Source organism: Streptomyces sp. NBC_00328, from assembly GCF_036139655.1.
In the GTDB taxonomy this organism is placed as follows: Bacteria; Actinomycetota; Actinomycetes; order Streptomycetales; family Streptomycetaceae; genus Streptomyces.
The window spans coordinates 5,855,974-6,086,659 of the sequence record NZ_CP108013.1 but is presented as its reverse complement, the minus strand read 5'-3'; the positions used below and the strand labels follow the sequence as shown (position 1 = coordinate 6,086,659).

Sequence of the window (230,686 nt, the reverse complement as noted above, 5' to 3'; positions counted from 1 at the left end):
GGGTGACCGGCTGTGATCCGACTCGGCGGGCGGCGTCCGCCGATGTGCACCGGAGAAGGCCCGGGGTTTCCGGACTCGATCCCCTTCATGGTCTCCACGGTCTCACACCGAGGCGCCCGGATCCCGGCGAGGTGTCACCGTCTCCAGCCATTTTCGAGTCACGTTCCGTCATGAGGGGCCCGGCGTGTCGGCGCCGGTGCCGGGCGGACGCCACGGTCCCGGGCCGGGCGGGACCGTTCGCGCCCCCGGCACGGGCGGGTGGGCGGCTCAGCCGAAGCGGCCTGCCACGTAGTCCGCGGTGCGCTGGTCCTTCGGGGTGCCGAAGATGTCGGTGGTGGGGCCGTGCTCGACGATGCCGCCCGGGGTGCCCTGTTCGGCGAGGAAGAACGCGCACTGGTGCGAGACGCGGGCCGCCTGCTGCATGTTGTGGGTGACGATCACGACGGTCACCTCGCCGGCGAGTTCGTGGATGGTCCCCTCGACGCGCCGGGTGGACGTCGGGTCGAGCGCCGAGCACGGCTCGTCCATCAGCAGCACCCGGGGCCGTACGGCGAGCGCGCGGGCGATGCACAGGCGCTGCTGCTGGCCGCCGGAGAGCGCGCCGCCGGGCTGCCGCAGCCGGTCCCGGACCTCTTTCCACAGGCCGGCCCGGGCCAGGCTCTCCTCGACCAGCTCGTCCTTCTCCCGGCGGCCCGCGCGGGTGCCGGTCAGACGCAGGCCCGCGACCACGTTGTCGTAGATCGACATGGCCGGGAACGGGTTCGGCTTCTGGAAGACCATGCCGATCCGGCGTCGGGCCTCGGTCAGCCGGCGCTCGGGGGCGTAGATGTCCTCGCCCTCGAAGAGCACCTCGCCGGCCATCGCGGCGGAGGGGATCAGCTCGTGCATCCGGTTGAGGGTGCGCAGGAAGGTCGACTTGCCGCAGCCGGAGGGGCCGATCAGGGCGGTGACCTGTCCGGCGGGCATCGTGAGGGACACGCGCTCCAGCACCAGGTGGCTGCCGAACCAGGCCGACACCTCGCGCGCGTCGAGCTGGGCGGGGGCGGCCACGGGCCGGGCCGGGAACGTCCTGTCCGACGGGACGGGCGGCAGCGCGACGGTGTCGGCCACGGCGGTCCCCGGGGCGATCACGGCGGTCGCGCCGGCCGGCGCACGGCCGGTCCCGGCGATGGCGGCCGGCACACTGCCGGTCGGGGCGGTCTCGGTCGCGGCGTTGTCACGCGCGGCGGTCGCATCGGTCACGTCGGGCACCTCATGGCGGGATCGGGTCGGGCTCGGCTGGGTCACGGGATCAGGGCGGGCTCTGCTGCGTAACGGGGCCGAGTCAGGCTCCGCACGGCGTCGGGCCGGGCACGGGTCGGGCTCTGCTACGTCACGGGTCGGATCGGGCCGGCTGGGCCACGGGGGTGGGGCCGGTCGGCGGGTCACATCAGGTTCGGCAGCAGTTCGGTGACGCGGGTCGCGACCTGGAGGCCGAGAACGGCGACGACCGGCGCGAACACGATCCAGGTCTGGTGGCGGCCCCAGCGGTGCCAGGCCCACACCGCGGCGACCGCCACGGCGATCAGCGCCTGGAGCCACATCACCAGCGGCCACGGCACTCCGCCGGGCCTGGCCAGCGGCTGCTCGGACTCGGGCAGCGTGCCGGAGCGGATGACCGCGGCGGGGGTCTGCGCGGGTGCGGAGACCAGCTCGGCGTCGACGCGCAGCACTCCGCCGGGCATGAAGTCCGGCCCGGTGGCCGTGAGGAGGACCATGCGGCCCTTGCCCGCGTCGAGCGGGGCGGGCGCCGGGTCACCGGCGCGCCGGACGCCGAAGACCTGGTACTTCGCCTTGCCCTGGCCGGTGGTCACGCTGAACGTGTCGCCGGCGGCGAGTTCGTCGAGGTGCTCGAAGGGACCGCCGTACGCGGCGGCGCGGCCCATCAGCACACTGGTGCCGGCCTGCCCCGGCATCGGGGTGTCCCTGCGGTGGCCGGGGCCCTCGGTCATGACGCCGGAGTCGGTGCCCTCCAGGACCACCTGACGCACGTGCAGGGCGGGGATGTCGACGATCGCGACCGGGGTGCCGGGGGCGAGCAGGTCGCCCTGCTGGTCGGTCTGGGCCACCGGGGCGGTGCCCAGGGCCAGTTGGGCGCGCAGGGAGTCGTACGCGGTGTGCTGCGCCGCTCGTTCCTGGAGACCGCTGACGAACAGGAGCTGCGCGGTGAGGCCGAGCAGCAGAGCCGCGAGGGTGAGCAGGCCGCCGCGGGCGAGATGCCGGACGGCGGTGACGCTCCGGACGACCGGCCGCGGCGCGGGTGTTGCGAGCGTGGTCTGTACGGCGACCGTCACGGCTGCACGTCTCCTTCACTCAACTCGGGGAACGGGTGGGGCGGGAAGGGGTCCCGCCGGGGAGCGCCGCGCTGGGCGCCCCCCGGCGGGGTACTGCCAGTGGTGCTCAACAAGCCATGGATCAGGTGGACTTGATCTTGAAGTTGGCGCCGTTCTTCGAGTTCACGGTGGTGGAACCCACGTACCAGGCGTGCAGGGTGTGCGTGCCGCGGGACAGCTTCGGCAGCTTGATGGTCACCTTGCCGCCGCTCAGGGTGCCGGTGGCGATGACGTGCGAGCCCTCGTAGATGCGGACCGTGCCGGTCGGCGTGGTGCCGGTCGCGGTGACCTTGACGGTGACCTTGGCCTGCGAGAGGTGGCTGATCGAGGCCGGCGCCGTGGTGGTGACGGCCGGGGCCGCCTTCGAGACGGTCAGCGAGACGGTCCCGTTGGACGTCAGCAGCTTGCTGTTGCCCGCGTACGACACCGTGAGGCTGTGCTTGGCGACCTTGAGGTGGCTGGAGAGGCTGACGGAGACCTTGCCGGTGCTGTCCAGGGTGCCCGTGCCGAGGGTGGTGGTGCCCTCCTTCACGGTGACCGTGCCGGTCGGGACGACGCCGTGCGTGTCGGTGACCGTGACGGCGACCTTCGGGGTCTTGCCGTACGCGGTCGTCGCGGTCGTCGCCTTCAGGGCGGTCGTGTACTTGATGTCGCCGGTCCAGGTGGCGACGGCACCGAGGCCGTTGAGGTTGGCGGCGGAGACCTCGGCCGTGTAGTGGCCGAGGGCCAGACCGCTGAAGGTGTACGACGTGGTGGTGGCCGGGACGTCCTTGACGGCCACCACGGCGCCGTCCGAACCGGTCAGGGTGACGCGGTAGTCGGTGACCGGGAGGCCGGTGGCGGACGGGGCGGTCCAGTTGAGCTTGACGCTCGCGTCGCCGCGGGTGCCGCTCAGGGACGGCGCGGCCGGGGTGGAGGCGTCGACGCCGGACTCCTCCAGGCCGCCCAGCTTGGCGTGCTTGGCCGGGTTGACCGAGCCGTTGTAGGACTCGTTCACGAAGCCGAACTTGGCGATGACGCCCTCGGCGGCGTCGGAGGCGAGGGCCGCCTCGTGGGTGCCGCTGGTGACGAAGACGTCGTAGAGGTCCTTGTCGAAGAAGATGCCGGTCGGGTCGATCGCCCGGGTCGGGACGACGTTGTAGACGTCGCGGCCGAAGGTGGCGTTCTCGTAGTAGGCGCCGACCGGGGCGAGCTTGCCGTTCACGGTGGTGACCGGGGTGGTGGCGCCGTCGTCGCCGGGGAGCTGCACGGCGGCCAGGTGGGCGCCGGCGGCGGCCGCGGTGGTGCTGAAGTCCGGGGAGATGCCGTTGTTCTGGGCGATCCAGCTGCCCACCGAGAACGGGACGAGCGTGCCGTCCGCGTCGAGGGCGCCGTTGGCCTGGTTCTCCTGGACGGTCGCGACGTTCGGGGAGAGCGTGGCGTCGGTGAGGCCGATGGCGCCGAGGAAGAACTTGCGGGTGCCGGAGCCGCTCTGCGGGATCTTCGGGTGCACGGTCTGGCCGTTCACCACGGTCAGCGTGCCCGAGTAGATGTCGTGGAGCTGGTCGACGGTCAGCGTGTTCAGGGCCGAGCCGTGGACCGCGACGCCGACCGCGTCACGCGCGAACGGGATGTAGGTGAAGGCGGTGCCGGAGGTGCTCGGGCCGCTGGAGGAGCGGGCGAAGTCGACCTGGCCCTTGATGGAGACGCCCGAGCTGTCGGGGAACTTGTCGCCGGTCAGCGACATGCTGAGGGCGAGGCGGCCCTTGCCGGAGCCGTTGGGGCGCTGGAAGGTCGGGCCGCCCGTGCGGGTCTGGATGTTCGAGGTGGTGGAGCCGGTGCCGGGCTCGATCGCGTCGTAGGAGGCGACGCCCGCACCGCTCACCGCCTTCACGGCGGTGTCGGCGTAGGCCTTGCCGTTGACCGTGTCACCGGCGAGGGCGTTGAGCACATCCTGGGTGGTGTCCGAGCCCACGCCGACCAGCTTGCGGAAGGTGCCTGCGGGGGTGGGGTCGGCGGACGCCGGGCTCGCCAGAGCCAGCGTGCCGGACACCACGGCGGCGGCGACCATGGCCGCCGAAAGGCGCGTCGTGCGCATTGAGAGTCTCCAGAGGGTGTGCGAGATGACGTCGGGAGGATCTGGCAGGGTGGTACGGGCCGTCCGCCCCGACTGCCTTTCGGGGCGGGCGGCCGTCTGTGGGGAGCGCGGGCCCGGCGGGCCCGCGCTCCGCGAGCTCAGCTCCGGCCGGAGGGCAGCCGCTTGCGCAGCCACTCGGGCAGGGTGAACGCGGGGACGGTCACTCCACGGCCGCCGGGCAGCGGGACGCGCAGCGGAAGCCGCAGCCTGCCGCCGCCGGCGAACGGCGCGCCGATGCCGGCGGCGGCGCCGAGCGCGGCACCGACCGGGACGGCGTACCGCAGGGAGTTGGCCGGGTCGTCGGGCGTGGTGCCCAGCGCGGTGGTCTGTACGGCCTTGCCGCCGTCGTAGGACGCCGCGGCGCTCGGCTTCGTGCTCGCGCCGGCGCTCGGCGTGGCGCCGCTGCCGCCGCCGGCCGCGGCGCTGCCGCCGTCGCCGCCCGTGGAGCCGCCGGTGCCGGTGCCGCCCGCTCCGCCGTCGGAGCCGTCGGAGCCGGCGGATTCGCTGCCGCCCGTGGTGCCGCCGTTCGAACCGCCGGAGGAGTCCGAGCCGCCCGAGGGCGTCGAGCTGGGGGCGGTGTAGTGGACGAGGGCGTCGGCGGCCTCGGTCGCCTTGCTGCGCAGGGCGGCCGGGAGCGGGGCGTAGCCGGCCGGGAGCAGGCCCGGGTCGGCCCCGCTGGTCTGTCCGTCACCCGCGGCGTACCGCAGCAGGGCCGCGTAGTCCTTGCGGGCGGCCGTGTCGATCCCGGCGGGGCGGACGGCCGCGTAGACGAGCTGGGCGAGCGGGTAGGCGCCCTCCGCGGCGGCCGTGGCCGGGGTGATCTCGGGGGCTCCGGTGCCGGTGGCGCCGTCGGACGCCGCGGTCAGGGACGCCGCGGCGGGACCCACGAACTTGCCGGCGGTGTTGCGCAGCCGGGCGGTCTGGAGGCCGTAGCGCGCGGCGGAGGCCGCGTCGGTGACCGTGATCACGAACCGGGAGCCGACGGTCTGGGGTCCCGGGCTCTTGAACGCGGGCGGGTTGGCGAGCGCGTCCCAGCTGGACTTCCAGAGGGTGTCGGCGCGCCGGGTGTGCAGGGCGCCGGAGTGCATGTCCTCCACGTAGGGGTGGAAGTCGGTCATGCACTGCTTGATCGTGGCGTCGGTGCCCGGCGGGATCGTGCACCAGGGGTCGCTCTTGGGGTAGTCGTCGGAGCTCGCGGGGTCGAAGGCGATGCCGGTCGGGTTACGGGACGCGGTGGTGCTGTAGTACGGGTTGACCTGGGTGCCCCAGTCGTCGGCGTCACCGGCCAGGAAGCCGCGGGCGTCCTTGTCGGCGAGGATCCACTGCCACAGCGCGCGGGCGGAGTCGCTGTGCCCGAGCGAGGTGATCAGGTCGGTGTCGGTGGACGGCGTCTCGGAGACCGACAGGTCGGCGAACTCGGGGTTGAGGGAGATGAATTCGGGGTCGCTTGCCAGGCCGGCCGGGTTGGTCCTCGCCCAGCCGTAGCCGGTGGCCGTGTTGTCGCCGAGCACCGCTCCCCAGGGCGAGTTGCGGTACGACTCGGTGAGCAGCTTGGCGACCAGGCGCGGGGTGAGGTCGACGGACTCGACCTTGGTGCCCGCGAGTCTGCGGACGGAGTCCGGGGCGCCCGCCTTGGGTCTGCGTTCGACGGTGAAGCCGATGACCGTTCCGGAGAGCGCGACGGGCGCGTACACGGTCGGGTCCGAGGGCGCTGTGGTCCCCGCGTCGGCTCCGAGGGCGCGGGTGGTGAAGGCGAGTCCGGAGGAGCCGTCGCTGGTGAGGCGGGCGCGGGTGTCCGGCTCGCCCAGCTCGGTGTAGCCGTACACCGTGCCGGTGGGGCACAGGGCCGCCTGCCAGCTGGTCATCGCGTCGGCGGCGAGTTCGCTGCCGGTGGTGGCGCGTTCCTTCGCGCCGAGCGCGCAGTTGGTGCCGACCGAGTTGAACCCGAGCGGGATCGCGACGCGGTTCTGCCAGTTGGTGGAGGAGACCGGGGAGCCGGCGTTGACCTGGCTGTGGTCGGCGTACGGCTCGCCGTCCAGGTCGAGGTGGCCCTGCGGGACGATGACCAGCCAGCAGGAGCGGGGCTTGGTGCCGCCGTTGGCGGTGACCGGCAGACCGCAGCCCAGGTGCGGGGCCTCGTTGGCGGTCTGTACCTCGAAGTACTCCTTGCCGGTGCCGTCGGCGCCGGTGCGGGCGAAGTCGACCTCGTTGGTGGTGTTGCGGTTGAAGAAGGCGTTGTTCTGGGTGCCGGAGGTGATCACCGTGCCGTCGACGGACTTGAAGGGCACCTCGCCCGGGGCATTGGGGTTGGCCGCCCCGTACCGGTTGTCCTGGCCGTAGTTGGCGGGATCGGCGCTGTAGAAGACCTTGCGGGTGTCGTCGTAGTCGTTGCCCGGCCAGCTGCCCCGGTCGGTGGTCGGGGAGGCACCGTACTGGCACTGGGTGCGCGCGGGGCCCGGGTTGGACGGCACCGTGCCGTCGTCGTCGCCCCAGCACTGCATGATCTGCACGAAGTCGGTGTTGAACGACGTGCCCGCGAAGGTGGTCGGGGTGCCGCCGGACCAGGAGACCGTGATCGCCTGACTGGTCAGGTGGGTGGTCTGGCCGACGGTGAACCTCAGGTCCTCGAACTCGCCGCGGCCGGAGACCGTGACGGCCGAGGAGGTGGCGTCCGCGGTGCCCGCGGCGGACGCGGGGGCGGCCGTCTGGGCCACGCCGAGGCCGGCGAGGGCGCCCACGGCGGCTCCGGCGACGACGCGCAGGAGCAGCCGTCGTACGCGGAGCAGTGCTCTCCCGCGGGTCCGCCGGCTCGTGGCCGCGGGTCTTGGGGTGCGGGGTCCTGTGCTGCGGGAGTTCATCGCCTCTGCCCCTCTCCGGCGTCCTTGCCCGCGCCGCGCCCCGCGATCGCCCGGGACACCACGGAGGGCAGCAGGACGAGCCCGAGGACCAGGAAGGCCGCGATCAGCATCAGCGTCTGGGTGCCGGTCCAGCCCTGGCTGCCGGCCACGGAGACCGGCTGGGCGAGCGCGATGGTGTCGTTCAGCGCGCCGGTGCCGCCGTCGCCTCCGCCGCTGCCGCCCGAGGAACCCGACCCCGAGCCGCCGCTCGTACCGGGCGAGAGCGTCTGTCCGGTGTCCGGGTCGACGACCGGTTCGGCGCTGCCGCCGGTCCCGCCTCCCGCGGCTGTGCCGCCACCGCCCGAACTCCCGCCGGTGGTACCGCCGTTCGCGCTGCCGCCGGTGGAACCGCCCGAGGCGGAGCCGCCGCTCGTGCCGCCCGTGGAGCCCGAACCGCCGGTGCTGCCGCCCGCCTTGGCGCCGCCGCTGCCGGTCGCGCAGGCCGGGGCGCCCTTCTTGTCACAGGCGGCCGGGTAGGGAGCGGTGTCGGCGAGCTTGTTGTGCCCGTCGTTGGAGAAGGTCGGGTTGTTGCAGCCCTTGAGGTTGATGCTCTGGGCCTGCACGCCCGGGATGCGGCGGATCTGGTCGAAGCCCGCCTTCACCAGGTTGATCGGCAGGGGCGAGTAGCCGAGCGAGGGGGCCTGCTGCTGGCCCTGGCACATGAAGTAGTACGAGAACGCGCCGAGCGTCTTGCCCTTGGCCTTGGTGAAGGTGCCCTGCACCTTCAGGGGCAGGATCATGTACGAGTAGCTGGACAGCGGGTAGTTGCGCCGGTCGGAGTCGTTGTAGACACCGTCGAGCTTCTGGGTGAGGTAGTCCGCGGAGCTCCTGTCGGTGTTGATCTTCGCCTTGAGCAGCGAGACCGCGACGTTCTGCGGGGTCGGCTCGGTGTAGTAGCCCGCGTGGTTGAGGACCTTGGCGACCGGATAGTGCGCGTTCAGGGCGTACGAGTAGTTGACGTACCCGATCGCGCCCTCGCCGTAGTTCTGGGCGACGTAGCCCGCGACACCGAGGTCGCCGGACTGGGCGATCATGCCGGGGACGGTCGGGTAGTACGAGGTCTGCCCGCAGGCTCCGGAGCGGCCGACCCTGCGGCAGTAGGACTGCCACAGCGACTTGTGCTGGTTGGCCATCCACATCGTGAACTGGGCGGTGGAGCCCGAGCCGTCGGAGCGTACGACGGGGACGATGGTGCGGTGCGGGAGCTGGAGCCCCGGGTTGTCGGCCTTGATGACCGGGTCGTCCCAGGTCTTGATGACGCCGGTGAAGATCTTGGTGACCACGTCGCCGGACAGCCGCAGGTTGGTGACCCGCTTGCCGTTGACGGTCAGGTGGTACATGAAGACGGTGCCGCCGGCCACGATCGGCATGTAGGCGTACGACCCGGACGCGGGCCGTTCCGCGGCCGAGCCGTCGGTCGGGTGGGTCTGGAACGGGATGTCCGAGACCGCGAAGTCGACGGTGCCGCTGAGGAACTGACGGCGGCCGTCGGAGGAACCGGTGCCGGCGTAGCTGATCCGCATGCCGTACTGGTTGACGGCGCGGCGCCATTCGTCGACGGCGTTCTCGGCCCAGGTGGAGCCGGCGCCGGATATCGGCGTGTAGCTGTCGGCGGCGGCCGGGGCCGCCAGCGGACCGGCCAGCAGCGCGGCGATCACGCCGAGCAGCGCGCCGAGCGTCCCGAGTGCCCGAAGGCGCCCGAGGGCGGAGTGGAGGTGGCTGCGCATCAGTCGGTCTCTCCGGTGGCGGGGGCGGACAGGGCGGTTCCCGTGGAGGGCGATCCCCCGGGGCTCTCGAACAGGGACAGGCCGGGCCCGTGCAGGTCCTCGAAGCGCCGTACGTCCTGCCGTGAGGCGCGGGCGGTACGGCGGGCCTGGCGCTTGGTCTGGTGACCGGGGCCGCGCCCGCCGATCACCCGGGCGATGACGAACAGCACCAGGACGAGGGCCATCAGGACGGCGGCGGCGCCGAAACCGCGGGCGATCATCGTGGGCTCGGGCGACTTGACGAAGTTGAAGACCGCGAGCGGCAGCGAGACCATCGGCCCGCTGGTCGGGTCCGCGTTGAGCGCGGCCGTGAAGCCGGCGGTGAGCAGGACGGGCGAGGTCTCGCCGATTCCGCGGGCGGTGCCGAGGATGACGGCGGTGGCCAGGCCGGAGCGGGCGGTGGGCAGCACGACGTGCCACACCGTGCGCCAGCGCGGCGCGCCGAGCGCCTCCGCGGCCTCGGTGAGGTTGCCGGGCACCAGCCGCAGCACCACGTCGGAGGCCCGGATGACGATCGGCAGCATCATCACGCTGATCGCGAAGCCGGCCGCGAGGCCGGACTTCTGCATACCGAGGCCGAGGATCCAGGTGGCGTACACCATCAGACCGGCGACGATCGAGGGCAGCGCGGTCATCGCCTCGACGATCGTCCGGACGAACCGGGAGAACCGGCCCGGGATCTGGTTCAGGTACACGGCGCAGGCGAGGCCCAGCGGCACGGTGATCGCGAGGGCGATGGCGATCATGGTGAGGGTGCCGAGCATCGCGTGGGCGATGCCGCCGTGGGTGAGCGGGTCGAGCGGGCCCGAGGCCTGCATGTCCTCGGTGAAGAAGTTGCCGTGCGGCAGGGCGTCCTTGCCGCGCCAGCCGGTGAAGCCGACGACCATGAACAGGCCGGAGAACAGCAGCGAGGCAGCCGTCCACAGCACGACCGTCATGACCCGGTCGCGTACGGCCTGGCCGTCCTCCTCGAGGCCGGTCAGCACCGCGTAGACCGCCAGGAAGACGAGGTAGGCGGTGACGGCGAAGCCCAGCGCGCCGGAGAACGGGGCGAGTTGGCCGAACAACAGGACGGTGGCGCAGAGTCCGGAGGCGGCGGCACCGCACAGGGCCAGCACCCCGGAGCGGCTGACGCCGCCGATGCGGCGCGGCCGGAGGGGCTCCGGCGCGTGCCGCGCCTGCTCCACCGCGATGTCCGCGGGCGCCGGCGCGGCGCCGTGGACGCCGGACAGGGACGTTTCTTCGATGACGGTCATCTCATGCCTCGCTCTGCGCGCCGGAGCGGCTGCGGGCCACCACGGAGGAGGCGGTGAAGTTGACCGCCAGGGTGAGCAGGAACAGCGCCAGGCCGGCCGCCATCAGCGCCGACATACCGAAGGTGGAGGCGTCGCCGTAGTGCAGGGCGATCAGCGAGGAGACCGAGTTCGAGCCGGTCTGCAGGACGTGGAGCTGGATGGTGAAGACCGGCGAGATGATCATGTACACCGCGATCGTCTCGCCGAGAGCCCGGCCGAGCCCCAGCATCGTGCCGCCGATGATGCCGCCCTTGCCGTACGGCAGGACGACCGCGCGGATCATTCCCCAGCGGGTGGCGCCGAGCGCGTAGGCGCCCTCGCGTTCGCCCGCCGGGGCCTGCGAGAAGACCTCGCGCATCACCGAGCACTGGATCGGCGCGACCATCAGGGCGACGACGATCCCGGCGATGAAGGTGGAAGCCGTGTAGACGCTTTCCGACGCGAGCGGTTCGCCCGGCTGGGCACCGTCCACCTGGAACAGGGGGATCCAGCCGAACCAGGTGGAGAGCCAGCGCGACAGGCCGATCACGTGCTGCTGGAAGAAGAACAGCCCCCACAGCCCGTACACCACCGAGGGGACGGCCGCCATCAGGTCGACCATCGACACCAGGGTGCGGCGCAGCCTGGGCGGGGCCACGTCGGTGATGAACAGGGCGGTTCCGACGGCGAGCGGCACGGAGATCGACACCGCGACCAGGGCGATCAGGATGGTGCCGGTCATGACGGCCGCGATGCCGAAGTTGTGGACGTCCGGCTGCCACGCGGCGGTGGTGAGGAAGGCGAAGCCCCGGGCGCGCAGCGCCTGGCCGGCCCTCAGGAGGAGGAAGAGTCCGACCCCCGCCATGACGGCCAGGACGGCGATTCCGGTGGCGGTGAGCTGGTACCGGAAGACGCGGTCACCGAGGCCGCGGGCCGCGTCGAGCCGCCGGGGAGTGAGCTCCTTGAGCTCCGTCCGGCCGGGGACGGCAGGGCCGGTCTTCCGTCCCCCGGACTCCGAAGCGCCGGACTCCGGTATGCCGGATACCGGCTCTCCCGGTTCCGGTGTCCCGGATCCCGGTCTGTCGGATCCCGGTCTGTCGGACTCCGGTCTGTCGGACTCCTCTTGCGCGGACGCCACGTGTTGTCCCCCATTCCGGAAACGGAATCCCCGCGCGGCCCACGATCGGTACCGCGCGCTGCGATTCAATGGCCGGATCGTGTCCCCCCAACGCGTGCGTTGTGGAGAACTGGTGAACAGCACACGGCCGTTCGGTGCGTTCGTCGTGGAGGATGGGCGGAGGACAACTCGACGATGCGCGTAGATCGCGGACGGACCGACAGAAGAGCCCGGCGCGGTGCGCCGGGCTCTGAACGCCTGAATGTACTTGTGGCTTGAACTAGATGGTGGATACCGCCGAGAGACGGTGGACGTCCCGGGCGGTCCCGGTGACCCCGGACAGGAAACCCTGGGCGCGCGGAGAGGCGTTCTCCGTCAGCCAGCTCGGGTCGATGTCGCAGACCGCGACGCGCACCTCGGTGCCGGCCAGGGCCAGCGGCAGCGTGTGCACGACCGTGGACGGGAAGCTCAGGATCGTGCGGCCTATGGGGCCGCGCCGGGCGATCAGTTCGAGCGGCAGGTCGGGACGGACGATCTCCAGACCCGTCTCGACGGCCAGCCGGTGCAGCTTGTCGGAGCTCTCCCGGCGGTGCGCGAAGTAGCGGGTCGCGCCGTGCGCCTTGGCGAGCGCGCGGACGGCGTCCAGATAGCGGTCCGGGTCGACCACGCCGGTCTCGACCAGCGAGGTGCCGACCATGTCCGCGCTCTTGGTGATGCGCGGCGGGCCGAACCGGGCCCGGGTCCAGGAGAAGTCGTTGGCGGTGATGGTGACACCGTCCGGCGCCGATTCGATCGGCATCGAGGAGAAGACCTCGACCGTACGGCGCTCGCTGGGCGTCAGCCGGCGGCGGGCCGAGGCGGACACGGGAGCGAAGAGCACGTCCCGCGGGCCGGGGCGGCCACCGCGCCGGTGCCAGCGCACCAGGCGTTCACCGCGGGCGAGCTGGGCGACGAACTCCATCGTCGCCGTGCCGTCGTCGACCACGACCAGGTCGCGCGCCCTGGTGATGGTCAGCAGGAGCTGCACATAGCGGGAGAACGGGTCCCCCATGACGATGCGCCGGGCCCGGCGCAGCATCGGTGCCAGTCCCCCGATGGTGTGGAAGGGGGCCGTGGTGCCGCCGCGCGCCTCCTCCCAGCGGACCGCGTGGCCCTCGTCGCGGGCCAGTTCCGCCATCCGGCGGAGCTGACCGCGGGTCATCGGGTCGTTGGGAGACAGGACGACGAGGGTGAGCCCCGCGCCGGGCGCCGCACCGTTGTGGGCGTGTGCGTGCGCCCACTCCAGCACGTTCAGGAGCTGTACCGGACTCTCGACGAAGGCGAGAGTGGTGGAGCCGGCGGAACCGGCGCGAGGGCTCATCGACGTACGACCGTCCCGTCGTAAGGAATTCAGGGTGTTCAGACCGAGACGGGCTCGCCCGCGGCCGCGGCGATCTCGGCCTCGGCGACGACGCCCGTGACGCGGCGCAGCTTCTTCATCGGGCCGAGCTCGGAGTCGTAGACCTTCTTGACACCGTCACCGAGGGAGGCCTCGATGGTGCGGATGTCGCGGACGAGGCGGGTCAGACCCTGCGGCTCGACGGAGGCGGCCTGGTCGGAGCCCCACATCGCGCGGTCGAGGGTGATGTGACGCTCGACGAAGGCGGCACCGAGGGCGACCGCGGCGAGCGTGGTCTGCAGGCCCGTCTCGTGGCCGGAGTAGCCGATCGGAACGTTCGGGTACTCGGCCTGCAGGGTGTTGATGACGCGGAGGTTGAGCTCCTCGGCCTGCGCCGGGTAGGTCGACGTGGCGTGGCACATCAGGATGTTGTCCGAGCCGAGGACCTCGACCGCGTGGCGGATCTGCTTCGGCGTCGACATGCCGGTGGAGAGGATGACCGTGCGGCCCGTGGCGCGCAGCGAGCGGAGCAGCTCGTCGTCGGTCAGCGAGGCGGAGGCGACCTTGTGGGCCGGGACGTCGAACTTCTCCAGGAAGGCGACGGCCTCGGTGTCCCACGGGGAGGCGAACCAGTCGATGTTCTTGCTCTTGGCGTACTCGTCGATCTGGCGGTACTCGTCCTCACCGAACTCCACGCGGTGGCGGTAGTCGATGTAGGTCATGCGGCCCCAGGGGGTGTCGCGCTCGATGTCCCACTGGTCGCGCGGGGTGCAGATCTCCGGGGTGCGCTTCTGGAACTTGACGGCGTCACAGCCGGCCTCGGCGGCGGCGTCGATGAGCTTGAAGGCGTTCTCGAGCTCACCGTTGTGGTTGATGCCGATCTCGCCGACGACGTAGACGGGGTGGCCGGGGCCGGCGGTCTTCGAACCGAAGTTGCGCAGACGGGAGTTGCTCATGGTGAAACGTTCCTTACTTGTCGAGGGAGTCGAGAGAAGGGCCGAGGATCCAGCTGGCGATCTCTCGGATCGCGCCGTCGCCACCGGGGACGGTGGTGACCGCGCGTGCGGCGCCGCGCACGACGTCGTGGGCGCTCGCGACCGCCACCGGCCAGCCCACGAGGGCGAAGCAGGGGAGGTCGTTGACGTCGTTGCCGACGTAGAGCACGCGCTCAGGCGCGATGCCCTGCTCCTCGCACCACTGCTTCAGTGCGAGGTCTTTCCGGTCGATGCCGTGCAGGACCGGAATCTTGAGCTTCCGGGCCCGGGCCGCGACGACCGGGTTCTGTTCCGTGGACAGGATCAGCATCGTCAGCCCGCTCTTGCGGAGGGCCGCGATACCGAGTCCGTCCCCGCGGTGCACGGAGACGAACTCCCGTCCGTCGGAGTCGATCAGCACCCTGTCGTCGGTCTGGGTGCCGTCGAAGTCGAGGACGACCGCGTCGATGTCGGCTGCGGTCGGGAGGGTGCCGGGCCGGTTCGCGTCGAAGAGCGGCGCGAGGGCCCGGGCGCGGGCGAGGTCGTGCGGGTCGTCGATCTCCAGCACGCGGGCCGGGTCGGTGCGCACGAGTTCGGTGCGGCCGAAGAACCGGTGCTTCGCGACGCGGAAGCCGGCGGCCTCCATGGCGTAGACGGCACCGGTCTCCAGGAGGTCCTGGGGGCGGTCCTGGCGGCGCGGGCGGAAGGACTTGTCGTGGTTGACGCCGTAGCCGCCGCTGACGGCGGTTTCCGCGACCAGGACGCCGGTGCCGCCGTCGACGGTCGCGCGCTCGGTCCCGGCGGCCACCGAGGCCGTGGGCTCGTCGTCGCCGTCGCGCCACACGAAGCCGTGGAAGGGGGCCACGGTCAGCGCCGTGTCCGCGCCGTTCGCGACGATCGCGTTCACGACCCCGTCCACGTCCTCGCGGATGATGAACGGGCTGGTGCACTGGACGAGCAGGACCACGTCGACCGGGGAGCCGTGCAGCGCCTCGTGGGTGTCCATGGCGTGCAGGACGGCGGCCTCGGAGGTGGCGGTGTCCCCGGCGATGGCGGCGGGGCGCAGCACGACCTCGGCGCCGGCCTGGCGGGCGGCCGCCGCGATGGCCTGGTCGTCGGTGGAGACGACGACGTCCGTCACGAGGCGGGCGGCGCGGCACTCGCGCACCGCGCGGGCCACCAGCGGCACACCGCCTACGGGCAGGAGGTTCTTGGCGGGCACGCCCTTGGAGCCGCCGCGCGCGGGGATCACCGCGAGCACGCGGCGCACCGGCGCGGCCTGGCCCGCTTCTGAGTTGGTCATGCGCTGTGCTCCTTGACGAGGGAGGCGAGAAGAGAGGCATGGGGGGCGGAGGGCCGCGGGCTGCCCGCTGTCGGGGCGCTCACAGTTCACCCATCCGCCGGATCACCGGTGCCACGCGCTGGACGCCGTGGCGGTAGGCGCCGCGGGCGGCCCGGCGCACGAACTGCCGTACGGGGCTGGGTTCCCGGTCCGCCGCCGGGGCGCCGGGCAGCGGGCTGCCGTCCGGGCCGAGATGGTGGCGGGCGAGGATGCCGGGCAGATAGCCGGGCGCGGTGACGGGGGTGTAGTAGGGCGCGAGCGGCGGCAGCTCGTCCGCCGCCAGCAGCTCGGTGATGCGCAGTCGCGCCGCGTCGAAGGCCGTCTCGTACGATCCGTCGGCGGCGACGCCCTGCCGGGCCACCCACTCCGGGTCGGACACCGGCCGGTGCCCCGCGTCGAGCTGGTCCCAGGAGGCGAGGCAGCCCGAGCCGACGAAGTGGTGGTTGCCGAGCGCCTCGCGCACACCGAGGTCGCTGAGGACGACGGTGGGGATGCGCCGGTGCAGGGACTCCAGGGCGGCGGTGGAGCTGATGGTGACGAGCAGGTCGGTGCGGTCGAGGACCTCACCCATGTGCCCGTACACCAGCCGGAAGTTGGCCGGCGGATCCGCCTTCTGCACCAGTTTCTGGTACGGCAGTTCCTCGATGTGCGTGGTGTGTTCGCCCGGCTTGGAGCGCAGCTTGAGCAGGACCTCGCGGTCCGGGTGCAGCCGCGCGTGGCCGATGAGCCGGTCCAGCAGGTACGTACGGTCCTTGCGGCTCTCCGGCACGGAGGGCTGGGCGGCGAAGACGACCGTGTAGGGCCGCCCCGGCTGCGCGGACGGGTCGTGCTCCGCGTACGCGGCCCCGCCGAGGAAGGGCAGCGCGACCTCGGTCACCGACCCGGCGTCCGCTCCGACCCCCTCGTACACGGCCCGGAAGCGGTCCGCGTCCTGGCGGGAGTTGGCGAGGACGAGGTCCGCGCCGTGCCGCAGGAGCAGCCCGTCGGCGAGCTTCTCGTAGACGACGCCGACGTAGCCGGTGACGACCAGGGGCCGCTTCGCCCGTCCTTCCCAGGCGCGGGACAGGCCGTGCAGGACCGCCTGGACGGCACCGCCGACCAGGGCGAGGACGACCACGTCGTAGACGTCGTCCTCCTTGCCCAGCTCGCGCAGGAACTCGAGGGCGGTGACCTCGCGGAGGGAGTCCGCTCGGACGCCGACCTCTTCGAGCTGGCGGGCGGTCGGGGTGGCACGGCCGCGCAGAAGGAATCCGTCGAGGCGGATGTCCGATCCTGCGGGGGAGATGCGGTTCGCGGTGAGCGAGCCCCACTTCCACCGGGTGTCGGAATCCGCGAGGACGGCCACTCGCAGCGACTTCGAGGTACTTGCTGGCACGTCCTAGACGCTAGGAAGCCATTTCGAGGAGCGGCCCAACCTGAACACAACAAACGGTTAACAGCGCGTCGACGAATGGGGAATCAGCCAGGGATCGGCTGAGAAAACGACGTGGTTCACGGTACCGCCACGCGTCGTTCACCTTGCATCTCACCAACGGTAAAGACGAATGCCGGGCCGCCCCCTAACGTCACAGGGGTGGTCAAGCTCTCCGTCATCGTGCCGTTCTACAACGTGCAGCAATACGCGCCCGACACCCTGAAGAGCCTGCGTGCCAACGCACGGCAGGATTTCGAATTCATTCTCGTCGACGACTGCTCGCGCGACGAGACACCGGACATCCTCGCGCGCGCCGAGCGCGAGCTCCCGGGTGCGGTGTATGTCAGACACGAGAAGAACGGAGGACTGGCCACCGCCCGCAACACCGGGATCGACACAGCGCGTGGCGAGTACCTCACGTTCCTCGACGGGGACGACTGGCTCGCCCCCGGTTACTACGAACAACTCGTCTCCTCCATCGAGGACCTGGGCTGCGACTTCGTCCGTACGGACCATGTCCAGTGCACAGCGCGGGCCCGCAGCGTCCACCGTGTTCCGCACGGCCGCCGCGGAGTCGTCCTGAACCCTCGCGACGCCATCCTCCCCTCCGACCGCTCCACCTCCGTCGACTACGCCTACGCCTGGGCGGGCATCTACCACCGCCGGCTGGTCGACCGGGGCCTGCTCCACTTCACCGACGGGCTGCGCACGGCCGAGGACCGGCCGTGGATCTGGAAGCTGCACCGGGAGGCGGAATCCTTCGCCACGGTGGGCCTGCTCGGCGTGTTCTACCGGCGTGGCGTCGCCTCCTCCCTCACCCAGATCGGGGATGTGCGCCAACTCGATTTCATTCGCGCGTTCGACCAGGTCGTGGCGGAAACAGCCGAGGACCGGGACGCGGAAAAGCTCCTGCCCAAGGCCGTGCGCACCTATTGCGCGATTATTTCCCACCACCTGGGATCCATCGAAAGGTTCGAGCCGGCAGTGGCACGGAAACTGAAGTCCATGAGTGCCGTCGCACTGCGCCGAATGCCCCAGGCCGTGCTCGACGAGGCCCTCGACTCGATGGACGTCCAGCGCGCCACCCGGCTGCGCCGGCTGCGCCGACGGCCCGCGCCCGCCGCGGGGGTGGCCGCGTGACCACCCAGATCTTCATGGCGTCCACGCTGTACGGCACGGCCACGCTCGCCGCGGCCCTCGACACCGACAGCTTCGGGCCCGCCGACCGGCGCATCCTCCTCGTCTCCAACAACGCGGCGACGCCGGAGACGACGTCCGCGGTGGACGAGATGCCCGGCTTCGAGCGGCTGCGCGGCCGCTTCGACGACGTCATCTCGTGGAACGAGACCATCTCCCCCTTCCACCCGGGCGGCTGGGCTCCGCGTCCGGACGACGTCCCCCTGTGGGAGCGGCATCTGCGGCTCGCCTGGAACCTCGGCGACGACGACATCGAACTGGCCGTGGAGTCGATCCAGGTCAACCCGGCGCTCGGCATCTCCCAGATCTTCATGGGCGCGCCCGTCACGGTGTACGCCGACGGTCTGATGAGCTACGGCCCCACCCGCAACAAGATCGACCCGCTGGTCGGCACCCGGGTGAGCCGCCTGCTCCATCTGGACCTGGTCCCCGGTCTGAAGCCGCTGCTGCTCACCGAGTTCGGCGTCGAACCGCAGATCGTGCCCACGGACGCGTTCGTGAAGGTGCTCGCCGAACTCGTCGACACCGGTGACGAACTGCCGTCGGTCGACGAGCCGGCCCTGCTGCTCGGCCAGTACCTCTCCGCTCTGGAGATCCTCACCGCCGAGGAGGAGGAGGAACTCCACGTACGCATGCTGAAGGGGGCCCTCGCGCTCGGTCACACCCGCGTGGTGTTCAAGCCGCACCCTTCGGCCCCGGCGCGCTGGTCGCGGCTGCTGGAGAAGGAGGCCGAGAGGCTGGGCGCGGACCTCACCGTCCTCGACACCCCGGTCCTCGCGGAGGTGCTCTACCAGCGGATGCGTCCCGCGCTGGTCGTCGGCTGCTTCTCCACGGCGCTGCTCACGGCGTCCGCGCTGTACGGCCTGCCGGTCGCCCGCGTCGGAACCGGCCCGCTGCTGGACCGGCTCACCCCGTACGAGAACAGCAACCGCGTCCCGGTGACCATCGTCGACGCGCTGCTGCCCGAGCTGACGGACAGCACGGCGGTCACCGAGCAGCGCCCCGGCATGGGCGTGGAGGACCTGACGCGGCTTCTGAGAGCCGTCGGCTTCGCGATGCAGCCGAAGATCTACCCGGAGCTGCGTCCGGCTGCCGAGAGCTATCTGACGAACCAGCTCACCCAGGACACCTGGCGCTACTTCAAGCGCAAGCGCCTGACGTCGCTGGCCCTGCCCGGCGCGGTCCCGGCCCAGCTCGCCTTCATCCCGCGCAACGCGACCGTGCGCCGGGTCGCCCGGAGGGCGCGCTCGCTGAGGCGGGCGGTGGGCCGCTAGGGCCGCTTCCCACGCGGGACACAGGGGCGGGGCCCGGTCGAACACGACCGGGCCCCGCCCCGTTTTCGGGCCTTCACGGACGAGGGCGATTTGTCACGATTCGGAAGAGTCCTCAACGCGGGAGCATCACAGAGATGAACTCCCGTGGACGAGACGACGAACCGGCCTCGCCAGGCCGTAAGAATCCCCGACTATCGGACTAACGTGCTGTGGGCCAGCTGAGTCCCATTGAGGGGAACCTTGTGATCGACACGCCCGAGGAGGCCCGCGGGACGTTGAACGGCACCGTGGTCCGTACCGTCCTGCCACCTGCCGAGACGCCCACCGCGCCCAAGCCCTCGGCGCCCCGGGAGAACCGGCTGCGCGCCCTCGACGGGCTCCGGCTCGTCGCGGCCCTGATGGTCGCGGGGTACCACTACGGCGGCCGGGACGGCGAGGTGGTCCAGGCCTGGGGCACTTCGCCCAGGCATCAGTTCCCCACGCTGCACCATCTGTTCGCCTACGGCTGCCTGGGTGTGCAGGTCTTCTTCGTGATCAGCGGGTTCGTCATCTGCATGAGCGGCTGGGGCCGGCCGCTGCGCTCCTTCTTCGCGTCCCGCGCCTCGCGGCTGCTGCCCGCGTACTGGGCCGCGATCATCATCGTGACGGCCGTGTTCGCCCTGCCCGTGGTCGCGTACAAGACGGTCTCCCCGAGCGACGCGCTGGTCAACCTCACCATGCTCCAGCAGCCGCTGGGCGTCGACCGGGTGCTCGGCGTGTGCTGGACCCTGTGGGCCGAGGTCCGCTTCTACGCCCTCTTCGCGCTGTGCATCGTGCTGCCGGGGGCGAACCGGCAGCGCGTGATCCTGTTCTGCGCCGGCTGGACCCTGGCCGCGGCCATCGCGCAGGGCGTGAACGAGCCACTGCTCAACATGGTCCTGATGCCGGAGTACGCCCCGTACTTCATCGGCGGCGTCGGCCTCTACCTCGTCCACCGCGACCGGCGTGACGCGTACGCCTGGGGCATCGTCGGCGTGAGCTGGCTGATCGGCCAGCACTACGCGGTCCAGCGCCTGTGGCACGCCCCGAACCCGGAGTTCTTCTCCAACCGCTCGTCCTACGCCATCATCCTCGTCGTCACCTTCGGCTACGTCGCCGTCGCCGCGATCGCACTGGGCTGGCTGCGCTGGGCGAACTGGCGCTGGCTGACGGTCGCCGGTGCGCTGACGTACCCGTTCTACCTGGTCCACGAACATCTCGGCTGGGTCGCCATCAAGGCCTACCACCGGACCCTGCACCTCCCGTCGTACGCCACGTTCCTGGCCACGATCGCCACGATGCTGCTGCTCGCCTGGCTGCTCAACCGCTTCGTGGAGAACCGGCTCACCCCGAAGCTCCGCACGGCGCTGGCCAAGCCGCGCCCGTAGCCGGCCGCCCGTAGCCGGCCTTCCGGCGGCCGCCGACGCACCCGTGACAGCCGGACGTCCGGCGCCCGTCCCTGGCTGAAAACCACCCGCACTCCGAACGCAGCCGCCCCCGGTCACCCATGACCGGGGGCGGCCGTCATCTCCACGGCCGCGGAGAGGAGATCCGGTGGAGACGGACGAGGAACTGCTCACCGGCTCGGTACGGGATCCAGCGGCGTTCGAGCCTCTGGTCACCCGGCACTCGGGCGCGCTGCACGGCTTTCCCGCGCGCCGGGCGCCGGGCGCCGCGGACGCCCTGCTGTCGGAGACCTGGCTCCAGGCCTTCCGCAACCGTGCCGCCTACGACCCCGGCCGCTCTCAAGGAGCGCCTCGTGGGCGGCGATCCGCGGCCGGCGGTGTGGGCCGCCCTCTTCAACGGCATCGACGCCCTGCCGTCCCGCGCGCCGTCCAGCCCCGAGCTGCGCGCCGCCCTGTACGAGGTGCTCGCCGGGATTCCGGGCATCCGGCTCCGCGGCCCGGCCAAGGACGCCGCGGGACGGACCGGAACGGCCGTCGAACTGGACGGCGACGACCGGCGCGGCCGTCTCGTCATCGCCCCCGGAGCGCGTCTGACGGCCACCGGTGGTCCGGGGCGAGACGGATGCCGTCCCTCCTCCGACTTCCTCCGACGCGCTGCCGGGAGGAGGGACGACATGCGCCCGTACCGATCTCCGCTCAACCTGAACCTGAACCTGAACCTGTACGAGCCTCCGCACGGCCCGGACCCGGGCCGGTCTCCGCTCAATCTGGAATTGGCCCGCAGTTCATTCGGGCCCTGGTTTACCCAGGGCCCCTCGGGCAGACGCTGAACAGTTCACGACTGAACAACAGGCACCTCACCGACCGGGGTCGCCTTTCCGCCCGTCAGTGCAAGGGAGCGATCTCTCCTCATGACTGCCGCACAGGACACGAAACGACCACCCCGCCGACTCGACGACGTCCCCGGGTGGTTTCCCGTTCTCGATCAGATGCTGTTCACGTGGTTCCTGGAACGGCAGAAGGCTGCCGGCATCCGGGGCGACCTCCTTGAAGTCGGCGTGTACATGGGCAAGAGCGCGATCCTGCTCGGGCACCACCGGCAGCCCGGAGAGGGATACACCGTGTGCGACCTCTTCGAAGGCGACGCGCCCGACGGCGCCAACCGGGCGGAGTCGACGAAGTCGTACAGCGCGCTCACCCAGCGGGCCTTCGAGGAGAACTACCTCTCCTTCCACGACGAGCTGCCCCGCGTCCTGCCGGGCCCCAGCTCGCGGGTGCCGGACGAAGTCGAGCCCCGCTCCTGCCGGTTCGTCCACATCGACGCCTCGCACCTGTACGAGCACGTGTACGGGGACATCGGCGCCGCCCACGACCTCCTGCGGCCCGACGGCGTCGTCGTCCTGGACGACTTCCGCTCGGAGCACACGCCGGGCGTCTCCATAGCCACGTGGGAGGCCGTACTCAACCGGGGGCTGCGCCCCATATGTCTGAGCACCCAGAAGCTCTACGGGACCTGGGGCGACTCCTCGGCCGTCCAGGAGGAACTGCTGAGCATGGCGCGCGGGCGGGAGGACTGCCACCTGAGCGTCCAGCGGGCCGCAGGACACCCGATCGTCCGTCTCAAGAGCAAGAACATGGAGGCGCCGCCTTTCCCGTTCTCGCGGCACCACACCGGGGAGGCCGACGGCGACGGGACGGGCACCGGGAGGGCGTCGGTGTCCCGGCATCCGGTCCCATGGCGCCGCCGCACCAAGCGGATCGCCGCCGACCTGCTGCCGCCGGTCCTCACCCGCGCGATCCGCGGCGCCCGCGCCTCCCGGCGGGCGGCGGACCGGCCGCCGGGCGGATCGCGGTGACGCCGGCTCAGCCGATTCCGTAGCGGGCCTCGATGCCCGCGACGATCAGGCCGAGCCCTTCCTCGAAGTGCCGCTCGTAGCCCTCGAAGATCTCCGCGCCCGCCGCGGCCGACAGGGGGAAGTCGGCCATGCGGCGGGCTCGTTCGTCCATGTCGTACCCTTCGCGGCGCTCGCCCGGCAGCGGCTGGACGCCCTGCTCCTCGGTGACGAAGCCGATCGTGTACGCGTAGGCGGTGGACGTCGCGCGGACCGCCTGGGTGAGGGTGAATCCCGCCCGGGTGAAGAGCGTCAGGGTCCGCTCCATCTCGACGGCGTGCAGAGTGCCCGTGAAGCGTGAACCGCTGAAGACCTTGGCGCCGTCGCGGTAGCTCAGCAGGGCGGCGCGCAGTCCGCGGTTGGCGGCGAGCAGCCGCTCCCGCCAGCCGTCGCCCTCCGCCGCTCCGGGGGCGTCGACCATCCGCCGGTACATCTCCGTGGCCATCTCGTCGAGCAGTTCCTGCTTGTTCTTGAAATGCCAGTAGAGCGCCGGCGCCTGGACGTTCAGCTCCTTGGCGATGGCCCGCAGGGTCAGGCCGTCGAGGCCGGTCTCGTTGAGCAGCCGCAGGGCGGTCTCGACGACCTGCTTCTTGTCCAGCCTGGGGGACCGCTGGGGTCTCTGGGTAACCACACTTGACAGTTTAACGCCGTTAAGGGCATGCTCGCGGCATGGAACTTAACAGCGTTAAGGAGATGGCTGTGGACGTGAACACGGATGTGGACGTACTCGTCGTCGGCGCCGGCCCCACCGGTCTCGCCCTCGGCGCCGATCTCGCCCGGCGCGGAGTCGACGCGCTCGTCGTCGAGCGGGCCGACGGGCTGTTCCCCGGCTCCCGGGGCAAGGGGATCCAGCCGCGCACGATGGAGGTCTTCGACGACCTCGGCGTCCTCGACGCGATCCACGCGGCGGGCGGCGGCTACCCGGTCGGGATGATCTGGCAGGACGGTGAGCGCGTGGGCGAGCACCAGATGTTCGACCCGGCCGAGCCGAGCGACGACTCGCCGTACAACGCGCCGTGGATGGTGCCGCAGTGGCGTACGCAGGAGATCCTCTTCGCGCGGCTTCAGGAGCTCGGGGGCCAGGTCGACTTCGGCCGTGAGGTCATCACGGCCGCCCAGGACGAGAACGGCGTGACCGTGGGGTTCGCCTCCGGCGCGCCGGTCCGCGCGCGGTACGTCGTCGCCGCCGACGGTGGCCGCTCAGCCGTACGGCGCGCGCTCGGGATCGCCATGGCCGGAGAGGCCGTCGACCCGCACCCGACGCTCGTCGCGGACGTACGGATCACCGGGCTGGACCGCGACAACTGGCATGTCTTCCCGCCGCGTGAGGACACCGGCGGCTTCCTGGCGATCTGCCCGCTCGCCGGTACGGAGGACTTCCAGGTCGTGGCGCAGTTCCCGGAGGGCACGGACGTCGACCTGTCCCCCGACGGCGTCCGCAAGACCGTCGCCTCACGGTCCCATCTCTCGCCCGAGGCCGTGACCGAGGTGCGCTGGGCCTCGGACTTCCGGCCGCGCGCGGCGCTGGCGGAGCGTTTCCGTGCCGGGCGGGTCCTCCTCGCCGGAGACGCGGCGCACATCCACTCACCGGCCGGCGGGCAGGGGCTCAACACCAGTGTCCAGGACGCCTACAACCTGGGCTGGAAGCTCGGCGCGGTCCTGCGCGGCGAGGCTCCCGCGTCCCTCCTCGACACCTACGAGGAGGAGCGGCTCCCCGTCGCCGCCGACATGCTCGGCCTGTCCACCCGGATCCACCGCGGCGAGGCCCGCCGCGGCGGCGCGACCCGGCAGCTCGGGCTCGGCTACCGCGGCTCCTCCCTCGCGGTGGAGACCCGCACGGGACTGTCGGACGAGGACCTTCGGGCGGGCGACCGCGCCCCCGACGCGGCCGTGGACGGCGTACGCCTCTTCGACGTGTTCCGGGGACCGCACTGGACCCTGCTGACGGTCGGCCCGGTCGCGGAGACACCGGTGCTCCCCGGCGCCCGCACCGCCCGGATCGGATCGCACGAGCGGTACGGGACCGGGGTCTTCCTCGTCCGCCCCGACGGGTACGTGGGCTGGGCGGGCACCGACGCACGGGGCCTGGAGGAGTACGCGGCCCGGGTGGGGCTGAGCGCCGGCTGCGCGGTCCCCGGCTAGGCGCTGGCGAGCGTGAGCTTGACCGCGAAGCCGAGGAAGAGGGCGCCTGCGGCCGTCGTGGCGCCCGCGGAGAGGCGCTTGCGCCGGCGGAAGGCGGCCGCGAGGCGCGTACCGCTGAATATCAGCGCGGTCAGGTAGAGGACACTCGCGAGCTGTGCGAAGGCGCCGAGCACGACGAACGACAGGGCCGGGTAGGCATAGCCGGGGTCGACGAACTGGACGAAGAAAGCGACGAAAAACAGGATCGCCTTCGGGTTGAACAGGCTGATCACCAGCGCCCGCCGGAACGGCCGCTCCCCCGCCACCGCCTCGGTCTCCGCGCTCTCGGCGACCGGCTCCCGCCGGGCCTGCCACATCGCCCGCGCGGCGCGCAGCATCCCGACCGCCAGCCAGGTCAGATATCCCGCACCGGCGTACTTCACGATGCTGAACAGCACCGCGTTCGCCTGGAGCAGCGACGCCACACCGGCCGCGGACAGGGTCATCAGCACGGTGTCCCCGCACCACACACCCGCGGCGGCGGTATATCCCGTACGGACGCCCTTGCGGGCGGCGACGGACAGCACGTACAGCGAGTTCGGTCCCGGCAGGAGGACGATCAGGACAAGACCCGCGAGATAGGTGGGGAGATCGATGACACCAAGCATGAGAGCGAGTGTCGCACGCGGCTACGACAACGGGCAGAGGCGTCTCGCCGGTCAGTCACCGTCGAGTCAGAAGGCATCCGACGGTACGTACGTGCCCCAGATCTCGCGCAGGGCGTTGCAGACCTCGCCGACCGTCGCGCGGGCGCGCAGGGCGTCCTTCATCGGGTACAGGACGTTGTCCGTGCCCTCGGCGGCCTTCTTCAGGGCGGCGAGGGCGGTGTCGACGGCCTCCTGGTCGCGCTCGGCGCGGAGCCGGGCGAGGCGTTCGGCCTGCTGTGCCTCGATGGCCGGGTCGACGCGCAGCGGTTCGTACGGCTCCTCCGCGTCGAGCTGGAAGCGGTTGACGCCGACCACCACGCGCTCGCCGGAGTCGGTCTCCTGGGCGACCCGGTAGGCGGAGCGCTCGATCTCGCCCTTCTGGAAGCCGTGTTCGATGGCCCCGACCGCGCCGCCCAGGTCCTCGACCCGCGTCATGAGACCGACGGCCGCCGCCTCGACGTCGTCGGTCATGCTCTCGATGACGTACGAGCCGGCGAAGGGATCGACCGTCGCCGTCACGTCCGTCTCGTAGGCCAGCACCTGCTGGGTGCGCAGGGCCAGCCGCGCGGACTTGTCGGTGGGCAGCGCGATGGCCTCGTCGAAGGAGTTGGTGTGCAGCGACTGGGTGCCGCCGAGGACCGCGGCGAGGCCCTGGACCGCGACCCGGACGAGGTTCACCTCGGGCTGCTGCGCGGTGAGCTGGACACCCGCCGTCTGGGTGTGGAAGCGCAGCATCAGCGACTTGGGGTTCTTCGCGCCGAACTCGTCGCGCATCACCCGGGCCCAGATGCGCCTGGCCGCACGGAACTTGGCGACCTCCTCCAGGATCGTCGTACGGGCGACGAAGAAGAAGGAGAGGCGGGGGGCGAAGTCGTCGACGTCCATGCCGGCGGCGACGGCCGTACGGACGTACTCGATGCCGTCGGCGAGCGTGAACGCGATCTCCTGTGCGGGAGAGGCCCCCGCCTCGGCCATGTGGTAGCCGGAGATCGAGATCGTGTTCCACTTCGGGATCTCGGCCCCGCAGTACTTGAAGATGTCCGCGATCAGCCGCAGGGAGGGCTTGGGCGGGAAGATGTACGTGCCGCGGGCGATGTACTCCTTGAGGACGTCGTTCTGGACCGTCCCCGTCAACTGGTCTGCGGAGACGCCCTGTTCCTCGCCGACGAGCTGGTACATGAGCAGCAGCAGCGCGGCGGGCGCGTTGATCGTCATCGAGGTGGAGACCTTGTCCAGCGGGATCCCGGCGAACAGGACACGCATGTCGTCGACCGAGTCGATGGCCACACCGACCTTGCCGACCTCGCCGTGCGCGAGCGGGGCGTCGGAGTCGTGGCCCATCTGGGTGGGCAGGTCGAAGGCGACCGACAGGCCCGCGGTGCCGTGGGCGATGAGCTGCCGGTAGCGGGCGTTGGACTCCACGGCCGTGCCGAATCCAGCGTACTGGCGCATGGTCCACGGGCGGCCCGTGTACATCGAGGGGTACACGCCGCGGGTGAAGGGGTACGCGCCCGGCGCGCCCAGCTTCTCGGCCGGGTCCCAGCCGTCCAGGGTCTCGGGGCCGTAGACCGGTTCGATGGGCAGTCCGGACTCGGATTCGCGCGCCATTGCTGTGCCTCCCGTGAAGCGGCCCGATGACAGGAATTCGGCCTCGGCGACGGACTTTAGCGGCCGGGGCGCACCCGGTGGAGGGACCCGCGCCGGGACGTGGCCCACGGACTCGTCCGCGAGCTCGTTTCCCGCCGCTCTTCCGCCGTGCGGCGGCTCGTTCCGTGGTTCTCTTCCAACATGCCGCCCAGTTCGCAACCGGTCACCCGCGGGGAGCATCTCAGGTGACACGACGGCGGGACGGGGGCCTGATGTGCACGACAGGACGGGTGGAACAGGGGTACGGATGCGTACGACCGGCTTGAAGAGATCACTGGCCGCGCTCGCGGCGTTCGCCGTGGTGAGCGGCTGCACGGCGCACGCGGTGGACGCGGAAGGGAAGAAGCCGCCGGTGAGGATCGCCGGTTCGGCCGGCTCGCCTCCCGGCGCGAGGGGGAAGGACGACGGCAGGCCCGCCTCCCCCTCGAAGGGCGAGGACGGCACGTCCGGCTCCACGGGTGCGGGGAAGGACCAGGACCGGCCCGCCGCCGAGCCCGCCAAGGTCCTCTGGTCCCGGGGCGACCGGGGCGACGACATCCGCAGGGCGCAGGCCCGGCTGCACCAGGTCGCCTGGCTGATCACCCCGCCGACGGGGACGTACGACGCCCGGACGGTCGCGGCCGTGAAGGGGTTCCAGGGCAAGCGGGGGCTGCCGCGCACCGGTGATCTGGACGCCGTGACCTGGCAGCGGCTGCGGAGGATGACGCACGAACCGGCCGCCTGGGAGCTGTTTCCGTACGGCGGGCAGCCGGCCGCGAAGCCCGACCCGCGCTGCATGAAGGGCCGTGTGCTGTGCGTCAGCAAGACGAGCCGCACCCTGCGCTGGATGATCGACGGCAGGACGGTCTCGGAGATGGACGTCCGGTTCGGTTCGCAGTACACGCCCACCCGCGAAGGGGTGTTCAGCGTCTCCTTCAAGTCGCGCCACCATGTGTCGACGATCTACCACACGTCGATGCCGTACGCGATGTTCTTCAGCGGTGGCCAAGCGGTGCACTATTCCTCGGACTTCGCGGCCCGGGGCTACTACGGCGCCTCGCACGGCTGCGTCAACGTGCGGGACGAGGGCAAGGTGGCGGCGCTGTTCGCGCAGGTCCGCACGGGCGACAAGGTCGTCGTCTACTGGTGACGGGCCTTGCGCGAGGGGAGAGAGAGTGGGGCGCGGGCGGGACCGGGGGAACGTGTCCCGCCCGCGCCAGTTGCACAGAGCCATGGGTACGGGGGGAACCCCGGCTCCGTGCTACGGCCGATGACCAGTCGGCTCATCACGTACTGCGTCGCGGCGGCCGAAAACGTCACACCCAGCCAATAAAATTTTCAACGAAACACGAAAGTGCAGGTCAGATAGGTGTCGGGGCGCGTCGGGCCGGACGGCTGACAGCCTGACGGGGCATCCGCCAAGGAGCTGACGGCGCGGCAGCGTGTCGGCGACAGGACTGACGGCACGACAGCGTGTCGGCCGGGAAGCCCGTCGCCCGATCAGTGCCCGCGGAAACGGCCGCTCACGAAGACGTGCCGGCCGACGGGCCGGGCGTCGTCCTCGGCGTCGCGCTCGGCAGCGGGGGCCGCGTCGGAGCGGCCGGCAGGAGCGGAGTCAGTCCCGGACGCCGTACGGACGGGGCGCTGACACCGTTGTCCCGGGGATGGTTGCCGCCCGGCCCTATGTGATGGCCGTCGTCGTCACCGCCACCCGAGTCCCCCTGATCGCCCTGATCGCCCTGGCCGGAGTCGTGCCCCGACCCCTGCTCGCCGCCGTCGTCCGAACCGTCGCCGCCGGTGCCTCCGCCCGATCCGCGGCCGAGGACGCCCGCGCAGTACAGCCTCACCCGGGCGCCGCCGCCCGCCACATGCTCCAGGACGCGTCTGCGGTCCGCGTCGAGGTCCTTGCCGTCGAGGACGTCACGGCAGTACGAACGCGTGCGGGACCACCACTCGCGGGTGCGGTCGGCGCTCCCGGTGTCGTCGGGACGTGGCAGACCACTCGCGTAGTCGGTTCCCGCGGACGAGGAGGCGTCCTCGGACGGTGTGCCCGACGGACCGTCAGGCACCGGCACCACGGCACCGTTTCCGCCGGAGACTCCGGGTGACGGCGAAGGAGAGGCCGAGACGAGCGGACGGTCCGGGGTCCGTACGGCCGTGACCGTCGCGGCCGGGCCCGGGTGTTCACGGGTGAACGGGGTCGGCAGCACTCCGGTTCCGGCCGCGACGGCGACCCCGCCGAGCATCCCGACGGCCAGCACCGCGGCGAGCCCGAACCGGGTGGGCCGTCCCCAGCGCGTCCGGCGTCCGTGCGCGGCGGGTCGTCCGATCCGTACGAGACCGGCGTCCGCGGCGTGCGCGCCGGGGCGCGCGCGGCGGTGGCCGAGCTGCGCGGCGGCACTGTCGCCGTCCGCGCGCGCCTTGCGGAACGCGGCCAACGCGGCGGCCTCGCCCGGAAGTTCGTCGCTGGTCGGCTCGGGTTCGACGGCAAGTGCGCCAAGGGCCGCGACGAGGCGGTCCACCTGGTCACGCGTGCCGGGGTCGACGGCTTTCGGCGGCTCCCCGTTCAGCAGACGCTCCGCGGCGTCCCGGTCCAGCCACCTGTACTGCTCGTCGGCCATCACATGTCCTTCTGCGCCCGCGAACGCGTATGCGTCACACCGGCGGACGTCACCGCACGGGTGCGGGAACCTCGTTGCGGGGGAACGGCGTCGAGCGCGCCGACGGATTCCGGATCGGTGCCGAGCAGCTCCGCGAGCCGTTTCAGACCCCGGTGCGCGGCCGTCCGAACGGCTCCGGGGCGCTTGCCGAGGGTCTCGGCGGCCGACTTGGCGTCGAGGCCGACCACGACACGCAGGACGACGGCCTCCGCCTGGTCCTGCGGGAGCTGGGCGATGAGCGAGAGGGTGCTGCCGGTGGACAGCGCCTCCATGGCCTCGGTCGCGGTGTCGGAGTCGGCCGCCTTGCCGGTCAGTTCGGTCTCGTCGCCGCCTATCGCGGGCCGGCGCCCGCGCATCCGTATGTGGTCCAGCGCGCGGTTGCGGGCGATCCTCGCCGCCCAGCCGCGGAAGCGGTCCGCGTCCCCGCTGAAGCGGTCCAGGTCACGGGCGATCTGGAGCCAGGCCTCGGACGTGACGTCCTCCGCGTCCGACTCACCGACCAGCGTTCGAACGTATCCGAGCAGGCGTGGGTGCACAGCTCGGTACACAGTCCGGAACGCGGTCTCGTCCCCGTCCTGTGCGGCAAGTACCGCGGCGGTCAGCTCCGCGTCGTCCCCCAGCACCCCCGCGCCCCTCTTTGCGCCTCGACCGGTGCCGCTCTCGCGGACCGGGTTCTCGCCGTCGTGCGTTCCTCGATGGACGGTTGTGGTCTCAGGTCCGCGTGGTCGTGGTCTGCCGCCCCACGCGGTTCTGGTCCCAGGCCCCACGTGGTCGTGGTTCCCGAGACCGCACAGTCGTGGTCCCAGGCCCCTCGTGGTTGCGGTCGTCCTCTTCCCCCGCACCGGCGCGAAAGGCACGTTACGGCCTGAAACAGCTCCCCGTCCATGTTCGTACAACGTGCAACTACGCGGTGACCGTGCGAGGTGTGACACAAAACGCAGTCACGGCGCTGTAGAGAGTACGGGTCGCCGCGCGGCCCGTGCCGCGCGACGGTCGGGGCCTCTCCTGTGGGGGGTGGCGGCCCCGGCCGTTGCCATCGGCGGAGACGCCTGCCGCCACCCGGCGGACACGCCCGTCGCCCTCGCGGCCGCCCCGCCCCCGCCGAAGCCGCTGCGCCCGGCCCGGTGGCCTTCCGGCCCCGCCCGCCCCGCCTGTCGCGGCCGCTCCGCTCCTACCGCCCGCTCCTGGTCTTCGCCGGCTTCGGCGTCGCGGCCAGGCTCCGCGAAGCCGGCGTCCCGTCCGTCTTCCCGGACTTCCCGGACGTCCCCGCGCCCTTCGCGCTCCCCGCCCCCCGCGCATCCTTCGTCCCGGCGCGCGCGGCCAGTTGTCCGGCGCAGAACGCCTCGACCCTGTCCTCGCCGCCGGCGGCCGCGACAAGCCGCTGCCAGGCGCGAGCGTCCAGAGCGTCGCCCCGGCCCTTCACCGACGCGTACGCACGGCAGTGGGCCTCCGTGTCCTGGGCCCACGGCGGACGGCTCACGGAGCCTCCCGGGTCGACGGCACCGGGAGCACCGGAACCGACCGGCGCCGCGACCTCCGGGAACCCGTCGGGGGCGCCGGCGGAGGGACGGGCCACGGCCCGGTCCCGCTGCCCGGCGTCGTGGGAGACCGGTCCGATGGCCGCGACGGCGACGCCGCCCAGCGTCAGACCGGCCAGCAGTACGGCGAACACGGCTCGCAGCGAACGGCTCGGCCGCCCCTGCTCCTCGGGGCGCCAGTCGTCCCGCCGCCGGGTGCGCGCGGTGTGCTCGCCGCCGTCCCGCGCGGCGCGGAAGGCGGCCACGGCCTGCGTCTGCGCCGCCGTGTCGACCGCCGGGCCGCGGACCGCCGCGGCGAGGAGCCCCTCCAGTGAGGCCGGTCCGCCGCCGGGGTCCGCCGGAGGAGCGACACGAGGTCCGAAGGCCGCGCCGTCGCCGACGTGCCGTTCACCCATGCCCGGTTGCGCGTCCGGTTCCCTGTGCGGTTCCACGTCCGGTTCCCTCTCCCACTGCCGCTGCGCCCTGCAACTCCTCGCCGTACCAGGACTCCGCTCCGCGCTCCGCGCCGTACAACGCCCGCGCTCCGCACGACGTCCCGCGTCCGCGGGACGACACCCCGTCCGGCGCCCCGGCCGCGGACCGCGGCCCGACGCCGTGCGGCAGCCGTCCTCCGCGCGAGGGCCGTCCGCCGTGCACCATCCGTACACCGGTCGACTTCCTTCCGCCGTACGCCAACACGGTTCCGGACGACGGCGCGGTGCCGGCCGTTCCGGATGTCCTGCTCATCCCGACTCCCCCAGCGTCCGGGGCTCGTCATCCGTCACACCCTCGACGCCGAGTTGGCGCGCGAGCCGCTTCAGGCCCCGGTGGGCGGAGGTGCGCACCGCGCCGGGGCGCTTGCCGAGCACCCGCGCCGCGGCCGGCCCGTCGAGGCCGACGACCACCCTCAGGAGCACGGCCTCGGCCTGGTCGCGGGGCAGCCCCGCGAGCAGTTCGAGGGCGTACTCGGTGGACAGGCTCTCCAGCGCCTCGTCCTGTGTGCTGTGCCTGCCCGGCAGGTCCATCGCGTCCTGTTCGAGGGCGGTTCCCCGCGGCCGTACCCGCAGCCGCCGCAGATGGTCCAGCGCCCGGTGCCGGGCGATGGTCGCGGTCCAGCCGCGGAACCCCGCGCCGTCTCCCCGGAAACGTCCCAGGTCCCGGGCTATCTCCAGCCAGGCGTCGGACGCCACGTCCTCGGCGTCGTCGCCGACGATGCCGCGCAGGTAGCCCAGCAGTCCGGGCTGCACGATCCGGTACGCGGCCGCGAAAGCGACCTCGTCCCCCTCCTGCGCCCGCGCCACGGCCACGCCCAGTTCCGCGTCGTAAGGCTGCGCGCGGCGGGGTTGCCCTCCCTGGCCCAACACTGTCCTCGTTCGCACCGAGTTCGCCCGAATGTGCCTGCCGGCGCGGCCGTCCGCGCCGACACCCTCATGGTCATCAGCGTCGGGCCCCACGGAAATGTCACAGGGCGTCAGACACTCCGCCCGGACCGGCCGGGCCACCGGCGGGGGACGCCGCGGGCCGTCACCGCCCGGCCGACGGGACCCCGGGCACCCCTCAGCGGGTGGCCTCGCGGCACAGCAGGCGCAGGGAGCCGTCGCCCGCGTAGCAGCGGCGGGCCTCTTCGATCGGGTCCCACAGCCGTCCGTCGGGCGTACGGAGCCAGTGCTCGCCGCCGGTCTCCCACCACTCGGCACCGCCGTGACGGGCGACCACCTCACCGGCGTACGCCCCGAATCCGCGCAGCACGCTCTCGACGGCGGCATACGGGGCGCCGTCCCGGCGTATCTCGTCGATCACGCGGTCCACGCGCCACAGGCTCTGTGCCGAGTAGTCGAGGCGCAGCCGGGCGCCCTCGCGCATGACCGCGACCGTGTCGGCCGCCCAGCGAACGGGCTTGGTCGCAGCCGGGGGCCGCGTTGCTTGAGTTGCGTTCACACCCGATAGAGCGCGACGGCGGCCGGATTCGTCACGCGTTCGGGCGGGGGTTCGCGACACCGGCCCAGGACCGCCATCTCCACCCCGGAACGATCACACAAACCCCTCAGGAACAAGGTTTGGGGTGCGTCGGAGCCATACCGCCTCCGGCGCACCCTCGCGCGTTCGCCCCGGGACCAGGCCGTCCGCGTGCCCTGCGCGAGGCCGGGACTAGGCCCGTCCGCGTGCCCGGCGCGAGACCACCGCCCGCAGGACGCGCCGCCCCTCCGTCGACGCGTCCAGCGCGAACCTCAGTCCGCCCTTGCCGTGCTCGGCGAGCAGTTCCAGGACGGAGACCTGGCGGCGCAGTTCGGCGGCGACGAGTGGGGACATGCCCTCGGTGCGCCCCTCTCGGCGTGCCGTCACGCACGCCTCGGCGTCGTCGGCGTGGTCGAGGAACCGGTGCACCTGGAGCGCCGCGACCGAACAGGCGTCGGACCAGGCCCGCAGCTCGTCCTCGGAGGGCTTCGCGGGGACCGATTCGAGCATCCCGCGGGCGAGCTCGGCGGCGTGGTCCTCGTCGGTCACGGCCGGCTCGGGGTCCTCCGTGTCCAGCTTGGCGCGCGCCTCCTCCAGGCGCGCTCCCCACTCGGCCCAGGTGTCCGCCTCCGCCAGGCTGGCCCACAGGGGCCGCAGGACGTCGTCGTCACCGCCGAGCAGCGGTACACACCGATCCAAACAAGCCAGACCACTGGCTGCCAGACCTCGCTCGTCGGCCCGAGCGATCAGTTCCACCAGACTCATCGCGACTCCCTCGAAATGCCTCGACAGGGCGCCCTTGCCTTACGGAGCCCGCACTTCCCCTTACTGCGTGCAACGGACCAGGAGTGTCACAGTGCGATCCCACCCTGCCGGTCGAGGAGTCGAATGAACAGGTTTTCGGCCAAACGCTCGCACCGGAACCGGTACACATTCTGCGCGCGTCAGCCGTCGGCCGCGACCGGGTCCGCCTGCGCCTTACGGTCCTGCATCCGGGTCGGCTCGAGCACGACGACACCCCGCGACCGGTCCCGTTCCCGTCGAATCGGGGCCGCTCAGCCCAGTTGGTCCGCCAGTGCCTTGAACTGGGTCCAGGACAGGGACGGCGTACGGGGGTCCCACAGTTTCTGGGTCAGGGCGCGCAGCGGCATGCGGATGCCCGCCGCGACCTGGTCCTGGGTCTGGGAGTTCGCGAGGTCGCACCAGACGGCGAAGGAGCCGCCGAGGATCTGGGGGTCGTACTTCGCGGGGACCGGGGTGGTTCCGCGCAGGACGAGGGGGGTCCACTGCTCGTAGATGCGCTGCCCGGTCGGGTAGACGAAGGTCTGTGGTTCGCCGAGGACGTAGTACAGGTACTCGTCGTTGTAGTTGATGACCTTGCGGCCCGTGCTCAGGTACTCCACCGGCTGCCGGGCCCCGATCTCCTTGCCGGTCCAGTACGCCACCCGGAGACTGCCGTCGGCCTGGACGGTGCCCCCGCGGAAGAAGCCGTCGTTCCAGGCCCGTGCCGTCCGGCCGTGACCGTGGACCACCTTGGCGCGGTCGTTCAGCCAGCCGGTCGTGAGGTCGGTGACGCCCGCGCCCGCCCCGTACTTGCTCCTCGCCGCGGTGACCAGCTGCGGGAAGGACGCCGCCGGGTTCGCCACCGTCAGGGCCTGGTACTCGTCGCCGCCGAGGTGCCAGTCGGTGCCGGGGAAGAGACCCGCGTACTCGTCGAGCAGGTCGTCGACGATCTGCGCCGCGGCGGGCTTGGAGATGTCGACGGCGCCGCGGACGGGAACGCCGGACACATTGCGGAGCTGGAGATCGGGGTGCGCCGCGATGACCGCGCCGAGGTGGCCCGGCGAGTCGATCTCGGGCACGACGGTGATGTGCCTGCTCTTCGCGAGGGCGACGATCCGGCGCACCTCCGCCTTCGTCAGATGCTGCCGCGACACGATCTCGGGGTGTGTGTCGGACTGGATACGGAAGCCCTGGTCGTCGGAGAAGTGCAGGCCGAGCTGGTTGTACTTCAGGTCCCCGAGCTCGCGCACCCGGTCCTCGATCCAGGCCGCCGTGAAGTGCTTGCGCGCGATGTCGAGCATGAACCCGCGGACCGGCTTCGCGGGCCGGTCGCGCACGACGCCCTCCGGGGCCGTACCGCCGCCGTGCACCTCCTGTTCGAGCGTGCGCGTGCCGTAGAAGACACCGGCCTCGGCGGGGCCGGTGACGGTGACCCGGCCGTTCCTGACGGTGAGGGTGTACGACTCCGGGCCCGCGTTCCCCTTGTCGAGGCCGAGCTGCACGTCGCCGGCCCTGGCGGCGGTCCGCCCCGCGTACGTCAGCTTGAGCTCGCCGGCGAGCAGCTTGCCCTCGTCGGCGAGGTTGTCGTCGTTCACGACCACCCGGGCACCGGAGGCCGGGCGCCAGCCGGGACCGTGGGCCGCGGTGTGCTCACGTACGGCGGGAATGGTGCGAGGCGCCTTGGAGAGGGGGTAGCTCCGGGTCGGCGAGGGGCTGGCGACGGACACGGCCCCCGACCGGTCACCGGACGGCACCTTCGCTCCGGCCGGCCCCCCGCCTCCGTCGGGCCAGACCGCCACGGCCACCGCGACGACCCCGGCGACCGCCAGACCGCTCGCGACGAGTTTGGCCCGCCCGTCCCGTCCTGCCCGCCGCCGCCGCGGCGCGCGCCGCCTGCCACCACTCACTCCGCCACCCTCGTCTCACCGCGCCCGCTTCGCGGCGCTCACATCACAACGCCCGCTTCGCGGCGCCCACTCCACGGCCCGTCGCCGGGCCGTACCCCCATCAGGTGTACTCCCCCTGCGAGGTGTCCACCTCTTCCACCCCTTCGGAACACCTCACCGGACCGGCTCCCCGCTCCCACCGCAAACTCTGCCCCGACCGTCACCGCGACCGTCCACCGCACGCTCCGAAACTCTCCCGTGCGGGTGAAAATCCGGGCATCCGTCGGACAGGTCCGGACACACCTCGATAGCGTGAGCAGCACAGCTTTCACTTACGCCCCTGCCGAAACACACGTATCGCACGCACGTCACGCTCACCGGACGTCGCGCGTCCCACCCCCACGCCGAGGACCCACGCTGACGTCGCACCGTCTCCCACGCCTCCCCGGCCAGGTCGCCCTCCCCGAGCAGAAGAGCGCGGTTCCGTCCCCGGTCCGCCTCGACGGGTTCAACTCCGCACCCGCCGGAGAGGTCACCCGCGCCCTGCTCACCTGCTGCCGCAGCCTGCGCTGGGTCCACCGTCTGGCCGACCACCGCCCCTACCCGGACCTCGGCGCGCTGCTGGCCGCGGCCGACGAGGCGGCGTACGACCTGACCCCCGCCGACCTGGCCGAAGCCCTGGCCGGCGAATCACTCACACCGCTCCCGGACGGCGCGTACTCCGCCGCCCACACCGCGCTGAGCGCCGCGCACGCCGCATACGAGAGCAGATTCGGACATGTGTTCGTCATCTGTCTGGACGAATTCACTCCGGGGGAGGCCCTCGACCAGGTGCTCGTCGGAATCCGGTCGCGCCTGGCGAACGACCCCGAGGAGGAGCGGGTCGTCACCGCCGACGAGCTGCGCAGACTGGCCCGCGGCCGGCTGACCCGACTCGTCCGCCAGTTCGCCAGTTCGCCCACCAGCCACGAATCGCCGATATCCGGCGCCCGGAATAGCCCGAACGTGCCTGATTGATTGCCAGTTTGATCACATTGATAGGGCCGCTGTAAGCGTTCCGACAACACGTCGCTACGATGGCCGGGGCCGGTGGACCGTACCCGGCCGGGCCCGACCGACAGAGAAGCCGGCGCGGCCCCAATCCCCGCTCCCGGAGGGTTCTTCCGTGCCGGCTGGAACGCTGTACCGCGGCCGGGAAGGAATGTGGTCCTGGGTGGCTCATCGAGTCACCGGCGTCCTCATCTTCTTCTTCCTGTTCGTACACGTGCTGGACACCGCTCTCGTCCGTGTCTCCCCCGAGGACTACGACAAGGTCGTAGCCACGTACAAGACGCCGATCGTCGCGCTGCTGGAGTACGGCCTCGTGGCCGCCATTCTCTTCCACGCGCTCAACGGCCTGCGTGTCATCGCCGTCGACTTCTGGTCCAAGGGCCCGCGCTATCAGAAGCAGATGCTCTGGTCCGTCGTCGGTATCTGGGTCGTGCTGATGTTCGGGGCGCTTTACCCCGTCCTCGGTCACGCATTCCGCGAAGTATTCGGGAGCTGACGCAGATGTCCACTACTGACACCGCCGCTTCCGGCATCGGCCCCGTGGAGGGCGCCGGAGACTACTCGGCCTACAGCGTCGACAACCCGGCCCCGTTCATCGAGGCGCCGCGCAAGCGCACCAAGAAGACCCCGAAGTCGACCCGCGGCAACTTCGAGATGTACGGCTGGCTCTTCATGCGCCTGTCCGGCATCGTCCTGGTCGTCCTGGTCCTCGGCCACCTGCTGATCCAGCTCGTCCTCGACGGCGGCGTCTCCAAGATCGGCTTCGCCTTCGTGGCGGGCCGCTGGGCGAGCCCGTGGTGGCAGGCCTGGGACCTCGCGATGCTGTGGCTCGCCATGCTGCACGGCTCCAACGGCCTGCGTACCGTCATCAACGACTACGCGGAACGCGCGGGCACGCGCCTGTGGCTGAAGGGCCTGCTGTACACCGCCACGGTGTTCACGATTCTGCTGGGCACGCTGGTGATCTTCACCTTCGACCCGAACATCCGCTAGGCACGGGGCTGAGGCAACCACTCATGAAGATCCACAAGTACGACACCGTCATCGTCGGCGCCGGTGGCGCCGGCATGCGCGCCGCCATCGAGTCGACGAAGCGCAGCCGCACCGCCGTGCTGACGAAGCTCTACCCCACCCGCTCCCACACGGGCGCCGCGCAGGGCGGCATGGCCGCCGCGCTCGCCAACGTGGAGGAGGACAACTGGGAGTGGCACACCTTCGACACGGTCAAGGGCGGTGACTACCTGGTCGACCAGGACGCCGCCGAGATCCTGGCGAAGGAGGCCATCGACGCGGTCCTCGACCTGGAGAAGATGGGCCTCCCGTTCAACCGGACGCCCGACGGGACGATCGACCAGCGCCGCTTCGGCGGTCACTCCCGCAACCACGGCGAGGCCCCGGTCCGCCGGTCCTGCTACGCCGCGGACCGCACCGGTCACATGATCCTCCAGACGCTGTACCAGAACTGCGTGAAGGAGGGCGTGGAGTTCTTCAACGAGTTCTACGTCCTCGACCAGCTGATCGTCGAGGTCGACGGCGTCAAGCACTCGGCGGGCGTCGTCGCCTACGAGCTCGCGACCGGCGAGATCCACATCTTCCAGGCGAAGGCCGTGATCTACGCGTCCGGCGGCACCGGCAAGTTCTTCAAGGTGACCTCCAACGCGCACACCCTGACGGGTGACGGCCAGGCGGCCGTCTACCGTCGCGGGCTGCCGCTGGAGGACATGGAGTTCTTCCAGTTCCACCCGACCGGCATCTGGCGCATGGGCATCCTGCTGACGGAGGGCGCCCGCGGTGAGGGCGGCATCCTCCGTAACAAGGACGGCGAGCGCTTCATGGAGAAGTACGCGCCGGTCATGAAGGACCTCGCGTCCCGTGACGTCGTCTCCCGCTCCATCTACACGGAGATCCGTGAGGGCCGCGGCTGCGGTCCCGAGGGCGACCACGTCTACCTCGACCTCACGCACCTCCCGCCGGAGCAGCTGGACGCCAAGCTGCCCGACATCACGGAGTTCGCGCGCACCTACCTCGGCATCGAGCCCTACACGGACCCGATCCCGATCCAGCCCACCGCGCACTACGCCATGGGCGGCATCCCGACGAACGTCCAGGGTGAGGTCCTCTCGGACAACACCACCGTCGTTCCGGGCCTGTACGCCGCCGGTGAGGTCGCCTGTGTCTCCGTGCACGGCGCCAACCGTCTCGGCACGAACTCGCTGCTGGACATCAACGTCTTCGGGCGCCGGGCCGGCATCGCGGCCGCGGAGTACTCGGCGAAGGCCGGCTACCTCGAGCTGCCCGAGGACCCGGCCTCCCAGGTCGTGTCCCAGGTCGAGCGCCTGCGCAACTCCACGGGCACCGAGCGGGTCGCCGACATCCGCCGTGAGCTCCAGGAGTGCATGGACGCCAACGTGATGGTGTTCCGCACCGAGCAGACGATCAAGACGGCGGTCGAGAAGATCGCGGAGCTGCGCGAGCGTTACCTCAACGTCTCGGTCCAGGACAAGGGCAAGCGGTTCAACACCGACCTGCTGGAGGCCATCGAGCTGGGCAACCTGCTCGACCTGGCCGAGGTCATGGCCGTGTCCGCGCTCGCCCGCAAGGAGTCCCGCGGCGGTCACTACCGCGAGGACTACCCGAACCGCGACGACGTCAACTTCATGCGCCACACCATGGCGTACCGCGAGGTCAGCGACGACGGCACCGAGTCCATCCGTCTCGACTACAAGCCGGTCGTCCAGACCCGCTACCAGCCGATGGAGCGTAAGTACTGATGGCTACTCCCACTCTGGACAAGGCGGACGCGGCCGGCGCACCCGAGCCCGGTTTCGCCGACTCCCCCTACATCACCGCCACGTTCCGCATCCGCCGGTTCAACCCGGAGGTCTCGGCGGAGTCGGTCTGGGAAGACTTCCAGCTCCAGATCGACCCCAAGGAGCGTGTCCTCGACGCGCTGCACAAGATCAAGTGGGACCAGGACGGCACGCTCACCTTCCGCCGCTCCTGCGCCCACGGCATCTGCGGCTCGGACGCCATGCGGATCAACGGCAAGAACCGTCTGGCCTGCAAGACGCTGATCAAGGACCTCAACCCCGATAAGCCGATCACGGTCGAGGCCATCAAGGGCCTGACGGTGCTGAAGGACCTCGTGGTCGACATGGACCCGTTCTTCCAGGCGTACCGCGACGTGATGCCCTTCCTCATCACGAAGGAGACCAACGAGCCGACGCGCGAGCGTCTGCAGTCGGCCGAGGACCGCGAGCGGTTCGACGACACGACCAAGTGCATCCTGTGCGCGGCGTGCACGTCGTCCTGCCCGGTGTTCTGGAACGACGGCCAGTACTTCGGTCCGGCCGCCATCGTGAACGCCCACCGCTTCATCTTCGACTCGCGTGACGAGGCCGGGGAGCAGCGCCTGGAGATCCTCAACGACAAGGACGGTGTGTGGCGCTGCCGCACGACGTTCAACTGCACGGACGCCTGCCCGCGCGGTATCGAGGTCACCAAGGCGATCCAGGAAGTCAAGCGCGCACTGATCACGCGCCGCTTCTGACGGTCACCCCGATGTGCCCGAAGGGCCCCGCTCCTTGGAGCGGGGCCCTTCGGCGTGTCGTGCCACGATCGAGTGAGGCGGCAGGAAAGGGGCATGCGCGGTCCGCCCGTCCTACGATGATGCTCTCGACACCAGCCCACAGGAGGCACGCGATGTCCGCAGCATCCGTCGAGCGGCCCCACGACGACCGTCCGCTGATCGCGGAGGCGAACCGTCTCATGGACCGCAACCCGGGCTACCGCGTCGAGATCATCGGAGGCCAGATCCTCGCGTCCCCGCCGCCGGACGGCCCTCACGCCGAGGCCCTGACCAGTCTCACCGTCCCCTTCCTGACGGCTGGGCTGCACGCCTCGGGAACACGAGTGCTCCAGGGGATCGGGCTGTAGCTCCCCAGTGGCACGGAGGACTACGCGATTCCGGACCTGTCGGTGGTGGATGCCGACTACCGGGACAGCTACATCGAGAACAACTGCTACGACCCCATCTGCTTCCGTCTCGTCCTGGAAGTCACGTCCAGCAACTACCAGTCCGATCTGCGCACCAAGGTCTCCGCGTACGCCGGCGCCGACGTGCCCGTGTACGTCATCGTCGACCGCAAGCACCAGCGCCTCCACGTGCTCACCGACCCGGCCGAGGGCGGATACGGCAACCACCGCATCCACGCCCCCGGCGAGATCGTCACTCTCCCCGACTCCCTCGGCGCCAAGGTCACCCTCGACGTGGCCGAGATCCTCGCAGCGGGCGGCCCCGAACCGGCTTCCTGATCACAGCTGGCTCAGGATCGTCGGATCCGTGATCCGCAGGTCGTCCGCCAGCAGCATCGCCTTGCTGAGGATCACCGCGAGCATCCGGTCGCCCTCGAACGGCAGGTAGCCCGTCCGGGGGCCGGTCGCGGCGGACTTCGGGACGATGCACAGGTACTGGTCGTTCGGGCTCATCAGGATGTTGCCCGAACCCAGATGGATCTTGTACGTGTGCCGTTCGCCCTTCACGTGCAGGAAGCGGCCCTCCAGGGTGCAGCGGTCGGCTATCGCCAGCCGGGGGATCAGCCGGTCGAGCAGGGCGCGGCGGGTCTGCGCGGTCTCGTTCAGATCACCGAAGCCGTACGACGTCCAGTACTCCTGGAAGCGGCCACCGGGGCCGCCGTCCTGCCAGGTCGGGTCGTTGCCGACGCTCGCGACACCGACGAACAGATCGACGTCGCGCAGGACTTCGGACAGGACGAGAGGCGGGATCTCTGTGAGCGGCAGGGGTTCGACGGGGTCCTGGCCTGAGCCCAGCCACATGCGGTACTCGCCGCCGTAGCAGTGCGCCGAGTTCTGCGGGGCGCCGATCGGGTAGAAGCGCACCTGGTCGGTGCGCAGCCGCAGATAGCTGCCGGACTCGGTGGTGTCCTCGCCGTACTCGCCGTCACCGGTGATCCAGTACTCGGCGCGCAGCCCCCACCGGGGCAGTTCCCGGGTGGCCGGGGGCGCCTCGTCGTCGACGCAGAGGCGGAGCTTGTTGCGCCAGCCCCTGGCGGCGGCCAGGGAGTTGAACTGGTGCTGGCGCACGAAGTGCGCGGCGAAGCGGTTCGAGTACGTGCCCGTCGCGCGCTCGGCGTCGGTGAGGAGGTAGACCTCGCGGTGGGCCTGTTTGAAGGGCTGGGTGATCTCGTGCCGCTCCAGCCAGTCCCGCCAGGCGACGACCTCGGCGGGCTCGCGGCCGACCGGGTGCCAGAGGGTGACCTCCTGACCCGACGTCACCGGGGCGTCGGCCAGGGTGCGCAGCTCGCCGTTCGCGAACCCGGCCGGTGTGCCGTCGACCGTCCACAGGAGTCGGCGGGCGAGGGTGCCGACGAGGGGGTGGTCGAGGTAGCGCTCGCGCCAGGTGTCGTACGCCCAGGTGCGGCGGGCGAGGAACTGCCGGTCCAGGCGCTCGGTCTGCGCCGAGAGCATCTTGTCGATGTCCTTGACGGCTGCCTTCAGCTCCTTGAGCTCCTCGGCGTGGTCGCGCCGCACGGCGACGGGCACGCTCTTGACAGCCTTGCCGCTCGCGTTGCGCCAGCTCAGCGCGGCGCGTGAGCCCTGGACTTCGAGGAGCGCGGTGTTGTCGCCGAACTCGTGACGCGCCTGCCCGACGTCGGTGAGCCCGTAAGCCGGGACGGCCAGTTCCTCGATCTCCTCCCGGGTGAGCCCGAGGGCGGTTGCCTTCGCCTCGAGGAAGCCGTCGATGAGCTTGGCCGTGGCCTTGTACGTCACCCGGGCCGCCAGCCTGGCCAGTTCGGCGAGGGCCTCCTCTCCGTCGACGCGGGACAGCGCGATGACACCTGCGTTGGCGACCTTCGGGTTGCGCGGGCCCAGTCCGGCGACCTTCTTCAGGGAGGTCTCGACGAGCGCCCCGAGGGCCCGCGCGGTGTCGGGGTGGGGCGGCAGCAGGGAGACCAGCCAGGCGAGGCCGCGCAGGGCGTCGGCGTTGTACGGGTCGTAGGCGTTGTTGATGTCGAACCCGTAGGCCTGGCCGGTCAGCGGGAAGGTCCGGGGGCCGCCGGCGAGGGCGAGCCAGGACAGCGCGGCGACGCGGACCCGGTCGGCGCCGAGGGCTTCGATCAGGGTCCGCGCCTGCTCGTCCCACTTGGCGGAGGGCTTGGAGGCGGTGGCGGTCGTCAGGTGGGCCAGCAGGGCCTGCCAGTCGGGGCCGGTGCCGTCCCTCATGGCCTGCTCGGCCCATTCCTCGCCGACGTTGAGGACGGGCTCCGTGATCTTCTTCATCAGGTCCACCGCGAACTTGGGACGGTAGGTGTCCATGCCCGTGCGGCGGAGCACCGCGACGACAGTCGGGTCCAGGTCGCGGCCGGCCGCCAGTTCGGCCTCGGCCAGGATGTCCATCCGCGCCGCGTACCAGACGGTGTTCTGCCGGCCGAGTTCCTCGAGTTGCCTCGCCCGCTCGTCGGCGAGCGGGTACTCCGGGAGGCCGTGGGAGACGGCGGCGAGCAGGGTCAGTACGTGGTTGCGGGGTTCCGATCTGCTGCCGACCGTGTGATAGCCCTCCGCGAGCGCGCCGGACAGTCTTTCCCGCTGGTCGGCGGGGAGCGCGCTCAGCAGGTCGAGGATCTCGCTCCAGCCACTGCCCCATTGGCCGGTGTTGACCAGTGCGGCCCTGAGGAGGTCGGTGGCGAGCCCTCCCATGTTGCCCTTGGCCGCGTTCGAGCGGATCCACCCCAGTTGCGTCTTGGTGCCGGCCATCGTCATCCCCCTACCAGCGCGACGAGCTTGAGGAAGGTGACCTCGGTGCCCGGGACCAGCTCGATCTCCTCGTCGGGATCGGTCACCTGACGCTCCCCCACGAGCACCAGGAAGCCGTTCCCGGCGAAGGCCCTGAGCGCCAGCTCGGTCTGTGCCTCCGGGTCGATCAGGCGGGGCGCGCGCAGCGCGTAGCCGTTCAGCACCCGCTCGGCGTCCTCGGGCTGCACGAGCCCCTGGAACACCTCCGGCATGTCCGCGTTGTACTCGGCGACCTCCTGGAAGATCCGCCGCCGGATCAACTCGCGCACCGGAAGCCGCTCCTCGTCGATCACAAGCCCCCAGCCGGCGCCCCGGCTCCCACTGGTCGTCTCGTCGACGAACATCACCGTTCCCATACGGACGACAGTACGAGCCCCCACTGACAATCGGTCATCAGCCCCGATCTGTCGTCCGCCGTCAGCTCAGTCCGCCACCGGCTCCGATCCGCCCCTCCGCCTGTCGGCGGCCGTCAGATCGATCTCGATCTCGAAGGGGACGGTGGCCTTGAGCCGGTCATGGAAGATTCCGGTGCGGGCGTACGACTTGGTGGCCGGGTCCAGCTCGTAGACGTAGACGACGGGCAGGCCCTTGTCCTCGTCCTGTTCGACGCGCCAGAAGTGCGGGACCCCGGCCTCGGCGTACTTGCGGGGTTTGACCTCCCGGTCGCGTTCGCGAGAGTCGGGCGAGACCACTTCGACGGCCAGGAGGATGTCCTCGGGCTCGTACCAGGTCTGGTCCGGCCCCGTGTTCGCATCCACCGGAAACACCATGCCATCCGGCTCGGGCCGGTTCTTGGTGCTGCTCCGGGCCGGTCTCGACCCGGCTGGCGTCGAGGGCGTAAGACCTCCTGGAGCACTGCTCCAGGAGGCGGCCTGAGCCAGGAATCCTCTTCCCTTCGGGGAGGGGAGGTTTCAACTCAATGGGTGATCACATGCTCGGTCCTCGGTCAGCCCTTCCCCCGCCCCCCATCGCCCGCTCCTAACCTGATGGCATGTCAGATGACGCGTCAAGGGAGATGTTCGAGCTGCTCGGGCTCGACAACGTGCTGTTGCCCGTCGGGGATCTCGGCGAGGCCGTGGGTTTCTACGAGCGGGCCGGGTTTCCGCCGGCGTTCCGGCTGGACGAGGCCGGGATCGCGGTGCTGAAGGCGGGCAAGGAGACGCCCGGGGTGCTGCTGCGGCTGGACGAGGAGCTGAGCCACCGGCCGCCGCCGTGGGCGTCGCCGCGACTGTGGCTGGAGGTGCCGGACGCCCGCGCCGCGGCCCGCTCGCTGGCCGCCACGGGCATCGCGACCCTCGACGGGCCTTTCTCCGGCGCCACCGGCTGGACGGTCGAGTTCGCGGACCCCTGGGGCAATGTCATCGGGCTGACGGACTACACCAAGCGGCCCGAACTCGCCCGCGGGGCCCGGCGATAGCGGGGGCGACAGCCGGGGCGGCCCTTCGTGTCCCACCCCCGGCCGCCGTGCGGAGGCAGTGCGGCCCGAGCCCTCCGGCGCCCGCTCCCGATACGACTTGAACATGTTCAAAAAGAGGTCTACATTCATCCCAGACAGCGTTTTGAACGCGTTCAAGAAGGGGTGGGGACATGGACCTCACAGTCGTCGCTTACGTCATCTATCTGCTGGTCAGCATCGCGCTGACGGTCTGGGTGGCGCGCACGCTGAGCCACAACGGACGGATCTTCCTGTCGGACGTCCTGCACGGCAACGAGAAGCTCGCCGACGCCGTCAACCACCTGCTGGTGGTGGGCTTCTACCTCGTCAACCTGGGCTTCGTCGCGCTCTATCTGCACCAGAGCGACGAGATCACCGACGCCCGCGAGATCTTCGAGGCCCTGTCGACCAAGCTGGGGGTCGTCCTGCTGGTGCTCGGCGTCATGCACCTGGGCAACGTCTACGCCCTCAACAAGATCCGGCGGCGGGGTGTCATGGAGCGCGAGCAGACTCCGCCGGTGCGGCCGACGGACTGGGCCGCCCCCGCGGCCGGGGCGTGAGACCGGTGACCGGCGCATCGGCCACCCGGGACCGGGACGCGGCACGCGTCCCGGTCCTCGGGCTCACCGTCCTCTACGACGCGCACTGCTCGCTGTGCGCCTTCCTGAAGAACTGGCTCGCCGGGCAGGCGCAGCTCGTACCGCTGCGGTTCGTGCCGGCCGGTTCGGAGGAGGCCGCCCGGAGCTACCCGCGGCTCGACCACCGCGCCACCCTGGACGAGATCACCGTCGTGGGGGACGCCGGGCAGGTCTACCAGGGAACCGCCGCCTGGATCGTCACCCTGTGGGCGCTGCGCGAGTACCGGGCGCTGGCCCATCGGCTGAGCACTCCCACGGGGGCGAGGCTGGCCAGGGGCGCGACCCTCGCCGCCGCCAAGTGGCGCGAGGCGCAGGCGTCGACCCGGACGTCCCAGGGGCGATGGGGTGGTGGCTCGTACCACTGGGGCGACGGGTGGAGCTACGACCCGGCCGCGGGATGGACGTACGCACCCCCCGCCTGCGACAGCGGCGAATGCTCGACCGTTCCCACTCGTTAGGCTCGTCCCGTGCCAGCACCGACAGACAGCCCCGGCCCCATCGGGTCCTCCGAGCCCGACGAGCCCACCGCGGCCTCCGAACCCGCCAAGTCCCCGGGCAAGGAGGCGAAGAGCCCGGCGAAGAGCGAACAGACCCGGGCCCTGATCCTGGAGACCGCGATGCGGCTCTTCCAGGAACGGGGGTACGACAAGACGACGATGCGCGCCATCGCCCAGGAGGCCGGGGTCTCCGTCGGCAACGCGTACTACTACTTCGCCGGCAAGGAACACCTGATCCAGGGCTTCTACGACCGGATCGCCGCCGAACACCGGGAGGCGGTCCGGGAGGTGCTGGACCGCGAGACGGACCTGGAGGCCCGCCTCGGCGGTGTCCTGAAGATGTGGCTGGACATCGCCACGCCGTACCACGAGTTCGCCGTGCAGTTCTTCAAGAACGCCGCCGACCCGGACAGTCCGCTCAGCCCCTTCTCCCCCGAGTCGGAGCACGCGCGCGCGGAGGCCATCAGCGTCCACAAGGAAGTGCTGGCCGGGGCGAAGACCAAGGTGCCGGAGGAACTGCGCGAGGTGCTGCCCGAGCTGATGTGGCTCTCCCAGATGGGGCTCGTCCTGTACTGGGTCTTCGACCGCACCGAGAGCCGCGAGCGCAGCTACCGGCTCGCCGAGCGCGGCGCGCGTCTGACGGCGCGCGGCGTCTCACTGGCCCGCTTCCGGCTGTTGCGGCCCCTCGTCCACGAGGTGCACGAACTGTTCACGGACTTCCTGCCGGGGATGACGAAGGCGCTGCCCGACCCGGCGAAGAAGACGGACCGAGGCCCGGCCGACCCGGCGGTGGAAACGGACTGAGGGGCGCCCGCCGAGGCGGACGCCCCCCGCGCCGGGAAGATCCGGCGTCCGGCGGCCTCAGTTGACCGCGTCGGCGTCCACCTCTCCCTGGAGCAGCTCCACGTCGTGCACCAGCGGCTCGTCCGTGACGATGACGTGGTGTGCCCGCGTCCCGTACGAACGGGCCGTCGCCGACAGCAGATACGTCCCCGGGGCCGGGACCGAGACGATGTAGGAACCGTCGGCCAGCGAGGTCACCCGGTCCAGCTGGCGGCCTCCCTTGGACAGCAGCGTGAGGACCGCCCCGTCGACCGCCTCGCCCTCCGCGTCACGGACGAACCCGTGCACGGCCGAGGCCCCGCCGCCGGCCGGCGCCGCGTCACCGGACGGCTCCTCGGCGGGCTCCACCGCCAGATGCGGCAGCCGCTTGTCCAGGGCCGCGGGCAGCCACCAGTTGGAGTTGCCGAGCAGGTGCATCGCGGCGGGGACCAGGGCCGTACGGAGGATGAAGGCGTCCAGGGCGACCGCGGCCGCGAGGCCGACACCCGCCATCGCCGCTCCCGCGTCACCGCTCAGGACGAAGGCGAGGAAGACGCACACCATGATCAGGGCGGCCGAGTTGATGACCCGGCCGGTCTCCGCCAGCCCGACGCGCACCGCGCGCGCGTTGTCCTTGGTGTGCACCCATTCCTCGTGCATACGGCTCACCAGGAACACCTGGTAGTCCATGGAGAGGCCGAACAGCAGCGAGAGCATGATGACGGGCAGGAAGGCGTTGATCGGACCCTCCTTGCCGAGACCCAGCAGTTCCAGGCCCCAGCCCCACTGGAAGACCGCGACCAGGACGCCGAAGGACGCGGCGGCCGCGATCAGATTCATCAGGGCGGCCGTCAGCGGGACCACCAGGGAACGGAAGGCGATCAGCAGGAGCAGGAAGCCGAGGCCGATGATCGTGGCGACGAACCAGGGCAGCCGGTCGCCGGTGATCGTGGCGAAGTCCTTCGACACGGCGGTCACGCCGCCGACGTGGGCGCTCGCCCCGGCGTCCGGGATCACCCGGTCCCGCAGGGTGTCGATGAGGTCGTCGGTCTTCACCGACTGCGGGGAGGTCGTCGGCACCACCTGGATCACCGTCACGCCGTTGGCGGGCGGCAGCGCGGCGACCGCGGCCACCCCGGGCGTGCCGCCGATGCTCTTCGCCAGGGCGTCGGTGTCACCGCCGGTCACGACCACCTGCAAGGGGCCGTTGAAGCCGGGTCCGAAACCCTCGGCGAGCAGGTCGTAAGCCTGCCTGGTCGTCGTCGTGCTGTCGTCGTTGCCCTGGTCGGTGGCGCCGAGGTGCAGCGACAGGACGGGGAGGGCGAGGACCGCCATCACGGCCAGCGCGAGGACCGCGATCGTACGGGGGCGACGCTGCACGCTCATCGACCAGCGTGCCGCGGCCCCGCTCGCCCGCTCCGGTTCCGGGCCCCGCTCCGCCAGTTTGCGCCGCTGGCGGCGGCTGAGCACCCGGGTGCCGAGGACTCCGAGGAGCGCGGGCAGCAACGTGGTGGCGGCGAGCACGCTGAACACGACGGTCAGGGACGTGCCGATGACCACGCCGTCCAGGAAACGCAGGTTCGTCACCAGCATGCCCGCGAGCGCGATGCACACCGTGCCGCCAGCGAACAGCACCGCCCGGCCCGAGGTGTTGAGGGCGACGACCGCCGACTCCTCGGACTCCAGGCCCCGCAGGAGCCCGCGCCGGTGCCGGGTGACGATGAACAGCGCGTAGTCGATGCCGACGCCGAGGCCGATCAGGGTGGCCAGCAGCGGGGCCAGGTCCGGGATGTCCGTGGTGTGGCTGAGCAACTGCGTGGAGAACAGCCCCGTACCGACCCCGAAGACCGCGATGCCGATCGGCAGCAGCATGGCGAAGAGGGAACCGAAGGCGAGGAAGAGGACGAGGGCCGCGGCCAGGATGCCGACCATCTCGGCGAGCCCTGTGGGCGGCTCCTGGACCCGCTGGATCGCCTGTCCGCCCAACTCCACCTGGAGTCCGGCCCGTTCGGCACTCTGCGCGGTGTCGACGACGTCCTGCACCAGTTCCTTGGGTACGGCGTTCGCCTGTTCGGCGAAGGTGATCTGGGCGTACGCGATCGTGCCGTCCCGGCTGATCTGCGCGGCGCCCCGCTCACCCTGGTAGGGGCCCGCGACCTGGCCCACACCCTTCATGCCGGCGATCTCGTCCAGCACGGGCTGGATCCGCGAACGCACCGAGGCGTCCCGGACCGTGCCGTCCGCGACCTTCCACACCACCGTGTCGGTGTCCCCCGAGCTGTCCGGGAAGGCCTTCTCCATCTGGTCGTACGCACGCTTGGAGTCCGTGTTCGGAAGGGAGAACACGTTCGCGTAGTCCGTGCCCGCGGTGGTCGCCGCGAAGCCGAGACCGAACAGCGCACCCACCCACAGCAACAGGACCACCAGCCGGTGCCGATAGCACCACCGTGCCAATACCGCCACTTCAACGCTCCTTAGTCGGTCGGTCCCCCAGGTCCTGGCACCAGGATTCGCGGTCACGCGCGCGGGTGGACACGACCCGCCCATGACTCTCAAGCAACTCCAAGACGCGAACGGCCCTCACCGTCAACGACCCCGCCGATACTGGGGACATGACCGCACACGACGGAGCCACCGTCCTCGTCGTCGAGGACGAGCCGAGCATCGCGGACGTCCTCACCATCGCGCTGCGCTACCACCGCTTCGAGGTGATGGCGGCGGGAACCGTCCGCGAGGCGCTCGCCCTCGCCGAGCGCACCCGCCCCGACGCGGCCCTGCTCGACGTGATGCTCCCGGACGGCGACGGCCGGGCGCTCGGCCGTGAACTGCGCCTGCGGCAGCCGGACCTGGCCGTCGTCTTCCTCACCGCGCGGGACGCGCCCGCCGAGATCGTCGGCGCGCTCGGCTTCGGCGACGACTACATCACCAAGCCGTTCAACATCGACGAGGTCGTCGCCCGCATCACCGCCGTCCTGCGCCGCACCCGGTCCGACGACGTCCTGCCGCAGCGCCCGCCCCTGCGCTACGGCGACCTGGAGCTGGACGAGACGACGTACCGCGTCCACCGCGCGGGCACCACGGTCGAACTCACCCCCACCGAGTACGCGCTGCTGCGCTTCCTCGTCCGCAACGGCGGCCGGATCGTGCCCAAGGAGCAACTCCTGCGCCATGTCTGGCAGTACGAGCACCCGGCCGAATCGACGGTCGTCGAGACGTACATCAGCTACCTGCGGCGCAAGCTCGAACCGCTGGGCCCACCGGTGATCCAGACCCGCCGGGGCGTGGGATACGGGCTCGCGTGAAGGCGCCCGTCCCGCCCGGCTGCCGCCCCACGCGCCACAGGCACGGCATCCACTCGCTGCGCGGCAAGCTCACGATCGCGAACGTGGGACTGCTGGCCCTGGGCATCGTGGTGGCGACCGCCGTGAGCCTGATGGGCATGCGGCACTATCTGCTCGACCAGGTGGACGCCCAGCTCATCAAGACCCGCGACTCACTGGGCGGTTCGCAGCTCACCATGCGCCAGATCGACTCGCTGAGCGCCCTCGCGTTCGTGCACGAGCGGATCGGACCCGCCGCGGACGAGTCGTCGAAGCCGGAATCGATCTTCGCGGCCGTCGACCGGAGCGGCCGGGCCGTCGCGGTGGCCGGCTACGAACCCACCGACACCCAGCGCGCGTTCGCCGCCGCCGTGGGCGAACCCGGCGGCCTCGCCCGCGCCGTCGACCCACGTGACATCACCGTGCGCGGCGCCGACTACCGGGCGACCGGGACGCGGCTCGCCGACGGGACCTACGTCCTGTTCGGCAGCTCGACCGACGGACTGCACAAGGGCATCGCGAAGGCGCTCAAGCTCGATCTGGCCGTGGGCACCCTGCTGCTGGCGCTCCTCGCGTGTCTGACGATGTTCAGCGTGCGCCGCCGGATGCTGCCGCTGGAGGCCATGGTCGAGACCTCGTCCGCCATCGCCGAGGGCGATCTGACCCGGCGCGTCCCCTCCAGCCATCATCCGACCCAGGAGGTCGAACAGCTCCGGCTCGCACTCAACTCCATGCTGCACCAGGTCGAGTCGGCCTACCGGACGCGCGAGGACAGCGCCGCCCAGCTCCGCCGGTTCGTCGGGGACGCCTCGCACGAACTGCGCACCCCCCTGGCGGCGATCCGCGGCTACCTCCAGCTCTACGAGAAGGGGATGCTGACCGATCCCGTCGAGCGCAGACGGGCCTGGGACCGGATGAACGCGGAGACCGACCGCATGGGCCGGCTGGTCGACGAGCTGCTCACCCTGGCCCGCCTCGACCAGCGGCCCGAACTGCGGTTCAGGAACGTCGACCTGAGCCGGCTCGTGCGGGACGCGGCCGCGGATCTGCGCGCCCAGCAGCCCGGCCGCCCGGTGACCGTGGACGCCGACGGCACGCTGCTCGTGCGGGCCGACGAGTCGGGGCTGCGGCAGGTGCTGGGCAATCTCGTGGGCAACGTACGCACCCACACACCCGGCGACGTACCCGTGCGGCTCGGCCTGGAGCGCTCGGACGGCGTGCTGCGGCTGTGCGTCGCCGACAAGGGGCCCGGACTCGCGGAGGAGGACGCGGCGCGCGTCTTCGACCGCTTCTTCCGGGCCGGCCGCGGTGCGGGCAGCGGGCTCGGCATGGCGATCGTGGAGGGCGTGGTGAGGGCCCACGGGGGGAGCGTCACGGTACGGACGGCTCCCGGCGAGGGTCTGGCGGTGACGGTGACGCTGCCGGTGCGCTGAGGAAGCGGGCGCCTCCACGGCGGAACCGGCGGGTCCTGCGGAGCCTGCGGCAGGGATACGGCGGGGATGCGGGTACGACGCCGACGCGGCGGGACCGGCGGCGCGGGCGGGGTGAGGGTGGCCAGGCGGGGCCGGTGTCGCTCCAGAGCCTGCCGTGCCGGCCGGGAACCTCCTCATGTACCGCTGTGACCTGCGGAAACAGACTTGGGCAGAAGCTGACCGAGGCGGTTGAACATGGGCCGCCGCGGCCCCGTACACCACGACGAGGGCGCGTCGGTCGCTTCGATCGACCCGCCACGCCGCCACCGCGCATCGCACGGAAGGACCGCCGGGTTGTCGTTCAACACGAGCTCTCGACAGCTGCCGAACACGGACGCGGCGCCTCCGCGCGAAGAGCCGACACCGGAGCCGCTCGCGGACACGGACACCGGCACCGGCACCGGCACCGGCACGGACACAGACGCGGATGAGGACGCCGCCGCCTCGGGTGAGGGAGAGGCAGCGGCTGGGGCGGCCCCCGAGGCAGCCGTGACCGAGGGGGCCACCTCGATCGGCTCCGAGGACCCGCGGGAGAAGCCGGCGGAGGCCGTCCCCGGCGAAGGGACGGACTCCGCGGGAACCGGCAGCGGAACGTCCGCCGCCGCGGCCGGGAGCGAAGTCCGGGCCGAGACCGAGACCGAAGCACCCGGTGCGGTCGGCGGGGACGCGGACGCCGCCTCGGACGAAGCAGCGGACGCGGGCTCGTCGTCGCCCTCGCCGTCGTCCTCGGTCTCGCCCGAGGAGGTGCCAGGCGTGGCCGCCGGGGACGGGGACGGTGGCGGGGAGGAGCCTCCGGGAGACGAGCCGCCCGTGCGCGGCCGGTGGCGCGGCTGGCGGGACCGGCATCCCGTCACCGCCCGCACCCTCGCCTGGACGACCACCCTCGCCGCCGCCGCGCTCGTCCTGTTCGCGCTGCTGATGCCGAGCCAGGCGGGCAGTTTCCGTCCGGCGGAATTCCTGCGGCTCCCGGTGGAGGCGATCTTCGGTGCCGCCCTGCTGATCGTCCTGCCCCGCCGGCCGCGGATCGCGCTGTCGGTGGCCGCCGGTCTGGCCCTGGGCGTGCTGACCGTCCTGAACATCCTCGACATCGGCTTCAACGAATACCTCGGACGCGGCTTCAACGTCGTCCTCGACTGGTCGCTGTTCAGCGACGCGCAGGCCTACCTCCAGGACACGTTCGGCCACGGCGGCGCGCTCGGCATCGCGGCGCTGGCCGTGGCGCTCGTGATCGCCATCCTGGTGCTCATGACGCTGTCGGTCGTCCGGCTGGGCAACCTGGTGGCCAGGAACACCGAGACGGCGACCCGCACGACCCTGGTCCTGGCCATGGCCTGGGTCACCTGCGCGGCGCTCGGCGTGCAGTACACCGGGGTGCCCATCGCCTCCGAGCACACCGCGCTGGTCGTCCAGGACCGGGCGGCGCGGGTGCGGAACACCCTGCGGGACGAAGCCGAGTTCGCCAAGATCGCCAAGAAGGACGACTTCGCGAACACGCCGCCCGACGAGATGCTCACCGATCTGCGCGGCAAGGACATGATCGTCACGTTCATCGAGAGCTACGGCCGCAGCGCCGTCGAGGACCCGGTCATCGCACCGGACGTCGACGCGACACTGACCGCGGAGAACAAGAAGCTGACCCAGGCCGGTTTCGCGGCGAAGAGCGGCTGGCTCACCTCGGCGACGTACGGCGGCAGCAGTTGGCTCGGCCATTCGACGTTCCTGTCGGGTCTGTGGATCAACAACCAGCAGCGCTACCGCACCGTGACCTCCGGCGACCACCTCAGCCTGATCAGCGCCTTCAAGAAGACCGGCGACTACGACACCGTGGGCGTCATGCCGGGGATCCAGAAGGGCTGGCCCGAGCAGAAGTTCTACGGCATCGACAAGCTCTACGACGCCTTCCACCTCGGCTACAAGGGGCCGAAGTTCAGCTGGTCGACCATGCCCGACCAGTACGCCCTGACCGCGTTCGAGCGCCTGGTGCACGGCAAGAAGCACGACAAGCCGCTGATGTCGACGATCATCCTGACCTCCAGCCACCAGCCCTGGGCGCCCATTCCCAAGACGGTCCCCGAGGACCAGGTCGGCGACGGCTCGGTCTACGACGCCATCCAGAAGGCCGGCAAGAAGCCCGGCGACATCATCACCAGCTCGCAGAAGTCGAAGGTGGAGTACGGCAAGTCGATCTCGTACTCGGTGACGAGCCTGATCGACTGGCTGGTGAAGCACGGCAACAAGAACACCGTGCTGATCTACCTCGGGGACCACCAGCCGATCGCCCGGGTCAGCGGCGACCACGCCAGCCGCGACGTGCCCGTCTCGATCGTCGCCAAGGACCCGAAGGTGCTCGACAGGATCGCCGACTGGGGCTGGACGGACGGCCTCCGGCCCGAGCACGACGCCCCGGTGTGGAAGATGAGCTCGTTCCGCGACCGCTTCCTGACGGCGTACGGATCCACTCCGCACCCGTGACAGGACCGGCTCCGCGTCGGCGGGGCGGCGGTCACGGCCGGGGCCGTCGACCGCCGCCCGCGCACGTGGAGTCGAGGGCCCCTGGCACCGGGCCGCTCGTCACAGCCAGCTCAGCTGCCAGAGGCGGAAGACGCCGGTCCCGTCGGACAGGTACTCGCCGCCGCTGACGTCCTCACTGCTGATGACGTAGTCCCTGCGCTGCCACAGCGGGATCAGCGGGACGTCCTGGGCGACCTGCGCCTGGAGCCGCCGGAACGCGTCCGCCGTACGGCTTCGGTCGGCGTCCTGCTGGGTCTCCTTGATCAGACGGTCGACGTCCTTGTCGGTGTAGCCGTTCTTCATGCTGTTGCCGGTGCCGACCAGCGGCGCGCCGAAGGTGTCCGCGTCGGGATAGTCGGCGACCCAGCCGACCGCCCAGGCGTCGAACCCGCCCTCCGCGTACTTCCTCTGGAACTCGGTCCACTCGAACCCCTCGGTCGTCACCTTGAACAGCCCGTCCGCCTCCAGCTGCCGCTTGAGCTCGGCCGCCTCCTCGCCCGCGGCACCCCGTCCCTCGGCGAACCCGTAGGTGAAGCGCACGGGCAACGGGACCCCGGCCTCGGTCAGCAGGGCCCGCGCCTTCTTGGGGTCGGGCTTCGGGTAGCTGTCGAAGAACGAGGTCGCGTGCCCCGTGATCCCCGCCGGGATCAGCCCGTACAGCGGGTCGGTGGTCCCCCGGTACGTCCGGTCGACCAGCGTCTCCCGGTCGACCAGCGAGGCGAGGGCCTGCCGGACCCGCCGGTCGTGCAGCGGCGACCCTTCGCGCACGTCGAGGACGAGGTTGCGGGTCTCGGCGCTGTCGGCCTCCGTGACGCGTTGCGCGGGGTCGCTCGGCGAGAGCGCGGCGAGCACGGCGGGCGGGAGCTGACGGGCCACGACGTCGAGCTCCTTCGCCTTCCAGGCCACCTGGAGCGCCCCCGAGTTGGCGTAGTAGCGCAGCACGACGGGCTTGCCGAGGCCGTCGACGGCGCCCTCGTAGCCGGGGTTGGGGGCGAGGACGGCCTCCACGCCCCGCGTGTACGCCTTCAGGACGTAGGGCCCCGTGCCGTCGGCACCGGCGCCGGTGCGCAGGCTGCGCCGGGGATAGCGGGTGCTGTCGACGATCGAACCGGCGCCGGTGGCCAGCTTGAACGGGAAGGTCGCGTCGGGCGAGGACAGATGGAAGGTGACGGTCCGGCCGCTCGCGTCCACGCTGCCCAGGGTGGAGAGGAGCGAGGCCGGCCCGACCTCTTCGTTGATGCGCTTGACGCGGTCGAAGGAGAACTTCACGTCCGCCGCGGTCATCGTGCGCCCGCTCGGGAACGTGAGGTCGTCACGGAGTGTGCAGCGGTAGGTGCGCAGCCTCGTGTCGGTGAACGCGCAGCTCTTGGCGGCGTCCGGGACCGGCTTGGCGCCGCCGGGCTCGAAGGTGAGCAGCGACTGGAAGACATTGCTGAACAGGGCCCAGGACCCGGCGTCGTAGGCGCCGGCCGGGTCGAGCGAGGTGACGGCGTCCGTGGTGCCCACCGTGATGGTGCGGTTGTCGTTCTCCTTCGCCGGCATGAGCTGCCAGCCGGCCACACCGGCGCCCGCCACGACGAGCAGCGCCGCCGGTATCCATAAGCGAACCGATCGCATCGGTGCCCTCCCCAGGCGCCCCGCACGCCACTCCCCTAGTGACGCGGATCACCTAACCACAGGAGTTTCGGCAGGGGGAAGGAAATCGGGAAGAGTGCTCAGGACCGGCGAAAATGATCTTTTCCGCCTCGCTTCACAGGGGATTCTCAGGCTTCGCGCGAGGCCAGCTCGACGACCGTGATGTCGGAGGGCGCGCCGACGCGGGTCGGCGGCCCCCAGGCTCCCGCGCCCCGGGAGACGTAGAGCTGCGTGTCGCCGTAGCGCTCCAGGCCGGCGACCGTCGGATTGGCGGCGGCCGCGATGAGGTTGCCCGGCCACAGCTGTCCGCCGTGGGTGTGTCCGGACAACTGGAGGTCGACCCCGTGGCGCACCGCATCATGGATCTGCACCGGCTGATGTGCGAGGAGCACACAGGCTCGGGTCGTGTCGCGGTCTCCGAGCGCCTTGCCGAAGTCGGGTCCCTGCCCCTCGCTCTCGCCCTGGAGGTCGTTCACGCCCGCGAGGTCGAATCCGGCCAGTTCGGTCCGCGCGTTCTCGAGGGGATGGATCCCCAGCTCCCGCACCTCCCGGATCCACTGCTCGGCTCCGGAGAAGTACTCGTGGTTCCCGGTGACGAAGTAGGAGCCGTGCCGGGCGCGCAGCCCGGCGAGGGGTGCGGCGGCGGGGCCGAGGTTCTTCACGCTGCCGTCGACCAGGTCACCGACGACGGCGATCAGGTCGGGCTGGGTGGAGTTGATCGTGTCGACGACCCGCTGGGCGAATCCGCGTCCGAGCACCGGCCCGAGGTGGATGTCGCTCACGACGGCGATCCGGAATCCGTGGGCGGACCGGGGCAGTTTGGCGAGCGGTACGGTGACCCGCTTCACCCCCGGCCCGCGCAGCACGCCGTAGGTCCCGTACCCCACGGTCCCCACGGCGACGGCCGCGGCCGTGCCACCCACGACCCGCGAGACGAACAGACGCCGCGACGGCGACCGGACGGCTCCCGCCGGTTCCGCGGGTCCCACTGAATCAGCCGGTTCCGCGGGTCCCAGTGCATCGGCCGGTGCCGCGGGTCCTGCTGATGGAGCCGGTTCCGCGGGTCCCGTCGATTCGGGCGGTTCCGTGGATCCCCCCGATTCAGCCGGTTCCGCGGGCCCCGTCGATCCGTCCGGTGCCGTCGACGCCACCGATCCGGCCGGCTCCGTCGACGCCACGGGCCCGGTCGCGGCGGGGGACGCGGCCCCGCCGCTCTCCGCGTGTCGGGCGGCCCGGCGCTCCAGGGCCCGCCGCAGGACCGGCCGTACGAACTCCCCGGCCAGCAGCGCCAGTACGAGGTAGAGCCCCAGCGGCATCCACAGGAAGCCGGGCCAGGACAGCGTCTGCTGGAGCGGGAAGGGAGCGCCCGCCCGCTCGCTCACGATGGCACCGACCATCAGCAGCGGCCCGGCGACGAAGAGGGCCGTGCCCAGCCGGCGGACCGCTCCGGGGCCGCTCGTGGTGTCCCGCACCAGCCGGCGCCAGGCGTACCAGTGCAGCCCGCCGAGCACGGTCAGCGCGGCCACACCCGCCGACACGAACAAGATGACCATGACGTCGTATCCCCCGTTATGACGTCTGGCGCAAAGCGCGTACGCCGCGCAACCCGATGACCCCGACGACCGTCCCAAGGACAAACGACACGACGGTGAGCGTCAGGTGCACCCAGAAGTACGCCGTCGGATCACCCGCGTCGTCGAACGCGAGCCCACTGGCGTCTTCCCAGAGATTCTTAGCGAAAGTGACCCAAATGACCCAACTCCACACCCCGAAGGCGAGCAGGAACCAGGACACGGGGCGGCTGAGCTTCATGCGTTCAGTATCGCCGTCGCCCACCGTGAGCCGGCGCCGGGGTGGAGAGGGCGAAGGGGCTCCCCCGAACGGTGACGGGAATTCCCGTCACAACCCCTGTACTTTCTCGATCGTGCCCGCCTCGAAAAAGACCATCCAGCGATCCTTTTTGGTCGCCTCCGCCACGCTGTTGCCCCTTTCCTTCACTGCGCCCGTGTTCGCCGTCACCGCCGACGCGAGCCCCTCGGCGTCCCCCTCGGCCACTCCCTCGGCCACGCCCCCGGCGAACATGTCGAGCCTCGGCGGCGAGCGGCTCGGCCGGCCCGGCAACCAGGTGAACCTCGGCGGCGGCGCCCCCGTCCTGCCCGCGGACATCACCGCGCGTTCCTGGATCGTCGCCGACGCCGAGTCCGGTGACGTCCTGGCCGCGCACAACGCGCACTGGCGGCTGCCCCCGGCGAGCACCCTGAAGATGCTGTTCGCCGACACGGTGCTGCCCAAGTTCCCGCGGACCACCTCGTACAAGGTGGCCCCCTCCGACCTGGCGGGCATCGGAGCGGGCTCCAGCGTGGTGGGCATAAAGGAGAACGAGACGTACACCGTCCACGACCTGTGGCTCGGTGTCTTCCTGAAGTCCGGCAACGACGCCGTGCACGTGCTGTCCTCGATGAACGGCGGCGTCCGCGAGACGGTCAAGGACATGCAGGCGCACGCGGAGGACCTCCAGGCCCTCGACACAAACGTGGTGAGCCCGGACGGTTACGACGCCGGGGGCCAGGTGTCGTCGGCCTACGACCTGACGCTGTTCGCCCGTTCGGGGCTCCAGAAGAAGGATTTCCGGGAGTACTGCTCGACGGTGCGGGCCACCTTCCCCGGCACGACGGCCGGGAACAAGAAGGGCACGTCCGCCCGCGCGTCCTCCGAGATCCGCAACACCAACCGGCTGCTGTCCGGTGACAGCGACATCACCCCGTACCAGGGCATCGCGGGGGTGAAGAACGGCAACACCACCAACGCGGGCGCCACCTTCACGGGCGTCGCCGAGCGCGGCGGCAAGGTGCTGCTCGTCACGGTCATGAACCCGGAGAAGAAGGAGCACAACGAGGTCTACAAGGAGGCCGCCCAGCTCCTCGACTGGGGATTCCAGTCCGCGGGCAAGGTCGAGCCGGTGGGCGAGCTGGTCGCACCCAAGGGCGTCGACACCACCGCTCAGCCGGGCGCCAACGCGTCGGGCGGGGCGAACCCGGGCACGGGCGCCGCACACACCTCCACGAAGCAGGTGGCGGCCTCCACCGCGGCGAAGGGCGGTTCGACCGGCATCGGCGTCGCGCTCGGCCTGACGGGCGGCTTCGTCACCCTGCTCGCAGCGGGCGTCTTCCTGGTCAACCGCCGCTGGCCGCTGCCGGACCTGATGCGCCGCCGCCGCTGACCGCGCGGGTCCCGGGGGCCTCCTTCGCGTTCTTCGGAGCCTCGGGGTCACTCCGGTCCCGCGGGCCGGCCGGTTCCCCTGAGCCGGCCGGTCCGGCCGGACCCGGCGGTGCGTCGTCGTCCGCCGCTTCCCGGTCCCGCCCCTCGCTCGGTGTCGCCGTCCAGGCGGAGGAGTACAGGAGCAGTTTCGAGGTGAAGTTGATCCACAGGAGCAGCGCGATCGGCACCCCGAAGGCGCCGTACATGCTCTTGGACGCCACCCCCCGCATGTAGCCGCTGAGCAGCAGCTTGAGCAGCTCGAACCCGACGGCGCCGATCAGCGCGGCGACGATCAGCCGGCGGCGCGGCGGCTCGACACCGGGCAGCAGCGTGAGGACGTAGAGCAGGACGAGGAAGTCGGCGAGCACGGCCACCGCGAAGGCGAGGCCCTGGAGGAGGGTGCTCCCCCAGCCGTTCTCGTCGATGCCCAGGTGCCGTGCCGACCAGCCCATCGCCGTGGACGCGAGGGTGGAGACCACGATGGTGAGGAGCACGGCGCCGCCGAGGCCGACGAGGACTCCGCCGTCCTTGAGCTTGCGCAGGAGGGGGTTCTCCTCGCTGTCGGGAAGCTCCCAGACCGCGCGCAGGCACTCCCGCATCGAGCCGACCCAGCCGATGCCGGTGACCAGCAGCAGGGCGCCCGCGACGAGTCCGATGGTGCCGGCGTTCTGGACGAGGCCGTTGATGTCGAGCTGGTCGGAGATGCCCGGCACCTGCTCGGCGAGCTTGTCCTGGAGGTCCTTCTGCTGCTGAGTGCTCAGCGTGGCGGCCCCGATCGCCGCGGCCACCGTCAGCAGCGGGAACAGCGCCACGAAGCTGATGAAGGTCATCGCCGCGGCGAGCCGCGTCCACTTGACGCGGTCCAGGCGCTCGTACGACCGCCACGCGTGCGTGGCCATCAGGCGTATGACCCAAGGCCCCACGCCGGGAATCTTTTTCAGCCAGTCCATGATCCGACTCTGCCCTCGCCTCGGAAAACCAGTGACCGGGTACCCCAGAATCGCAGGACAGTGGCGAGCGCCATCCCGACTCCCGCGCCCGAGACGGTGTCCGCGCGCGGTGAGGTGAACCCGAGCCCGTAGTGACTGACGGCGATGGACAGCAACTGCACCAGCGCGCCCGCGATGTTCACCGCGAGGAAGATCAGGCAGGGGCGCGGGCCCCGGGCCGCCGCGTGCCGGTAGGTGCCGAGCGCGTTCCCGGCGTACGCCACCGAGCAGCCCGCGACGAAGGACAGCGACTTGGCGGTCAGGGGGTCCAGACCCGCCGGGCCGCGGAGCCAGACGAAGAGGCCGAGGTCGGCGGCGTAGGCGAGGACGCCGACCGCGGCGAACCCGAGGAGCTCGCGCAGGAGACGCTTGCGGGGACGGGTCTGTCCGGGGGCCGCCGCCGGTTCCGCGCCCGCGGGCCCCGGGGCACCCGGCGCCCCGGCGTCCGCCCCGCGGCCGGCGAGGAGACCGGGACCGGGCCGGTCCTCGGTGACGCTCACCAGTTCGCCACGGCGAGTCCGTACATGGCCAGCCAGACCAGGCCGATGAGGGCGAGCGGACGGTCGCTCAGGACCACGTCCTCCGGCTCGCCCGCCGTGCCCCGGTCGGCGAAGACCGCGTAGCGCAGGACGGCCAGGATGAAGGCGACCACGGACAGCTGACGCCACGGCAGCAGGCCGGTGCTCGGCACTCCGCCCTCCTCCAGGGCCCACAGGCAGTAGCCGAGGACGGAGACCCCGGCGGCGAGCTGCCACACGAACCGCAGGTAGCCGGTCGTGTACTCGGTGAGCAGCGCGCGCGTGGCACCCGCTGTGCCCGCCATCTGCACGGCCTCGGAGTAGCGCTTCGCCGAGACCATGAACAGCGCCCCGAAGCCGGTGGTGATCAGGAACCAGCGCGAGAGCGGAATGCCGAGGGCCAGGCCGCCGATCATGGCCCGCATCAGGAACCCGGTCGTGACGACGACGAGGTCGACGACGAGCACGTGCTTCAGGCTCACGCAGTACGCGAGCTGTATGCCGATGTACGCGGTCAGCAGCGCGCAGACGGCCGGCGAGCAGAACCAGGCGGCGGTCGCGGGCGCGAGGACCCCGAGGACGCCGCCGACGGCGTACGCGGCCGGGACGGGGACCTGGCCCGCGGCGACCGGACGGTGGCGCTTCACCGGGTGGGCGCGGTCGGCGACGGCGTCCCGGGCGTCGTTGATCAGATACACGGCGGCGGCACAGGCCGTGAACAGGAGGAAGACCAGCGCGAGTCTGCTGAGGGCGTGCAGCGAGAAGAGCCGGCCGGCGGCGGCCGGGGCGGCCACGACGAGCACGTTCTTCACCCACTGGCGGGGACGCGCGGTCCTGACGAGGCCCCGCAGCAGCCCGGTCAGGCTCCGCGGCGGCGGGGCGAGGGCCGGAGCGCGCTCCAGAAGCGCCGTGCGCTCAGGCATGGCCCGCCCCGATCCAGCGGGCGCCCAGTCCCGCCGCCGCGGCGCCCAGGGCCGCGCCGGCGGCGACATCCGTGGGGTAGTGGACGCCGACGACGAGGCGCGAGAGGCACATCGCGGCGGCGAGCGGCGGGACGGCGTACGCGCCGAGCGCGCCGTACGCGACCGCCGCGGCGGTCGCGGAGGCCGCGTGCGAGCTGGGGAAGGAGTGCCGTCCCGCCGTTCTCACCCGGGGTGCCACGTGCGTGGGACGCGGGCGGCGCACGATCCGTTTCACCCCCATGCTCGCGAGGTGCGCGCCGGCGGTGAGCGCCGTCGCGCGCAGCCACGCGCCCCTCCGCCCACGGTCGGCGGCCGCCCCGGCGAGCCCCGCCGCGAGCCACAGGGCGCCGTGCTCTCCGCTCCAGGACAGGGCGCGCGCGACGGCCGCGACCCGCGGGTACCCGCCGTACGCGTGGAGTGCGGACAGCACCCGGCGGTCCATGCCCTCCAGTGGACGGTCCATGCCGTCAGGCCGCCGATCCATCTCGTCACGGTCGTCAAGGTCGTCCATGCGATCCCACTCTTCTAGGGAGTGGTCGCAGAACTACGGCAATCTTGGACGACATCCCATTAATCACCCATTTCGGTGAGGAGCCGGGAGCGCTGGGTAGATTGCCCCGTTGCGCACCCCCGGCGGCGCTACGGTCACGGTCATGCCTGCCGACTCCGTCTCCGTCACGGGTTGGGGCCGCACCGCCCCGACCACCGCCCGTCTGGTCCGTCCGCGCACCTACGGGGAAGCGGCGGCCGCCGTACGGGAGTGCGGGGCCCGGGGAGGGATCGCCCGGGGGCTCGGACGGGCCTACGGCGACGCCGCGCAGAACGCGGGCGGGGCGGTGCTCGACATGACGGGCCTGGACCGGATCCACGCCATCGACGCGGGCGGCGGCACGGTCCTGTGCGACGCGGGGGTGTCCCTGCACCGGCTCATGGAGGTCCTGCTCCCCCTCGGCTGGTTCGTGCCGGTGACGCCGGGGACCCGCTATGTGACCGTGGGCGGCGCGATCGGCGCGGACATCCACGGCAAGAACCACCACGTGTCGGGCTCCTTCGCCCGTCACGTCCTGTCCTTCGAGCTGCTGACGGCGGACGGCGAGATCAGGACGGTCGGGCCCGGCACCCCGCTGTTCGACGCCACGGCGGGCGGCATGGGCCTGACCGGGGTGATCCTGACAGCGACCGTCCGTCTCCAGCCGGTGGAGACCGCCCTGATGTCCGTCGACACCGAACGCGCGGCGGACCTGGACGACCTGATGGCCCGCCTCACCGCCACCGACCACCGGTACCGCTACTCGGTGGCCTGGATCGACCTCCTCGCCCGCGGGGCCCGGACGGGGCGCTCGGTCCTGACCCGCGGCGAGCACGCGCCGCTGGACGCGCTCCCCCCGCGGGCCCGCAGACACCCGCTGGCGTTCCGCCCGTCACGCCTCCCGGCCGCCCCCGCCTTCGTGCCCGAAGGGCTCCTCGGACGGACGACGGTCGGCCTCTTCAACGAACTCTGGTACCGCAAGGCGCCCCGCCTGCGGACCGGTGAACTCCAGCCGATCCCGGCCTTCTTCCATCCCCTGGACGGGGTGCCGCACTGGAACCGGGTCTACGGGCGCGGCGGCTTCGTCCAGTACCAGTTCGTCGTCGGACACGGCCGGGAGGAGACCCTGCGGCGGATCGTGCGGCGCATCTCCGAACGCCGCTGCCCGTCCTTCCTCGCCGTCCTCAAGCGCTTCGGAGAGGGCGATCCGGGCTGGCTGTCCTTCCCCGTGCCCGGCTGGACCCTGGCCCTGGACATCCCGGCGGGCCTGCCGGGCCTCGGCACCTTCCTCGACGAACTGGACGAGGAGGTGGCGGAGGCCGGAGGGCGCGTGTACCTCGCCAAGGACGCGCGGCTGCGGCCCGAGCTGCTGGACGTCATGTATCCGCGGCTCGGCGCGTTCCGGTCGCTGCGCCGGGAGCTGGACCCACGAGGGGTCTTCACCTCGGACCTGTCCCGCCGGCTCGGCCTGTAGTGGGCCCCGGCGCCGTTCCCGGCCCGCAGCGCGCCCGTTCCCGCCCGCCCCTCCGGTTCCCCGTCTCTAGGAGCTCGCTGTCATGAAGGACGCCTTCGGTATCCCCCAGTCCCTGCTGGTCCTCGGCGGCACGTCCGAGATCGCGCTGGCCACGGCGCGCCGGCTGATCACCCGGCGGACCCGCACGGTGTGGCTCGCCGGACGGCCGGCCCCCGCCCTGGAAGAGGCCGCCGAGCGGCTGCGCCGGCTCGGCGCGGACGTCCGTACCCTCGCCTTCGACGCCCTCGATCCCGAGTCCCACGAGGCCGTGCTCGGCAAGGTCTTCGCCGAGGGCGACATCGACCTGGTGCTGATGGCCTTCGGGGTGCTCGGCGACCAGGCCCTGGACGAGAAGGAGCCGGTCGCGGCCGTCCGGGTCGCGCAGACCAACTACACGGGCGCGGTGTCCTCGGGTCTGGTGTGCGCGCGGGCGCTGCAGACGCAGGGGCACGGCTCCCTGGTGGTGCTGTCCTCGGTCGCGGGCGAACGCGCCCGCCGCTCGAACTTCATCTACGGCTCCAGCAAGGCGGGCCTGGACGCCTTCGCGCAGGGCCTGGGCGACGCCCTCCACGGCACCGGCGCGCACGTCATGGTCGTACGCCCCGGATTCGTCCGTACGCGGATGACGGCCCATCTGCCCGAGGTGCCGCTGTCGACCACCCCGGAGGCGGTGGCCGCGGCGATCGAACTGGGGCTGAGGCGCCGCTCGGAGACGGTGTGGGTGCCGGGGGCCCTGCGGATGGTCATGTCCGCGCTGCGGCACACGCCGCGCGCGGTCTTCAGGCGGCTGCCGCTCTGACGTTCCGCGCCCGTCAGAGCGCCGGAAGTGTGGTGTCCCGCTCGGGCGACGTGGCCTGCGGGGGCACCACGGCGCCGCCGAAGGCGAACTCGCGGAGCTTGCGCCACACACCGTCGGCACCCTGCTCGTAGAGGGCGAATCCGGTGCAGGGCCACCCGGCCTCGTACCCGGAGAGGGCCTCGAAGGCGTGGTCCATCGCCTCGTCGTCGATGCCGTGGGCCACGGTGACGTGCGGGTGGTACGGGAACTGGAGCTCGCGGGCGACGGGGCCCGAGACGTCCCGGACCTGCTTCTGGAGCCAGGTGCAGGCCTCGGCGCCCTCGGCGACCCGGACGTACACGACCGGTGACAGGGGGCGGAAGGTGCCGGTGCCGGACAGCCGCATCGGGAACGGGCGCCCGGCGGCCGCGACCTCGACGAGGTGCGTCTCGATCGCGGGCAGCGCCGATTCCTCGACCTCGGTCGGCGGCAACAGGGTGATGTGCGTGGGAATGCAGCAAGCCGCGGGGTCGCCGAAGCCCGCGCGCCGCTCCTGGAGCAGGCTGCCGTGAGGCTCCGGGACCGCGATCGACACACCGATCGTTACGGTCCCCACGTCGTCTCCTGTCGTTGTCGATGGTCAGGGCTGTTCGGTGGTGCTGCGCGGGAGGGGGACGATCGCTCGGCCCGCCCCGGCTTTCGACTGTACGGCGGTATGACCCGCAATCGGCGTGTGTAGGAGTGTCGCGCTCGTCTCGTACTGACTGCCGAAGGTGGTGTGATAGGGGCCGTGCCGCCGCCGGAGGGCCGGGCGCGGCCCCGCGTACCGCGATGGCCTCGGCCGTCAGTGCTTGGCGGGCAGGAATCCGACCCGGTCGTACGCCTGGGAGAGCGTCTCGGCGGCGACGGCGCGCGCCTTCTCGGCACCCTTGGCCAGAATCGAGTCGAGCGTCTCGGGGTCGTCCAGATACTGCTGGGTGCGCTCCCGGAACGGCGTCACGAAGTCGACCATGACCTCGGCGAGGTCCGTTTTCAGCGCACCGTAGCCCTTGCCGGCGTACTTCTCCTCCAGTTCGCCGATCCCCGTGCCGGTGAGCGTCGAGTAGATGGTCAGCAGGTTGCTGACACCCGGCTTGGCGCTCGCGTCGTACCTGATGACGGTGTCCGTGTCGGTGACCGCGCTCTTGACCTTCTTGGCGGTCACCTTCGGGTCGTCGAGCAGGTTGATGAGGCCCTTCGGCGTCGACGCCGACTTGCTCATCTTGATCGACGGGTCCTGGAGATCGAAGATCTTCGCCGTCTCCTTGAGGATGTACGGCTTGGGAATCCTGAAGGTGTCCCCGAAGCGGCCGTTGAAACGCTCCGCGAGGTCGCGGGTCAGCTCGATGTGCTGGCGCTGGTCCTCGCCGACCGGGACCTCGTGGGCCTGGTACAGCAGGATGTCCGCCACCTGGAGGACCGGGTACGTGAAGAGGCCCACGCTCGCGCGGTCGGCGCCCTGCTTGGCGGACTTGTCCTTGAACTGGGTCATGCGGGAGGCCTCGCCGAAGCCGGTGAGGCAGTTCATCACCCAGGCGAGCTGCGCGTGCTCGGGGACATGGCTCTGGACGAAGAGCGTGCAGCGCTCGGGGTCGAGTCCGGCGGCGAGGAGCTGCGCCGCCGCGAGCCGGGTGTTGGCACGCAGGTCCGCGGGGTCCTGCGGAATCGTGATCGCGTGCAGGTCGACGACCATGTAGAACGCGTCGTGGGACTCCTGGAGCGCCACCCACTGACGGACGGCGCCGAGGTAGTTGCCGAGGTGGAACGAGCCTGCCGTGGGCTGGATTCCGGAGAGCACGCGAGGACTGTCAGAGGCCATGTTCACCATTCTCTCAGGTGCCGGGGCCCGCTCCGGAACTGGCCGGAAAGAGATGCGACCCGGGCGGGTCGGCGCCGCGGTTCCGGGAAACCGTGCCCTCCGGACCTCCGGCTCGGCAGCACAGACGGTGACTGTTTCGCTCACCTGAGCAGCTTTTTGACACTCACTGTCATGGAAGTGCAACGGTGAGGTGACGTTCCGGCTGGAGGGGGTGCTTTCGAGGTCACCGGCGCTTAAGAATGCCGAACCGCCTGGTAACCGGATTCGGCAGGGCGGAGCGCTGATCGGACGTCGCCGTCGTGGGGGACCCCGGCCTGTCCAGCGGCGCACCCAGAAATCGGCACAACGGCGTGCTGGTCGGCTCTGCGCCGGCCGGTTGGGGGTTCCATGCGCGGGCTTCGTGAACTGCTCACGGTGGTGGGGGCGTTGGGTGCGACCGCTGCGGCGGTGGTGTCGGCGGCACCGTCCGCCGTGGCCGACCCGGCGGCGAGCGGGCCGGTGGTCTCATCAGCGGTCCGGGAGAGCGCCGCGCAGCGCTCCTCGGGGGACAGCCCGGACGTCGCCCTGACCATCGCCGGCGACACGGGACGGACGACCACCCTGCACAACGAGGACCCGGACTTCGCACGGCTGTGGCGGCTGCTGTCGCCCCGGTACACGGGAACGGAGAAAGCGCCCGACGGGTGGAAGGACGGCCACCTCCCCGAACCGCAGGCCACGGTGATCTGGGGGGTCACGGGCCCCGGGGACGGAACGCAGACCGCCCATCGGACACCCGACGGTGATGTCACCATCGAGCGCCAGGACCAGGTGTACCTCGCCCTGGACGGTACGCCGTGGGTGCAGTCGAATCTGTCGCCGGACTCGATGAACCACGACATCCGCTGGCATCCGGCGCCGCGCTCGGTGTTCGACGAGCTGATGAAGGACGGAAGGCTCTTCGGCTCCGGGTCGGCCGGGTCCACCGCCAGCGTGGAGCTGGACCCGGCGTTCTGGGCGGTGCCCGGACTCGCGGCGGGCGTGGCGCTCGGCGCCGGGGCCGCCTGGTTCATCTCCCACGCGGCGGTCCGGGCCCGGCGCGAGAATGCCGGGCCGCTGCTGGGGCCGCACCAGGAGCTGATCGAACTCCCGTGACCGGCCGGCCCGGCCCGAGCTGCCTCGGGTCGGACGGCCCATGCTCGCTCCGATCCGGCGCCGGTTGAGGTCCGGCGCCGGTGCCGTGCGTCAGCCGAGGTCGATCTCCGGGTAGAGCGGGAACGGAGCCAGCAGGTCGGTGGCGCGGTGGGCGATCTCGTCGGAGATCTTCGCGTCCAGGACGTGCTGCGCCTTGGACGGGGCGCCCTTGGCGGTGGTGCCGGCCTCGGCGGCGGTGAGTACCCGGTCGATCAGGGCGGCGATCTCGTCCATCTCGGTCGCGCCGAGACCACGGGTGGTCAGCGCGGGGGTGCCGATGCGGATGCCGGAGGTGTACCAGGCGCCGTTCGGGTCGGCGGGGATGGCGTTGCGGTTGGTGACGATGCCCGAGTCGAGCAGGGCGGACTCGGCCTGGCGGCCGGTCAGGCCGTAGGAGGAGGCCACGTCGATGAGGTTGAGGTGGTTGTCCGTGCCGCCGGTGACCAGCGTGGCGCCGCGGCGCATCAGGCCCTCGGCGAGGGCGCGGGAGTTGTCGACGACGGCCTGGGCGTAGTCGCGGAACTCGGGGCGGCGGGCCTCGGCGAGCGCGACGGCCTTGGCGGCCATGACGTGGGGCAGCGGGCCGCCGAGGACCATCGGGCAGCCGCGGTCGACCTGCTCGGCGAGGGTCTCGTCGCACAGGACCATGCCGCCGCGCGGGCCGCGGAGCGACTTGTGCGTGGTGGTGGTGACGATCTGGGCGTGCGGGACCGGGTCGAAGTCGCCGGTCAGGACCTTGCCCGCGACCAGGCCGGCGAAGTGCGCCATGTCGACCATGAGGGTGGCGCCGACCTCGTCGGCGATCTCGCGCATGACGCGGAAGTTCACCAGGCGGGGGTAGGCGGAGTACCCGGCGACGATGATCAGCGGCTTGAACTCGCGGGCGGAGACGCGCAGGGCCTCGTAGTCGATGAGACCGGTGGCGGGGTCGGTGCCGTAGGAGCGCTGGTCGAACATCTTGCCCGAGATGTTCGGGCGGAAGCCGTGGGTGAGGTGGCCGCCCGCGTCCAGGGACATGCCGAGCATGCGCTGGTTGCCGAAGGCCTGGCGCAGTTCGGCCCAGTCGGCCGCGGAGAGGTCGTTGACGTTGCGGACGCCGGCCTTGGCGAGGGCCGGGACCTCCACCCGGGCGGCGAGGACGGCCCAGAAGGCGACGAGGTTGGCGTCGATGCCGGAGTGCGGCTGGGCGTAGGCGTGCTCGGCGCCGAACAGTTCGCGGGCGTGCTCGGCGGCGAGGGCCTCGACGGTGTCGACGTTGCGGCAGCCGGCGTAGAAGCGGCGGCCGACGGTGCCCTCGGCGTACTTGTCGCTGAACCAGTTGCCCATGGCCAGCAGGGTGGCCGGGGAGGCGTAGTTCTCGGACGCGATCAGTTTGAGCATGTCGCGCTGGTCGGCGATCTCCTGGCCGATGGCGTCGGCGACACGGGGCTCCACGGCCCGGATCACGTCGAGGGCGCTGCGGAAGGCGGTGGACTCGGTGGAAAGGGGCTCTGGCATGACGGCCTCCGGACGTTGCTTTCAGCGTTCACGGGTCGGCCCAGGCGCACGGCACTCGGTTGCCACGACTCCTCGCCCGGACGGTCCGGGCCCCTCACGACGGCCTGTTTCTCCGTCCAGAGGTCCGGGATCGCCCCGGGGAAGCCACAGCGCGGGTGCCGCTCCCCGATGGTCGGTCCCATCCCAGCGCGCCAGTCACGGCCCCGCCGGTCAGCCTACCGGGCGCGCCGGATCACCGGGGTCCCCGGTCCACCATGCGAGCGACGATAGGAAAGAGGCCGGAGAACGGAGATCCCATGACCACCATGGATGCCAGGGAGACGACGGAGGCGTACATCGCCTCGGCCGACGAGCACAGCGCGCACAACTACCACCCGCTGCCGGTCGTCGTGGCGACGGCGGACGGGGCCTGGATGACGGACGTCGAGGGGCGCCGTTTCCTCGACATGCTGGCCGGATACTCGGCGCTGAACTTCGGCCACGGCAACCGGCGGCTGATCGAGGCGGCCAAGGCGCAGCTCGACCGGGTGACGCTGACGTCGCGGGCGTTCCACCACGACCGGTTCGCGGACTTCTGCCGGGAGTTGGCCTCGCTGTGCGGCATGGAGATGGTGCTGCCGATGAACACCGGGGCGGAGGCGGTGGAGACGGCGGTGAAGACGGCCCGGAAGTGGGGGTACCGGGTCAAGGGCGTCCCGGCCGAGATGGCGAAGATCGTGGTCGCGGGCAACAACTTCCACGGGCGTACGACGACGGTCATCAGTTTCTCGACGGACCCGGAGGCGCGGGCCGACTTCGGCCCGTACACACCGGGATTCGAGATCGTGCCGTACGGGGACCTGACGGCGATGCGGTCGGCGGTCACGGAGAACACGGTGGCCGTGCTGCTGGAACCGATCCAGGGCGAGGCGGGAGTGCTGGTGCCGCCGGCCGGTTACCTGCCGGCCGTGCGGGAGCTGACGCTGGAGCGCGACGTGCTGTTCGTCGCGGACGAGATCCAGTCGGGGCTGGGGCGCACCGGCCGTACGTTCGCGTGCGAGCACGAGGGTGTGGTGCCGGACATGTACGTCCTCGGGAAGGCGCTCGGCGGCGGAGTGGTGCCGGTGTCGGCGGTGGTGTCGAGCGCGGAGGTGCTGGGGGTGTTCCGGCCCGGGGAGCACGGGTCGACCTTCGGCGGGAATCCGCTGGCCTGCGCGGTGGCCCTGGAGGTGATCGCGATGCTGAGGTCGGGCGAGTACCAGCGGCGGGCCGCCGAGCTCGGTGAGCATCTGCACCGTGAACTGGGTCTGTTGAAGGACTCCGGTCACGTCACCGCGGTGCGCGGGCGCGGGCTGTGGGCGGGCGTCGACATCGCCCCGGCGTACGGCACGGGCCGGGAGATCTCGGAGAAGCTGATGGACCGGGGTGTCCTCGTCAAGGACACCCACGGGGTCACCGTCCGGATCGCCCCGCCCCTGGTCATCACCGAGGAGGACCTGGACTGGGGCCTGGCCCAGCTGCGGGCGGTGCTGGGGGCCCAGGAACGGCACTCCTAGAGGATCACGTGGGGCAGGAAGCGGGCGTACTCGTCCGTGATCGGGCCCGAGGACTCCCGGATGCCGAGGCCCGCCGACTCGTCCTCGACGACCCAGGCGCCGAGGACGACACGGTTGCCGTCGAAGGACGGGAGCGGTGCCAGCTCCTGGTAGCAGCAGGCCTCTTCGCGTACGGCGGGGGCCGCGCCGGGTTCGTGGATCGTCACACCGGCGCCCTCGCGGCCGAGCAGGGGTTTGGCGACGTAGCCGTTCGTACGGGCCAGCTCGCGGGGGCCGTCGAGGTAGGCGGGGAGGAGGTTCGGGTGGTCCGGGTACAGCTCCCAGAGGACGGCGAGGACGGCCTTGTTGGAGAGGAGCATCTTCCAGGCCGGCTCGATCCACAGGGTCGTACCGGTGCCGCCGCCGTTGTCGAGGGTTTCCAGGACATGGCCGGCGAACGCGTCGGTGGTGAGCCACTCCCAGGGATAGAGCTTGAAGCAGGCTCGGATGAAACCGAGCCGGTTGTCGACGAAGCGGCGGGAGAGGGGGTCCCAGCCGATCTCCTCCATGGAGATCCAGTCCGTGTCCAGTCCCGCCTGCTCCGCGGTCTCCTTCAGGTAGGCGACCGTCATCAGGTCCTCGCCGAGTTCGTCCTCGGCGGAGTGCGCGAAGTGGAGCGGGCTGCCCGGCGGGAGGAGGGCGGCCTGCTTCCTCCAGGCCGCGACGAGGCGTTCGTGGAGGGAGTTCCACTGGTCGGCGCCGGGGAAGCGGTCCTCCATCCAGAACCACTGCGGGCCGGCGGCCTCGACCAGCGAGGTCGGTGTGTCGGCGTTGTACTCGAGGAGTTTCGCCGGGCCCGTTCCGTCGTAGCGGAGGTCGAAACGGCCGTAGACGGAGGGGAGTTCGCCGCGCCGGTGCCAGGCCTCGGAGACGGCCGCCACGACCCGGGGGTCGTCGATGCCGAGGTCGGTGAAGCGTCCCCGCTCGACGATGTGACCGGCGGCCGTCAGGCACATGGCGTGCAGTTCCTCGACGACCTCCTCCAGCGCCTCCACCTCGGGCAGCGAGAAGGCGTAGTAGGCGCTCTCGTCCCAGTAGGGGCGCAGGGAGTCGTCGGGGTGGCGGGTGAGCGGGTAGATCAGCCCCTGCCGCTCGACGGTCTGCTGCCAGCCGGGGCGGGGGGTGATGGTGCGGCGTTCCATGGGGCGCGGGGTTCTCCGTGTCGGCGGGCGGGCGGGTGGGCGGCTGAGTTCTCCGTCTCGGCGGCGGGTCGGGGGCCGGGAGCACGCGCTCAGGCCCCCGGGCCCGCAGGTCAGCCGCCGGAGCCGCCCTTGCCGCCGCCGAAGCCGCCACGGTGGACGCCGCCGCCCGAACCGCCGGAACTCCCGGAGCCGCTGGGCTTGACGAAGGAACCGCCCTCGATCCGGTTGCTCTTCTTGTCGCCGCCGTAGTACCAGCCGGCGTGATACGTGCTCGTGGAGGACTTGCAGTACTTGTCGGCGACGACCTCGTAGCCCTTGCCGCGGTTGTAGCTGTCGCGGTCGACGCAGCGCTTGTCGGGCTCCGAGGAGCAGGCGGTGAGCGTCGCCGCGAGAAGTCCCATGCCGCCGAGGACGACCGTGCCCGAGCGCAGTTGGCGCCGTACGTCTGCCATGTTCGCTCCCCCGTTTGATCTCTGCCGATCACTTTTGATTGAAGGGGACAGATTAGAGACCCCGCCCGGTGCGGTCCCGACGGCCCCCGACGATGCGCCGTCCCCTACAGTCGCTTCGTGCTCTTTGGAATGATGTGCGCCCTTGGTGCCTCGGTCTGTTTCGGTACGGCGACGGTTCTCCAGGCGATGGCCGCACGGGCCGCGGGCGAGGGCGGGACGGGCGGCGGAGCCGGCGGCGCGGCGGTCCTGCTGCTGCGGGCGCTGCGGCAGTGGCGCTATCTGGCGGGACTGGGCCTCGACGGGGTCGGGTTCCTGCTCCAGATCGTCGCGCTGCGGTCGATTCCGATCTACGCGGTGGGCGCGGCCCTCGCGGCGAGCCTGGCCGTCACCGCGGTGGTCGCCTCGCGGCTGCTCCACGTGCGGCTCAGCGGGGTCGAGTGGGGCGCGGTGGCGGTGGTGTGCGCCGGTCTCGCGATGCTGGGGCTGGCGTCCGGCGCGGAGGGCGACCGGACGGGGTCCCTGGCGCTGAAGTACGCGACGCTGGGGACGTCCGTGGCCGTCCTGATGCTGGCCCTCGTCGGCGGACGGCTGCCCGACCGGGGGCGGGCGCTCGCGCTGGGACTCGGCTCGGGGTTCGGGTTCGGGGTGGTCGAGGTGGCGGTGCGGCTGATCGCCGACCTCGATCCGGGGACGCTGCTGGCCAATCCGGCGACGTACGCGCTGCTGGTCGGCGGCGGTGCGGCGTTCCTGCTGCTCACCACGGCCCTGGAACGGGGTTCGGTGACGACGGCCACCGCCGGGCTGGTCATCGGGGAGACCATCGGACCCGCGCTGGTGGGCGTGGTGTGGCTGGGCGACCGTACCCGCGAGGGGTTCACCTGGCTGGCGGTGCTCGGTTTCGCGGTGGCGGTGGCGGGGGCCCTGGCGCTCGCACGGTTCGGCGAGGCGCCGGCCACCAAGACGTCCGTGCCGGCGTCGTCGTGAAACGGCACGGCCTCTCGTGGACCCGGACGGACGCCGCCGGAACCCGACGGACCTGATGGACGCCGCCGGAACCCGACGGACCCTGATGGACGCTGCCGGCACCTGATGAACCCTGATGCGACCTGCCGGCACCTGACGGCTCCTCAGGAACCGGCTGGAACAGGGCCCTTCAGGGAAGTGCCCGGCACAGGGCGTCCAGGGCGCCCGACCAGGCGTGATCCGGCGGGGTGCCGTAGCCGACGACCAGGGCGTCCTGGTGCGGGCCGACCGCTTCCGGATGGCGGTGGTGGGAGAGGCCGTGGACGGCCAGGCCCTGGAACGCGGCGGCCTGGACGACCGACCGCTCGGTGCCGGGCGGGAGCCGGAGCACGGCGTGCAGTCCGGCGGCGATGCCGGTGGCGTGCACGTCCGGGGCATGGGCGGCGAGGGCCGCGACGAGAGCGTCCCGCCGACGCCGGTAGCGCAGGCGGGCGGCGCGCACGTGACGGTCGTAGGCGCCGGAGGTGATGAACTCCGCCAGGGTCAGCTGGTCCAGTGCCCCGGTGGACCAGCCTCCCTCCCCCTTCAGGGAGACGACCTCGTCCACGAGCGACGGCGGCAGGACGAGCCAGCCGAGGCGCAGCGCGGGGGCCAGGGACTTGCTGGCGGTGCCCAGATGGACCACGTGGCCGGGGTCCAGTCCCTGCAGCGCGCCGACGGGCTGCCGGTCGTAGCGGAACTCGCCGTCGTAGTCGTCGTCCAGGACGAGCCCGCCGGTGCGGCGGGCCCAGGCGATGACGGCTGCCCGGCGGTCCGGGTGCAGCGGAACGCCCATCGGGAACTGGTGGGCGGGGGTGAGGAGTACGGCCCGCGCGCCCGTCATGTCCCGTGCGTCGGTGCCGAGTTCGTCCACCGGCAGGGGGACCGTGCGCAGGCCCGACCGGTGCAGGAGCGTCCAGTGCACGTCCAGCCCGTACGACTCCACGGCGACCGAGCGGAGCCCCCGGCGGCGCAGGACCGCGCCGAGCAGGGTGAGACCGTCCGAGAAACCGGAGCAGACCACGATGCGCTCCGGGTCGGCGCGGACGCCCCGGGCGCGGGAGAGGTAGCCCGCGAGGGCGGTGCGCAACTCGGGGCGGCCGCGTGGATCGCCGTAGCCGAGGGCCTCGTGCGGGGCGCGGGTCAGCGCGCGGCGGGCCGCCTTGAGCCAGGCGGCGCGCGGGAAGGACGCGAGGTCGGGGCGGCCGGGGACGAGGTCGTAGGCGGGACGGGCCTGTTCGCGGCGGCGCGGCGCGGCCTGGGGCGCCGGTCGTACGACGCTCCGCTCGGCGACCCGGGTGCCCGAGCCCTGGCGTGCGGTGAGCCAGCCCTCGGCGACGAGGTCGGCGTAGGACTCGGCGACCGTGTTGCGGGCGACGCCGAGGTCGACGGCGAGCGAGCGGGAGGACGGGAGACGGGTCCCGGGGGCCAGCCGGCCGCTGCGGACGGCCTCGCGCAGCGCCTCCGTCAGCCCCTTGCGGATACCGGACCCGGTCGGCTCGACATGGAGGTCGACACCCAGAGTGGCCCACGTTTTCCCCATGGGAATGGACCATACCCCTGGGCTACTCCCCTCGTAGGGTCGATGGCATGACGACGCAGGACACGACCACCCGGCACACCCCGACAGCCCCGGCGACCCCCGCCGGCTCCACTCCCCCGGCCTCCGCGGCGCCCGCCGACGGAACCGCGCCGTACGCGCCCGAGCACTCGCCCCGGCTGGCCTGGGCCGAGCTCGCCCCCGACGTCTACAAGGCGATGGTCAGGCTCGACGCGGCGGCCCGGCGCGGGGTGGACCCCACGCTCCTCGAACTGGTGAAGATCCGTGCCTCGCAGCTCAACCACTGCGCGTTCTGCCTGGACATGCACACCAAGGACGCGCTCGCGGCGGGCGAGAGCGTGGAGCGGATCGTGCAGCTCGGCGCGTGGGAGGAGTCGCGGCACTTCTACACGGAGAGGGAGATCGCGGCGATCGAGCTGACCGAGGCCGTCACGGTCCTGACGGACGGCTTCGTGCCGGACGAGGTGTACGAGCGCGCGGCCCGGCACTTCGAGGAGGCCGACCTGGTCCAGCTGATCGCCTCGATCACGATGATCAACGCCTGGAACCGGTTCGCCGTGACCTGCCGCATGGTGCCCGGCCACTACCGGCCGGGCGGGCACAAGTGACGGCTCGGCCGGCCGGGGGCGGGGAGCACCCGGTGGCGGGCGGGGCCGAGCGGTTCCGGGCGCTGCACCACGGGCGGGTGCCGGGCGATCCGCTGGTGCTGCCCGGGCCCTGGGACGCGGCGAGCGCCCGGGTGTTCGCGGACGCGGGGTTCCCCGCGCTCGCCACGCCCAGCGCCGGGGTGGCCGCGTCGCTGGGGTACGCCGACGGGGAGACACCCGCCGCCGAGATGTTCGCCGCCGTCGCGCGGATCGCCCGTGCGGTCGACGTGCCGGTGTCGGCGGACGTCGAGGGCGGCTACGGGCTGGCGCCCCGGGAGCTGGTGGAACGGCTGCTGGAGGCGGGGGCCGTGGGCTGCAACCTCGAGGACTCCGAGGGCGGGGTCCTCAAGGACGCGGCCCGGCACGCCGACTGGCTGGCGGAGGTGCGGAGCGCGGCGGCGGACGGGCTCTTCGTGAACGCCCGGGTGGATGTCTTCGCGTACGGCGACGGTGATCCCGGGCAGGTCATCGGGCGGGCCGCGCTGTACGTCGCGGCGGGCGCGGACTGCGTGTATCCGATCGGGGCCCCGACGGAGGTGCTCCCGCTGCTGCGGTCCGGTGTCCAGGGGCCCCTGAACGCGTTCGCCCGGCTCGACGGGACGTCTCCCGCCGAACTGGGTGAACTGGGCGCCACACGGGTCACGTTCGGTCCCGGGCTGCAACGCCGGTCGGCCGAGGCGCTCGGGGACTTGGCGGCGAAGCTGCGCTGACCGCAGGGTGGCCCGTCACGGTGCGGTGAAGTGCGCCGGCCGCACCGTGACCCGTCACGAGGGCAGCCACGACCGCCAGGTCGACCGGTGGCGGTCCGCCCATTTCCTCGCCGCCTCCTGAGGCGTCAGCCTGTCGTTGGCGATCATCAGGGAGACCTCGTTCTGGTCCTCGGTGGTCCACTTGAAGTTCTTCAGGAAGGCGGCCGCCCTGCCACCGGTCCTCGCGAAGTCGGCGTTCAGGTACTTCTTCAGCGGGGTGTGCGGGTAGGCGCAGGCCACCTTCGCCGCGTCGGCGTCGCAGCCCTCCTTGTAGGCGGGCAGCTTCACCTCGGTCATGGGGATCTTCTCGAACAGCCACTGCGGGGAGTACCAGTACGTGAGGAAGGGCTTCCTCTCCTTCGCGAACTGCTTCATCTGCGTGATCTGCGCGGCCTCCGAACCGGCGAACACCACCTGGTAGTTCAGGTGCAGGTTGTCCACCAGCGCCTTGTCGTTGGTGACGTACGACGGGGAGCCGTCGAGGAGCTGTCCCTTGCCGCCGCTCTCGGGCGTACGCATCCGGTCGGCGTACTTGTCGAGGTTCTTCCAGTCGGTCACGTCGGGGTGCTGCTTCGCGAAGTACGTCGGGACGTACCAGCCGATGTGCCCGGTCACGCCCAGGTCTCCGCCGGACGCGATCGTCCTCTTGTCCTCGACGTAGCGCTTCTCCTGGTCGGGGTGGCCCCAGTCCTCCAGGATCGCGTCGACGCGGCCCTGGCTGAGCGCGTCCCAGGCGGGCACCTCGTCCACCTGGACGGTGTCGACGCGGTAGCCCAGTTCGTGTTCGAGCAGGTACCGCGCCACGCCCACATTGGCCTGGGCGCCGACCCAGGACTGCACGGACAGGGTCACCGTCTTCGCGCCCTGGGCGTTCGCGAAGGGCGAGGCCTGCCTGGTCATGTCGGCGGCGCCGCAGCCGGTGAGCAGCAGCAGGGCCGAGGCTCCGGCCACCGCGGATGTCGTACGAAGTCGCATGTCACGCTCCCTTCTTCACGCGGCGTCCGGTCGGCTGGGTCACCCGGTCGAGCATCAGGCCGAGGCAGACGATCGCGGCGCCCGCGACCAGACCGGTGGCCAGATCGCCCTGGGCGAGGCCGAACACGACGTCGTAGCCGAGGGCGCCACCGCCGACCAGGCCGCCGATGATGACGACGGCGAGGACCAGGACGACGCCCTGGTTGACGGCCAGCAGCAGCGCGGGCCGGGCCAACGGGAGCTGGACCTGCCGCAGTTGCTGCGCAGGGGTCGCGCCGAGGGAGCGGGCGGCCTCCAGCGCGGCCGGGTCGACGGCGCGCAGCCCCTGGGTGGTGATGCGGACCACGGCGGGCAGCGCGTAGACGACCGCGGCGGCGACGGCGGGTGCGCGGCCGACGCCGAACAGCGCGACCACGGGGATGAGGTAGACGAACTGCGGCATGGTCTGGCAGACGTCGAGGACGGGCCGGAGCAGGCGCTCGAAGCGTTCGCTGCGGGCTGCCGCGATGCCGACGGCGAAGCCGGTCACGAGGGTCACGGCGACGGCCGCGATGACCTGCGACAGCGTGTCGAGGGACGGCTTCCAGACGCCGAGCACGCCGATCGCGGCCATCGCGAGGACGGCGGTCAGGGCGGTGCGCCAGGTGCCGATCAGCCAGGCCAGAGCGGCGACCGCCAGCAGTACGGCCCACCACGGCAGCGCCTGGAGTCCGTCCCGGAGCGGGTCGAGGACCCAGGTGGTGAAGTGGCCCGCCCAGTCGGCGGTGCCGCCGATGTACGGGACGCCCGAGTACAGGTGGCCGGTCATCCAGTCGACGGCGCTGTTCACCGGCTCGGCGATGTTCACCGCCCACGCGTCGGGCCATTCCGTCCGGCCCGCGAGGCGGCCGGTGAGCACGACGGCGAGGACGGCCAGGGCGGCGAGCGCCCCGTACGGCCGGGAGGTGTTCTCGCGGGGCGCCCCGAGCCGTTCGCCCGCCGCGGCCGTGACCCGGTCGAGGACGACCGCGAGGAGCACGATCGGGATGCCGGCGGCGAGTGCGGCGCCCACGTCCACGGAGGCGAGGGCCTGGTAGACGCGGTCGCCGAGACCGCCGGCACCGATCACGGAGGCGATGACGGCCATGGACAGCGCCATCATGATCGTCTGGTTGAGGCCGAGGAGGAGTTCCCTGCGGGCCAGCGGAAGGCGGGCGGTGAACAGGCGCTGGCGGGCCGTGGCACCGAGCGAGGCGACGGCCTCCATCACGCCCTCGTCCGCGTCGCGCAGGCCGAGCGCGGTGAGGCGGGCCATGGGCGGGGCGGCGTAGACGACGGTGGCGAGCACGGCCGCGGGAACGCCGATGCCGAAGACCAGTACGACGGGCAGCAGATACGCGAACGCCGGAAGCACCTGCATGGTGTCGAGGACGGGGCGCAGTGCGCGGTGGGTGCGGTCGGAGAGCCCGGCGGCGAGGCCGAGCAGCACGCCCAGCGCGACGGAGGCGAGCACGGCGACGACCATGACCGCCAGCGTCTGCAGGGTGGGCACCCACATGCCGAGCAGTCCGCAGACGAGGAACGCGGCGCCGGTGCCGAGGGCCTGCCGCACTCCGGCGGCCCGCCAGGCCACGAGGGCGGCCAGGGCGGTCACTCCGGCCCAGCCGGCCGCGAGGAGCAGCAGATAGACGGCGCGTACGGAGAGGACGACGGCGTTGCTGACGTAGCCGAAGAAGTACAGGAACAGCGGGTGGCTGTCGCGGTTGTCGATGATCCAGTCGCCGGTCCTGCCGAGGGGTCCGGTCAGGTCGACGGTCAGGGCGTGCGGCCAGCTTCCGCTGGACCAGCGGGCGTCGGCGAGGGGCACGAGCACCGCCGCGAGAACGGCGAGCAGCACGAGCTTGCCGACGGCGGGGTGCCGCAGCCGGGCGGGCAGGACGGTACGGGGAGCGGACGCGGTGACTGCGGCCATCACACCGCCTCCTTCCGCGGACCCGCCCCGGCACGTGGGCCCGCTTCCGCGCGCGAGTCCGTTCCGGCCTGCGTGTTCGCGTCGGCGTGCAGGTCCTTTCCGGCAGGTGTGTCCGCGTCGGCACGCAGGTCCGCTCCGGCGACGACGGCGAGCAGCCGCTCGTGGTCGACGACGCCCAGGCAGCGGCCGTCCTGGACCACGCAGGCGGCGCGCCCGCTGCCGGACACGGTCCTGATGGCGTCGGCGACCACGGTGTCGGGGGCGAGCGCGCCGGGGTGGTCCGGTCCGCCGCAGTCCCCGGCCCGCATGGCCGTGCGTACGGTCATGACCTGCTCGCGGGGCACGTCCCGGACGAACTCGCGGACATAGGCGTCGGCCGGGGAGCCGACGATCTCCTCGGGGGTGCCGAGCTGGACGATCCGCCCGTCGCGCATCAGGGCGATGCGGTCGCCGAGGCGCAGGGCCTCGGTCAGGTCGTGGGTGATGAAGACCATCGTGCGGCCCTCCTCGCGGTGCAGCCGGACGACCTCCTCCTGCATGTCACGCCGGATCATCGGGTCGAGCGCGCTGAACGGCTCGTCGAACAGCAGGACCTCGGGGTCGACGGCGAGCGCGCGGGCCAGCCCGACGCGCTGCTGCTGGCCGCCGGACAGCTCGCCCGGTCTGCGCTGCTCCAGGCCCTCCAGGCCGACCTTGGCGACGACCTCGGCGGCCCTCGCCCGGCGTTCCTCGCGCGAAACGCCCTGGATCTCCAGGCCGTAGGCGACGTTGTCGAGGACGGTGCGGTGCGGCAGCAGGCCGAAGTGCTGGAAGACCATGGCGGCGCGGTGGCGGCGCAGTTCGCGCAGCCGGCCCTTGTCCATCGCGAGGACGTCCTCGCCGTCGATGGCGAGACTGCCCGAGGTGGGTTCGATCAGCCGGGTGAGACAGCGCACCAGGGTGGACTTGCCCGAACCGGACAGGCCCATGACGACGAAGACCTCGCCCTTGCGCACGTCGAAGCCGACGTCACGGACGGCGGCGGTGCAGCCGGTGGCGGCCCGCAGGGCGGCGGCGTCGAGGGAGGCGAGTCCGGGGTCGCCGGGGACACGGTCGGCCTTCGGGCCGAACACCTTCCACAGGCCGCGTACGGAGAAGACGGGACCGGCCGTGGCGGTCGCGTTCGGGGCGCCGGTGGGCGTGTTCATCGCGCGCCACCCCCGATCAGCTCGGCGGCTTTCTCCCCGACCATGAGTACCCCGACCATGGGGTTCACGGCGGGCATGGCCGGGAACACCGAGGCATCGGCGATCCGGATGCCGTCGAGGCCGCGGACGCGCAGTTCGGGGTCCACCACCGCGAGTTCGTCCGAGAGCTCGCCCATCCGGCAGGTGCCCGCCGGGTGGTACACGGTGTGCGCGACCTGCCGTGCGTACGCGCTCAGTTCCTCGTCGCCGGTGACGTCGGGTCCGGGGCACACCTCGCGCTTGAGCCAGCCGGCGAGCGGTTCGGCCGCGGCGATCTCACGGGCGATCCTGATGCCGTCGACGAGGGTGCGGCCGTCGTGGTCGTCCTCGTCCGTGAAGTACCGGAAGTCGAGGGCGGGTTTGACGGTCGGGTCGGCGCTGGTGAGGTAAAGGCGGCCGCGACTGCGCGGCTTGGGGATGTTGGGAGTCATCGAGACGCCGTGCGCTGGACGTTCGTAGCCGATGCGCTCCGGGTTGTCCGTGAAGGGGATCTGGTAGAAGTGGAACATCAGGTCGGGGCCCGGCTGTTCGGGGTCGCGGCGTACGAACAGGCCCGCGTCGGAGTCCATCGCGGAGTTCTCCGGGATCGGCCCGTTCGTCTCCCAGACGATCACCGACTCGGGGTGGTCGAGCAGGTTCTCGCCGACGCCCGGCAGATCGTGGACGACGGGGATGTCCAGCTCCTCCAGGTCACCGGCGGGCCCGATGCCGGAGTGCAGCAGCAGCCTGGGTGAGTCGACGGCGCCCGCGCAGAGCAGGACCTCGCGGCGCGCGCGGACGAGAACCTCCTCGTCGTCCTTCGTGCGGACGTGGACGCCCGTGACGCGCTTTCCGTCCAGTTCCAGCTTGTACGCCCACGTCTCCAGCAGGAGCGTCAGGTTGGGCCGCTCGTCCATCACGGGGTGCAGGTACGCCACCGAGGCGCTCGACCTCTTGTTGTCCTCCGGGTGGTACGCGAGGTCGAAGAACCCGACGCCCTCGGTGAACGGCCGCCGGTTGAAGCCCTCGACCAGCGGCACGCCGAGAGCGGACCGCGCGGCGTCCACGAAGTCCCTCGCGATGGCGTTCCGGTCCTTCCCGTCGACCGGGACGATGTTGTTCAGGAGCCGCGTCCAGTACGTCTCCATCGGCACCGCGCCCCAGCCCTTGGCGCCGGCCGCCTCCCACTCGTCCCAGTCGGACGGCAGCGGCTTGAACGCGATCAGCGTGTTGTGCGACGAACACCCGCCGAGCACCCGGGCGCGGCTGTGCCGGATGTGCGAGTTGCCGCGCGGCTGTTCGGTGGTCGGGTAGTCGTAGTCGAGCTCCCCGCCGAGCAGGCCCATCCAGCGGCGCAGGGTGAGGACGTCCTCACGTCCCACGTCGCTGGGGCCGCCCTCGATGACGGCGACGCTGACATCCGGGTTCTCGGTGAGGCGGGACGCGATCACGGAGCCCGCCGTACCGCCGCCGATGACGACGTAGTCGTACGTGTTCTCGTGCTGGGACATGAAGGGGGTGCTCCAAAAGGCCGTGAAAGGGGGGTTCTTGCCGGGTACCGGAGTCAGCCGGCGAACCAGCGGACGGGCGCGGGCGCGAGGTTCTGGTAGATGTGCTTGGTCTCGCGGTACTCGGCGAGTCCGGCGGGGCCGAGTTCACGCCCGACGCCGCTGCGGCCGAAGCCGCCCCACTCCGCCTGCGGGAGGTAGGGGTGGAAGTCGTTGATCCAGACGGTGCCGTGACGCAGCCGCCCCGCGACACGGCGGGCGCGGCCGGCGTCGGCGGTCCAGACGGCGCCCGCGAGGCCGTACTCGGTGTCGTTGGCGAGCGCGACGGCCTCGCTCTCGGTGGCGAACGTCTCCACGGTCAGAACGGGCCCGAAGACCTCCTCGCGGACGACCCGCATCCCGCGGTGGCACTGGTCGAGCACGGTCGGCTCGTAGAAGAAGCCGCCGTCGGGCCGGACTTCGGACGGCTCGGGCCGCTTGCCGCCGGCCCGCAGGACCGCGCCCTCGGCCAGCGCGGAGGCGACGTACGCCTCGGTCTTCGCGCGCTGCTGCTCGGAGACCAGCGGGCCGCACTCCACGCCGTCCTCGGTGCCGCGGCCGAGCCGGATCGCACCTGCCCTGCGGGCGAGTTCGGCGACGAAGCGTTCACGCACCGTCTCCTCGACGATGAGCCGCGAACCGGCCGAGCACACCTGACCGCTGTGGATGAAGGCGGCGTTGAGGGCCTGGTCGACAGCGGTGTCGAAGCCCTCCTCGGTGGCACAGGCGTCGGCGAAGACGATGTTGGGGTTCTTGCCGCCGAGTTCGAGCGCGACCTTCTTGACCGTGTCGGCGGCGGCGCGCGCCACCTTCGTACCGCTGGCCAGGCCGCCGGTGAAGGAGACGAGGTCGATGTCGGGGTGCTCGGCGAGGCGGGCGCCGACGGTGTGCCCGGGGCCGGTGACGAGCCCCGCGACACCGTCGGGGAGACCCGCCTCGGCCAGCAGCCGGAGCAGGGCGACGGTCGTCAGCGGAGTGATCTCGCTGGGCTTGACCACGAAGGTGTTGCCGGCGGCGAGGGCCGGAGCGATCTTCCAACTGGCCTGCAGCAGAGGATAGTTCCAGGGGGTGATCAGGGCGCACACCCCGACGGGCTCGTGCACGACGACGCTGTGGACGTCGGACGAACCGGCGTCCACGACGCGGCCGCCGCCCTCCCCCACCACGAGGTCCGCGAAGTAGCGGAAGGCGTCGGCGACGCAGTCGATGTCGATGCGCCCCTCCTCCAGGGTCTTGCCCGCGTCACGGCTTTCGAGCAGCCCGAGTTCCTCGCGGTCGCGGACGAGGAGGCCGGCCACGCGGCGCAGCAGGGCGGCGCGTTCGGTGACGGGGGTCCGCGGCCAGGGCCCCTCGTCGAAGGCGCGGCGCGCGGCGGCGACCGCGAGGTCCGCGTCCTTCTCGTCCCCTTCCGCGACCACGGCGAACGGCTCGGCATCGGCGGGGTCGAGGATCTGGCGCGTCGCGCCGGAGAGCGCCGCGCGCCACTCGCCGCCCACGTGGATGGTCTGTTCTGCCTGCTGTCCGGCCATGGTCGGTGTTGCCTTCCGTTCCTGTTCGATCCCCCTGCGTCACGCGGGTTTCGCCCCGTGAGCTGTGAGCACCTGCCCCTCGGCCCCGGCCGCATGCGCGATCCGGCATCCGAAGTGCGGCGGGTCACTGAAAAATCCCCCGAAAAGCGACAAGGCGGGACGCGGGAACCGATGGACAGCCGCGCTTTCCTTTGACTAAAGTCAAGGAAAGAGGCAGCCATGGACCCGAGCCGGACAGAGAGCCGAAGGACGATGGAGCCAGTGTCAGCGGACCAGGTGACGGCGCTGCGGCGGTTCAACCGCTACTTCACGCGGCGCATCGGAGCCCTCGACGACCACTACCTCGGCCAGGACCGCCCGCTCGGGGAAGCCCGGCTGCTGTTCGAGATCGGCGGGACGGGAGCCTCCCTGCGCGAGCTGCGGGCCAGACTCGGGCTGGACGCCGGGTACTTGAGCCGGATGGTGCGGGCCCTGGAGACACAGGGCCTCGTCCGTCTGAGTGTCCATCCCGGTGACAGCCGACTGCGGGTAGCCGACCTCACGGCCGCCGGGCGGGCCGAGATCAAGGAGCAGAACCGGCTGGCCGACACACTCGCCGCGGGGCTGCTCAGCGGTCTCGACGCTCCCCGGCGGGCGGAACTGACCACGGCCCTGGACACCGCCCACCGGCTGCTCCGGCTCGCCGCGATCACCGTCGAGACGGTCGACGGCGCCTCCCCCGACGCCCGCGCCTGCCTCGACGCGTACGCGGCCGACATCGACGAACGGTTCCCCGAGGGCTTCGACCCCGCCACCCTCGTCCGGCCCCACGAGGTGTCGGGCGACGCGGGCGCCTTCCTCGTCGCCTACGAGGAGGGCCGCCCCGTGGGCTGCGGGGCACTGCGCCGTCTCGGCCCCGGGGCGGGCGAGATCCGGCATGTGTGGGTGGACCCCGGGGCCCGTCGGCTGGGCCTCGGGCGCCGCATCCTCGACGGCCTCGAACAGCGGGCCGTGGAGCGCGGGTTCACCGTCGTACGACTCGACACGCACGCCGCGCTCACCGAGGCCCAGGAGATGTACCGGGCGTGCGGATACACGGAGATCCCGCGCTACGACGACAACGTCTACGCGGCGCGCTGGTTCGAGAAGCGGCTGCCCGCAGCCGGCCAGGAACCTCGCGCGCGCTAGAGGCAGCCGGTCGGCCGGCGTCAGGCGGCGTTCGTACAGGCGGCGCCGGTCGGACAGAAGGAGTTCACGGCCGTCGCGAGCTGCCCGGACATGTCCGTGCCCGGCGGGCCGCTCGCGACGATGGCGTACGGAGTGCCGTCGGCGGCCTGGAAACGATGGTCGGTGGTCCGGGTGGCTCCGTACCGCTTGTCGTAGTAGCTGTAGCTGAACTCCGTCCAGCCGGTGCCGGACCGCCGGTCCAGGTACTGGTAGTCCCTGGCCCCCTGCGCGATGCCCTCGGCCTGCGCCGAGGAATCCGCCGCCGAGGGTTCCATGATCTCGAACACCAGGAGCCTGCGGTTTCCGTCGGGCGCCGTGTAGGTGACGACGGGCGCCAGCTTGCCCTGCTTCTCCTCGCGCGCCCAGCCGTCCGGCACGTCCACGGTGTAGCCGACCGGATCGACCGAGCGGCTGTACCCGGGAGCCGGTGCCGGGGCGGTGGTCACGGCCGGGGCGGTGTACACGCCCTCGCCGCCGGAGCTGTTGGAGGTCTCCGGGACCGAGCCGGGCTGCGACGCCGTGACGGTGACCGAGGGCGTGGAAGGGTGCGCGCCCGAATGTCTCGCCGAGTCGCCCCGGGTCAACGCCCACAGTCCGCCGCCCACACCGCCCGCCAGCACGGCCACGGTCACGATCACCAGGAGCAGCCGCCGCGAGTCACCGGACCCGGGCGGCCGGCCACCGCCCCCGGGCGGCACAACGCCGCCGGGCCATGTCTGCGGCTGGGACTGCTGGTGCGACCAGGCGGCCTGGGCCTGCTGCTGGGACTGGGCCCATTGCTGCTGTTGCCCGTGCGGCGGCTGTGGCGGCGCGGAGCCCGCGGGCGGATAGGCGTCGGGCCGCAGCGGGCCCGCCTGCGTGGCCGCCGCCCACCACTGGTCCCCGGCCGGCGGCGCTCCGCCGGCGTCCACACCGTCCTGGACCCCGTCCGTCCGGCCCGTACCGTCGTCGACCCATTGCCGACGGTCCGCGTCCCATCGCTGCGCCATCCCGTCACCCCCGCTCCCCGTCGGCCCCACCCGACGGCCCGATCTCGGCGCGCTTCCCGCCGAACCCCTGCCGCGCCCTTGCCCCCGGCGGACCGTACGTAACGACGATAGTGAGGTTTCCGCCATCAGCACCCCTTTTTATGCCGACAAAGCACATACGTTCGATACGTACTTTCCGTACGCCCGAACACCACTCCGCGACGACCCTGACGCCGCTGACGGCAGAAAGCGCGCCGAGGCAGGCTTTCTGCGAGCGGAGACGTGGGAAGCGCCGGCTCCGGACACACCGATGCCCGGGTGGTGATCACCACCCGGGCATCGCGCGTACAGCGGTGGAGCGAACGCCGCCGAGCCGGACGCCTACCGGTCCCGCTCAGCTCGGTTCGCGCCGGATCAGATCAGGCCGAGGGAACGGACCGCCTCGCGCTCCTCCTCGAGCTCCTTGACGGAGGCGTCGATGCGGGTGCGGGAGAACTCGTTGATGTCCAGGCCCTGGACGATCTCGTACCGGCCGTCCTTCGTGGTGACGGGGAAGGAGGAGATGAGACCCTCCGGCACGCCGTACGAACCGTCCGACGGGATACCCATGGAGGTCCAGTCGCCCTCGGCGGTGCCGTTGACCCAGGTGTAGACGTGGTCGATGGCGGCGTTGGCGGCCGAGGCGGCCGAGGACGCGCCACGGGCCTCGATGATCGCCGCACCGCGCTTGGCGACGGTCGGGATGAACTCCTCCGCGAGCCACTTCTCGTCGTTGACGACCTCGGCGGCGTTCTTGCCGTCGACCGAGGCGTGGAAGATGTCGGGGTACTGGGTGGCGGAGTGGTTGCCCCAGATGGTCAGACGCTTGATGTCGGCGACCGTGGTGCCCGTCTTCTTCGCGAGCTGGGTCAGCGCGCGGTTGTGGTCCAGACGGGTCATGGCGGTGAAGCGCTCGGCGGGTACGTCCGGAGCAGCGGCCTGGGCGATCAGCGCGTTGGTGTTCGCCGGGTTGCCGACGACCAGGATCTTGACGTCGTCCGCGGCGTTGTCGTTGATGGCCTTGCCCTGCGGCTTGAAGATGCCCCCGTTGGCGGAGAGCAGGTCACCGCGCTCCATGCCCTTGGTACGGGGGCGGGCGCCGACGAGCAGACCGACGTTGGTGCCGTCGAAGGCGACGTTCGGGTCGTCCGTGATGTCGATGCCCTGAAGCAGCGGGAAGGCGCAGTCGTCGAGCTCCATCGCGGTGCCCTCGGCGGCCTTCAGGGCGGGCGTGATCTCCAGGAGGCGCAGCTTGACCGGCACGTCCGCGCCGAGCAACTGGCCGGAGGCGATGCGGAAGAGCAGGGCGTAACCGATCTGGCCGGCCGCGCCGGTGACGGTGACGTTCACGGGAGTGCGAGTCATGGCGTTCTCCGTATGACAGCTGGCGGTGGGGCGTCCCTGCCCCGGGTGCAGGATCGTCCCCTGCAACCACCGCAATGATCGATCAAAGATCCCGATGATCGATCTCTCGGCGTCAAGAGAGATCCGCCGCCAGGCTATCGCGCATCCGGGACGCCGGACGTCAGGGTCCGTGTGGCCCACCCCACAGATGGCCCGCGGATCCCCCGGGCAGGCGGTCGCCGGGCTCGGGAGAGGGTGAACTCGGCGACCGCCAAAGGGGTTACCGGACACTCCGGGAAGGGATCTCCCCCCTCCCGACAGCACCGGATCCCGTGGGGGTACGGGCCGCCTGCCCCCGCAGAACCAACTCAATCCCCCAAACCCGAAGTTTCCTCCGCCCGGCCCACAGGCGTTCCTTCGCCCCCTCCGCCCCAGACCCCGCTCCTCAAACGCCGGAGGGGCTGAAAATCACGCCCCCGAGGGGACAGCACCCAAGCCACCGCACACCCGCAGCCGGGAACGCACGGGAGGGGCCGTGCCGGTACATCAGATGCCCGTCGCTTACGCCCGGATCGAGCAACGGCTCCCTCCCAAACCCACGTCTGATCCAACGGCGACGGGCGGATGTACCGGCACGGCCCCGACCCGCAACGCACCCGCACCCGCACCCGCCAGCGCACCCGCCAGCGCAAGCGAACCGCTACGCGGTACACCCCGCCCGCCCCGACCCCAGCGTCACGCAGGCCTTCGCGTCACCGGCGCCCTTCACCACGACCATCGGCGTGTACGTGTCCACGTCCGTGCCCACCACAGCCGTCCGCTTCGCCCCGGCCCCCGCCGACACCTCGACCCGGTCCCCCGCCGCCGCCCGCGCGACACGGGCCCAAGCCGCCCCGCACGTCTTGCTGTAGCGCACCTCCACCAGCGTGGTCCCCACCGTCACGCTGGTCGCCGTCGTGGCCAGCCGGCCGCCGCAGCCCATCTTCTCGGGGTCCTTCCCCGCGCAGGAGACCCCACCGCACTTCACCCCGGGCGGCAGAACGGGCCGCGGACTCACGGAGGCCGCCGGCGTCTTCGGCGTGGCGCCCGGGTCCTTCTTCCCCCCACCGTCGGTGAGCCAGACAGTGGCCGCGACGACGGCCAGGGTCCCCACGACACCGGCGACGAACATCGTCAGCCGCCGCTTCCGCCGCGCGGAGCCCTCACCCCGTCCGGCCCCGGGCGGCCGCGCGTCCTGCGGCTCCGGCGCCCCGGCCGCGGGAGCCGGTACCACCGGACCGAACTCCCCCGGCACGGCCCGCGCCCGGGAGATCCGTATCGCCTCCATCGTCGTGTCGTGGCGGGTCTCCGAACGGCTCCACGCACGCTCGGCCAGCTCCCACATGGTCGCCAGATGCACGGGGTTGGCCCCGGTCACCTCGGCCAGCGCGACGACCGCCCCCTTGGGCGCGAGCAGCCCGGCGTTCAGGTAGCGCTCCCAGGATGTCCTGCTGTAGCCCGTACGGTCGGCCACGGCCGCCACGCCCAGCCCGCTCCGGTCGACGAGCAGTCGAAGCTGTCCGACCAACTCCGTGACCCGCGGGTCGAGTTCGCCCGGCAAGGCCTTCCAACGAGGCATCGATTCCCCCACTCCCCCAGTACACGCCAGTGTTCCACCAGTACAGACCACAGGGCAGAGGACAAGGCGGCGAGGGCGGCAACGACGGCTGCGAGAGCCGGAGTCGTACGGTTCCCGTCATACGGCGCGCACACCGTGCCGGAATGGTCACTTCCGTGCCACAGCGGACGGCAAGCTGTTGAACAGCCCGTTCTCGTGCACAAGGGTTGACCCCGGGCGGAACACTCGCCCGATCGCGGCCCGTCCTTGACTCGGGGGAGAGGACGGGCCGCCCTCATTCCCGAGAACGACGAGGCCCGCCCTCCCCGAAGGAGAGGACGGGCCACCGGCACACACCGCCGGGCCGGCACACACCGCCGGGCCGGCACGCACGCGCGTGCCGGCCGCGGTTTCAGCGGACCGTGAAGTGCAAGGTGTCGTCGAGGAACGGGATCTCCAGCAACGGGTCGGGCTGGGCCATCAGCGCGAGCACCACGATGGCGATGCCCAGGACGCTGTAGGTGAGCATGTCCGTGAAGCGGGAGCGGACCGCGAGCATGCCGACACTGGGCAGCATCCATCGCATGACGGCACCCGCGAGCAGCGCGGCGCCGATGAGGATCGTGCCGACGCGGAACACGTCGAGCGCGGTGAGCAGCAGGCCGAGCGCGACGGCGGACAGCACGGTGAGGATGGGCCACTGGCGCGCGGGCGCCGGGGCGTCCCCGGACGCGGCCCGGCCGCCGCCCTCGGGCCGTGCGGTGTCCCGGGTGAACAGCGGGAAGCGCCGTGTGGTGCGCCGCGGCTCGCCCTGGGCGTCGGGCGCGCTGATCGCGTCCCGGACGGTCATCCCGTCCGGCCCGTCGCCCTCAGCCGCGCCCCCGGCCTCACCGGCAACGTCAGCCTCGGCTCCGGACTCGGCATCAACCCCGGCTCCGGACTCGGTGTCACCCTCGGCCTCAGCCGCGGACACGGCCCCAGAGCCGGCCCCGGCCCCAGCCGCGGCATGAACCTCGGTCTCCGCCCCGGCCTCTGTCTCGGTCTTCGACTCGGTCCCGGTCTCGATCTCGCTCTCCTTCTCGGACGCGGACCGCACACCGGCCCCGGCCCCCCGACCGTCAGAGCCCCCGGCCACGGAACCACCCTCCGACCCCGCACCCGCGGAAGCGGAGGCCCCACCAGCCGCAGAAGCAGAAGCGGAGACCCCGCCGGAAGCAGAAGCCCCCGCGGAAGCGGAACCCGAGTCATGCCCCCCGGTGACAGCGGCGCGCAGCGCGCTCTCCGCCTCCCGCACGGCCGACTCGGTGCCGCCGCGCGCCGCGCCGGCCCCGGACTCGTGGGTGTTGCCGTCAGCCGACACTGCGTTCCGCCGCTTCCACCACGTTGACGAGCAGCTGGGCCCGGGTCATCGGGCCGACACCGCCCGGGTTCGGGGAGATCCAGGCGGCGACCTCGGCGACGTCGGGGTGGACGTCGCCGACGATCTTGCCCTCGGCGCTGCGCGAGACACCGACGTCGAGGACGGCGGCCCCCGGCTTCACGTCCTCGGCCCGGATGAGGTGCGCGGAGCCCGCGGCGGCGACGATGATGTCGGCGCGCTTGAGGTGCGCGGAGAGGTCACGGGTGCCGGTGTGGCACTGGGTGACCGTGGCGTTCTCGCTGCGCCGCGTCAGCAGCAGCGGCATCGGACGCCCGATGGTCACACCGCGGCCGACGACCACGACCTCGGCGCCCTTGATCTCCACGCCGTAGCGGCGCAGGAGCGTGAGGACGCCGTTGGGGGTGCAGGGCAGCGGGGCGGGCTCGTTGAGGACGAGACGCCCGAGGTTCATCGGGTGCAGGCCGTCCGCGTCCTTGTCCGGGTCCATCAGTTCCAGGATGCGGTTCTCGTCGATGCCCTTGGGGAGCGGCAGCTGGACGATGTAGCCGGTGCAGGCGGGGTCCTCGTTCAGCTCGCGGACCACCGCCTCGATCTCTTCCTGCGTCGCGGTCGCGGGCAGTTCGCGCTGGATGGAGGCGATGCCGACCTGGGCGCAGTCGCGGTGCTTGCCGGCGACGTACTTCTGGCTTCCGGGGTCGTCCCCGACCAGGACCGTCCCGAGGCCGGGCGTGACGCCCTTCTCCTTCAGGGCCGCCACGCGGACGGTCAGGTCGGACTTGATCGCGGCTGCGGTGGCCTTGCCATCGAGAATCTGGGCGGTCATGCCCCCCATCCTCCCGGATGACGCGGTCCAGGTTCCAATCCGGGGCCACTGGGGCCCCGCAACAGCCGTTCAGCGGCCGTTCTGTGGCTTTTCCGTTGCCTTTCGGCCGCCGCCCGGAAGTCGCCGTGTGCCCGATTCACCCGTATCCGGCCATGATCACTCATGTTGCACTTGGACAACACATACGGAATGGCGCTGGACAAGTAAGAGAGTGCTAAAGAACGATGAGAACCACAGTGTCGCGGGCAGTACCGGGGGGACGGACCGCTCTGTAGAAATTCCTCCGAACCGTGCCGCGCGTAGTCCCCGCATCAGGCAACGGAGGAAACCCGCCATGAGTTTCGGCGACCCGAACAACCCTTACGGCCCGCCGCCGCAGCAGCCTCCCGCCGCACCGCCGGGCGCTCCCGGTTACGGGTACCCGCAGGCCCCGCCGACCGTGCCCCCGCAGGGCTACGGCTACCCGCAGCAGCCCGGATACCCCGGCTACCCGGCGGGCAACATGATGCCGCAGACCATGCCGGGCCTGATGATGACCGCCCGCGTGCTGCTCTTCATCGTGGCGGGCGTGCAGGTCCTGATGGGCATCGGCTTCATCTTCGGCGCCGCGACCATCAACGACGTCTCCAACTCGGGCGAGGACACCTTCGGCAGCAACGGCCTGTCGGACATCGGCCACGCCTCCGCGGGCATCTTCTTCGTGATCGCCCTGATCGTGCTCGGCCTCGCGGGTCTGTCGATCACTCTGGGGGTCAAGTTCACCAGAGGCGGCCAGGGCATCCGGATCACCACCATGGTCTACGGCATCCTGGGCGCCCTGCTCGGCTTCCTCGCCCTGATCAACGCGGCGGACGTCGGCTCCTCCGCGTCGCTGCTGTTCGCGCTGCTGTGGGTCGGCTTCGGCGGTGTGATGGCGGCGGCGATGATCGCGCCGTCCGGCGCCGCGTGGTTCAACCGTCCCCGCTACTGAACCGAACGTTCCGGTAAGCACCGGTACGCACCGAGGGCCGTGTCCCACCCTGTGAAGGGGGACACGGCCCTCGCGTATCGGCGACGGATCAGTGGAAGAAGTGCCGCGTCCCGGTGAAGTACATCGTGATGCCGGCCTTCTTCGCGGCCTCCACCACCAGCTCGTCACGGACCGAGCCGCCGGGCTGGACCACGGCCTTGACGCCCGCGTCGGCGAGGATCTCCAGGCCGTCGGGGAACGGGAAGAACGCGTCCGAGGCGGCGTAGGAGCCACGGGCGCGCTCGGCGCCGGCCCGCTCGACCGCGAGCTTCGCGGAGTCGACCCGGTTGACCTGGCCCATGCCGACGCCGACGGAGGCGCCGTCCTTGGCGAGCAGGATCGCGTTGGACTTCACCGCGCGGCAGGCACGCCAGGCGAAGGCCAGCTCGTCGAGCTCGCCCTCGCCCAGGGCGTCACCGGTCGCCAGCGTCCAGCTCGCCGGGTTGTCGCCCGCGGCCTGGAGCCGGTCGGTGACCTGGAGCAGCGCGCCGCCGTCGACGGGCTTGATCTCGACCGGGGCGGCCGGCGCCTGGTGGGCCCGCAGCACGCGGATGTTCTTCTTCTTGGTGAGGGCCTCGAGAGCGCCGTCCTCGTACTCGGGCGCGACGATGACCTCGGTGAAGATCTCCGCGACCTGCTCGGCCATCTCCTTGGTGACCGGACGGTTGACCGCGATCACACCGCCGAACGCGGACAGCGGGTCGCAGGCGTGCGCCTTGCGGTGCGCCTCGGCGACGTTCGACGCGACCGCGATCCCGCACGGGTTGGCGTGCTTGATGATCGCGACGCAGGGGTCCTCGTGGTCGTACGCGGCACGGCGGGCGGCATCCGTGTCCGTGTAGTTGTTGTACGACATCTCCTTGCCGTGCAGCTGCTCCGCCTCGGCCAGACCGCCGGTGCCGGAGGTGTAGAGCGCGGCCGGCTGGTGCGGGTTCTCGCCGTAGCGCAGCGTGTGCGCGCGCTCCCAGGTGGCACCGAGGAAGTCGGGGAACTGCGAGTCGTCGACCGGCGCGTAGGAGGAGGCGAACCAGGAGGCGACGGCGACGTCGTACGCGGCCGTGTGCTGGAACGCCTCACCGGCGAGCCGCTTGCGGGTGTGCAGGTCGAAGCCGCCGCTCCGGACCGCGGTGAGCACGTCGCCGTAGCGGGCGGGGCTGGTGACGACGGCGACGGAGGGGTGGTTCTTGGCCGCGGCGCGGACCATCGAGGGACCGCCGATGTCGATCTGCTCGACGCACTCGTCGGGGGTCGCCCCGGACGCCACCGTCTCCTTGAACGGGTAGAGGTTGACGACGACGAGGTCGAAGGGCTCGACACCGAGCTCGGCGAGCTGCTGCCGGTGGCTCTCCAGGCGCAGGTCGGCGAGGATCCCGGCGTGGACCTTGGGGTGCAGGGTCTTGACCCGGCCGTCCAGGCACTCGGGGAAGCCGGTCAGCTCCTCCACCTTGGTGACGGGCACTCCGGCCGCGGCGATCTTCGCGGCGGTGGACCCGGTGGAGACGAGCTCGACGCCGGCCGCGTGCAGCCCGCGGGCCAGCTCCTCGAGACCGGTCTTGTCGTACACGCTGACGAGCGCGCGCCGGATGACCCGCTTGGTGCCCTCGGTGCTCTCGGCCGTGACTGTGCTGTCGGCGGTCACTGGATAACTACCTTTCGTCCCTCAATGCGATAGCCGTTGCGGGCGAGCCGCCCCACGACATCGACGAGCAGCATGCGCTCGACTTCCTTGATGCGCTCGTGCAGAGCGCTCTCGTCGTCCTCGTTGCGGACCTCGACCACGCCCTGGGCGATGATCGGTCCGGTGTCGACGCCGTCGTCGACGAAGTGGACGGTGCAGCCGGTGACCCGGGCTCCGTACGCGAGCGCGTCACGGACGCCGTGGGCGCCGGGAAAACTGGGGAGCAGCGCGGGATGGGTGTTGACGAACCGTCCGCCGAACCGGGCGAGGAATTCCTTCCCCACGATCTTCATGAACCCGGCGGACACGACGAGATCGGGCTCGTACGCGGCGGTCGCCTCGGCGAGCGCGAGATCCCACTCGTCCCGGCTGCCGTGGTCCTTGACCTTGCACACGAAGGTCGGGAGCCCGGCACGCTCGGCCCGCGCGAGCCCCTCGATGCCGTCCCGGTCGGCTCCGACGGCCACGATCTCGGCACCGTAGGCCGCTGAGCCGGCCTCCGCGACGGCGTCGAGCAGTGCCTGCAGATTCGTACCTGATCCGGAGACCAGCACGACGAGGCGCTTGGTCTTGGCCACGAGAGGGCCCTTTCTCGGGGGAGCGTTTGTACGGTCGTACGAATGCTTCGCGCCCCGGGATACGGGGAAGTCTACGAAGCGGCCGACCGTCAGCAACGATACCGGCACACCGGGCGGCCCCCACGGGACGGGGGCGAGGCCGGAAGGTAGCGTCTGTGGAGGATCCACCCGGGAACGCCTCCGGCACGGGGAACGCCCTGTGCGCGCGAGACGTTGATCCGGGACCAGGACGAACGTCCGGGGCACGGCCCCGGCACCACCCGCGGCTCGGGTTCCGGAGACCTCCGGAGCGCGCGTCCGGGGGTACGAAACTCGGGGCGCGAGTCCGGAGTGCGAAGCTCGGGGCGTCAGTCCGGGGCGGACCGGCCCGAGGCGTCAGCCCGGGAGGACCGGCTCGGGGCGCGCGTCGCGAGCGCGAAACTGTGTGAACACGCCGCCTGCCAGAACCACCAAGGGGAAGACGCTCACCTGATGCCGGACCGCAGTCTCCGACTCCCTCCGCTCCTGCTGCGCGAGCGGCGCTCTTCGTCCACCCCGCCGAGGCCGGGCGAGGACGGCTCCACAAGCGGGCCCGGCTCCGCGGACGGGAACGGCGGCGGCTCGGCGGGCGGCGGCGGCCCCTCGGACGAGCGCGGACCCGACGCGCCCGACACTCCCCCGTCCGGCCCGTCGGCTCCCTCGAACCAGGACGACAACCCGTTCGCGCCGCCGCCGGAGGGGACACCCGACCGGCCCTGGCAGCCGCGCCGGCACGGACAGGGCTCGGGCGAGAACGACGGGGACGGACAGCAGGGCTCCGGGCACTCGCCCTGGGGCAGCCAGTGGAGCGACCGGCAGCCCGGTCCCTCCAGCGGCGGCGGTTTCGGCGACCGGCCGGGCGCGCCGCAGGGGCAGCAGGGCGGCCCCGAAGGTCCTGGCGGCACGCCGGGCGGTGGCATGCGCTGGGACCCCACGGACCCGGCCCAGCGCCGCGCCCGTTACGCACTGCTGTCCGGGATGTGGGCGTTCTTCTTCGTCCTCTTCGGCTGGCCGTACGTGGCCCTGCTGCTCGGGGCGCTCGCCCTGTACTGGGGCGGCAGCGCCCTGCGTTCCAAGGCGCGTACACCGGACCCCGACACCCCGGCCCCCGATCCGAACACCCGCCCGCAGAGGACCGCCGCGGTGAGCGGCATCGTCACCGCGTCGCTGGCCATCGTGCTGGTCGCCGGGGTCTTCACCGCCCACCTCGTCTACAGCGACTACTACTCCTGCACGAACGACGCGCTGACGACCGCCGCGAAGAAGTCCTGCAACGACCTTCTCCCGAAGGACCTGCGCGGACTGCTGGGCACCCACGACTGACGGCCGGCCTCCCGCCCGGACCGTCCCCGGGCCGGAGGCCGGTCCACCGCCGGAACCCACGAGGGCGAGGGCCGGTCCCGGGTCAGCGGGGCAAGGCGCTGTCCAGGCCGTCCGGGCCGGGGTTCTCCGGCCCGCCCTCGGTTCGAGGCCCCCGCCCCTCCGGCCTCCCGGACGACTCCCAACGCTCCAGGCCGTTCCCGTGTGCGGGGCCCTCGGGGCGCTCCAGCCCGTTCCGGTGGGCCGGGCCGCCTTCGGGATTCCCCTCGTCCGCCGGGTCCCCCCGGTCCTCGGGGCTCTCCCCGTCCCCTGGGTCCCCCGAGTCTCCCGAGTCCTGCGACTCCGGCCCAGAAGGGCCGGCCGCCTTCCGCAGGGCCTCCCAACGGGTCTCCCTCGACGCTTCCCCGTGCCAGGCGCCCGCCGTGGGTTCCCCCGGCAGAGGGTCGTACGGCTCGAAGGGGTCGTAGCTGTCGTACGGGTCGTAGGGGTCGTACGGATCGAAGCTCTCGACGACGGACGCCAGTACCGCGGGGTCGACCCGGCCGGCGGTGGACGGCGGCCCCTGGAGCGGAACCGGCGTCGGCAGCGGCATCGCGGAGCCGCCCCTCCACCCCGGCAGCCAGGCGCGCATCCGCGGCCGCGGAGTCCACCCGGTCCCTCGCGGGCCCCGGCGGACACCCGCGCCCCCGGCGGCCGCGCCCGCCCGGTCCCGCCGCACGGCCGCGCCCGCCGCGACCGGAATCCCGACGACCGCCGTCCACACCGCCGTCGCGGGCCCCACCTGCCACCACAGCGGCCCGACATGGGTCAGGGCACGGACCCCCAGCGGCCCCCCGGCCAGCCCGGCGAGCACACCGAGCGCGACGCCGCACCATCCGGCGGCGATCGAGACGACGGCCACCGTCCGCCCGAGCGGCCAGGGCTCCTCCCGGCCCGGGGTTCCTCGCGCGGCCCCCGCCCTCACCGCGAACCACGCCACCGCCACCCCGGCGGCCAGCGGCACCAGCGCGCTCAGCCAGGGCGACGGCGCCGCGGATCCCGCCTGTGGCAAGGCCACGAACAGGGGAAACGCGGGGAGCGGATCTGCCGGCGTGTGCGTCCCCGAGACGCCCGCGGTCAGCGGACCGGCGACATGACCCGCACTCAGGACGACACCGGGCCCGAGCCCGTACGCCGCCCCCCACACGGCCGCGTTGGGCACCAGGACCAGACACAACAGCAGCACGGCGAACCGGCCCGACCACCCCCCGGTGAGCTGCACGAACGAGGCGCGGGCCGTGTCCCCGTGCCACACGAGCGACGCCGCCACGAGCAGGGCCCCGCCCCCGACGAGGACCGCGACCCCGGCCGCGGCGGCCCGCGCCGCACCGCCGAGCACCCGGTCGTCGGCGTCGACCAGACGGCGCACGGCCGAGACCGGGCGCCCTCCGGTTCGCGGAAGCATCCTCTCGGCCCGCCTCCCCCTGAACGGGCTCGGCCCCCACGGCCTCCCGTACGCCGTCCAGACCCCGGCTCCCGCGGCGACCGCCGCGAGAAGCGGCAGGCAGATCACCGCCCAGGCCCAGGAGGGGCGCAGCGTCCCGCCGGAGGCGTACAGCACGGCGGCCCAGCCGACGGACAGATAGCCGGCGACGACCCCGGCCCACGCCGTGCGCGGCGACGACTCCGCCGAGACGTCGGCCGCCTCCCGTGCGGCCCGGTGCAGCAGCCACACGGGGAGGGCGAGCAGGAGAAGCGGCGTCACCCCCACCGGCATCGGCAGGCCGGACAGGGTGTCGGTGCGGATCAGCTCCACGCCGTGGGCGAGCAGCCAGAGGGCGGCGGCGACATGCAGCGCTCCGCCCGGCCCGCTGTCCGGGTACGGCGAGCTGATCCACAGCACCATGACGAGGATGGCGAACGAGGCGAGCCCGAGCCCCGCGGCGACGGCGCCGCCCAGGAGGCTCGCGGCCAGTCCGGGTGATCGGTCGCGCATCCGGGTGAGCAGGAGCGACAACGAGAGCCTGCGGTCGGTGATTTGGGTCACGGCTCTCATGCTCCCAACGACACGCGCTTTCTCGTCGTAACAGGCGAACCCTGGATGTGTCGCTCAATATGCAGTTATGTACTTTTTCGTACGAAGGGGCAATCTGTGGAACCCGACATGACACAGAGCCCCGCCACCCCGTTGCCGGCGCCCAAGGAGCGCCGTCGTCTGCGCGAGAGCCGGTCGCTGACCCAGGCGGACATGGCCACCCGGCTCGGCGTCAGCCGGGCGACGGTGCGCTCGTGGGAGGCCGGCCGTTCGGCCCCGCGCGGCCGCATGCGGGAGGCGTACACGAGGCTGCTCACGGCCGATCCGGCCGACGCCCGGCCGGAGATGAACACCCCTCAGGAGGACGTCACCCCTGAGCTGGTGGGGGCGGGGAGGGGAGCGGGGAAGAGACGTTCCGCCCGGGTCGGGGAGCGGCCTCGGCGGAACCGGGCCGAGGAGCGACTCGCCGAGGGATGGCTCACCGAGGACGGACACTCCCGGCTCCCGGAGCCGTCACTGACGCCCGCTCAGGCCTTCGACGCCCTCTACGCGTTCTGCGCCCCCGCCCTCGTACGACAGGCCTATCTGCTGACCGGGCGGCGCGAACTGGCCCGCGAGTCCGTGGAACGGGCGTTCCAGGAGGCCTGGTACCGCTGGCCCGAGGTGGCCGTGGACCCGGATCCCGCCGGATGGGTGCGCGCGACGGCCTACGAGTACGCGCTCTCCCCCTGGCACCGGCTGCGCCCCCGCTACCGTCACCCGGAAGCACCACCCTCCGGCGCCGCCGACCGCGCCCTGCTCGACGTACTCCTCGAACTGCCGCCCGTGTACCGGCGCACCCTGGTGCTGTACGACGGCGTGGGGCTCGGGCTGCCGGAGACCGCGGCCGAGACGGAGGCGAGCACGCCCGCGGCGGCCAACCGGGTGCTGCACGCGCGCGAGGCCGTCGCCGCACGGCTGCCGGAGCTGTCGTCGCCGCAGGACCTGCACCGGCGGCTCACCGAACTCGCGAGCGCGGAGCGGCTGCGCGCGGCGAAGCCCCGCACGGTCCGCTGGTACGGGGAGCGCCGGGCCCAGCAGTGGACCCGGGCGGCCATCGCCTTCACGGTCCTGCTGATCGGGGTGACCGCCCTGACGCTGGGCACGGCCCCGGACCACTACGAGGCCCCCCTCGCGCCGCCGGAGACCATTCACGGCCTGCCGCCCAAGGCCGCCCCCGGGCCGCTGTCCTCGGCGGAGCTGAAGCTGCGCGCCAGGCTCAGAGCCCAGGAGATGAACGGCCCGGAACGGCTGATCCCGGAGAACCGCTGACGCCCGCGAGGCCCGCGACGCCCGCGAGGCGGAACGCCTGTGACGCCTATGACGCCTATGACGCCTATGACGCCTATGACGCGGGCAACGCTGGTGATGCAGGCGTCAGCGGTGGCTCCGGTGGCTCGGAACGTCCGTGGCCCATCACGCGGAACGCCGGTGGGCCCGCACCCTCGAAGGGTGCGGGCCCACCGGCGTTCGGTCGAGCGACAGCTCAGCCCGCGAGGATCTCGCGCGCGAGCTTGGCCGTCTCGGTCGGCGTCTTGCCGACCTTGACGCCCGCGGCCTCGAGGGCCTCCTTCTTCGCGGCGGCCGTGCCGGAGGAGCCGGAGACGATGGCGCCGGCGTGGCCCATGGTCTTGCCCTCGGGCGCGGTGAAGCCGGCGACGTAACCGACGACCGGCTTCGTCACGTTCTTCGCGATGAAGTCCGCCGCACGCTCCTCGGCGTCGCCGCCGATCTCGCCGATCATGACGATCAGGTCGGTGTCGGGGTCGGCCTCGAACGCGGCGAGCGCGTCGATGTGCGTCGTACCGATGACCGGGTCGCCACCGATGCCGACGGCGGACGAGAAGCCGATGTCACGGAGCTCGTACATCATCTGGTACGTCAGCGTGCCGGACTTCGAGACCAGGCCGATGCGGCCCGGCTTCGTGATGTCGCCCGGGATGATGCCGGCGTTGGACTGACCCGGGGTGATGAGACCGGGGCAGTTCGGGCCGATGATGCGGGTCTTGTTGCCCTTCGACTTCGCGTACGCCCAGAAGGCGGCGGAGTCGTGGACGGCGATGCCCTCGGTGATGACGACCGCGAGGGGGATCTCCGCGTCGATCGCCTCGACGACGGCGGCCTTGGCGAAGGCCGGCGGCACGAAGAGGACGGACACGTTGGCGCCGGTCTTCTCCATGGCCTCGGCGACCGTGCCGAAGACGGGGATCTCGTTGCCGTCGATGTCGACGGACGTGCCTGCCTTGCGCGGGTTCACGCCACCGACGATGTTCGTCCCGTCCGCGAGCATGAGCTTGGTGTGCTTCATACCCGTGGCACCGGTCATGCCCTGGACGATGACCTTGCTGTCCTTGTTGAGGAAGATAGCCATGGCTGTTTAGTCCCTCGTCCCTTACTTCGCAGCCGCGAGCTCGGCGGCCTTGTCGGCCGCGCCGTCCATGGTGTCCACGCGCTGGACCAGCGGGTGGTTGGCGTCCGACAGGATCTGGCGACCCAGCTCGGCGTTGTTGCCGTCGAGACGCACGACCAGCGGCTTGGTGACTTCCTCGCCCTTGTCGGCGAGGAGCTGGAGCGCCTGGACGATGCCGTTGGCGACCTCGTCACAGGCGGTGATGCCACCGAAGACGTTGACGAAGACGGACTTGACGTCCGGGTCGCCGAGGATGATCTCCAGGCCGTTCGCCATGACGGCGGCGGAGGCGCCACCGCCGATGTCGAGGAAGTTGGCGGGCTTGACGCCACCGTGGTTCTCACCGGCGTACGCGACGACGTCGAGGGTGCTCATGACGAGACCCGCGCCGTTGCCGATGATGCCGACCTCACCGTCGAGCTTGACGTAGTTGAGGTTCTTGGCCTTGGCGGCGGCCTCGAGCGGGTTCGCGGCCGCGTGGTCGACGAGCGCCTCGTGGTCCGGCTGGCGGAACTCGGCGTTCTCGTCCAGCGACACCTTGCCGTCGAGGGCGATGACCTTGCCGGAGACGACCTTGGCGAGCGGGTTCACCTCGACGAGGAGGGCGTCCTCCTTGATGAAGGTGTCCCACAGCGTCACCAGGATCTCGGCGACCTGCTCGGCCACCTCGGCCGGGAACTTCGCCTGGGCGACGATCTCGCGGGCCTTCTCGATCGACACGCCTTCGTTGGCGTCAACCGGCACCTTCGCGAGGGCGTCGGGGTTCTCCTCCGCGACGACCTCGATCTCCACGCCGCCCTGGACGGACGCCATGGCGAGGAAGGTGCGGTTGGTGCGGTCGAGGAGGTACGAGACGTAGTACTCCTCGACGATCTCGGGCGCGGTCTCGGCGATCATCACCTTGTTGACCGTGTGGCCCTTGATGTCCATGCCGAGGATGTCCGTCGCGCGGGCGACGGCCTCGTCCGGGGTGGCGGCGAGCTTGACGCCACCGGCCTTTCCACGGCCACCGACCTTCACCTGGGCCTTGACGACGGACTTGCCGCCAAGACGCTCGGTCGCCTCGCGGGCTGCCTCAGGCGTGTCAATGACTTCACCGGCCAGCACCGGTACACCGTGCTTGGCGAAGAGGTCCCTCGCCTGGTACTCGAACAGGTCCACGCGCGTCCGTCCCTATCAGTGATCTCGCGGTTCGTTGGATGCGTGGGCGTGCCGCGAAGGGCAACGTGACGTCCGCTGTCACAAGGGTGGCGCACACGATGTCCGAGCGCGCGGCATGTCCGTCTCGCAGGTTATCGCCGTGGGGCACGGGTCCCTAAATCGCAGCTCACACGACGGCGGTGATACCTGTCACAGATCCGGCCCGGAGGGGCCCTCACCTGGCCGGGGATCACCCGGTGAGGCCCCTGTGAGCAGCCACTGAGGGCCCCGCACGGCCGGCCGTTCCCCGCCGGGAGCCTGTCGGGTGGGCGCGCAGGGGTCCGGTCGGGTGGATCCGCCGGCTTTCGGCCGTCCGGGTCCCCGAACCAGCCTGAACCGGTCGCTCACGCTCAGGACAGGACGCTCACGCTCAGGGCAGGAACGCTCACCTCGTGTCCGGAATCGGAAGCGGCCGCTTCTCGATCGCCGCCGCCATGACGTCGGGGAAGAGATCAGGTGTGCAGGCGAACGCCGGAGCGTCGAGCGCCGCGAGCGCCGCCGCGTGCTCACGGTCGTACGCGGGCGCCCCCTCGTCGGACAGCGCGAGCAGCGTCACGAACTGGACCCCCGACGACTTCATCGCCGCGACCCGCTTCAGCATCTCGTTGCGGATCCCGCCTTCGTAGAGGTCGCTGATGAGGACGACGACCGTGTCGGCCGGTCTGGTGATCTGCGACTGGCAGTAGGCGAGTGCCCGGTTGATGTCCGTGCCGCCGCCGAGCTGGGTGCCGAAGAGGACGTCGACCGGGTCGTCGAGCTGGTCGGTGAGGTCGACGACGGCCGTGTCGAAGACGACGAGCCGGGTCGCGATGGACCGCATCGACGCCAGCACGGCACCGAACACGGAGGCGTAGACGACCGACGCCGCCATCGACCCCGACTGGTCGATGCAGAGGATGACCTCCTTCTTCACGGACTGCGAGGCACGCCCGTAACCGATCAGCCGCTCGGGCACGACCGTGCGGTACTCGGGCAGGTAGTGCTTCAGGTTGGCCGCGATCGTGCGGTTCCAGTCGATGTCGTGGTGGCGGGGTCTGCTGATCCGGGCGCTGCGGTCGAGGGCGCCGGTGAGCGTGGCCCGGGTGCGGGTGGCGAGCCGCTTCTCCAGGTCCTCCACGACCTTGCGCACCACGGCCCGCGCGGTCTCCTTCGTCGTCTCCGGCATGGCCTTGTTGAGAGAGAGAAGGGTGCCCACCAGATGCACGTCGGCCTCCACCGCCTCCAGCATCTCGGGCTCCAGGAGCAGGGCGGAGAGCCCGAGCCGGTCGATGGCGTCCCGTTGCATCACCTGGACGACGGAGGAGGGGAAGTAGGTCCGGATGTCGCCGAGCCAGCGCGCGACCGACGGCGCCGACGCCCCGAGCCCCGCCGAGCGGTCCCGCCCCGGCCGCCCGCCGCTCCCCTTCCCGTAGAGCGCGCTCAGCGCCCCGTCCATGGCGGCGTCCCGGCCGGAGAGCACGCGTCCGGTGCCGTCCGCCTCGTCGCCGCCGAGCACCAGCCGCCATCGCCGCAGCCGCTCGTCCCCGGCACCCGCCGCCACCTCGGTCATGGAGCCACCCTCACAAGATCGTTGTCGATGTCGGTTCCGGTGTCGGTGTCGGTTCCGGTGCCGGTGTCCGCGCCTGTTCCGATGTCGCTGCCAGTGCCGGTGCCGGTGTCCGCGTCGGGATCGGCCAGCCCCAGCAGCAGGCTCAGCAGCGGCAGCACGGCGTCGGCGCGCCCGGTGTCGAGGTCGGGGGCGAACCCGGGTATGCCGGAGCCGGAGCCCGGGCCTGCGGCCTCGGCGTCCGCCCGCGGTGCCGGGCCGCGCCGGACGAGTTCACCCAGAGTCCTGCGCACTCCCGTCTCGTACGCCGAGAACGTCCGGCGCAGCAGCGGCAGCACATCGGTGAACGCGTCCGCCGGAACCCCGGTCAGCCACGTGTCCACCAGCGCGAGCAGCCGCTCGTCGTGCACGAGCAGCATGCCGCCGGAGCCGCCCCCGACGAATCCGTCGATCCACGCGGCTCCGTCCGCGGGTTCCGTGCCCGGCGACAGCACGAGACCCATGAGCCGGGCGGCCTCCTCCTGCGCCAGCTCCCCCTCGTCCAGGAGCAGGCGGACGGACCGGCCTCTGACCACACCCGGCACGGTGTCCCGCGCCGCGAGCACCCGCAGTACCGCGTACCAGCGCCCGCGGATCCCCCCGGACCCGGCGGCCCCCGGGGTCGCCTCCTCCAGCAGTCCCACGGCCCCGTGCACGGCGTCGAGGTGGCGGCGCATCTCCTCGGCGGCGTCGCTGTCGAGGGCGGCGCAGGCCGGGGGGAGGCCGACGAAGACGCGTTCGGCGAGGCCGGCCGCGACATCGGCGAGAGCGTGGGTGTCCGTGCCGCGTACGTCGCCGTAGCGCAGGGAGCGGACGAGCGCGGGCAGGGCCTGCGCGAGATGGCCCACGTCCGTGTCGAGGGCGGCGCGGTCGGCGAGCACCCGCATCACCACGGGCAGCGCGTCCGGGAGCTCGGCGAGCAGGCAGCGCTCGGCGAGGGCCGTGACATCCGCGAGGGACGGCGCGCCGACGGCGTCCGCCTCGGCCCTGGCCGTCGCGGCGGACAGCACGGTCGTGCCCCACACACCGGCCTCGGCGACCCGCACCGACAGCTCCGGCTCCCAGCGCAGCCGCCAGGTCTCGCGGAAGGTGCCCGTGCTGCCGCGGGACACCACGGGCTCGCCCCACGCGACGCCCAGGAGCCGCAACCGGTGCAACAGCGTGCTGCGCCCCGCGTCGGTCTCCTTGCGCAGATCGAGTTCCATCTCCCGTTCCAGCGCCTCGGGCTTGAGCCGCAGCCGCCGCTGCGCCTGCGCGAGGTCCCGCTGCAACGGCACCGCCGGAGCGGATTCCGGCACCTCGCCGAGCACCTCGCCGACCACGAGCCGGTCGCGCACCAGTTCCAGGGGAACGTCCGAGCCCTCGCACATCACGGCCCGGACGGCGTCGGTGGTCTCGGTCAGTCCCGGCAGCGGGCGACCGCGCATCGCGGCGAGTGTCCCGGCCAGTCGCACGGCCTCGATGACGTGGGCCGAGGACACGCCCATGTCCTCGTCGCGCAGCAGCCTGGCCACCTTCGTCATCCACCGCTCGACCGGGCGGTCTGGAGCGCTGAACAGATGCCCGTACCAGCCCGGCGAGTCGATGCCCGCTCCGTAACCGCTGGCCCGGGACAGCCGGCGGTGCGTCCAGGGCACCCAGGTCAGCTGGACCTTGGCCTTGGGCAGCCCCTTGAGAAGTGAACGGTCGGCGCCGACCGTGGCCTTGCGCCGCAGCGCGGGGACGTGCCAGGCCCCGCACACCACGGCCACGCCGTCCCCGAACTCTCGCTGCGCGGCCCGGATCTGGAGCCGCATGTACGCCTCGCGCACCAGGTCCCGGTCGTGTCCGCCGGCCCCGTACGCCTCGCGCAGCGATCCCATGGCCTCCTCCAGCACGGCGAACGGAGCGAACGGGTCGTCCGCCGCACCCGCCCGGTGCTCGACCACGTCCTCCCACCAGCGCTCCGGATCGTCGTAACCGGCCGTCTCGGCGAGCACCGCGAGGGGGTCGATCCGCAGGTCGGTCCCGTCTGTGGAACGGCCGGACCCACCGGCGGCTCCCGGCTGCCCGGGATCACCCGAAGGGCCGGGACCATCCGGAGGTCCAGGAGCAGCCGCGGGGCCGGGATCATCCGAGAGGCCGGGAGCACCCGCGGGGCCGGACTCGTCCGAGAGACCGCGATCGGCTTCCGGCGCAGGCTCGCCTCCGGGGCCGCGGGCGCCGGGCTCTCCGGCCGGGGGAGGGGTGTCGGAGGGGGCGCTCACCGGCCCGTCCCGGTCGGGGTCCGTCCCTTCTCTCCGCCCGGCCAGGGTGTGGGCGGCCGGAAGGTCGATGAAGCGGGCCGGTACCCCGTGCTCCAGGGCCCACTGGATCGCCACCCACTCCGGTGAGAACTCGGCCAGCGGCCAGAAGGCCGAGTGGCCGGGCTCGTCCACCACGTGGGCGAGGAGCGCCACGGGCGGCCGCATGTCCTTGTCGGCGGCCAGCGGGACGAGGGCGTCCGCCTCGGGCGGCCCCTCGATGAGCACGACCCGGGGTGCCGCCGCCTCCAGCGCCGCCCGTACGGCCCGCGCCGACCCGGGCCCGTGGTGCCGCACACCGAGCAGCAACGGCCCCGGACCCCGGACGATCGCCCCGCCCCCCGACGCGGGTGGCCCGGCGTCCCGTCCGGCGCTCATACGCTCACCTCGCGGCAGGCGCGGTAGAAGTCCTTCCAGCCGTCCCGCTCGCGGACGACCGCTTCCAGGTACTCCTGCCAGATGACACGGTCGGCGGCCGGGTCGCGCACGACGGCGCCGAGGATGCCGGCCGCGACGTCGCTCGCCCGCAGGACGCCGTCGCCGAAGTGGGCGGCCAGGGCGAGGCCGTTGGTGACGACGGAGATCGCCTCGGCCGTGGACAGCGTGCCGCTCGGCGACTTCAGCTTCGTCCGGCCGTCGGCCGTGATCCCGTCACGCAGCTCCCGGAAGACGGTGACGACACGTCGGATCTCGTCGACGCCGTCGGGAACGGCGGGCAGATCGAGGGACCGGCCGATCTGGTCGACCCGGCGCGAGACGATGTCGACCTCGGCCTCGGCGCTCTCCGGCAACGGCAGCACCACCGTGTTGAAACGGCGGCGCAGGGCGCTGGAGAGTTCATTGACACCGCGGTCCCGGTCGTTGGCCGTGGCGATCAGGTTGAACCCGCGGACGGCCTGCACCTCTTGGCCCAACTCCGGTATCGGCAAGGTCTTTTCGGAGAGAATCGTGATCAGGCTGTCCTGCACGTCCGCGGGTACGCGTGTGAGTTCCTCGACGCGGGCCGTCATGCCCTCGGCCATGGCCCGCATGACGGGGCTCGGCACGAGCGCGTCCCGGCTGGGCCCGTGCGCGAGCAGCCGCGCGTAGTTCCAGCCGTACCGGATGGCCTCCTCCGGCGTGCCGGCCGTGCCCTGCACGAGCAGGGTCGAGTCGCCGCTGACCGCGGCCGCCAGGTGCTCGGACACCCAGGTCTTCGCGGTGCCGGGCACCCCGAGCAGGAGCAGGGCCCGGTCGGTGGCGAGGGTGGTGACGGCGACCTCGACGATGCGCCGCGGCCCCACGTATTTGGGGGTGATCACGGTGCCGTCCGGCAGTGTGCCGCCCAGCAGATAGGTGGCCACGGCCCAGGGCGACAGCAGCCAGCGCTCCGGGCGCGGCCGGTCGTCCTGCGCGGCGAGCGCGGCGAGTTCGGCCGCGAAGGCGTGCTCGGCGTGCGGTCGCAGCGCCTCGCTCGGCCGGCTCGGCCCCTTCTCTCCCGCGGGTGCGTCAACTGATGTCGGTTCTACGGACACGGACATGCCTCGGTCCCCCTCCAGCTCGGCCGGTTCGGATCTGGTTCCACCGTGCACCACGCCACTGACAACGCGCTCTGACCTGCGAAAATGTGCTCGCGAGGATCGATTGTCAGTGGTGGGTCCTACCTTCGATGGCATGACACAGCAGGCGGTGCGCTGGACGGCGGATCAGGTGCTGGCACTGGCGCCTGACGCCGCGTCACGCAAGGCGGGGAGCAAGCTCGGCGCGGCCGGACCGTGGTCGGAGGCGGGCAGTACGGAGGAGGGGACGGTATGGGGACTGTGCAGGGGAAGCGGCAGCAAGCCGTATCAGACGGTCGTCGACATCGCGGACTCGGCGGGTCCCGCTTACAAGTGCAGTTGCCCGAGCCGGAAGTTCCCGTGCAAGCACGCGCTGGGACTGCTGCTCCTCTGGGCGGGCGCGGACGGAGCGGTGCCGTCCGCGCAGGCACCGGACTGGGCCGCCCAGTGGCTGGAGGGAAGACGCAGGCGCGCGGAGGGCAAGAGCCTGGCGGGCGGGGGATCTGGAGCCGCCTCGCCGGGTGATCCCGAGGCGGCGCGGCGCAGGGCCGAGCGGCGGGCCGAGCGGATCACCGCGGGGGCGGCCGAGCTGGAGCAGCGGCTGGCGGACCTGCTGCGCGGCGGCCTCGCCTCCGCCGAGCGGGCGGGGTACGGGATGTGGGAGGAGACGGCGGCCCGGATGGTCGACGCGCAGGCACCCGGTCTGGCCGCGCGCGTAAGGGAGTTGGGGGCGATCCCCTCGTCGGGGCCGGGCTGGCCCGTGCGGCTGCTGGAGGAGTGCGCGTTGCTGCACCTTCTCGACCAGGGCTGGCTGCGGCGCGAGCGGCTGCCGGACGACCTGGCCACGACGGTCCGTTCCCGCGTCGGACTGCCCGGCTCCGCGGACGGCCCGCCGGTGCGTGACCGCTGGCTGGTCCTCGCGCAGTACGACACGGCGGACGCCCGGCTCACGACCCGCAGGATCTGGCTGTACGGCGCCGAGTCCGGCCGTACGGCCCTGCTCCTCTCCTACGGCGCGGCGGGCCGGGCGCCCGAACTGGCGCTTCCGGTGGGGCTGGCCTTCGAGGCGGAGGTGTCCGCTTACCCGGGCGCAGGGCAGCTGCGGGCGTCGCTGGGCGAGCGGTTCACTCCCCCGGCACCCGCGGCGATACGGCCGACGGGGCTGACCACGCCCCAGGCGGCCGCCCGTTACGGAGAAGCGCTGCGCGCCGACCCCTGGCTGGACTCCTGCCCGGTCACCCTGGAGCGGGTCGTCCCGACCCCGGACGGCGACTCATGGCAACTGGCCGACTTCGACGGGGAGTCGGCTCTCCCCCTCAGCCCTTCCTCGCGGTCCCGGCCCGAACTGTGGCGTCTGGTCGCCCTGTCCGGCGGCGCACCGGTCACGGTCTTCGGCGAGTGCGGCCACCGCGGCTTCACTCCGCTCACGGCGTGGCCGCAGGGTGAGGGCGAGGCGGTGCCGCTGTGCTGACCCCGGTCAGCACGCCCACCACATGCGCCACCCTCACCACATGTGCCGCCTTCGGCGGCCTCGTCATCCTCGCCACCCCGACCAGCGGCCCGGCGCCCGGCCGCCGCTGACGCCCTTCGTACGGAAAGGACGCCCATGACCACAACACCGGCTTCGGCGGGCGCGCCCGCCGGCGGTTCCTGGGAGGAGCTCGTTACCGTGGCGCTGCTCGGCACCGAGCGGCGCACGCTTCCAGGACAACGGCCCGGGCAGCAGGCTCCTGTCGCGCTGCTGGACGCGGCGGCCGTGGAGACGGTGCGGCGGCGGGCCGGAGCCCGGCCGGCGCGCGCGGCGGCCCGGCCGGAGCCCGCGGCACCGGACCCGCGGGCCCCGCTGCCGCCCGCCGCGGCCCGAAGACTGGCGACCCTGCTCGCGGACCGCCCCGGCGCGGGCGGCGGTGGCCGCAGAGGCACGGCACCCGACCTCATGGAGCTGCTGCCCCAGTGGCTGGCCCTGGCGAACACACGCGGATTCGCCGCGCCCCCGGGGACCCTTCCGGCACTCCTCGACGCGGCCCGGGGGCGCACGGACCTGCGGCCCGCCGTACTCGACTTCGCCGGGCCGCGGGCGCTGTGGCTGGCCCGGCTGAACCCCGAGTGGCGGTTCGCGCTGCGCTCCTCGTCGGGCGCCGCCGCGCTGCCGGAGGGGGCCGACGGCATACAACGGCTGTGGCAGGAGGGCCTGTTCGCGGAGCGGGTCGCGCTGCTGGCGGCGGTACGGGCCAAGGATCCGGCCGCCGGACGCGCCTTGCTGGTGGCGACCTGGGCGACGGAGCGGGCCGAGGACCGGCTGATGTTCCTCGACTCGCTGCGGTCCGGACTGTGCGCCGAGGACGAGGAGTTCCTGGAGCGGGCACTGGCCGACCGCAGCCGCAACGTCCGGGCGACGGCGGCCGAGCTGCTGTCCGCCCTGCCGGGGTCCGCGCTCGCCGCGAGGATGGCGGACAGGGCCGCCTCGTGCGTGGCCGTCGACCGTACCCGGGAGACACCGGTGATCACGGTCGAGGCGCCGCACGAGTGCGACGCCGCGATGGAACGGGACGGGGTGGTGCCGAAACCCCCGGGCGGCCGAGGCGAACGGTCATGGTGGCTGGGCCAGCTGGTCGAGGCGGCACCGCTCGCGACCTGGCGGGATCGGCTCGGCGGCCGTTCACCGGAGGAGATGGTGGCCCTGCCCGTGACGGACGGCTGGCAGGGGGAACTGCATGCGGCGTGGTGCCGGGCGGCGGTGCGGCAGCGCGATCCCGCGTGGTCGAGGGCGCTCCTCGGGCCGCCCTCCGCTCCGGAGGCCGGGGGGCCTGGGGCGGTGTCACTGGCCGAGCGGGCCAAGCTGCTGGCCACGCTGGGCGCCGGGGAGCGGGCCGAGTGGGTGGCCGGGTTCATCGGTACGCACGGACTGTCCGAGGCGTTCCAGCTGCTCGGGGTCTGCGCGGTGCCCTGGGCGGGGGGCCTGGGGCGGGCGGTGGTCGACGCGCTCGACATCGCCCGGGACGCGGGGAGCTTTCCGTGGAGCTTCAGCGGGGTGATGGGGCTGGCCGAGCGCTGCCTCGACCCGGCGGAGGCGGGACGGCTCGAAGGACTCACCTCGGTCCCCGACGAGTCGGAACACGCGGCACCGGGGTCCGGCGACTACTGGGCCGAGGCCTTCCAGCGGCTCGTGACGACCCTGCGGCTGAGAGCGGCCATGTCCGCCGAGCTCACGGCGCCGTGACCGCCCCTCCGGCCGTGCGGTGAAAGGGCATCTGGCCGGCACGTCCCCTCGCCGTGGGCCGGGCGGACGGCGTCCGGGACCCGGGGTTCCGGGCCGATCTGCCCGCGCCCTGCTCCCTGCTCCCGGCGCACCGCGGAACGCGAAGAAGCCGGGCGAACCCGAGGAGCCGGAGAACCGAGCGCTCGGAGAACCCAGCGCTCGGAGAACCCGTCTGCTCGGAGAACCCGGCAAGGCCGAAACTCTCCAGCGCCGAACCGCTCCGGCGCTGGAGACGCCGAAGGTCACCGGTGCCCGAGCGGAGCAGCGCGAGCACCAGTCGGTACGTGGGCCGGCGCAGGTGCCCGGCGGTCACGCGGGCCGACGCAAGCCCGGCACCCGGCGCTCCCGCGGGCGCAGCGGGCACCAGTCGGTCACGTGGGCCGACACAGGCCCAGGCGCCCGGCGCTCACCCGGGGTGGCGCAGGTGCCCGGCGGTCGCACGGGCCGGCGCAAGCCCCGGCCCCCGGCGGTCACCGGGGATGGCGCAGGCGCCCGGTCACGCGCCGGCCGGCTGCCTGACGTTCGCCCGTACCCAGTCCACGATGGACACCGTCGTGGCGCCCGGGGTGAAGATCTCCGCGACGCCCTTCTCCTTGAGGGGGGCGATGTCCGCCTCGGGGATGATGCCGCCGCCGAAGACCTTGATGTCCTCGGCGTCGCGCTCCTTGAGGAGGGCGATGACGGCCGCGAAGAGCGTGTTGTGGGCACCGGACAGGATGGACAGGCCGATCGCGTCGGCGTCCTCCTGGATCGCGGTGTCGACGATCTGCTCCGGGGTCTGGTGGAGCCCGGTGTAGATGACCTCCATACCGGCGTCGCGCAGCGCCCGCGCGATCACCTTGGCCCCACGATCGTGGCCGTCGAGCCCCGGCTTGGCCACCACCACGCGGATCGGACCGGCTGCCACACCCATCACTGCCTCCATCAACGGACTACTTCCACCTGCACCGACGAGGACCGCCGACACCTGCCTGCGACGACCACCGCCGGACGACGGCCGACAACTGGCCGAAGGTTCACCGACTGACCAGTATTGACTACCCGTTGTCACCAACAGGCGTCCATCGACCGCGCCGACTACTGACCATCGACACATATCGCTCAGTTTTCCGCTCGCCACACCGGATCGCTCCGGATCGCCGATCGCGCCAAGCGGCACAGGCGTCCCGGGCCCTTTCGGCCCGGGAAGTGAACGAACGTTATCGCCAGCATCCCGCAAGCGGCAGTTTCGCGGTGGAGAGCGAGGGGGAAATCACACACTGGGACAAGTTCGCCGCGCACGGTTCCGTACGGCGGCACTGGCGCCGCAGGGACCTGCGGCGTACGGGCCACGGCCGGAGCAGGCGCAAGAAGAGCCGCGACCAGGTGGCCGCACCATCCCGTCGTCAGCGGACGGCGTGGTGCTGGGGCACATCGGGGACGGCACGACAGCGGGGAGCGAGGCCGGGCAGCAGGACCACGGGAATCACGAGGGCGACTCCACGCCACGACACGACGCCGGTGCACCCAGCACGGCGGACGTCGGGGAGCCGGGGTCGGCGTCGTATTCCGCGCCCTTCGGCCGAGCGCTCCGTAGCGTCACCGGTCTCCCACGCCGGGGACGTTCCGTCGGCCGCCACCGTCGCCGACCTCACGGCTTTCCACTAGGGCACACGGGGGACGGAGTGGTCCTCCCGCGTGCCGACTGGAGGTCGGCCATGAAGGTCACCGAGGCTGCGTCGCCCCTTCTCCCCCTGTGCCAGCGCCTGTTTCCGACGAAACTGGCCGGGCTGTCGGTGGCGCTGCTGAAGGCAACGGCCCTGGAGCTCGCGATCCTCGCCGGGCACCTCCTCCTCTATCCCTCCGGCATCACCCAGGAACGCCGGAACGGACATCCGCTCCCCTCGCCCGACGTAGCCGCCCCGCTGCCCACCGAGGCCAAACCCCCGGTCGTCCTGCTGCACGGCTTCATCGACAACCGCTCCGTCTTCGTCCTGCTGCGCCGCAATCTCGCCCAGCACGGCCGGCAGCACGTCGAGTCCCTCAACTACTCGCCGCTGACGTGCGACATCCGTACGGCGGCGGAGCTGCTGGGCCGGCACATCGAGGAGATCTGCGAGCGCACGGGCCATGAGCGGGTGGACATCGTCGGGCACAGCCTCGGCGGGCTGATCGCGCGCTATTACGTGCAGTGTCTCGGCGGCGACAGCCACGTCCGCACACTCGTCACGCTCGGCACCCCGCACTCGGGCACCCGCGTCGCACCCCTGATGAACGCGCACCCGATCGTCCGCCAGATGCGCCCCGGTTCCGCGGTGATCGAGGAACTGACCGGCCCCGCTCCGGGCTGCCGTACGCAGTTCGTCAGCTTCTGGAGCGATCTCGACCATCTGATGGACCCGCTGGAGACGGCCTGCGTCGAGCATCCCGACCTGCTCGCCCAGAACGTCCGCGTGAGCGGTGTCGGCCATCTCGCGCTGCCCGTGCATCCGGCCGTCGCGACCGGAATCCGGCAGGCACTCGACATCGAGATGTCGGGGCCCCTCGCCGTGGTCCGCAGCGGCGGCCTCACGGTGGCGTGAGGGGCGGCACGGAACGGTCCGAGGGCGGCCGTCGGGAGGGCTGACGGCCGCCCGACGGCCCTCCCGGCAACCGAAGTCTTCGAACAGTTATCGAACGCCAGGCCAAGCCCTTGCCCGCCCTCCCCCGAAACACGGCCGAATGCCCGTTTCCCGCGAAGGGGAAACCTGCCGAAGATTGTCGCGCCCGCATACCGCCGGGTACAGTCGCCGCACTGCTCTGCCAGCCCCTGTTGTCGAGGCGAAAGAGAAGTTGGTGAACGACCGTCACCCGTCGGGGATCGCGACTCCCCCGACTCCGGCTTCCGACGCCGCCTCGGCGCTCTACGCGCCCTACGGCGCGCAAGAAGCCCAGTACGGCGACTTCACCGCGTACGGCGACTACGCCGGCTCGGCCCCCGACGCGGGGACGAACGCGGCCGCCTACTCCGGTACGGACTTCGCCGGCGACCCGCTCTTCGGCACCATGCCGGGCGGCACCGGCTCGTACGACGCCACGCAGTGGAACGCCGGAGCCCAACAGCCGCTGAGCTACGACCCGTACGCGGCGCAGCCCACCGCCTACGGCACCGGCTCCCACGACACGACGGCCTGGACGAACGGCTATCAGCAGCACGCCGGGATCCCCGCGCAGTATCCGGGCCCCGACGCCTCGGGCCAGTGGGACGCGAACGGCTGGCTCCAGCCCGAGCAGCCGCTCGACGGGACCCAGCAGTGGACCGTGCCGACGCAGGAAACGGGCGCGTACGACGCCACGCAGTGGAACATCGCCGGCGGCCAGGACACGTACCAGGCGTACGAACACCCGCAGCCCGAGTCGTACGAACACCCTCAGACCGAGTCCTACGAGCACCAGCAGCCCGAGTCGTACGAACAGCCGCAGGCGGCGTCCGAGTCGTACGACCACCACGAGCTGACGCAGCTCGACATGACGTACGAGGGAGTGTCCGACGCGTCGGACCCGGTTCCCTTCGACCAGCAGGCGACCGCGACCTTCGACCAGGCGACCCACGGTCAACTCGCCGCGGAGGACGACGAGTCCGACGTGGCCGAGGACCTCGCGGACACGGCCGGCCCCGACGGCGGATACGACCCGTACGACGAGGGGCGCGAGAGGCCGCTGCTCGACGACATGGAAGAGATCACCCCGGTCCGGCGTCCCGCGACGCGCAGTGCGTCCCGCGCCCGGCGCCGCAGCCCCGCGAAGCGTTCCGCTCTGCTGACCGTCGCGGTGCCCTCGGCCTGTGTCATGGGGGTCGCGGGGATCGCCGCCGCCTCCGTGGGCGGTGTCGGCGGCCTCGGCGGGGACGACTCGAAGGACACGACCGCCAGCGCCTCCGACGTGACCTCGGTGAAGCCGTCGGCCGCCAACATCAAGCTGGACACCCAGCTCCAGAGTCTGTCCGCGGGCGCGGACGACTTCGCCGACCGGGCGAGCCGCACGCAGGAACGTATCGACCTCAAGGCCCAGCAGGCGACGGAGAAGAAGAAGGCGGCGGAGGAGGCGGCCCGCAAGGAGCGGCTGCGTCCGAAGTTCGCTCTTCCCGTGGTGCAGCAGGGCCTCAGCGCCTACTTCGGCCAGGCCGGCATCAACTGGATGTCCGTGCACACGGGCATCGACTTCCCCGTCTCCTACGGGACGCCGGTGATGGCCGCGACCGACGGCACCGTCCGGACGCAGTGGAACAGCGCCTACGGCAACATGATGATCGTGACCGCGATGGACGGCACCGAGACGTGGTACTGCCACCTCTCCACGTACAAGCTCCCCTCCGGCACCGCCGTCAAGGCCGGTGATCAGATCGCCTTCTCCGGGAACTCCGGCAACTCGACCGGCCCGCACCTGCACTTCGAGGTCCGCCCGGCCGGCGGTGCGGCGATCGACCCGCTGCCGTGGCTGCGCAGCCACGGCCTGGACCCCACGTAAGAACCCGGACGCCGCGTGACCGCGGGCCCCCGGCCGTCTCCGGACGGCCAAGGGCCCTGCGATCGGTCACCCTGATCCGCCACCCGGATCCATCACCGCGATCCGTCACCGCGATCCCCGTCGACCGGTTCACGCGAACGGTCTCGCGGACTACAGCTTCTCCACCGGCGCGTACCGCAGCAGCAGCCGCTTCGGCTTGGGCTCTCCGAAGTCGACCGTCGCCTCCGCGTTCGCGCCCGTCCCCTTCACACCGACGACGGTGCCGAGGCCGAACTGGTCGTGCGTGACCCGGTCCCCGACGGCCAGCGAGACCACCGGCTTCTCGGTGGCACCGCGACGGGTGGCGAACCCGGAGGCACCCGAGGCCGCGGACCGCGAACGCGAGGACGAGAGGGAGGCGGCGACGCCGGAGACGGGACCGGCGGGCCTGGACGCCGTCGCCCCCGTGCGCTTCCAGTCCAGATGGGTCGCCGGGATCTCCTCGAGGAAGCGGGAGGGCGGGTTGTACGAGGGCTGGCCCCACGCGCTGCGCACCGAGGACCGGGTGAGGTAGAGCCGCTCCCGCGCGCGCGTGATGCCGACGTACGCCAGGCGCCTCTCCTCCTCCAGTTCCTTCACCTGTCCGAGCGCGCGCATGTGCGGGAAGACGCCGTCCTCCATGCCGGTCAGGAAGACCACGGGGAATTCGAGGCCCTTGGCGGTGTGCAGGGTCATCAGGGTGATGACGCCGTTGCCGTCCTCCTCGTCCGGGATCTGGTCGGAGTCGGCGACGAGCGCGACCCGCTCCAGGAACGCGGCGAGTCCGCCCGTGTTCTCGCCCTCACCGGTCTCCTGCTCGAACTCCAGGGCCACGGAGGCGAGTTCCTGGAGGTTCTCGACCCTGGTCTCGTCCTGCGGGTCGGTCGAGTTCTGCAACTCGGCGAGATAGCCGGTGCGTTCGAGGACCGCCTGCAGGATGGTGGCCGGGCCCGCGCCGGACTCGACGATCGTGCGGAGGTCCTCCATGAGCGTGTTGAACCGCTTGACCGCGTTGGTGGAGCGCGCGGCCATGCCGTAGGCCTCGTCGACGCGGCGCAGCGCCGCCGGGAAGCTGATCTTCTCGCGCTGCGAGAGGGCGTCGATCATCGCCTCGGCGCGGTCGCCGATGCCGCGCTTGGGCACGTTCAGGATGCGGCGCATCGGGACGGAGTCCTCGGGGTTGGACAGCACCCTGAGGTACGCCAGGACGTCCCGGACCTCCTTGCGCTCGTAGAAGCGGACGCCGCCGACGACCTTGTAGGGCAGGCCGACGCGGATGAAGATCTCTTCGAAGACACGGGACTGCGCGTTCGTGCGGTAGAAGACCGCGACGTCGCCGGCCTTGGCCTCGCCCGCGTCGGAGAGACGGTCTATCTCGTCGGCGACGAACTGGGCCTCGTCGTGCTCGGTGTCCGCGACATAGCCCGTGATGTTCGAGCCCGCGCCCGCGTTGGTCCACAGGTTCTTGGGGCGGCGGGACTCGTTGCGCTCGATGACCGCGTTGGCGGCGGACAGGATCGTCTGGGTGGAGCGGTAGTTCTGCTCCAGGAGGATCGTCGTCGCGCTCGGGTAGTCCTCCTCGAACTGGAGGATGTTGCGGATGGTCGCGCCGCGGAAGGCGTAGATCGACTGGTCCGCGTCACCCACGACGCACAGCTCGGCGGGTGCCAGGTCGTACTCCCTGGGCGGTACGTCCACGGGGTGCTCGGAGGTCCCCACGAGCTCCCGCACGAGGGCGTACTGCGCGTGGTTCGTGTCCTGGTACTCGTCGACCAGGACGTGCCGGAAGCGGCGGCGGTAGTGCTCGGCGACGTCCGGGAAGGCGCGCAGCAGATTGACCGTGGTCATGATCAGGTCGTCGAAGTCGAGCGCGTTGGCCTCGCGCAGCCGCGACTGGTACATCGCGTACGCCTGGGCGAGGGTCTTCTCGAAGCCGTCGGTGGCCTGGGCGGCGAAGTCCTCCTCGTCGATCAGCTCGTTCTTCAGGTTCGAGATCTTGGCGCTGAACGACTTCGGCGGGAAACGCTTGGGGTCGAGGTCGAGATCACGGCAGACGAGCGCCATCAGCCGCTTGGAGTCGGCGGCGTCGTAGATCGAGAACGACGAGGTGAAGCCGAGCGTCTTGCTCTCGCGGCGCAGGATGCGGACACAGGCGCTGTGGAAGGTCATCACCCACATCGCGTTGGCGCGCGGGCCCACGAGCGCCTCGACGCGCTCCTTCATCTCGCCCGCGGCCTTGTTCGTGAAGGTGATCGCGAGGATCTGGCCCGGGTGGACGTTCCGCTCGCCGAGCAGATGCGCGATCCGGTGGGTGAGCACGCGGGTCTTGCCGGAGCCGGCACCGGCCACGATGAGCAGCGGGGAGCCGGAGTGGACCACGGCCGCGCGCTGGTTCTCGTTCAGTCCGTCCAGCAGGGCCGCCGGGTCCACGGCGGGCCTGGGCGCACCGTCGCGGTAGTACGCGTCCCGGCTCGGCGGCATGTCGAACTTCCCGCCGAACAGATCGTCCGGAACCGGCTCCGGTACGTGCTCGTCCTCGGGCGGCGGCGGGTGTTCGTCCTCGTGGGCCCCGGAGGGCTTGAGGTCCGCCAGGAAGCTGTCGTCAAAGAGGCTGCTCATCGCTCTCCGAGTCTAGGCCGCCCCACCGACAGCCCGCCGCCACCTCGAGAACTCGGCCGCAAGTGTGACCAGGGTCCCGGCGGACGCCCCGGGGAAGGCGGCCTTCCGGCCACGACACCTCACACCCCGTGACCGGAGGCGGCCGAGCGGTCACCCGGCGCGACATTCCGTCGGCGAGCGGCTCGGAACAAGCGGCTCCGGCGAGCGGCTCGGAGCAAGCGGACCGGAGCGAGCGGGGTCCGTTCGACGGGGCGGACGAGCGGGTCGCCGCCCGCGGGACACACGGCAGTGGTCACGAAAATGTATCGGGCATATCGCACATCAACCTTCACACGGGCCACACCGGTTGGCTAGCGTGCCGGAAGGCCGCCCGACCGCGACCGGCGAACCTCGCCGGGCCGAGCGGCCTCCGCCGAGTCCGGTACGCCGCGAGGCCCCGGAGCCGGGGACCCACCGATCTTGGGGTGAATCGGTCCAACCGCCTTGTGGGGCAAGGACCGTAGGGCAGCCTTCCGGAACCACCCGCCCGAACCCGACAGCTAACTCGGTAGGCGGATGACGGAAGGAGTCGCCTCTCTTGGCGTCACACCGCAAGGCGCGTCCCACGGGTGCGCGCATCGCAGGCATACGGACCCCGGCCCTCGCCACAGCGGCCATCACCTCCGTGGCCCTGCTCTCCCAGACCGCCAACGCCGCCCCCTCGGCCGAGCCCCGGCCCAGCATCGAAGCGGTCTCGAAGAAGGTCGACGACCTCTACCACCAGGCCGAGACGGCCACGAACAAGTACAACGCGACCCGGGAGAAGACCGCCGAGCAGCGCGAGCGCGTCGACACCCTGCTCGACGACGTCGCCCGGCGCACCGAGAAGCTCAACACCGCGCGCGAGGAGCTGGGGTCGTTCGCCGCGGCGCAGTACCGCACCGGGGCCTCCGCGCCCGACACCGCGACCCTGCTGCTCGCCGACAACCCCCAGGACTACTTCGACCAGACCCAGCTGATGAGCCGTCTGACGAACCGCCAGAAGGCGGCCGTCGACGACTACATCACCGAGCAGGCCGCCACCACCAGGAAGCGGGCGGAGGCCACCCGGAACCTGGAGTCACTGACCGCCTCGCAGAAGGAGCTCAAGACGTCCAAGGCCACGGTGCAGCACAAGCTCACCGAGGCCCGCTCCCTGCTCTCGAAGCTGAACGCCGAGGACAAGGCGCGGCTGGCGGCGATCGAGAAGAAGAAGCGGGAGCAGGCCGCGGCCAAGGCGGCGGAGCTGGCACGGCAGCAGGCCACCGCCGAGAAGGCCGCCCAGCAGCAGTCGTCGTCCGGCACCACGACCGGCACGGCTTCCGGCTCGTCGACAGGATCGACGGCCACGGACCCCTCGTCGAAGGCGGCCGAGGCGCTCGCGTTCGCCCGCGCGCAGATCGGCAAGCCGTACGTCTGGGGCGCCACCGGCCCGGACTCCTACGACTGCTCGGGCCTGACCCAGGCCGCCTGGAAGGCCGCCGGCGTCAGCCTCCCGCGCGTCACCTACGACCAGGTGAACGCGGGCACGACGGTCTCCCTCGCCGACGCCCGGCCCGGCGACCTGGTCTTCTTCTACGACGACATCAGCCACGTCGGCCTCTACATCGGCGACGGCATGATGATCCACGCGCCGAAGCCGGGCGCGTACGTCCGCGAGGAGTCGATCTACTACGACGGCACCTCCGCGATCCACAGCGTGGTGCGCCCGGCGTAGACCGGGACACGGGCGCCGCTCTCGCGGGGCACGCGCGGGGGCTTCCCGGTCCCCACGCGTGCCCCGCGTTTTCGTCTCCCGCCCGCGCGTGGCCCGCCCGCAACCCGGTGCGGAGGTCCCTAGCATCGAGAACATGTCAGACACACCGGACATGCCGGACAGCACCTCGCTCCGCGCCCGGCGGGCGGGGTGGGCGGCCACCGCCGGAACCGCCGTCATGGCCACCGGCATCATCTCGATCGGGCTGCACCTGACCGGCCACGAGACCCTCTCCCGGATCGCGCTGGTCCTCGCGTCGCTCGCCTGGGCCGGGCTCGCCGCGGACCTCGCGGTCCGGCTGGTGGGCGACCGGGAGCGGTGGGCGCGGCAGGCCGGCACACCCGCCGGGCTCGACGCGGTCGCGGCGACCACCGTGCTCGGCACCCGGTTCTCCGCACTGGGGTGGCACGAGCTCGCCGAAGCCCTGCTCGCGCTGTCGGCCGTGCTCTGGCCGGTTCTGCTGTGGGCCGTCCTGCGTCGTCTGCGGCGCCGTATGCCGGGCGAGGTGTTCCTCGTCTGCGTGGCCACCCAGGGGCTCTCGGTCCTCGCGGCCACGATCGCCACCGCCGTGGGCCCGGACTGGCTCGCGCACACCGCGCTGGTGCTGTTCTGGCTGGGGATCGGGCTCTACGTGCTCTCGTTCGCCTGCTTCGACCTGGGCGAGGTGAGGAAGGGCGCAGGGGACCACTGGATCGCGGCCGGCGCGCTGGGCATCTCGGCACTGGCCGGGGCGGGACTCGTCGCGGCGCACCACGTGGATCCGTACCTGTGGAACAACGACGACCAGGGCGTCCTGCGCGATACGACGGGCGCTCTGCTCGCGCTCGACCTCGCCTGCTACTTCCTTCTGGCCGTCGCGGAGGTGGTGTGGCCGCGCCCGCGGTACGACGTCCGGCGCTGGGCCACCGTCTTCCCGATGGGGATGTCGGCGGTGGCGGCCCTCGCGGTCGCGGCCGCCCTCGACGTCTTCTGGCTCAAGGGGCCGGGACAGGTGCTGCTGTGGATCGCGGTGGCGGCCTGGCTCGCGGCGGCCGCGGGCGCCGCTCTCGCCTTCAGGTCCACCGTGCGGGGGTGACGGTGCCCCTCAGGTCCACCGCGCGGGGGTGACGCGGCCGTCGGTCCGCCCCGTGCCGAGCGGACGCCGGTCAGGGCCGCCCTCGACCCCGGCGAACGGGACCGCCTCGGCCGGTCAGGTCCACAGGCCGACGAAGAGATGGATGAGTACGTCCATGGGGCCGGAGCCTAATTGCACCCCCTGAGGCCCTCCCGGCCGGGCCCCCATTCCCACCAGGCACCCTTGACCCACCCCTGCCCGCCGACCACCCTCCCCTCCCGGGGGCCCCGCCCGTTCCCCGGGCCGTCCCGCCCCACCGGCCCCCGTCACGCTCCGGCCCCGATCTGCACTCCCTCGCCACCGGACCATCACGCGTCAGCCATAGCACCGGCACCGCGCGGGCCGTCCGGGAATCGCCGCTTCGGTCATCACCCTGCGTGAAGTCGTGACGTACGACCGGAATCTTGGTCACATTTGGTCTCTCGGCGATCCAATAGCGATAGTTCCATACATAGCGTTACCAACAGCTCGCTCCCAGGTTTAGCGTCCTTCACCAGGTGACCGGCTCCCCACCACCGTCCGGGCCAGGGACGGCAGTCGGACACCACCGCCGAGAAGGTCCGGCGGCGGCCCGCTCCCCCTGTGTGAGCCGCCGCCGGACGTGTCACCGCTTGACCGCACCTCAAGGGCGGTCGCACGGAAGGATGTGGGCCCTCGTGGCAGCGCACCGCAAGGCCAGACAGCGCTCGGTCGGCGGAAACACGGCCCGCACAGCAGTCACCATCGCCCTCGCGGGCGCGGCGACGGCCACCGGCTTCGACGGGGTCGGGCACGCCGACCCCCAGTTGTCCGCGGCGCAGGTGAAGGCAAGGGTCGACAAGCTGTACGAGGAGGCGGAGGCCGCCACCCAGAAGTACGACGGCGCCAAGGAGAAGGCCGGCGAGGCGGAGGCGAACCTGAGCAAGCTCCGCGACGAGGCGGCCCGCCGGGAGGACCGGCTCAACTCGGCCCGGGAAGCGCTGGGTTCGATGGCCGCGGCGCAGTACCGCAGCGGTGGGCTCGACCCCGTGGTGCAACTCGCGCTCTCCGACCGCCCCGACCAGTATCTGGAGGGGGCCGCGCTCGCCGAGCGGGTCGGCACCCGGCAGTCGGCGAAGATCGCCGGGGTACGCAAACAGCTCCGTGAGCTCGAGCAGTTGCGTGGGGCGGCGCACATCGAACTGGCGGCCCTCAAGTCGCGGCAGACCGAGCTGAAGCAGCACAAGAAGACGGTCAACGAGAAGCTCGGCGCGGCCCGCCGGCTGCTCGACCGCCTCACTCCGCAACAGCGCACGCAGTACGCGAAGCGAGGCGGCGCGGGTGACCAGCAGCATGCCTCGCGCGACGCCTCCCGCGATCCGGCCCCCGTCGCGGCGTCGGGAGCCTCCGGCACGTCAGGTGCCGCCGGAGCGGGCAGCGCGGGCACCGCGGCGGCGCCCAACTCCCGGGCGGCGGCCGCCGTCGCCTACGCCTACGCGAAGCTCGGCAGCCCCTACGTCTGGGGCGCCACCGGCCCCGACGCGTTCGACTGTTCGGGGCTCGCCCAGGCCGCGTACCGATCGGCGGGCGTCTCCCTGCCCCGCACGACGTACTCCCAGATCAACGTCGGCAGGCGGGTCGCCCTGTCCGAACTCCAGCCCGGCGACCTGGTGTTCTTCTACTCGGGCATCACCCACGTGGGCATCTACGTCGGCAACGGCCAGATGATCCACGCGCCGAATCCGTCGGCGCCGGTGCGGGTGGCGCCGATCACGGAGATGCCCTTCGCCGGAGCGGCGCGGGTCGCGTGATCGCCTGAGCGGCGAGGCCGCGGGCCCCGGGCCGTCCGTCGCCCGGGGCTTCCGCCCGTCCCGATACCAGCCGGGTCGGACCGCGTCAGACCAGCCGCCTCGCCGTCGCCCAGCGGGTCAGCTCGTGGCGGTTCGAGAGCTGGAGTTTGCGCAGGACCGCGGAGACATGCGACTCGACCGTCTTGACGGAGATGAAGAGCTGCTTGGCGATCTCCTTGTAGGCGTACCCCCGGGCGATGAGCCGCAGGACCTCGCGTTCGCGCTGGGTGAGACGGTCCATGTCCTCGTCGACGGGCGGGGCGTCGGTGGAGGCGAAGGCGTCGAGGACGAATCCGGCGAGGCGCGGGGAGAAGACCGCGTCACCGTCCTGGACGCGGAAGACGGAGTCCACGAGATCCGTGCCGGTGATCGTCTTGGTGACGTACCCCCGGGCGCCGCCACGGATCACGCCGATCACGTCCTCCGCGGCGTCCGACACGGACAGCGCGAGGAAACGGACCGGCTGCTCGGCGTCGGCCATCAACGGGGCGCAGCGGCGCAGCACTTCGACACCGCCGCCGCCGGGAAGGTGGACGTCGAGGAGGACGACCTCGGGGCGGGTGGCCGTGATGACCGTGACCGCCTGGTCGACGTCCGCGGCCTCGCCGACCACTTCGACGCCGGTCCGCCCGGTCTCCCCGATCTCGGCCTGGACCCCCGTACGGAACATGCGGTGGTCGTCCACGAGCACCACGCGCACCCGGCGCCCGCCCTCGGCGCCTGCCGCGGGGGCGGCGCCCGCGGATGCGGCGGCACCGGAGGCCTCCGCGGCCGAACCGCCGGACTCCACAGGCTCGTTCGTGTCGCTCATGACGTTTTCTCCACCCTCTCCATCTCCAGTTCGACCTCCGTGCCGCCGTCCGGCACCGCGCGCAGTCGCGCCGTGCCGCCGTTGCGCTCCATACGGCCGATGATCGATTCTCTGACGCCCATGCGGTCGGCGGGTATCGCGTCGAGGTCGAAGCCGGGGCCGCGGTCGCGGACGGACACGAAGACCGTCCTGCCCTCGACTTCGGCGTAGACCTGCACGGCGCCGCCCTCGCCACCGTACTTGGCCGCGTTCACCATCGCTTCCCTCGCCGCCTGCATCTGCGCGGTCAGCCGGTCGTCGAGCGGGCAGTCGCCCACGACGACGACCTCGATGGGGACGCCGTGCTTGTCCTCGACCTCGGCCGCGTGACCGCGGACCGCCTCCGCGAGGGTGGCGGGCTCCTCGTCCTCGTCCTTGCCGCTGCCGTCCGGCTTGTAGAGCCAGGCCCGCAGATCGCGCTCCTGGGCGCGGGCGAGGCGCCGCACCTCGTTCGCGTTCTCCGCGTTGCGCTGGATCAGGGTCAGGGTGTGCAGCACGGAGTCGTGGACGTGGGCGGCGACTTCGGCCCGTTCCTGCGCGCGGATGCGCATCAGGCGCTCCTCGGAGAGGTCCTGGGTCATCCGGATCAGATAGGGGCCGGCGAGCAGCGCGATGCCGACGAGGACCGCGAGCGCCGCCTGCAGCACCGAGCCGAGGTGGGCCGCGGAGCCCTGGAGGACGAAGATCCCGGAGACGCCGGCGGTGACGAGCAGCACGCCCGCCGCGGACCGCAGCAGCGAGAGCGTGCGGCGACGGCGGCCGACCTCCGCCCAGCGGGCGCGGCGCGCGTTGTCCGCCTGACGCCAGACCAGGGCGACTCCCGCGCCGACGAGGACCGTCGGCCACAGATACGCCTTCGTGCCGCCGCCGAGGTTCACGTTGCCGACGAAGACCATGGCCACGACGACCATGAGGAGAAGCGCGACGATCTGGCCCTTGTCCGGCTTGCGGGCCACCAGTCTGCGCCGGCCGTCGGGCGAGGTCTCGGTGGTGAACGCCGGCGTGCGGCCGGAGCCGACGCCGCCGACGCCGAGGGGCACGAAGAACCAGAACGCGGCATACAGGAGCGCGCCCAGCCCGTCCGCCATGAACAGTCCGACGAACACCAGCCGCACCCAGACCACGGGCAGCCCGAGATGTCCGGCGAGCCCTCGCGCGACGCCCCCGAGCCAGCGTCCGTCGCTGCTCCGGTAGAGCTTGCGCGGGGGCCGCGGGTCGTCTGCGGGCATGGCTGCGGCTTCCGGCATGCCATCGATCGTCACACGCCCGGCGTACCGGAGCATCAGGGTCGGCCCCCGAAACTCCCCTGATCTTCAGGAATCGCCGTTCGAACAGTCCCCGTCCTCCCCTCCGGGCGGATATCAGGGTTCGGCCAGGGTCATCCCGACTGCCGCCGCGCCGTCCCGCCCGTCACCATGGACGCATGACAGATCAGCAGCACGCGGCGGCGGGGCCGGATCCCGGCACCGCTCCGGGTGACGAGCCGCGCGCCCACGGGGAAGCGGCCGCGGCACGGCCGGCGGACTCCGGCGCCGACCCGTCCTCCGGGCTGCCGCGCGGGTTCCGGCGCGACCGTCGGCAGAAGATGCTCGGCGGGGTGTGCGCCGGGCTCGGCCGGCAGTGCGACATGGACCCGGTGATCTTCCGCATCGTGCTCGCGGTGCTCGCCGCGACCGGCGGCATCGGCCTCATCTTCTACGGCTTCGCCTGGCTCTTCGTCCCGTACGACGACGAGGAGGAGGAGAACGAGGTCCGCAAGCTGCTCACCGGCCGGGTCGACGGCCCCGCGCTGACCGCCGTGCTCTTCGCGCTGGTCGGCTGCGGAGTGTTCCTGTCCATGCTCAAGAACGGCAGCGTGCTGACGTTCGCCGTCGTCCTGTCCCTGCTGCTGGCGGGCGCGGGCTACTGGTCGCGGAACCGGGGCGCCGCCGACCCGGACCCCCTGGCCGCGCAGGCCGCCGCCGACGCCCCGCCGGAGGCGAAGGCCCCGCCCGTCCCCGACTCCTATCCCTCCTGGTGGCGCGAACCGATCGTCAAGGACGGTTCGCACGTCGGCGGCACCGGCTATATGTGGGGTCCCTCGGAGACCCCGGACCGCGACGTCGCGGCCGCGCTCGACATCGCCCGCGGCACCTCCCGCGCCGTCCCGCGCACGGAACGGGAGCGCGGGCAGCGCGGCCCTCGTCCCATAGGCGGCCGTGTCTTCCTGCTCGCCCTCCTGGCGGGCGGCCTGACCACGGGCTTGAAGTGGCACGACCGGTCGCTCGGCACCAGCCTCCAGGCCGGACTCGCCGCCGCGCTCATCGTGTTCGGCCTGGGGATCGCCGTGAGCTCGTTCCGCGGTCGCACGGGCGCGGGAACGGTCTTCCTGGCGGTGATCACGGCCGGGCTCCTCGCGGCCTCCTCGGCCCTGCCGAAGGACATCGACACGCACTGGGTGCGGACGGAATGGGCGCCGGCGACCGCGGCCGACGTCCGGGCGGGCTACGACCTGGGCACGGGCGTGGGCACCCTCGACCTCAGCCGGGTCGACCTCGCCGGGGGACAGACGGTGAGGACGAACGCCGAGGTGGGCGCGGGCCGGCTGAAGGTGATCGTCCCCAAGGACGCGACCGTGCGGCTGACCGTCGAGGTGGGCGTCGGAGACATCCAGCTGCCGGGTGACGACAAGAAGGACGTGGACGTGGAACCGGGCAAGCACCAGCAGGTGACCCTGCGGCCGGCGACGGGCGGCAAGGACGGCGGCACCTTCGACCTCGACCTCCAGGTCGGACTCGGCCAGGCGGAGGTGGCCCGTGCCACGTCATGAGTTCCAGCCGGGAAAGCTGGTGGTGGGCCTCTTCCTCACCGCCGGGGGCATCGCCTACGCCGGAGACGCGGGCGGCTGGTGGGAAACCGAGTGGTTCGCCATCATCCCCGTCGTTGTCGTCGGCCTCTGTCTGGCGGGCGCCGTGGCGTCCGTGAACCACGCCGTCCGCAGACGCCGGGCGAACCGGAGGCCGCGGAGCGTGAACTCCTAGGACCCTGAACCACCGGGAGCGACGTGTTCCCGCCCGCACCCGGTGGTCGGACCGTCGCCGGGCCTCAGTAGCCGGACTGTGGCCGGCGTCGGCGCCTGATCACGGCGTCCAGTGACCAGTAGGACGCGCCGGCCAGGACGAGGGGTGTCCAGCAGAACAGGTACGGGAGGTCGTTGCCGAAGTAGTACGGGTCGGAGGCCCAGCTCACGGTCAGCCACAGGCTGAGCGAGATGAGCGCGCCGCCGAACGCGGCGAGGCGGGCCAGCAAGCCGATCAGGGTGCCTATGCCGACGGCCAGCTCACCGAACGCGATGGCGTAGCCGAAGCCGACGGGGTTCTTCAGGGACAGGTCGACGAGGGCCGGTATGGCGGAGGAGTCACGCACCGTGCGCATCATGTCGCCGATCGAGCCCGATCCGGAGGCCTTCATGAAGGCGCTGTCCGTCAGTTTGTCGAGGCCCGCGTAGATGAAGGTGACGCCCAGGAAGATCCGCAGTGGCAGCAGGGCGTAGTGGGTCGCGGTCTCCCGCCAGTCCCGCCGCTCCCCCGGATACCGGGTGTGAGTATCCGTCCGCATACCGTGAGTCATCGCTCTCCGCCACCTCTCACCCGCGTGCCGTTGGCCACTCAAGAGACCATACGTACGAATCGGTTCCCCGACTCAGCCGACGGAACCTTTTCCGGCCCCTACCTCTCGAAATGCCCCGGCACAGCCACAGGCGCCTTTCGCCCCCTCCGCCCCTACCCGTCCCATACCTGGGGCTCCGCCCCAGACCCCGCTCCTCAAACGCCGGAGGGGCTGAAACTTCCCCGACCGGGGCTGAAACCCGGACCGGCCACCACGACGCACCCGCAGCCGGCCACGCACGGAAGGGGCCGTGCCGGTACATCGATGCCCGTCGCCACCGACGGCCACGCCTCATCCAACGGCGACGGGCTGATGCACCGGCACGGCCCCGACCCCCACCGGCAGAACCCGGCACCGACACCCGCAAACGCCAGCGCAAGCGACCCCTCAGTCGGTCACGTCGATCTCGTACCGGTTCGTCTCCACCCCCGCCGCGGTGACCACCTGCACCTCCACCCGCCCCGGTTCCACATCCACCGGCACAGGCACCGTCAGCACGGCGTCCGTGGGATTGCTGAACCCCCCGGACACCGGGACCAACGGCACATGCACATGCACCGCCCCGATCCGCACGACCATCCGTGACAGCCGGTCCGCGGTCTGAGCCCCGGGCGGCACGAACCCGGCGCCCCGGATCTCGATGTCGTCCCCGGTGCGAATGGGAGCGTCCAGATCGCCCGCCTCACGGGACCGGACCACGGAGAGGATCACCGGCCGCCCGCCCTCGGCGTACTTCCCGGCGATATAGGTCGCGGCCGACACCAGCACCAACAGGGCCAGCCCCCACGGCAGATCGGGCAGCTGCGACGGCCGCCGAGCCAGCCGCACCGCCGCGAAGACGAGAGCGACCCCGCTGATCACGACGTACTGGATGTCGGCGAAACCGCCCCGCCCGGAGTCGTCGGTCAGCAGGTCCGCGGCCCGCGGCCGGTCCGCGCGGACCTTCTGCAGCCGCTGCCCGAGCACCCTCAGCCCGACCACCCGCCGCACCAGCACGGCGACCCCGCAGACCACCGCGACGACGGTCACGACACCGGCGGCCCGGGCGAGTTCGAGCCCGGCGATGAGTTCGTCCCGGCGGCCGTGCGCGGAGGCCGCCGCGAGCTGCCCCACCAGCACGAGCACCGCGTACACCACGAGCAGCACCCAGCCTGCGGCCACCGCGCGGGAGGTGGAGAGCCGGTTGTCCTCGCCGATGACCGGCGCGAGAGCCCCGCCCCGCGTCCGGTGCAGCCAGGCCGCCCCGGTCAGGAGTCCGGCCAGCACGACCGCGGCGAGCAGCCCCGCCGTCCGCGCCGCCGTCCAGCCTGCTCCGATCGCGGTGAGCGCCTGCACGAGCAGGAGGACGACGACGGAGGACCAGACGGTGGACGCGGTGTACCGCCACAGCCGGCCCAGCCATGCCTCGCCCTCGAGGCGGCCGCGTTCGGCGACGAGGTCCGCGGACTGGGTGAGCTCGTCGGACACCCACTGCCGGGACGCCGAGGCGGAGTGCGCGACACCGGCGGGCAGCCCCTGCCCGGCCGCCAGCGCGTCGCGCTTGGCGAGGAACGCGGCGACGGCCCGCCGGTGCCCCGTACGCGCCCCGTGCGGGCAGTCCCCGCACGTGCAGCCGCCCTCGTGGCCCCCCTGTCCCCCGCCCTGCTCCGCGCCCGGACCGCCACCGGGGCCACCGCTGCGCACGGTGCCCGATCCCGACCCCGGCCCGGCACCGTGCCCCGCACCGTGTCTCGCCTCCTGCACCGCCACGCTCACTGCCGCCTTCCCGCGCCAGAAAAAACTCCGTACAGCCGGTATGTCACGAACGCCCGGCTGCCGCCCGCCCGCCCCGGCAACTCTCTTGTGACGACAGCGAATTGTGCCGTACGGAACACCGCACGCACGCGTCAGGTCGGCTCAGCGCGGGCGAAACCAGCGACCCCTTGTTGACCCGACTGCGAGAATTCGTCCATGGCCGAGATCATCCAGCGCGACGGAACCTGGGCCTTCGACGGCAGCACGGTCAGGATCACGCCGGGACTGCACCGAACCGTACCGCTGTTCCGGCAGACGTACGGGGAGATCGCCGTTCCTCTGGAGGCGGTGTCGGGTGTCGTCCACGAACCCGAACGCAAGCGCGGCCGCCTTCGGTTGCGCCTTCGCGAGGGCGCCGACCCGCTGCTCCAGGCGACCGGGGGCCGGCTGCCCGAGGCGGCGGACCCCTACAACCTGTCGGTCGGCAGGGACCGTTCCGGTGTGGCCGCGTACGTGGCCGAGGAGATCCGCCGCGCGCTGCTCCTGGACCAGGTCCCCAAGGAACCGGCGACGACGTACCTGCTCGCGGGGCCGCCCGTCCCGGTGTCCGTCCGGTCCAGCGACGGCACGGTCTCCTTCGACGGGACGCGGGTACGCATCGACTGGGCGGACACCTCGGACCGGGTCAAGCGGGCGACAGGGCCCCGGATCATCGACCTGGGCGACCTCGTCCGGGTCGAATGGCTGCCCAACTCCGGTTACGGGGACGGTTTCCTGCGTTTCGTGACGGGCGAGGCGGCCCTCTGCGAACTGCCGCCCGAGAAGGACCCGTACGCCCTCGACCTGTGGGGCAGCACCCGCCGCGACCTGCTCACCGCGCTGGTCGCCACCGCGGTCACGGCCCGGCTGCCGCATCCCTCCACCCGCACGGGAGCGTACGCGGAGCGGCCCCGGCCGGCGCCGGTGGTGCCGGTGGCCTCGGTGGTACCGGCGCAGTCCGGCCATCACGACGTACTGCTGCGCCGGCTGCGGGAGTTGGGCGAACTGCACCGCGACGGCGTCCTGACGGACGAGGAGTTCGCCCTGACGAAGGCGGCCGTCCTGCGGGGTTTCCAGCCCTGACCTCCAGGGCCGCCCACCCCAGGGCTCCCACTCCAGGGCCTCGCTAGCTGAGAAGGTCGGGTTCGCTGCGGCTGATGTCCTGCCACAGCGGCTGGTAGTTGATCCACGCCACCAGATCGCCGCCGAGCTGTTCGCGGGTGGCGACCGCCTGCTTGTGGTCGATGAGGAAGGGCCGGCCCGCGGCCTTCGCGGTGAGCTGGACCTGGCTCGACCGCTCCATGGACAGGAACCACCAGGCCGCCGCGTCCACCGAGTCCCCGACGGTCAGCAGCCCGTGGTTGCGCAGCACCAGCGCCTTGCGGCTGCCCAGAGCGGACGCGATCCTGCGGCCTTCCTCGGCGTCGACATTGACCCCGGTGTAGGCGTCGTACAGAGCGTGGTCCTCGTAGAAGGCACAGCTCTCCTGGGTGATCGGGTCGAGCAGGTCGCCGAGGGCGGACAGGGCACGGCCGTGCACGGAGTGGCAGTGGGCGACGGCGACGACGTCGGGGCGGGCCGCGTGGACCTGGGAGTGCACGGTGAACGCGGCCTGGTTCACGTGGTAGCGGCCCTCGATCACCTGGCCCTCCCCGTTGACCATGACCAGGTCGCCGACGGTGACGTGCTTGAACGGCATGCCGAACGGATTGACCCAGAAGCAGTCGCTGTACTCCGGGTCGCGTGCCGTGATGTGTCCCGAGACGCCGTCCTCGAAGCCGAGCCGTCCGAACAGCCGCAGCGCGCCGGCCAGCCGCTCCTTGCGGTGCCGCCGTTCGTCGTCCGTCGACTCGTGCATCGGCGGCATGGCGAAGCGGAGCTGGTCGGTGGGGCGGGGCAGCGGCGGAGTGGGCCCGTGCATATGTCCTCCAGCACTGGCGTGTTCGGTACGAGCGGAAGTTACCCGGGGTCAGCGCAGGAGAACAGGGGTGTTCCGTGAGAGAAAAATGTGGAACGCCGAGGGACACAGGCGATACCCGACAGGAGACGTCGGGTATACGCGGCAGACTCGCCGCATGAACTGGGCAGCACTCTCCACCGCCGAACCGGACCTCGCCAACACCGTCGAACAGCGCTTCGGCGCCTTCACCCACCACGTCCTCGCGACCCTCCGCAAGGACGGCTCGCCCCGCACCTCCGGCATCGAAGTGCGCTTCCTGGACGGCGAGCTGTGGCTCGGCATGATGCCGGACTCCCTCAAGGCGCTCGACCTGCGCCGCGACCCGCGCTTCGCGCTCCAGGCCAACCCCGGGGCCGGTACCGGCATGGGCGGCGGCGACGTACGGATCAGCGGGCGGGCGGTCGAGGTGGGCGACGGCGTCCCCGCCAAGGCCGCGTACGTGAAAGAGGTGGAACCGCCGGAGCCGTTCCACCTCTTCCGCACCGAGCTGACGGAGGTCACACGGACCTGTGTCGAGGACGACACCTATCTGGTCGTCCAGGTCTGGAAGCCCGGCGCGCCGGTGCGCACGCTCAAGCGGACCTGAGGGGAAGGGTCACTCCCCCTGGGGACTCCCCGGGAGGGGACTACTCCCACTCGATGGTGCCCGGGGGCTTGCTCGTCACGTCGAGCACGACGCGGTTGACGTCCGCGACCTCGTTCGTGATCCGGGTCGAGATCTTCGCCAGGACGTCGTACGGCAGCCGCGACCAGTCGGCCGTCATGGCGTCCTCGCTGGACACCGGACGCAGGACGATCGGGTGGCCGTACGTGCGGCCGTCGCCCTGGACGCCCACGCTGCGCACGTCGGCGAGCAGGACGACCGGGCACTGCCAGATCTCACGGTCGAGACCGGCGGCGGTCAGCTCCTCGCGGGCGATGGCGTCGGCGGCACGGAGCAGGTCGAGACGCTCCTTGGTCACCTCGCCGACGATCCGGATGCCGAGGCCGGGGCCGGGGAACGGCTGGCGCTGGACGATCTCGTCCGGCAGGCCGAGTTCCTGTCCGACCATCCGGACCTCGTCCTTGAACAGCTGGCGCAGCGGCTCGACGAGCTGGAACTCCAGGTCCTCGGGGAGACCGCCCACGTTGTGGTGGGACTTGATGTTGGCGGTGCCGGTGCCGCCGCCGGACTCGACCACGTCCGGGTAGAGCGTGCCCTGGACCAGGAACGCGACGTCCTCGCCCTCGGCTGCCTCGGCGATGATCTCCGCCTGGGCCTGCTCGAAGACGCGGATGAACTCGCGCCCGATGATCTTCCGCTTCTCCTCGGGGTCCGAGACGCCCTTGAGCGCGGTGAGGAAGCGCTCCTCCGCGTCCACGACCTTGAGCTGGACGCCGGTCGCGGCGACGAAGTCCTTCTCGACCTGCTCGGTCTCGCCCTGGCGCATCAGACCGTGGTCGACGTACACACAGGTGAGCTGGGAGCCGATGGCCTTCTGGACGAGGGCCGCGGCGACCGCGGAGTCCACTCCGCCGGACAGACCGCAGATCGCGCGCTTGGTGCCGACCTGCTCGCGGATGAGGGCGACCTGCTCGTCGATGACGTTGCCGGTGGTCCAGGTCGGGGTGATGCCCGCGCCGCGGTACAGGAAGTGCTCCAGGACCTGCTGGCCGTGCGTGGAGTGCATGACCTCGGGGTGGTACTGGACGCCGTAGAGCTTCTTCTCGTCGTTCTCGAAGGCGGCGACCGGGACCACGTCCGTGGAGGCCGTGACGGTGAAGCCCTCGGGGGCGGCGGAGCAGGCGTCGCCGTGCGACATCCACACCGGCTGCTCGTCCGGGGTGCCTTCGAACAGGGTGGAGCCGGACTTCGAGACGTGCAGCGGCGTACGGCCGTACTCGCGGGCGCCGGTGTTGTCGACCGTGCCGCCGAGGGTGGTCGCCATCAGCTGGAAGCCGTAGCACATGCCGAAGACGGGGACGCCCGCCTCGAAGAGCTCGCGGTCCAGGCGCGGGGCGCCCTCCGCGTACACCGACGAGGGGCCGCCGGAGAGGATGATCGCGGCCGGGTTCTTGGCGAGCATCTCCTGGACCGGCATGGTGCTCGGCACGATCTCGCTGTAGACCCGGGCCTCACGGACGCGACGGGCGATGAGCTGGGCGTACTGCGCACCGAAGTCGACGACCAGGACGGTGTCGGGGGCGGCGGGGGACGCTTCTGGCACGGTCTGCCTTCCGGCGGTGAGCAAAAGGGTGTGTACGGCCGATTCTACCGGGGGCCGCGGCGGGCCCGGCGCCCGCGGGGTTTCGGGGGCCGCGGCGCCCCGCGCCCGCGGGGTTTCGGACGCCGGTTTCGGACGCCGGGTCTCACCATCCGAGCCGTCTTGGCCGGCGCCGCCGCGGGCGTGCATACTGCCGTCATGCTCACGCAGACGACCTTCCTGTTTACCTATGGCAACCGGCCCACCGGCTGCCATGGTCGTGCTGCTTGAGCAACTGACAAGCGACTTCCCAGGCGCCCCGGGCCGACAAGGCCCGGGGCGTCTGCCGTTTCCGGGCCCTGCCGCTCCGGGGCACCCCTTCCACCGAGGAGCCCCACCATGGCCGACGTACTCGACAAGACCGGCGCCCGCACCGACGCGGCCGCCGATGTGATCACCGGTGCCCGTGAGCGCATCGATGCCCTGGACGACCGGATCATCGGTCTCGTGCAGGAACGGATGGCCGTATCGGCCGTGATCCAGGAGGCCCGGATCACGTCCGGCGGCCGCCGGGTGAACCTCTCCCGCGAGATGGAGGTCCTCGGCCACTACCGGGACGCGCTCGGCAAGCCGGGCACCTCGCTGGCCATGACCCTGCTCGAACTGTGCCGCGGCCGGATCTGAGACCCGCACCCGGCGTACGCACGTACGCATTCCCTCTCACCCGTACGGCGCGTATCCGGGGTACCGCGGACTTCGTTTCTTCTGGTGTCCGTGTCAGCCAGGGGCGGGCCCGAAAGAACCACGCGTGGCTTCACTGGAGCGATGAGACGCACGGATCGTGCCGTGCGTCGTGGGACCTCGCTCCAGGTCGTGTGACCGGACGGCAGGGGACAGCAGCCCGGTCACTCAAGAGAACGGTCGGCCCCGGGGACGCCCGGGGCCGTCCGACGGAACCTGTTCAGACCGTCGTCACGTGCGCGCCCTCGTGCGCCGCAGCGCGGACCGGCGGCCACTCCCGTCGAGCGGCGGCGCGACCCCCGACGCCGCTTCGAGGCACCGGTGCCTCCCTGACGCCGGTGCTGCCGTGAAGAAGGGCCCCGCGGACACGTGTCCGCGGGGCCCTTCGCCGTGCCCGGGGCGCGGACGCCGGAGCGCGGAGACGTCAGTGCGGGAAACCTGCCGCTCCGTCACCCTGCGCGCCCGGGCGGACGGTTGCCTCTCCAGGCGTCTCGAAACGGACGGGCGCGAGCCGCACGCCGATGTGACCCAGCCCACATAAGAATTCCGTGAGGTACAGGACAACCATTCCCGGACCCGGCCGGTCTCACCTGCAGAACCAACGGTCACATCCGTGTTCACACGCGGAGGACCATCCACAAACTCCATATTCGCGCCGCGAGTTCACGGCGCACAGGATCACCGAGGTCTTCATGAAGCTTCGCCGTGCCATGGCCACTGCGGCCGCGACGGCTGTCATAGCACCGCTCGCGTTGCTGTCGGTCGCGCCGGCCGCGTTCGCGGAAGAAAGCCCGTCCCCGAGCCCGAGCGTGTCCGAGTCGACAACCGAGTCGGCGTCACCGAGCCAGAGCGCGTCGGCCGGGCCGACGGACCCGGCGTCGGCCTCCGCGTCCGCCGCTTCCTCCTCCACTTCCGCGTCGGCGCCCGCGCCGAGCACCTCCACCTCGGCGTCGGCGCCCGCGCCGAGCGTCTCCGCGTCGGAGTCCGACCCGGAGGAGTCCCCCGAGCCCGAGCCCTCCGACTGCTCGGACTCCAAGGTCCAGGTCTCCATCAACGGCCTGCCCGGCAAGATCGCGGCGGGCAGCGGATGGCACAAGTTCTCCCTGGACGTCCTGAACAACTCCGACTCCACCCTGACTGACCTCGGCTTCTTCGCGGGCGCGTCGCCCGACAAGAACGGCGAGGACATGTTCAAGAGCAAGCAGGTCCAGCTCCAGGCGTACAACCCGGACGACAAGGTCTGGGAGAACGTCGACTCCGAGGGTGACGCGGTCGGCTTCGTCGGCTACACCGACGAGCTCAAGCCCGACTACGAGGTCGACATCCCGCTCCGCATCAACGTGAAGTCCAGCGCCCCGGTCGGCGCCGGCTTCTCCCTCGGCGCCAGCATCTACGGTGACGCCGACTCGGAGTGCGTCGGCTACGGCGAGGTCGCCTACAAGTTCCAGATCGTCGCGGCCGGCACGGACACCGACGGCACCAAGCCGCAGGGCGGCGGCAAGGTTCCGGTCTCGGACAAGCCGGCCGACAAGAGCAACACGCCTTCGGTCGACGGCAGCCTCGCCGAGACAGGCTCCAGCTCCGCGCTGCCGATGATCGGCCTCGCCGGCGGTATCGCCGTCGTCGCCGGTGCCGGTGCGCTGGTCGTCGTCCGTCGCCGCAAGGCCGGCGCGAGCGCGTAACACCACGGCACGGCACGACTGACGCGGTCGTCGGTCACATACGAAGAGAAGGACCTGCGCTCGGAGGGGGGCGCAGGTCCTTCTCTTCGCTGTACGGGTCGGCGGCCGGGTCCCGGCTCACGGGGCCGGGCCCCGGACTACGGCTTCGGCTTCGGCGGCATCGCCGGGATGCCCAGGAACGGCAGCCGCAGCGCGCCGAACGCGTCCGCGGGAACGACGGGACGCCCCGGCTCCACCGCCTTGAGACGCTCGTACGAGGCTCCCGGCGCCGGACGCGGATCGGCCTCGCCCTTGTTGGGCCAGAACGACATGGCCCGCTCGGCCTGCGCGGTGATGGTGAGCGACGGGTTGACACCGAGGTTCGCGGAGACGGCGGCGCCGTCGACCACGGAGATGCCGGGGTGGCCGTAGAGCCGGTGGTAGGGATCGATGACACCCTCCTCGGCACCGGCGCCGATCGGACAGCCGCCGAGGAAGTGCGCGGTCAGCGGGGTGCCCATCAGCTCGCCGACGTTGCTGCCCGGGAAGCCGTTGATCTCCTCGGCGAGGACGGAGGCGGCGCGCGAAGCGGCCTCGATCTGCTTGGGGTTGGGCGCGCCGTGTCCCTGGCGTGCCGTCAACAGCCCCTTGCCCGCGCCCTTGGGCTTGAGATACGTCGTCAGGGAGTTGTCGAGCGACTGCATCACCAGCCCGATGATGGTGTGTTCGGACCAGCGGCGGTTGGAGAGCGACCGGAGCGTCAGCAGCGGATGCCGGGCCGCGTTGACGAGCCACCCGGCCACCCTCGACGAGCCCTCGGCGTAGGGGACTTGGAGGATGGACATGCCGCCCATGGCGTTGGAGCCCTTGCCGTAGCGCACGGGTTCGATGTGGGTGTTCTCGTCCGGGTGGATCGAGGACGTGATGGCCACACCCTGGGTGAAGTCGGCCCTGGGTGTCCCGTGCGCCTTGCGGTAGCGGCGGTCGTCAGTCTGCGCGCCCACCAGGGCCTCGGAGTTGGTGCGGGTCAGCTCGCCCAGCCTCTTCGACAGGTACGGGAGCTGACCGCCGGCCTTCATGCGGTGCAGCAGCGTCTGGGTGCCGTAGGTGCCGGCCGCGAGCACGACCCGGCGCGCGGTGAACGTCCGCCCCCGGCCCTTGCGCCGGTCGTCCGTCGGGAGGGTCTGGACGGCGTAGCCGCCCCGCGAGTCGTCGGTGACGGACACGACGGTCGTCATGGGATGGACGACGGCACCCGCCTTCTCGGCGAGGTGGAGATAGTTCTCGTTGAGGGTGTTCTTGGCGCCGTGGCGGCAGCCGGTCATGCACTCGCCGCATTCGGTGCAGGCCTTGCGCGAGGGCCCGACGCCCCCGAAGTACGGGTCGGCGACCTCCTCGCCGGGCTTGGCACCGGCGGAGCCGTCCGCGTCCTGTCCGTCGCCGAAGAAGACGCCGACCGGCGCCATGTGGAAGGTGTCGCCGACCCCCATCCGCTCCGCGGCGGCCTTGAGGTGGACGTCCGACGGGGTCATGGTCGGGTTGAGCCGCACACCCAGCATGCGCCGGGCCTGGTCGTAGTACGGCTTCAGCTCCTCCTCCCAGTCGGTGATGTCCTTCCACTGCGGGTCCTCGAAGAACGGCTTCGGCGGTACGTAGAGGGTGTTGGCGTAGTTGAGCGAACCGCCGCCCACGCCCGCGCCCGCCAGCACCATCACATTGCCCAGCAGATGGATGCGCTGGATTCCGTACATGCCGAGCCGCGGGGCCCAGAGGTAGTTCCTGATGTCCCAGGAGTTCTTGGGGAGCGTGTCGCGGGTGAAGCGCCGGCCGGCTTCGAGGACACCCACGCGGTACCCCTTCTCCGTCAGCCGCAGGGCGGTGACGGAGCCGCCGAAGCCGGAGCCGACGACGACGACGTCGTAGTCGTACGTTCCCTCGTCCGGCTGTTCCTGGACAGAGCTCTCCTGTGACACGTGCCGCTCTCCTCGTCGAGACCGTTTGAGAACTGTTTGAGAACCGTGGACCGTTGGCGAGGACCCGCGAAGGGCGCCGGCCCCTACCGCAGGCGGATCGCCTTCATCAGCTTCAGGCTCCGGCTCATGAACGCCGCGTACTTCTCGTCGTCCATGCCCAGGGACGGCGCCATCGGCAGCAGTCTCTGGTGGGCGACGGTCTGCGCCTCGGTGTACTTGAGGATGCCCTCGGAGCCGTGCCGGCGGCCGAGGCCCGAGTCCTTCATGCCGCCCATGGGCGACTGGACGCTGCCGTACGCGGGCGCGTACCCCTCGTTGACGTTCACCGTGCCGGTCCGCAGCCGGGCCGCGATCGCGCGACCGCGCCGGCCGTCCTTCGTCCAGACGGAGGAGTTGAGGCCGTACGAGGTGGAGTTGGCGCGCTCGACGACCTCGTCCTCGGTCGTGAACCGGTAGAGGGAGACGACGGGTCCGAACGTCTCCTCGGCGCAGACGGCCATCGGGGCCTCGACTCCGTCGAGGATCGTGGGCTCGTAGAAGTACGGGCCGATGTCGGGCCGGGCCACACCGCCCGCGACGACCCTGGCCCCCTTGGCGACGGCTTCCTCGACGTGCCGCGTCACGGTCTCCAGCTGCCGCTCCCCGACCAGGGAGCCCATGTCCGCGCCGTACGCGAGGGACGTGCCGAGCCGTATGGCCCTGGTCCGGGCGGCGAACCGCTCGGTGAACGCGTCGGCTATGGACTCGTGGACGTACAACCGCTCGATGGAGATGCAGAGTTGGCCCGCGGAGGAGAAGCAGGCGCGGACGGCGCCGGCGGCGGCCTTGTCGAGGTCGGCATCCTCCAGGACCACCATGGCGTTCTTGCCGCCGAGTTCGAGGGAGACGCCGACGAGACGGGCGGCCGCGCCCTGCGCGACCTCGCGGCCGGTCCGGGTCGATCCCGTGAAGGAGACGTAGTCGGCGTGCCTGACGACCTCGGGTCCGACGACCGGCCCGTCGCCGATGACGACCTGGAAGATCTCGGCGGGCAGCCCGGCCTCGACGAGCAGGTCACGCGCCCACAGGGCGGTGAGGCAGGTCTCGGTGTCGGGCTTCATGACGACCGCGTTGCCCGCGACGAAGGCCGGCAGCGCGTCGCCGACCGACAGCTCCAGCGGGTAGTTCCAGGGCGCGATCTGCCCGACGACACCGCGCGGGTGACGCAGCTCGGTGACCTTGGTGAGGGTGGGCATCGCGCCCGCGTGGCGCTTGGGACGCAGATAGGAAGGTGCCTTGAGGCCGTAGTGCCGCGCGGCGACCAGGACGGCCTGGACCTCTTCGTGGGCGTGCAGCCGGGCCTTGCCGGTCTCCAGCTGGATGAGGTCCAGCACCTCGGCCTGCCGGGCGAGCACGAGGTCGTGGAAGCGGAGCAGGACGGCGGCGCGCCGCCGTACCGGAGTGGCCGCCCACGCGCCCTGTGCGGCACGGGCCCGCTCGAAGGCCTTCTCGACGTCCTCGGGGGTGGACTCGGGCACGTCGGCGAGCTTCTCGCCGGTGAACGGCGTGTGGTTGGCGGTCCGCCCTGAACCGGTCACGCCCTTGGTGAGCTGCGCGACGAGCTCGGGGGTGACGACATCGGCGGCGGTACGCGCGCCGGCCGGGGCGGGGGCGAGGGGGTTGGTGCCGAGGGCGGCGGTCGCGGTGGCCGCGCCGGCCGTCGCGTCGGTACCGGCCGTCTCATCGGCGCCGGTGCTGTCCGTGGCCTGCTCCGCGGCCTGCGAGTCCGTCATGAGCCGCAGAGTATGCCCACGCGCCCCCTTTGGGTACCCGTCGGTAATGGCCTTTCACGGAGTGCTCACACACTGCCAGTGATCACTGGCAGTAAATGCGCTGATCAGGGGGTTGTCGGTCCGACGATCACCGATGGATCGGTTCTCACGGTTTGTCGAGGTCCAGGTTCGCGATCACCGCGTCGGCGACCTCACGGCCCCGCGCGGTGAAGTCGCCCTTGCCCGGATAGCTGATCGTGAGCTTGTACATGTCGCCCGCCTTCGACTTGTAGTAGAAGAGCCTGAGTTCGCGCGGGCGGGGGTGCTGTGTGTCGGTGCTCGTGTAGATCACCGTGTTCTCGGCGGACTCCCTGCCGTGGTACGTCGCCTTGGCGTCCGGGGTCGTCCTCGGACCTGGGGGCATACTCAGGTAGGGCGAACCGCTCGCCTTGAACCCGCCGTCCTCCGCGTACATTTCGGCCCTCGCCGAGTCCTTGATCTCCTTGTTGGTGTCTTCGGACTTCTTGTAGAGGTGCAGTTCGATCCAGAGGCTCCCGCTCCAGTCGGTGTACCCGACCCAGTGCCCCTGGTCCGACGTCCGGTCCGGCGTCTCCTTCTGGTAGTCGGCGGGCGCCACCAGCGTCGCGGCGACGTCGGCCACGTGCCGCTTCTTCCAGCCGTCCGGCAGGGGACCGGCGAACGGGTCCGCGATCACCACGTACGCCGTCGACGCGGCCGCGACGACCATGGCGGCGACCGATGCCACGAGGCCGATCAGGGCCTTGCGGCCGATACGGATGCCCCCGCCACCGGACGCCGGGTTTCCGTCCGGGCCCGCGATGCCCTCGATCCGCGCGACCTGCGTCGGCGCCGGGACGGGCGGCCGTACGGCCTCCTCCAGGAGGCGCCGGACCTCGGCCGCCGCGGGACGGTGGGACGGTTCCTTGGCGAGCAGGCCGTTGATCGCCTCCGTGAGCGGGGAACCCGCCGAGGCGGGCGCGGCCGGTGTCGCGTTGAGGACCGACTGGAGCGTGGCGGGCGTGTTGCTGCGCCGGAACGGTGAGACGCCCTCGGTGGCGGCGTAGAGCACCACGCCGAGCGACCAGAGGTCGGAGGCGGGCCCGGGGCGTACTCCCAGCACCCGCTCCGGGGCGATGTACTCGGGCGAGCCGACGAAGCCGCCGGTGTCCGTCAGGTTCGTGTCGCCCTCGATCCGGGCGATGCCGAAGTCGGTGAGCACGACGCGGTCGTGCGGCCCGAGGAGCACGTTGTCGGGCTTGACGTCACGGTGCAGGACGCCCGCCGCGTGCGCCGCCTCCAGGGCGCCGAGGACCTCCAGGCCGATGCGCGCGGCCTCGCGGCTGCCGAGGGTGCCCTCCCTGAGGGCGTCGCCGAGCGAGCGGCCCCGCACCAGCTCCATGACGATCCAGGGCTGCCCGTCCACGACGGCGACGTCGTGGACGTTCACGACGGCGGGATGGTCGAGCCGCGCCGCCGCGCGTGCCTCGCGCCGCATCCGCTCGTACGCGTTGGCCCGTTCACGCTCGGGAAGGTGGTCCGGGACCCGCGGTTCCTTGACGGCGACCTCGCGGTCCACGGTCTCGTCCCTGGCCCGCCACACCGTGCCCATGCCGCCGTGCCCCAGTTTGGCGAGCAGGCGGTAGCGTCCGGCGACGAGCCGGCCCGCCCCCGGTTCCCCCGAGGGCGCCGACGCCGAAGACCCCGCCCGGTCCGGGACGGTGACGTCGGGCGTGGCATAGGGATTGCCCGGGAACGGGACGGCGACCGGAACCTCCGGCTGCCGGACGTGCCCCTGGCCCTCCGGCGGCTGCCCCGGCACCGCGGTCCCCGGCTGCCGCTCCCGCGTCCCAGGTCTCGGTGGTTGCAGACTGAAACTCGTCGGCTCGTCTCCCCCGAGAGGGACTCCCCCGTCGTCGCTCATGCGTCCATCTGTATCGCGGCGGGCGCCACGTCATCCAGACTCTGCGCCCACCGGTCACAGAGCCGTGACGCGGGCATCCCTTATCTCCCGTTTACGGAATCGCTCCGTCACGAGACCGCGAAGGTGTCCACCGCCACGTCGAAGTACTCCTTGGCCTCCGTCACCCGGCCCACCGGCGCGGAGACCCAGACGTCGTACATCCGGCCGCCCTCCTCCCAGCACAGGTCGTAGGTGTGCCGTGGTCCCTCCGCCGCGGTGAAGCCGTCCCAGGTGAACTCCCACAGTGCGGCGGTGTGTCCTTCGTGCACCGTCCGCGCGACCCTGCCGTCGCGGTAGCCGGGATTGCTGGAGGGCCCGTCGACGTCCGCCCGCCGCATCACGCCCAGGGGACCGCCCGTCGCGGGATCGGCCACCTTGATGCCGATGCGGAAGACGTCCCCCGATGACATGTAGAAGATCCGCTCGCCCTGCGGATCGCGCGTGAAGCCGTCGGGCACGGCGAGCGAGAAGCCGTTCGGATCCGTGGCGACGCGGTAGCCCGAGGGCGCCGTGCGGGCGGTGGCGGACGGAGTGCGGTCGCTGGTCACCGTGACGGTGGGTCCGGCGCCCCGGGGCGGGGCGGACGGTGTGCCGGACGCCGGGGACGGGGTGGAGGAGGTGCCCGGTGTGCGGGGCGTGCCCGGCGCGCTCGACGAGGCCGGTCCGCCGTCTCCGCCGCCCATCAGCAGCGCGGCCGCGGACACCCCCGCGCCGGCCATCGCGGCGACCAGCGCCGCGGCGACGAGGAGGCTGCGCGTGGACTGCCGGGGCGGGGTGTCGGCCACGGTGGCGGCGGAGGTCCCCGACGCCTCGGGCGCGGATCTGCGCAGGGACACATGGGGTACGTCCCGCCGCGTCGGCGTGTACGGGACCAGCAGCCGCGGCGTACGGCCGGTGTCCCGGAAGGCGCGCAGCATCCGCTCCGCCTCCGCCGCGTCGAGCCGCCGCTCGGGGTCGCGCTCCAGCAGCCCTCGTACGACGGGCAGCAGCGGTGCGGCCTGGGCCGGCGGACGGATCTCGTCGACGACGACCGCGTGGAGGATGCCGCCGAGCGAGTCGCGCCGGAAGGGCGACGCTCCGCTCAGCACCGTGCACAGCAGCGCGCCGAGCGACCACAGGTCGGACTCGGGGCCGGTCCGGGCACCGGCCATCCGTTCGGGCGCGGTGTACTCGGGCGAGCCGACGAACGCGCCGGTCTCCGTGAGCGTCGTCGCGCCCGCGACCTGGGCGATCCCGAAGTCGGTGAGCACGATGCGGTCGGTGCCCTCCTCGACGAGGACGTTGGCGGGCTTGAGGTCGCGGTGCAGGACGCCCGCGTCGTGCGCGCGGCGCAGCGCCTGGAGCAGGTCGATGCCGATGCGGGCGGCCTCGCGCGCGTCGACCGGCCCGTTCGCGGAGATCCGTTCGGCGAGCGAGCCGCCGTCGATCAACTCCATGACGATGTACGGGCGTTCGTCGTCCTCGACGACGTCGTGGACGACGATGATGTGCGGGTGGTGGAGCTGGGCGACGGCCCGTGCCTCGCGCAGGGTGCGGTCGCGCTGGAGCCGGGACTCCTCCGCCGAGAGCGAGTCGTCGAGGGCCAGCTCCTTCACCGCGACCCGGCGGCCGAGCAGTTGGTCGGTGGCACGCCAGACGACGCCCATGCCGCCCCGGCCGATCCTGGCATCCAGCCGGTAACGGCCCGCGATCACGCGGACGTTCTCCCCCTCGGTCCCCATGGGTCTCATCATGCCGCACCGGACGGACCCCCTCCGTGGCGGCGACCGGCCAAGTGTGCTGCCGCTCCCGGACAGCCGGTGGCACACTCCTGGGGACTCGGGCTCGGGTCAGCCCTCCTGGAAGCTCCGCAGGATCCGGTCGAACTGCTCTTTGGTGGTGGTCCATTCGGCGGCCGGCGAGGACTCGTAGACGGCGTACTCGGTGCCGTCGCTCTTCATGTACCCGACGTCGATCGCGCGGTAGGGCCCCGGGAAGTAGTGCGGCGCGTCCTTGGCCAGGGCGTCCCACGTGTACTCCCAGCGGGCGCCCGGCTGGTCCCGGAAGAGCTCTTCCTTGAGGAGCAGTTGCCTGTAGTCCCGCAGCCGCCCCTCGAGCTTCCCGTCCAGGAGCTTCATGTGATCGTACGAGGAGCTGAAGTCCGGATCGGTGTCGACGGCGACCCGTACGAGGTGTTTGCCCTTGTCGGGTGAGTAGTCGATCTGCCGGAGGCCGTCCTGGTCGATGGAGACGGACGACTTCCACCCCTTGGGCAGGGAGACGCTGAAGCCCACCTCGTTGTGCCGTTCCCAACCTGCGGGAACCGCCCCCTGGCCGCCCTTGTCGCTCGGCTTGGTACTCGGCTTGGCGTCGGCACTCCGGGTCGACGACGCGGAGGCGGAGCCGCCGGGGCTGCGGTCCGTGCCGAAGTGCTGCATCGCGACCGCGACACCCCCGCCGACGAGCGCCGCGAAGGCGACGACCAGGGTGAACGTACGCAGGCGGTGCCGCTTCGTCGGTGCGGGCACGGGCGCGATCGTCACCGGCGGATACGGCGTGGTGGGGGCCGTCTGCGCGCGGGTACCGGTGCCGGTCCGCGTCTCCGCGGTGTCGTACCCCGTCGGCGCGTACGACTGCGCCGCACTCGACGGTCGTCCCGCCGCCGCCTCGGCAAGCATCTGCTCGGCCTGCTCCGCGCCGGGCCGATCGGCCGGGTCCTTGCGCAGCAGCGCGGCGAGGACGGGCCCCAGCACACCCGCGTTGACCGGTTCGGCGGGTTCCTCCTCGACGACGGCCTGCATGGTGCCGATCGCCGACGTGCGGCGGAACGGCGACCGGCCCTCCACCGCGGTGTACAGCGTGGCCCCGAGGGCCCAGAGGTCGGAGGCCGGACCGGGGTCGTGGCCGCGCACCCGCTCGGGCGCGAGGTAGTCGACGGAGCCGACGATCTCGCCGGTGCGCGTGATCGTCGTATCGCCCTCGACCTGCGCGATCCCGAAGTCGGTGAGCAGGACACGGCGGTCGGGCGAGAGCAGGACGTTGCCCGGCTTCACGTCCCGGTGCAGCACACCGGCGGCGTGCGCCGCGCGCAGCGCCCGCAGCACCCACAGCCCGATCCGTGCGGCCTCGGCCGGTTCGAGGCGCCCCTGCTCCTTGACCTCGTCGGCCAGCGAGTTGCCCTCCACCAGCTCCATGACGATCCACGGCCGGTTGTCGTGTTCCAGCACGTCATGGATGGTGACGACGGCCGAGTGGTTGATCCTGGCCGCGGCCCGCGCCTCGGCGTGGGTCCGGGCGAGCAGCCGGGCCAGGTCGCTCTCGGCGACGTACAGCGCGGCGGTCAGCTCCTTGACCGCGACGGCCCGGTGCAGCACCTCATCATGCGCGCGCCAAACCCGGCCCATGCCACCACTGCCGATGGATTCGACAAGCCGGTAGCGGCCCGCGAGGAGCAGGCCCTGCATCTGATTCACGTTTCCCCGCAATGGTCTTGACAGGGTCAGACTAAGGAGCGGTACCCACCCTGGGAACAAGCGGGGTCGTACGGAGACCTCACTGTGACGGTTGTCCCATCCCTGTACGGAAGGGAACCGTTTGGTGTTCAACAGCCCCCACCTGGCCAAACACGGCCTCGGGAGGGCAAAAGGGTTGCTCAGCGGCTGACTTGGTACGTCGACGACGCCTGCTCGTACAGCCGCGAAACCTCGTCGCGTTCGGCGTCCGGGCCGCGCACCTGGACCACGTGGTAGTGCCCGGCGACGAGGATCGCGAGGTTGCGCACATAGAGCGAATGCCCCGCGGAGTCCTGCCAGGTGAACTGGCCCTCGGCCATCGCCTTGCCGCCCACGTCGATCCGCCGCATCCCGCTGGAGGTCGCCCAGGTCGAGTCCCGGAAGGGCTGCAACTCCTTCTCGCTCTCCCGCTGATAGGTCATCGGGTCGCTGCCGTACGTGGCCGTGCCGTCCCGCCCGGGTACGAGGATGAGCTCGAAGTCCCCCTGGGAGTAGACGACCTGGCCGCTGCCGTTCTTCGGCGAACGCGTCCAGCCGCTCGCCACGGCGACCTGGAATCCCTCGGGGTCCTTGCGGAGGGTGAACCCGTCGGCGACGCCGGGATCGGCGGTGGTGTGCGAGGAGGTCGAACTGGACTTCCCCGAGGGGCTCCTGGCGGGGTCCGGCGAGGCCTGGTCGGAGCCGGGCGCGTTGCTCGCCGTCGGGTCGCCGCCGGGCTGTGTGGCGGGGCCGGCCTGTCCGGCGGCGCCGGTGCGCCCGTCACCGGTGCCGCTCCGGTCCGCCTTGGGCATGAAGACGACCGCGTACGCAACCGCCGCGGCCAGCAGGAGCAGAACGAGCAGGAGCAGGTTCCGGCCCAGCCGTCGGGGACCCGCCGCGTTCTCCCGCCTGGCCCGCTTGTGGCGGGCGTGCGGGCTGGTCGCGGGCAGTCCGGCACGACGCCTGCGGACGAGCTCGCCCCGGCGCCGTACGATCGGCAGCCGGCTCGGGTCGACGGGCGGTGCGGGCACGACGTGCGCCCCCGCCTCGGGCTCTGGCGCGGACCGCACCAACGACCGCAGCCAGCCGCGCAGTTCCTCGAAGTCGAGCCGCTCCGTGGGGTCCTGGCGCAGCAGCGATTCGACGACGGGCCGCAGCGGCCCGCACTCCTCGGCGAACGCGGGCGGCTCCGCGCACACCAGCTGGACCAGCTCGGCGGTGTTCTCCTCCGGGTAGGGAGCGTGTCCCTGCACCGCGCGGAAGAGCAGCGCGCCCAGCGCCCACAGGTCGGTCGCCGGTCCGATCGGGGCCGCCAACTGCCAGTTCTCGTGCACCGGTCCGGCCTGCTCGGGCGCCCAGCGCTCGGTGACCGGCCCGACCACGGCCATCCGCGCCTGCCGGGCCCGCTCGGCCGCGAGCGCGGTGGCCGGCCCTCGGCGCGGCGGTGTCCCGGCGACCAGATCACCCCACCCGGCGCCGGGACGGCCGGAGGGGTGCGGGGCGGGGGCGAGGTTCTGCGGAGTGCCGGGCACCGGGACGTGGCCGGAGGCCGGGGAGACGCCGGGCGTGCGGGTGTGTCCGGGGTCGGTGAATCCGCCGGGAGGCACGGGTACCCGGGTGTCGCCGGGCGCCTGGAACCCGCCGGTGCGCCGGCCGTCGTCCGCGACCCGCTCACCGCCGAAGGGCCGTCCGGGGGCGGGAACGCCCGGACGTCCGCCGTGCCCGGTGCCGTAGGGGTCCTGTCCGGGCGCGAGCGCGGAACGGCCGTACGCCGTGTCACCCGGCGCCGGCCTGCCGCCCGGGCCCAGCGCCGATCCCGAGGGCAGTGTGGGGCGGGCGGGGCCGTCGTTCCCGCCGAGGGCTCCGGCAGCCGGCGGCTGGACTCCGTACCTGCCGGTGCCGCCGACTCCGTACGGGTCGGCTATCTGGCCGGGGGGCGCGCCGGTCGGGTGCTGCCGGCCGCCCTGGCCGGGCAGTTGCGGCGGGTTGTGGGTCTGGGCCTGCGGGGAGTGCGGGGTGCCGTACCGGCTGTCCTGGCCGGTCTGCTCGCCGGGTGCGGAGGGCCGGGGTGCCGGCAGGGCGAGCGGGTCGCCCCGACGCTCCCCCTGTACGCGGGCGGCGGCACGCGCTCCGGCGCGGTACGCGGCGATGGCTCCGGCGCGCGCGGCGCGGACGTCGTCCCCGGCGTCCTCCGCCTGCCCGCCCCTCTCCGGTCCGCCCTCCGGCCCGGCCGTACCTGCCGGACGGCCCGGACCCGCCGGACCGCCCGCTTCGAGGGCACGCGGTCCCCGGCCCGCCACGGGTGCCCCGGGGACCGGTGCCCCCGGGACCGGCGTTCCCTGCTCCGCGCGGGCCTCGATCGCCGCCCGCCGGGCCGCTTCGGCGTCCGCGCCGCTCGTGGCCGCCACGGCGACACCGCGCGCGCCGCCGAATCCGGCACCGCCGACGGGTCCCCGTCCGCCGGCGGCACCCGAAGGAGTGCCCGTCCCGGCCGGACCGGCGTCACCGGGCTGCCCGGCGCGGGGGCCGGATCCGTGACCGGTCGTGAAGTCGTCCTCCGGCGCGGGGACCGGGTCGTACCCGCACAGCGCCTCTTCCGCGGCCCCGGCCGCCAGTCCGGTGAGCAGGACGCGGCCGTCGTCGCAGACGAGCACCGTGCGCGCGGTGATGTTCCGGTGCACCCAGCCGTGCGCGTGCAGGACCCGCAGCGCGGTGAGGACGTCGGCCGCGACCTCCGCGGCGCGGTAGGGGCTGAGCGGCTTCTCGGCGAGCAGTGCGGCCAGCGGCCTCGCGGGCACCGACTCGCTGACGATCCACAGCGACCCGCCCTCGGCGAACACGTCGAAGACCTGGTCGAGCCGGGGATGGTCGGGGATCCGCGCGGCGGCCTGCGCCGCGTCGATCGCGCGCAGCACCGCCGGTTCGGTGGGCCGCCGGGTGGTGCGGGAGGACGCCCGCCGCACCCCGCCGTCCCGGGCCACGAACCCCTCCGGCAACCCGTCCGCGTCGAGCACCTCGGCCTCGACGACCTCGGGCAACGGCACCTGCCGTACCAGGACTTCCTGCCCGCTGTAGGTGTCGAAGGCCCGGCTCTCGGCGAGTTCGTACTCGTCGGACGGCGGCAGGGGCAGGCGGTAGCGGTCGGCCAGTACCCGTCCCGCGTAGTCGTCCACGATGCTCCCCCAGCCGACCGGTTGGTCAATTCCGTTCGCCGTGCGTCCCGTTGTGGCTTCGTTCGGTCCGCAACCACTCACGATACGTGCCCGAGGCAACCCGCAGAGCGGTGATGCGAGATCTCGGGCTCCGTTCGTCGCGGAACGTCACCTCGGCCGGCGGTACGTCATGACTTCGGCTGGAACGTCTCGGTCAGCGTGGCCCACGTACTCTTGCGCAGCGCGCTGTTCCACGCGGCGTCCTTGGCCGTGTACATCAGCGCGTAGCCCTGATGCGCGTTCACCACGAAACCGCGGTCGATCGAGTGGAACTTCGTGCCGCCGTCCACGTAGGTGAACTCCCAGTCGGCCGTGTTCCAGCCGCGGTAGCTCACGCTCTCTATGACGATCTTCTTGTACTGGGGGCGCACCATGCCGCGCTCCTGGTTGTTCCAGTCCGCGACCGGGTCGTCCTTGGGAGTCGACGTCCAGCCGACGAGGAGCTTCTGTCCGTCGGGACCGGTGAACCGGGCTCCCGCTTCGTCCTGGGACTTGTACGCCCACCCCTTCGGCAGCCCGATCGAGAAGCCCTGGCCGCTCTTGTACGTCGTCACGGAGGCGGAACCCGAGCCCGACTCCTTGCCGTCGCCGCTCGAACCGGCCGAGTCGTTCTTGCTCGTGTCCGTGTCCGTGCCCGACGAGGTGTCCGCGGAGTCGTCCGAGCCGGAGCCCGACGTGTCGCCGCTGTCGGTGTGCGAGGTGTCGCTCTTGTCCTTGCCCTCGCCCTTGCTGTCGTCGCCGCTCTTCCCGCTGCCCGCGGCCGCTCCGCTGGAGGCGGTCGCCTTGGCGCCGGTGCCGCCCTTGGCGTCGTCGTCCCCGCCGCCGCCGAAGGTGAGGGCCAGCACGGTGCCGACCACGACCAGCGCCACGACGACCGCGATGATCACCAGGGTGCGCAGCGGCACGACATCCGTGAGCGAGGCCTTGGGCGCCGGGCGGACCGGGCGCTCGGGTGCCACCGGCCATCCGGACCCCGAACCGCCGCGCGTACCCGCGGCTCCGCCGCCTCCGGCCGAACCGGAGTTCACCGGCTTGCTGTCGGGACCGCTCGGCTGGACCGGCACGGAAGGACTCGCCGCGGCGGTCGTCCCGGAGGCGCCGCCGGCCGGGCCGGCCGCAGTGCCGGACCCCGAACCCGTGCGCGGGGAGGCCGTCCCGGCCGCTCCTTGCGCCCGGTCGGAGCCCGGGCCGTCGGCCGTCCTGGCGCGGGAGGACGCCGCCGAGGTGGCGGCCGCCGCCGTGGCGGCCCCGGCCGCGGTCGCGGCCTTGCGTACCGACCGCAGAGCCCCGCGCAGCCGCGCCGGTTCCTCCGGCAGCGGCGGCATCGCCACGACCTTCGTCGCGTCCGGCGGCTCCGGCAGGCTCTTCTCGGACTCGGTCTCGCGCAGCACCTCGTTGAGCATGGCCCGGGCGCCCGCGTCGTCGAGCCGCTGCTCGGGATCCTTGGCGAGCAGGCCGTAGATCACGTTCTCCAGCGGGCCCGCGTTCTTGGGCTGTTCGACCGGCTCGGTCATCACCGCGGTGAGCGTCGCGATCGCGGAGCCCTTGTCGTAGGGCGGCACGCCTTCGACCGACGCGTACAGCAGACCGCCCAGCGACCACAGGTCGGCCGCGGGGCCGGGCTTGTGACCGCGCGCCCGCTCCGGCGAGATGTAGGAGGGCGCGCCGACGAGCATGCCGGTCGAGGTGATGGACGGGTCGCCCTCCACCTGGGCGATGCCGAAGTCGGTGAGCACGACCCGGCCGTCATGGTCGATCAGCACGTTCGACGGCTTCACGTCCCGGTGCAGGATGCCCTCGCGGTGCGCCGCCTGCAGCACGTCGAGGATGGCCAGGCCCACCTCGGCGGCACGCTTCGGCGTGAGCACTCCGTCCTCGCGGATGACCTCGGCGAGGGACTTGCCCCCGATGAGCTCCATCACGATCCACGGCCGGTTGTCCTCGTCGACCACGTCGAAGACCGTCACCGCGCCGTTGTTGCGGATCCGCGCGATGGCCTTGGCCTCCCGCAGCGTGCGCGTGATCAGCCGGCGCTTCTCGTCCTCGTCGATGGCCGACGGGAACCGCAGTTCCTTCACGGCGACCGTACGGCCCAGGGTCTCGTCCTCGGCGCGCCACACCGTGCCCATGCCGCCGCGGCCGAGAACATCCCCCAGCCGGTACCGCCCGGCGAGGAGACGATCGCTCTTGTCCTGACGGGGTGCTCCCACCCGCTCTGCCTCCGACATGCGTCCCCTCATGCAACCCGCCCTGACAGAGCCTCCATTGTCCCCTACCCGACAAGTGCCCGGCGCCCTGGGGGCCCCTGGAACCGCAACAGCTCATCCAGTGAGACGTCCGGACCCCGCCGAAGGCCCTCCCACAGCCGTACACCGCGCGTGCCGGCCGCCCCGCGACGGAGGGTCCCGCGGGTCCGCCGCACCCGCTTCCAGGACCGGCCCCGTGAGGGTCCCCCGCACAGCGACGTGCCTCATCATGGGCCGTGACAAGGAAGGACCCCGCGATGCCATCGCCCCGGACACTCCGGACGCTTCTGGCCAACCCGCGTCCCTGACGCTGCTTCTGACGGTCGAACCGTGTCGCCGGCCGCAGTCGAACAGAGCTGCCCGGAGAGGCCGTGGAATTCACCGCCCGTCAGGTGCAAGGTTCCCGCCACGGAGCTGGAGTCCTGCGGCTGACGTCATGTCGTGAGGTTCGCACCGGCCGACCGAGCGGCATCCTCGGGTTGTGGTTCCGGGGCACCTCGCCCACCCACACGGTCCATCTCGCGCCATTCCGGCCGCAGCCCGGTCAAATTCGTGGTGAGGAAGTACGCGGCCCCACTGGCAAGCAGCACCGGCGCGAGTCCGACGGAGGCCACCGCCGCTCCGACGATCAGTCCGCCGAGAGGGATACCGGCCCAGGCCAGCGAGTCACCGAGCGCGTTGACCCGGCCCAGCATCCGGCGCGGCACCCGCTCGAAGAGGATGGCCCCCAGCACCGGGTTGAGGAAGCCCGACCCGAATCCACTGACGGCGAACACGGCCAGTACCGCTCCCAAGGGAGCGTCGGAGGCGAGGATCAGGAACCTCGGCGCCCCGGCCACCAGGAACCCGGTGAAGAACACCATCCGGCGCCGCAGCCGGTGTGCGGCCACCGCGGCGATCAGACTCCCCACGACCGCCGCGGCTCCCGTCACGCTGCCCATCAGGCCGATCGCAGCCGGCCCGTTGCCGGATTCCCTGGCCCAGACGGGCATGAGCACCGTGCCGAACCCCGCGTCCAGCAGGTTGGTGATCCCGACCATGACGATGACGGTCAGCATCAACGGCTCGCCCCGCAGGAAGGCGAAGCCCTCGGCGAAGCGTCGCCAGTAACCCGGTTCCGTCTCGCCGGCCTGCGACGGGGCTTCCTCGACCGCATGGCCCACCCCACGAGGCAGTGCCACTCCGATGATCAACGATCCGAGAGTGAAGCAGCCCGCGTTGACGACCAGTCCTGTCATGGGGCCGAGCAGCGCCACCAACGAGCCGCCGGCCGCCGGGCCGATGGTGGAGGCGAGCCGCTCGGTCACGCCGGACAGACCGGCGGCCCGCTCCAACGGCACCCGGCCGCATTCGGCCGCTTCCGGGACCATGACCTCCTTGGCCAGGTCGCCGGGGCCGCGGACCGCACCGATCAGCGCGACCAGGGCCAGCAGGAGCGGAAAGGAGAGCAGGTCCAGAGCGTGGAGCAGGGGAACCGCGGCGGCGGCGCTCGCGCTGGCCAGGTCAGTGGTCCAGGAAACGGCCCGCGGGCCGATCCGGTCCACCAGCGGCCCGGTGAACGCCTTGACCGCCACGTAGGGAGTCATCTGGCAGAAGGCGACCAGTCCGGTCCGGGTGGCGCTGCCGGTCGTGACGAGCACGAACCAGGGCAGCGCGACGGCGGCGACCCTGGTACCGGTCAGCGACACGGCCATGGCCGCCAGGACCCCGCCGAGCGGCCGTAAGGACCGCTTGCCGGGTATGCCGGCGTCGCCGGAGACGTCCGCCCTCATGACGTCTCCGTTCCTGTCACCTTCCGCGGACTGGAATGCGCCTCCGGTGCGGCGGGCGTATCCAGTTCCGGCAGGAGGTGCGTGATGACGGCGACCCGCTCGGCTCCCTCCGGGGCTTTCGCCGCCGTCTCCGGCGTATCCCTCCGGTAGCGGGCGACGACTGCCCTCAACTCCTGGCGCAGGGCGGCGGTCTCCTCAGGCGTGAGCCGCAAGGCCCAGTCGCTCATGTCGAAGGTGCCCCGCCATGCGTCGGGCATCGTCTGGAGCTCGTTGATCACCCGCTGTGTGCGAAGGGTGTTGGTGGCGGCGACGGACTGCAGGAAGGCCAGGACGGCCTCGGGCTCGCGCTCGGCCAGCTCCGGATCATTGAGTTCCGTCACCTGATGCACCGAACGCCACCAGCGTTCACGCGCGTTGCCGCGTTCGGTGTCCTCCTCGACGAAGCCGGCCGCGCCGAGCTGGCGCAGGTGGTAGCTGGCCGTGCCGGAGTTCACGCCGAGCCGCTCCGCGAGGCGGGTAGCCGTCGACGGGCCGTACTTCCGCAGCAGCCCGACCAACTGCACGCGCACCGGGTGCGCCAGGGCACGCAGTCCCTTGGCATCCAGAACGACCGCGTCCGCTTCAGCCTTCGGACCATCCGGCCCCGCACTCGTGTCAGTCATATCGCGCACTCTAGACCGCAAACAGTTCTTCGCAAAGACCTCTTCGCGAAGAACTGTTTGCGGTTATGCCAGGGACAGTTGCCCGACCGGCAGGTTCACGCCGTGGCACGGTTCTTGCCGGCGCCTCAAGATCCCAGCTCACGGCACCCGTCCGAGTGAGACGGGCCGGGAGGCGGCGGTCAGAACGGCACGATGTCCGGCGCCCCCAGCCGGGCCGCGTCCGCCGTCAGGTCGTCCGGCTGGCGCTGGGACTCCCGCTCGGCCTCGACCCGCTTCTCGTAGTGCTCCACCTCGCGCTCGATCTGGTCCTTGTCCCAGCCGAGGACCGGGGCCATCAACTCGGCGGCCTCACGGGCGCTGCGGGTGCCCCGGTCGAAGGTCTCGATGGAGATGCGGGTACGCCGGGTCAGGACGTCGTCCAGGTGACGGGCACCCTCGTGCGAGGCGGCGTAGACGATCTCGGCCCGGAGGTAGTCCTCGGCGGCCGGCAGGGGCGCGCCGAGGGACGGGTCCGCCGCGATGAGGTCGAGGAGCTCCTCGGCGAGCGCCCCGTACCGGTTCAACAGATGCTCCACACGCGCCACATGGATGCCGGTGCGCGCCGCGATCCGCGCTCGCGCGTTCCACAGCGCCCGGTACCCCTCGGCACCGAGCAGCGGGGTGTCCTCGGTGACGCATTCGGCGACCCGCTGGTCGAGGCCGTGCACCGCCGCGTCGACCGCGTCCTTGGCCATCACCCGGTAGGTCGTGTACTTGCCGCCGGCCACGACCACGAGTCCGGGCACCGGGTGGGCCACGGTGTGCTCGCGCGAGAGCTTGCTGGTGGCGTCCGACTCCCCGGCCAGCAGCGGCCGCAGCCCCGCGTACACCCCCTCGACGTCGTCACGGGTGAGCGGCACGGAGAGCACCGAGTTCACATGCTCCAGCAGATAGTCGATGTCCGCGCTGGACGCGGCCGGATGGGCCTTGTCCAGGTCCCAGTCGGTGTCGGTGGTGCCGATGATCCAGTGGCGGCCCCAGGGGATCACGAACAGCACGGACTTCTCGGTGCGCAGGATCAGGCCCGTCGAGGAGTGGATCCGGTCCTTCGGCACGACCAGATGGATGCCCTTGGACGCCCGGACGTGGAACTGGCCCCGCTCCCCGACCATGGCCTGGGTGTCGTCGGTCCACACGCCCGTGGCGTTGACGATCTGGCGGGCGCGGACCTCGTACTCGCCGCCGCCCTCGACGTCGCGCACCCTGGCCCCGACCACCCGCTCGCCCTCGCGCAGGAATCCGGTGACCCGCGCGCGGTTGGCGACCTTCGCACCGTACGAAGCGGCCGTGCGCACCAGGGTCGCCACATAGCGGGCGTCGTCCATCTGGGCGTCGTAGTACTGCAGGGCGCCGATCAGCGCGTCCCTCTTCAGGGCCGGTGCGACGCGCAGGGCGTGGCGGCGGCTCAGATGGCGGTGGCCGGGCAGGCCGCGGCCGTGACCGCGGGCCATCGACATGGCGTCGTACAACGCGACGCCGGAGCCCGCGTACAGCCGCTCCCAGCCCTTGTGCTGGAGGGGGTAGAGGAACGGGACGGGCTTGACCAGGTGCGGCGCGAGCCGTTCGAGGAGCAGGCCGCGCTCCTTCAGCGCCTCGCGGACGAGCACGAAGTCGAGCATCTCCAGATACCGCAGGCCGCCGTGGATCAGCTTGCTGGATCTGCTCGAGGTGCCCGACGCCCAGTCACGCGCCTCGACCAGGCCGGTGGACAGACCGCGCGTCGCGGCGTCCAGCGCGGTGCCCGCGCCGACCACGCCCGCACCCACGACCAGCACGTCCAGCTCACGCTCGGCCATTCCCGCCAGTGACTCGGCGCGCTCCGCCGGCCCCAGTGTCGCTGTCCTCACCGCTGCCTCCCGCTGTAGGTCGCGCTGGCCGCACCGTCCGGCGACGCCCGGCTCACATCCCCCCTGCCCAAAGTCTGACCGTCTCTCCCCTCATCGGCCACCGTCCGCCCTCAGCCTGTGGACAGTTCCGGGCGACGCGCAAGGAATCTTGATCGATCAATCCCGCAAATCGGTCATATTTACTCCTAGTCTGACATTGCTCTCGCCCATCCTGTCCACAGGGCTTGCGCACCTGTCCCGCATCGGTTACTGGGAAGGACGGCCCACTCCATGCCCGCAGACCTCGCCGTCATCGGACTCGGTCACCTAGGCCTGCCCCTGGCCCAGGCCGCCGTCGCCGCCGGCATCTCCACCCTCGGCTACAGAACCGGACCGGAAGGCGGCTCCCTCACCCCCGCGGAGCTGCGCCGGATGCTCGCGGGCGGCTTCCGGCCGGCCACGAACCCGGCCGAGCTGGGCCGTGTCCGCACCGCCGTCATCTGCGCACCGACCCCACGGGGCGCGGACGGCGCCCCGGACCTCGGCCAGGTGGAGTCGGCGGCCCGCGCCCTGGCCGCACGGCTGCGCCCGCACACCACGGTCATCCTGGAATCGCCCGTGCACCCCGGCACCACCGAGGCGTTCCTCCGCCCGCTCCTCGAAACCGGCTCCGGACTGCGCGCCGGGCGCGATTTCCACCTCGCGTACTCGCCCAGCCGGGTCGACCCCGGCAACCGCGACGTCACCCCCGCCGGGACGCCGAAGGTCATCGGCGGCCTCACCCCCGCGTGCACCGAGTCGGCAGCCGCCTTCTACGGCCGGCTCACCGACAAGGTCGTCCGCGCGCGCGGCCCCCGCGAGGCGGAGACCGTGCAGGTCCTGGAGACCAACTTCCGGCACGTCAACATCGCGCTCGTCAACGAGATGGCCGTGCTCTGCCACGACCTGGGCGTCGACCTGTGGGACGTCATCCGCTGCGCGGAGACCAAGCCGTTCGGGTTCCAGGCGTTCCGGCCCGGCCCGGGAGTCGGCGGCCACGGGATCGCCCAGGACCTCGGCGGCCCCTCCGGACGCCCGCTGCGGATGGTCGAACTGGCCCGGCAGGTCAACAACCACATGCCCCAGTACGTCATCCAGCGCGCCGCCGCACTGCTCAACGAGCACGGGAAGTCCGCCCGGGCCGCGCGGGTGCTCCTCCTCGGCGTCACCTACAAGGCCGACATCGCCGACCAACAGAGCTCCCCCGCCCACGAGATCGCCGTACGGCTGATGGAACTCGGCGCCTCCGTCAGCTATCACGACCCGCACGTGCCGGCCTGGAGCGTCCTCGGGCGGCCCGTACCGCGCGCGGACTCCCTCTACGAGGCCGCGGCCGACGCCGACCTGACGATCCTGCTCCAGCAACACCGCACCTACGACCTGCAAGGCCTGTCGGTGAAGGCCCAACTCCTCCTGGACACAAGGGGTGCGACCCCGACGGGAGCGGCACACCGGCTCTGAGCCGGGGAATTGCCTCACCGATTGTCACTCCCCCCTGCTAATCTGCGGCAGCTCTCGCACACTCGTGCGCCCATGCCCCGGGCGCCGAGAGGTGTGCGGCGACACTCCACGCGCACACCGACAGTGCGCCCGCATCCCTGGGGGGAACCACATGAGCCAGCCGACGCCGCCGTCCGGTCCACCGGTCGACGCCAACCCGTACGCGGACGCGCCCGCGCCCGACGCTGCCGCCGCGCCCGCCGCTCCGGCCGACCAGCCGCCCGTCCCGCAGCAGGCCTTCCCGCAGGGCGCGCCCCAGCCGGGCTTCCCGGTCGCGCCCGTCGCCCCGGCCGCCCCGGCGCAGGGCAACTTCGCGCTCGGCCTCGTCGCCGCCATCGGCGCCGGCGTGGTCTCCGCGATCCTGTACGGCCTGATCATCGGCCTGACCAAGCACGAGATCGGCTACGCCGCCGTCGGTGTCGGCTTCCTCGTGGGCATCGCCGCGGGCCGCGTCGGCGGCCGCAACCAGACGCTCCCGGTCGTCAGCGTGATCGTCTCCGTCGCCGGGGTCTACCTCGGTCAGCTCATCGGCACGGCCATGATCGGCGCCGACGACACCGGCCTCAGCTTCAGCACGATCTTCTTCGACCACTTCGACGTGGTCCAGCAGGCGTGGAAGGACGCGGCCGACCCGCTGACCTTCGTCTTCTTCGCGATCGCGGCCTACGTGGCGTTCCAGAGCGCCCGCAAGGCCGGACACGGTCACTGAGATGCCGGTCTGGCTGTTTCTGATGCTGTTCGGCCTGGCGTGCTCGATCGCCGGCGGCTGACGAGGCCCGAGGACACGACAAGGGCCCGGCCACCAGACGGTGGGCGGGCCCTTGCCACGTACGGCCTACGGCCTGAGGACTACCGCTTGTGCTGCGAGTCCGCCACCGTCACCTCGACGCGCTGGAACTCCTTGAGCTCGCTGTAGCCGGTCGTGGCCATGGCGCGGCGGAGGGCGCCGAAGATGTTCATCGAACCGTCCGGGATGTGCGACGGACCGGTGAGGATCTCCTCGATGGTGCCGACGGTGCCGAGGTCGACCTTCTTGCCGCGCGGCAGCTCCTCGTTCACCGCCTCCATGCCCCAGTGGTGGCCGCGGCCGGGCGCGTCGGTGGCGCGCGCGAGCGGGGAGCCCATCATCACGGAGTCGGCGCCGCAGGCGATGGCCTTGGGGAGGTCGCCGGACCAGCCCACACCGCCGTCGGCGATGACGTGCACGTACCGGCCGCCGGACTCGTCCATGTAGTCGCGGCGGGCCGCGGCGACGTCCGCGACGGCGGTGGCCATCGGGACCTGGATGCCCAGCACGTTGCGCGTGGTGTGCGCGGCACCGCCGCCGAAACCGACCAGGACACCGGCCGCGCCGGTGCGCATCAGGTGCAGCGCCGCGGTGTACGTGGCGCAGCCGCCGACGATCACCGGGACGTCGAGCTCGTAGATGAACTGCTTCAGGTTCAGCGGCTCGGCGGCACCGGAGACGTGCTCGGCCGACACCGTCGTACCGCGGATGACGAAGATGTCCACACCCGCGTCGACGACGGCCTTGGAGAACTGCGCCGTGCGCTGCGGGGAGAGGGCGGCGGCGGTGACGACTCCCGAGTCGCGCACCTCCTTGATGCGCTGCCCGATCAGCTCCTCCTTGATGGGAGCCGCGTAGATCTCCTGGAGGCGGCGGGTCGCGGTCTCCGAGTCCATACCGGCGATCTCGTCCAGCAGCGGCTGCGGGTCGTCGTACCGCGTCCAGAGGCCTTCCAGGTTCAGGACGCCCAGGCCGCCCAGCTCGCCGATACGGATCGCGGTGGCCGGGGAGACGACCGAGTCCATGGGGGCGGCCAGGAAGGGCAGCTCGAAGCGGTACGCGTCGATCTGCCAGGCGATCGAGACCTCCTTCGGGTCCCGCGTACGGCGGCTCGGGACGACGGCGATGTCGTCGAAGGCGTACGCCCGGCGGCCGCGCTTGCCGCGCCCGATCTCGATCTCAGTCACGTTGTGGCCTTTCCCTCTTCGCTTCTGCGCCTCCCAGTATCCCCGACGCCCACGACGAGGGCGGCCCCGGAAGCTCCGGGGCCGCCCTCGTGGCGGGTCTCAACGCGCGCGTGGAAGACCGTTCGGCTGTACGGACGACTACTTGAGGCGGCTGTAGTTCGGCGCCTCAACCGTCATCTGGATGTCGTGCGGGTGGCTCTCCTTGAGGCCCGCCGAGGTGATGCGCACGAACCGGCCGCGGTCCTGGAGCTCGGGCACCGTACGGCCGCCGACGTAGAACATCGACTGGCGCAGACCGCCGACCAGTTGGTGGACGACCGCGGAGAGCGGGCCGCGGTAGGGCACCTGGCCCTCGATGCCCTCGGGGACGAGCTTCTCGTCGGAGGCGACGCCCTCCTGGAAGTAGCGGTCCTTGGAGAAGGAGCGCTGCTCTCCACGGGACTGCATGGCGCCCAGGGAGCCCATGCCGCGGTACGACTTGAACTGCTTGCCGTTGATGAAGAGCAGCTCACCCGGGGACTCCTCGCAGCCCGCGAGCAGCGAGCCCAGCATCACCGTGTCGGCGCCCGCGACCAGGGCCTTGGCGATGTCGCCGGAGTACTGCAGGCCACCGTCGCCGATGACCGGGACGCCGGCCGCCTTGGCGGCGAGCGACGCCTCGTAGATGGCCGTCACCTGCGGCACGCCGATGCCGGCGACGACGCGGGTGGTGCAGATGGAACCGGGGCCGACTCCGACCTTGATGCCGTCGACGCCCGCGTCGATGAGGGCCTGCGCGCCGTCACGGGTGGCGATGTTGCCGCCGATGACGTCGATGCCCGAGGAGTTCGACTTGATCTTGGCGACCATGTCGCCGACCAGACGGGAGTGGCCGTGCGCGGTGTCGACGACGATGAAGTCGACGCCGGCCTCGATCAGGGCCTGGGCCCGCTCGAAGGCGTCACCCGCGACACCGACGGCCGCGCCGACCAGCAGACGGCCCTCGCCGTCCTTGGCCGCGTTCGGGTACTTCTCCGCCTTGACGAAGTCCTTGACGGTGATGAGGCCCTTGAGGACGCCCGCGTCGTCGACCAGCGGAAGCTTCTCGATCTTGTGGCGGCGCAGGAGCTGCATCGCGTCGTGGCCGGAGATGCCGACCTTGCCGGTGACCAGCGGCATCGGCGTCATGACCTCGCGGACCTGGCGCGAGCGGTCGGTCTCGAAGGCCATGTCGCGGTTGGTGACGATGCCGAGCAGCTTGCCTCCGCCGTCCGTGACCGGCACACCGGAGATCCGGAACTTGGCGCAGATCGCGTCGGCCTCGCCGAGCGTGGCGTCCGGGTGCACGGTGATCGGGTCGGTCACCATGCCGGACTCGGAGCGCTTCACCAGGTCGACCTGGTTGGCCTGGTCCTCGATGGACAGGTTGCGGTGCAGAACACCGACGCCGCCCTGACGGGCCATCGCGATCGCCATACGCGATTCGGTGACCTTGTCCATGGCGGCGGAGAGCAGCGGGATGTTGACCCGGACGTTCTTCGAGATGTGCGAGGCGGTGTCGATCTGGTCGGGCGCCATGTCCGACGAGCCCGGCAGCAGCAGCACGTCGTCGTAGGTCAGCCCGAGTGTCGCGAACTTGGCGGGCACTCCGTCGACGTTGGCAGTCATGACACCTTCCCCAAATGGCCTTGATCGGTGCGGATGTCCATGCTAACGGGAAGCATGGCTCTCTCATTCCACGGTTGAGGGTGGGCTTCGGCTTCGTATGTTCGTACGGGATGACGGTCATTCCCGTTCAGACCCGTGCCCGGAGAAGGGCCCGGAGCCCGCTCGGGCAGCCCGGCCGGGCTGGGCGAACGCCCGTCGGCACCCCGCCCCGCCCGCGAAGCGCGGCACGGAGCCTTCCGGGCCGGCCGGATCGACGCCGCCGGAGTCCGCCACCTTTTGCCTGCAATTTGCGGAGGAAAAGGGCTCCGGCGCACCGGGCGCCGGCTGTCCGCGGTGACCGGTATCACCGGAACGTGTCCCGCCGGCAGATACGTGACGGACACGGTGGGCGCGACGGACACGGCGGGACCGCGCCACCCCGGCCACGGCGTCACCGCGGCCGGACCCGGATCCCTACTGCTCCGCCAGTGCCCGCAGCCGGCTGAGCGCACGGTGCTGGGCCACCCGGACGGCACCCGGTGACATGCCCAGCATCTGGCCGGTCTCCTCCGCCGTGAGGCCCACCGCGATACGCAGAAGGAGCAGCTCGCGCTGGTTCTCGGGGAGGTTGGCCATGAGTTTCTTCGCCCATTCGGCGTCGCTGCTGAGCAGCGCGCGCTCCTCGGGGCCGAGGGAGTCGTCGGGCCGCTCCGGCATCTCGTCGGACGGGACGACCGTGGACCCCGGATGACGCATCGCGGCACGCTGGAGGTCGGCGACCTTGTGCGCGGCGATCGCGAACACAAACGCCTCGAACGGGCGCCCGGTGTCCTTGTAGCGCGGCAGCGCGAGGAGCACCGCGACACAGACCTCCTGCGCCAGGTCCTCCACGAAGTGCCGCGCGTCCCCCGGAAGCCGGGACAGACGGGCGCGGCAGTAACGCAGCGCGAGCGGGTGTACGTGGGCGAGCAGGTCGTGCGTGGCCTGTTCGTCGCCGTCGACCGCGCGAAGGACGAGCGCACCGATCCCCGTCGTCTCGTCTTCACGCATCGGTCCATGGTGCCTCGACGTCGTCCTGTCCGTGGCACCGCGTCCATAGTTGTGCACCGAAGCGTTATGAGCAGGTGCGCCGGAACTCATCTCCTGCGCCCTCCCCTCCCGCTCGACCGACTTGTCCCCAGGGAACTCCACACCTCAAGGATGCGGCATCCGCCGGGAAACGGAGTCCGGACACCGAGGAGGCTCTCTCCGAGGCACCGGCCCCACCCGCCGTCCGGCGGGCAGGGACTACTGCCGTCGTACCCGCGAGGCGGTTCGCCCAAGGGCTGTCCCGTGGTCCCCGGCGGGCGCGCGATGACAGCGAACGCACCTCGTCGCGTCGCGGGACCGCGCGGACACGCCTCGTACGAGGACGGCCCTCTGCCGTGCGACGCGGCGCGTCGGACGGCACGCGCCGATCCACCCCGGACCACGGGCCACCCCTCAGCGAACCAGGCCCCACCGGAATCCGAGCGCGACCGCGTGCGCCCGGTCCGAGGCGCCGAGCTTCTTGAAGAGCCGCCGTGCGTGGGTCTTGACCGTGTCCTCGGAGAGGAACAGCTCACGGCCGATCTCCGCGTTGGAGCGTCCGTGGCTCATTCCTTCGAGCACCTGGATCTCCCGCGCGGTGAGCGTGGGCGCGGCGCCCATCTCCGCCGAACGCAGTCTGCGCGGCGCGAGCCGCCACGTCGGGTCGGCGAGCGCCTGGGTCACCGTGGCGCGCAGTTCCGCCCGCGAGGCGTCCTTGTGGAGATAGCCGCGGGCGCCGGCGGCGACGGCGAGCGCCACACCGTCCAGGTCCTCGGCGACGGTGAGCATGATGATGCGCGCACCGGGGTCGGCGGACAGCAGCCGCCTGACCGTCTCCACGCCGCCCAATCCGGGCATACGTACGTCCATCAGAATCAAATCCGAACGGTCGGCTCCCCAGCGGCGGAGGACTTCCTCGCCGTTGGCCGCCGTCGTCACGCGCTCGACACCGGGCACGGTCGCGACCGCGCGGCGGAGCGCCTCTCGGGCAAGCGGGGAGTCGTCGCAGACGAGGACGGATGTCATGACCGTCCTCCGCAGCTGATGCGCGTCACCTTGAGCCTCCAGGCTGTTACGAATCGTCACCTGTGCGGTCGACACTCGCAGGCGGATATGACCGCCTACCCGAGCGCTTGTTCCTTCAACCGCCTCAGCCATCTCAACGATGGTCACTCGAAAGAGTTACGGGGCAGCCGGCCGTCATCGGCACTGTACGTGAGGGCGCGGACACGGTGGAGACATGCGCGCCGACCCTCAACGTTTCATCACAACCCATGCCCCATTCAGACTGTTTTCTTCCCATTTGCTGGTGTCTGAGACTAGATTCGCAATGAGTCATATTTTCATCTCCTTAGATCGTAGATGTACGGTCGGTGGGCACAGAGCAGCCCAGAACGGCAGCAAGGGGACACGCAATGGCAGATTTCTCCCGCCTTCCCGGTCCGAACGCGGACCTCTGGGACTGGCAGCTCCTCGCGGCCTGCCGAGGGGTCGACAGCTCGCTCTTCTTCCACCCGGAGGGCGAGCGTGGTGCGGCACGGAGCGCTCGTGAGAACTCGGCCAAAGAGGTCTGCATGAGATGCCCGGTACGCGCGGAGTGCGCGGCACACGCGCTCGCGGTGCGCGAACCGTACGGCGTATGGGGCGGACTGACCGAGGACGAGCGTGAAGAGCTCATGGGACGGGCACGCAACCGACTGGTCTCGGCGGCGGCCACAGGAAACGCTTCCGCCTCGAACACCTGAAGGAACGTTTCCGCTCTGAAGGTGCGTACAAGTTGCGTACGTACAGGGCCGGAGGTACGGGGGCACGTACAGGCCTGTGCGCATGAACCGGAGGTGTGGGCGACGAGACGCGCACGGCGCATGCGGGGAACACAGGACGTGCAGGGAAACATCAGGAGGAGTCGATCCCGTCCGTGACGGCCCGGCTCCCCGGCGGGCAGACCGCTAGCGGGCCGCCGCCCGTGCCAGCCGGTCCAGCGTCGCGGCCACAGCCGGCACCTCGGCGAGGTCGGGGAGGGTGAGGGCGACGATCTCGCGGCGCACCGCGGGCTCCACCGTCACGGTCCGGGCCCCCTTCGGACGTACGGACTCGATCGCGAGTTCCGGCAGGACGGCGACGCCGAGTCCCGCGCCCACGAGCCCCACCACCGCCGGATAGTCGTCGGTGGCGAAGTCGATGCGGGGCTCGAAACCGGCACCGCGGCAGACCTCGACGAGCTGGCCGCGGCAGCGCGGGCAGCCCGCGATCCACGACTCACCGGCGAACTCGCCGATCGCGACGGACTCCGCGCGTGCGAGCGGGTGGCGCTCGGGCACCAGGCCGACAAGCCGGTCCATCAGCAGGGGCCGTACGACGAGGTCGTCCCACTCCTCGGCGCCCGGAGCGCTCTCGTAGCGGAAGGCGAGCGCGATGTCGCAGTCACCGGCCCTGAGCTTCTCGACGGACTCGGGCGGTTCGGCCTCCTCCAGGGAGACACGGGTGCCCGGGTGGGCCGCGCGCAGCGCGGCGAGGGCCGTGGGAACGAGGGTGGAACTGCCGCTGGGGAAGGAGACCAGCCGGACGCGGCCCGCCCGCAGCCCGGCGATCGCGGCGACCTCCTCCTCCGCGGCCGTGAGGCCGGCCAGGATGCTCGCCGCGTGCTTGACCAGAGCCTCACCCGCCTGGGTGAGGCGCATCTCGCGGCCCGTCCTGACGAGCAGCGGGGTGCCCACGGAGGACTCCAGGGCCTTCATCTGCTGGCTGACGGCGGGCTGGGTGCAGCCCAGCTCACGGCCTGCCGCCGAGAAGGACCCGGTGGCGGCGACGGCGCGCAGAACGCGGAGATGACGAGCCTCGATCACCCTTCGAGCATAAGCGCGTCTTGGGTGCGGCGCCGAATATCACGTCGACGCTTTGACCTGTATCACCTAGCTTGATGGCATGAAGCTTCTGTCAGTGAACCTGGGCCGGGCACGGGCCGTCCCGTACACGGACCAGCCGGAGGGCCTGACCGGCATCGACAAGCGGCCGGCCGACGGTCCGGTCCGCGTGATGGCGCCGGGGCCCAAGGGGACCGGCGGAAGCGGGCTGGCCGGGGACACCGTGTGCCACCTGCGCCATCACGGCGGTGACGACCAGGCGGTGTACGCGGTGGCGCGCGAGGACCTCGACGCCTGGGAGCGTGAGCTCGGCCGGACGCTGCCGAACGGCGGGTTCGGCGAGAACCTCACGACGCTGGGGCTCGACGTGTCCGGCGCGCTGATCGGTGAGCGCTGGCGGATGGGTTCCGGCCTCGTCCTGGAGGTCACCTGCGGGCGCATCCCGTGCCGCACCTTCCAGGAGCACCTCGGCGAGAAGGGCTGGGTCAGACGGTTCACGCACCGGGGTGCGCCGGGCGCGTACCTGCGGGTGATCGAGCCCGGCGAAATCCGCTCCGGGGACCCGGTCGAGATCGTGCACCGGCCCGGCCACGATGTCACCGTCGCCGTCCAGTTCCGCGCCTCGACGACCGAACGGAAGCTGCTGCCGAGGCTGTTGGCGGCGGGCGAGGCCCTGCACCCGGAGTCGCTTGCGGACGCGCGGGAGTACGTGGCGAAGTACGGCGGATAGGGGCGGGCCCGGGCACCGTCCGCGGCGATGTCCGTGCCGTGTTCACGGTGTGCCCGCGTAGGCGGGGCCTGGTGCGAGGTACGTACGGAGCGCGGAGGGCGGTCGGCCGCACCGGGGGCGCCCGCGGTCCGCTGCACCGGGGGCGGGGGGCGCGGCCGGTCACTACCCTTGCGCCATGACAACGGCTCTGATTACGGGATCGACCGCGGGGATCGGTGCCGCCTTCGCGCGGCGGCTCGCGGCGGACGGGCACAACCTGGTGCTGGTGGCGCGGGACACGAAGCGGCTGCGCGAGCAGGCGACCGAGCTGCACGACCGGCACGGCATCGAGGCGGAGGTGCTCACCGCGGACCTGGCGACGGACGAGGGCATCGAGGAGGTCGCCGCCCGTCTGTCCGACCGCAAGAGCCCGGTCGACCTGCTGGTCAACAACGCCGGCTTCGGCAACAAGGGTCGCTATCTGGACGTGTCGATGGCGGACGAGCTGAAGATGCTCAAGGTGCACTGCGAGGCGGTGCTCCGGCTGACGTCGGCGGCGACCGAGGCGATGCGGGAGCGCGGCCGGGGCGGCGTCGTCAACGTGGCGTCGGTCGCGGCGTTCGTGCCGCGCGGTACGTACGGGGCGTCGAAGGCGTGGGTCGTGCAGTTCACGCAGGGCGCGGCGAAGGACCTCGCGGGCAGCGGGGTGCGGCTGATGGCGCTGGCTCCGGGCTTCGTGCGCACCGAGTTCCACGAGCGGGCCGGCATGGGCACGGACAACATCCCGAACTGGATGTGGCTGGACGCCGACAAGCTGGTCGCGGCGGCCCTCGCCGATCTGGCCCGCGGAAGGACCCTGTCGGTCCCGGACCCGCGCTACAAGGTGCTCATGGGCGTGGTGAAGGTGACGCCGCGTGCGCTGCTGGGCGGGATCTCGTCGAAGACGGGGCGGAAGTACGGACCTCAGTGAAGCGAGGCCCCGGTGAAGCGGGGACCCGGTGAAACGAGGCCCCGTTGACGCGAGGCGCTGCTGAAGCGGGGACCCTGCAGAGCGGATCGAGTGGGCCGCGGGAGGCTCGGGACGGGCGCTCGCGATGATCGTGCAGTGGGTGGTGCCGCCCCTCCGGTGGGAGGATTGAGGTGATTCGACCGGAGCGAGAGCCGGAGGCGGCGCCATGACTTTCGTACAGCTGATAGACGGCAGAACCAGTCGGTTCGACGAGATGAACCAACTGATGGACACCTGGGTCGAGAAGACCAACGGCAAACGGACCGCCACCCGTGGCGTCGTCGGCAAGGACCGCTCCGACGCGAACCACTTCGTGGAGATCGTGGAGTTCCCGTCGTACGAGGAAGCGATGAAGAACTCGAAGATGCCGGAGACCGAGCAGATCTTCCAGGAGATGGTGGCGCTCTGCGACGGGATGCCGACCTTCACGGACCTGGACGTGGTGCGCGACGACCGGCTCTGAGCCTTGGGCATCCGCCGGTTCCGCAGGAGCGTCGGGGGCCGATGACCGTACGGCCGGGTGGCTCCGAACGTTCCTGACGTCAAAGACGCGTCGGCGCGCCCGCCGGACAGCACTTCGCCCCGCCGTGGGAACGGCGGGGCGAAGTGACGCGGCCCGATTCAGCACGGTGTCCCCGTCCGGGGATTCAGTGCCGGCTCCGGCCTACCGGTCTCCCGGCGTACGTCAGTGGGAGTGCCCGTGGCCGCCGTGGCCGGCGTCGCCCTCGTCCTCGGCCGGCTTCTCGACGACCAGGGTCTCGGTCGTCAGGAGCAGGGAGGCGATGGAGGCGGCGTTCTCCAGGGCGGAGCGGGTGACCTTGACCGGGTCGATGACGCCGGCCTTGACCAGGTCGCCGTACTCGCCGGTGGCGGCGTTGAAGCCCTGGCCCTTGTCGAGCTCGGCGACCTTGGAGGTGATGACGTAACCCTCGAGGCCGGAGTTCTCGGCGATCCAGCGCAGCGGCTCGACGGCGGCGCGGCGGACGACCGCGACACCCGTGGCCTCGTCGCCGGTCTTGCCGAGGTTGCCCTCGAGGACCTTGACGGCGTGGACGAGCGCGGAGCCACCACCGGAGACGATGCCCTCCTCGACCGCGGCGCGGGTCGCGGAGATGGCGTCCTCCAGACGGTGCTTCTTCTCCTTGAGCTCCACCTCGGTGGCGGCGCCGACCTTGATCACGCACACGCCGCCGGCCAGCTTCGCGAGGCGCTCCTGGAGCTTCTCGCGGTCCCAGTCGGAGTCGGTGTTCTCGATCTCGGCCTTGATCTGGTTGACGCGGCCGACGACCTCGTCGGAGCTGCCGGCACCGTCGACGATGGTGGTGTCGTCCTTGGTGACGGTCACGCGGCGGGCGCTGCCGAGCACGTCCAGGCCGACCTGGTCGATCTTGAGGCCGACCTCCTCGGCGATGACCTGACCACCGGTGAGGGTGGCGATGTCGCCGAGCATGGCCTTGCGGCGGTCACCGAAGCCGGGGGCCTTCACGGCGACGGCGTTGAACGTGCCGCGGATCTTGTTCACGACCAGGGTCGACAGGGCCTCGCCCTCGACGTCCTCGGCGATGATCAGCAGCGGCTTGGAGGCGTTCGACTGGATGACCTTCTCCAGCAGCGGCAGCAGGTCCTGGATGGAGCTGATCTTGCCCTGGTGGATGAGGATGTACGGGTCGTCGAGGACGGCCTCCATACGCTCCTGGTCGGACACCATGTACGGGGACAGGTAGCCCTTGTCGAAGGCCATGCCCTCGGTGAAGTCGAGCTCCAGACCGAAGGTGTTGGACTCCTCGACGGTGATGACACCGTCCTTGCCGACCTTGTCCATCGCCTCGGCGATGAGCTCGCCGACCTGGCTGTCCTGCGCGGAGAGCCCGGCCACGGCGGCGATGTCGGACTTGTCGTCGATCGGGCGGGCCGTCGCGAGGAGCTCCTCGGAGACGGCCTTGACCGCGGCGTCGATGCCCTTCTTCAGCAGCGCCGGGGAGGCACCCGCGGCGACGTTCTTCAGGCCCTCGCGAACGAGCGCCTGGGCCAGCACGGTGGCGGTGGTCGTACCGTCACCCGCGATGTCGTTGGTCTTGGTCGCCACCTCCTTCACCAGCTGGGCGCCGAGGTTCTCGAACGGGTCCTCGACCTCGACCTCACGGGCGATGGTCACGCCGTCGTTGGTGATGGTGGGGGCGCCGAACTTCTTGTCGATGACGACGTTGCGGCCCTTGGGGCCGATCGTCACCTTCACCGTGTCGGCAAGCTTGTTGACGCCGCGCTCAAGGGCGCGACGGGCGTCCTCGTCGAACTTCAGGATCTTCGCCATGGGAGCGGTTCAGCCCTCTCGGAAAACTTGGGAGAAACGAACGGCGCCCCCAGCGCCCGGTTCATCAAAGGTAGCGGGGGCCAGGGGCGCAGTTCACTGCAATGCTTGGTGCGGGGTTGTCCGGGAAAAGCTCCCGGACGCCCTTACCGGGTGAATTACTTCTCGATGATCGCGAGCACGTCGCGAGCCGAGAGGACGAGGTACTCCTCGCCGTTGTACTTCACCTCGGTGCCGCCGTACTTGCTGTAGAGAACGATGTCGCCGACGGCGACGTCGAGCTCGACACGCTTGCCGTCCTCGATGCGACCCGGGCCCACGGCCAGGACGACGCCCTCCTGGGGCTTCTCCTTGGCCGTGTCCGGGATGACCAGGCCGGAGGCCGTGGTCTGCTCGGCGTCGAGCGGCTGGACCACAATGCGGTCCTCAAGCGGCTTGATGGCAACCTTGGAGCTGGTGGTCGTCACGATCCGACCTCCCCCTTCGGAGATCTCACGGGGTTAACTGTCTGAGGTGGCGACCAGGTGGATCCGTCGTCGCGGGTGCCGGATCTGCCCGTCGCTATTGGCACTCTCCAGGGGGGAGTGCCAGACCTGAGACTATGACTGTGATTAGCACTCGGTCAAGCGGAGTGCCAAAGGCAGTCGGCGTGGCGTGGACCGGAACGTGCCGGACCGCACCGAATGGACGCTTCCCCGGGGCAGCTCTCCGGTCGCCCTGCCGGCCCGGGGGCAGCTCTCCGGTCGCCCACCCGGGGGGCAGCTCTCCGGTCGGCGCCTTGCTAGAGGTAGTTCTCCAGCCGCGCCAGGGTGAAGCCCTCGCGCTGGATCCGGCGGAGCAGGCGGAGCGTGGCGCCCGTGAGACCGGGTTCGGCGGGGCCGGAGAGGATGTCGCCCGGCCGGAACGGGTGCGCGTCGGCCGTCCTGCCGAGGACGATCGCGGCGACCCCGCAGTCGGCGGCGGCGCGCAGGGTGGTGTCGTCGTACCGGCCGTACGGGGGCCGCAGCAGCCGGGGCCGGACGCCGAAGCGCCGCGTGAGCTTGTCCTGCTGTCCGCAGATCTCGGCGCGCTGGCCGGCGTAGGGCAGACCGCGCAGGGTGGCGTGGTCGAGGGTGTGGTTCTGGACGCTCACGCCGACCGCGCGCAGCCGGGCGAAGCGCCCGTAGCCGGGGCCGGCGACCCGGTCCGTGAGGAACACGCTGACCGGCAGGCGCAGTTCGCGGACCATGTCGGCGAACCGCGGATCGCGCTCCGCCCCGTCGTCGTACGTCAGGAAGACCACCTTGTCGCGGGTGCGCACCTGGTTCACGACGGGCGGCAGTCCGGTGTCCGCGGTACGCGCGGTGGTCCGCGCGGGCACATCCGGCGCGGGGGCCAGCGGGGTGGCCAGACCCCAGCGGCGGTACGCCGACTCCGTCGGGTGCACCCGCTGGGCCGCCTTCTTGCCGAGCCGTTCGATGGGGTCGACGGACTGCGCGCAGCCGCTGAGCAGTACCGCCACGAGCAGCCCGGCGGCCGGCACCCGCACCCTCACAGGTAGTCCTCCGGGCGCGCGACCGCGTACCCCTGGCCGGCGCGCCGGGCCCGCCGGTCGGCACGCCGGGCCCGCGCCGGGCTCAGCCGGTCCGCACAGGCGGCGCGGGGGCGGGCGGGGCCCGCCCGGAGCGCGGCCCGCGGGGCGTGGACGGGCGCGGCGCCGCCGGCTCGGGGGACGGAGGCCGAGCCGGTCCCGGCGCGGCCGGAAGCGCGAAGGGCGAGGGCGGCCACGCCGACTCCCCAGCGCACGGCAGCCCCGTTTGCACCGGTTTTATCATTTTGTCGTACGGGTCGCATGGAGCCGGATCCTCCCAGCTCACCGCCCCCGCGGGGCCCCGACACCGCCGCCGGAAGCACACCATCCACCGACTGGCCCACAATGGCCGGGTGAACGACGTCTCCTTCGCCCCGCTCCTCACCGCCGAGGGCCGCGCCCTGCTCGACGAGGTCCGCGCCACCGAACCGGCACAGGAACTGGCCGTCGCCACCCGGCTGCGCCGCCACCACCCCGCCGAACTGGTCTCTGCGGCCCTCGGCCAGGCACGGCTGCGACAGCGGGCTGCGGCGAAATTCGGGGCCGAGGACGCCGGACGGATGTTCTTCACCCCGAACGGGGTCGAGCAGTCCACCCGGACGACCGTGGCCGCGCACCGCGCCGAACGGCTGCGCGCCCTGGGGGTCCGCTCCGTCGCCGACCTGTGCTGCGGCATCGGCGGCGACGCCATCGCGCTGGCCCGCGCCGGAATCCGCGTCCTGGCCGTCGACCGCGACCCGCTGACGGCCGCCGCCGCCCGCGCGAACGCCGACGCGCTGGGCCTCACGGACCTGATCGAGGTACGCGAGACGGATGTGACGCAGGTGGACACGGCGTCGTACGACGCCGTCTTCGTGGACCCGGCGCGCCGGGGCGGCCGGGGCCGGATCTTCGACCCCGAGGCGTACTCGCCGCCGCTGTCCTGGGCGGTCGGGGCGGCCCTGCGCGCTCCGGTCGCCGCGCTGAAGATCGCCCCCGGGATCCCGCACGAGGCGGTCCCCGCCGAGGCGGAGGCCGAGTGGATCTCGGACGGCGGGGACGTGAAGGAGGCGGTGCTCTGGTTCGGCACGGAGCCGGGCCTGGTGCGCGCCACCCTGCTGCCGGGCCCGCGCGAACTGCGCGGCCGCGGCCTGCCGGACCCGGCGGTCAGGACCGTCGGGCGCTATCTGTACGAGCCGGACGGCGCCGTCATCCGCGCGCACCTGGTCGCCGAGGTGGCCGAGGACCTGGACGGCGGACTGGTCGACGAGACGATCGCCTACGTCACGGCCGACGAACTGCGCCCGACGCCGTACGCCTCCGCTTACGAGATCACCGATCGACTCCCCTTCAACGTGAAGAAGTTGAAGGCACTGCTGCGGGAGCGGGGGGTCGGCGTCCTGACCGTGAAGAAGCGCGGGTCGGCCGTCGAGCCGGAGGAACTGCGGCGCAAGGTGAAACCGCAGGGCCCGCACTCCGCGACGGTGTTCCTGACCCGGGTGGCGGGCGCCCCGACCATGCTGGTGGGGGCACCCGCGCAGCCGACCCCTCCAGCACCAAAAGCCGCATAAAGGTGCGAATATTGGCAAAGCCGGGCGAGTCTAGTAGATGCCGGCCTGGATTTCTGTAGCGTCGCGTCGGGCCTTGAGCGGGCCGATTCTGACCGGAAATCTCGGAGACGAACACTGTGAGCATCCCCAACGGATCTCAGGCCGCCACCGCAGCAGCTGACGAGTCGTACGAGAACGAGCTGCCGGTGCGGCGCAAGCAGCCCGGCAGCGTCGTGATCAAGTGGCTCACCACCACCGACCACAAGACGATCGGCACGCTCTATCTGGTGACGTCGTTCGTGTTCTTCCTGGTCGGCGGCATCATGGCCCTGCTCATGCGCGCCGAGCTGGCCCGCCCCGGCCTGCAGATCCTCTCGAACGAGCAGTACAACCAGGCGTTCACGATGCACGGCCTGGTCATGTTGCTGATGTTCGCGACGCCGCTGTTCGCCGGCTTCACGAACTGGATCATGCCGCTGCAGATCGGCGCGCCCGACGTGGCGTTCCCGCGGCTGAACATGTTCGCCTACTGGCTGTACCTCTTCGGCTCGACGATCGCGGCGGCCAGCTTCCTCACCCCGCAGGGCGCCCCCGACTTCGGCTGGTTCATGTACGTCCCCCTGTCGGACGCGGTCCACTCGCCGGGCATCGGCGCCGACATGGGGATCATGGGTCTGGCCTTCTCCGGCTTCGGCACCATCCTGGGCGCGGTCAACTTCATCACCACGATCATCTGCATGCGCGCTCCGGGCATGACGATGTTCCGGATGCCGATCTTCGTGTGGAACGTGCTGCTGACGGCCGTGCTGGTCCTGTTCGTCTTCCCGGTCCTCGCGGCCGCTCTTTTCGCCCTGGAGGCGGACCGGAAGTTCGGTGCGCAGATCTTCAACGCGGCCAACGGCGGCGCCCTGCTGTGGCAACACCTCTTCTGGTTCTTCGGCCATCCAGAGGTGTACATCATCGCCCTGCCGTTCTTCGGCATCGTCTCCGAAGTGATCCCGGTGTTCTCGCGCAAGCCGATGTTCGGTTACATGGGCCTGATCGGCGCGACCATCGCGATCGCCGGTCTGTCCGTGACGGTGTGGGCGCACCACATGTACGTCACCGGTGGCGTTCTGCTCCCGTTCTTCTCCTTCATGACGTTCCTCATCGCCGTCCCCACCGGCGTGAAGTTCTTCAACTGGATCGGAACGATGTGGAAGGGCTCGCTGTCCTTCGAGACACCGATGCTCTGGGTGACCGGCTTCCTGGTCACTTTCCTCTTCGGTGGTCTGACCGGCGTGATCCTGGCCTCGCCGCCGATGGACTTCCACGTCTCGGACTCGTACTTCGTGGTGGCGCACTTCCACTACGTGGTCTTCGGCACGGTCGTCTTCGCGATGTTCGCCGGATTCCACTTCTGGTGGCCGAAGATGACCGGCAAGATGCTCGACGAGCGTCTCGGCAAGGTCACCTTCTGGACGCTGTTCGTGGGCTTCCACGGCACGTTCCTGGTGCAGCACTGGCTGGGTGTCGAGGGCATGCCGCGTCGTTACGCGGACTACCTCGCGCAGGACGGCTTCACCGCGCTGAACACCATCTCGACGATCTCCTCGTTCCTGCTCGGCCTGTCGATCCTGCCGTTTATCTACAACGTGTGGAAGACGGCCAAGTACGGCAAGAAGGTCGAGGTCGACGACCCGTGGGGCTACGGCCGTTCGCTCGAGTGGGCGACCTCCTGCCCGCCGCCGCGGCACAACTTCCTCACCCTGCCCCGGATCCGCAGTGAGTCCCCCGCCTTCGACCTGCACCGCCCGGAGATCGCCGCGTTCGAAAACGCGGGGAGCCACCAGCAGCGGGACATGACGGGGCCCGGCTCGGAGGGGTGGTCTGGCCGACCCTCCGGACCACAGAGCTGAGGGGCCCGCCGTGAGTGCCGAGAAGCCGTCGGACGGCGGTTCGGTCCGTGACGGTATCGCCAGGATGGAGGGCTACCTGCTGTGGCAGGGGGAGGTCGAACGAGCCCTCGCGGAAGCCGAATCCTTCGCCGACCAACTCGACTGGCTGACAACCGCTCAGCGGGAAGAGGTGGTCGACCTGTTCACCCGCCACCAGCTCGCCCTCTCCCGGACGGCGATCACCCGCACGGCTCGACGCGCATTGCAGCTCCGCCAGGAATACCAGGATCGCTACGACTTCCTCAGACGCCAGGTCTTCGCCGGCGCCCTGGCCCTGGGTACGGCCACTGTCTTCGTCAACTGCTTGCTGCAGATGCGCTGAGACGGCGCCATCCCGCTCCGCCGTGAGGTGCGCCATCGGGTCCTCCAAGCCACGGGGCTACGACAAGATCCGTCCCGTGTCCGGCAGCGTCGCAGCCGTAAGCCCTTGTCGATCACCTTGAAAACGGGGTCACCGGTCGGGAACCTCGCGATTCCGCAGCTCACGCACCCGCGCCACCAGCAGTTCCCGCTCCCGCTCGTTGCGCGCCAGCGAGGCCGCCCGTTCGAACTCCGCGCGCGCCTGCGCCGTACGTCCCAGCCGGGCGAGCAGGTCGCCGCGCACGCTCGGCAGCAAGTGGTAGTCACGCAGGGCGGGTTCGCCGACGAGGCCGTCGACGATGGTGAGCGCGGGCTCAGGGCCCTCGGCCATGGAGACGGCCACGGCACGGTTCAGTTCGACGACCGGGGAGGGCGCGCGGGCCGCCAGCAGGCCGTACAGGACGGCGATCTGCCGCCAGTCCGTGTCCTCGTAGGCGTAGGCCTGCGCGTGGCAGGCGGCGATGGTGGCCTGGAGGACGTACGGCCCCGGGCTGCCGGTGGCGACGGCGTTGGAGCGGCCCAGCGCGGTGAAGCCCCGGCGGATCAGCATCCGGTTCCAGCGGCGGCGGTTCTGGTCCTTGAGGAGGACCGGTTCACCACCGGGCCCGGTGCGCGCGGCCGCCCGGGACTCCTGGAGCTCCAGCAGGGCGGCGAGCCCGTGCACCTCGGGCTCCTTGGGCATCAGCTCGGCGAGCACCCGGGCCAGCCGGAGCGCGTCCTCGCACAGCGCCGGACGGAGCAGGTCGTCGCCCGCCGTCGCCGCGTACCCCTCGTTGAAGACGAGGTAGATGACCTCCAGTACGGACCCGAGCCGGGCTTCGCGGTCAGGACCGTACGGCACCTCGAAGGCGACCCCCTTCGTCGCGAGCGTCCGCTTGGCCCGGACGATGCGCTGGGCGATCGTCGGCTCCGGGACGAGGAAGGCGCGCGCGATCTCGGACGTCGTCAGTCCGCCGAGGAGCCGCAGCGTGAGCGCGATACGGGCCTCGGCGGACAGGACGGGGTGACAGGCGGTGAAGACCAGGCGCAGCAGGTCGTCGTCGATGTCGTCCGGATCGGAGGGTTCGTCGATGTGGTGCGGAGCCGACAGGGAGAGGTCCCGCCCGACCTCCTCCAGCTTGCGCGCGTAGCGCTCCCGGCGGCGTACGAGGTCGATCGCCCGGTGCTTGGCCGTGGCCGTCAGCCAGGCGCCCGGGTTGTCGGGCACGCCGTCCCGCGGCCACTGCTCCAGCGCCGCGACCAGGGCGTCCTGGGCGAGTTCCTCGGCGATGCCGACGTCGAGGACGATCCGGGCGACGCGCGCGATGACGCGGGGCGACTCGATGCGGAAGATGGTCTCGACGGCCGTGTCGACGCCGCCGGCGGGGGTTCCTCCGGGCTGCTGTTCCACAGTCCACCATCAGACACCCGCGGCGGCGTCAGGCCAAGGAGACCGCTCGGCCCGAGAAGCCGCTCAGGCCGGGGAGCCGCTCAGCCCCCGGCGATCTCCCGCACCTCGCAGGTGACCGTCCAGAACTCCTCGTGCACCTTCAGGAACCGCTTGGTCCACTCCACGGCCTCGTCCATGTCCTTGCACTGCATGATCGCGTAGCCGCCGACGACCTCCTTGGACTCGGTGAAGGGACCGTCGGTGACGGACAGCTGCCCGCCCGACCAGTGGACGCGCTTGCCCTGCGCGGTGGGCGCCAGACCGTCGGTCTCCAGCATGACGCCCGCCTTGGTGACCTCCTCGATGAGCTCGCCCATCCGCTGCATCAGTTCGGGGCTGGGACCCTCGGCGGGCGCGGTGCTCTCGTCGATCTGGACCAGCGAAAGATAGCGGGGCATGGTGACTCCTCGTGTCCGTGGTGCCTCGGAGGCGGGGTTTCTCCCTGCCTCTCACCCGTGCGTCGAACGGGAGACACCTGCTTCGACACCGTCCCCGGATTTCTTTGGATTCTTTCCCGGGGCGGGCCCGGACGGATCAATCGGGGGAATCGGGGATTTCGCCTCCTCCCGTCCATCCTGCCCCGGTCACGGGCGGACCGTGCTGCGAGGTCGTCATGTGCCTGCTCCCTTCTCGGTTTCCTCCGTGCGGGTCCCGGAGCGGAGAGCGGCACGCAGTCGCCCGACATGGGCCCGCACTTCATGAGCCGCGAGGGCGGGCCGCCCGCCCTGGCACACCCCGCACAACCCGCCCCGCAGCTGGACACCGTCCCCGCCCGGCTCCCCGCACGCCGTGCACACCACCTCGTAGCGGGGCGCCGGTGGCTGCGGTTCGGGTCGCGGGGGCAGCTTCGCGAGCAGCCGGGCACGTACGAAGGCGTAGGCGTGCGCCACAGGCTCCGGGAGCCCCGCCGTCAGCGCCTGGACGAGCTGCGGCTCACCCGCGCCCCGCGCGAACCACTCGGCGGCCTCCCCCTCCAGTGCCGCGCACTCCCCCGCCGACAGCGTCAGCCGGGCGTCGATCCGGCCGAGCCGGGCCAGCACGCTGTACGCCGTCGATCGCGCCGCCGCTGCCACGGGCCGCTCGGTCACCGGCGTCTCCCCGGCGAGGAAGGAGTTCCACCAGGTGTCGTCGTGCGCGGTGCGCGAGAAGAAGGTGTGCCAAACCCAGCGGGGGCAGCCGTCGACGGTGACGGGCGCCGCACCCTGCGCAAATGCCCTGCCGCGGAAAGGTTGTTGAGGGCCGTGGAGAGGGCGCACTGGCCGTACGGGAGGTGCTTGGCGAGGGTCTTGATCGAGAGGTCCGACTCGTCGGCGAGCCGGTCGATGTACGTCGCGATCGATGCCTCGCGGGTGGGCAGATGTGCGAAGTCGCGACCCGTCCGTGGGGTTTGGTCGGGCACCGACCTTTTTCCATAGCCCGGGTTGGCGAGGGGATGGGCGGACGGGCGCAGGGCAGCACTAGGCTGGGTGACAGCCATGGATCGACTCTCTTTCGATCTACTGGTCAGACCCCCGCGTGGTGCTCCAACACCCACGGGGGTCGATGCTTTCGCGGCGCACGCTACACGCCCGCCACGCTCCGCCGCGACCCGATCACGAAAAGTCATATCCCCTGGCCCGGACGGCACTTCGGCCGTCGACAAGGGAGGGAGGGTGGGTTGACCCTCCCACCCATTCCATACAAAAGAGGCTCGAATCCCGGGCCCCGAAGCTCAAGTCCCGCGGACCTTCTCCTCGTTCATTTGAGCGAGGCCCACAGGTCGCTCGCCTCCGGCTCGTTCGCGATCACCCTGTTGCGGTCCGAGGGGGCCGTCACGACCGGCATCATCACCGTCGTGACCTCGTCGGAGGAGAGGGACTTCAGGCTCTGGCCGAGCTTCATCAGCTCGCCGAGGGAGTCCAGCCCGGTGTCCGTCGTCAGGCTGCCGGTCACCGCGTCCGCGACGCCGTAGAGCTTGGCCGGGTCGGTGAGCAGGCCGGCGGACGAGATCTGCGCCAACAGGGCCTTCACGAGCTTCTGTTGGAGGCCTATGCGGCCCAGGTCGCTGCCGTCGCCTATGCCGTGCCGGGTGCGGGCGAGGGCCAGCGCCTTCGTGCCGTCGAGGTGGTGCTCGCCCGCGGTGAGATGCAGATGGCTCTTGTCGTCGTCGATGTCCTCGTCCGTGGTGACCGTGACCCCGCCGAGCGCGTCCACGAGGTCGGCGAAGCCGGAGAAGTCGATCTCGATGTAGTGGTCCATGCGGACATCGGTGAGGGACTCCACCGTCTTCACCGCGCAGACCGGGCCGCCGATCGCATAGGCGCTGTTGAACATCGCGTTGTACGCCACCGCCGTCGTCCCCCCGGAGGAGGTCGGGCAGGCAGGCCGGGTCACCAGGGTGTCCCGGGGGATGCTCACCACGGTCGCCCGGGTGCGCCCCTCGTCGATGTGCACGACCATCGCCGTGTCGGAACGGGCGCCGGAGCTGTCCCCGCCGCCGAGTTTCGCGTTCGCCTTGCCGCTGCGCGAGTCGGAGCCGAGGACCAGGATGTTCAGGGCGCCGCTGGGAAGCGGGGAGGCCGAGGCGGACACCGGGGCCGAGGGCGTCACCACCGCCTTCGCCGGGCGGTCGTCGCCGAGCGCGCTGTTGATGTCGACGCTCTTGATGTTCTGGTTCAGATGCCAGTAGGCCCAGCCCGCCGTGCCGACGCCCAGCACCAGCAGGCCCGCCAGGGTGAGGCCGGCGGTCTTCAGTACCCACGACCGCCGGCCCACAGGCCCGGCCTCGACCTCGATCCCGGCCCCGACTGCGTCCCCGTCCCCGTCCTCGATGTCCTTGTGTCCCGTCACGAGGAGGAACGTAAGTCCGAATTATTAGGGGACTGTTAGGGAAAGAGGCTCGAAACGATTTTCTTGGGAGAATCTCACGCTTCTCAGCCCGGACTCAGCCCCACCTCATACCGGCCTCGGTACAACCTTCAGCCCAGCGTCACCGTGGGCACCGGATTGCTCCCGCTCCAGGACGCGTTGAACCCGAGCGTCACCGAACCGCCGTCCGGGACGGTCCCGTTGTAGGAGGCGTTGGCACAGCTCACCGCCGCGCCGGTCTGGGTGCAGGTCGCGTTCCAGGCCTGGGTGATCCGCTGGCCCGCGCCGTACGTCCAGGTGACCTTCCACGAGGAGAGCGCGGCCCCGGAGCAGGCGATGCGCACCTGCCCGGTGAACCCCGTGTTCCACTGGCTCTGGACGCTGTACGTCGCCGTGCACGCTCCCGTGGGCGGCGGTGTCGTGGTTCCTCCGCCGAGCGAGGCCGCGATCGCGTCGTACGCCGGTTTGGGCGCGTAGTTCTCGTCGTACGGGGTCGCCGCGCCGTAGCCCGAGAAGACGTCCGGGATCCAGGAGTCGGAGTCGGTGAAGCCCCAGACGGTCACGCCGTAGCAGCGGGTCACGGCGACGCAGGCGTCGAAGACCGCCTTGTAGTCGGCGGCCTGCTGCGCCAGTTTGGTGCTGTCGGACGGGAGTTGCATCCGGATGTCCAGCTCCGTGATCGCGACGTCGACACCGAGGTCGGCGAAGCGCTGGATGTTCTGCTGGAGGGAGCCGGGGACCTGGCCGAGGATGAGATGGGCCTGGAGGCCGACGCCGTCGATCGGGACACCGCGCGCCTTCAGGGACTTGACCAGGTCGTACAGGGCGGTGCTCTTGGCGTTGACGCCCTCGACGTTGTAGTCGTTGATGTAGAGCTTGGCGCTCGGGTCGGCGGCGTGCGCCCAGGTCAGCGCCTGGGCGATGTAGTCGGCGCCGAGGCCGTTGTACCAGAGGGTCGAACGGTAGGTGCCGTCCTCGTTGAAGGGCTCGTTGACCACGTCCCAGGCGGCCAGCTTGCCTTTGTAGCGGGTGACTTCGGTGGTGATGTGGTCCTGGAGCAGACCGCTCAGCTCGGCGGTCGTCCAGGTGCCGTTGGTCAGCCAGCTCGGGTTCTGGCTGTGCCAGACCAGGGTGTGACCGCGCACCTGCTGGCTGTGGGCCTGCGCGAACGCGACGATCTGGTCTGCCTCGGCCCAGTTGAAGCTGCCCCGGGTGGGCTCGACGGTGCCCCATTTCATCGCGTTGCCCGGGGTCAGCGAGTTGAACTGGCCCCCGGCGATGTCGCCGTAGGTCCCGGTCAGCTTGGAGCCGGTGACGGCGGTGCCGATGACCTTGCCCTTGGCGGCGGCGAGGTCGCGCAGCGGGGTGCCGGCGGCGTGCGCCGTCGTACCGGCCGCGAGCAGGGCGGCCACCGTGGCCACCCCGGCGACCAGGGCGGCGACGCTGCGGCGTAAGGGGCGGGTTCTGGAGAAACGGGTTCGGGAGGTTCTCATGGCGGGCGCCTCCGAAAGTTTCGGCTGTACAACCGATTGACTTCGCAGGAGTGTGGAGGGGGATGCCCCACCCGTCAATACGGTCCCCCGGCCGACTTCGAGCCGATCCGGCCACCCCGGCCCCGCGCCACACACAGGCCCCACGCCCCCAGCCCCGGGGCCGAAAGGCCACCACGAAGCACCCGCGGTCGGCAGCGCACGGAAGGGGCCGTGCCGGTACATCGATGCCCGTCGCCACCGACGGCCACGCCTCATCCAACGGCGACGGGCTGATGCACCGGCACGGCCCCGACCCACCCACCCACCGGACCGAACCGCGAACGACAGGGGCGAGCTACCGGAGGCGCCCGGCCTCACGCCGGAGGCGCCCCCGTGCTGCTGCGCACGACCAGGCTGGTCGCCAGTTCCATCCTCGTCCCGGCCGACGGCCTCTCCTGGCGGCTCAGGTCGAGCACCAGCTTCGCCGCCGCCTCGGCCATCTCCGTGAGCGGCTGCCGTACGGTCGTCAGCGGCGGCCCCACCCAGCGCGCCACCGGCAGATCGTCGAAGCCGACGACGCTCAGGTCCTCGGGAATGCGCAGCCCCAGCTCGCGGGCCGCCTCGTAGAGGCCGAGCGCCTGGAGGTCGTTGCCGGCGAACACGGCCGTGGGCCGGTCGGGGCGGCGCAGCAGGTCGAGGCCGATCCGGTGGCCGGCCTCGTGGTGGAAGTCCCCGGCGACGATCAGCGAGGGGTCGACCGGGAGCCCGGCCGTCTCCAGCGCCGCGCGGTAGCCGTCGACGCGCGCCCGGCTGCACATCATCCGTGACGGCCCGCTGATGGCGCCGATCCGGGTGTGGCCGAGTTCGACGAGGTGGCGGGTGGCGGCGAGGCCGCCCTGCCAGTTGGTGGCGCCGATGGAGGGCACGTCGACTCCGGGGTCGCCCGCCGGGTCCATCACCACGAACGGGATGGAGCGGCTGTTCAGCAGGGCGCGCTGGGAGTCGTCGAGGCCCGAGAGGACGAGCACCACGCCGTGCGGGCGGCGGGCGGCGACCTGGTCGGCCCAGGTCCGGCCGGGGGTGAGCCGCCCGGCGGACTCGGAGAGCACCACGCTGAGGCCGGCGTCCCTGGCGACGTTCTCCACGCCCCGGATGACCTCCATCGCCCAGGCGCTCTCCAGTTCGTGGAAGACCAGGTCGATCAGCGGCGAACGGGAGGCCTCGGCACGGCGGCGGCGGTAGCCGTAGGCGTGCAGCAACTCCTCGACCCGGGAGCGGGTCGCGGGGGCGACGTCGGCGCGGCCGTTGAGGACTTTCGAAACAGTCGGAGCCGAGACACCGGCCTCCCGGGCGATCTCGGCCAGCGTCGCCGTCTGTGGTTCTGCGGACTTCCCAGGCTTCATGGCGGCGATCGTATCTCTGCGCGACCCCTTGACGGGCCTACCGGATCGCCTTACCTTCCCGGAACATTCGAAAAATAACTCGAAACATTCGCGATGGATCACCGGCGATCCTTCGCGCCTACCGAGAGGTGCCGTCCTATGGAGTCCTACAGCAGACGTTGGTTCCTCGGCGCGGGCACGGCAGCCCTGGCCTCCGTCGGCGGGCTCACCGCCTGCGGCTCCGGCGGCGGCTCGGGCGCCGACGGGACGCTCACCGCGTTCGTATACGGCGACGACGCGGCGAAGATCCAGGTCAAGTCCGTGAACCGGTTCAACGCGTCGGCCGCCGCGAAGAAGGCCAAGGGCACGATCAAGCTCCAGAAGGTGCCCGCCACCGACTACCCGGCCAAGCTGCGTACGGCGATGGGCTCGCCCAACGCCCCCGACGTGTTCTTCAACTGGGGCGGCGGCTCCATCAAGGCCTACCGCGAGGCCGGCCAGCTCGTCGACCTGACCGACGTCATCACGTCCGACCCGGTGCTCAAGAGCGGCTTCCTGCCGTCGGTGCTGGCGGCGGGCGGACTGGACGGCAAGAACTACGGCGTGCCGATGCGCGGCATGCAGCCCGTGATCCTCTTCTACAACAAGACCGTCTTCGCGGAGCAGAAGCTCCAGCCGCCCACCACCTGGGACCAGTTGCTGGACATCAACACCAAGCTGAGGAAGGCGAACATCACCCCGTTCGCCCTGGGCGGCGCGGACATCTGGCCCGAACTCATGTGGCTGGAGTACCTGGTCGACCGGATCGGCGGCCCCCAGGTCTTCGAGAAGATCAAGAACGGTGACGCCTCCGCCTGGGGCGACCCGGCCGTCCTCAAGGCCGCCCAGACGGTCAAGCAACTGATCGACGACGGCGCCTTCGGCAAGGGCTACAGCTCGGTGGGGTACGGCAACGGCGGCGCTCCCGCGGTCTTCGCCAAGGGCAAGGCGGCGATGCATCTGATGGGTTCGTGGGAGTACTCCACGCAGCTCGGCAAGTTCCCCGACTTCGCCAAGAAGAACATGGGCTGGTGCGCCTTCCCGCAGATCGAGGGCGGCGCCGGCGACATCCGCAACGTGGTCGGCAACCCCACCAACTACTGGTCGGTGAACGCCCACACCTCCAACAAGGACGCGGCGATCGCCTTCCTGCGGGACTCCGCCTCCCTGGCGTACACCAAGGAACTCATAGCCAACGGCGACGTCCCGGCCACCTCGAACGCGGCGACCCTCCTGGACGCCTCGCCGAACCCGGAGTTCGCCAAGTTCCAGTACGAGATGGTGCAGAAGGCCCCCGCGTTCACGCTGAGCTGGGACCAGGCGGTCGACCCGAACGTGGCGACCCCGATGCTCACCGAGGTCAACAAGCTGTTCGTGGGCAAGTCCTCGCCGACGCAGTTCGTGTCGGCGCTCAAGGAGCTGAAGTGAGCGTGTCGCAGGTCAAGGGCGGCCCGCGGAACGACGCGGGCCGCCCCCGCTCCGCCCGGCGCAACAGGGCCGGCCGCCCGAGCGCGGCGCTGGCCCTCCCCGGCGTCCTGTTCTTCGCGTTCTTCGCCCTCGCCCCGATGGTCCTGGCCTTCTACCTGTCGTTCACCAGCTGGAACGGCCTGGGCGATCCGAAGCCGGCCGGTCTGGCCAACTGGCGCAAGCTGCTGAGCGACGACCGGCTGACCCAGTCCCTGACGGTCACCGTCGGACTGACCGTGGTGAGCTGGGCGTTCCAGACGGTGATCTCCCTGCTCCTCGGGGTGTGGGCGGCGGGCAGGCAGCGCAACCGCGCGGTCCTCTCTGCGATCTTCTTCGTGCCGTTCCTGCTGTCGTCGACGGCGATCGCGCTGCTGTTCTACGCGCTGCTCGACCCGAACTTCGGGATCATCCACAAGGACACCCTGGGCACGACCAGCGGCGCGTTCCTCGCGATCGTGTTCGTCGGCGGCTGGCAGTTCATCCCCTTCCACACCCTGATCTACCAGGGCGGGGCGCGGCAGATCCCCGAGGTGCTCTACCAGGCGGCGGCGATCGACGGGGCCGGACGCCTGCGGCAGTTCTTCTCGATCACGCTGCCGCAGCTCCGCAACACCGCGACGACGTCCGGTGTGCTGATGGTCGTCGGTTCGCTGACGTACTTCGAGACGGTCCTGATCCTCACCCAGGGCGGTCCGGGCACCGACACGGCGATCCTGCCGTACCTGATGTACGAGGCGGGCTTCAAGAGCTACGACTTCGGCTACGCGAGCGCCGTCGCCTCGTTCCTGGTGCTCGCGGCGACCGCGCTGTCCCTGCTGATGGTGAAGCTGTCCGGCTTCGGCGCGATGCGCAGTACCAGGGAAGGGATGTGACGCCATGTCACACGACACTCTGCCCCGTCCCGTGAGGACGGACTCCGCCCCGACGGCCGAGCGGCCCGCGCGCCGCCGCAGACACTGGGCCGGGCGCGCCAACCCGCTCGCCGGCGCCGGCTCGCTGATCTGGCTGGCCGTCGTGATCATCCCGATCTACGCGATGTTCTCGGCCTCGCTCACCCACCAGGACGAGGCGCTGGGCCACAACGCCCTGAAGCCGCCGTCCCATCCGACCCTGGACAACTACAACACCGTCCTGCACAACGGCTTCGGCCACCTGCTGTGGAACACGGTGCTGGCCGCGGCCGGCGTCGTCCTGATCGTCCTGGTGCTGTGCGTCCCGCTGTCCTACGTGGCCGTGCGGACCCGCAGCGTCTGGTCGGGGGCCGCGTTCCGGCTGTTCCTGCTGGGCGTGGCGATCCCGGCGCAGGCCGTCGTGGTGCCGCTCTACCTGATGATCGCCAAGCTCAACCTCTACGACAGCCTGCTCGCGATCGTGCTGCCGACGGCCGCGTTCGCCATGCCGGTGTCGGTGCTGATCCTCACCGGCACGCTGCGGGACATCTCCGAGGAGATGTACGAGGCGATGGCGCTGGACGGCGCCTCCACCACCCGGATGCTGTTCCAGCTCGTCATCCCGATGTCCAAGGGCGGCATCAGCACCGTCGTCATCTACGCGGCGCTCCAGGCCTGGAACGGCTTCCTCTTCCCGCTGATCTTCACCCAGTCCGACGGGCCACGGGTGCTGACCCTCGGCCTGTTCGACTACGTGAGCGAGTTCGGCGTGAACATTCCCGCGATCCTCGCCTCGGTCGTCCTCTCCGGTGTCCCGATCTTCATCGTGTACCTGGTGGCCCGCCGCGCGCTGGTCGGCGGCCTCATGGGTGTGGGCGGCAAGTGAACGTGTACGACCAGGGGCGCTCGAACCCCCCTTTCCCCGACAGGAGTTCCATGACCACCGCTCCCTGGCGCGATCCCGCCCTGCCCGCCGCGACCCGCGTCGACGACCTGCTCTCCCGGATGACCCTGGAGGAGAAGACCGCCCAGCTGTACGGCGTGTGGGTGGGCGCCGACACGGACGGCGGCGGAGTCGCCCCGCTCCAGAGCGAGATGTCCTCCGACTACGACTGGGACGAGCTGATCACCCTCGGTCTCGGCCAGCTCACCCGCTCCTTCGGCACCGCCCCCGTGGACCCGGCGCTGGGCGCGCAGGCACTTGCCCGCGCCCAGCGCCGGATCATCGAAGCGAGCCGCTTCGGCATCCCCGCGGTCGCCCATGAGGAGTGCCTGGCGGGCTTCACGGCCTGGCAGGCGACGGCGTACCCGGTCCCGCTGTCCTGGGGCGCCACCTTCCATCCGGAGCTGGTGGAGGAGCTGGGCCGGCGCATCGGCGAGGATCTGCGCTCGGTCGGCGTCCACCAGGGCCTCGCCCCGGTCCTGGACGTGGTCCGCGATCTGCGCTGGGGCCGGGTGGAGGAGACGATCGGCGAGGACCCGTACCTGGTCGCCACCGTCGCCACCGCCTATGTGCGGGGCCTGGAGTCGGCCGGGGTCGTGGCCACGCTCAAGCACTTCGCCGGGTACGCGGCCTCGGCCGGCGCCCGGAACCAGGCACCGGTGCGGGCGGGGGTACGCGAGCTCTCCGACATCACGCTGCCGCCGTTCGAGATGGCGCTGCGCGAGGGCGGCGCCCGTTCGGTGATGGCGGCCTACAACGACATCGACGGCGTCCCGGCGTCGGCCGACCCGTACCTGCTGACCGGGCTGCTGCGCGACGAGTGGGGCTTCACCGGCACGGTGGTCTCGGACTACTTCGGCATCGGCTTCCTCCAGAGCCTGCACCGGGTGGCCGGCACCGAGGCCGAGGCGGCGCACAAGGCGCTGGAGGCCGGCATCGACGTCGAGCTGCCCACGCTGAAGTGCTACGGCGAGCCGCTGGTGGCCGCCGTCCGCGCGGGCACCGTCCCCGAGTCGCTGATCGACCGGGCGGCCCGCCGGGTGCTGCTCCAGAAGTGCGAGCTCGGTCTGCTGGACGAGGACTGGCGGCCGGAGACCGGCCGGAGCGTCGACCTGGACTCCGCGGGCAACCGGGCGCTCGCCCGCAAGCTCGCCGAGGAGTCGGTGGTCCTGCTGGACAACGCGGACGGCGTGCTGCCGCTGGCCCCGGACACCCGGATCGCGGTGGTCGGTCCCCGCGCGGCGGACCCCCTGGCGATGCTCGGCTGCTACTCGTTCCCCTCGCACGTGCTCACGCACCACCCCGAGGTGCCGGCCGGCGTGGACATCCCGACCGTGCTCGACTCGCTGCGCGCCGAACTGCCGGACGCCAAGGTGACGTTCGCGCAGGGCTGCGGGGTCTCGGACGCGGACCGGTCCGGTTTCGAGGAGGCGGTGGCGCGGGCCGCCGAGGCCGACGTGTGCGTGGTGGTGCTCGGCGACCGGGCCGGGCTGTTCGGCCGGGGCACCTCGGGCGAGGGCTGCGACGTGGCCGACCTCGGCCTGCCGGGTGTGCAGGGCGACCTCCTTGACGCCCTGGTCGCCACGGGGGTCCCGGTGGTCCTGGTGCTGCTCACCGGTCGCCCCTACGCGCTGGGCCGCTGGCAGGACCGTCTCGGCGGCGTGGTCCAGGCGTTCTTCCCGGGCGAGGAGGGCGGCCCCGCGGTGGCGGGCGTGCTGTCCGGCCGGGTCGGCCCGTCGGGAAGGCTGCCGGTGAGCGTGCCGCGCGATCCGGGCGGCCAGCCGTGGACGTATCTGCAGCCGCCGCTGGGCCTGGCGGGCGAGGTCAGCAGCCTGGACCCGACGCCGCTGTACCCGTTCGGCCACGGCCGCTCGTACACCTCGTTCGACTGGGAGCCGGTCGAGGTTCCCGAGACCGGGACCGGCACCGGGATCGGCACCGACGGTTCGTACGACGTGTCGGTGACCGTCCGCAACACCGGTGAGCGCGCGGGCGCCGAGGTCGTCCAGCTCTACCTGCACGACCCGGTGGCCTCGGTGACCCGCCCGGACGTGCGGCTGATCGGCTACCGGCGCCTGGACCTGGCACCGGGTGAGGCCCGCCGGGTGACCTTCCGCTTCCACGCGGACCTCTCGGCGTTCGCCGACCGCACCGGCACCCGGATCGTCGAACCGGGCGCCCTGGAGCTGCGGCTCGGCGCCTCCAGCGCGGACGTGCGCCACACGGTCCGGCTGAACCTGACGGGTCCGGTACGGAAGCTCGGCACGGACCGGCACATGCGCTGCGAGACCGAGGTCGCGCAGGTGTCCTGAACCGGCTCCCCGGGGATCCAGCCCCCTGCGCCCGGCACCCCGCGGCCGGGCGCACGGGACCCACCGGTGCCCGTCGGCCGAGGGGCGGCGGTCAGTGTGCGGGGACCGACTCGAAGCGCCAGCGGTGCACCGCCCGGGACACCAGGTCACCGTCCGGCTCCGGCAGTTCGGGCAGCTCCGCGTCGTACTCCGCGTCCCACCAGGTGATGACGAGGACCCGGTCCTGGGGCGCCCGCAGGATCTCCCGCCGCACCGGGTTCCCGGGGATCTCCTGCCCGCGCACCCAGGCGAGCAGGTCCCCGCCCCGGCCGGCGACGGCCCGTGCCTCCCACATCAGCGCGACGGTCACGGGTAGAGGTTCTCCTTCGCGACCTCGTGCACGTGATCGTGCGTATGCGTGTGCGTGTGCCCGCGCCCCGGCACGTGCGGATCGGTCACCGGCAGCGACGAGTCCGCCGAAAGGTCCCAGTCGGAGGCGGCCCGGTTCCGGGCGACCATCTCGGCGCCCAGCGCGGCGACCATCGCCCCGTTGTCCGTGCACAGCTTGGGGCGCGGCACCCGCAGCCGGATGCCGGCGGCCTCGCAGCGCTCCTGGGCGAGCGCGCGCAGCCGGGAGTTCGCGGCCACGCCACCGCCGATCATGAGGTGGTCGACGCCCTCGTCCTTGCACGCGCGGACGGCCTTGCGGGTGAGCACGTCCACCACGGCCTCCTGGAAGGACGCGGCCACGTCGCGCACCGGCACGTCCTCCCCGGCCGCCCGCCTGGCCTCGATCCAGCGGGCCACGGAGGTCTTGAGACCGGAGAAGGAGAAGTCGTAGGCCGGGTCGCGCGGCCCGGTCAGACCGCGCGGGAACGTGATGGCGTTCGGGTCGCCCTCCTTGGCGTACCGGTCGATGACCGGGCCGCCCGGGAAGCCGAGGTTGAGCACGCGCGCGATCTTGTCGAAGGCCTCGCCCGCCGCGTCGTCGATGGTCGCGCCCATCGGCCGTACGTCGGAGGTGATGTCGGTGGACAGCAGCAGCGAGGAGTGGCCGCCGGACACCAGCAGGGCCATCGTGGGCTCCGGCAGGGCGCCGTGCTCCAGCTGGTCCACACAGATGTGGGAGGCGAGGTGGTTGACGCCGTACAGCGGCTTGCCGAGCGCGTACGCGTACGCCTTCGCGGCCGAGACCCCGACGAGCAGCGCCCCGGCGAGCCCGGGTCCGGCCGTGACCGCGATGCCGTCCAGGTCCCCGGCCGACACACCCGCGTCCTTCAGCGCCCGCTGGATGGTCGGGACCATCGCCTCCAGGTGGGCCCGGGACGCGACCTCGGGAACGACCCCGCCGAAGCGCGCGTGCTCGTCGACGCTCGACGCGATCGCGTCCGCGAGCAGGGTGTGCCCGCGGACGATGCCGACACCGGTCTCGTCGCAGGAGGTCTCGATGCCGAGGACGAGTGGTTCGTCAGCCATGGGTCTCTGTTCCTTGTACGGAGGTCGATGGGTCGTGCAGCCGCATCACCAGGGCGTCCACGTTCCCCGGCTGGTAGTAGCCGCGCCGGAAGCCGATGGGCTCGAAGCCGAAGCGCTCGTAGAGCTTCTGCGCGCGGACGTTGTCCACACGGCACTCGAGCATCACCTCGGCGCAGTCGAAGTCGCTGGCGGCCCGGAGCAGTTCGGTGAGCAGCAGGCCGCCGAGGCCGGTGCCCCACTGGTCCCGCCGCACCGCGATCGTCTGCACGTCGCCCAGGTCTCCCGCGGCGGCGAGCCCGGCGTATCCGACGAGCCGGTCGCCGTCACAGGCGACCAGGTAGCGCCGGGTGGCCTCCGGTCCCCGGGAGTGGGCCAGCTCGGACCAGAACATGCCCCGGGACCAGGCGTCGACGGGGAAGAGTTCCTTCTCCAGCTCCAGTACGGGATCGATGTCCCACCAGCGCATCTCGCGCAGTACGAAGGTCACTTGGGGGTGACCACCTTGTAGTTCTTGGGCACCTGGGCGTCCGGGCGGCGCAGATACAGCGGCCTGGGCGGCTCCAGTTCCTCACCGGCGGCCAGCTTCCCGGCGGCCAGGGAGGCGAGGGCCGCGGCCGAGACGTTCTCGGGGGCGCGGGCGTCGGCGAAGGTACCGGGGTACAGGAGCGCGCCCGCGCCGACGGCGGGCAGCGCGGTGACGGCCTCGTCGATCTCGGCGGGGCGGTCCACGGCGGGCTCCGACAGCCGGGTAAGGCGGTCGGCGTACCGCGCCCAGTAGACCTCCTTGCGCCGGGCGTCCGTGGCGACGACGAACGGTCCCTCCACATCGGCCGCGTACGCGAGCCCGTCGAGGGTGCAGACACCGTGCACGGGCACGCCGAGCGCGACTCCGAAGGTGTCGGCGGTCATGAGGCCGACGCGCAGCCCCGTGTACGGGCCGGGGCCGACGCCCACGACGATGCCGGTGACGGCGTCCAGCTTGAGGCCTGCCTCGGTGAGCACCCGGTCGACGGCCGGCAGCAGCAGCTCCCCGTGCCGGCGCGCGTCCACCTGGCTCGACGAGGCGATGACGGACGTGCCGTCGTGCAGGGCGACGGTCACGGCGGGGGTGGCGGTATCCAGAGCGAGCAAGAGCACGCAAACAGCGTACGGCGCCGGAGCCCGACGCAAGGCCGCCCGGGACTCCCGTCCCTCGGCTGCTACCGTCAACAGCAAGGACGTACGAAGGTCGAGAGGTGGGCACACAAGGTGGCTAGGAGCAGCTCGGGAATCGTGGCCGGGCTCACCGTGGCGGCGCTCGCGGCAGTCGGCTTCCTCGCTTTCCAGGCATCCGCGAACGTTCCGGACACCTTGGGCAGCGAACCGAGCGCGAGCGTGTCGGCCAAGCCCTCCGTCTCCAAGGCACCCCGGGCCAAGAAGGACCCGGCCGCGCTGCCGGCCGCGTCCGGCACCGGTGCGCGGGTCGTCTACTCGACCGGCTCCGACCGCGTCTGGCTCGTCGGCGCGGGCAACAAGGTGAAGCGCGTCTTCAAGGTCACCCCGGGCACGGTCGACCCGGACCCCGGCACCTACGCCGTCACGTCGCGGACCGGCTCGACCCCCGGGTCCGACGGGACGCAGATCGAGCACGTCGTACGGTTCTCGCTGGTCAACGGCATCGCCTTCGGCTTCAGCGCCGCGGTGAACGGCTCCACGGAGGCGCCCGACCCGGAGAAGAAGCTCGGCGGCATCCGCTCCTCGCGCGCCGACGGCGACGCGATGTGGGGGTTCGCGACCGTCGGCGCGAAGGTCGTCGTCGTCAAGTGACCGCGGCGGTGCCCCGGCCCGCGTGTGTGTCAGGCGGCCCTGCGGGGGCGCTCCGCGCCGGGGTCGGCCAGGGGTGCGAGGGGCGGCCTGGACACCGCCTCCGCCGCGGCGCACGCCGCCAGCAGATCCCGCATCGACACCCCGGCCACCGCACGCGGCGCGGCCGGCACGTCACGTTCTGAAGCCGGCACTGCAGCCGACTCTGATGCCGACATGGACGCCTCCTCGGGCTTCGGGGGCAAGCGTGGTTAGGTAGACCTAACCACGTACTGATGTCCATGTGACCACGGCCGGGACGCCGAACGCAATATTTTGCCGACGTCCTGTCGGAAACGTTGGCCGAATGTACGAGCGAAGGCCGCCCGCGCCACGAAGACCCGGCGAAACCGGGCATGTGCGGATGTGCGGCGCCGGGACGCGAGCCCGCCCCGCTCAGGCCGCGAGCACCGTCAGATCGGCGGCGGCCCAGCGCCGCCCGAGTCCCGTGACTCTCACGTGCCGTACCTCGTCGGTGGTGTCCCCGACGGCCCGGTGGATGACGACGTGCAGCCGGTCGTCGGTCAGCTCCTCGACCTTGCCCTCGCCCCACTCCACGACGATCACGGAGTCGGAGAGCGAGACGTCGAGGTCGAGGTCCTCCATCTCGTCGAGCCCGCCGCCGAGGCGGTACGCGTCCACGTGCACGAGCGGCGGTCCGTCGCCGAGGGAGGGGTGCACACGGGCGATGACGAAGGTGGGCGAGGTGACGGCGCCGCGGACGCCGAGCCCCTCACCGAGCCCGCGGGTCAGCGTGGTCTTGCCCGCGCCGAGCTCGCCGTTCAGCATCACGAGGTCGCCCGCGCGCAGCAGCTTGGCGAGCCTGCGGCCCAACTCCTGCATCTGCTCGGGAGAGTTGACGGTGATCTGCACGCCGACGCCGTCCTGGGCGGGCTCAGCCGGGTTGTGCGCTGCTGCTGGTGCTTCCATAGCCGCCAACGGTAGCCCCTGCCGGCACGGCTCCGGCGCGCACGAGGAGGTCGGCGAGGCGGTCTATGACGACCTCGGGGTGCTCCAGCATGACCAGGTGTCCCGCGTCGGGCACGAGCACCAGCTCCGCGTCCGGCAGCAGGTCGGCGATCGCCTCGCTGTGCTCGCTCGGTGTCACCAGGTCCTTCACCCCGGAGAGGACGAGGACGGGCATCTCGGTGAAACGGGCGAGCGCCGCGGTCTTGTCGTGGTCGGTGAACGCCGGGTAGAACTCGGCGACCACGTCGATCGGCGTGCCCTCGATCATCCGCTCGGCGAACCGCTCGACGGCCGGATCGACGTCCCGGCCCGCGAACGAGTACCGCTTGATGACCCCGGTGAACAGGTCGGCCGTGGCCCGTCGTCCCCGCTCCACCAGGGCCGCCTGCTGCCCGAGCGCCTTCAGCACACCGGGAAGCACCCGCCGCACGGCGGCGACGCCCGCGACGGGCAGCCCGAAGTTGACCTCGCCGAGCCGCCCCGACGACGTACCGACCAGGGCGACGGCGACGACCCGGTCGCGGATCAGCTCGGGGAACTGGTCGGCGAGCGCCATGACGGTCATGCCGCCCATGGAGTGCCCGACGAGCACGATCGGGCCCTCGGGCACCGCCGCCTCGATGACGGCCAGCAGATCGCGGCCGAGCTGGTCGATGGTGACCGGCTTGCGGTCCTCCGTCTGGGCCACACCCCGCCCGGACCGTCCGTGGCTGCGCTGGTCCCAGTGCACCGTGCGCACGACACCGCGCAGCGCGGCGCGCTGGAAGTGCCAGGAGTCCTGGTTGAGGCAGTAGCCGTGGCTGAAGACGACGGTGACGGGGGCGGGGGCCTTGCGGCCGAAGAGCCTGCGCCGGCGCGGGGCGAGCGATGCCTCCGGCTCGGCCTCGTCGACCTCGTAGTACAGCTCGGTGCCGTCGTCCGCGTACGCCTTGCCGGGCGTGCCGCGCAGCGTGCCGTACGGGCCGGTCGAGTCGAGGGCGAGACGCGCCTTCTTGCGTATGCCGCGCCCGACGGTCAGCCGCTCGATCGCGACTCCGGCCGCGGCGCCCGCCGCGACCACGCCTATCGCGGCGCCGGCGACACCGGCCCTGCGCCAGTTCCCGGCGGAGGCGGCGGCTGCCGAGGCCGCGCTCACGACGGCCTCCGCACTGGTCTCGCTCACGTCCCGCTCCTCTTCGCTCCGGCTGTCGGCTGTCCGCTGTCGGCTCTGGGCTGTGCGCGCGTCGGCCCGGCTCCCGCCCGCCGTGTTCCGCCCGCCACTCTCCACCCGCCGGGCCCCGCGCGCCTGTTCGGCTCCAGGGTGCTACCCGTCTTGTTCCTCTTTCACCTTCACGTAGACGCGCGGAACGCGGGTTCCGATGCGCGTGACGATCTCGTACGCGATGGTGCCCGCCGCGCGCGCCCAGTCCTCGGCGGTGGGCTCACCGCCGTCGCCGGGTCCGAACAGGACGGCGCGGGCGCCGGGCTCCGGCTCGTCACCGCCGAGGTCGACGACGAACTGGTCCATGGCGACCCGGCCCGCGACGGTACGCCACTTGCCGCCGACCAGGACGGGGCCGGTGCCCGAGGCGTGCCGGGGGACGCCGTCCGCGTAGCCGACGGGGACGAGGCCGAGTGTGGTCTCGCCCGGGGTGACGTAATGATGGCCGTAGCTCACGCCGTGGCCGGCCGGTACGTGCTTGACCAGCGCGAGCGACGCGCTCAGCGTCATCACCGGGCGCAGTCCGAAGTCGGCGGGGGTGCCGAGCTCGGGGCTCGGCGAGATCCCGTAGACCGCGATGCCGGTCCGTACGAGATCGAAGTGGCTCTCGGGGAGGGTCAGGGTCGCGGGCGAGTTGGCGATGTGCCGCACCTCGGGGCGGACCCCCTGCTCCTCGGCGTACGACACCATCTCGCGGAACAGCGCGAGCTGGGCCTGGATCGAGGGGTGGCCCGGCTCGTCGGCGCAGGCGAAGTGGGACCAGAGTCCGGTCACGGTGATCAGCCCGCGCGCCTCGGCGGCCAGGGCCCCTGCGACGAGCTCCGGCCAGTCGGCGGGCTGGCAGCCGGCGCGCCCGAGGCCGGTGTCGGCCTTGAGCTGCACCCGGGCCCGCGTCCCGACGGCCTCGGCGGCCGCCACGGCCTCCCGCAGGGCCCACATCCCGCTGACCGACACGTCGATGTCGGCCTCGACGGCCTCGGCCCAGGGGCCGCCCGGGGTCCAGAGCCAGCACATGACGCGTCCCGGCAGGCCGGCCGCCCGCAGGGCGAGCGCCTCCTCCGGGGTGGCCGTACCCAGCCAGGTGGCGCCCGCCTCGCGCGCGGCGCGGGCGCACTGGACCGCGCCGTGGCCGTACGCGTCGGACTTGACCACGGCCATCAGGGCCGCGGTCGGCGCGTGGGCACGCAGGGCCCGCACGTTGGCGCGCAGGGCGGCCAGATCGATCTCGGCGCGGGCGCGCAGGGGCGCTGTCCGCGGGTGTGCTGTCTCTGTCATCGCGCCCCAGTCTCTCAGAGGCGTACGGCGGCCTCCCGGCGCCGGTCCCCGGACGGGCGGCTCCCGCTCCTGGCCGCGCCCTCAGCCGCGCGGCCTTCGGCCCCAGACATAGACGTGGTCGCCCTTCCTGAGCACCTTCCAGAGCCCTCGGGCGTCGGCGAGCCGCAGATTCACGCAGCCCATCGAGCCGCCGACGGTACGGATGCTGCCGCGGACGGCGTGGAAGGCCTGCCCGCCGCTGAAGAACTGGGCGTACGGCATGGGGCTGTTGTACAGGGTGGACCAGTGGTGACGGTGCCTCCAGAAGATCCTGAACCAGCCGGTGCGGGTGGGGTGCCGGAGCCCGCCGCTGCGCATCGGCACCGGGCCGTACAGGATCCGGCCCCGCTGCTGCACCCAGGTGCGCTTGTGGGTGAGGTCGACACAGGCGACGCGGTAGGAGCGGACCGGGCAGCCGCGAAGGGGGCGGGTGTGCGGGGCGCTGTGGGCCGGGGCCGACAGCTTCCGCATGCGGGCCCAGGTCGCCGGTCCGGCGGTCCCGGTGGCGGGCTCGATCCCGTGCTTCTTCTGGAAGGCGCGGATGGCCCGGCAGTCGGCCGCCGACTGCTTCCCGTCCACCCTCAGCCCCAGCCACCGCTCGGCCTGCCGCTGGTACGGACCCCCGCGCCCGCCGCACGCCACCGCGGGCCGGGCGCCCGCCGCGCCGGACGAGGGGGAGGCGCCCGGCGCGGACGTGACCGGGCCCGGCCCGACGGGCGCGAACCCGACCGACGCGGGCTCCGCCGACGCGGGATCCATCGGCGTCGACCTGGGCGCTCGGGTCCCGGCCGGGTCGGACCCGAGCGGCGCGAACGTGACCGGCCCGGACCCGAGCGACCCGGACGTGACCGGCGCAGTCGTGACCGGCCTGCGCATGCCACCGGGCACGTCCCGCACGCCCCGCCCCGCGGCGGGCATGCCCATGGCCGCCGCGGCCGCCGCCGGCAGCCGGCCGTCCGGGGCGTCGCCCGGCCAGGACGGACGCGGTCCTCCCGCCGCACCGGGCCACGGCTCGCCCACCCGCCCGGAGGCGGGCGGCAGCGGAGCGGACGTGGCCGCCACCGCCCCCACGGGCACGGCCGCAACCACCGCCAGCAGCACCGCGATCCCCCGGCACACCCTTCGTCTGCTCATCACGCGAACAGACATACGCAACATCACGCGCACCCCGGGGGCGCCACACGCACAAGGTCCCCCGATCTGTGCAACGCCCGCGACACCCGCTCCCCGCCCGGACGCCCCGGGTCGGTCGGGGTGGGGTCAGCCGATGCGGGGTCAGTCGATGCGGGGTCAGTCGATGCGGGGTCAGTCGAGGATGTCGCGCCAGGCCTCCGGCAGCGCCTCGGCCACGTCGTGGGCGCCCGCGGGAGCGCCGTCCGCCGCGAAGCGGCCGGCGAGTCCGTGCAGATACGCGGCGACGCTGCCCGCGTCGAGCGCGGAGAGCCCCGACGCCAGCAGCGACCCCGCGAGTCCCGACAGCACGTCCCCGCTCCCCGCGGTGGCCAGCCACGCCGTCCCGGTGGCGTTCACCCGCACCGCGCCGCCCGTGGGGCCGGCGACCAGGGTCGTCGCCCCCTTGAGGAGGACCGTCGCCCCGTACAGCCCCGCCAGTTCCCGTACGGAGGCCAGCCGGGCCTCCTCCACCGCCTCCCGGGCGACCCCGAGCAGCGCGGCGGCCTCCCCGGCGTGCGGGGTCATCAGCGTCGGCGCGGTACGGGCCCGCACGGCCCCCCGGTCGGCGAGCCGCAGCCCGTCCGCGTCCACCAGCACCGGCACGTCCGCGGCGAGCACCTCCGCGACCGCCGAGGCGTCGTCCCCGGCCCCGGGGCCCACCACCCAGGCCTGCACCCGACCCGCCTTCGACGGTCCCGCCGCGGAGACCAGTGCCTCGGGGAAGCGGGCGACGACGGCGTCCGCGGCGGGCCCGACGTACCGCACCGCCCCGGCGCCGCCGCGCAGCGCCCCGGCCACGGCGAGGACCGCTGCCCCGGGATAGCGGTCGGACCCGGCGGCGATCCCGACGACACCGCGCCGGTACTTGTCGCTCTCCGCGCCCGGGAAGGGCAGCCGGGCCGCGACATCGGCGTGCTGGAGCGCCTCCACGTCGGCCGGGTCCGGCAGGTCGAGCCCGATGTCGACAAGGCGTACGGAACCGGCGTACCCGCGCGCCGGGTCGACGAGCAGCCCCGGCTTGTGGGTCCCGAAGGTGACGGTGAGGTCGGCGCGGACGGCCGCGCCGAGCACCTCCCCGGTGTCCGCCTCCACACCGGACGGGAGGTCGACGGCGACGACGGCGGCCCGCGAGGCGTGCGCGAGTTCGGCGAGTCGCGCGGCCTCCGGCCGCAGGCCGCCCTTGCCCCCGATCCCGACGATGCCGTCGACCACGAGGTCGGCCCGCCGCAGGAGCGGTTCGGCGGCGCCGGGCGCGGCCGAGGTGCCTCCGGCGCGCAGCAGCGCGGCCAGTCCTCCCGGGTGGGTCCTCTCGGGGGCGAGCAGCACCGCGGTGACACCGGCCCCGCGCCGGGCGAGGCGCGCCCCCGCGTACAGGGCGTCGCCGCCGTTGTCCCCGCTGCCCACCAGCAGCACCACCCGGCGGGCGTACACCCGGCCCAGCAGGTCCGCGCAGGCGGCGGCGAGCCCGGCGGCCGCCCGCTGCATCAACGCCCCTTCGGGGAGCCGTTCCATCAGCTCCCGCTCGGCGGCCCTCACGGTCTCCACGCTGTACGCAGTACGCATGACGCCGAGTCTCCCGCACCGGCACGTCCCGTGCGCGCTCCCCGCACCGTGCGGGCCTGCGAGCCCTGTCCGGAACCGGGCGGCGCCGTGCGGGCCGTGATCCCCGTCCGGAGCGGTCCAGGCAAGTCCCGTACGGCTCCGCCCGAACGCGGCGGGCCCGGGGCCTCTCTGCCCTCCGGCGGGCCCGCGGCCTCCGTACCCCCCGCCCGAAGGCGGCGGCCCGGCTATCCCTCCGCCACCACCACCGCCGAGGCCACCCCGGCGTCGTGACTGAGCGACACATGCCAGGAGGCCACGCCCAGTTCGGCCGCGCAGGCCGCCACCGTGCCCTTCACACGCAGCCTCGGCCGGCCGCTGTCCTCCACGTAGACCTCGGCGTCCGTCCAGTGCAGTCCCGCCGGGGCGCCCAGCGCCTTGGCGAGCGCCTCCTTCGCCGCGAAGCGGGCCGCGAGCGAGGCGACGCCCCGCCGTTCGCCGCTGGGCAGCAGCAACTCGCTCTCCACGAAGAGACGTTCGGCCAGCCCGGGCGTCCGCTCCAGCGACGCCCGGAACCGGTCGATCTCGGCCACGTCGATACCGACCCCGATGATGCTCATGTCCGCACCCTAGAGGGCGGGGCCATTCCGCGGCCCGACACGGCGACGGCGCTCACTCCACCGTCACGGACTTCGCCAGGTTGCGCGGCTGGTCCACCTCGTTGCCCCGGGCCGTCGCCAGTTCGCAGGCGAACACCTGGAGCGGGACCGTCGACACCAGCGGCTGGAGCAGGGTGGGGGTAGCCGGGATGCGGATGAGGTGGTCGGCGTACGGGACGACCGCCTCGTCGCCCTCCTCCGCGATGACGATCGTGCGGGCGCCCCGGGCCCGGATCTCCTGGATGTTGGAGACGATCTTGTCGTGCAGGACCGAGCGGCCGCGCGGCGACGGGGCCACGACCACCACCGGCATGTCCTCCTCGATCAGCGCGATCGGGCCGTGCTTGAGCTCCCCCGCCGCGAAGCCCTCGGCGTGCATGTACGCCAGCTCCTTCAGCTTCAGGGCGCCTTCCAGCGCGACCGGATAGCCCACGTGCCGGCCGAGGAACAGCACGGTGTCCTTGTCGGCGAGGGAGCGCGCGAGCTCCCGTACCGGCTCCATGGTCTCCAGGACCCGCTCGACCTCGCGGGAGATGCGGGACAGCTCCCGGACGACGGCCTGGATCTCGTCGCCCCACTTGGTGCCGCGCACCTGCCCCAGGTACAGCGCCACCAGGTAGCAGGCCACGAGCTGGGTGAGGAACGCCTTGGTGGAGGCGACGGCGACCTCGGGGCCGGCGTGCGTGTACAGCACCGCGTCGGACTCGCGCGGGATCGTCGAGCCGTTGGTGTTGCAGATCGCCAGCACCCTGGCGTCCTGGTCGCGGGCGTGCCGCAGCGCCATCAGCGTGTCCATGGTCTCGCCGGATTGCGAGATCGCGATGACGAGCGTACGGCGGTCCAGGATCGGGTCCCGGTAGCGGAACTCGCTGGCCAGTTCCACCTCGCACGGGATGCGCGTCCAGTGCTCGATGGCGTACTTGGCGATCAGCCCGGCGTGGAAGGCGGTCCCGCAGGCGACGATGACGACCTTGTCGACCTCCCGCAGCACCTGGACCGGGATGCGCACCTCGTCGAGCGACAGCGAGCCCGCCGCGTCGATCCGTCCCAGCAGGGTGTCGGCGACCGCCTTGGGCTGCTCGGCGATCTCCTTGAGCATGAAGTAGTCGTAGCCGCCCTTCTCCGCCGCCGAGGCGTCCCAGTCGACGTGGTACGAGCGGACCTCGGCGGGGCTGCCGTCGAACCCGGTGACGGTCACGCCGTCGCGGCGCAGTTCGACCACCTGGTCCTGGCCCAGTTCGATCGCCGAGCGGGTGTGGGCGATGAACGCGGCGACGTCCGAGGCGAGAAAGGCCTCGCCGTCGCCGACACCGACCACCAGCGGCGAGTTCCGTCGTGCCCCGACGACCACGTCCGGCTCGTCGGCGTCCACGGCGACCAGCGTGAACGCGCCCTCCAGGCGCCGGCACACCTGCCGCATCGCCTCCGCCAGGTCCGCGCACGAGGAGTACTCCTCGGCGAGCAGATGCGCGACCACCTCGGTGTCCGTCTCGGAGGCCAGGTCGTGCCCCCGCTCGGCCAGCTCGGCGCGGAGCAGGGCGAAGTTCTCGATGATGCCGTTGTGGACGACGGCGACCCGGCCCGCGTTGTCGAGGTGCGGATGGGCGTTGGCGTCCGTGGGGCCTCCGTGGGTGGCCCAGCGGGTGTGCCCGATTCCCGTCGTTCCGGAGGGCAGCGGCCTGCCCCCCAGCTCCTTCTCCAGGTTGACCAGTTTCCCGGCCTTCTTCGCGACGGCGAGTCCCCCGTCCGCGAGGACGGCGACACCCGCCGAGTCGTATCCCCGGTACTCGAGTCGCTTCAGTCCGGCCATCACCACGTCGAGCGCCGGCTGCGACCCCACATAACCCACGATTCCGCACATGCCCAGCAGACTAGGGTTCGACGTCCGCCGAAAAGAGCCGCCGCGTGCCCGGAATCGGAAATTCCTGCTGCGGTACGAGCGGCTCCGCGGACCGGGGCCGGCGACTGCCGTGCGCCGAACGGTCAGCCGGGCTCGGTCAGCCGAGCTTGGTGAGCTGGGCGTCGACGATCTCCGTGGGGAAGTCCCAGTCCTTGCCGGTGGCGGTCGAAGCCATGTCGACAGCGGGGAAGTAGGCGAGGGTGGCCCCCTTGCGGACGACGACTCCCTTGACCGGTGCTTCGTCCCCCTCTTCCAGCTGGAGGCTGGAGGTCAGGGCGAACGCCTCGTCGCCGCCCTTGGGCGCGTCGGTCTTGACGACCTTCAGGTTCTTGGTCGTGTCACCCTCCGCCGTGAAGCTGAAGCCGCCGGCGCACTTCGCGGCGGCCGCGTTCAGGTCCTTCATCGCCTGCTCGGCACCGCCGTCATCGTAGGAGGCGAGCGTCACCAGCACCATGGTGCCCACACCGGCGAAGATCTTCTCCTCGTCGGTGGCGCCCGCGGCGGGCTTCCTCGGGTCGCCCGTCCACTGGCGCGCCACGGTGGCGGAGGGCTTGCCCACGTAGGAGCCGGTCTGGAGGTAGGCGAGCGGGGCGCAGGCCGCGTCGGAGGTCTTCACCTTGTCCCGCGCGACGACCGCCGTCGCCGGCACCTTCTCGGTGACCTTGCCGCTCTTGACGTCCGCCTGCGTGAGCGCGGCCTTCTCCAGCTCGGCGGCGGTGAGCGCCTTGGCCGCCGGGGCGGAGGACGCGGCCGCGCCACCCTTGTCCTCACCGCTGCCGCCCTTGTCGGCCTTGTCGTCGCCGCCACACGCGGTGGCCAACAGAGCGAGGGCCGCGGCGGAGGCGGCGAGGGCGGTACGGCGGACGGCGGCGGATCTCACGACGGCAGCTCTTTCTGTCGGTTTCCTGTGCACACACCGTGCACATCCACCGGGAACGCTAGCCAGAAGATCATTCCACCGGTCACCCGCAAGATCACCCGACACTCGATCGTGACACCTGCGTGACTCGACGGCCCCGCCATCCCGCCCGGAACGCTTCGAACACGCACATCGGCCACAAGATGCGCCATCTGGCCGACACCCGGCGCTCGTTGACGGTCCGTCAGCCGCGGATCGCTGAACGTCACCTCGGCGAAGCACCTGGACATGCCGACAGGCGACAGCGCCGACGGCACGAAGATCCGCATCCGGGAGCAGCGGCCCCGGAACAGGTCCTGACCCAGGTCTGCCCCGCCTCCGGATTCCGGCCGCCGCCGCGGCATGCCGGGGAGTCCGGCGCCCGCGTGACGCACCCCACCCCCCACCCCGTTCAAACTCCGTTAACAATGGACTGTGATCTCTCCGGTCTCCCCGTTGCCGCGGAGCGCCCACCGGTCCAAGCCGGAGGCGACTCCCTACGTCGATCTCACCCGTGCCGAGTGGAGCGCGCTGCGTGAGAAGACGCCGCTCACGCTGAACGCCGAGGAGCTCGAGAAGCTGCGCGGCCTGGGCGATGTCATCGACCTCGACGAGGTGCGGGACATCTATCTGCCGCTGTCCCGGCTGCTGAACCTGTACGTCGGCGCCACGGACGGGCTCAGAGGCGCCCTGAACACGTTCCTGGGCGAGAAGGGCTCGCAGTCCGGCACCCCGTTCGTCATAGGCGTCGCCGGTTCCGTGGCCGTCGGCAAGTCCACCGTCGCCCGTCTGCTCCAGGCCCTGCTCTCCCGCTGGCCCGAGCACCCCCGCGTCGAGCTGGTCACCACGGACGGCTTCCTGCTCCCCACCAAGGAGCTCGAAGCGCGCGGGCTGATGTCCCGCAAGGGCTTCCCCGAGTCGTACGACCGCCGGGCCCTGACCCGGTTCGTCGCGGACATCAAGGCGGGCAAGGACGAGGTGACGGCACCCGTCTACTCGCACCTGATCTACGACATCGTGCCGGGTGAGCGACTCACCGTCCGCCGCCCCGACATCCTCATCGTCGAGGGCCTGAACGTGCTCCAGCCGGCGCTGCCCGGCAAGGACGGCCGCACACGGGTCGGCCTCGCGGACTACTTCGACTTCAGTGTGTACGTCGACGCCCGCCCCGAGGACATCGAGCGCTGGTACCTGAACCGCTTCCGCAAGCTGCGCGCGACGGCCTTCCAGAAGCCCGACTCGTACTTCCTCAAGTACACCCAGGTCTCGGAGGAGGAGGCCCTCGACTACGCCCGTACGACCTGGCGCACCATCAACAAGCCGAACCTGCTGGAGAACGTGGCTCCCACCCGCGGCCGGGCGGCCCTCGTCGTGCGCAAGGGCCCGGACCACAAGGTGCAGCGCCTGAGCCTGCGCAAGCTGTAGTGCCCCGGCAGGCACCGTTCGCCCCCTCGCGGGCGGCGGCTACTCTGCGGCCATGCTGCACCTGCGCCTGATCACTCCCTCGGACCGGACCGACGACGTCGTACGCCTGATCGAGGGGACGGTCGGCACCGCACACCTCGTCGTGCTTCCGGGTGCCGCCCGCAATCCGGCGGGCGACGTCGTGATGTGCGATGTCGCGCGCGAGGCGGGCGACGAACTCATCGGCGAGCTCCGGGAGGCCGGGCTCGACCGGACCGGGTCGATCGCCGTCGAGAACATCGACCTGTCGCTGTCGCAGCGGGCCGACGAAGCGGAGGACGAGGCCCCGGGCGAGGGCGTCGACGCGGTGCTGTGGGAGCACCTGGAGGAGGCCACGCACGAGGAGTCGACGCTGTCGGTCACCTACGTCGCCTTCATCACGATCGCCACGATGATCGCGGCGTGCGGTGTGGTGCTCGACAACGCGGTCCTGATCGTGGGCGCCATGGCCGTGGGGCCGGAGTTCGGCCCGCTGGCCGGGCTGTGCACGGCGATCGTGCAGCGGGGGCGGCGCCTTGCCCTGCGCTCCCTGACGGCGCTGCTGGCCGGTTTCGCGATCGCCATGGCGGTGACGGTGCTCTTCAGCCTGTTCATGGACGGGGTGGGACTGTTCAGCGAGGCGCAGCTGGAGGGGCCGCGCCCCAACACCGGGTTCGTCTACGCCCCGGACTGGTTCTCCTTCGTCGTCGCGGTGCTCGCCGGCGCCGCCGGCATGCTGTCGCTGACCTCGACCAAGTCCGGAGCCCTGGTCGGTGTCGCGATCTCCGTGACAACGGTCCCGGCCGCCGCGAACGCTGCGGTGGCCCTGAGCTACGGCGACATGGGCCAGACGTGGGGATCCACCAAGCAGCTGCTGTTCAATCTGCTCGGCATCGTGGTCGCCGGCACGCTGACACTGCTCGCCCAGAAGTGGTTCTGGGCGATGCAGCGCAAGCGGCAGGTCGCCCGTCCGGCCCCCGCCCGGTAACGGGCCGCCCGGCGAAGACACCGGCGCGGACAGCCGTGAGGCCCGGCACCCCTGGGGTGCCGGGCCTCACGGATTCAGGCGGAGAGGCCCAGGACCTGTCCTAGCCGAGCGCCGACTTCACGGCGTCGGCGAGGCGCGCGGCCACCGAGCGGGCGTGGTCGATGTCGGCGGCCTCGACCATGACGCGGACGAGCGGCTCGGTGCCGGAGGGGCGCAGCAGCACCCGTCCGGTGGTGCCGAGTTCGCTCTCGGCGTCGGCCACCGCGGCGGTGAGCTCGGCGGAGGTGTTCACCCGTGTCCGGTCGACGTCGGGCACGTTGATGAGGACCTGCGGCAGCCGTTCCATGACCGAGGCGAGGTCGCGGAGCGTACGGCCGGTCTGGGCGACCCGGGCGGCGAGCAGCAGGCCGGTGAGCGTGCCGTCGCCGGTCGTGGCGTGGTCGAGGATGATGACGTGCCCGGACTGCTCGCCGCCGAGCGCGTAGCCGTGCCGCTTCATCTCCTCCAGGACGTAGCGGTCGCCGACCGCGGTCTGGACGAAGGCGAGGCCTTCGCGCTCCATGGCGAGCTTGAAGCCCAGGTTGGACATGACCGTCGCGACAACGGTGTCGGAGCGCAGTACGGAACGCTCCCGCATCGCCAGCGCGAGAACGGCCAGGATCTGGTCGCCGTCGATCTCCTCGCCCGTGTGGTCCACGGCGAGGCAGCGGTCGGCGTCGCCGTCGTGCGCGATGCCGAGGTGGGCGCCGTGCTCGACGACGGCGGCCTTGAGGAGCTCCAGGTGCGTGGAGCCGCAGCCGTCGTTGATGTTGAGCCCGTCGGGCGCCGCGCCGATCGTGACTATCTCGGCACCGGCCCGCGCGAAGGCCTCGGGCGAGACCCGGGCGGCCGCGCCGTGCGCCTCGTCGAGGACGACCTTCAGACCGTCGAGACGGTTCGGGAGAACAGCGATGAGGTGGGCGACGTACTGGTCGAAGCCCTGGTCGTAGGAGTTCACCCGGCCGACGCCGGAGCCGGTCGGGCGGTTCCAGGGAGCGCCGGTGCGGTGCTCCTCGTAGACGCCCTCGATCCGGTCCTCCAGCTCGTCGGCGAGCTTGTGCCCGCCGCGGGCGAAGAACTTGATGCCGTTGTCGGGCATGGCGTTGTGGCTCGCGGAGAGCATCACGCCGAGGTCGGCGCCGAGCACCCCGGTGAGGTACGCCACCGCGGGGGTGGGCAGCACGCCGACGCGCAGGACGTCCACACCGGCGCTGGCGAGGCCCGCGACCACCGCGGCCTCCAGGAACTCCCCGGACGCGCGCGGATCCCGCCCGACCACGGCTACGGGCCGGTGGCCTTCGAACGTGCCCGCCTCGGCGAGTACGTGCGCCGCTGCCACGGAAAGCCCGAGCGCGAGCTCGGCCGTCAGATCCGCGTTGGCGACACCGCGCACGCCGTCCGTGCCGAAGAGTCGTCCCACTTGTCCTCCTGAGAAAAGCTGCAGAGTACGGAAGTCCCCCGAAGGATACGGAGTCATCCGATCACATGAGCCTTTGAGCACCTTGTGCCGTTATACGCCCAACCACTGTGATAAACGAACGCCCCGGCGGCACTGTGGCGTGCAGCCGGGGCGTTCGGAGCTACGCGTACTACGCGCAGAAGCAAGCGGCGAAGATTAACGCTTGCTGTACTGCGGGGCCTTGCGGGCCTTCTTGAGACCGGCCTTCTTGCGCTCGACCGCACGGTCGTCGCGCTTGAGGAAGCCGGCCTTCTTGAGGGCGCCGCGGTTGTTGTCCACGTCGGCCTCGTTCAGCGCACGGGCCACGCCGAGGCGCAGGGCACCGGCCTGACCCGAGACGCCGCCACCCGAGATGCGGGCGACAACGTCGTAGCGGTTGTCGAGCTCGAGCACCTTGAAGGGCTCGTTGACTTCCTGCTGGTGCACCTTGTTGGGGAAGTAGTCCTCAAGGGTGCGACCGTTGATCTTCCACTTGCCGGTGCCCGGAACGATCCGGACGCGGGCGATGGCGTTCTTGCGACGGCCCAGGCCGGCGGCCGGCTGCGGGTCGCCGAAGCGGCCTTCGAGCGACTCCGAGGTGTACTCGCCCTCGACGGGCACCTCGGACTCGGTGGTGTAGCTCTCGATGTCGACGAGCTCAGTCTCTTCGACCGGCTGCTCAACGGTGGTCTCGGCCACGATTCTCCTCAGATTTCTTTATGTCTTAGGGGGTGGCCGGAACTACTGCGCGACCTGGGTGATCTCGAACGGGACCGGCTGCTGCGCAGCGTGGGGGTGGTTCTCGCCCGCGTAGACCTTCAGCTTCGAGAGCACCTGGCGGCCCAGGGTGTTCTTGGGAACCATGCCCTTGATGGCCTTCTCGACGGCCTTCTCGGGGTTCTTCGCCAGCAGCTCGTCGTAACGGACGGAGCGCAGACCACCCGGGTAACCGGAGTGGCGGTACGCCAGCTTCTGGGTCTTCTTGTTGCCGGAGAGGTGCACCTTGTCGGCGTTGATGATGATGACGAAGTCACCAGCGTCGACGTGGGGCGCGTAGATCGGCTTGTGCTTGCCGCGCAGAATGTTCGCGGCAGTGGTCGCCAGACGGCCCAGGACGACATCCTGGGCGTCGATGACGTACCACTGGCGAGTGATGTCGCCGGGCTTGGGGCTGTACGTACGCACGGTCGTAGCCTTCGCTTCTTCAGTGAGTGGGTCCTGACATGGCCACCACGGACGATCACGACAGCCCTGACCGCACTGCGGTGACGCATACCGCGTGCTGGTCGCTGGTCATCAGCCCCGGTGGACCGGTGTAAGGGCCCCTCACGTGAGAATGAGCAAGCCAATACACATAACGAACTGCAAGCTTACCCGTGGCGGCCCGGAAGGGTCAAAACGCGAGTGCTCACACCCTCGTGGCCCGTCGCCCCCGTCGCTGGGCGACGAAGTGGTCCGGGCCGGCGAGCGGCAGGTGCCGGTGACGCGGGAGCGCCACCGATGCAGTCATCACACACAGGGTAAAGCAGTCACGGAAGGAACGCCGGGACACCAGGAACGCCGACAGCATCAGCAGCACCGTCTCGGCGAGCCGCGGCGGCCCGGGAACACCGCGCGACCAGCGGCGGTACGCGGCCGGCACCCCGGCACAGGCCCCCGCGCAGGCCGGCGGGACCGCCACCGGGGACGGCACCCCGAGACGCGGCAGCACGGCCGCCGGAGAGGCCTCGTAGAGGCGTACGAAGCCGTCGTGGCCGCGCAGCAGGAACGGCAGCGTCCGTGTGACGAACGCCGCAGGATCGGGCACCAGCAGCGCCGCCCCGCCGGACGCCAGGGCGGGCACGAGGAACATCGCGGCCGGCGCCCGCCATCGGCGCGCGAAGAGGAAGAGGAGCACCACGGGCACGAGCAGCGGCTTCAGGGCGAGGGCCGCGCCGACGACCGCTCGGCCCACCCCCACCGGTCCCGCGCAGCCAGCAGCAGGGCGAGCGGCAGCGCCGCCGCGGCGGTCACGGTCCAGTTGCCGAGCGAGACCAGGTGACCGAAGGGTGCGAAGCCCAGCGCGAGCCCGGCCGGGCCGAGCACCGCGAGGCGGCTGCGCCAGGGGACCCCGTGGACGCTCAGCGCGCAGGCCCAGCCCGTCACCAGCAGCGCGGTCACCGTCAGCGGGACCGGCACGCGGAGGGCGTACGCCGGGAGCAGCGTCTGCGGCGCCGCCGCGAGCACCGCGCTCGGGAGATGGAGAAAGTGCCGGTCGGCGTAGGGCGAACCGCCGTCCAGCCAGGTCCGCGCCGCCCGGACGACGATCGCGTTGTCCATCCCCCCGTCCGAGGCGCGGAGCGCGACGCCCGCGGCATGCGCGCACAGCACCGCGCCCGAGACCGCCCACGCGTGCCAGGAGGCCCTACGCACCAACCACCCGGAGATGTCACTTTTGCCCTTGCGCGTTCAGATCACGCTAGGGGCTCAAGTGCCCGGTGGAGCTGACCGGCACCCCCCAACCCCCGTCTAAGATGCGGCGCATGAGTTATGGGCAGGGTGGGCAGGGGCAGCCCCCGTGGGACCCCTGGAAGCCGGGTTCTCAGCAAACGCCTCAGTGGAACAACCAGCGTTCCGGCGGGAATCCCGACTGGGCCGCCATGGCGGAGGCTTCCGAAACGCGCAACAAACGGCGCAAAGTGCTGTTCATCGTGGGCGGGGCGCTGGCCACCGTCGCGGTCGGCGCTGCCGTGGCCATGGCCGTCGCCAACGCGAACGGGAACAATCAGGCCACGAATCAGCCGTCCCAACTGCCCGCCAGCGCGGACATCCCCGGCGCCACGACACCGGCGCCGTCCTTCGAGCCGACCTCGGCTCCGCCGCCGCTGGATCCGAAGCAGTTCATAGCCAGCGCGCAGAAGGACACCGCGCCGCTGAGCCCGGACATCCTCTTCCCCGGTACGCAGCTCACCATGGGCAACCGTGTGTACCGCAAGGGGCCGACGGCCGACACGAAGGACTGCGCCTCGGCCGTGAAGGGCACGCTGCCGGCGGTTCTGAAGAGGGACGACTGCACCCGCTTCATGCGGGTCACCTACGTCAAGGACGGGGTGGCGGTGACGGTCGGCATCGCGGTCTTCGACACCGAGGCCCAGGCGAGCGCGGCCAAGGCCGACGCGGACAAGAAGAGCATCATCGCCTCGCTCCCGGGCAACGGCATCAAGGCGTTCTGCGACGCGGCCGTCTGCCGGTCGACCACCAACGCCTACGGGCGTTACGCCTACTTCACGCTCTCCGGTTTCACCAACGGCAAGAACGTGACGACGAAGGACACCGCGGTGTTCACGACCGGCGACGATCTCGCGGAGTTCGCGTTCCGTCAGATCGGCCGGCGGGGACAGGCCCAGGCGTCGGCCGCGGCCAACAAGTAGCGATTGCGGGCGGCGGCCGACGAACAGCGGCCGCCGCACCGCCCCGCACACGGCAGTGACGCCCGCTCAGCCGGACGGGCCGTCAGCGGACCCTTACAGACGCCCGGGTGTCAGCAGGTCTCGCATCCGCCCGCTCCCGGCAACGCCCGCTTGTTCCGGGCCTCCTTGTTCCGCGCGGCCAGCAACTCGTCGGCGGGATAGCCGACTTCCTCGAGCGTCAGCCCGTGCGGCCGTACGACATGAACGGCCGAGTCCCGTACGCCGGCGGCGAGCACCTTGCCCGGCCAGTCGGGCCCGCGGTGCCCGTCCCCCACGAACAGCAGGGCCCCGATCAGGGACCGCACCATGTTGTGGCAGAAGGCGTCGGCCCGCACGGTGGCGGTGATGACGCCGTCCTCGCCTCGCACCAGGCTCAGTTGCTGGAGGGTGCGGATGGTCGTCGCACCCTCGCGCTTCTTGCAGTAGGCGGCGAAGTCGTGCTCCCCCAGCAGCCGTTCGGCCGCCCGGTTCATGGCGTCGACGTCCAACGGCCAGTCGTGCCACAGGACATGACTGCGCAGCAGCGGGTCGACACCGCCGGGTTCGTCGGTCACGCGATAGGCGTAGCGCCGCCAGACCGCCGAGAAGCGCGCGTTGAAGCCGGCGGGCGCCTCGGTCAGCGACCACACCCGCACGTCCTTGGACAGCCTCCCGGCCAGCCGCTTCAGCAGCTTCTCCCGGTGCTCGGCCCACAGTTCCGCGGGCAGGTCGACGTGGGCCACCTGGCCGCGCGCGTGCACCCCGGCGTCGGTCCGCCCGGCCACGGTCAGCTCGTACGTGGTGTCCTTCGTCCGGGTCACCGTCCGCAGGGCGTCCTCGATCTCCCCCTGCACGGTCCTGCGTCCGCCGGCCTGCTTCGCCCACCCGGAGAACTCGGTCCCGTCATACGACAGGTCCAACCGCACCCGGACGAACCCGGGCTCCGCTTCGTCACTCACACCTAGATCCTCTCAAGCCCGGGTTCCTCCCCGGGAACGCGAAAGCGGGCCCGCCCCGAAAGGGACGGACCCGCTCACAGCAAGGCAGTGCCTCAGGCGTCCTTCGACTCCTCGGCGGGAGCCTCGGCGGCGTCCTCGACCTTGGTGTCCTCGACCTTGGCCGGGGCCTCGGTCTCCTTGGCGGCACGCTTGGTGGCAGCCTCGGCCTCACCGGTGGCCTGCTGGGCCACGGTCAGGGCCTCCACCAGCTCGATGACGGCCATGGGCGCGTTGTCGCCACGACGGTTACCGATCTTGGTGATACGGGTGTAGCCACCCGGGCGGTTCTCGTAGCGCGGGCCGATCTCGGTGAAGAGCGTGTGCACGATGCTCTTGTCCGTGATCACCGAGAGCACCTGACGGCGGTTGTGAAGGTCACCCTTCTTCGCCTTGGTGACCAGACGCTCCGCGTAGGGACGCAGGCGACGGGCCTTGGCCTCGGTGGTGGTGATGCGGCCGTGCTCGAAGAGCGACTTCGCGAGGTTCGCGAGAAGCAGCTTCTCGTGCGCGGCGCTGCCGCCCAGACGGGCACCCTTGGCGGGCTTCGGCATTTTTTCTCCTAGGTGTCTGCCCCGGCCGTATCAGGTACCGGAGTCAGTGTCCGAGCGGGCGATTGCCCGTCGAAGATCCGGGGTCCCGAGGGACCCCGGAGGACGGAAACCGTCCCAGTACTGGGCTCAGTACTGCTCGGTCTCCACGAAACCCGCGTCCGCGTCGTCGTCGGCGCCGAAGGCGTCGGCGGCGGCGGTCGGGTCGAATCCGGGCGGGCTGTCCTTGAGGGCCAGGCCCATGCCGGCCAGCTTCGCCTTGACCTCGTCGATGGACTTCGCGCCGAAGTTGCGGATGTCCAGGAGGTCGGCCTCGGAGCGGGCGACGAGCTCACCCACGGAGTGGATGCCCTCACGCTTGAGGCAGTTGTACGAGCGGACCGTGAGCTCCAGCTCCTCGATCGGCAGCGCGAGATCGGCGGCGAGGGCGGCGTCCGTGGGGGACGGGCCCATGTCGATGCCCTCGGCGTCGATGTTGAGCTCGCGGGCCAGACCGAACAGCTCGACCAGGGTCTTGCCGGCCGACGCCATGGCGTCACGGGGACGCATGGCCTGCTTGGTCTCGACGTCGACGATCAGCTTGTCGAAGTCGGTGCGCTGCTCGACACGGGTCGCCTCGACCTTGTACGTGACCTTCAGCACCGGCGAGTAGATCGAGTCGACCGGGATGCGCCCGATCTCCTGACCAGCCTGCTTGTTCTGGACGGCGGAGACGTAGCCGCGACCGCGCTCGACGGTCAGCTCCATCTCCAGCTTGCCCTTGCCGTTGAGCGTGGCGAGGACGAGGTCGGGGTTGTGGACCTCGACACCGGCCGGGGGCGCGATGTCGGCGGCGGTGACCAGACCCGGGCCCTGCTTGCGCAGGTACATCACGACCGGCTCGTCGTGCTCCGAGGAGACGACCAGCTGCTTGATGTTGAGGATCAGGTCGGTGACGTCCTCCTTGACGCCCGGCACGGTGGTGAACTCGTGCAGGACACCGTCGATGCGGATGCTGGTGACAGCAGCGCCGGGGATCGACGAGAGGAGGGTGCGGCGCAGGGAGTTGCCGAGGGTGTAGCCGAAGCCCGGCTCCAGCGGCTCGATCACGAACCGGGAGCGGAATTCGTCGACGACCTCTTCGGTCAACGAGGGGCGCTGAGCGATCAGCATGTGGTGATCAGTCCTTCATTCGTGGACGCCCGCTATTTGACGCCCGACAAAACCGCGCCTCCGAAGAGACGAGTACAGCAAGGGTACGGGCGATACGGCCCTTTTACGGAGCCGTACCGCCCGGAAACCTCGAACCAAGCACAGGGCCGTCAGGATCGACGGCCGAGCGGCCGTGCGTCAGACGCGGCGGCGCTTCGGCGGACGGCAGCCGTTGTGCGGGGTGGGGGTGACGTCCTGGATCGAGCCGACCTCGAGGCCAGTGGCCTGGAGGGAGCGGATCGCGGTCTCGCGACCGGAGCCCGGGCCCTTCACGAAGACGTCGACCTTGCGCATGCCGTGCTCCTGCGCGCGACGGGCGGCCGACTCAGCGGCCATCTGCGCGGCGAAGGGGGTGGACTTGCGCGAGCCCTTGAAGCCGACGTGGCCGGCGGAGGCCCAGGAGATCACGTTGCCCGAGGGGTCGGTGATCGACACGATCGTGTTGTTGAACGTGCTCTTGATGTGAGCGTGCCCGTGAGCGACGTTCTTCTTTTCCTTGCGGCGCACCTTCTTGGCGGCGCCCTGACGACCCTTGGGGGGCATCTGTTTCTCCTACGGGGAGGTGGTCGGTCCTACAGCGAAGACCGCTGGTGAAGCGTTGTCCGCTGAGGACTACTTCTTGCCCGGCTTCTTCTTGCCGGCGATCGCGCGACGCGGGCCCTTGCGGGTACGGGCGTTCGTGCTGGTGCGCTGACCGTGCACGGGCAGGCCACGACGGTGGCGGATGCCCTGGTAGCAGCCGATCTCGATCTTCCGGCGAATGTCGCCCTGGATCTCGCGACGGAGGTCACCCTCGGTCTTGATGTTGGCGTCCACGTACTCGCGGATCTTGACCAGCTCCTCCTCGGAGAGGTCACGAACGCGCGTGTTGGGGTTCACGCCAGTCTCGGCCAGCGTCTGCTGGGAAAGCGTCCGGCCGATGCCGAACACGTAGGTGAGGGCGACCTCCACACGCTTTTCGCGCGGGATGTCAACACCGGAAACGCGTGCCATTCAATGGCTCCAGTTGTCGTTCGGAGGTCTTCCACAGAACCGGATCCCGCCCGCCGTCGTCCTCTGATCCAGGGATCGAGGAGTCGGTACGAACCGGGTCCCCGGCCTCCGACCGGGGGTGTCAGGCCTGATGAGACTCAGCCCTGGATCCTGCGTATGAACATGTACTGCTTGCGTCGCGCGAAGTATCTGCGGGTGCAGAAGGTGCGGTCGTGCGTCAGCCCTGGCGCTGCTTGTGGCGCGGGTTTTCGCAGATGACCATGACCCGACCGTGACGGCGGATCACCCTGCACTTGTCGCAGATCTTCTTGACGCTCGGCTTGACCTTCATTAGGTGAGGTTCTCCGGGTCAGTGCCACCCCCCGCGCCCCGGAACCGGGACACGGAGCAAGGCAAGATCTACTTGTAGCGGTAGACGATCCGGCCGCGCGTCAGGTCGTACGGAGACAACTCCACCACGACCCGGTCGTCAGGGAGGATGCGGATGTAGTGCATGCGCATCTTGCCGCTGATGTGCGCCAGGACCTGGTGGCCGTTCTGGAGCTCTACCTTGAACATGGCGTTCGGGAGAGACTCGACGACAGTGCCCTCGATCTCGATGGCACCTTGCTTCTTGGCCACGCTTTGCCCTTCGAATCGACTACCTTGATCGACTTCGTGCGAGCGCATGCAGACATGCGGGTGCACGAGAGCCGACGAGTCAGTCTACGTCAGGGCTCCCGGAAAGACGAATCAGCCTCGGTCCTCCCCGCCACTCATGACGATGCCCCACCCATCGACGCGGTATGCGCGAAGGGCGGGGCTGGCCGATGACACGGCCGGCGAAGGGAGCGGGCGGGCTCCCCGCGGACGCGGGCTTCAGTCCGCGAGGGGCGGGGGCTTCAGCCCGCGAGGGGGTCGGGCGCCGCCGTGACCCCGTACTCGGCGAGCTTCGCCCGGCCGCAGTCGGGCGCCGTGAGGACCAGCGGCCCCTCCGCCGTCAGCGCCACAGAGTGCTCCCAGTGCGAGGACCAGGTGCCGTCCGTGGTGATCACGGTCCAGTCGTCCTCGAGCGTTTCGGTCCGCGGGGTGCCGAGCGACACCATCGGCTCGATCGCGAGGCAGAACCCGGGGACCAGCTTCGGCCCCTTCCCCCGCTTGCGCTCGACGTAGTTCAGCAGGTGCGGGTCCATGTGCATCTCGGTGCCGATGCCGTGGCCGCCGAAGTCCTCGATGATCCCGTACTTGCCGCCGCCCGGCTTGGGCTGGCGACGGATGTAGGTCTCGATGGCGCGGGAGATGTCGACGAGGCGGTTGCCCACCTTCATGGCCGCGATGCCCGCCCACATCGACTCCTCGGTCACCCGGGAGAGCTCGATCAGTTCCGGGGCGTGTCCGGAGCCCACGAACGCGGTGAAGGCGGCGTCGCCGTGCCAGCCGTCCACGATCGCGCCGGCGTCGATGGAGATGATGTCGCCGTCCTTCAGGACGGTCTTGTCGTCCGGGATGCCGTGGACGACGACCTCGTTGGCCGAGGTGCAGATCGTCGCGGGGAAGCCGCCGTACCCGAGGAAGTTCGACTTGGCGCCGTGCTCCTCCAGCACCTTGCGCGCGACCTCGTCCAGGTCCCGGGTGGTCGCGCCGGGCACCGCCGCTTCCCGCGTGGCCGCATGGACCGCCGCGACGACCAGTCCCGCCTCACGCATCTTGGCGATCTGCTCGGGGGTCTTGATCTGCACCATGGTGGCTGCGGCCTTTCTGGACCGGGAAACGGACTACTCCAACGATACGGGGGACTCACCTCACCCCGCCCGGGGCCCTGGGACCCCGCCGCGCACAGGACCTCCACCCTGTCCGCCTCGCACGTCGGCCGCGGCACCCGGTGAGGGTGCCGCGGCCGATGCGACGTACTGCTTCACGCTCCCCCGCGACACGCGTGCGTCACGGAACGGACCGCAGGGACTAGGCGTCCTCGCGGGCCAGGGCCCCCATCGCGCGCGCCGTGACCTCTTCGACCTTGCCGAGCGCCGGGATCGTGACGACCAGGCTCTGCGACCGGTAGTAGTCGATGATCGGCTCGGTCTGCGTGTGGTAGACCTCCAGCCGCGTACGGACGGTGTCCTCGGAGTCGTCGTCGCGCTGGTACAGCTCGCCGCCGCAGACGTCACAGACGCCTTCCTGCTTCGGCGCCTTGTACGACACGTGGAAGACGTGCGCCGAGTCGTTGCGGCAGATGCGGCGGCCCGCGATACGGCGGACCACCTCGTCCTCGGGGACCTCCAGGTCCAGCACCGCGTCCAGCTTCATGCCCTCGGTGCTCAGCATCTCGTCCAGCGCCTCGGCCTGCGAGACGTTGCGCGGGAAGCCGTCGAGCAGGAAGCCGTTCTCCGCGTCGGGCTGCTCCATGCGGTCCTTGGCCATGGCGATGGTGACCTCGTCCGGTACCAGTTCGCCCTTGTCCATGTAGGACTTCGCCAGCTTGCCGAGTTCCGTCTGCTGAGAGATGTTGGCGCGGAACAGGTCGCCCGTTGAGATGTGCGGGATCGCCAGATTCTTGGCGAGGAACGCGGCCTGCGTTCCCTTCCCGGCACCGGGCGGCCCGACGAGGACGATTCGCATCAGCGGAGGAACCCTTCGTAATTGCGCTGCTGAAGCTGACTCTCGATCTGCTTCACCGTCTCAAGGCCCACACCCACGATGATGAGGATGCTGGTGCCACCGAACGGGAAGTTCTGGTTTGCCCCGAAACCAACCAACGCGACCGTCGGCACGAGAGCGATCAGCCCCAGATACAGCGAACCCGGCCAGGTGATCCGGTTGAGTACGTAGCTGAGGTACTCAGCGGTCGGCCGGCCAGCCCGGATGCCCGGGATGAAGCCACCATACTTCTTCATGTTGTCGGCGACTTCCTCGGGGTTGAACGAGATCGCCACGTAGAAGAACGCGAAGAACACGATCAGAAGGAAGTACAAGGTGATGTAAATCGGGTGGTCACCCTTGGTCAGGTTCTGTGTGACCCATGTTTTCCACCCGGAGTTGCTCTTCGAGAACTGGGCGACCAGGCTCGGAATGTAGAGCAGCGACGACGCGAAGATGACAGGAATCACACCTGCCTGGTTGACCTTCAGCGGAATGTAGGTCGACGTTCCGCCGTAGGAACGGCGGCCGATCATGCGCTTCGCGTACTGGACCGGAATCCGGCGCTGCGCCTGCTCGACGAAGACGACCAGGCCGACCATGCACAGACCCACCGCGATGACCGTGCCGAACTCGATCCAGCCATTGGCCAGCTTGCCCTGGACCTTGACGGTCCACAGAGCGCTCGGGAAGGTCGCCGCGATCGAGATGAACATCAGGATCGACATGCCGTTGCCGATGCCGCGGTCGGTGATGATCTCACCGAGCCACATGACGACACAGGTGCCGGCGGTCATCGTGATGACCATCGTGATGGTGGTGAAGATCGACTGGTCCGGCACGATCTGGTTGGCAACCGGGCAGCCGGAGAACAGCGCGCCGCTGCGGGCGGTGGCCACCAGGCCCGTGCCCTGCAGGATCGCGAGCGCGACCGTCAGGTAACGGGTGTACTGCGTGATCTTCGCCGTACCGGCCGAGCCCTCCTTCTTGAGGGCCTCCAGTCGCGGGATCACCACGGTGAGCAGCTGGAGAATGATGCTCGCCGTGATGTACGGCATGATGCCGAGCGCGAAGATCGTGATCTGGAGCAGCGCGCCGCCACTGAACATGTTGATCAGGCTGAACAGCCCGCGGTTCGAGTCGGCCGTGTCGATGCACGACTGGACGTTCTTGTAGTTCACACCGGGAATCGGGATGTGTGTACCGACTCGGTAGACCACGATGATGCCGAGCGTGAAGAGCAGCTTCTTGCGCAGGTCGGGCGTCCTGAACGCCCGGGCGAACGCGGTGAGCACGGTGCCTCCTGCGACCCCCGCGCTACCGCGTCCGAGGGTGAGTCTTGAGGTTCGACGGATGACTGACAGCTAACCAACAGTCAAAGACCGCCCGGAGTTCCCGTGGGGCACGCCGGACGAAAATCAACAGTGCAGGCCACCTTACCGGCGACACTGCCCCCCTTGGAACGACCAACCGGGGATGCCCCTTTTATGGGCATCCCCGGTTGGGATCGTTCAGGTCATCGAGACGCCTGTTGAAATCAGACGAGTTCGGTGACGGTACCGCCGGCGGCGGTGATCTTCTCCTTGGCGGAGCCGGAGACGGCGTCGACCGTCACCTGCAGCGCCACGGAGATCTCGCCCTGGCCGAGGACCTTGACGAGGCTGTTCTTGCGAACGGCACCCTTGGCGACGAGACCCTCGACGGTGACCTCGCCACCCTCCGGGTACAGCGCGCCCAGCTTGTCGAGGTTCACGACCTGGAACTCGGTCTTGAACGGGTTCCGGAAGCCCTTCAGCTTCGGAAGACGCATGTGGAGGGGCATCTGGCCACCCTCGAAGCGCTCCGGAACCTGGTAGCGGGCCTTCGTGCCCTTGGTACCACGACCAGCCGTCTTACCCTTCGACGCCTCACCACGACCAACACGGGTCTTGGCGGTCTTGGCGCCCGGGGCGGGACGGAGGTTGTGGATCTTGAGCGGGTTGTTTTCCGCCATGATCAGTCGACCTCCTCGACCGTCACGAGGTGGCGGACGGTGTGAACCATTCCGCGGAACTCGGGGCGGTCCTCCTTGACGACCTGCGTGTTGATGCCCTTGAGACCAAGGGAACGCAGGGTGTCACGGTGGTTCTGCTTGCTGCCGATGTACGACTTCGTCTGCGTGACCTTGAGGCGAGCCATTACGCACCCGCCCCGGCACGTGCACGAAGGAGAGCCGCGGGGGCGACGTCCTCGAGGGGCAGACCACGGCGAGCCGCGATCTCCTCGGGACGCTGCAGGCCCTTGAGGGCCGCCACGGTCGCGTGCACGATGTTGATCGCGTTGGAAGAACCGAGCGACTTCGACAGGATGTCGTGAACGCCGGCGCACTCCAGGACAGCTCGCACCGGGCCACCGGCGATAACGCCGGTACCGGGGGAAGCAGGCTTGAGCAGGACGACGCCCGCGGCCTTCTCGCCCGTGATCGGGTGCGGGATGGTGCCCTGGATACGGGGGACCTTGAAGAAGTGCTTCTTGGCCTCTTCAACACCCTTGGCGATCGCGGCCGGCACCTCCTTGGCCTTGCCGTAACCGACACCGACGGTGCCGTCACCATCGCCTACCACGACAAGCGCGGTGAAGCTGAAGCGACGACCACCCTTCACAACCTTGGCGACGCGGTTGATCGCGACAACGCGCTCAACGTACGCGGTCTTCTCGGCAGCAGCGCCGCCGTCACGGCCCTTCCGGTCCCGCCGCTCGCCGCCACCGGCACCGCTTCCACGGCGCTGGGGTCCAGCCATTGGATTACCTCTCTCTTTTTCCGCTAGCTACGCAGCGACAATCAAGTCGCTAGCGCGACGGGCGACTCAGAACTTGAGTCCGGCTTCGCGGGCGGCGTCCGCCAGGGCGGCGATGCGCCCGGCGTACTGGTTTCCACCACGGTCGAATACGACAGCCTCGACACCGGCGGCCTTGGCGCGCTCGGCGACCAGGGCGCCGACCGACTTGGCCTGCGCGGACTTGTCGCCCTCGGCACCGCGGACCGTGGTGTCCAGGGTCGACGCCGACGCGAGGGTGTGACCCTTAACGTCGTCGATGACCTGGGCCACGATGTGACGGTTGGAGCGCGTCACGACCAGGCGCGGACGCTCAGCCGTACCCGAGATGTGCTTACGGATCCGGATGTGACGACGCTTGATGGCAGCACGCTTGTAAGCGTCGCCCTTAGCAATCTTGACACCGTATGCCATGGCTTACTTACCCGCCTTTCCGACCTTGCGCCGGACGACTTCGCCCTCGTACTTGACGCCCTTGGCCTTGTACGGGTCGGGCTTGCGCAGCTTGCGGATGTTGGCCGCAACCTCGCCGACCTTCTGCTTGTCGATTCCCTCGACCGAGAAGTGCGTCGGGTTCTCGACCTTGAACGAGATGCCCTCGGGCGCCTCGACCGTGATCGAGTGGCTGTAGCCGAGCGAGAACTCCAGGTTGGAGCCCTTCGCCAGGACGCGGTAACCGACACCGCTGATTTCGAGCTTCTTCACGTAACCCGTGGTCACGCCGGTGATCATGTTCGCCACCAGCGTGCGGGACAGGCCGTGGAGGGCCTTGTTCTGACGCTCGTCGTTCGGGCGGGTGACATTGAGAATGCCGTCCTCGCCCTTGGCGACCTCGATCGGCGCCGCGACGGTGTGGGAGAGGGAGCCCTTGGGACCCTTCACCTGGACCGTACGGCCGTCGATGGTGACGTCCACGCCGGCGGGAACCGTGATGGGGAGCTTGCCAATACGCGACATAGCTGTTTCCTCCGTTCCCTTCTACCAGACGTAGGCGAGGACTTCTCCGCCTACGCCCTTCTTGCCGGCCTGCTTGTCGGTGAGGAGACCGTGTGACGTGGAGATGATCGCCACGCCGAGGCCACCGAGCACCCTGGGCAGGGAGGTGGACTTCGCGTACACACGCAGACCCGGCTTCGAGATCCGCTTGATGCCCGCGATGGAGCGCTCACGGTTCGGGCCGAACTTCAGCTCGAGGACGAGCTTCTTGCCGACCTCGGCGTCCTCGACCTTCCAGCCGGTGATGAAGCCCTCCTGCTGGAGGATCTCCGCGATGTGAGACTTGATCTTGCTGTGCGGCATCGCGACATCGTCGTGGTACGCCGAGTTCGCGTTACGCAGACGGGTAAGCATGTCTGCGATGGGATCAGTCATGGTCATGAATTGGCCTTCGGCCTCTCTCGCCGGGGTTTCCTGTATGCGCCATCCCTCTCCCCACTCAGTGGCGGGACGGGTGCGGTGCGGGGACCTACGGCGTAGTAAGTCGTCTGGGCGTCAAGCGCCCAACCCTCCTAGCCTAAGCCATGGAGAGAGGGGCGCCTGACAGAACCCTTTACTTACCGAGAGTCCTGGATCCCTGAATTACAGGGACTACCAGGAACTCTTGGTCACGCCCGGCAGCTCGCCACGGTGAGCCATCTCACGAAGGCAGATGCGGCACAGGCCGAACTTGCGGTACACGGAGTGCGGACGACCGCAGCGCTGGCAGCGCGTGTAGCCACGCACACCGAACTTGGGCTTACGAGCAGCCTTGGCAATCAGAGCCTTCTTCGCCATCTCGCTTACGCCTCCTTGAAGGGGAAGCCGAGGTGACGGAGAAGGGCACGGCCCTCAGCGTCGTTGGTCGCCGTGGTCACCACGGTGATGTCCATGCCCCGGGTACGGTCGATCTTGTCCTGGTCGATCTCGTGGAACATGACCTGCTCCGTGAGACCGAAGGTGTAGTTGCCACGGCCGTCGAACTGCTTGGGGGACAGACCACGGAAGTCGCGGATGCGCGGGAGCGCGAGCGACAGGGTGCGGTCCAGGAACTCCCACATGCGGTCGCCACGGAGCGTGACGTGGGCACCGATCGGCTGACCCTCACGCAGCTTGAACTGCGCGATGGACTTGCGGGCCTTGGTGACGGCCGGCTTCTGACCGGTGATCGTGGTCAGGTCACGGACGGCACCGTCCATGAGCTTCGAGTCACGGGCGGCGTCGCCGACACCCATGTTGACCACGATCTTGACGAGGCCCGGCGTCTGCATGACGTTCTCGTAGGAGAACTCTTCCTGCAGCTTCGCCGCGATCTCCTCGCGGTACTTCGTCTTGAGACGCGGAGTGGTGGTGGTAGCCATCAGATGTCCTCACCCGTCCGCTTGGCAACGCGGATCTTGTTGCCCTCTTCGTCGAAGCGGTAACCGACGCGCGTGACAACCTTGTTGCCGTCCTTCTCAACGACCAGCTGGACGTTGGAGACGTGGACGGGCGCCTCGGTCGTGACGATGCCACCGGCCTGAGAACCCTTGGCGGTCGGACCGGCCTTCGTGTGCTTCTTGACCCGGTTGACACCCTCGACCAGGACGCGCTCGTCGCGCGGGTAAGAGGCAATGACCTTGCCCTGCTTGCCCTTGTCCTTACCGGTGATGACCTGAACCAGGTCGCCCTTCTTGATCTTCATGCTTACAGCACCTCCGGCGCGAGCGAGATGATCTTCATGAACTTCTTCTCGCGCAGCTCACGGCCGACGGGGCCGAAGATACGGGTGCCGCGAGGGTCGCCGTCGTTCTTCAGAATGACGGCGGCGTTCTCGTCGAAGCGGATGTACGAGCCGTCCGGACGGCGGCGCTCCTTGACGGTGCGAACGATGACAGCCTTGACGACGTCACCCTTCTTCACGTTGCCGCCGGGGATCGCGTCCTTGACGGTGGCGACGATCACGTCACCGATGCCCGCGTAGCGGCGACCGGAGCCACCGAGCACACGGATGCAAAGGATTTCCTTCGCACCAGTGTTGTCGGCGACACGCAGTCGCGACTCCTGCTGGATCACGTCTATCTCCTGTTTGTCTGCCGGTTCCCGGGGCGGGGTCGTTCAGCACGACCCCGCCCCGAGCCTGGCGGAACCAACCTCAGGGGCCCCTAGAAATTGTTTCCAGGGCCTGAGGTACTTACTTGGCCTTCTCGAGGATCTCGACGATGCGCCAGCGCTTCGTCGAGGACAGCGGCCGGGTCTCCATCAGGAGGACGCGGTCGCCGACGCCGGCGGCGTTCTGCTCGTCGTGGGCCTTGAGCTTGCTGGTACGGCGGATGACCTTGCCGTACAGCGCGTGCTTCACGCGGTCCTCGACAGCGACGACGACGGTCTTGTCCATCTTGTCGCTGACGACGAGACCCTCACGGGTCTTGCGGAAGCCACGCTCGGTCTTCTGCTCAGTCACGTTGCTCTCGCTCATCAGGCGCTCTCCACCGTCTCGATGCCCAGCTCGCGCTCACGCATCAGGGTGTAGATCCGCGCGATGTCCTTACGGACGGCCTTGAGCCGACCGTGGTTCTCGAGCTGACCGGTCGCCGCCTGGAAACGGAGGTTGAACAGCTCTTCCTTGGCTTCGCGGAGCTTCGCGAGAAGCTCCTCGTCACCCAGTTCGCGCAGCTCGGACGCCTTGGTACCGGCCGACATCACGCTTCACCTGCCTCGCGCTTGACGATCCGGCACTTCATCGGCAGCTTGTGGGCTGCGCGAGTGAGGGCCTCACGGGCGATCTTCTCGTTGGGGTAGGACAGTTCGAACATGACCCGGCCCGGGTGCACGTTCGCGATCCACCACTCGGGGGAACCCTTACCGGAACCCATGCGGGTCTCGGCAGGCTTCTTCGTGAGCGGGCGGTCCGGGTAGATGTTGATCCAGACCTTGCCGCCACGCTTGATGTGGCGGGTCATCGCGATACGAGCGGCCTCGATCTGGCGGTTCGTCACGTACGCCGGCGTGAGGGCCTGAATGCCGTACTCGCCGAACGAAACCTGCGTACCGCCCTTGGCCTGACCACGGCGCTTCGGGTGGTGCTGCTTGCGGTGCTTGACCCTACGGGGGATCAGCATGTCGGTCAGGCCTCCGTTCCGGTGCTCTCAGCCGGAGCGGCAGCGGCGGCGGGAGCCTCGGCCTTGGGGGCCTCGGCAGCCGGCGCGGACTGCTGCTGCGGCTTGCGGCCGCGGCCGCCACGCTCGCCACCACGGCCACCACCACGGGCCGGGCGGTCGCTCGCGCCGCCACCACGGGCCGGGCGGTTACCCGCACGGGCAGCGGCGTTCTCGGCGCGGACCTCGGCGATGTTCTTGACATCGCCCTTGTAGATCCAGACCTTCACACCGATACGGCCGAAGGTCGTCTTGGCCTCGAAGAAGCCGTAGTCGACGTTCGCGCGGAGCGTGTGCAGGGGCACACGGCCCTCGCGGTAGAACTCCGAGCGGGACATCTCGGCGCCGCCGAGACGGCCACCGCACTGGATCTTGATGCCCTTGGCGCCGGCCTTCATCGTGCCCTGCATGCTCTTACGCATGGCGCGACGGAAGGAGACGCGGGAGGAGAGCTGCTCGGCAACGGCCTGGGCGACGAGCTGAGCATCGGTCTCGGGGCTCTTGACCTCGAGGATGTTCAGCTGGACCTGCTTGCCCGTGAGCTTCTCGAGGTCGCCGCGGATGCGGTCGGCCTCGGCGCCACGGCGGCCGATGACGATGCCGGGACGCGCGGTGTGGATGTCCACCCGCACGCGGTCACGGGTGCGCTCGATCTCAACCTTCGAGATGCCGGCGCGCTCCATGCCGGACGTCATCATCCGACGGATGGCGACGTCTTCCTTGACGTAGTCCTTGTACAGCTTGTCGGCGTACCAGCGGGACTTGAAGTCCGTGGTGATGCCGAGCCGGAACCCATGCGGGTTAACCTTCTGGCCCATTACCGGGTTCCTTCCTTGCTGCTGACGACCACGGTGATGTGGCTGGTCCGCTTGCGGATCCGGTAGGCACGGCCCTGGGCACGCGGACGGAACCGCTTCAGGGTCGGACCCTCGTCGACGTAGGCCTCGGAGATGACGAGGCTGCCGGCGTCGGTGTGGTCGTAGTTGTGTGCGGCGTTGGCGATGGCGCTGTCAAGCACCTTGCCGACGGGCACGCTCGCGGCCTGCGGGGCGAAACGCAGGACCGCCTGAGCCTCCGTGGCATCCATGCCACGGATAAGGTCCACCACTCGGCGGGCCTTCATGGGCGTAACGCGGATGTACCGCGCCTGGGCCCTGGCTTCCATGGTTGTCCTTCCAGTGTCTGTCATGGTCGATTCCACCCCGCGTTAGCGGCGCTTCGACTTCCGGTCGTCCTTGACGTGACCCCGGAAGGTGCGCGTCGGCGAGAACTCGCCGAGCTTGTGGCCGACCATCGACTCGGTGACAAACACCGGGATGTGGGTCTTGCCGTTGTGCACCGCGATCGTGTGGCCGAGCATGGCCGGGATGATCATCGAGCGACGGGACCAGGTCTTGATGACGTTCTTGGTACCGGCTTCGTTCTGTACGTCCACCTTCTTTACAAGGTGTCCGTCGACGAAGGGTCCCTTCTTGAGACTGCGCGGCATCTAAACCCGCTCCTAGCGCTTCTTGTTCGTCTTGCGGCGGCGGACGATGTACTTGTTCGAAGCCTTCTTCGGCGAACGAGTACGACCCTCCTTCTGACCCCACGGGGAGACCGGGTGGCGACCACCGGAGGTCTTACCCTCACCACCACCGTGCGGGTGGTCAACCGGGTTCATCGCCACACCGCGGACGGACGGGCGAACGCCCAGCCAGCGCTTACGGCCGGCCTTACCCCAGTTGATGTTGCTCTGCTCGGCGTTGCCGACCTCGCCGACCGTGGCGCGGCAGCGCTGGTCGACCAGACGGATCTCACCCGACGGCATGCGGAGGTGGGCCATGGTGCCCTCCTTCGCGAGCAGCTGCACCGAGGCACCGGCGGAGCGGGCGAACTTGGCGCCGCCACCGGGACGGATCTCGATCGCGTGGATCGTGGTACCGACCGGGATGTTGCGGAGCGCCAGGTTGTTGCCCGGCTTGATGTCGGCCCCGGGACCGTTCTCGACGCGGTCACCCTGCGACAGGTTGCGGGGGGCGAGGATGTAGCGCTTCTCGCCGTCCGCGTAGTGCAGCAGCGCGATGCGCGCGGTGCGGTTGGGGTCGTACTCGATGTGCGCGACCTTCGCCGGCACGCCGTCCTTGTCGTGACGACGGAAGTCGATCACTCGGTAGGCGCGCTTGTGTCCGCCACCCTGGTGGCGAACGGTCACACGACCGGAATTGTTACGGCCGCCCTTGCTGTGCAGGGGGCGAACCAGCGACTTCTCCGGCGTGGACCGCGTGACCTCGACGAAGTCGGCGACGCTGGAGCCACGACGGCCCGGCGTAGTCGGCTTGTACTTGCGGATTCCCATTTCTCAGTCCTCGTCCGATATTCGGACCAGGGCACTCCGTTAGGAGGCCTGGCCGAAGATGTCGATACGGTCGCCCTCAGCGAGGGTCACGATCGCGCGCTTGCTGTCGGCACGCTTGCCGAAGCCCGTCTTGGTGCGCTTGCGCTTGCCCTGACGGTTGATCGTGTTGACCCCGGTGACCTTGACCGAGAAGACCGCCTGGACGGCCTGCTTGATCTGGGTCTTGTTGGCCCGCGGGTCCACGACGAAGGTGTACTTGCCCTCGTCGAGGAGCGCGTAGCTCTTCTCCGAGACGACCGGCTTGAGGAGGACGTCACGGGGATCCGTGAAGCTCTTGCTCAGCGGGGTCTCGACGGTGTTCTTGCCTTCGGCCTCGTGGCGCTTCGCCTTGGCGATGCGCGCGACCTTCTTGGCCTTGGCGGCCTTCGAGGCGATGCTCGGGTGACGCGTAGCCATCAGGCTTCGCTCCCTTCGGTGTCAGCGGCCTGGGGGCCAGACACGAAGGACTCGAAAGCGGCCTGGGTGAAGACCACGTCGTCCGAGACGAGAACGTCGTACGTGTTCAGCTGGCCCGGCTCCAGGATGTGGACCTGGGGCAGGTTGCGCGCGGAGAGCAGCGCGGCCTCGTCGGAGCGCTCGATGACCAGGAGCACGTTCTTGCGCTCGCTGACCTTGCCGAGGAAGCTCTTCGCGGCCTTGGTGGAGGGGGTCTCGCCCTCGATCACGCCGGTGATGACGTGGATGCGAGCGTTGCGGGCCCGGTCGGTGAGGGCGTGGCGCAGGGCCGCGGCCTTCATCTTCTTCGGGGTCCGCTGCGAGTAGTCACGCGGCGTGGGGCCGTGGACGACGCCACCGCCGGCGAACTGCGGCGCGCGGGTCGAACCCTGACGGGCGCGGCCGGTGCCCTTCTGGCGGTAAGGCTTGCGGCCACCACCACGGACCTCGCCACGACGCTTGACCTTGTGCGTGCCCTGACGGGCCGCGGCCAGCTGCGCGACGACAACCTGGTGAAGCAGCGGGATGCTGATCTTCTCTACATCGAAGATCTCCGCCGGGAGCTCAACGGTCCCGGCGGTGTCGCCGGAGGGCGACAGAATGTCAATGGTGCTCATGTCCTCAGGCCCCCTTGGCCGCGGTACGGACCAGGACGAGGCCGCCGTTCGGACCAGGGATCGCTCCCTTGATGAGGAGCAGGCCCTTCTCCGCGTCAACGGCGTGAACGGTCAGGTTCTGGGTGGTGACCCGCTCGTTGCCCATGCGGCCCGCCATGCGGACGCCCTTGAACACACGGCCCGGGGTGGCACAGCCACCGATGGAGCCGGGGGAGCGGTGCTTGCGCTGGACACCGTGTCCGGCGCCGAGGCCCTTGAAGTTGTGACGCTTCATGACACCGGCGAAGCCCTTGCCCTTGCTCTTGCCGGTCACGTCCACCTTGATGCCGGCCTCGAACACCTCAGCGGTGATCTCCTGGCCGAGGGTGTACTCGCTGGCGTCAGCGGTACGGATCTCGACAAGGTGGCGGCGGGGAGTGACGTCGGCCTTCGCGAAGTGGCCCTTGAGGGGCTTGTTCACCTTGCGCGGGTCGATCTCGCCGAACGCGATCTGGACGGACTCGTAGCCGTCGACGTCGTTCGTACGGACCTGGGTCACGACGTTCGGGCCGGCCTTGACGACGGTGACGGGAACAACACGGTTGTTCTCGTCCCACACCTGCGTCATGCCGAGCTTCTCGCCGAGGATGCCCTTGATCTGCTTAGCCATTCTCAGATCACCGATCCCTAGAGCTTGATCTCGATGTCGACACCGGCCGGGAGGTCGAGTCGCATCAGGGAGTCAACGGTCTTGGGCGTGGGGTCGAGGATGTCGATGAGGCGCTTGTGCGTGCGCATCTCGAAGTGCTCGCGAGAGTCCTTGTACTTGTGCGGCGACTTGATGACGCAGTACACGTTCTTCTCAGTGGGCAGCGGCACCGGGCCCGCGACCGACGCACCAGTGCGCGTCACCGTCTCGACGATCTTCTTCGCCGACGAATCGATGACCTCGTGGTCGTAGGCCTTGAGCCGGATGCGGATCTTCTGTCCCGCCATGGCTACTCAGTAGTCCTTTGTCTCGATTAAAACGCTCTGACACTCGGGGGTTCGCGTCCTGACCTCCGACCCACGCGGTCGGGTGTGTCGCGCTCCTGCCGCACAGATATCCGTAAACGGATTTCCCTGCGTGGGACGCGGCTCGCCCGAAAGCAACCGCTGGACCGGGGGCTGAACACCCACCGGGCGCCTGGTCTGCACCCCGCTGACACTTCCCGGAAGATTCCCGTACGTCCGCCCCAGCGCTGCCTCACGACAGATTGGGCGACGAGTACTGTGGGACTCGCTTCCAGTCCTCCCGACGGGAGGCGCGCAGCATCGGCACTCGACCGAGCAACCCCGTTAGTCTGCCATACCGGACGGGGGGCTGGCCAATCGAGCCGGAGATCGTACCCCCAAGGTGACCAAGGTCAAACCCCGGCACGACCTGGATCCGGGAACCGGCTCCGCCGGCGCCCCGCACCCGATCCGGCGCCCCCGCACCACTGCCCCACCGGGGGCCGCAGCCCCTTCCCGAGCCGGCTGCCACCAGCCCTCCATCCTGCTCCGCACGATTCTGGGCACCTTCCGGCGCTCGAGCCACGGCGGCAGATCCGGGAACGGTACGAAGGACAGCGCGTCGTCGATGGCGTCAGCGGCAGTGTCCACGGGGCCCTCGGCACGCAGCACCGCGTACAGCTCCGACGTCAACTCCCCATGAAGCCGGGCCACATGAGCAGCCGCCGTGAAGGCGTACGCCCGCTGACGGCAGTCCGGCAACCGGGTCGCCAGGACGATCCACCGGCCGCGGTGAACGCGAACCCCCACTGAGCGAGGTCCGGCGGCTGCATCGCCTCACGACTCCCAGAACGGCGGCCCGACCCGGATCCTGATCTGCCGGTCGCGGTCGACGTGGTCCGCTACGACTCCCTCGACACGATCGCCGACCTGGGGCAGCGGAACCGGGGGGATCTCAGGGTCGTTGAGGGTTCCATCGGGGTTGTACGACACGAGATCGAGAAAGCCGTTGACCCCTGGAGCGTCGTCGAGCTCCAGGAAGACGCCATAGGGGAATCGGTCCTTCACCCTTCCTTGGGCGACACTCCCCAGTGGATACGTCCGCTTCGCACCCTCCCAGGACTGCTCCGTCGTCACTTGTGCCTCACTCTCGGGTATTGATTCAAATCTTCCACGACATTGTTCGGGATCTCCAACTCCTTCAGTGGTCCGCCTTGGTATTTCCTTTCGTACTGCTCGTACTTCGCAGCGTATTCAGACTTCGGAATCTTGATCTCGACCACGCCCTCGCCGTACGACCTTGCGTACACATCCGCCAGCTCCCGCTCCTTCGCGAAGTACACGCGCCCGTTCGGATAGACGTAGTCAGGCCCGTCCGGATCTCCGGGGAAGTCATCCGCGCTGTATCCGTACTTCTCTTCGATTTCCCCGCGGTTCCTGCCTGGCGCTTTGAAGATGGACTGTACGCATTCATCCGGGGCCAACCCCAGGTGGTCCGTCCATATATGAGGGTTGAGAACGTAGGTGCTGGAGTTGGGAGCCGGCGCAAGGCCGAGGGGGTCCGTGGTGAGGTAGCGGCCGGTTTCGGGGTCGTAATGACGGAAGCAGTTGTAGTGCAGGCCCGATTCCGGGTCGAAATACTGTCCCGGGAAACGTAGCGGCGTATAGGTCGTGCTGCCGGACGCCCAGGCGGTTGTGCCCCAGAGCGTGCTACGGGCACGCCAAGCGATCTCCCCGGTCTCATCGATGAGTTCAGTAGGAGTACCGACGAGATCGGTGACGATCGAATAGAACCGGGAATCGATCTCGTCCTGCGGAGCATCGACAGCGGATATGCGTTCGGTCTGGGCAATGGGGTGGAGGCCTTGGTGATCCCAGGTAAGGGTGACCGGATGGGGGAATCCCGCTGCCGTGGTGGTCTGTTCGCAGAGCGTGGTCCCGTCCCAGGCGAACAGGGTCTGCTCGGTTACGGTTTCGCTGTCGGGAGCGAAGCCCTGTTTCGCGATGCGGCGCCCCAGTGGGTCGTACCTGTAGCGGAAGCACGTGCCGTCCGGCGTGATGACGGACGTCAGTCGGTCCTCGGCGTCCCAGCTGTAGCGCCAGGTGTCCGGCTTGCGGGACAGACGCGTCTTCTGGCGCAGGATGATGCGGCCGAGGGCATCGTGCTCGTAACGCATCTGACCGGCAACGGTGATGTCCGTACCCTCGTAGAGGCGCGGACCGGTGCTCTCATGGTTCGGGTGGGTACTGGGCCAGTCGGCGTGCGACTGGTTGCCGGCGGCGTCGTACGCGTAGGTCTCGGTCCAGTTGTGGGCATGGACGGCGGTGACCCGTCCCGCTGGATCCAGCTCGAAGCGGCGGGCACCGGAAAGCTGCTCGTCGACATCGGTGAGATAGCCATCGGCGCGGTACGTGTAGGTCCGACTCTGGATCGACCGTCCGTCTCCCGCCGTCACCGACTGGTTCGTGAGGCGACCCGACTCGTCGTAGGCGCGAGCCAGGGTGAGATTCCCGCCGATGCTCCGGGCCGTCTCCTGGCCCGAGGGCGTGCGCTCAAAATCGATCACGTGGCCGGACGTGACGAGCCGAGCGAGGTTGCCCGCAGCGTCATGAGTCCTCGTGCTGATCGCGCCACTGGGGGTCGTACGGCTTGTGCGACGGCCTGCCCGGTCGTACGCGAAAGTGAGAGTCCGTCCGTCGATCGTCTCGGAGAGCAGGCGGCCACGGCGATCACGCTCCAGCACGAGCGAGCAGTCCGGACCCGTGGCGCGCAGGAGACGGCCCGAAAGGTCGTGAGCGAACGTGGTGACCGACCCTTCGGCGTCCTTGCGGACGATTCGGCCGAGCACGTCATGTTCGAACGAAACCGTCTCGCCCAGGGCGTTCGTACGTGACAGGAGACGGCCTGCGGCGTCATGCGTGTAGGTGAGCCTGCGGCCGCTGAAGTCCGTCTCCGACGTCAGACGCCCAGCGGCGTCATAGGCATAACTCCATTCCATGCCGAGGGGATCGGTGACCTGGACGAGTCGCAGCGAGGCGTCGTAGGCGAACTCGTGGCGGGTGCCGTCGACGTCGGTACGGGCCGCCAGGAGGTCGAAGTGGGTGTACTCGAAGCGGGAGATCTGCCCGAGTCGGTCCGTATGGCTCAGGCAGTTGCCCTCACCGTCGTAGGTCCACGACTCGCTCCCGCCATCGGGGGTGGAGCGGCGAACGAGCCTGCCCTCCGCCGACCATGCGAAATGGATGGTGTGTCCCATCGCATCGGTGAGAGCGACGGTCCGTCCCAGAGCATCCCGCTCCCAACGGAACTCCCCACCCAGCGCATCCGTGGCCCGGACAGGAAGGCCCGCCGTGTCGCAGAGCACCTCGGTGGTACACCCCGACACGTCGGTGATCGCGGCAGGATGTCCAGCCGCCGTGTAGGTGCGGTGGTCGACGGCTCCGGCGGGGTCGGTGACAGTCGTGCAGTTGCCCCGCTCGTCATAGGAGTACTTCCAGGAACTGCCGTCCGGCAGTTCGACGGCAGTGGCGAGGTTGAGGTGGTTGTAAGCGACGCGCACGACACTGCCGTCGGGCCGGGATATCGCTATGGGCTGGCCCAGCTCGTTGTTCACGATGCTCGTGGTGGACCCGAGCTGATCCGTCGAGGAGGTGACGTGGTGATCGCTGTCGTACGCCGTGCCGACCACACCGCCCAAGGGATCGATCTCGGCGACGACCAGACTGCGGTCGTCAACGACGAATCGGGATTCAGCTCCTTCGGCCGAGGTGACCTTCGTGACGCGGTGTCCGGGCCAAGCAGGATCGGCAGCGTCGTAGGTGAAGGTGTTGGTGGCGTACCCGGCTTCACCACCCTGAGCAATGCATCGGTCCCGGTCGTCGTACGTGTACTCGTACCGGCTGCGGTTGGTGTCCCGCCATGACGAAACGCGCAGTCGCTCGTCATACGTGAATTCCATGGGCAGGCCGGAGGAGCCAATGACCGCGGTCAGGTTGCCGTCGGTGTATCCGTACCGCTTGAGCGTGAGATCCGAGCGGTCCTCCCCGGCCCCTGCAAGGCTCAGAGCGGTGACCCGGTTCTCCTGGACGCTCAAGGTGAGGGTGTAGCCGCCCGAGTGCCTGATCGCGAGCGGGGTACCGTCTGCGTCGTAGTCGAAATCGATGGTGTTGTGGTTTCGGTCGGCTATGCGCTCCAGAAGTGCCAGACCTCCACGCGGCGGAGCGAAATGGCGCCTCAAACCGGTGATCGGATCGTCTACGCGGTAGCCACCGCTGTCCAAGAGTGTCAGAGGCCAACGCGGGCCGACCGCAGGATGGACCTTGTCGTGCGGCTCCGCGGGGAACGGATACGCGAGGAGCATGCCGTCTTCGGTGACGAGGACTATGCCCTGCGCATCGATCTCAAGGCGTTGGTCGATGGTGGAGGTCCAGGTCGGCCCGAACCACCAGCCGGTGCGATATCCGGAAGCAACCCGGCGACTGAAGACGAGTGGCAGTACGCCCGGCAAGGAGACGTCCGTCTCCGCCAGGAACATCTGACCGGTTGCCACGTCGACCGGGTCGCCGCATCCCTTGATATTGCTCTTGAGCCGGTTGAAAGCACCCTTCGCCCCGTCCGCGATGGCGCCGCGCGCGTTCTTGCCCAGGCCACGCGCAGCAAGCCCCATGCCTTTGAGGCTGCCCCTGAGCCCCTTCATCGCGGCAAGGCCGCCCTTGAGCCCCCTCGCCAGCCCCCCGAGGGTCGTGATCCCCTTCATCCCGGGTATGCAGTCCAGCGCCGCGAAGCCCACATCCCACAGGGACGCCTGGCCTTTCGCGTACTTATTGAGCGTGTCGGCGAGGACGACCAGCGCGGCGATCAGCACGATCGCGCCGAGGATCGGCCCCCCGATGATCATCGCGATGATCCCGACCACGGCCACGACGACCTTGCACACCGTGACGATGGTGTCCCAGTTGTCGGAGAACCAGTCCCCGACCTCCTCCCACCACTTCCGGTTGTGAATTCCGGCATCGGAAGCCTCGTCGATCTTCGACTTCGCGTCCCGCGCCGCCTCCTCCCGCATCCTGCGGGCATCCGCGGCCATCTTCTTCGCAGCGTCCAGCGCACTGTTCGCGTCCGTCACATCCGACCGGGCACTGGTCTGTGCCGACTTGGCGTGCTGCGCGTCCCGCGTCGCCGCCCGCACCTTCGCCTCGTCCGGCTTCTCCGCGTCCTTGCTGCCGGTCGGATCGTCCTTGTACTTGTCCGCTTCCTTGTTGGCCTTCGTCACCCACGAATCGGTAGACGACAGACGGGACTTGGCGGAGGTGAGATCGGCCTGCGCCTCCCGCCCCTTCGCGAGCGCCTTGTCCGCCAGTGCCTGCGCCCGCTCCAGCCTGGGCCAGTAGTCGGCGAGCGCGTCCCCCGCCATCTCGTACGACTTCTTCAGCTTCTTCAGCTGCTTCGGCACATCCGAGAACTCGCCCTGGAACGCCTTCGCCGACTTGCCCGCCCACTGCAGGACAGCGTCCTCGTCCGCCATCCCCTTGATCAGGCGCAGCGCGTCCGAAACGTCGTCCGCGAAGTCGTGCAGATTCTTCGAGAGCTGCCGCACCCGGTCCGGATCCCCCGGCGTCGGATCCTTGTCCAGGTCCAGAACATGCCAGTCACCCGGCCGATTTCCCGCCATGCCGCAACCCCCGTCGCGCCCATCTCGACAACACCCGTACGCACAAGCGAACTTACAGGGAACGTCGATTCGGCACGGCGGCCGCCTCGCGGCAGGGCACCGTGCGCGACCTCGCTGCCTCGGTCCCAGTACGCCACCGGCCCCGCTCGACCGGGATGCGCCCCATGTCCCTTGATCACAGGCCCCATCGAGCCCGTACCCTCACCCCATGTCTCGCACCACTCCCCCGCGGCCCCTGGACATCGCCGCCCTGTTCCCCGAACTCGCGCCCCTGGCCCGCACCGCCGTCCGACTGCATCCGCGCCCAAGTACCCCCACGGTCAAGGACAGTTCGATCGGCGGCCCCCTGCTGTGGCCGGCTGACGAGCCGTGGCCCACCTGCCCCGACCACGACGCGCCCACGCACAGCGGTCTGGCCCCCGACGACGTACGACAGCGGCGGCGCATCCTCGCCGACGGCTGGACCCGGCCTCGCGCCGAGGGCGCCGACTTCCTCACCCCCGAGGAGCGCGTAATCGTCGACCGTGCCGGCGCGGAGACCCGGATACCGCAGGACGGCCCGGTCCCGCTCATCCCCGTGGTCCAGCTCTACGCCGCCGACATCCCCACGCTGCCCCGCCCGGCCGGCACCGACCTGCTGCAAGTCCTCTGGTGCCCCTTCGACCACGACGAGGACTACCTCCCCGCCGCCCAGCTGTACTGGCGAGCCTCCACCGACGTCACCGACCCGCTCCCCGCACCCCCGGAGCCGTCGGTGATCGGCAACGACGACTACCTGCCCGAACCGTGCCTCCTCCACCCCGAGACGGTCACCGAGTACCCGGCCCCGCACGAACTCCCCGAGGAACTGGCGGACCGCATCCACGCCTGGGAGGAGGATCAGAACCCGGACGAGGAGGACGACATCGAGGTCGTCGGCTACCAGTACGACCTCAGCGTCGCCCCCGGCTGCAAGCTCGGCGGCCACGCGCCCTGGAGCTTCAGCGATCCGTTCCCGATGACCTGCCCCGAGTGCGGCTCGGACGTCCGCCCGCTGCTCACCGTCGACGGCACCGAATGGGACGGCGGCAGCGGGAGCTGGCGCCCGCTGGAGGACGCCGACTACGACGGCCTGCACTTCCTCGGCCCGGCCTGCGCCACCCGGCTCAACATCGGCCGCGGCTACACCATGCAGATCTACGTGTGCGTGTCCTCGTACGACCATCCGCACGTCCAGAACATGCAGTGACTGCTCTCCCGGCGGGCCTCAGAACGGCGCGAGCAACCGCTCCAGCTCCGCGTCGTACGCCCTGTATCCCGCCTTGCCGTACTCCGGCGCACCGGAGTCCGGGCGCAGGGTGTCCGGCAGCTCGGCCACCCGCCACATCCGGAAGACGCCTTCCGGAGTGTTGCGCCCGGTACCGTCCGCCAGGTCACAGGCGATGCGGATGATCCCGGCGACCAGGCTCCCGCCCTCCTCGGCGTCCACTCCGGCCGCGATGCCGGCGGTCACCAAAGCGTCCAGCAGACGGGTCAGTTGGAGGTCCGCGCCCATCCGGCACATCCGGCGCACCACGTGCGGCTCCTCCAGATAGGCGACGTTCTCCGCCGACTCCGGAACCCAGGTGACGCCCGCCGACCAGAGCAGCAGAGACGGCGCCTCGACAGAGTGCTCGCGCAGATATCCCAGCTCGTCCGAGATGCCCATGACGGCCACGTCGAACCGGCCGACCGTCCGGACCGCCGCCATGATCCGTGCGATGTCCTCGCCCCTGGGCGCCAGGAAGTCCCCCACCGAGACATCTGCCAGGTCCCAGGTGCCGGTGTGGTTCACCGCGCCGATCTCGACGACTCCGCCCAGGGCGGCGAACACGGTACGGGCGTAGCCCTGCGGGTGGATCGCCGCTCCCCCGCTCAGCCCTGGGCGACGAAGCCGATGAACGCCGTCCAGACGGCGGGGGCCATCGCCAGACGGGCGCCGCCCGGCTTCTTGGAGTCACGGATGTGGATCGCGGTGGGGGTGGGGGCTATCTCGACGCATTCGCTGCTGTTGCTGCTGTCGCTGTAGGTGCTCTTGCGCCACTCCAGGGCGACTTCGACGCAGTCGTTTCCGTTGCTACTGCTGCTATAGGTGCTCTTGAACCACTGCAGCCCGGAATCGCCCTGGGCCAACGCCTGACGGGTCATGTCTCCCCCAGCATTTGCTCGATGAAGGCCAGGGATTCCTTGGGCGAAAGGGCCTGGGCCCGGATGATGCCATAGCGCAGTTCGAGGACCCCGAGTTGCCTCGGTTCGGATACCGGTCGGCCCCCGAAGTCACCGTCGGTACGCCCCACGCCCGAGCCGTCATGGAACTTCAGCACCTCGACCAACCCACCCGTTCCCGGATGATTCGCGTGCGCTGTCGGCATCACCTGAAGCTCCACGAACGGCAACCGGGCCACCTCCAGCATGTGTTCGAGCTGGCGGCGCAGCACCATTGTGCCTCCGACCGGGCGGCGCAGGGTCACCTCTTCTTGGACGAAGCTGAGTTCCGGAGCCGGTGACCGATCGAAGACGGACTTGCGGGCCACCCTCGCGGCAGCCATCCGCTCCAACTCGTCCGGCGAATAGGCCGGCCGCCAGGTACC

Annotated in this window: 202 protein-coding genes, 4 pseudogenes and 1 riboswitch (1 of these 207 cut by a window edge); of the genes and pseudogenes, 63 read left to right on the top strand and 143 right to left on the bottom strand. The window is 71.1% G+C overall.

What is annotated here, in order from left to right; translation table 11 throughout:
* Positions 1–267: 267 nt before the first annotated feature.
* The 11 genes from pstB to OG485_RS26710 form a co-directional block, all read right to left on the bottom strand.
* Positions 268–1,050, bottom strand: a complete 783-nt coding sequence (gene pstB, locus OG485_RS26760) for a phosphate ABC transporter ATP-binding protein PstB (protein WP_328674667.1) — start codon at positions 1,048–1,050, stop codon at positions 268–270.
* A gap of 374 nt (positions 1,051–1,424) precedes the next feature.
* Positions 1,425–2,333 (bottom strand): sortase, encoded by a 909-nt coding sequence (locus OG485_RS26755; RefSeq protein ID WP_328671073.1) that lies wholly within the window; start codon positions 2,331–2,333, stop codon positions 1,425–1,427.
* 121 nt (positions 2,334–2,454) lie between these two features.
* Positions 2,455–4,449, bottom strand: a complete 1,995-nt coding sequence (locus tag OG485_RS26750; protein WP_328671072.1) for an Ig-like domain repeat protein — start codon at positions 4,447–4,449, stop codon at positions 2,455–2,457.
* Between the two features lie 137 nt (positions 4,450–4,586).
* The gene (locus tag OG485_RS26745; RefSeq protein WP_328671071.1) at positions 4,587–7,346 is read right to left on the bottom strand and encodes a hypothetical protein; all 2,760 of its coding nucleotides are present in this window, start codon (positions 7,344–7,346) and stop codon (positions 4,587–4,589) included.
* Positions 7,343–9,112, bottom strand: a complete 1,770-nt coding sequence (locus OG485_RS26740) for a phosphate ABC transporter substrate-binding protein PstS (protein ID WP_328671070.1) — start codon at positions 9,110–9,112, stop codon at positions 7,343–7,345. The genes OG485_RS26745 and OG485_RS26740 overlap by 4 nt, the downstream gene beginning before the upstream one ends.
* Positions 9,112–10,407, bottom strand: coding sequence for a phosphate ABC transporter permease PstA (pstA, locus tag OG485_RS26735; protein WP_328671069.1), 1,296 nt, complete (start codon positions 10,405–10,407; stop codon positions 9,112–9,114). The genes OG485_RS26740 and pstA overlap by 1 nt, the downstream gene beginning before the upstream one ends.
* Before the next feature lies 1 nt (position 10,408).
* On the bottom strand, positions 10,409–11,563 hold the full coding sequence (gene pstC / locus OG485_RS26730) for a phosphate ABC transporter permease subunit PstC (protein ID WP_328671068.1): 1,155 nt from the start codon (positions 11,561–11,563) through the stop codon (positions 10,409–10,411).
* Between the two features lie 259 nt (positions 11,564–11,822).
* Positions 11,823–12,902: a hypothetical protein gene (locus OG485_RS26725; RefSeq protein WP_328671067.1), complete on the bottom strand. Its 1,080-nt coding sequence runs from the start codon at positions 12,900–12,902 to the stop codon at positions 11,823–11,825.
* 38 nt (positions 12,903–12,940) lie between these two features.
* Positions 12,941–13,876, bottom strand: coding sequence for an N-acetylneuraminate synthase family protein (locus OG485_RS26720; protein WP_328671066.1), 936 nt, complete (start codon positions 13,874–13,876; stop codon positions 12,941–12,943).
* Positions 13,877–13,889: 13 nt separating this feature from the next.
* A complete protein-coding gene (locus OG485_RS26715) occupies positions 13,890–15,197 on the bottom strand; it encodes an N-acylneuraminate cytidylyltransferase (protein ID WP_328671065.1) in 1,308 nt (435 codons plus the stop codon).
* Between the two features lie 79 nt (positions 15,198–15,276).
* Complete coding sequence (locus OG485_RS26710) at positions 15,277–16,611, bottom strand: DUF6716 putative glycosyltransferase (RefSeq protein ID WP_328671064.1); 1,335 nt, start codon at positions 16,609–16,611, stop codon at positions 15,277–15,279.
* A 198-nt stretch (positions 16,612–16,809) separates the two neighbouring features.
* On the opposite strand from OG485_RS26710, the gene OG485_RS26705 reads away from it, so the two are divergent.
* The 5 genes from OG485_RS26705 (at position 16,810) to OG485_RS26685 (ending at position 22,401) form a co-directional block, all read left to right on the top strand.
* A complete protein-coding gene (locus OG485_RS26705; protein WP_328671063.1) occupies positions 16,810–17,790 on the top strand; it encodes a glycosyltransferase family 2 protein in 981 nt (326 codons plus the stop codon).
* A complete protein-coding gene (locus tag OG485_RS26700) occupies positions 17,787–19,121 on the top strand; it encodes a polysialyltransferase family glycosyltransferase (RefSeq protein WP_328671062.1) in 1,335 nt (444 codons plus the stop codon). The genes OG485_RS26705 and OG485_RS26700 overlap by 4 nt, the downstream gene beginning before the upstream one ends.
* A 242-nt stretch (positions 19,122–19,363) precedes the next feature.
* Positions 19,364–20,527 carry an acyltransferase family protein gene (locus tag OG485_RS26695; protein WP_328671061.1) on the top strand — a complete coding sequence of 388 codons (1,164 nt, stop codon included), beginning with the start codon at positions 19,364–19,366 and terminating at the stop codon, positions 20,525–20,527.
* A 371-nt stretch (positions 20,528–20,898) separates the two neighbouring features.
* Positions 20,899–21,375 (top strand): hypothetical protein, encoded by a 477-nt coding sequence (locus OG485_RS26690; RefSeq protein ID WP_328671060.1) that lies wholly within the window; start codon positions 20,899–20,901, stop codon positions 21,373–21,375.
* Between the two features lie 81 nt (positions 21,376–21,456).
* Positions 21,457–22,401, top strand: a complete 945-nt coding sequence (locus OG485_RS26685) for a class I SAM-dependent methyltransferase (RefSeq protein WP_328671059.1) — start codon at positions 21,457–21,459, stop codon at positions 22,399–22,401.
* Positions 22,402–22,408: 7 nt separating this feature from the next.
* On the opposite strand, the gene OG485_RS26680 is transcribed toward OG485_RS26685, so the two are convergent.
* Positions 22,409–23,068: a TetR/AcrR family transcriptional regulator C-terminal domain-containing protein gene (locus OG485_RS26680; protein ID WP_328671058.1), complete on the bottom strand. Its 660-nt coding sequence runs from the start codon at positions 23,066–23,068 to the stop codon at positions 22,409–22,411.
* Between the two features lie 74 nt (positions 23,069–23,142).
* Between OG485_RS26680 and OG485_RS26675 the strand changes: the two genes are divergently transcribed.
* The gene (locus OG485_RS26675; protein WP_443048943.1) at positions 23,143–24,579 is read left to right on the top strand and encodes an FAD-dependent oxidoreductase; all 1,437 of its coding nucleotides are present in this window, start codon (positions 23,143–23,145) and stop codon (positions 24,577–24,579) included.
* On the opposite strand, the gene leuE is transcribed toward OG485_RS26675, so the two are convergent.
* Positions 24,576–25,226 (bottom strand): leucine efflux protein LeuE, encoded by a 651-nt coding sequence (gene leuE, locus OG485_RS26670; protein ID WP_328671056.1) that lies wholly within the window; start codon positions 25,224–25,226, stop codon positions 24,576–24,578. The genes OG485_RS26675 and leuE overlap by 4 nt on opposite strands.
* Positions 25,227–25,292: 66 nt before the next feature.
* Positions 25,293–26,873 (bottom strand): acyl-CoA mutase large subunit family protein, encoded by a 1,581-nt coding sequence (locus OG485_RS26665; protein ID WP_328671055.1) that lies wholly within the window; start codon positions 26,871–26,873, stop codon positions 25,293–25,295.
* 286 nt (positions 26,874–27,159) lie between these two features.
* Here OG485_RS26665 and OG485_RS26660 point away from each other — a divergent pair, with 286 nt between their 5' ends.
* On the top strand, positions 27,160–28,041 hold the full coding sequence (locus tag OG485_RS26660; RefSeq protein ID WP_328671054.1) for a L,D-transpeptidase family protein: 882 nt from the start codon (positions 27,160–27,162) through the stop codon (positions 28,039–28,041).
* A 373-nt stretch (positions 28,042–28,414) separates the two neighbouring features.
* Here OG485_RS26660 and OG485_RS26655 read toward each other — a convergent pair whose 3' ends face one another.
* The 7 genes from OG485_RS26655 to OG485_RS26625 form a co-directional block, all read right to left on the bottom strand.
* The gene (locus tag OG485_RS26655; protein WP_328671053.1) at positions 28,415–29,512 is read right to left on the bottom strand and encodes a hypothetical protein; all 1,098 of its coding nucleotides are present in this window, start codon (positions 29,510–29,512) and stop codon (positions 28,415–28,417) included.
* The gene (locus OG485_RS26650) at positions 29,512–30,174 is read right to left on the bottom strand and encodes an RNA polymerase sigma factor (protein ID WP_328671052.1); all 663 of its coding nucleotides are present in this window, start codon (positions 30,172–30,174) and stop codon (positions 29,512–29,514) included. Before OG485_RS26650 ends, OG485_RS26655 begins: the two co-directional genes overlap by 1 nt.
* A 548-nt stretch (positions 30,175–30,722) precedes the next feature.
* Complete coding sequence (locus OG485_RS26645) at positions 30,723–31,520, bottom strand: hypothetical protein (protein WP_328671051.1); 798 nt, start codon at positions 31,518–31,520, stop codon at positions 30,723–30,725.
* A 291-nt stretch (positions 31,521–31,811) separates the two neighbouring features.
* A complete protein-coding gene (locus tag OG485_RS26640) occupies positions 31,812–32,429 on the bottom strand; it encodes an RNA polymerase sigma factor (RefSeq protein ID WP_328671050.1) in 618 nt (205 codons plus the stop codon).
* A gap of 196 nt (positions 32,430–32,625) precedes the next feature.
* Entirely contained in the window at positions 32,626–33,006 is a 381-nt protein-coding gene (locus OG485_RS26635) for a hypothetical protein (protein ID WP_328671049.1), read from the bottom strand.
* 210 nt (positions 33,007–33,216) lie between these two features.
* The gene (locus OG485_RS26630) at positions 33,217–33,789 is read right to left on the bottom strand and encodes a hypothetical protein (RefSeq protein ID WP_328671048.1); all 573 of its coding nucleotides are present in this window, start codon (positions 33,787–33,789) and stop codon (positions 33,217–33,219) included.
* 290 nt (positions 33,790–34,079) lie between these two features.
* On the bottom strand, positions 34,080–35,714 hold the full coding sequence (locus OG485_RS26625; protein ID WP_443048765.1) for a beta-N-acetylhexosaminidase: 1,635 nt from the start codon (positions 35,712–35,714) through the stop codon (positions 34,080–34,082).
* 396 nt (positions 35,715–36,110) lie between these two features.
* On the opposite strand from OG485_RS26625, the gene OG485_RS26620 reads away from it, so the two are divergent.
* The 6 genes and pseudogenes from OG485_RS26620 to OG485_RS26595 all read left to right on the top strand — a co-directional run bounded on the left by OG485_RS26620 (position 36,111) and on the right by OG485_RS26595 (position 41,057).
* A complete protein-coding gene (locus tag OG485_RS26620; RefSeq protein ID WP_328674663.1) occupies positions 36,111–36,710 on the top strand; it encodes a 2-oxo-4-hydroxy-4-carboxy-5-ureidoimidazoline decarboxylase in 600 nt (199 codons plus the stop codon).
* A gap of 148 nt (positions 36,711–36,858) precedes the next feature.
* A complete protein-coding gene (gene sdhC, locus OG485_RS26615) occupies positions 36,859–37,239 on the top strand; it encodes a succinate dehydrogenase, cytochrome b556 subunit (protein ID WP_078943667.1) in 381 nt (126 codons plus the stop codon).
* 5 nt (positions 37,240–37,244) lie between these two features.
* Entirely contained in the window at positions 37,245–37,736 is a 492-nt protein-coding gene (locus OG485_RS26610; protein ID WP_328671047.1) for a succinate dehydrogenase hydrophobic membrane anchor subunit, read from the top strand.
* A 23-nt stretch (positions 37,737–37,759) separates the two neighbouring features.
* Positions 37,760–39,514, top strand: coding sequence for a succinate dehydrogenase flavoprotein subunit (sdhA, locus tag OG485_RS26605; RefSeq protein WP_328671046.1), 1,755 nt, complete (start codon positions 37,760–37,762; stop codon positions 39,512–39,514).
* Positions 39,514–40,293 (top strand): succinate dehydrogenase iron-sulfur subunit, encoded by a 780-nt coding sequence (locus OG485_RS26600; protein ID WP_326785911.1) that lies wholly within the window; start codon positions 39,514–39,516, stop codon positions 40,291–40,293. The genes sdhA and OG485_RS26600 overlap by 1 nt, the downstream gene beginning before the upstream one ends.
* Positions 40,294–40,445: 152 nt before the next feature.
* Positions 40,446–41,057, top strand: a pseudogene (locus OG485_RS26595) (Uma2 family endonuclease).
* Here the strand turns inward: OG485_RS26595 and OG485_RS26590 are convergent.
* The 3 genes and pseudogenes from OG485_RS26590 to OG485_RS26580 form a co-directional block, all read right to left on the bottom strand.
* Positions 41,058–43,523, bottom strand: a complete 2,466-nt coding sequence (locus OG485_RS26590; RefSeq protein ID WP_328671045.1) for a DUF4132 domain-containing protein — start codon at positions 43,521–43,523, stop codon at positions 41,058–41,060.
* A complete protein-coding gene (locus OG485_RS26585) occupies positions 43,520–43,912 on the bottom strand; it encodes a hypothetical protein (protein ID WP_328671044.1) in 393 nt (130 codons plus the stop codon). Before OG485_RS26585 ends, OG485_RS26590 begins: the two co-directional genes overlap by 4 nt.
* Before the next feature lie 66 nt (positions 43,913–43,978).
* Positions 43,979–44,350, bottom strand: a pseudogene (locus OG485_RS26580) (Uma2 family endonuclease); the annotation flags it as partial.
* Between the two features lie 197 nt (positions 44,351–44,547).
* Between OG485_RS26580 and OG485_RS26575 the strand changes: the two are divergent.
* The 4 genes from OG485_RS26575 to OG485_RS26560 all read left to right on the top strand — a co-directional run bounded on the left by OG485_RS26575 (position 44,548) and on the right by OG485_RS26560 (position 46,930).
* Positions 44,548–44,973 carry a VOC family protein gene (locus OG485_RS26575; RefSeq protein ID WP_328671043.1) on the top strand — a complete coding sequence of 142 codons (426 nt, stop codon included), beginning with the start codon at positions 44,548–44,550 and terminating at the stop codon, positions 44,971–44,973.
* Positions 44,974–45,143: 170 nt separating this feature from the next.
* Entirely contained in the window at positions 45,144–45,551 is a 408-nt protein-coding gene (locus OG485_RS26570) for a hypothetical protein (RefSeq protein WP_328449009.1), read from the top strand.
* A gap of 5 nt (positions 45,552–45,556) precedes the next feature.
* Positions 45,557–46,087 (top strand): thiol-disulfide oxidoreductase DCC family protein, encoded by a 531-nt coding sequence (locus tag OG485_RS26565; protein ID WP_328671042.1) that lies wholly within the window; start codon positions 45,557–45,559, stop codon positions 46,085–46,087.
* Between the two features lie 9 nt (positions 46,088–46,096).
* Entirely contained in the window at positions 46,097–46,930 is an 834-nt protein-coding gene (locus OG485_RS26560; protein WP_328671041.1) for a TetR/AcrR family transcriptional regulator, read from the top strand.
* Positions 46,931–46,987: 57 nt separating this feature from the next.
* Here the strand turns inward: OG485_RS26560 and OG485_RS26555 are convergent, their stop codons facing one another.
* Positions 46,988–49,402, bottom strand: coding sequence for an MMPL family transporter (locus tag OG485_RS26555; protein ID WP_328674661.1), 2,415 nt, complete (start codon positions 49,400–49,402; stop codon positions 46,988–46,990).
* Between the two features lie 158 nt (positions 49,403–49,560).
* On the opposite strand from OG485_RS26555, the gene OG485_RS26550 reads away from it, so the two are divergent.
* The 3 genes from OG485_RS26550 to OG485_RS26540 all read left to right on the top strand — a co-directional run bounded on the left by OG485_RS26550 (position 49,561) and on the right by OG485_RS26540 (position 54,212).
* A complete protein-coding gene (locus OG485_RS26550) occupies positions 49,561–50,250 on the top strand; it encodes a response regulator transcription factor (protein ID WP_328671040.1) in 690 nt (229 codons plus the stop codon).
* Positions 50,247–51,701, top strand: a complete 1,455-nt coding sequence (locus OG485_RS26545) for a sensor histidine kinase (RefSeq protein WP_328671039.1) — start codon at positions 50,247–50,249, stop codon at positions 51,699–51,701. Before OG485_RS26550 ends, OG485_RS26545 begins: the two co-directional genes overlap by 4 nt.
* Positions 51,702–52,550: 849 nt before the next feature.
* Positions 52,551–54,212 (top strand): sulfatase-like hydrolase/transferase, encoded by a 1,662-nt coding sequence (locus tag OG485_RS26540; RefSeq protein WP_328674659.1) that lies wholly within the window; start codon positions 52,551–52,553, stop codon positions 54,210–54,212.
* A gap of 99 nt (positions 54,213–54,311) precedes the next feature.
* Here the strand turns inward: OG485_RS26540 and OG485_RS26535 are convergent, their stop codons facing one another.
* The 3 genes from OG485_RS26535 to OG485_RS26525 form a co-directional block, all read right to left on the bottom strand.
* The gene (locus OG485_RS26535) at positions 54,312–55,868 is read right to left on the bottom strand and encodes an ABC transporter substrate-binding protein (protein WP_328671038.1); all 1,557 of its coding nucleotides are present in this window, start codon (positions 55,866–55,868) and stop codon (positions 54,312–54,314) included.
* Positions 55,869–56,014: 146 nt separating this feature from the next.
* Positions 56,015–57,439 carry a metallophosphoesterase gene (locus tag OG485_RS26530; protein WP_328671037.1) on the bottom strand — a complete coding sequence of 475 codons (1,425 nt, stop codon included), beginning with the start codon at positions 57,437–57,439 and terminating at the stop codon, positions 56,015–56,017.
* Between the two features lie 16 nt (positions 57,440–57,455).
* Positions 57,456–57,698, bottom strand: a complete 243-nt coding sequence (locus OG485_RS26525) for an SCO4848 family membrane protein (protein WP_328449026.1) — start codon at positions 57,696–57,698, stop codon at positions 57,456–57,458.
* Positions 57,699–57,810: 112 nt separating this feature from the next.
* Here OG485_RS26525 and OG485_RS26520 point away from each other — a divergent pair, with 112 nt between their 5' ends.
* Entirely contained in the window at positions 57,811–59,106 is a 1,296-nt protein-coding gene (locus OG485_RS26520; RefSeq protein ID WP_328671036.1) for a D-alanyl-D-alanine carboxypeptidase family protein, read from the top strand.
* Here OG485_RS26520 and OG485_RS26515 read toward each other — a convergent pair.
* The 4 genes from OG485_RS26515 to OG485_RS26500 all read right to left on the bottom strand — a co-directional run bounded on the left by OG485_RS26515 (position 59,060) and on the right by OG485_RS26500 (position 62,124).
* Positions 59,060–60,094, bottom strand: a complete 1,035-nt coding sequence (locus OG485_RS26515; RefSeq protein WP_328671035.1) for a YihY/virulence factor BrkB family protein — start codon at positions 60,092–60,094, stop codon at positions 59,060–59,062. The two genes, OG485_RS26520 and OG485_RS26515, sit on opposite strands and share 47 nt — an antisense overlap.
* The gene (locus OG485_RS26510; protein WP_328674657.1) at positions 60,082–60,495 is read right to left on the bottom strand and encodes a GtrA family protein; all 414 of its coding nucleotides are present in this window, start codon (positions 60,493–60,495) and stop codon (positions 60,082–60,084) included. Before OG485_RS26510 ends, OG485_RS26515 begins: the two co-directional genes overlap by 13 nt.
* A gap of 134 nt (positions 60,496–60,629) precedes the next feature.
* Positions 60,630–61,574 (bottom strand): decaprenyl-phosphate phosphoribosyltransferase, encoded by a 945-nt coding sequence (locus OG485_RS26505; RefSeq protein WP_328671034.1) that lies wholly within the window; start codon positions 61,572–61,574, stop codon positions 60,630–60,632.
* Positions 61,567–62,124, bottom strand: coding sequence for a phosphatase PAP2 family protein (locus tag OG485_RS26500; protein ID WP_443048764.1), 558 nt, complete (start codon positions 62,122–62,124; stop codon positions 61,567–61,569). Before OG485_RS26500 ends, OG485_RS26505 begins: the two co-directional genes overlap by 8 nt.
* Positions 62,125–62,266: 142 nt before the next feature.
* Here OG485_RS26500 and OG485_RS26495 point away from each other — a divergent pair, with 142 nt between their 5' ends.
* Together OG485_RS26495 and OG485_RS26490 are read left to right on the top strand one after the other, a co-directional pair.
* On the top strand, positions 62,267–63,616 hold the full coding sequence (locus tag OG485_RS26495) for an FAD-binding oxidoreductase (protein WP_328671033.1): 1,350 nt from the start codon (positions 62,267–62,269) through the stop codon (positions 63,614–63,616).
* An 82-nt stretch (positions 63,617–63,698) separates the two neighbouring features.
* Positions 63,699–64,454, top strand: a complete 756-nt coding sequence (locus OG485_RS26490; protein WP_328671032.1) for a decaprenylphospho-beta-D-erythro-pentofuranosid-2-ulose 2-reductase — start codon at positions 63,699–63,701, stop codon at positions 64,452–64,454.
* Between the two features lie 13 nt (positions 64,455–64,467).
* Here OG485_RS26490 and OG485_RS26485 read toward each other — a convergent pair whose 3' ends face one another.
* Together OG485_RS26485 and trpS are read right to left on the bottom strand one after the other, a co-directional pair.
* A complete protein-coding gene (locus OG485_RS26485; protein ID WP_328671031.1) occupies positions 64,468–65,049 on the bottom strand; it encodes a 2'-5' RNA ligase family protein in 582 nt (193 codons plus the stop codon).
* A gap of 228 nt (positions 65,050–65,277) precedes the next feature.
* Positions 65,278–66,291, bottom strand: coding sequence for a tryptophan--tRNA ligase (gene trpS, locus OG485_RS26480; protein ID WP_328671030.1), 1,014 nt, complete (start codon positions 66,289–66,291; stop codon positions 65,278–65,280).
* Positions 66,292–66,678: 387 nt separating this feature from the next.
* On the opposite strand from trpS, the gene OG485_RS26475 reads away from it, so the two are divergent.
* Positions 66,679–67,425, top strand: coding sequence for a hypothetical protein (locus OG485_RS26475; protein ID WP_328671029.1), 747 nt, complete (start codon positions 66,679–66,681; stop codon positions 67,423–67,425).
* Between the two features lie 90 nt (positions 67,426–67,515).
* Here the strand turns inward: OG485_RS26475 and OG485_RS26470 are convergent, their stop codons facing one another.
* Positions 67,516–68,961 (bottom strand): glycine hydroxymethyltransferase, encoded by a 1,446-nt coding sequence (locus tag OG485_RS26470; protein ID WP_328671028.1) that lies wholly within the window; start codon positions 68,959–68,961, stop codon positions 67,516–67,518.
* Positions 68,962–69,266: 305 nt separating this feature from the next.
* Here OG485_RS26470 and rocD point away from each other — a divergent pair, with 305 nt between their 5' ends.
* Positions 69,267–70,496 (top strand): ornithine--oxo-acid transaminase, encoded by a 1,230-nt coding sequence (gene rocD / locus OG485_RS26465; protein WP_443048942.1) that lies wholly within the window; start codon positions 69,267–69,269, stop codon positions 70,494–70,496.
* Here the strand turns inward: rocD and OG485_RS26460 are convergent.
* Both OG485_RS26460 and OG485_RS26455 read right to left on the bottom strand, forming a co-directional pair.
* Positions 70,493–71,677 carry a glutathionylspermidine synthase family protein gene (locus tag OG485_RS26460; RefSeq protein WP_328671026.1) on the bottom strand — a complete coding sequence of 395 codons (1,185 nt, stop codon included), beginning with the start codon at positions 71,675–71,677 and terminating at the stop codon, positions 70,493–70,495. The two genes, rocD and OG485_RS26460, sit on opposite strands and share 4 nt — an antisense overlap.
* A gap of 110 nt (positions 71,678–71,787) precedes the next feature.
* Complete coding sequence (locus tag OG485_RS26455) at positions 71,788–72,129, bottom strand: hypothetical protein (protein WP_328671025.1); 342 nt, start codon at positions 72,127–72,129, stop codon at positions 71,788–71,790.
* 129 nt (positions 72,130–72,258) lie between these two features.
* Here OG485_RS26455 and OG485_RS26450 point away from each other — a divergent pair, with 129 nt between their 5' ends.
* Positions 72,259–73,113, top strand: coding sequence for a hypothetical protein (locus OG485_RS26450; protein ID WP_328674654.1), 855 nt, complete (start codon positions 72,259–72,261; stop codon positions 73,111–73,113).
* 169 nt (positions 73,114–73,282) lie between these two features.
* Here OG485_RS26450 and pdxR read toward each other — a convergent pair whose 3' ends face one another.
* Positions 73,283–74,674: a MocR-like pyridoxine biosynthesis transcription factor PdxR gene (gene pdxR, locus OG485_RS26445; protein WP_328671024.1), complete on the bottom strand. Its 1,392-nt coding sequence runs from the start codon at positions 74,672–74,674 to the stop codon at positions 73,283–73,285.
* Positions 74,675–74,721: 47 nt separating this feature from the next.
* On the opposite strand from pdxR, the gene OG485_RS26440 reads away from it, so the two are divergent.
* Together OG485_RS26440 and OG485_RS26435 are read left to right on the top strand one after the other, a co-directional pair.
* On the top strand, positions 74,722–75,300 hold the full coding sequence (locus tag OG485_RS26440) for a carboxymuconolactone decarboxylase family protein (protein ID WP_328671023.1): 579 nt from the start codon (positions 74,722–74,724) through the stop codon (positions 75,298–75,300).
* Positions 75,301–75,332: 32 nt separating this feature from the next.
* A complete protein-coding gene (locus OG485_RS26435) occupies positions 75,333–76,049 on the top strand; it encodes an isocitrate lyase/PEP mutase family protein (RefSeq protein ID WP_328671022.1) in 717 nt (238 codons plus the stop codon).
* 54 nt (positions 76,050–76,103) lie between these two features.
* On the opposite strand, the gene OG485_RS26430 is transcribed toward OG485_RS26435, so the two are convergent.
* From OG485_RS26430 to OG485_RS26410, 5 genes are read right to left on the bottom strand one after another with little or no spacing between them, the layout of a single operon-like run.
* Complete coding sequence (locus OG485_RS26430) at positions 76,104–77,063, bottom strand: ABC transporter substrate-binding protein (RefSeq protein WP_328671021.1); 960 nt, start codon at positions 77,061–77,063, stop codon at positions 76,104–76,106.
* Between the two features lies 1 nt (position 77,064).
* The gene (locus tag OG485_RS26425; RefSeq protein WP_328671020.1) at positions 77,065–79,014 is read right to left on the bottom strand and encodes an ABC transporter permease subunit; all 1,950 of its coding nucleotides are present in this window, start codon (positions 79,012–79,014) and stop codon (positions 77,065–77,067) included.
* A complete protein-coding gene (locus OG485_RS26420) occupies positions 79,014–80,201 on the bottom strand; it encodes a quaternary amine ABC transporter ATP-binding protein (protein ID WP_328671019.1) in 1,188 nt (395 codons plus the stop codon). Before OG485_RS26420 ends, OG485_RS26425 begins: the two co-directional genes overlap by 1 nt.
* Entirely contained in the window at positions 80,198–81,730 is a 1,533-nt protein-coding gene (locus OG485_RS26415) for a GMC family oxidoreductase (RefSeq protein ID WP_328671018.1), read from the bottom strand. Before OG485_RS26415 ends, OG485_RS26420 begins: the two co-directional genes overlap by 4 nt.
* 53 nt (positions 81,731–81,783) lie before the next feature.
* Complete coding sequence (locus OG485_RS26410) at positions 81,784–83,295, bottom strand: aldehyde dehydrogenase family protein (RefSeq protein WP_328671017.1); 1,512 nt, start codon at positions 83,293–83,295, stop codon at positions 81,784–81,786.
* Positions 83,296–83,547: 252 nt separating this feature from the next.
* Between OG485_RS26410 and OG485_RS26405 the strand changes: the two genes are divergently transcribed.
* The gene (locus tag OG485_RS26405; RefSeq protein WP_328671016.1) at positions 83,548–84,462 is read left to right on the top strand and encodes a bifunctional helix-turn-helix transcriptional regulator/GNAT family N-acetyltransferase; all 915 of its coding nucleotides are present in this window, start codon (positions 83,548–83,550) and stop codon (positions 84,460–84,462) included.
* Between the two features lie 20 nt (positions 84,463–84,482).
* Here OG485_RS26405 and OG485_RS26400 read toward each other — a convergent pair whose 3' ends face one another.
* From OG485_RS26400 to OG485_RS26380, 5 genes are all read right to left on the bottom strand, one after another.
* The gene (locus OG485_RS26400; RefSeq protein ID WP_328671015.1) at positions 84,483–85,490 is read right to left on the bottom strand and encodes a hypothetical protein; all 1,008 of its coding nucleotides are present in this window, start codon (positions 85,488–85,490) and stop codon (positions 84,483–84,485) included.
* A 393-nt stretch (positions 85,491–85,883) separates the two neighbouring features.
* The gene (locus tag OG485_RS26395; RefSeq protein WP_326785946.1) at positions 85,884–86,873 is read right to left on the bottom strand and encodes a malate dehydrogenase; all 990 of its coding nucleotides are present in this window, start codon (positions 86,871–86,873) and stop codon (positions 85,884–85,886) included.
* A 679-nt stretch (positions 86,874–87,552) separates the two neighbouring features.
* Complete coding sequence (locus tag OG485_RS26390) at positions 87,553–88,470, bottom strand: helix-turn-helix domain-containing protein (protein ID WP_328671014.1); 918 nt, start codon at positions 88,468–88,470, stop codon at positions 87,553–87,555.
* Positions 88,471–88,861: 391 nt separating this feature from the next.
* Positions 88,862–89,422, bottom strand: a complete 561-nt coding sequence (locus OG485_RS26385) for a DUF3017 domain-containing protein (protein WP_328674652.1) — start codon at positions 89,420–89,422, stop codon at positions 88,862–88,864.
* Between the two features lie 376 nt (positions 89,423–89,798).
* Entirely contained in the window at positions 89,799–90,653 is an 855-nt protein-coding gene (locus OG485_RS26380) for a bifunctional methylenetetrahydrofolate dehydrogenase/methenyltetrahydrofolate cyclohydrolase (protein WP_081218974.1), read from the bottom strand.
* A 334-nt stretch (positions 90,654–90,987) separates the two neighbouring features.
* On the opposite strand from OG485_RS26380, the gene OG485_RS26375 reads away from it, so the two are divergent.
* Complete coding sequence (locus OG485_RS26375; RefSeq protein ID WP_328671013.1) at positions 90,988–91,623, top strand: hypothetical protein; 636 nt, start codon at positions 90,988–90,990, stop codon at positions 91,621–91,623.
* Positions 91,624–91,711: 88 nt separating this feature from the next.
* Here OG485_RS26375 and purH read toward each other — a convergent pair whose 3' ends face one another.
* Both purH and purN read right to left on the bottom strand, forming a co-directional pair.
* The gene (gene purH, locus OG485_RS26370) at positions 91,712–93,301 is read right to left on the bottom strand and encodes a bifunctional phosphoribosylaminoimidazolecarboxamide formyltransferase/IMP cyclohydrolase (RefSeq protein WP_328671012.1); all 1,590 of its coding nucleotides are present in this window, start codon (positions 93,299–93,301) and stop codon (positions 91,712–91,714) included.
* On the bottom strand, positions 93,298–93,918 hold the full coding sequence (gene purN / locus OG485_RS26365) for a phosphoribosylglycinamide formyltransferase (protein ID WP_328671011.1): 621 nt from the start codon (positions 93,916–93,918) through the stop codon (positions 93,298–93,300). The genes purH and purN overlap by 4 nt, the downstream gene beginning before the upstream one ends.
* Positions 93,919–94,389: 471 nt before the next feature.
* Here purN and OG485_RS26360 point away from each other — a divergent pair, with 471 nt between their 5' ends.
* Positions 94,390–95,259, top strand: a complete 870-nt coding sequence (locus OG485_RS26360) for a hypothetical protein (protein ID WP_328671010.1) — start codon at positions 94,390–94,392, stop codon at positions 95,257–95,259.
* Between the two features lie 82 nt (positions 95,260–95,341).
* Here the strand turns inward: OG485_RS26360 and OG485_RS26355 are convergent, their stop codons facing one another.
* Entirely contained in the window at positions 95,342–97,291 is a 1,950-nt protein-coding gene (locus OG485_RS26355; RefSeq protein ID WP_328671009.1) for a cell division protein PerM, read from the bottom strand.
* 108 nt (positions 97,292–97,399) lie between these two features.
* Here OG485_RS26355 and OG485_RS26350 point away from each other — a divergent pair, with 108 nt between their 5' ends.
* Positions 97,400–98,581 (top strand): helix-turn-helix domain-containing protein, encoded by a 1,182-nt coding sequence (locus OG485_RS26350; protein ID WP_328671008.1) that lies wholly within the window; start codon positions 97,400–97,402, stop codon positions 98,579–98,581.
* Between the two features lie 214 nt (positions 98,582–98,795).
* Here OG485_RS26350 and sucD read toward each other — a convergent pair whose 3' ends face one another.
* The 5 genes from sucD to OG485_RS26325 form a co-directional block, all read right to left on the bottom strand.
* Positions 98,796–99,680 (bottom strand): succinate--CoA ligase subunit alpha, encoded by an 885-nt coding sequence (gene sucD, locus OG485_RS26345; protein WP_261705930.1) that lies wholly within the window; start codon positions 99,678–99,680, stop codon positions 98,796–98,798.
* Positions 99,681–99,701: 21 nt separating this feature from the next.
* A complete protein-coding gene (gene sucC, locus OG485_RS26340; protein WP_328671007.1) occupies positions 99,702–100,880 on the bottom strand; it encodes an ADP-forming succinate--CoA ligase subunit beta in 1,179 nt (392 codons plus the stop codon).
* 424 nt (positions 100,881–101,304) lie between these two features.
* Positions 101,305–102,468, bottom strand: coding sequence for a VWA domain-containing protein (locus OG485_RS26335; protein ID WP_328671006.1), 1,164 nt, complete (start codon positions 102,466–102,468; stop codon positions 101,305–101,307).
* Complete coding sequence (locus tag OG485_RS26330; protein WP_328671005.1) at positions 102,465–105,164, bottom strand: DUF5682 family protein; 2,700 nt, start codon at positions 105,162–105,164, stop codon at positions 102,465–102,467. The genes OG485_RS26335 and OG485_RS26330 overlap by 4 nt, the downstream gene beginning before the upstream one ends.
* A complete protein-coding gene (locus tag OG485_RS26325) occupies positions 105,161–106,306 on the bottom strand; it encodes an ATP-binding protein (RefSeq protein WP_328449095.1) in 1,146 nt (381 codons plus the stop codon). Before OG485_RS26325 ends, OG485_RS26330 begins: the two co-directional genes overlap by 4 nt.
* 133 nt (positions 106,307–106,439) lie before the next feature.
* On the opposite strand from OG485_RS26325, the gene OG485_RS26320 reads away from it, so the two are divergent.
* Positions 106,440–107,795, top strand: a complete 1,356-nt coding sequence (locus tag OG485_RS26320; protein ID WP_328671004.1) for an SWIM zinc finger family protein — start codon at positions 106,440–106,442, stop codon at positions 107,793–107,795.
* A 135-nt stretch (positions 107,796–107,930) separates the two neighbouring features.
* Positions 107,931–109,544 (top strand): DUF5691 domain-containing protein, encoded by a 1,614-nt coding sequence (locus OG485_RS26315; RefSeq protein WP_328671003.1) that lies wholly within the window; start codon positions 107,931–107,933, stop codon positions 109,542–109,544.
* 535 nt (positions 109,545–110,079) lie between these two features.
* On the opposite strand, the gene OG485_RS26310 is transcribed toward OG485_RS26315, so the two are convergent.
* Positions 110,080–110,496, bottom strand: coding sequence for a cobalamin B12-binding domain-containing protein (locus OG485_RS26310; RefSeq protein ID WP_326785961.1), 417 nt, complete (start codon positions 110,494–110,496; stop codon positions 110,080–110,082).
* Between the two features lie 784 nt (positions 110,497–111,280).
* On the opposite strand from OG485_RS26310, the gene OG485_RS26305 reads away from it, so the two are divergent.
* Both OG485_RS26305 and OG485_RS26300 read left to right on the top strand, forming a co-directional pair.
* Positions 111,281–112,144, top strand: coding sequence for an esterase/lipase family protein (locus tag OG485_RS26305; RefSeq protein WP_328671002.1), 864 nt, complete (start codon positions 111,281–111,283; stop codon positions 112,142–112,144).
* A gap of 139 nt (positions 112,145–112,283) precedes the next feature.
* Positions 112,284–114,068, top strand: a complete 1,785-nt coding sequence (locus tag OG485_RS26300) for a M23 family metallopeptidase (RefSeq protein WP_328671001.1) — start codon at positions 112,284–112,286, stop codon at positions 114,066–114,068.
* A 150-nt stretch (positions 114,069–114,218) separates the two neighbouring features.
* Here the strand turns inward: OG485_RS26300 and pcrA are convergent, their stop codons facing one another.
* Complete coding sequence (pcrA, locus tag OG485_RS26295) at positions 114,219–116,705, bottom strand: DNA helicase PcrA (RefSeq protein WP_328671000.1); 2,487 nt, start codon at positions 116,703–116,705, stop codon at positions 114,219–114,221.
* A gap of 400 nt (positions 116,706–117,105) precedes the next feature.
* Positions 117,106–117,274: riboswitch (cyclic di-AMP (ydaO/yuaA leader) on the top strand.
* Positions 117,275–117,282: 8 nt separating this feature from the next.
* On the opposite strand from pcrA, the gene OG485_RS26290 reads away from it, so the two are divergent.
* From OG485_RS26290 to OG485_RS26280, 3 genes are all read left to right on the top strand, one after another.
* Positions 117,283–118,440: a C40 family peptidase gene (locus OG485_RS26290; RefSeq protein ID WP_328670999.1), complete on the top strand. Its 1,158-nt coding sequence runs from the start codon at positions 117,283–117,285 to the stop codon at positions 118,438–118,440.
* A 151-nt stretch (positions 118,441–118,591) separates the two neighbouring features.
* The gene (locus tag OG485_RS26285) at positions 118,592–119,554 is read left to right on the top strand and encodes a tellurite resistance/C4-dicarboxylate transporter family protein (protein ID WP_328674650.1); all 963 of its coding nucleotides are present in this window, start codon (positions 118,592–118,594) and stop codon (positions 119,552–119,554) included.
* A 695-nt stretch (positions 119,555–120,249) separates the two neighbouring features.
* Positions 120,250–121,362 carry a C40 family peptidase gene (locus tag OG485_RS26280; protein WP_328670998.1) on the top strand — a complete coding sequence of 371 codons (1,113 nt, stop codon included), beginning with the start codon at positions 120,250–120,252 and terminating at the stop codon, positions 121,360–121,362.
* 85 nt (positions 121,363–121,447) lie between these two features.
* Here the strand turns inward: OG485_RS26280 and OG485_RS26275 are convergent, their stop codons facing one another.
* Together OG485_RS26275 and OG485_RS26270 are read right to left on the bottom strand one after the other, a co-directional pair.
* The gene (locus OG485_RS26275; protein ID WP_328670997.1) at positions 121,448–122,212 is read right to left on the bottom strand and encodes a response regulator transcription factor; all 765 of its coding nucleotides are present in this window, start codon (positions 122,210–122,212) and stop codon (positions 121,448–121,450) included.
* On the bottom strand, positions 122,209–123,534 hold the full coding sequence (locus OG485_RS26270; protein ID WP_328449114.1) for an ATP-binding protein: 1,326 nt from the start codon (positions 123,532–123,534) through the stop codon (positions 122,209–122,211). Before OG485_RS26270 ends, OG485_RS26275 begins: the two co-directional genes overlap by 4 nt.
* Positions 123,535–123,674: 140 nt before the next feature.
* On the opposite strand from OG485_RS26270, the gene OG485_RS26265 reads away from it, so the two are divergent.
* Positions 123,675–125,060, top strand: a complete 1,386-nt coding sequence (locus OG485_RS26265) for a PspC domain-containing protein (protein WP_328670996.1) — start codon at positions 123,675–123,677, stop codon at positions 125,058–125,060.
* Entirely contained in the window at positions 125,047–125,271 is a 225-nt protein-coding gene (locus OG485_RS26260) for a hypothetical protein (protein WP_328670995.1), read from the top strand. The genes OG485_RS26265 and OG485_RS26260 overlap by 14 nt, the downstream gene beginning before the upstream one ends.
* Positions 125,272–125,335: 64 nt before the next feature.
* Here OG485_RS26260 and OG485_RS26255 read toward each other — a convergent pair whose 3' ends face one another.
* Together OG485_RS26255 and OG485_RS26250 are read right to left on the bottom strand one after the other, a co-directional pair.
* Positions 125,336–125,860 carry a DoxX family protein gene (locus OG485_RS26255; RefSeq protein ID WP_328670994.1) on the bottom strand — a complete coding sequence of 175 codons (525 nt, stop codon included), beginning with the start codon at positions 125,858–125,860 and terminating at the stop codon, positions 125,336–125,338.
* 426 nt (positions 125,861–126,286) lie between these two features.
* Positions 126,287–127,582 (bottom strand): hypothetical protein, encoded by a 1,296-nt coding sequence (locus OG485_RS26250; protein ID WP_328670993.1) that lies wholly within the window; start codon positions 127,580–127,582, stop codon positions 126,287–126,289.
* A 267-nt stretch (positions 127,583–127,849) separates the two neighbouring features.
* Here OG485_RS26250 and OG485_RS26245 point away from each other — a divergent pair, with 267 nt between their 5' ends.
* Entirely contained in the window at positions 127,850–128,755 is a 906-nt protein-coding gene (locus tag OG485_RS26245) for a DUF4429 domain-containing protein (protein WP_328670992.1), read from the top strand.
* 43 nt (positions 128,756–128,798) lie between these two features.
* Here OG485_RS26245 and OG485_RS26240 read toward each other — a convergent pair whose 3' ends face one another.
* Positions 128,799–129,593: a class II aldolase/adducin family protein gene (locus tag OG485_RS26240; RefSeq protein ID WP_328670991.1), complete on the bottom strand. Its 795-nt coding sequence runs from the start codon at positions 129,591–129,593 to the stop codon at positions 128,799–128,801.
* Between the two features lie 154 nt (positions 129,594–129,747).
* Here OG485_RS26240 and OG485_RS26235 point away from each other — a divergent pair, with 154 nt between their 5' ends.
* Positions 129,748–130,218 (top strand): pyridoxamine 5'-phosphate oxidase family protein, encoded by a 471-nt coding sequence (locus OG485_RS26235; RefSeq protein WP_328670990.1) that lies wholly within the window; start codon positions 129,748–129,750, stop codon positions 130,216–130,218.
* 40 nt (positions 130,219–130,258) lie between these two features.
* On the opposite strand, the gene guaA is transcribed toward OG485_RS26235, so the two are convergent.
* Positions 130,259–131,839 carry a glutamine-hydrolyzing GMP synthase gene (gene guaA, locus OG485_RS26230; protein WP_328670989.1) on the bottom strand — a complete coding sequence of 527 codons (1,581 nt, stop codon included), beginning with the start codon at positions 131,837–131,839 and terminating at the stop codon, positions 130,259–130,261.
* Between the two features lie 375 nt (positions 131,840–132,214).
* Between guaA and OG485_RS26225 the strand changes: the two genes are divergently transcribed.
* A complete protein-coding gene (locus tag OG485_RS26225; RefSeq protein WP_328670988.1) occupies positions 132,215–132,499 on the top strand; it encodes a chorismate mutase in 285 nt (94 codons plus the stop codon).
* Between the two features lie 749 nt (positions 132,500–133,248).
* Positions 133,249–134,238: an LAETG motif-containing sortase-dependent surface protein gene (locus tag OG485_RS26220; RefSeq protein WP_328670987.1), complete on the top strand. Its 990-nt coding sequence runs from the start codon at positions 133,249–133,251 to the stop codon at positions 134,236–134,238.
* Positions 134,239–134,375: 137 nt separating this feature from the next.
* On the opposite strand, the gene OG485_RS26215 is transcribed toward OG485_RS26220, so the two are convergent.
* From OG485_RS26215 to OG485_RS26170, 10 genes are all read right to left on the bottom strand, one after another.
* Positions 134,376–136,190 carry a GMC family oxidoreductase gene (locus OG485_RS26215; RefSeq protein WP_328670986.1) on the bottom strand — a complete coding sequence of 605 codons (1,815 nt, stop codon included), beginning with the start codon at positions 136,188–136,190 and terminating at the stop codon, positions 134,376–134,378.
* Positions 136,191–136,273: 83 nt separating this feature from the next.
* Positions 136,274–137,962: a succinic semialdehyde dehydrogenase gene (locus OG485_RS26210; protein ID WP_328670985.1), complete on the bottom strand. Its 1,689-nt coding sequence runs from the start codon at positions 137,960–137,962 to the stop codon at positions 136,274–136,276.
* Positions 137,963–138,107: 145 nt separating this feature from the next.
* Positions 138,108–139,883, bottom strand: a complete 1,776-nt coding sequence (locus tag OG485_RS26205; RefSeq protein WP_328670984.1) for a serine/threonine-protein kinase — start codon at positions 139,881–139,883, stop codon at positions 138,108–138,110.
* A 107-nt stretch (positions 139,884–139,990) separates the two neighbouring features.
* Positions 139,991–141,643: a serine/threonine-protein kinase gene (locus OG485_RS26200; protein ID WP_328670983.1), complete on the bottom strand. Its 1,653-nt coding sequence runs from the start codon at positions 141,641–141,643 to the stop codon at positions 139,991–139,993.
* A gap of 108 nt (positions 141,644–141,751) precedes the next feature.
* Positions 141,752–143,365, bottom strand: a complete 1,614-nt coding sequence (locus OG485_RS26195; protein WP_328674648.1) for a serine/threonine-protein kinase — start codon at positions 143,363–143,365, stop codon at positions 141,752–141,754.
* Between the two features lie 188 nt (positions 143,366–143,553).
* Entirely contained in the window at positions 143,554–146,565 is a 3,012-nt protein-coding gene (locus OG485_RS26190; RefSeq protein ID WP_328670982.1) for a protein kinase, read from the bottom strand.
* 167 nt (positions 146,566–146,732) lie between these two features.
* Positions 146,733–148,832: a serine/threonine-protein kinase gene (locus OG485_RS26185; RefSeq protein ID WP_328670981.1), complete on the bottom strand. Its 2,100-nt coding sequence runs from the start codon at positions 148,830–148,832 to the stop codon at positions 146,733–146,735.
* A 452-nt stretch (positions 148,833–149,284) separates the two neighbouring features.
* Positions 149,285–150,622 carry an MFS transporter gene (locus tag OG485_RS26180; protein ID WP_328670980.1) on the bottom strand — a complete coding sequence of 446 codons (1,338 nt, stop codon included), beginning with the start codon at positions 150,620–150,622 and terminating at the stop codon, positions 149,285–149,287.
* Positions 150,619–151,284 carry an ArsR/SmtB family transcription factor gene (locus OG485_RS26175; RefSeq protein ID WP_328670979.1) on the bottom strand — a complete coding sequence of 222 codons (666 nt, stop codon included), beginning with the start codon at positions 151,282–151,284 and terminating at the stop codon, positions 150,619–150,621. Before OG485_RS26175 ends, OG485_RS26180 begins: the two co-directional genes overlap by 4 nt.
* Before the next feature lie 179 nt (positions 151,285–151,463).
* The gene (locus OG485_RS26170; RefSeq protein ID WP_328670978.1) at positions 151,464–153,170 is read right to left on the bottom strand and encodes a glycerol-3-phosphate dehydrogenase/oxidase; all 1,707 of its coding nucleotides are present in this window, start codon (positions 153,168–153,170) and stop codon (positions 151,464–151,466) included.
* Positions 153,171–153,440: 270 nt separating this feature from the next.
* Between OG485_RS26170 and OG485_RS26165 the strand changes: the two genes are divergently transcribed.
* Positions 153,441–154,649 carry a nucleotide sugar dehydrogenase gene (locus tag OG485_RS26165; protein ID WP_328670977.1) on the top strand — a complete coding sequence of 403 codons (1,209 nt, stop codon included), beginning with the start codon at positions 153,441–153,443 and terminating at the stop codon, positions 154,647–154,649.
* Positions 154,650–154,800: 151 nt separating this feature from the next.
* Positions 154,801–155,397, top strand: coding sequence for a hypothetical protein (locus tag OG485_RS26160; RefSeq protein WP_328670976.1), 597 nt, complete (start codon positions 154,801–154,803; stop codon positions 155,395–155,397).
* Between the two features lie 140 nt (positions 155,398–155,537).
* Here OG485_RS26160 and OG485_RS26155 read toward each other — a convergent pair whose 3' ends face one another.
* From OG485_RS26155 to OG485_RS26140, 4 genes are all read right to left on the bottom strand, one after another.
* On the bottom strand, positions 155,538–156,662 hold the full coding sequence (locus tag OG485_RS26155; RefSeq protein WP_326785992.1) for a GuaB3 family IMP dehydrogenase-related protein: 1,125 nt from the start codon (positions 156,660–156,662) through the stop codon (positions 155,538–155,540).
* A 138-nt stretch (positions 156,663–156,800) separates the two neighbouring features.
* Positions 156,801–158,309: an IMP dehydrogenase gene (gene guaB, locus OG485_RS26150; RefSeq protein WP_328670973.1), complete on the bottom strand. Its 1,509-nt coding sequence runs from the start codon at positions 158,307–158,309 to the stop codon at positions 156,801–156,803.
* Between the two features lie 453 nt (positions 158,310–158,762).
* The gene (locus tag OG485_RS26145; protein ID WP_326785994.1) at positions 158,763–159,338 is read right to left on the bottom strand and encodes a sigma-70 family RNA polymerase sigma factor; all 576 of its coding nucleotides are present in this window, start codon (positions 159,336–159,338) and stop codon (positions 158,763–158,765) included.
* A 432-nt stretch (positions 159,339–159,770) separates the two neighbouring features.
* The gene (locus OG485_RS26140; protein WP_003948568.1) at positions 159,771–160,382 is read right to left on the bottom strand and encodes a response regulator transcription factor; all 612 of its coding nucleotides are present in this window, start codon (positions 160,380–160,382) and stop codon (positions 159,771–159,773) included.
* A gap of 389 nt (positions 160,383–160,771) precedes the next feature.
* Between OG485_RS26140 and OG485_RS26135 the strand changes: the two genes are divergently transcribed.
* The gene (locus OG485_RS26135; protein WP_328670972.1) at positions 160,772–161,101 is read left to right on the top strand and encodes a WhiB family transcriptional regulator; all 330 of its coding nucleotides are present in this window, start codon (positions 160,772–160,774) and stop codon (positions 161,099–161,101) included.
* Between the two features lie 204 nt (positions 161,102–161,305).
* On the opposite strand, the gene OG485_RS26130 is transcribed toward OG485_RS26135, so the two are convergent.
* Positions 161,306–162,202: a LysR family transcriptional regulator gene (locus OG485_RS26130; RefSeq protein ID WP_328670970.1), complete on the bottom strand. Its 897-nt coding sequence runs from the start codon at positions 162,200–162,202 to the stop codon at positions 161,306–161,308.
* A gap of 79 nt (positions 162,203–162,281) precedes the next feature.
* Here OG485_RS26130 and OG485_RS26125 point away from each other — a divergent pair, with 79 nt between their 5' ends.
* From OG485_RS26125 to OG485_RS26115, 3 genes and pseudogenes are all read left to right on the top strand, one after another.
* On the top strand, positions 162,282–162,950 hold the full coding sequence (locus tag OG485_RS26125) for an MOSC domain-containing protein (RefSeq protein ID WP_328670968.1): 669 nt from the start codon (positions 162,282–162,284) through the stop codon (positions 162,948–162,950).
* A gap of 175 nt (positions 162,951–163,125) precedes the next feature.
* Positions 163,126–163,899, top strand: coding sequence for an SDR family NAD(P)-dependent oxidoreductase (locus tag OG485_RS26120; protein ID WP_328670967.1), 774 nt, complete (start codon positions 163,126–163,128; stop codon positions 163,897–163,899).
* 205 nt (positions 163,900–164,104) lie between these two features.
* Positions 164,105–164,398 (top strand): annotated as a pseudogene (locus OG485_RS26115) (ester cyclase); the annotation flags it as partial.
* 225 nt (positions 164,399–164,623) lie between these two features.
* Here the strand turns inward: OG485_RS26115 and groL are convergent.
* The 4 genes from groL to OG485_RS26095 form a co-directional block, all read right to left on the bottom strand.
* Positions 164,624–166,249: a chaperonin GroEL gene (gene groL, locus OG485_RS26110; protein ID WP_328670966.1), complete on the bottom strand. Its 1,626-nt coding sequence runs from the start codon at positions 166,247–166,249 to the stop codon at positions 164,624–164,626.
* Positions 166,250–166,404: 155 nt separating this feature from the next.
* On the bottom strand, positions 166,405–166,713 hold the full coding sequence (groES, locus tag OG485_RS26105) for a co-chaperone GroES (protein ID WP_266761820.1): 309 nt from the start codon (positions 166,711–166,713) through the stop codon (positions 166,405–166,407).
* Positions 166,714–167,027: 314 nt separating this feature from the next.
* Positions 167,028–167,780 carry a polysaccharide deacetylase family protein gene (locus OG485_RS26100; protein ID WP_443048762.1) on the bottom strand — a complete coding sequence of 251 codons (753 nt, stop codon included), beginning with the start codon at positions 167,778–167,780 and terminating at the stop codon, positions 167,028–167,030.
* Complete coding sequence (locus tag OG485_RS26095) at positions 167,777–168,013, bottom strand: hypothetical protein (protein WP_328670965.1); 237 nt, start codon at positions 168,011–168,013, stop codon at positions 167,777–167,779. The genes OG485_RS26100 and OG485_RS26095 overlap by 4 nt, the downstream gene beginning before the upstream one ends.
* A 156-nt stretch (positions 168,014–168,169) precedes the next feature.
* Here OG485_RS26095 and OG485_RS26090 point away from each other — a divergent pair, with 156 nt between their 5' ends.
* The 3 genes from OG485_RS26090 (at position 168,170) to OG485_RS26080 (ending at position 171,604) form a co-directional block, all read left to right on the top strand.
* Positions 168,170–169,366, top strand: coding sequence for a THUMP-like domain-containing protein (locus tag OG485_RS26090; RefSeq protein WP_443048761.1), 1,197 nt, complete (start codon positions 168,170–168,172; stop codon positions 169,364–169,366).
* A gap of 116 nt (positions 169,367–169,482) precedes the next feature.
* On the top strand, positions 169,483–171,243 hold the full coding sequence (gene ctaD / locus OG485_RS26085; protein WP_443048760.1) for an aa3-type cytochrome oxidase subunit I: 1,761 nt from the start codon (positions 169,483–169,485) through the stop codon (positions 171,241–171,243).
* Between the two features lie 10 nt (positions 171,244–171,253).
* Positions 171,254–171,604 carry a hypothetical protein gene (locus OG485_RS26080; protein ID WP_328670961.1) on the top strand — a complete coding sequence of 117 codons (351 nt, stop codon included), beginning with the start codon at positions 171,254–171,256 and terminating at the stop codon, positions 171,602–171,604.
* A 129-nt stretch (positions 171,605–171,733) separates the two neighbouring features.
* Here the strand turns inward: OG485_RS26080 and OG485_RS26075 are convergent, their stop codons facing one another.
* The 6 genes from OG485_RS26075 to OG485_RS26050 form a co-directional block, all read right to left on the bottom strand.
* Positions 171,734–173,032 (bottom strand): RNA polymerase sigma factor, encoded by a 1,299-nt coding sequence (locus OG485_RS26075; protein ID WP_328670960.1) that lies wholly within the window; start codon positions 173,030–173,032, stop codon positions 171,734–171,736.
* A gap of 80 nt (positions 173,033–173,112) precedes the next feature.
* The gene (locus OG485_RS26070) at positions 173,113–173,469 is read right to left on the bottom strand and encodes a YciI family protein (RefSeq protein ID WP_328670958.1); all 357 of its coding nucleotides are present in this window, start codon (positions 173,467–173,469) and stop codon (positions 173,113–173,115) included.
* A 213-nt stretch (positions 173,470–173,682) separates the two neighbouring features.
* Positions 173,683–174,327: a hypothetical protein gene (locus OG485_RS26065; protein ID WP_328670956.1), complete on the bottom strand. Its 645-nt coding sequence runs from the start codon at positions 174,325–174,327 to the stop codon at positions 173,683–173,685.
* A 481-nt stretch (positions 174,328–174,808) separates the two neighbouring features.
* On the bottom strand, positions 174,809–175,882 hold the full coding sequence (locus OG485_RS26060) for an LCP family protein (RefSeq protein WP_443048941.1): 1,074 nt from the start codon (positions 175,880–175,882) through the stop codon (positions 174,809–174,811).
* Positions 175,883–176,028: 146 nt separating this feature from the next.
* Positions 176,029–177,411, bottom strand: coding sequence for an endo-1,4-beta-xylanase (locus OG485_RS26055; protein WP_328670954.1), 1,383 nt, complete (start codon positions 177,409–177,411; stop codon positions 176,029–176,031).
* Between the two features lie 353 nt (positions 177,412–177,764).
* A complete protein-coding gene (locus OG485_RS26050; RefSeq protein ID WP_328670952.1) occupies positions 177,765–178,793 on the bottom strand; it encodes a LacI family DNA-binding transcriptional regulator in 1,029 nt (342 codons plus the stop codon).
* Positions 178,794–178,931: 138 nt separating this feature from the next.
* Between OG485_RS26050 and OG485_RS26045 the strand changes: the two genes are divergently transcribed.
* From OG485_RS26045 to OG485_RS26030, 4 genes are read left to right on the top strand one after another with little or no spacing between them, the layout of a single operon-like run.
* Positions 178,932–180,239: an ABC transporter substrate-binding protein gene (locus tag OG485_RS26045; protein WP_328670950.1), complete on the top strand. Its 1,308-nt coding sequence runs from the start codon at positions 178,932–178,934 to the stop codon at positions 180,237–180,239.
* A 2-nt stretch (positions 180,240–180,241) separates the two neighbouring features.
* Positions 180,242–181,150, top strand: a complete 909-nt coding sequence (locus tag OG485_RS26040; RefSeq protein WP_443048940.1) for a carbohydrate ABC transporter permease — start codon at positions 180,242–180,244, stop codon at positions 181,148–181,150.
* A 4-nt stretch (positions 181,151–181,154) separates the two neighbouring features.
* Complete coding sequence (locus OG485_RS26035; RefSeq protein WP_328670948.1) at positions 181,155–182,054, top strand: carbohydrate ABC transporter permease; 900 nt, start codon at positions 181,155–181,157, stop codon at positions 182,052–182,054.
* 50 nt (positions 182,055–182,104) lie between these two features.
* Positions 182,105–184,423, top strand: coding sequence for a glycoside hydrolase family 3 N-terminal domain-containing protein (locus OG485_RS26030; protein ID WP_328670947.1), 2,319 nt, complete (start codon positions 182,105–182,107; stop codon positions 184,421–184,423).
* Between the two features lie 91 nt (positions 184,424–184,514).
* On the opposite strand, the gene OG485_RS26025 is transcribed toward OG485_RS26030, so the two are convergent.
* From OG485_RS26025 to tsaB, 4 genes are read right to left on the bottom strand one after another with little or no spacing between them, the layout of a single operon-like run.
* Complete coding sequence (locus OG485_RS26025) at positions 184,515–184,772, bottom strand: hypothetical protein (protein WP_328670945.1); 258 nt, start codon at positions 184,770–184,772, stop codon at positions 184,515–184,517.
* The gene (gene tsaD / locus OG485_RS26020; RefSeq protein ID WP_328670943.1) at positions 184,769–185,878 is read right to left on the bottom strand and encodes a tRNA (adenosine(37)-N6)-threonylcarbamoyltransferase complex transferase subunit TsaD; all 1,110 of its coding nucleotides are present in this window, start codon (positions 185,876–185,878) and stop codon (positions 184,769–184,771) included. Before tsaD ends, OG485_RS26025 begins: the two co-directional genes overlap by 4 nt.
* A complete protein-coding gene (rimI, locus tag OG485_RS26015; RefSeq protein WP_328674639.1) occupies positions 185,871–186,344 on the bottom strand; it encodes a ribosomal protein S18-alanine N-acetyltransferase in 474 nt (157 codons plus the stop codon). The genes tsaD and rimI overlap by 8 nt, the downstream gene beginning before the upstream one ends.
* Positions 186,345–186,361: 17 nt before the next feature.
* On the bottom strand, positions 186,362–187,015 hold the full coding sequence (gene tsaB, locus OG485_RS26010) for a tRNA (adenosine(37)-N6)-threonylcarbamoyltransferase complex dimerization subunit type 1 TsaB (protein WP_328670941.1): 654 nt from the start codon (positions 187,013–187,015) through the stop codon (positions 186,362–186,364).
* Between the two features lie 111 nt (positions 187,016–187,126).
* Between tsaB and OG485_RS26005 the strand changes: the two genes are divergently transcribed.
* Positions 187,127–187,684: a hypothetical protein gene (locus tag OG485_RS26005; RefSeq protein WP_328670939.1), complete on the top strand. Its 558-nt coding sequence runs from the start codon at positions 187,127–187,129 to the stop codon at positions 187,682–187,684.
* A 29-nt stretch (positions 187,685–187,713) separates the two neighbouring features.
* Here the strand turns inward: OG485_RS26005 and OG485_RS26000 are convergent, their stop codons facing one another.
* The 10 genes from OG485_RS26000 to OG485_RS25955 form a co-directional block, all read right to left on the bottom strand.
* A complete protein-coding gene (locus OG485_RS26000) occupies positions 187,714–187,899 on the bottom strand; it encodes a hypothetical protein (RefSeq protein ID WP_328670937.1) in 186 nt (61 codons plus the stop codon).
* A 217-nt stretch (positions 187,900–188,116) separates the two neighbouring features.
* Complete coding sequence (gene tsaE, locus OG485_RS25995; protein ID WP_328670935.1) at positions 188,117–188,650, bottom strand: tRNA (adenosine(37)-N6)-threonylcarbamoyltransferase complex ATPase subunit type 1 TsaE; 534 nt, start codon at positions 188,648–188,650, stop codon at positions 188,117–188,119.
* Positions 188,616–189,851, bottom strand: a complete 1,236-nt coding sequence (locus tag OG485_RS25990; protein ID WP_328670933.1) for an alpha/beta fold hydrolase — start codon at positions 189,849–189,851, stop codon at positions 188,616–188,618. Before OG485_RS25990 ends, tsaE begins: the two co-directional genes overlap by 35 nt.
* A 141-nt stretch (positions 189,852–189,992) precedes the next feature.
* On the bottom strand, positions 189,993–191,165 hold the full coding sequence (gene alr / locus OG485_RS25985; protein ID WP_328670931.1) for an alanine racemase: 1,173 nt from the start codon (positions 191,163–191,165) through the stop codon (positions 189,993–189,995).
* A gap of 81 nt (positions 191,166–191,246) precedes the next feature.
* Entirely contained in the window at positions 191,247–192,338 is a 1,092-nt protein-coding gene (locus tag OG485_RS25980) for a L,D-transpeptidase family protein (RefSeq protein ID WP_328670929.1), read from the bottom strand.
* Between the two features lie 171 nt (positions 192,339–192,509).
* Positions 192,510–193,940, bottom strand: coding sequence for an NAD(P)H-hydrate dehydratase (locus OG485_RS25975; protein ID WP_328670927.1), 1,431 nt, complete (start codon positions 193,938–193,940; stop codon positions 192,510–192,512).
* 224 nt (positions 193,941–194,164) lie between these two features.
* The gene (locus OG485_RS25970; RefSeq protein WP_328670925.1) at positions 194,165–194,536 is read right to left on the bottom strand and encodes a holo-ACP synthase; all 372 of its coding nucleotides are present in this window, start codon (positions 194,534–194,536) and stop codon (positions 194,165–194,167) included.
* Between the two features lie 52 nt (positions 194,537–194,588).
* Positions 194,589–196,436 (bottom strand): glutamine--fructose-6-phosphate transaminase (isomerizing), encoded by a 1,848-nt coding sequence (glmS, locus tag OG485_RS25965; RefSeq protein ID WP_328670923.1) that lies wholly within the window; start codon positions 196,434–196,436, stop codon positions 194,589–194,591.
* A 136-nt stretch (positions 196,437–196,572) separates the two neighbouring features.
* Positions 196,573–197,355 carry a hypothetical protein gene (locus tag OG485_RS25960; RefSeq protein ID WP_328670921.1) on the bottom strand — a complete coding sequence of 261 codons (783 nt, stop codon included), beginning with the start codon at positions 197,353–197,355 and terminating at the stop codon, positions 196,573–196,575.
* Positions 197,352–197,663 carry a hypothetical protein gene (locus tag OG485_RS25955; RefSeq protein WP_328670919.1) on the bottom strand — a complete coding sequence of 104 codons (312 nt, stop codon included), beginning with the start codon at positions 197,661–197,663 and terminating at the stop codon, positions 197,352–197,354. Before OG485_RS25955 ends, OG485_RS25960 begins: the two co-directional genes overlap by 4 nt.
* A 145-nt stretch (positions 197,664–197,808) precedes the next feature.
* Between OG485_RS25955 and coaA the strand changes: the two genes are divergently transcribed.
* Together coaA and OG485_RS25945 are read left to right on the top strand one after the other, a co-directional pair.
* Positions 197,809–198,798, top strand: coding sequence for a type I pantothenate kinase (gene coaA, locus OG485_RS25950; RefSeq protein ID WP_328670917.1), 990 nt, complete (start codon positions 197,809–197,811; stop codon positions 198,796–198,798).
* Positions 198,799–198,850: 52 nt separating this feature from the next.
* Positions 198,851–199,804 (top strand): DUF389 domain-containing protein, encoded by a 954-nt coding sequence (locus OG485_RS25945; RefSeq protein ID WP_328670916.1) that lies wholly within the window; start codon positions 198,851–198,853, stop codon positions 199,802–199,804.
* Positions 199,805–199,904: 100 nt separating this feature from the next.
* On the opposite strand, the gene glmM is transcribed toward OG485_RS25945, so the two are convergent.
* The 4 genes and pseudogenes from glmM to OG485_RS44045 form a co-directional block, all read right to left on the bottom strand.
* Positions 199,905–201,263 carry a phosphoglucosamine mutase gene (gene glmM / locus OG485_RS25940; protein WP_328670914.1) on the bottom strand — a complete coding sequence of 453 codons (1,359 nt, stop codon included), beginning with the start codon at positions 201,261–201,263 and terminating at the stop codon, positions 199,905–199,907.
* A gap of 195 nt (positions 201,264–201,458) precedes the next feature.
* Positions 201,459–201,980 carry a 30S ribosomal protein S9 gene (gene rpsI, locus OG485_RS25935; RefSeq protein ID WP_261705341.1) on the bottom strand — a complete coding sequence of 174 codons (522 nt, stop codon included), beginning with the start codon at positions 201,978–201,980 and terminating at the stop codon, positions 201,459–201,461.
* 42 nt (positions 201,981–202,022) lie between these two features.
* Positions 202,023–202,466, bottom strand: coding sequence for a 50S ribosomal protein L13 (gene rplM, locus OG485_RS25930; RefSeq protein ID WP_168529673.1), 444 nt, complete (start codon positions 202,464–202,466; stop codon positions 202,023–202,025).
* A gap of 301 nt (positions 202,467–202,767) precedes the next feature.
* Positions 202,768–203,693 (bottom strand): annotated as a pseudogene (locus OG485_RS44045) (glycosyltransferase 87 family protein); the annotation flags it as partial.
* A 110-nt stretch (positions 203,694–203,803) separates the two neighbouring features.
* Here OG485_RS44045 and OG485_RS25915 point away from each other — a divergent pair.
* Positions 203,804–204,691: a hypothetical protein gene (locus tag OG485_RS25915; protein ID WP_328670908.1), complete on the top strand. Its 888-nt coding sequence runs from the start codon at positions 203,804–203,806 to the stop codon at positions 204,689–204,691.
* A gap of 110 nt (positions 204,692–204,801) precedes the next feature.
* Here the strand turns inward: OG485_RS25915 and truA are convergent, their stop codons facing one another.
* The 33 genes from truA to OG485_RS25750 form a co-directional block, all read right to left on the bottom strand.
* Positions 204,802–205,668 (bottom strand): tRNA pseudouridine(38-40) synthase TruA, encoded by an 867-nt coding sequence (gene truA, locus OG485_RS25910; protein WP_328670907.1) that lies wholly within the window; start codon positions 205,666–205,668, stop codon positions 204,802–204,804.
* A gap of 92 nt (positions 205,669–205,760) precedes the next feature.
* Positions 205,761–206,258, bottom strand: a complete 498-nt coding sequence (gene rplQ, locus OG485_RS25905; RefSeq protein ID WP_328670906.1) for a 50S ribosomal protein L17 — start codon at positions 206,256–206,258, stop codon at positions 205,761–205,763.
* A 126-nt stretch (positions 206,259–206,384) separates the two neighbouring features.
* Positions 206,385–207,407 (bottom strand): DNA-directed RNA polymerase subunit alpha, encoded by a 1,023-nt coding sequence (locus OG485_RS25900; RefSeq protein ID WP_024755423.1) that lies wholly within the window; start codon positions 207,405–207,407, stop codon positions 206,385–206,387.
* Between the two features lie 177 nt (positions 207,408–207,584).
* Complete coding sequence (gene rpsK / locus OG485_RS25895) at positions 207,585–207,989, bottom strand: 30S ribosomal protein S11 (RefSeq protein ID WP_003956432.1); 405 nt, start codon at positions 207,987–207,989, stop codon at positions 207,585–207,587.
* Positions 207,990–208,058: 69 nt separating this feature from the next.
* A complete protein-coding gene (rpsM, locus tag OG485_RS25890) occupies positions 208,059–208,439 on the bottom strand; it encodes a 30S ribosomal protein S13 (RefSeq protein ID WP_037626962.1) in 381 nt (126 codons plus the stop codon).
* Between the two features lie 217 nt (positions 208,440–208,656).
* A complete protein-coding gene (rpmJ, locus tag OG485_RS25885; protein WP_003998809.1) occupies positions 208,657–208,770 on the bottom strand; it encodes a 50S ribosomal protein L36 in 114 nt (37 codons plus the stop codon).
* A 68-nt stretch (positions 208,771–208,838) separates the two neighbouring features.
* Positions 208,839–209,060 carry a translation initiation factor IF-1 gene (gene infA, locus OG485_RS25880; protein ID WP_003948620.1) on the bottom strand — a complete coding sequence of 74 codons (222 nt, stop codon included), beginning with the start codon at positions 209,058–209,060 and terminating at the stop codon, positions 208,839–208,841.
* A gap of 260 nt (positions 209,061–209,320) precedes the next feature.
* Positions 209,321–210,160, bottom strand: coding sequence for a type I methionyl aminopeptidase (map, locus tag OG485_RS25875; protein WP_328670905.1), 840 nt, complete (start codon positions 210,158–210,160; stop codon positions 209,321–209,323).
* 220 nt (positions 210,161–210,380) lie between these two features.
* Entirely contained in the window at positions 210,381–211,037 is a 657-nt protein-coding gene (locus OG485_RS25870; protein WP_328449230.1) for an adenylate kinase, read from the bottom strand.
* Positions 211,037–212,350 (bottom strand): preprotein translocase subunit SecY, encoded by a 1,314-nt coding sequence (gene secY / locus OG485_RS25865; protein ID WP_328670904.1) that lies wholly within the window; start codon positions 212,348–212,350, stop codon positions 211,037–211,039. The genes OG485_RS25870 and secY overlap by 1 nt, the downstream gene beginning before the upstream one ends.
* 242 nt (positions 212,351–212,592) lie before the next feature.
* Positions 212,593–213,048 (bottom strand): 50S ribosomal protein L15, encoded by a 456-nt coding sequence (gene rplO / locus OG485_RS25860; protein ID WP_189190330.1) that lies wholly within the window; start codon positions 213,046–213,048, stop codon positions 212,593–212,595.
* A gap of 2 nt (positions 213,049–213,050) precedes the next feature.
* A complete protein-coding gene (rpmD, locus tag OG485_RS25855) occupies positions 213,051–213,233 on the bottom strand; it encodes a 50S ribosomal protein L30 (protein ID WP_055553514.1) in 183 nt (60 codons plus the stop codon).
* Positions 213,233–213,835 (bottom strand): 30S ribosomal protein S5, encoded by a 603-nt coding sequence (rpsE, locus tag OG485_RS25850; protein ID WP_055513610.1) that lies wholly within the window; start codon positions 213,833–213,835, stop codon positions 213,233–213,235. The genes rpmD and rpsE overlap by 1 nt, the downstream gene beginning before the upstream one ends.
* 66 nt (positions 213,836–213,901) lie before the next feature.
* Entirely contained in the window at positions 213,902–214,285 is a 384-nt protein-coding gene (gene rplR / locus OG485_RS25845; RefSeq protein ID WP_168510320.1) for a 50S ribosomal protein L18, read from the bottom strand.
* A gap of 3 nt (positions 214,286–214,288) precedes the next feature.
* Complete coding sequence (gene rplF, locus OG485_RS25840) at positions 214,289–214,828, bottom strand: 50S ribosomal protein L6 (protein ID WP_269247080.1); 540 nt, start codon at positions 214,826–214,828, stop codon at positions 214,289–214,291.
* 21 nt (positions 214,829–214,849) lie between these two features.
* On the bottom strand, positions 214,850–215,248 hold the full coding sequence (gene rpsH / locus OG485_RS25835) for a 30S ribosomal protein S8 (RefSeq protein WP_261705332.1): 399 nt from the start codon (positions 215,246–215,248) through the stop codon (positions 214,850–214,852).
* Between the two features lie 210 nt (positions 215,249–215,458).
* The gene (locus OG485_RS25830; RefSeq protein ID WP_261705331.1) at positions 215,459–215,644 is read right to left on the bottom strand and encodes a type Z 30S ribosomal protein S14; all 186 of its coding nucleotides are present in this window, start codon (positions 215,642–215,644) and stop codon (positions 215,459–215,461) included.
* A gap of 5 nt (positions 215,645–215,649) precedes the next feature.
* Positions 215,650–216,207: a 50S ribosomal protein L5 gene (rplE, locus tag OG485_RS25825; protein ID WP_328449238.1), complete on the bottom strand. Its 558-nt coding sequence runs from the start codon at positions 216,205–216,207 to the stop codon at positions 215,650–215,652.
* The gene (gene rplX, locus OG485_RS25820) at positions 216,207–216,530 is read right to left on the bottom strand and encodes a 50S ribosomal protein L24 (RefSeq protein ID WP_328670903.1); all 324 of its coding nucleotides are present in this window, start codon (positions 216,528–216,530) and stop codon (positions 216,207–216,209) included. The genes rplE and rplX overlap by 1 nt, the downstream gene beginning before the upstream one ends.
* 2 nt (positions 216,531–216,532) lie before the next feature.
* Positions 216,533–216,901 (bottom strand): 50S ribosomal protein L14, encoded by a 369-nt coding sequence (gene rplN, locus OG485_RS25815; RefSeq protein ID WP_003998823.1) that lies wholly within the window; start codon positions 216,899–216,901, stop codon positions 216,533–216,535.
* Between the two features lie 118 nt (positions 216,902–217,019).
* The gene (rpsQ, locus tag OG485_RS25810) at positions 217,020–217,304 is read right to left on the bottom strand and encodes a 30S ribosomal protein S17 (RefSeq protein ID WP_181863401.1); all 285 of its coding nucleotides are present in this window, start codon (positions 217,302–217,304) and stop codon (positions 217,020–217,022) included.
* On the bottom strand, positions 217,304–217,528 hold the full coding sequence (gene rpmC / locus OG485_RS25805) for a 50S ribosomal protein L29 (RefSeq protein WP_003998824.1): 225 nt from the start codon (positions 217,526–217,528) through the stop codon (positions 217,304–217,306). Before rpmC ends, rpsQ begins: the two co-directional genes overlap by 1 nt.
* Positions 217,528–217,947, bottom strand: a complete 420-nt coding sequence (gene rplP / locus OG485_RS25800; RefSeq protein WP_010986348.1) for a 50S ribosomal protein L16 — start codon at positions 217,945–217,947, stop codon at positions 217,528–217,530. Before rplP ends, rpmC begins: the two co-directional genes overlap by 1 nt.
* A gap of 5 nt (positions 217,948–217,952) precedes the next feature.
* Complete coding sequence (gene rpsC / locus OG485_RS25795; protein WP_326786061.1) at positions 217,953–218,801, bottom strand: 30S ribosomal protein S3; 849 nt, start codon at positions 218,799–218,801, stop codon at positions 217,953–217,955.
* The gene (gene rplV / locus OG485_RS25790; protein ID WP_006604878.1) at positions 218,801–219,148 is read right to left on the bottom strand and encodes a 50S ribosomal protein L22; all 348 of its coding nucleotides are present in this window, start codon (positions 219,146–219,148) and stop codon (positions 218,801–218,803) included. Before rplV ends, rpsC begins: the two co-directional genes overlap by 1 nt.
* Before the next feature lie 42 nt (positions 219,149–219,190).
* The gene (gene rpsS / locus OG485_RS25785) at positions 219,191–219,472 is read right to left on the bottom strand and encodes a 30S ribosomal protein S19 (RefSeq protein ID WP_024755409.1); all 282 of its coding nucleotides are present in this window, start codon (positions 219,470–219,472) and stop codon (positions 219,191–219,193) included.
* A gap of 12 nt (positions 219,473–219,484) precedes the next feature.
* Positions 219,485–220,321 (bottom strand): 50S ribosomal protein L2, encoded by an 837-nt coding sequence (gene rplB, locus OG485_RS25780; RefSeq protein WP_153289116.1) that lies wholly within the window; start codon positions 220,319–220,321, stop codon positions 219,485–219,487.
* 39 nt (positions 220,322–220,360) lie between these two features.
* Positions 220,361–220,777, bottom strand: a complete 417-nt coding sequence (gene rplW / locus OG485_RS25775) for a 50S ribosomal protein L23 (RefSeq protein ID WP_103549184.1) — start codon at positions 220,775–220,777, stop codon at positions 220,361–220,363.
* Positions 220,777–221,433 (bottom strand): 50S ribosomal protein L4, encoded by a 657-nt coding sequence (rplD, locus tag OG485_RS25770; protein ID WP_037627000.1) that lies wholly within the window; start codon positions 221,431–221,433, stop codon positions 220,777–220,779. The genes rplW and rplD overlap by 1 nt, the downstream gene beginning before the upstream one ends.
* A 4-nt stretch (positions 221,434–221,437) precedes the next feature.
* Positions 221,438–222,082, bottom strand: coding sequence for a 50S ribosomal protein L3 (rplC, locus tag OG485_RS25765; protein ID WP_037627001.1), 645 nt, complete (start codon positions 222,080–222,082; stop codon positions 221,438–221,440).
* Between the two features lie 17 nt (positions 222,083–222,099).
* On the bottom strand, positions 222,100–222,408 hold the full coding sequence (gene rpsJ / locus OG485_RS25760; RefSeq protein ID WP_003948644.1) for a 30S ribosomal protein S10: 309 nt from the start codon (positions 222,406–222,408) through the stop codon (positions 222,100–222,102).
* A gap of 834 nt (positions 222,409–223,242) precedes the next feature.
* Positions 223,243–223,542 carry a hypothetical protein gene (locus OG485_RS25755; protein ID WP_328670902.1) on the bottom strand — a complete coding sequence of 100 codons (300 nt, stop codon included), beginning with the start codon at positions 223,540–223,542 and terminating at the stop codon, positions 223,243–223,245.
* Positions 223,539–228,077 (bottom strand): DUF6531 domain-containing protein, encoded by a 4,539-nt coding sequence (locus OG485_RS25750; protein WP_328670901.1) that lies wholly within the window; start codon positions 228,075–228,077, stop codon positions 223,539–223,541. The genes OG485_RS25755 and OG485_RS25750 overlap by 4 nt, the downstream gene beginning before the upstream one ends.
* A 208-nt stretch (positions 228,078–228,285) precedes the next feature.
* On the opposite strand from OG485_RS25750, the gene OG485_RS25745 reads away from it, so the two are divergent.
* Complete coding sequence (locus OG485_RS25745) at positions 228,286–229,305, top strand: hypothetical protein (RefSeq protein WP_328670900.1); 1,020 nt, start codon at positions 228,286–228,288, stop codon at positions 229,303–229,305.
* Between the two features lie 18 nt (positions 229,306–229,323).
* On the opposite strand, the gene OG485_RS25740 is transcribed toward OG485_RS25745, so the two are convergent.
* The 3 genes in view from OG485_RS25740 to OG485_RS25730 are tightly spaced (at most 41 nt apart) and all read right to left on the bottom strand, a layout consistent with a single transcriptional unit that may run on beyond the window.
* Positions 229,324–229,929, bottom strand: a complete 606-nt coding sequence (locus OG485_RS25740; RefSeq protein ID WP_328670899.1) for a hypothetical protein — start codon at positions 229,927–229,929, stop codon at positions 229,324–229,326.
* Positions 229,930–229,970: 41 nt separating this feature from the next.
* Positions 229,971–230,243: a DUF397 domain-containing protein gene (locus tag OG485_RS25735; RefSeq protein ID WP_328670898.1), complete on the bottom strand. Its 273-nt coding sequence runs from the start codon at positions 230,241–230,243 to the stop codon at positions 229,971–229,973.
* On the bottom strand, positions 230,240–230,686 hold the 3' portion of the coding sequence (locus tag OG485_RS25730) for a helix-turn-helix domain-containing protein (protein WP_443048759.1). 402 nt of this gene lie beyond the right edge of the window; 447 of the gene's 849 nt are visible here — the last part of the coding sequence; its start codon lies off the right edge, out of view; its stop codon occupies positions 230,240–230,242. Before OG485_RS25730 ends, OG485_RS25735 begins: the two co-directional genes overlap by 4 nt.

Bases quoted from the DNA above. Each gene is read 5' to 3' on its own strand.
- OG485_RS26750 (WP_328671072.1), bottom strand. From the start codon at position 4,449: ATGCGCACGACGCGCCTTTCGGCGGCCATGGTCGCCGCCGCCGTGGTG.
- OG485_RS26745 (WP_328671071.1), bottom strand. From the start codon at position 7,346: ATGAACTCCCGCAGCACAGGACCCCGCACCCCAAGACCCGCGGCCACG.
- OG485_RS26740 (WP_328671070.1), bottom strand. From the start codon at position 9,112: ATGCGCAGCCACCTCCACTCCGCCCTCGGGCGCCTTCGGGCACTCGGG.
- pstA (WP_328671069.1), bottom strand. From the start codon at position 10,407: ATGACCGTCATCGAAGAAACGTCCCTGTCCGGCGTCCACGGCGCCGCG.
- OG485_RS26725 (WP_328671067.1), bottom strand. From the start codon at position 12,902: ATGAGCCCTCGCGCCGGTTCCGCCGGCTCCACCACTCTCGCCTTCGTC.
- OG485_RS26720 (WP_328671066.1), bottom strand. From the start codon at position 13,876: ATGAGCAACTCCCGTCTGCGCAACTTCGGTTCGAAGACCGCCGGCCCC.
- OG485_RS26715 (WP_328671065.1), bottom strand. From the start codon at position 15,197: ATGACCAACTCAGAAGCGGGCCAGGCCGCGCCGGTGCGCCGCGTGCTC.
- OG485_RS26685 (WP_328671059.1), top strand. From the start codon at position 21,457: ATGACTGCCGCACAGGACACGAAACGACCACCCCGCCGACTCGACGAC.
- leuE (WP_328671056.1), bottom strand. From the start codon at position 25,226: ATGCTTGGTGTCATCGATCTCCCCACCTATCTCGCGGGTCTTGTCCTG.
- OG485_RS26665 (WP_328671055.1), bottom strand. From the start codon at position 26,873: ATGGCGCGCGAATCCGAGTCCGGACTGCCCATCGAACCGGTCTACGGC.
- OG485_RS26660 (WP_328671054.1), top strand. From the start codon at position 27,160: ATGCGTACGACCGGCTTGAAGAGATCACTGGCCGCGCTCGCGGCGTTC.
- OG485_RS26655 (WP_328671053.1), bottom strand. From the start codon at position 29,512: ATGGCCGACGAGCAGTACAGGTGGCTGGACCGGGACGCCGCGGAGCGT.
- OG485_RS26630 (WP_328671048.1), bottom strand. From the start codon at position 33,789: ATGAGTCTGGTGGAACTGATCGCTCGGGCCGACGAGCGAGGTCTGGCA.
- OG485_RS26610 (WP_328671047.1), top strand. From the start codon at position 37,245: ATGTCCACTACTGACACCGCCGCTTCCGGCATCGGCCCCGTGGAGGGC.
- sdhA (WP_328671046.1), top strand. From the start codon at position 37,760: ATGAAGATCCACAAGTACGACACCGTCATCGTCGGCGCCGGTGGCGCC.
- OG485_RS26600 (WP_326785911.1), top strand. From the start codon at position 39,514: ATGGCTACTCCCACTCTGGACAAGGCGGACGCGGCCGGCGCACCCGAG.
- OG485_RS26590 (WP_328671045.1), bottom strand. From the start codon at position 43,523: ATGACGATGGCCGGCACCAAGACGCAACTGGGGTGGATCCGCTCGAAC.
- OG485_RS26585 (WP_328671044.1), bottom strand. From the start codon at position 43,912: ATGGGAACGGTGATGTTCGTCGACGAGACGACCAGTGGGAGCCGGGGC.
- OG485_RS26575 (WP_328671043.1), top strand. From the start codon at position 44,548: ATGTCAGATGACGCGTCAAGGGAGATGTTCGAGCTGCTCGGGCTCGAC.
- OG485_RS26570 (WP_328449009.1), top strand. From the start codon at position 45,144: ATGGACCTCACAGTCGTCGCTTACGTCATCTATCTGCTGGTCAGCATC.
- OG485_RS26550 (WP_328671040.1), top strand. From the start codon at position 49,561: ATGACCGCACACGACGGAGCCACCGTCCTCGTCGTCGAGGACGAGCCG.
- OG485_RS26535 (WP_328671038.1), bottom strand. From the start codon at position 55,868: ATGCGATCGGTTCGCTTATGGATACCGGCGGCGCTGCTCGTCGTGGCG.
- OG485_RS26530 (WP_328671037.1), bottom strand. From the start codon at position 57,439: ATGGTCATCTTGTTCGTGTCGGCGGGTGTGGCCGCGCTGACCGTGCTC.
- OG485_RS26525 (WP_328449026.1), bottom strand. From the start codon at position 57,698: ATGAAGCTCAGCCGCCCCGTGTCCTGGTTCCTGCTCGCCTTCGGGGTG.
- OG485_RS26515 (WP_328671035.1), bottom strand. From the start codon at position 60,094: ATGGACTGGCTGAAAAAGATTCCCGGCGTGGGGCCTTGGGTCATACGC.
- OG485_RS26505 (WP_328671034.1), bottom strand. From the start codon at position 61,574: ATGCCTGAGCGCACGGCGCTTCTGGAGCGCGCTCCGGCCCTCGCCCCG.
- OG485_RS26500 (WP_443048764.1), bottom strand. From the start codon at position 62,124: ATGGACGACCTTGACGACCGTGACGAGATGGATCGGCGGCCTGACGGC.
- OG485_RS26495 (WP_328671033.1), top strand. From the start codon at position 62,267: ATGCCTGCCGACTCCGTCTCCGTCACGGGTTGGGGCCGCACCGCCCCG.
- OG485_RS26490 (WP_328671032.1), top strand. From the start codon at position 63,699: ATGAAGGACGCCTTCGGTATCCCCCAGTCCCTGCTGGTCCTCGGCGGC.
- trpS (WP_328671030.1), bottom strand. From the start codon at position 66,291: ATGGCCTCTGACAGTCCTCGCGTGCTCTCCGGAATCCAGCCCACGGCA.
- OG485_RS26475 (WP_328671029.1), top strand. From the start codon at position 66,679: ATGCGCGGGCTTCGTGAACTGCTCACGGTGGTGGGGGCGTTGGGTGCG.
- OG485_RS26470 (WP_328671028.1), bottom strand. From the start codon at position 68,961: ATGCCAGAGCCCCTTTCCACCGAGTCCACCGCCTTCCGCAGCGCCCTC.
- rocD (WP_443048942.1), top strand. From the start codon at position 69,267: ATGGATGCCAGGGAGACGACGGAGGCGTACATCGCCTCGGCCGACGAG.
- OG485_RS26460 (WP_328671026.1), bottom strand. From the start codon at position 71,677: ATGGAACGCCGCACCATCACCCCCCGCCCCGGCTGGCAGCAGACCGTC.
- OG485_RS26455 (WP_328671025.1), bottom strand. From the start codon at position 72,129: ATGGCAGACGTACGGCGCCAACTGCGCTCGGGCACGGTCGTCCTCGGC.
- OG485_RS26450 (WP_328674654.1), top strand. From the start codon at position 72,259: ATGATGTGCGCCCTTGGTGCCTCGGTCTGTTTCGGTACGGCGACGGTT.
- pdxR (WP_328671024.1), bottom strand. From the start codon at position 74,674: ATGGGGAAAACGTGGGCCACTCTGGGTGTCGACCTCCATGTCGAGCCG.
- OG485_RS26440 (WP_328671023.1), top strand. From the start codon at position 74,722: ATGACGACGCAGGACACGACCACCCGGCACACCCCGACAGCCCCGGCG.
- OG485_RS26430 (WP_328671021.1), bottom strand. From the start codon at position 77,063: ATGCGACTTCGTACGACATCCGCGGTGGCCGGAGCCTCGGCCCTGCTG.
- OG485_RS26425 (WP_328671020.1), bottom strand. From the start codon at position 79,014: ATGGCCGCAGTCACCGCGTCCGCTCCCCGTACCGTCCTGCCCGCCCGG.
- OG485_RS26420 (WP_328671019.1), bottom strand. From the start codon at position 80,201: ATGAACACGCCCACCGGCGCCCCGAACGCGACCGCCACGGCCGGTCCC.
- OG485_RS26415 (WP_328671018.1), bottom strand. From the start codon at position 81,730: ATGTCCCAGCACGAGAACACGTACGACTACGTCGTCATCGGCGGCGGT.
- OG485_RS26410 (WP_328671017.1), bottom strand. From the start codon at position 83,295: ATGGCCGGACAGCAGGCAGAACAGACCATCCACGTGGGCGGCGAGTGG.
- OG485_RS26405 (WP_328671016.1), top strand. From the start codon at position 83,548: ATGGAGCCAGTGTCAGCGGACCAGGTGACGGCGCTGCGGCGGTTCAAC.
- OG485_RS26400 (WP_328671015.1), bottom strand. From the start codon at position 85,490: ATGGCGCAGCGATGGGACGCGGACCGTCGGCAATGGGTCGACGACGGT.
- OG485_RS26395 (WP_326785946.1), bottom strand. From the start codon at position 86,873: ATGACTCGCACTCCCGTGAACGTCACCGTCACCGGCGCGGCCGGCCAG.
- OG485_RS26390 (WP_328671014.1), bottom strand. From the start codon at position 88,470: ATGCCTCGTTGGAAGGCCTTGCCGGGCGAACTCGACCCGCGGGTCACG.
- OG485_RS26380 (WP_081218974.1), bottom strand. From the start codon at position 90,653: ATGACCGCCCAGATTCTCGATGGCAAGGCCACCGCAGCCGCGATCAAG.
- OG485_RS26375 (WP_328671013.1), top strand. From the start codon at position 90,988: ATGAGTTTCGGCGACCCGAACAACCCTTACGGCCCGCCGCCGCAGCAG.
- OG485_RS26360 (WP_328671010.1), top strand. From the start codon at position 94,390: ATGCCGGACCGCAGTCTCCGACTCCCTCCGCTCCTGCTGCGCGAGCGG.
- OG485_RS26355 (WP_328671009.1), bottom strand. From the start codon at position 97,291: ATGAGAGCCGTGACCCAAATCACCGACCGCAGGCTCTCGTTGTCGCTC.
- OG485_RS26350 (WP_328671008.1), top strand. From the start codon at position 97,400: ATGACACAGAGCCCCGCCACCCCGTTGCCGGCGCCCAAGGAGCGCCGT.
- sucD (WP_261705930.1), bottom strand. From the start codon at position 99,680: ATGGCTATCTTCCTCAACAAGGACAGCAAGGTCATCGTCCAGGGCATG.
- OG485_RS26335 (WP_328671006.1), bottom strand. From the start codon at position 102,468: ATGACCGAGGTGGCGGCGGGTGCCGGGGACGAGCGGCTGCGGCGATGG.
- OG485_RS26330 (WP_328671005.1), bottom strand. From the start codon at position 105,164: ATGAGCGCCGGACGGGACGCCGGGCCACCCGCGTCGGGGGGCGGGGCG.
- OG485_RS26325 (WP_328449095.1), bottom strand. From the start codon at position 106,306: ATGTCCGTGTCCGTAGAACCGACATCAGTTGACGCACCCGCGGGAGAG.
- OG485_RS26320 (WP_328671004.1), top strand. From the start codon at position 106,440: ATGACACAGCAGGCGGTGCGCTGGACGGCGGATCAGGTGCTGGCACTG.
- OG485_RS26315 (WP_328671003.1), top strand. From the start codon at position 107,931: ATGACCACAACACCGGCTTCGGCGGGCGCGCCCGCCGGCGGTTCCTGG.
- OG485_RS26310 (WP_326785961.1), bottom strand. From the start codon at position 110,496: ATGGGTGTGGCAGCCGGTCCGATCCGCGTGGTGGTGGCCAAGCCGGGG.
- OG485_RS26305 (WP_328671002.1), top strand. From the start codon at position 111,281: ATGAAGGTCACCGAGGCTGCGTCGCCCCTTCTCCCCCTGTGCCAGCGC.
- OG485_RS26300 (WP_328671001.1), top strand. From the start codon at position 112,284: ATGCCCGTTTCCCGCGAAGGGGAAACCTGCCGAAGATTGTCGCGCCCG.
- pcrA (WP_328671000.1), bottom strand. From the start codon at position 116,705: ATGAGCAGCCTCTTTGACGACAGCTTCCTGGCGGACCTCAAGCCCTCC.
- OG485_RS26285 (WP_328674650.1), top strand. From the start codon at position 118,592: ATGCCGGACAGCACCTCGCTCCGCGCCCGGCGGGCGGGGTGGGCGGCC.
- OG485_RS26275 (WP_328670997.1), bottom strand. From the start codon at position 122,212: ATGAGCGACACGAACGAGCCTGTGGAGTCCGGCGGTTCGGCCGCGGAG.
- OG485_RS26270 (WP_328449114.1), bottom strand. From the start codon at position 123,534: ATGCTCCGGTACGCCGGGCGTGTGACGATCGATGGCATGCCGGAAGCC.
- OG485_RS26265 (WP_328670996.1), top strand. From the start codon at position 123,675: ATGACAGATCAGCAGCACGCGGCGGCGGGGCCGGATCCCGGCACCGCT.
- OG485_RS26255 (WP_328670994.1), bottom strand. From the start codon at position 125,860: ATGACTCACGGTATGCGGACGGATACTCACACCCGGTATCCGGGGGAG.
- OG485_RS26245 (WP_328670992.1), top strand. From the start codon at position 127,850: ATGGCCGAGATCATCCAGCGCGACGGAACCTGGGCCTTCGACGGCAGC.
- OG485_RS26240 (WP_328670991.1), bottom strand. From the start codon at position 129,593: ATGCACGGGCCCACTCCGCCGCTGCCCCGCCCCACCGACCAGCTCCGC.
- OG485_RS26235 (WP_328670990.1), top strand. From the start codon at position 129,748: ATGAACTGGGCAGCACTCTCCACCGCCGAACCGGACCTCGCCAACACC.
- OG485_RS26225 (WP_328670988.1), top strand. From the start codon at position 132,215: ATGGCCGACGTACTCGACAAGACCGGCGCCCGCACCGACGCGGCCGCC.
- OG485_RS26220 (WP_328670987.1), top strand. From the start codon at position 133,249: ATGAAGCTTCGCCGTGCCATGGCCACTGCGGCCGCGACGGCTGTCATA.
- OG485_RS26210 (WP_328670985.1), bottom strand. From the start codon at position 137,962: ATGACGGACTCGCAGGCCGCGGAGCAGGCCACGGACAGCACCGGCGCC.
- OG485_RS26205 (WP_328670984.1), bottom strand. From the start codon at position 139,883: ATGAGCGACGACGGGGGAGTCCCTCTCGGGGGAGACGAGCCGACGAGT.
- OG485_RS26200 (WP_328670983.1), bottom strand. From the start codon at position 141,643: ATGGGGACCGAGGGGGAGAACGTCCGCGTGATCGCGGGCCGTTACCGG.
- OG485_RS26195 (WP_328674648.1), bottom strand. From the start codon at position 143,365: ATGCAGGGCCTGCTCCTCGCGGGCCGCTACCGGCTTGTCGAATCCATC.
- OG485_RS26185 (WP_328670981.1), bottom strand. From the start codon at position 148,832: ATGTCGGAGGCAGAGCGGGTGGGAGCACCCCGTCAGGACAAGAGCGAT.
- OG485_RS26180 (WP_328670980.1), bottom strand. From the start codon at position 150,622: ATGAGGGCGGACGTCTCCGGCGACGCCGGCATACCCGGCAAGCGGTCC.
- OG485_RS26175 (WP_328670979.1), bottom strand. From the start codon at position 151,284: ATGACTGACACGAGTGCGGGGCCGGATGGTCCGAAGGCTGAAGCGGAC.
- OG485_RS26165 (WP_328670977.1), top strand. From the start codon at position 153,441: ATGCCCGCAGACCTCGCCGTCATCGGACTCGGTCACCTAGGCCTGCCC.
- OG485_RS26160 (WP_328670976.1), top strand. From the start codon at position 154,801: ATGAGCCAGCCGACGCCGCCGTCCGGTCCACCGGTCGACGCCAACCCG.
- guaB (WP_328670973.1), bottom strand. From the start codon at position 158,309: ATGACTGCCAACGTCGACGGAGTGCCCGCCAAGTTCGCGACACTCGGG.
- OG485_RS26145 (WP_326785994.1), bottom strand. From the start codon at position 159,338: ATGCGTGAAGACGAGACGACGGGGATCGGTGCGCTCGTCCTTCGCGCG.
- OG485_RS26140 (WP_003948568.1), bottom strand. From the start codon at position 160,382: ATGACATCCGTCCTCGTCTGCGACGACTCCCCGCTTGCCCGAGAGGCG.
- OG485_RS26135 (WP_328670972.1), top strand. From the start codon at position 160,772: ATGGCAGATTTCTCCCGCCTTCCCGGTCCGAACGCGGACCTCTGGGAC.
- OG485_RS26125 (WP_328670968.1), top strand. From the start codon at position 162,282: ATGAAGCTTCTGTCAGTGAACCTGGGCCGGGCACGGGCCGTCCCGTAC.
- OG485_RS26120 (WP_328670967.1), top strand. From the start codon at position 163,126: ATGACAACGGCTCTGATTACGGGATCGACCGCGGGGATCGGTGCCGCC.
- groL (WP_328670966.1), bottom strand. From the start codon at position 166,249: ATGGCGAAGATCCTGAAGTTCGACGAGGACGCCCGTCGCGCCCTTGAG.
- OG485_RS26070 (WP_328670958.1), bottom strand. From the start codon at position 173,469: ATGCCCCGCTATCTTTCGCTGGTCCAGATCGACGAGAGCACCGCGCCC.
- OG485_RS26055 (WP_328670954.1), bottom strand. From the start codon at position 177,411: ATGAGAACCTCCCGAACCCGTTTCTCCAGAACCCGCCCCTTACGCCGC.
- OG485_RS26050 (WP_328670952.1), bottom strand. From the start codon at position 178,793: ATGAAGCCTGGGAAGTCCGCAGAACCACAGACGGCGACGCTGGCCGAG.
- OG485_RS26045 (WP_328670950.1), top strand. From the start codon at position 178,932: ATGGAGTCCTACAGCAGACGTTGGTTCCTCGGCGCGGGCACGGCAGCC.
- OG485_RS26035 (WP_328670948.1), top strand. From the start codon at position 181,155: ATGTCACACGACACTCTGCCCCGTCCCGTGAGGACGGACTCCGCCCCG.
- OG485_RS26030 (WP_328670947.1), top strand. From the start codon at position 182,105: ATGACCACCGCTCCCTGGCGCGATCCCGCCCTGCCCGCCGCGACCCGC.
- tsaD (WP_328670943.1), bottom strand. From the start codon at position 185,878: ATGGCTGACGAACCACTCGTCCTCGGCATCGAGACCTCCTGCGACGAG.
- rimI (WP_328674639.1), bottom strand. From the start codon at position 186,344: ATGCGCTGGTGGGACATCGATCCCGTACTGGAGCTGGAGAAGGAACTC.
- OG485_RS26000 (WP_328670937.1), bottom strand. From the start codon at position 187,899: ATGTCGGCATCAGAGTCGGCTGCAGTGCCGGCTTCAGAACGTGACGTG.
- tsaE (WP_328670935.1), bottom strand. From the start codon at position 188,650: ATGGAAGCACCAGCAGCAGCGCACAACCCGGCTGAGCCCGCCCAGGAC.
- alr (WP_328670931.1), bottom strand. From the start codon at position 191,165: ATGACAGAGACAGCACACCCGCGGACAGCGCCCCTGCGCGCCCGCGCC.
- OG485_RS25980 (WP_328670929.1), bottom strand. From the start codon at position 192,338: ATGAGCAGACGAAGGGTGTGCCGGGGGATCGCGGTGCTGCTGGCGGTG.
- OG485_RS25975 (WP_328670927.1), bottom strand. From the start codon at position 193,940: ATGCGTACTGCGTACAGCGTGGAGACCGTGAGGGCCGCCGAGCGGGAG.
- OG485_RS25970 (WP_328670925.1), bottom strand. From the start codon at position 194,536: ATGAGCATCATCGGGGTCGGTATCGACGTGGCCGAGATCGACCGGTTC.
- glmS (WP_328670923.1), bottom strand. From the start codon at position 196,436: ATGTGCGGAATCGTGGGTTATGTGGGGTCGCAGCCGGCGCTCGACGTG.
- OG485_RS25955 (WP_328670919.1), bottom strand. From the start codon at position 197,663: ATGCGGATCTTCGTGCCGTCGGCGCTGTCGCCTGTCGGCATGTCCAGG.
- OG485_RS25945 (WP_328670916.1), top strand. From the start codon at position 198,851: ATGCTGCACCTGCGCCTGATCACTCCCTCGGACCGGACCGACGACGTC.
- OG485_RS25915 (WP_328670908.1), top strand. From the start codon at position 203,804: ATGAGTTATGGGCAGGGTGGGCAGGGGCAGCCCCCGTGGGACCCCTGG.
- rplQ (WP_328670906.1), bottom strand. From the start codon at position 206,258: ATGCCGAAGCCCGCCAAGGGTGCCCGTCTGGGCGGCAGCGCCGCGCAC.
- OG485_RS25900 (WP_024755423.1), bottom strand. From the start codon at position 207,407: ATGCTGATCGCTCAGCGCCCCTCGTTGACCGAAGAGGTCGTCGACGAA.
- rpsK (WP_003956432.1), bottom strand. From the start codon at position 207,989: ATGCCCCCCAAGGGTCGTCAGGGCGCCGCCAAGAAGGTGCGCCGCAAG.
- rpsM (WP_037626962.1), bottom strand. From the start codon at position 208,439: ATGGCACGCGTTTCCGGTGTTGACATCCCGCGCGAAAAGCGTGTGGAG.
- rpmJ (WP_003998809.1), bottom strand. From the start codon at position 208,770: ATGAAGGTCAAGCCGAGCGTCAAGAAGATCTGCGACAAGTGCAGGGTG.
- map (WP_328670905.1), bottom strand. From the start codon at position 210,160: ATGGTGCAGATCAAGACCCCCGAGCAGATCGCCAAGATGCGTGAGGCG.
- OG485_RS25870 (WP_328449230.1), bottom strand. From the start codon at position 211,037: ATGCGAATCGTCCTCGTCGGGCCGCCCGGTGCCGGGAAGGGAACGCAG.
- rplO (WP_189190330.1), bottom strand. From the start codon at position 213,048: ATGGCGGAAAACAACCCGCTCAAGATCCACAACCTCCGTCCCGCCCCG.
- rpmD (WP_055553514.1), bottom strand. From the start codon at position 213,233: ATGGCTCGCCTCAAGGTCACGCAGACGAAGTCGTACATCGGCAGCAAG.
- rpsE (WP_055513610.1), bottom strand. From the start codon at position 213,835: ATGGCTGGACCCCAGCGCCGTGGAAGCGGTGCCGGTGGCGGCGAGCGG.
- rplR (WP_168510320.1), bottom strand. From the start codon at position 214,285: ATGGCATACGGTGTCAAGATTGCTAAGGGCGACGCTTACAAGCGTGCT.
- rplF (WP_269247080.1), bottom strand. From the start codon at position 214,828: ATGTCGCGTATTGGCAAGCTCCCCATCACGGTTCCCGCCGGCGTGGAC.
- rpsH (WP_261705332.1), bottom strand. From the start codon at position 215,248: ATGACCATGACTGATCCCATCGCAGACATGCTTACCCGTCTGCGTAAC.
- OG485_RS25830 (WP_261705331.1), bottom strand. From the start codon at position 215,644: ATGGCGAAGAAGGCTCTGATTGCCAAGGCTGCTCGTAAGCCCAAGTTC.
- rplE (WP_328449238.1), bottom strand. From the start codon at position 216,207: ATGGCTACCACCACCACTCCGCGTCTCAAGACGAAGTACCGCGAGGAG.
- rplX (WP_328670903.1), bottom strand. From the start codon at position 216,530: ATGAAGATCAAGAAGGGCGACCTGGTTCAGGTCATCACCGGTAAGGAC.
- rpsQ (WP_181863401.1), bottom strand. From the start codon at position 217,304: ATGAGCGAGAGCAACGTGACTGAGCAGAAGACCGAGCGTGGCTTCCGC.
- rpmC (WP_003998824.1), bottom strand. From the start codon at position 217,528: ATGTCGGCCGGTACCAAGGCGTCCGAGCTGCGCGAACTGGGTGACGAG.
- rplP (WP_010986348.1), bottom strand. From the start codon at position 217,947: ATGCTGATCCCCCGTAGGGTCAAGCACCGCAAGCAGCACCACCCGAAG.
- rpsC (WP_326786061.1), bottom strand. From the start codon at position 218,801: ATGGGCCAGAAGGTTAACCCGCATGGGTTCCGGCTCGGCATCACCACG.
- rplV (WP_006604878.1), bottom strand. From the start codon at position 219,148: ATGGAAGCCAGGGCCCAGGCGCGGTACATCCGCGTTACGCCCATGAAG.
- rpsS (WP_024755409.1), bottom strand. From the start codon at position 219,472: ATGCCGCGCAGTCTCAAGAAGGGACCCTTCGTCGACGGACACCTTGTA.
- rplB (WP_153289116.1), bottom strand. From the start codon at position 220,321: ATGGGAATCCGCAAGTACAAGCCGACTACGCCGGGCCGTCGTGGCTCC.
- rplW (WP_103549184.1), bottom strand. From the start codon at position 220,777: ATGGCTACGCGTCACCCGAGCATCGCCTCGAAGGCCGCCAAGGCCAAG.
- rplD (WP_037627000.1), bottom strand. From the start codon at position 221,433: ATGAGCACCATTGACATTCTGTCGCCCTCCGGCGACACCGCCGGGACC.
- rplC (WP_037627001.1), bottom strand. From the start codon at position 222,082: ATGGCTAAGCAGATCAAGGGCATCCTCGGCGAGAAGCTCGGCATGACG.
- rpsJ (WP_003948644.1), bottom strand. From the start codon at position 222,408: ATGGCGGGACAGAAGATCCGCATCCGGCTCAAGGCCTACGACCACGAG.
- OG485_RS25750 (WP_328670901.1), bottom strand. From the start codon at position 228,077: ATGGCGGGAAATCGGCCGGGTGACTGGCATGTTCTGGACCTGGACAAG.
- OG485_RS25745 (WP_328670900.1), top strand. From the start codon at position 228,286: ATGTCTCGCACCACTCCCCCGCGGCCCCTGGACATCGCCGCCCTGTTC.
- OG485_RS25735 (WP_328670898.1), bottom strand. From the start codon at position 230,243: ATGACCCGTCAGGCGTTGGCCCAGGGCGATTCCGGGCTGCAGTGGTTC.